The sequence below is a fragment of the Marinobacter daqiaonensis genome (genome assembly GCF_900115285.1).
Taxonomy (GTDB): Bacteria; Pseudomonadota; Gammaproteobacteria; order Pseudomonadales; family Oleiphilaceae; genus Marinobacter; species Marinobacter daqiaonensis.
Genome location: NZ_FOYW01000001.1, coordinates 812928 through 1043613 on the forward strand (window position 1 = coordinate 812928; position 230686 = coordinate 1043613).

Consider the following 230686-nt stretch of genomic DNA (forward strand, 5'->3'; position numbering starts at 1 on the left):
GCACCGGGGGACGGGGCATCGCACAGATAGCCGGTGACTTTGAGGCGGCTTCCCTCCAGCCCCGGAGAAAGCTGGTCCCACAGTCGCCACTGGGCGTGAAGCGCCGCCCAGGCCAGCCCCACGAGAAAGCACGCCAGAATCGGCCAGTCCTCCGCAACGTAGCGGTGCCGGCATCGCAGCCGCACGGACAGGCCAAGTGCTATCCCCGCCAGGGCAAGCCACAATGCCTGAGGTGGCGCCAAAAGGCTGGAGTAAAGTATGATGACGCCGCAAGAAAAGGCGGCAATCCATGCGCCCATTGATCAGACCGTCCGTAGTTAGTACTCCATCCCGGTAATTCAGAATAGTGACCAGATGGAGGACCGGCCAGGGGCTTTCCTGTTGCCCCCCGGATGTTGTTCCAATTTCGAATTTCCGGACCGCGGCCTGCCTCAGGGCCAGACCGCTCCCAGCAGACAGGCTCCTCTTCGATATGCCGAAGAAGTTCATGAAACGCTATATCCCGTCACCGGAGAAAGTGCGCTCCCTGGAGTCGCTGCGCTTTCTCGGGGATATTCTTCATGAACCGAACCTATGGCACATCAATCGCCACAGCGTTGCCCGGGCGTTCCTGATCGGCATTTTCCTGGCCCTGATCCCCATGCCTTTCCAGATGCTGGCCGCGGCCTTCGGCGCCGTTCTGTTGAACGCCAACCTTCCTCTGTCCGTCGCCCTGGTCTGGATCAGCAACCCGCTCACCATGCCGCCGATCTTCTACTTCAATTACAAAGTGGGGGCGATACTGCTCGACCGCCCGGTGATCACCTTCGAGTTTCAGCTGTCCTGGCAATGGTTCAGCGAGCGCCTGGTGGAAATCGGCATTCCGCTCTACATCGGCTCGGTGGCGGTGGCCATTGTACTTGGCTGCACCAGTTACCTCATCATCCAGTACCTGTGGCGACGCAAGGTACGGTCAGACTGGCAGAAACGCCGGTTCCGGGACTGAATCACACCGGGTGCAGCCGGCCCTGCTCCAGTCTCAGCACCCGCCCCAGACTGCGGGCCATGGACATGTCGTGGGTAACCACCACGAAGGCAATCCCCAACTGGTCGCGAAGACCTTCGATCAATCGCTGAACACTCTCGCCGGTCTGCTCATCGAGATTGCCGGTGGGCTCATCCATCAACACGCACTCAGGCTCGTTGACCAGGGCCCGGGCGATGGCAACCCGCTGGCGCTCCCCCCCCGACAGCTCTCCCGGCTTGTGCTCCAGCCGCTCGCCCAGGCCCACCTTGGCCAGCATGGCATCGGCTTTGCGGCCGGCATCACTGACCGCCATTCCATCGAGGGTACAGGCGAGCATCACGTTTTCCCGGGCGGAAAACTCCGGCAGCAGGTGGTGGAACTGGTAGACAAATCCCAGGTGCCGGTTGCGGAAACGGGCCCGTTTCGCCTCCCCCATGCGGTGGATATCCTCACCGCAGATGGCGATATGTCCGGAGGATGGCCGATCCAGCCCCCCCAGGAGGTTCAGCAGGGTGGTCTTGCCGGCACCACTGCTGCCAACGATAGCCACGGTCTCACCTGCTCCGACGGAAAGGGAGATGTCGGAAAAAATGGTGAGGGTGGTCGGTCCCTCGCGGTAGGTCCGGGTAATGGACCGGCATTCGATAACCGGCTGTTGACTGGCTTGCATGGACATTGCCTCACTCATATCTCAGGGCCTCCGCCGGATCGACCCTGGAAGCCCGCCACGCCGGATAAAGGGTGGCGAGCAGACTCATGACAAGGCCGGCGCCACTGATGATGGCCACGTCGGGCCACTGCAGGTCAGAGGGCAGGTAGCTGATGAAATAGACATCCGCGTTGAGGAACTGGTGGTTGAGCACACTCTCCAGGCCACTGATCAGATCGCTGATGTAGAGTGCCCCGAGGATACCCAGGGCGGTTCCCACCAGGGTGCCGAAGATGCCAATAATGGCCCCCTGCACCATGAAAATCCGCATGATCCGGCCCGGCGTCGCCCCCATGGTCCTGAGAATGGCGATATCTCCGGTCTTGTCGGTTACCACCATGACCAGGGTCGAGACGATGTTGAACGCCGCCACCGCCACGATGAACATCAGCAGCAGACCGATAATGGTCTTTTCCATCTGGATGGCGCTGAACAGACTGCCGTGGGTGCGGGTCCAGTCGGAAATGTAATAACGCCCACCCAGACTGAGGGCGGCCTGTTCGGCCACCACCGGCGCCGCGAAAAGATCGTCGACCAGCAGCCGCACCCCTTCGGCCTTGCCGCCGGTACGCATCAGCTTGGCGGCGTCTTCCATGTGGACCAGGGTGTAATTGCCATCCAGCTCGGCCCCGGTGCTGAAGACACCGACAACGGTGAACCGTTTCAGCCGTGGCATGACCCCTGCCGGGCTGACCGAGGCCTCCGGCAGGACCACCGTGAGCCGGTCTCCGGGCTGCAGCTTCAGGCTGACCGCCAGGGGGCGGCCGACAATAATGCCGAACTCTCCGGGAACCAGGTCATCGAGGCTGCCCTCAACCATCTGGCTGGAGACGATGGAAACGGTGTCTTCTTCTTCAGGGACGATGCCCTTGATCAGTACGCCACGGACATTACCGCCCCCCGTGACCATGCCCTGCCCTTCGATGAACGGCGCCGCCGCCAGTACCCGCGGGTGTTCGGTTACCCGCTCATCCACCGCCTGCCAGTCCTCAAGGTAGGGATCGCCCTTCACTACCGCATGGGGCACCATGCCGAGCACCTTTTCCTTGAGCTCACGATCAAATCCGTTCATCACCGACAGTACGATGATCAGCACAGCCACACCCAGCATCAGGCCGATCATGGAGGTGAGGGAGATAAAGGAAATAAAGTGATTACGTCGCTTGGCCGCGGTGTATCGCAGACCGATGTAGAAGGAAAGAGGTCGGAACATACAGGTCGCCTGTCACTGCCGGAAGTCAAAGGGTTGCTTCCGCTTTTCTGCCGCCGGGAAGCTGCTAAACTGTTAAAAATTCTGGCTATCACTTTCAACGCGTCCGCGGCCGCAGACTGGCCCGGTCTTTCGCCCGGCGCGCCCTGTTCCCCCTGGCTGTCTAGGGAGTTTCGATGTCGTCACACTCACAGGATCCGGACCGGCGCGATTTTTTCCGTGTCGAAGACCGGGTCGGCCTTGAATACCGCCGGTTACTGCCACCCACTGACGGCGACATCAAGCCGTTCGACGACGACCATCTGGACGGCCTCAAGTCCGAACTGAAACGCCTGGACATGGAAATCCGCAACCAGCTTTCGCTGCTGACCGAAAAAGACCGGTTACTGACCTCTCTGTTCAAATCACTGAACAGCAAGGTGGATACGCTGGCGCGCATTATGGCCTTTGAGCAAAATCCGTTGCAACCGCAACAGTGGCGAGACGTGACCCTGAGTGAAGGCGGTGTAAGCTTTCTGGCTCCCGCTGGTGAACTGCATCAGGGCGACCTGCTTGCCATTCGCCTCACCCTGCCACCGGAACTGTTCCAGCCCCGGGCAAGGGCGAAAGTTGTCGACGTCACTCCCCCTTCCCGTGGCCAGAGCGGTGATCAGGCTCTGGTGCATACCCGTTTCATCGAAATCCAGGAAGCGGATCGTCAGCAGATTGCGAAACACGTCATGCGATGGCAGATTCGACAGAGACAGGGTGGCGAACCATCGCAATAATGGACGCAATTGATGAATGGCGGGGGCTGCTTGCCGGGCCCCTCCGGCCGATGCCGGACGCCGCCGGGATTCGGGTCGAAAAACATTACAGAAGTTTCAGGAGAGCTGCTAATGAAAAAGCTGACGTCCGCGGCGATTGCCGCGAGTCTGGCGATATCTGCCTTCGGGCTGGCTACCGTTCCCGGTGCAACGGCCGAGGAGGTCAAGGTACCGGTAATGTCCCAGGGGGAACGGAAAAGCATGGACCTGCCCGACACCGGCCAGACCCGGGAAACGGTACGTCAGCGATATGGCGACCCGGTCAGCACCTCCGGCCCTGTTGGGGACCCACCCATCACCCAATGGCACTATCCGGGCTTTGTCGTGTACTTCGAGTACAACCGGGTTATCCACACCGTGGTCAAGCCTGCCCGCTGAATTGGCGGGAGCTTCAAAACACGCCTGACGTAAAGCCTGCAAACCGATAGAATGCGGCTCATCTCCGCGGGCGCCGGATAACGGCCTGGTCGTTTTCGCCCGCGCAACCCTGACCGTTAACCCAAGTGGATGGTTGCTACCTTGACTTCGACACGCGTGATGCCTGCCGAGTGGGCCCCCCAGAGTGCCGTCATGCTCACCTGGCCCCACCCCGGAACCGACTGGTTCAGTCGCCTGCAGGAGGTTGAGCCGGTTTTTCTCGATATCGCCAGGGCAGTGCTTCGTTTCGAGCATCTGCTGATCAGTTGCGAGCACGTTTTCCGGGCCGAGGAACTGCAGCGGGAACTCAACGCCTGGGCCGGGCAACAGCAATTGCCCGGCCGCGCCCATTGTGTTCCGGCACCAGCCAACGATACCTGGGCCCGTGACCATGGTCCCATTGCCGTTTCCACCGAAGACGGTATCCGCCTGCTGGATTTCCGCTTCAACGCCTGGGGGGGCAAGTTCCCATGGGAAAAGGACAACGCCCTGAACCGACACCTGGCGAATGCCGGCTGCTTCGGCGATATCCCCCTGGAGGCCGTGGATTTCATCCTGGAGGGCGGTTCTCTCGAGTCCGACGGCGAGGGCACCCTGCTGGTCACCAGCGAATGCCTGATGACACCTTCCCGCAACCCGGATCACGACCGCTCGGCCATTGAAACGATACTCGGGGAGACCCTGGGCGCGACCCGCGTACTCTGGCTCAACCATGGATATCTGGCCGGCGATGACACCGACAGCCACATTGATACCCTGGCCCGCTTCTGCAACCCTGACCATATCTGCTATGTGCGTTGCGACGATCCGGAAGACGAACATTTTCCGGCCCTGAGCGCCATGGAAGAGGAACTGGCGCAGTTCCGTCAGGCCGATGGCAGTCCCTATCGGCTGACCCCTCTGCCCTGGCCAGACGCTATTTATGGCGAGGAAGGGGAGCGGTTGCCGGCAACCTACGCCAACTTCCTGATCATCAACGGCGCGGTGCTGGTGCCGGTGTACGGCGTCCCCCAGGATGAGGCGGCCTTGGCGATCTTCCGGGACCTGTTCCCACTGAGAGAGATCATTTCCGTGCCCTGCCGGCCACTGATTGAGCAGCACGGCAGTCTGCACTGCGTCACCATGCAACTGCCCCCTGGAGCGGTGAACCTATGAGCGCCCGCAACATCACCAGTAACACCCTGAAAGTTGCTGCCATCCAGCAGACCTGCTCGGACAGCAAGGATGTCAGCCTGAGCACTTCCGAGCGCCTGGTCCGCCAGGCCGCCGCTCAGGGGGCCAACCTTGTGGTACTGCAGGAATTGCACAGCACCCTTTACTTCTGTCAGACCGAAGATGTTGAGGTTTTCGAGCTGGCCGAACCGGTGCCGGGACCCACAACGGAACGGCTGGGCGCCCTGGCGGCGGAGCTGGGCATTGTCCTTGTGGGGTCCGTATTCGAGCGGCGGATGAACGGTGTTTACCACAACACAGCGGTGGTGTTCGAAACCGACGGCACCATCGCCGGCATCTACCGCAAGATGCACATCCCTGACGATCCGGGCTTTTACGAGAAGTTCTTTTTCACTCCCGGCGATGCCACTTTCAACAATGGCCAGAGTGGCTTTACCCCGATCCAGACCTCTGTCGGCAAGCTCGGGGTTCTGGTGTGCTGGGATCAATGGTACCCGGAGGCGGCCCGCCTGATGGCGCTTGCCGGTGCCGAGATTCTTATCTATCCCACGGCCATTGGCTGGGACCATACCGATGAACCCGAGGAACAGGCACGCCAGCTCGAAGCCTGGGTAACGGTCCAGCGCGGCCACGCCGTGGCCAACAACCTGCCGGTGGTTGCACCCAACCGTGTCGGCAGCGAACCCGACCCCTCCGGTCATACCAGCGGTATCCAGTTCTGGGGCAACAGTTTTATCTGCGGTCCCCAGGGCGAATTCCTGGCCCGCGCCGACGAAAACAGTGAAACCGTGCTCATCGGCGAAATCGACCGGCGGTGTAGCGAGTCGGTCCGCCGGATCTGGCCGCACCTGCGGGACCGGCGCATTGATGCCTACGGCGATATCCTCAAGCGGGTACGGGACTGACGTCAGCGATGAAAAAACTGGTCGACGCGGCGGTCACGGAGCTCAACCACATCGTTCTCGGCAAGGAGCCCCAGATCCGGCTCGCCCTTTGCGGCCTGCTGGCCCAGGGGCATCTGCTGATCGAGGACATTCCCGGCATGGGCAAGACCACCCTGTCCCACGCTCTGGCGAAGGTCATGGGGCTCACTTACCAGCGCATCCAGTTCACCAATGACCTGTTGCCGGCGGATGTTCTGGGTTTCTCCATGTATGACCGTGAAGCCGGCACCCTGGTCTTCCACCAGGGTCCGATCTTCGCCCAGGTTGTGCTTGCCGATGAGGTGAACCGCGCCTCTCCACGTACCCAGAGTGCCCTGCTGGAGGCGATGGAAGAGCGCCAGGTCTCCATTGAGGGTGAAACCCGTCCCCTGCCCTGGCCATTCTTTGTCATCGCCACACAGAATCCGGCGGAACAGGGCGGCACCTATCCGCTGCCGGAATCCCAGCTCGACCGGTTCCTCATGCGACTACGGCTGGGCTACCCTGACCCCAAGGCGGAACGGGAACTGCTGGAGGGCGAGGACCGGCGCCAGATGACGGAACGCCTGCGCACCATGTTCACACCCGATGACCTGAGAACCCTGCAGGCCGGCGTTACCAGAGTGTCCACCAGCCCCGCGCTGCTGGACTACATCCAGAACCTGCTGGAGGAAAGCCGGCGCATGCCGGGCCTCCTCTATGGTCTGTCACCACGAGCCGGGCTGGGGCTGGTCAGGGCGTCCCGTGCATGGGCACTGATGAGCGGGAGGCACCATGTCCTGCCGGATGACGTACAGGCGGTGTTTGCTGCAATAGCGGGCCATCGCCTGGAACAGGGTGACTATGGCAAGGGGGAGCAGCGTGTGCGGCAGCTGCTGGATCAGGTGCCGGTCATCGGGCGCTAGTGTCGAGGCATAGCGGCATTCAATAGGGCGGATTACCGAAAACAAATTCGCACCGGGCCCCGGACTTGCTACCCTTGCCCACCTGATTCGAAACGCCGGTAAGCGGTGGCGGCAGCGGCAAATTTTCCGGCACGCCGGCGTGTCCTGCCAACGGCGAGCGAGAGCCCGATAGACAGGACCATGCCCGGATATTCATAATGCAGCGTGCAACCTCGCATTGGTAATCTTCACGCGCTGCCCAAGACACCAAGAGACAAGCGATGACAGACAGCAAACATTCCCGACTGATCATTCTCGGTTCCGGCCCGGCCGGCTATACCGCCGCTGTTTACGCGGCCCGCGCCAATCTCAAGCCCACCCTGATTACCGGTATTGAGGTGGGCGGTCAGCTCACCACCACCACCGACGTGGACAACTGGCCCGGCGACAACGAAGGCGTTCAGGGCCCGGAGCTGATGCAGCGGATGCTCATGCATGCCGAGCGGTTCGAGACCAACGTGGTCTATGACACCATCAACGAAGCCGACCTCCGTAACCGCCCCTTCCGCCTGAAGGGCGACGGCGGCGAATACACCTGCGATGCCCTGATCATAGCCACCGGCGCGTCCGCCATGTACCTGGGCCTGGAGTCGGAAGAGAAGTTCAAGGGCCAGGGCGTATCGGCCTGCGCCACCTGCGATGGTTTTTTCTATCGCAAGCAGAAAGTGGCGGTGATCGGCGGCGGCAACACCGCGGTGGAGGAGGCACTCTATCTCTCCAATATCGCTGACGAGGTTACCCTGGTACACCGCCGTGACAAGCTGAAAGCGGAGAAGATTCTCCAGGAAAAGCTGTTTGAAAAGGCCCAGAACGGCAATGTGAATATCATCTGGGACCACACCCTGGACGAGGTACTGGGCGATAACACCGGCGTCACCGGCATGCGTATCATCAGCACCAAGGACCAGGGTACTCAGGAAATTGACCTGGCGGGTGTATTCATTGCCATCGGCCACAGGCCCAATACCCAGCTCTTCGAAGGCCAGCTGGATATGGAAGGTGGCTACATCCGTATTCGTAGCGGGCTGGAAGGCATGGCTACCCAGACCAGTGTTCCCGGGGTCTTTGCCGCCGGCGATGTGGCTGACCATGTCTACCGCCAGGCCGTGACTTCCGCCGGTTTTGGCTGCATGGCTGCCCTGGACGCCGAGCGCTTCCTGGACCAGGCCTGAACGAACCACCTGCAACCGGGTGGCTGACACCGTCGGCCACCCCGGAGTAGTTCGTAGACGATGAGCGCCCTGCCCTGGTTAGATCCTGATTACCTCTGGTTCCCTCCTGCCGAGGAGGCTCTGGAGGAACCTGATGGCCTGCTGGCCCTGGGGGGCGATCTTGCGCCCGAGCGCCTGCTGCACGCCTACCGCAACGGCATTTTTCCCTGGTTCAGCGATGAACAGCCCATTCTCTGGTGGTCCCCGGATCCTCGCTGCGTCATCTTTCCGGGGCAGGTCCATGTATCCCGCAGTCTGCGCCGGACCCTGAACCAGAAGCTGTTTACCATCACCCTGGATCAGGCATTTCGCCGGGTGATCCATCTGTGCGGCTCAACCCGGGTCGAGGGCACCTGGATCACGAACGAGATGGAGCAGGCCTATGTGGAGCTTCACCGCCAGGGTCACGCCCATTCGGTAGAAGCCTGGAACAATCGGGGCGAACTGGTCGGAGGGCTTTACGGCCTGGCGCTGGGGCGCTGCTTTTTCGCGGAATCCATGTTTTCCCTGGAAACCAATGCCTCCAAGGTGATCCTGGTGCATCTCAGCAGCCAGCTGGCCCGATGGAATTACCGCGTGATCGACTGTCAGGTGGAGAGCCGGCACCTGCTCAGGATGGGCGCACGCACTATTCCCCGCAGTGATTTCCTGACTATACTCAGGGACAACGTCGACCAGTCTCCGAAACCGCACCTGTGGCAGCTGGACTGGCATTGGCAACCACCGGAGGGGAAGCGTTCATGAGCAGCCTCAGAACACTGGTTTTCTTTGCCACACCCGCCCATAAGTGCAGTTACCTGCCGGGCCGGGATGCAACCACCATGTTCGTTGACCCCAGGGCCCAGGTTGACAGGCGCCTGTACAGCCAGCTCACCGCCCTGGGCTTTCGCCGCAGTGGTTCCCATTACTACCGGCCCCACTGTGAGCACTGCAATGCCTGTGTACCGGTGAGACTGGATGCCCGCGCCTTTCGTCCGGACCGGTCCCAGCGACGGGTCTGGAAGCGGAATCAGGACCTGGATTTCCGGCTTGTGCCCGCCCACTTCTCGGAGCGTTACTATCAACTGTATGCCCGGTACATCAATGAGCGCCATGCCGATGGCGACATGTACCCCCCATCCCGGGATCAGTTCGAGTCATTCCTGGTGGAAGGCGCCACCGAAAGCCGGTTCCTGGAAATCAGTCTGGGCGACCAGCTTATTGGTCTTGCGGTGATGGACGTCCTGGATGACGGACTTTCCGCCATCTACACCATGTTCGACCCGGATCACGAGAACCGGGGCCTTGGCACCCTGGCAATCCTTTGGCAGGTGGAGGAGGCACGGCGTCGGCAGCTACCCTGGATCTATCTGGGGTACTGGATTTCCGAGAGTCGCAAGATGAACTATAAAACCCGCTTCCGCCCCATCCAGGCACTGACAGAGGGCACCTGGCAACCTTTTGAACCGGAAACCAACTGACCGTCAGTGTCTCCGGACGCGCGCTGGCACCGGCAAAATTCCCGCCATTTTTTGCCAATCGCGCCCAAATGAGGCAGAATTGCGCAACTCCAGAATCAGGGCAACGGCGATAGCCGCGATTGCCATGGAAAACCAATCCAAGCGAGGTTCTTACTGAATGGCAAAATCAGATGTCATTGAAATGGAGGGCACCATTGTTGATACCCTTCCGAACACCATGTTTCGTGTTGAGCTGAGCAACGGCCACGTTGTCACCGCTCACATCTCCGGCAAGATGCGCAAGAACTACATCCGCATCCTCACCGGCGACAAGGTCAAGGTTGAGCTGACTCCCTACGACCTGAGCAAGGGCCGCATCGTCTACCGCGCCCGTTAAGAACGCCGGTGTCCTGCCAGGTCTGACCAGGTTCGACATCTGTAAATAGCAAAAGCCCCGCCAAGGCGGGGCTTTTGCTTTTACTGCTGTTGCACGGTTCCGGTCAGATCGCTTCGGCCGGCTCGTTCTCGTATTCGAACACCAGCTCGTCATCCTTGAGGTGGATGTTCACTTCGCCACCATTCTCCGACAATGCACCGAACAGAATCTGTTCGGCCAGGGGGCGCTTGATCTTGTCCTGGATCAGCCGGGCCATCGGCCGGGCGCCCATGACGGGATCGTAGCCACGCTCCGCCAACCACACCTTCACATCATCATCCACATGCAGAACCACATGCTTCTCATCAAGCTGTGCCTGCAGCTCTGTGAGGAACTTGTCCACCACGTGGGTGATGGTTCCCGGCTCCAGGGCACCAAACTGGATGATGGAGTCGAGGCGGTTCCGGAATTCCGGCGTGAAGGTCTTGGTGATGACCTCCATACCATCAGTGCTGTGATCCTGCTCGCTGAAGCCGATGGACCGCCGGCTCATGTCCTCCGCGCCCGCGTTGGTGGTCATCACCAGGATGACATGGCGGAAGTCCGCCTTGCGGCCGTTGTTATCAGTCAGCCTGCCGTGGTCCATAACCTGCAGCAGCAGGTTGAACACTTCCGGGTGCGCCTTCTCGATCTCGTCCAGCAGCAGCACGCAATGGGGATGCTTGTTGACCGCTTCCGTCAGCAGACCACCCTGATCAAACCCAACGTAACCCGGAGGCGCACCAATCAGCCGCGACACCGTATGCCGCTCCATGTATTCCGACATGTCGAAACGGACCAGCTCGATGCCCAGAACCTTGGCAAGCTGTCGGGTCACCTCGGTCTTGCCCACGCCGGTGGGACCGGCGAACAGGAAGGCGCCTTCCGGCTTTTCCGGAGCCTTCAGGCCGGCGCGCGCCAGCTTGATGGCGGTGGAGAGGCTTTCGATAGCGGTGTCCTGACCGAACACGGTCATCTTCAGGTCCCGCTCCAGGTTGCGCAGCAGATCCTTGTCATTGCTGGAAACACTCTTCGGCGGAATCCTCGCGATGGTGGCCACCACGTCCTCGATCGCGGACACACCGATCACCTTGCGGCGCTTGGCTTCCGGGAGCAGGCGCTGGCGGGCACCGGCCTCATCGATAACATCGATGGCCTTGTCCGGCAGATGCCGGTCGGAGATATAGCGATCCGCCATCTCCGCTGCCACCCGAAGGGCCTTGTCGGTGTATTTCAGATCGTGGTGCTTCTCGAAGTGAGGCTTCAGCCCCTTGAGGATCTGATAGGTATCCTCGACACTGGGCTCGTTGACGTCGATCTTCTGGAAGCGACGTGCCAGGGCACTGTCCTTTTCGAAGATGCCACGGAACTCGGAGAAGGTGGTGGAGCCGATGCACCGGATCTCGCCGGTGCTGAGCATCGGCTTGAGCAGGTTGGAAGCGTCCATCACTCCGCCCGATGCCGAGCCCGCACCGATGATGGTGTGAATCTCGTCAATGAACAGAATGGCGCGCTTTTCCTTCTTGAGCTCGGCCAGCAGTCCTTTCAGACGCTTCTCGAAGTCCCCCCGGTATTTGGTACCGGCAAGCAGAGCGCCCAGGTCCAGCGAATAGACCACCGCGTCGGAGATGATTTCCGGCACGTGGCCGTCGACGATGCGGCGCGCCAGACCCTCGGCGATAGCGGTCTTGCCGACACCGGCCTCCCCCACCAGCAATGGATTGTTCTTGCGGCGGCGGACCAGAATCTGCACCACCCGCTCCACCTCGTGTTCCCGCCCGATCAGTGGATCGATACGGCCCTGACGGGCCTGCTCGTTGAGGTTGGTCGCGTAGGCCTCCAGCGGCTTGTTGGACGAGCCTTCTTCCGCTGCCTCTTCCTGGGCGGCCTGATCCGGCCCCTCCTGGTCCTCGGCGCCCTGGACCCGTGAAATGCCGTGGGAAACAAAGTTCACCACGTCGATCCGGGCGATGTTCTGCTTCTTCAGAAGGTAAACCGCCTGGCTTTCCTGCTCGCTGAAAATGGCCACCAGTACGTTGGCCCCGGTGACTTCTTTCTTGCCAGAGGACTGGACATGGAATACCGCGCGCTGGAGAACACGCTGGAATCCCAGGGTCGGCTGGGTTTCACGCTCGCTGTCGGAACCCGGAATCAGCGGCGTCGTGGAATCGACAAATTCAGTCAGCTCATCCTGAAGGCGCTGCAGGTCTGCCCCGCAGGCTTTGAGGACGCCCAAAGCTGAATCATTGTCCAGCAATGCCAGCAGCAGGTGCTCAACCGTCATGAATTCATGGCGCTTGTCACGGGCATTCCGGAAAGCTGCATTCAGCGTTATTTCTAGATCTTTGCTCAGCATGGGCCACCCCCACAAAAGGTCAGTCAGTCCGCACGTTCAATCTCGCACAGCAGCGGGTGTTCGCACTCCGAGGAATACTGATTCACCTGGGCCGCCTTCGTTTCCGCGATGTCCCGGGTATATTCCCCACATACGGCCTTTCCCTGCGTATGGACGAGCAGCATTACCTGCGTCGCCTTTTCCTCGTTCATTCCGAAGAACTTCATTAATACATCCACCACGAAGTCCATGGGGGTGTAATCGTCGTTCAGGAGGACAACCCGATATCGGGCAGGTCGCTTCAGCGCCGGTTTTGCCGGGGCTACGCTGACATCATCCTGACGACCGGGCTGGTCGTCGTGATCGTCCTGATCCCCCTGATTCAATACTAGTAGAGAATTTCTGAGTGTCCGCATGATTCTCTCACCGGATGTCGGTTTCTGTGACATAAGATGGATGTCCGGAGGCGGGTTTTCAAGGTCGGAGAAGAGCCTCGTTACGCTCTAGGAAGAATGCTTCCGGGCCCCCGGGTAAAGAACCGGCGAGTACGTCAGTTACGACCATGCTCCACCGGCAAAGTTCCCGCAGATGATACCGCGTCAGGGTGGGTATCAACCAGCATCGTGGCGTGATCACGGCGGACAGATCGTTGCCTCGCTGTCGGACCCCATAGATCACCGAATTTTGAAAACCGCCTCCATATAACTTAAGTGCCCGAAAACCCTCAAAACATGTCCACTGGGTCAGGCCAAGATCACTCATAACAATCACGTAATGTGCACAATCAGTATTTCCCGCAAGAATGCTATTGACTCACGGGGGTTATTGGTCAAAAGTGAATCATGCAATGTAAAATTGTGTAAAACACCGTGAATTAGAGGCCGGAGAGCTGCCGCTAATTGCGATTGATAATGACAGGACAAGGGAGTTCATCATGCCAAGGGGCAAAGTAAAATGGTTCAACAACGCCAAGGGTTACGGCTTCATTATCGAAGAGGGCTGCAGTGATGACCTGTTTGCACATTTCTCCTCGGTACAGATGGACGGGTACAAGACCCTGAAAGCCGGACAACCCGTAACGTTTGACAAGAAACCCAGCGACAAGGGCGTGCACGCGGTTAATATCGTGCCTGAAGCGCAACCGGCCAGTCAGCAGGAACGGCGGGCCGAGGCCAGCGACCGTGAGCGAGGCCCGTCCAGCAACGTGGTACGTATAGCCAACGGTTGAAGCTGCCCGCAGGCGCATCGGCCAAGCCATTCCCGATAATTCAGGCCCGCCGTGACGGTGTCCGTCTGATACCATATCGGGATGGCTACTCTTATCCTTCTGAACAAACCCTATCTGACCCTCTGCCAGTTCAGTGACAGGCAGGGCCGTGCGACCCTGGCTGATCATGTCAGAGTCCCGGACGTCTACCCGGCGGGACGCCTTGACCACGATTCCGAGGGCCTGGTGCTGCTGACGGACGACGGCACACTCCAGCACCGGATCGCCTCTCCAAATCAGAAAATGGAAAAAACCTACCTTGTTCAGGTGGAGGGGAGCCTTTCCGACGAGGCCCTGGAGCGCCTTTCCCGGGGAATCGAGCTGAAAGACGGGCCGACCCGACCGGCCCGGGCCCGACGCATCGAACCACCCGGGTTGTGGCCAAGGGTCCCGCCGGTCCGGGACCGGGCCACCATTCCCACTTCCTGGCTTGAGCTGACCCTTACCGAAGGACGCAATCGCCAGGTGCGGCGAATGACAGCCGCAGCCGGATTTCCTACCCTCAGACTGGTACGCTGGCGGATAGGCGAATGGACCCTGGACGGCCTTGCTCCGGGCGAATACCGCACCCTTACCGTGCATCTGCCCAAAGCGCCCCCTGGGGCCGGAAGGGCCGGTCTCCGCACACAGCGGCCCCCTGGCCGTCGCCCCAAACCCAATCCGTCGAAAAGAGGATCCCGAGTATGACCTGGACACCCCATGCGACCGTTGCGGTTATTGTCGAGGACGATCAGGGCCGGTTCCTGCTGGTGGAAGAGGTTGTCGAGGGCAGGAGGGTGTTCAACCAGCCCGCCGGACACATAGAGGAAGGCGAAAGCGTCATCCAGGCGGCCCGCCGGGAGGCTCTGGAAGAAACCGGGTGGCGGGTGGAGCCCCATGCGTTTCTCGGCATGTATCGGTACGTGGCGCCCGCCAACGGCGTCACCTACTTCCGGTTCTGCTTCGCAGCCCACCCCCGGCGCCACGTCACCGATGAGCTGGACGACGGCATCGTGGCTGCTCACTGGCTGCCCCTGGAGGAAATCCGCCAGTTGGGGGAGCGCCTGCGCAGCCCCATGGTGCTGGACTGCATACTGGATTACCGAAAAGGCCGGCGATTTCCGCTGGATGTCATTGTGGAGCCGGAGGCATAGGATTCCCAAAGAATGTTACAATCGCCCTTTTGACATTCGCAGGCGCAGGCAACAGTGACAATCGCACCCATGAATCCGCCAGATTCCAGGCAACCTGAGGCCACCCGGGTCATCGTCGGCATGTCCGGCGGCGTTGATTCCTCCGTGGCCGCCTGGCTGCTCAAGGACCAGGGCTACCAGGTGGAAGGCCTGTTCATGAAGAACTGGGACGAGGACGACGGCACCGAATACTGCACCGCCATGACCGACCTGGCGGACGCCAGGGCCGTGGCCGAGACCATCGGTATTCCCCTGCACACCGCGAGCTTTGCCGCGGAGTACTGGGACCGGGTGTTCGAGCACTTCCTGTCAGAATACAGCGCCGGCCGCACCCCGAACCCCGATATTCTCTGTAACAAGGAGGTCAAGTTCCGGGCGTTTCTCGATTATGCGGTCACCCTGGGAGCGGACTATATCGCCACCGGTCATTACACCCGCCAGCGTCCCGATCCCGAAAACCCTGGCAGGGCACAACTGCTCAAGGGCCTGGATAACAACAAGGACCAGAGTTATTTCCTCCACGCGGTTTCCGGCGAACGCATTGCCCGCACCCTGTTCCCGGTGGGAGAACTGGAGAAGCCCGAAGTGCGTCGTATCGCCGGGGAGCAAGGCTTTGTCACCCATGACAAGAAAGACTCCACCGGCATCTGTTTCATCGGGGAGCGTAAGTTCAGCGACTTCCTGAAGCAATACCTGCCGGCCCAGCCCGGCGAGATCCAGACTCCCGACGGTCAGGTCATCGGCCGCCACCAGGGCCTGATGTACCACACTATCGGCCAGCGCCAGGGCCTCGGGATCGGCGGCCTGAGCAACTTCGGTGACGAACCCTGGTACGTCGCCGAGAAAGACCTGGGCAGAAACGTTCTTGTCGCGGTTCAGGGCAAGCATCACCCCCTGCTCTTTTCCCGGGGCCTGCACTGTGCGCCGGTGGACTGGATCGCCGGACACCCCCCTGCCCGGAGCTTCCGCTGCAGGGCCAAGACCCGCTACCGCCAGCCGGACCAGGACTGTGAGGTCACCGTCACGGGTGCCGGCACCCGGGTGGTCTTCGATGATACCCAGCGAGCGGTGACGCCCGGCCAGTCGGTGGTGTTCTACGATGGCGAGGTCTGCCTGGGCGGCGCCGTGATAGAGCGCACCTGGCGGGACAATGAGAAGGAACCGGACATGCCCCGGGCCCGGGAGGCACAGGCATCTTGAGCAGGTCCCTTACCGATCAGACCCTGGCTCTCGCCGGGGTTTTCCAGGCCGCAACCCTGGTAAGCCAGGTGGCCCACCAGGGCCGCTGCGCGGAGTCGAGTCTCGAGACCTCCCTGCGGTCTCTGTTCGTGACCAATCCGGACAATACCCTGGAGGTTTATGGCGGCGAGCTGATGAATCTGCGGGAGGGGCTTGATGCCCTCGCCAAGATCCTCAGCAACGAGACCCGACAACAGGACACTGCGGTTCTGCGATATGCCCTTAACCTGTTGCAGCTGGAAGCAAGCCTCAATCGCAACCGTGACATGCTCGATGCCATTGGCCAGCGCATCAATCAGGCCCGCCACACCGCCAACCACTTCGGCTATGTGCACGGCAACCTGATCGGCAACCTGGCCTCCATCTACGCGGACACCATCAGCACCTTCCGTCTGCGCATCCAGGTCACCGGTGACCCGGCGATTCTGCAGCGGGAGGAGAACGCTGCCCGGGTCCGGGCCCTGCTGCTGGCCGGCATCCGCTCGGCAGTGCTCTGGCGCCAGAACGGCGGTCGCCGCTGGCAACTGATCTTCCGTCGTCGCAAGGTCGCCGCTCTCGCCCGGCAGCTTGCCGAACAGGCCAATCACTCGGTCTATAACCGGGAACCCTGAGCGCAGGGGCAGCCGGCTGCCAACCGCTGAATTGCGCGACCGGCTGGTGTATCATGGCAGCATTCATTTTTCGATTCCCTGGGCCCCGCGTCCTGTCCTATTCTTGTGAGGTTATATCTGATGGAACTGACCAGCCTGACCGCCATTTCTCCGGTGGACGGCCGCTATGGCAATAAAGTTGAGGTATTCCGGGAGATTTTCAGCGAATATGGCCTGATCCGTAACCGGGTGAAGGTGGAGGTGCGCTGGCTCCAGCAGCTGGCCGCTCACCCGGACATTCCCGAAGTACCGGCGCTTTCCGCCGCCGGCCGCGACGCCCTGGACCAGGTGGTGGAGCATTTCAGCCTGGGTGACGCCGAAGACATCAAGGCCATCGAGCGAACCACCAATCACGACGTCAAGGCTGTTGAATACTTCATCAAGGACAAGATTGCCCCCATTCCCGAACTCCAGGCAATTACCGAATTCGTCCACTTTGCCTGCACCTCCGAGGACATTAACAACCTGTCCCACGCCCTGATGCTCCGGGAGGGCATGGACGATGGCCTGCTGCCGGCCATGGATCGTGTTGTCGCCCGACTGGAGCAACTGGCCCACGAACATGCCGACCAGCCGATGCTCTCACGCACCCATGGCCAGACCGCCTCACCCACTACGGTGGGCAAGGAACTGGCCAACGTGGTACATCGGCTTCGCCGCCAGCTGGACCAGATCCGAAAGGTGGAGCTGTTGGGCAAGATCAATGGCGCCGTGGGCAACTACAACGCGCATCTGTCGGCCTATCCCGACGTGGACTGGGCTGCCAACGCCAGGGACTTCGTGGAGGGTCTGGGACTGTCCTGGAACCCCTACACCACGCAGATCGAGCCCCACGACTACATCGCCGAACTGTTTGACGCCATCGCCCGTTTCAACACCATCCTGATCGATCTTGACCGGGATATCTGGGGGTACATTTCCCTCGGTTATTTCAAGCAGAAGACCGTGGCCGGGGAAATCGGGTCGTCCACCATGCCCCATAAGGTCAACCCCATCGACTTCGAAAACTCCGAGGGCAACCTGGGCATCGCCAACGCCATCATGGCCCACCTCGGCAGCAAGCTGCCGCTGTCCCGCTGGCAACGGGATCTGACCGACTCGACGGTGCTGCGCAACCTGGGTACCGGTTTTGCCCACAGCCTGATTGCCTACGAGGCAACCCTCAAGGGCCTGGGCAAACTCGAGGTGAATCCGGCACGGCTGGCGGCCGACCTCGACAATGCGTGGGAAGTACTGGCGGAACCGATTCAGACCGTGATGCGCCGCTACAATATCGAGAAGCCCTATGAAAAGCTCAAGGAGCTGACCCGGGGCAAGGACATGAGCCCGGAGCTCATCCGGAACTTTGTCCAGTCACTGGACATCCCCCAGCAAGCCAGGGACGAACTGATGGCGCTGACGCCAGCCAGCTATACCGGCAACGCCTCCGTACAGGCCGGGGCGATCTGATCATGACGACCCCCACACTCCTGCCCGGTGGCATGCCCGCGAAAACCTTTCTCAGGGACTACTGGCAGAAGAAGCCGCTGGTGATCCGCCAGGCGTTCCCCGGGTTCCAGTGCCCGGTCAGCGCCGATGAGCTGGCCGGTCTGGCCTGTGAACAGGCGGTGGAGTCCCGCATGGTGATCGAGCAGGAGAACGGTCACCCCTGGCAACTCCATAATGGCCCCTTCAGCACAGACCATTTCACCTCACCACCGGAGGGCAACTGGACACTGCTGGTTCAGGGTCTGGATCACTGGGTGCCGGAGGTGGCCGACATCCTGGACCACTTCCGCTTCGTCCCCAACTGGCGGCTGGACGACATCATGGCCAGCTTTGCGCCACCGGGGGGCAGCGTGGGACCCCATTACGACCAGTACGACGTATTCCTTTTGCAGGGACAGGGCCAACGCCGCTGGCAATTCGGCGGCCAGTGCAGTGAACAGTCCCCCCGCGTGGAGGGCACACCCCTGCGCATCCTGCGGGACTGGCAACCCGAGGAGGAAGTTATCCTGGAGCCCGGCGACATGCTTTATCTGCCTCCGGGTATTGGCCATCACGGAATCGCCGAGGACGACTGCATCACCCTGTCCGTGGGTTTCCGCGCTCCCACAGTGGATGATCTGCTCACCGGGTTCACCGACTTCCTCTGCTCCGAGACAGACGTTTCCGCCCACCTGCCGGACCGGAATCCCGGGCTGCCGGAAAACCCCGGAGTCATCGGCGCCGGAGTGCTGGACAGGCTTGACGCCCTGATCCGGGAACGGGTGTCGGACCGACGTCAGCTGGCGCTCTGGTTCGGCCAGTTCAGCACCGCCCCCAAGAACAGCGATATCGTGATACCCGCCGAGCCACCGGTGGCTGCGGAGGAATTGCTGGATGCCATCGCCGCAGGTGCCCTGCTACGCTGGAACGAAGGCTCCCGTTTCGCCTTCACCGAACTGGAGGAGCAGACCGCCCTGTTCGTGGATGGCGAACGCTATCTGCTGAGCGGTGATGCCAGGCCCCTGGCGCCGGCATTGTGTGCCTCCAGCCGTCCCGACCAGGCGGCGCTGATGCAGCTCTGCCGGGACCCGGCACTGGCCGAGCTGATGACCGTACTCTACAACCAGGGAAGCGTGTATTTCGAATGACGCTCAGGTTCCGAAAGTACAGCTGGCAGCTGGCCCCAAAGGTTATCAAGGACATCCGCCAGGCTGTCTTCATCGACGAGCAGAGGGTACCGCCCGAGCTGGAGTGGGACGATACCGACGAGATCGCCGACCATTTCGTGGCGGTAACCTCCGATAACACGCCGGTGGCGACCGCGCGCCTGTTCAGAACCCTGGATGAGACAGGTCACATCGGGCGCATGGCAGTACTGCCGGAACACCGGGGACAGGGTATTGGCGAAGCCATGCTGCGGCACCTGATGGCTGAGGCCGAGGGCGAGGTCGAAGACCTGCACCTGTCCGCTCAGGAACACGCGGTGCCGTTCTACCAGCGCAGCGGTTTCCATGTCTGTAGCGGACCTTACGACGATGCCGGCATCCCCCATTTCGCGATGCGTTGCCTGGCCCCGGAACTGGTCAACAACAGCTTCTCCGCCGAAAGACCCCGCCGGCGCCCCATGATACTGGGCGCCGACGACCAAAGCTGGCTGATCGACCGTGACCACCAGGTATCCCCTCTCATGGACAGCCTTATCGGTCAGGCCCGCCAGCGGCTGTGGCTCTACGACCGGCTTCTGGACCACGAAATCTACGATCGCGAGCGCTTCCGGGATCTGTTGTCCGCCCTGGCCCGACATCATCGCAACAGCGAAGTCCGGCTGCTGATTCATGACGACGGGCCACTGGTGAAGCGCCGCCACCAGGTGGTGGAACTACTGCGCCGCCTGCCCAGCTCGATCACACTCAGACTGGTCAACGACGACTATCCGGCGGAAGGGCACCCGTTCCTGCTGGTGGACCGGGAAGGGGTGCTGGTCCGTCACCGTTTCGACCGCCCCGACGGGTTCGCGGGTTTCGCCGACAGCGGCCGGGTCAAGCTGCTGGCGGATACCTTCCAGCGCATGTGGGATACCGCCCGGCCGTCTCTGGAACTACGGGAACTACCGCTCTGAGCGATGGGGGCCGTCGGGCTCCGCCGACTCGAACTGACGCCCGAATTCGGCGAATTCCTCATCCACTTCCTCTGCCACTTCCGCCACCAGGCGTCGTAGCCACTGGTGGTCCGCGTTATGCTGCAGCAGCGGGCTCCAGGCCATCTTCAGCTCAAAAGGCGGAACATCGAAGGGTGGCGGCTTGATCACCAGGTTGGGGTTATCCTTCTGCAGCCATGCCGCCCGGCTGGGGAGGGTGGCGATCAGATCGTGCTGCTCTGCCAGCAGCATGGCGACCTGGTAATGGCGGGTGAACACGGATATCCGACGCTTGCGTCCCATCAGACCCAGGGCCTCATCCACCCAGCCCAGGCGCTGCACATCCTTGGGGTTCACCCCGACCCCGACCCCGAAGCCGGTCTTGCTGACCCAGATGTGACTGGCCTCCAGGTAGCTGTCCAGGGTAAAGGGGTCCTGGAGTATCGGGTTGCGGACATTCATCAGGCAGGCGAAATATTCCGTCCACAGGGTTTTCTGGTGAAACGACTGGGGAATCTTGTCGAAGCGGTTGATGGCCATGTCGAGCCGGCCCTGTTCGACGTCCTGGAAGCTGACATCGCTGGGGGTGAGCACATCCAGGGTCACATTGGGGGCCTCCTGGCGGATACGACGGAGTACCCGGGGCATCAGGCAGGATTCGGCATAGTCACTGGCCATGATGCGAAACACCCGCTGGCTGTCCTGGGAGGAGAACGGGGTTTTCTCCTGCACCGCCTGCTCGATGTCCGACAGAATGCCCCGCACCAGCGGCTGCAGCTCCGCCGCCCGCTCGGTGGCCGTCATACCCTCGCTGGTGCGGACAAGCAGTGGATCACCGAAAAGATCCCGGAGCCGCCTCAGGCCATTGCTCATGGCTGGCTGGGTAATGCCGAGATGATTGGCGGCCTTGGTGACATTCTTCTCCCGCAGGAGCACGTCCAGGTAGACAAGAAGGTTGAGATCAACGCGGGAAATGTCCATGGGGGATAAGAGGCCTCCGGGATACCTGGCACCAGTATGAAGTGGTCATTGTAACACCAGTAACAACTTGCTACGGAATGGGTTAGACTTTTCTGCTAGTCTTCCAGAGACTTGCGACTTTCACGGGGGATCGCCAAGACTCCCTCTTCCCGACTCAGAATGATAACCATCAGGGGAGCGCGTCCGGCATTCATGGATACCGTAACCATCGTTCTTTTACTTCTCGCTGTTGTTGTTTTTTCAATCATCATTGTGGTGATAAGCCAGTTGCGGGAGCGCGCCAGGATCGAACGGGCCAGAAGGGTCGCCGCCCTGGAAGATGCCTATAACCGGGCCCGGCGGATCTATGACGAACTTCCAGGCCAGTACCTGACCCGTGATACCAAGCTGCTGCTGCTTCGCCGCATGGAGGAGCTTTGCCAGCGTCTGGTGGAGGAACGAGCCGACCTGCCCCTGAGGGATTGGGCCAACAGCGTCCGCGAACAGAAACAGAAGGTGATGGACGGCACCGATGAGCACCCGAAGGTCATCATCGACTCGCCGGACAAATCCAACTACATCAAGGATCTTCTGCAGAGCCTCTTCAAACTCATCGAGTCCCTGCACAAGTCCGGCAAGATCAATTCGTCCACCGCCCGGGCGGAATTGCGCCACGTGCTGTTCACCATTCACAAGACCCATGCCGACCTGTTTGTCTTCCAGGCCCGGGATCATGTCCGCCAGAACCAGCTGCGCAAGGCCATACATGCCTATCATCTCGCCGCCACGGAAATGGCAAAGTCGAAGGGCAACGACATGGCCGCCAAGGCAGTTGCCAGCTTCAAGGCCCGGATCCGGGATCTGGAAGCCGAGCTGGCCAGCGGCCAGTCCACTCGTTCCGCGGAACAGCAGGGCCGGCTGGACAAGGAGTGGGACACCTTCCTCCACGATGACAACTGGAAGAAGAAAGCGGACTACGACTGATCAGCGGGCGAACGCCCGCGGGATCCGGATACAGGGACCAGCGACCCAGGGACCATATTGAAACAGCTTTTCCGTAACCGCCTGTCCTATCGCCTCACACGCAACACGGTGCTGCTCGCCATGGCCGTGGGGCTTGTCCTCAACCTGATCCAGGTTACGGTGGAATACCACGCCACCCGGGCCTTCATGGATCAGGACGTGAAGGCGTTGATGGAAATAAGTCACAGCCCCGCCTCCCAGATCGCCTACAATATCGACACCCGCCTGGCCAATGAGCTGCTTGAGGGCATGCTGCACCACCCGGCGGTTATTGATGCCCGCATTCTCGACCCGGAACAGCGCACTCTTGCCGCCGCCAGCCGCGGCAGCGGGGATACCCGTTACCGCTGGCTCAGCAATCTGCTGTTCGGGGAGACCCGGCGCTATTCCCTGCCCCTGGAAGTAAGCGACCTGCGGGAAATTGAACTGGGCCACCTAGTGGTGACCGTCTCAACCACCCACTATGGCAACATTTTTCTTTCCCGGGCCAGCTTTATCCTGATCAGCGGCATCCTCAAAAGCCTGGCGCTTTCGCTGCTGCTGCTGGTGGTGTTCTACCTGGTGCTCACCAAGCCGATGCTGCGGGTGATCAAAAGCCTCCAGGAAGTAAAGGATGCCCCTGAGAAGGCACGCCTGCCGGTCCCCGGCTCCCACGAGCGAGACGAGATCGGCAGCATGGTGGCCATCATCAACCACCACCTGGAAACCGTCGATGCCTCCCTGAGTCAGCTGCGGGCGGTGGAAAGCCAGATGAAGGATTACTCCGGCCAGCTGGAACGGGAGGTGGAGGACCGGACCCGGGAAATATCGGAAAAGAACCAGGCGCTGCAGCGGAGCAACCGCGCCCTGGTCCGGGCCAAGGAAGACGCGGTTCGCCGGGCCCAGACCCGCGCCCGGTTCCTTGCCAGCATGAGCCATGAGATCCGCACCCCGCTCAATGGGGTACTGGGCATGCTGGAACTGGCCCTGGAAGGCGATCTGCAGCCGGCCCAACGGCATCAGCTTGAAATCGCCCAGGGAGCGGGACAGGGCCTGCTGAACCTGCTCAACGATATCCTGGACATTTCCAAGGTGGAAGCCGGCAAACTGGACCTGGAGGTGATTTCCTTCGACCTGCGCAAGCTGGTCCAGGAGTGCGCCACCATCCATTACGAGCAGGCCAGGCGCAAGGGCCTGGAGTTCGAGACCAGGCTGGAATCGGATCTGGCTTCCCGTTATCTCGGTGACCCAACACGCATCCGGCAGGTGATCAACAACCTGCTGGCCAATGCCATCAAGTTTACCGAGAGCGGCCGGGTTTCCATTCACCTGGCCCAGACCCCGGAGGGTGTTCGCCTGGAGGTTCGCGATACCGGCATCGGTATGTCACGGGAGGCGCTCCACCGGATCTTTTCCCCCTTTTCACAGGCCGACTCCGATACCACGCGGCGCTATGGAGGCACCGGCCTTGGCCTGGCACTCTGCCAGCAGCTGGTGGAGCGCATGCATGGCCAGATACAGGTCGATTCCAGGGCCGGCCAAGGTACCTGGTTCACCGTGTCGCTACCGTTGCCGGAAGATCGCAGCGTGCCCGCCGGTGACCCGCTTGATATGAAGCAGGCCACCAACAGCCATCCCAACGGCCTACAGGGCTGTCGTATTCTGCTGGTGGAGGACAACCGGGTAAACCAGATTGTGGCATCGGGCCTGTTACAGAAAATGGGCCATGAGGTGGACCATGCCGACAATGGCGAGCGGGCCCTGTCTGCACTCTCCCTCAAGCCCTATGACCTGGTGCTGATGGATTGCCAGATGCCGGTAATGGATGGCTACGAGGCCACCCGGCGGATACGCGAGAAAGCCGAGTGGCGTGACCTGCCGGTGGTAGCGGTTACCGCCAACGTCATGTCCGGTGACCGGGACGCCTGCCTGGCGGCCGGCATGAACGACTACATCACCAAACCCTACAACCGCCGGGTGCTGGAGGATGTGATCCGGCGCTGGGTCAGCTGCGCTCCGCCCGGTTAACCATGCGAACAGGGGCTGGCTTCAGGTGGATTCTTCAAGACGGTTGAGTAACGCCCGCAGGTCATCCCTTAGCTGACCCGCTTCCGCGGCATCCATTCCCAGCTCGCACAGAAGGCGCTCGGGCACTTTCCTCGCCCGGTCGTGCAGTTCCGCGCCTGCCTCGGCCAGGGCCACCGTCACCACTCTCTCATCCTCGGGAGAGCGGCGCCGGGTGATCAGGCCACGCTGCTCCAGGCGGCGCAGCAATGGCGTCAGAGTCCCGGAATCCAGTCGCAGCCTTTCGCCGATTTCAGAAACCCGGGGCGTTTCGCCCCGGCCATCGGCTTCCCACATGACCAGCATCACCAGGTACTGGGGATATGTCAGATCCAACTCCGCCAGCAGTGGCCGGTACCGGCCCGTGACGGCACGGTTGAGCGCGTAAAGGGCGAAGCAGACCTGATTGTCCAGGGTGAGGAGATCGTCCTGCAGCCGGCCGTCTGCCCCGGGGGCATGATTCTTCACTTACAACAACTCCAGAATGTCCTTTCGAAGGGACTCGGGTCTGGCAGTGGGCGGGTAACGGCGTACCACCTGGCCGTCACGGCCCACCAGGAACTTGGTGAAGTTCCACTTCACCTTTTGTGACCCCATCATACCCGGCGCTTCCCGTTTTAGCAGCTCGAACAGTGGGTGGGTCCCCGGACCGTTCACCTGAAGCTTGGCGAACATGGGGAAAGTGACACCGTAATTCAGGCTACAGAACTCGCTGATCTGCTGATTCTCTCCGGGGTCCTGGCTCAGGAACTGGTTACAGGGGAAACCCAGTACCTCCAGGCCGCGGTCTCCCAACTCCTCCCGCAGCGCCTGGAGCCCCTCGAACTGGGGCGTGAAGCCACACTTGCTGGCAGTGTTCACGATCAGCAGCACCTTACCGGCGAAATCCGCCATGGGGTGCGCCTTGCCATGGATATCAGTCACCTCGATCTGGTAGATGGGCGCGGTTGGCATCGGGACTCTCCGTTGGTGAGGAACCATCATTGATGGGCTGGTGATTTTCAGCAATTATATTGTGCACAATATTTTATCACAATCCCGGTCTGAAGGATCAGTGCTAAGTTTGCGCCCTATTTGCCATTTTTCATCACAATTGCATCAGGTTCGGACTGTTTTTTTCTGCCACGGCTCCGCTAGAATGGAGGGCCTGTCCAACACGGACCGGAAATCGCCGGTCAGCCGAGCATTACTACGGGAAGACGCCTCCTATGCAGAATTACAGAAAGTCCGCCAAACTGGATAACGTATGCTACGAGATCCGTGGTCCGGTGCTGCGGGAGGCGCGTCGTCTGGAGGAAGAAGGTCACCGGGTACTAAAACTCAACATCGGCAATCCTGCAGCCTTCGAACTGGACGTACCGGAAGAAATCCAGCAGGACGTCATCTACAACCTCCACTCCGCCCAGGGCTACGTGGAGTCCAAGGGCCTGTTCTCGGCCCGCAAGGCAGTCATGCACTACTGCCAGCAGCGCGACATCGACAAGGTCGACATCGATGATATCTACCTGGGCAACGGCGTCAGTGAACTGATCGTGATGTCCATGCAGGCCTTGCTCAACACCGGGGACGAAGTACTGATACCGTCTCCCGATTACCCCCTGTGGACCGCCGCGGTCACCCTGTCCAGCGGCAAGGCGGTTCACTACCGCTGCGACGAGCAGCAGGAATGGTTCCCGGACCTGGACGACATCCGCCGCAAGATTACCAGGCGCACCAAGGCCATCGTGCTGATCAACCCCAATAACCCGACCGGTGCGGTGTATCCGAAGGAGCTGCTGGAAGAGGTGATCGAGCTGGCGCGCCAGCACAACCTGATCATCCTTTCCGACGAAATCTATGACAAGATTCTGTACGACGGTGTGGAACATGTCTCCACCGCCTCCCTGGCGGACGATGTGCTGTTCTTCACCTTTAACGGTCTGTCCAAGAACTACCGTGCCGCCGGTTACCGGTCTGGCTGGCTGATCATCAGTGGTGCCAAGCACAAGGCCAGGGACCTGATCGAGGGTATCGACATGCTGGCCTCCATGCGCCTGTGCGCCAACGTGCCGGCTCAGCTGGCAATCCAGACCGCGCTGGGGGGCTACCAGTCCATCGATGACCTGGTCGCACCAGGGGGGCGCCTGTACGAGCAGCGCGAAACCGCCTGGAGGCTTCTCAACGACATACCCGGTATCAGCTGTGTGAAACCCAAGGGGGCGCTCTACCTGTTCCCCAAACTGGACCCGGAGCGTTACCCGATCGAGAACGACGAAAAGTTCGTGCTCGATCTGCTGCTCCAGGAGCGGATCCTGCTGGTGCAGGGTTCCGGCTTCAACATTGATGACCGACAGCACCTGCGAGTGGTGTTCCTGCCCCGGGTAGACGCGCTTCAGGATGCCATCGGCCGACTGGAACGCTTCCTGTCGACCTGGGGCTGACCGGGAACAGACCTTATGGCTGACATACACATCGATGAGTTCTACCGGGACTCGGCCATTGCCCTGGTGCAGCTGTTCAGCGTATTCCCCCGCCGCATCAACCTGTTTGTGGAGGACATCGCCGGCCCCGATGAGCCCGACGAATTCGGCCTCCACAGCCCGCGCCACATGGCCTGTTTTGGCGCTCTGCTCTGGCTTGAGGAAGAGGGTCTGCTGCGTTATGTGGACACCATCCGGCAGGAAGCCCTGGACCAGGCCGTGCTGACCCATAAGGCGTTTGTCCGCCTTAACACGCCAGCCCCTCTCGACCTCACCAGCCGGCTTGACCTCCCCGAGCCGGGTGTCCCGGGCCCGGAAGACCCCCTGCCGCCGTCGGTGCGCCAGGATCGCTCGACCTGGGTTCACGTACTCCGGCAGTCCATCCGCAGCGGCCGGTCCTCCACTCTGACCACGGCCATGCAGGCGGCTTTTTTCGCTCCGATCGGGAACTGAACCGCCACGGTCCGGTCTTTTCGTCGACGCTGGCCGGTGGTGGCCGGGGGGGAGAAATGCCAGGTCATGGCAGGGGCTTGAATTTGCGACCTCCGATACCGATATTTCCGGCAGCAAACGCCAACTTCACCGAGGTTAACCCATGAGAATATTGCTGTTTCTTGCCACCAACCTGGCGGTCATCCTGGTGGCAAGCTTTACCCTGCGCCTGCTCGGTGTGGACAGTTACCTGGCCGGCACAGGCATCAACTACGGTTCGCTGTTGATATTCGCCGCCGTTTTCGGCTTCGCCGGTTCCTTTATCTCGCTGCTGATGTCCAAGTTCATCGCCAAGCGCACAACCGGGGCGCGGGTCATCGAGTCCCCCCGAACCCCCGCTGAGCGCTGGCTGGTGGACACCGTCAGGGAACTGTCGAAAGAGGCCGGCATCGATATGCCGGAAGTGGCGATCTTCCCGGCGACCCAGTCCAACGCCTTCGCCACGGGCTGGAACAAAAATGACGCTCTGGTCGCGGTCAGCGAAGGGCTTCTGCAACGCTTCAGCAAGGAGGAGATCCGGGCGGTGCTGGGGCACGAGATTGGCCATGTGGCCAACGGTGACATGGTAACGCTGGCATTGATCCAGGGTGTGGTGAATACCTTTGTGATCTTTGCGGCCCGGGTCATCGGCTCCATCGTCGACCGTGTGATATTCAAGAACGAAAGTGGCCACGGCATCGGCTTCTTCGTGGTGAGTATCGCCGCCGAGATCGTTCTGGGCATCCTCGCCAGCACCATCGTTTTCTGGTTCTCACGCCGGCGGGAATTCCGGGCGGATATCGCAGGCGCCCAACTGGCCGGACGCGGCGCCATGATCAATGCCCTGGCACGGCTGAAAAAAGAGTCTGAAATGCCGGACCAGATGCCGGACAGCCTGCAGGCCTTCGGTATCAACAGGGGTCGTCGTGACGGACTGGCCGCGCTTTTCATGACCCACCCGCCACTGGAGCGGAGGATTGAGGCCCTTCAGCAGGCCAACCTCAGCTGATCTGAAAACCCGCGGCCGCCAGCAGGCGGCCGCCATCCGAGCCCGGCGTGCTCTGAATCTTCAGGCTGCCGGGCTCCCGCCTTACCGGATAGTTGCGGCGCAAACCGTCGAAAGCCTGACCCAGTGCCAGGCCTCCCGCGCTGGCCTGATCTACCGCCCGACGCAACCGGGCATCATCGTCCCGGGGGTCGTAGCAGGCCATCAGCGCCCGGTGCACCGCCTCAACCGGCTCGATATCCGGGGCGAAAGCCATGGCCGTCACCGGCGGCTCCGGTAACAACTCCTCGGTTGTCAGAGGCAACTGACGCCCAAGCCATAGGTGCAGTGCCCTGGCAACCATTTCCGTGCCACGACACTTACCCTCCAGACTGTAGCCGGCGATATGGGGCGTTGCCAGCCAGCAATGGTCCAGCAGTTCCGTCAGCGGCTCCGGCTCGTGTTCCCAGACGTCCAGCGCCACGGTTGGCGACTGCGTTCCCCCCAGACGGGCCAGCAAGGCCCGGTTATCGATAACGGCACCACGTCCGCTGTTGATCAGCAGCTGGTTCGGGCCCAGGCTGGCCAGACGATCCGAATTCAGAAGGTGGTGGGTCGGGCACTCGCCGGTCGTGGTCAGCGGCGTGTGGAGGCTGACCACATCGCAGGCCAGCACCTGTTCAAGGGAGGCAAAGGGAAGCCCGGCGCCAGCGGACTGCCTGGGTGGATCGCTGACCCGCACCCTGGCACCCAGGGCCTGAAGCCGGCCCACCAGGGCTCCGCCAACATTGCCCGCGCCGACCACACCCACGGTCAGGCCTTCGAAGCCCTCCCGCTGGCACCGTCTGAGATAAAGGGAAATAACGCCAAGCACGTACTGCACAACGCTGCTGGCATTGCACCCCGGCGCCGAGGCGAAGGCAATGCCCTGGCGCTCAAGCCACGGGATATCCACATGATCCGTGCCAATGGTGGCGGTACCCACGAAACGGACCGGGGTACCGGCCAGGAGAGACTCATTGACCGAGGTGACCGAGCGTACCAGCAGTGCATCCGCATTCATCAGCTGGCTTCGGGTAAGGCGGCGGCCATTGGCCCGCTCAACCGTGCCAAGGCCCTCGACGAACGCGCCGAGAAGCGGAATGTTCTCATCGGCAACAATGTGCATGGCTGCTGTGCTCTCCAACCGCGGTCCCGGCCTCCGGGCCACCCGGGATCGCCGTGCCCGGTTGCCCGCTACCGTCTACTGACGCGGGCGGGAACGGCCGCCCTGCCCCTGGCGGCCACGGTTGCCGCCACGGGGACCACCACCGGAGCGGCGAGCACCCCGGCGACGCTGGATCGGCGGTTTCTCCAAAGGCTGCATCAGCTCCTCATCCGGAACCGTGGTCTCGAGCTTCTGGCTGATGTAGGTTTCGATGGACGGCAGCGCGAAGGAGTCGTCCTCGCTGGCGAAACTGATGGATACGCCGTGCTCACCGGCCCGCCCGGTGCGACCGATGCGGTGAACATAGTCCTCGGCGTTGTCAGGCAGATTGTAGTTGAACACGTGGGTTACCCCTTCCACGTGAATGCCACGGCCTGCGACATCGGTGGCCACCAGCACCTGAATCTCGCCATTCTTGAACTGGTCGAGGGTCTTCAGACGCTTGTTCTGGGCGATCTCGCCCGACATCAGCGCCACCTTGACGCCCTGATTCTTCAGGTCTTCCTCAAGGTCCCGACACTGGTCGCGGCGATTGGCGAAGACGATGGCCTTCTCCACTTCCGGACGCTTGAGATAGTTCACCAGTACCGGCAGCTTTTCTTCCTCCGAAACCAGGTAGACCGTCTGTTTGACCCGCTCGGCGGTCTTCTGCTGGGGCTCGATCTCGATAAATTCCGCGCCATGGGTCCACATTGACGCCAGATTGAGCACATCCTGATTGAAGGTGGCACTGAACAGCAGGGTCTGCCGGTCATCCTTCGGAGGGCAGCGGCGGATGATCCGCTTGACGTCCGGGATAAAGCCCATGTCCAGCATCCGGTCCGCCTCGTCCAGGATCAGCAGGTCGACCTGGTCAAGAAACACATCCTGAGAGCCCAGGAAGTCGATCAGCCGGCCCGGCGTGGCCACCAGGATGTCCACAATCTCGTTCTGGAGCACGTCCCGCTGCTTGTCATAGTTCATGCCGCCAACGACGGATACAACCCGGTGGCCGGTGGCGTCGCACAGTTGCTCGGCATCCTTGGCGATCTGCATGGCCAGCTCGCGGGTGGGGGCCAGCGCCAGTACCCGGGGTTCGGAGGCGAAACGTTCGCTGTCCGGGATCGGTGTTTCCAGCAGCGTCTGGATAGCGGTGATCAGGAAGGCAGCGGTTTTGCCGGTTCCGGTCTGGGCCTGGCCGATCAGGTCGTGGCAGGCCAGTGTGTAAGGCAGGGTTTCCGCCTGAATGGGCGTGCAATACTCAAACCCAATGCCGTTAATGGCATCCAGCAGTCGTTTGTCCAGGCGAAGGTCAGCAAAGCGGGTGCCACTGTGTTTTACACCCTCGACTGCCTGCGAGCTGGCCTCGGTATCGGGCTGGCTGTCAGAAGTGGCTGTGGATTCAGGTGATTGCGTCATAGGCTTCATTGTCTCTTATGGAATAATGTGCCTGGCCGCGGGCATTCGCCGCCAGGTGGATGTTCTGTTGGTGCCAGCACCGGAAGTCGGCATCGTCGGTGCCATAGAACTCCCGCAGCGCTTCGAGAAATTGTCCGGCCCGCTCCGGAAGGCCGTTTTCCAGATAGTAGCAGGCCTGTCGGAATACACGACCGTGAAAGCCATCTTCATCGATGGCGCCACCGCCCTCAAGGTTATCAACACTGATGTGGAACCGGCTACGGCAGGCCACCGCGAACAGCCATTCCAGTGCCTGGGGCTTTACCTCCACCTTCTCGAACTCCCGCTGCTGGTCGGACGTGCGACCGTCCGGGCAATACCAGTATCCGTAATCCGGCAGTGTGCGGCGATGTGCCCCGGCGATGCACCAGTGGCTGATCTCGTGGAGGGCACTGGCGAAATAGCCATGGGCGAAGACCACCCGGGCGTAATCGCCAGCGGAAGACGCCGGCAGGTACTCGGGCTCTTCGCCGCCGCGAACCAGTTCCGTTCTCCGGGTTTCACGGAACAATCTGTTAAACAGTGTGACGAGGTCTTCTGGACGGTGATTCATGGGTCCGCTATTGTGCGGCTTTAACGCCCTGATTTCCAGCGACATGTATGCTTCAGCAGAATAAGGGAACTTAACCGGAATTCCCCAGTCCCTTTTCCCGGTTTACAAAACTTTTCCCGTTCACCAGGCCGAACCGTAACCGATGCCAGACAAAGCGATCCCCTGTTCCGCAATCCTCCGGTTGCTGTTGCTTTTAACCAGCGTCCTTCTCGCCAGCCACGCCCTTGCGTTCACCAGCGGTGGCCTGGGCGGCAAGCAGGATTTTCTGCCGGTGGACGAGGCCCTTCCCTTCAGTTATACCACCACCGAGTCCGGGGTGTTGTTACGCTGGGATCTCGCCCCGGAGCACTACCTTTACCGTGGGAGGATCTCCGTCACCTCGGCAACAGAAGGCGTTGAGATCTCCGAGCCCGAGTTTTCGCTCCCTGGTGTTGATACCGAAGACCCCTATTTCGGCACGGTCACCGTATTCTACGATCCGGTGGAGGCGCGGGTGGAACTCGACCTGCCGCAGGGAACCCGCGAGGCCGACCTTCAGGTAACCTACCAGGGCTGCGCCGAGGCGGGGTTATGCTATCCGCCCCAGACCCGGGACGTGCTGTATTATGCCTCCGACGACAGCCGCGGAGACCCCGGGGTGGTCGCCGCCGGGGGAACGGCAGCCGGTGTCACCGGTTCACCGGATGGTGGTAACGCGGACCTGAGCTCGGCAACGGGACTCGCGGGCTTTCTTTCACAACAGTCCACGCTGATGATCGCGCTGGTGTTCTTCGCCCTGGGACTGGGCCTGACCTTCACGCCGTGCGTGCTGCCCATGGTGCCCATCATCTCCACCCTGGTCTCCAGTCACAACACCCGCAGCACGGCCCAGGCTCTGCTACTGGCCGTCAGTTACGTGCTCGGCATGGCGCTCACCTATGCCAGCGCCGGGGTCATTACCGGGCTGCTGGGGGCAAGCTTCAATCTTCAGGCCCACCTCCAGTCGCCCTGGGTGCTGGGCACGTTCGCCGCCCTGTTCACCCTGTTTGCCCTGGCCATGTTCAATGTTTTTGACCTTCAGTTACCCCAGAGCATCCAGAACCGCTTGAATCAGGCCAGCCAGCGCCTCAGCGGAGGCCGACTGGCCAGCGTCTTCGGCATCGGCGCCCTGTCGGCGCTGGTGGTCTCACCCTGCGTGACAGCCCCACTGGCCGGCAGCCTGCTTTACATCAGCACTACCCAGGACGCAGTGATAGGGGGCGTTGCCCTGTTCGCCCTCGGCCTTGGCATGGGCGTGCCACTGATCCTGGTGGCCGTGGGTGGCCGCAAGCTGTTGCCCAAGACCGGCTCCTGGATGAACGTGGTCAAGGCCTTTTACGGGGTCATGCTGCTGGCGGTGGCCGTGTGGCTGCTGGAGCGTCTGGTGCCGGCGTGGCTGGCACTTACCCTGTGGGGCCTGCTGGCGGCGATCACCGGTGTTCAACTGGGTGCATTCGATCAGGCCCGGGCTGGCTGGCAGCGCACCTGGAAAGGGCTCGGGCTGGTCATGTTTGCATGGGGCCTGGCTCTGCTGGCAGGGGCGCTGAGTGGAGCCAGCGACCCGGCAAGGCCACTGGCACCGTTCATGGCATCCGGCAGTGCGGGGACCACTGGTGCGACGCCCACCCATGCCGCTTTTCAGCGGGTTGAAAGCCCGGACCAGGTCCGCGCGCTGCTGACCCGGGCCAGCGAACGGGGACAGCCAGTGGTGCTGGACTTCTATGCGGACTGGTGCATCTCGTGCAAGGTAATGGAACGCAACGTCTTCAGTGATCCAGCGGTGATCGCGGCCATGGAGCCCTACGCCCTGCTGCAGATCGACATGACAGACAACACCCCCGAGCAACAGGCACTGCTGGATGAGCTCGGGCTGTTCGGTCCGCCCGCCGTTCTGTTTTACGGGCGGTCCGGCGAGGAAACACCCGACCTGCGGGTGTTGGGGGAAATGAACCGGTCGCAGTTCCTGACGCATCTGGACAAGGTCGGGCGGGCTCTCTAGTGCCCCCTGCGGATCCAGAAACGGTACTCGTCCGCTGCCTCTTCCTGATCCAGAAGCTCATGATCCAGAAACTGGCAGAACCGCGGTATGTCCCGGGTGGTGGAAGGATCCGTGGCTACCACCCTCAGGATTCCGCCAACCGGCACCTCGACTATCCTGGTATGCAGCATCATGACCGGCTCCGGACACATCAGGCCCCTGGTGTCCAGTTCCGCGTCCTGCTTTGGCGTGTCTGTCATGGTATCTCCCGGCCTGCAGGTCCGGTGCCCGGTTGGTTCAACTCAAGTCGAACAGACCGACGCCAGCCCGTGGATTTTTCTGTGTCAGCTGCTAAATTACTGTTTAGGTAGAGCAATTTTAAACCACGACGGGCCAGCAACGATAGAGTTACGAGGTAGCCATGATTCGCGTATTGATTGAACGCCACATTGCCGAATCCCTTGAATCCGCCTATGAGGAACGCTCTCGCTGGATTCTCCAGAATGCCGTGTCCGCACCCGGCTTCATTTCCGGGGAAACGCTTGCGAACACCAAGGACCCCAATCACCGAATCACTCTCGCCAACTGGCGAACAGAGGCGGACTGGGACCGCTGGTACCATTCCGAAGAACGCCAGCAGCTGCTCAATGATCTCCAGCCGATGATGGATCAGGACGAGAGAATCACCATCCTGCGGCAGTGCTGATCACCCGGCTCCGCCAGCTCAGTCCGTGCGCTCCAGGAAACAGGTGATTTCCTCCCGGTCGTGGTAAAGCTGGCGAGCGGTAAGGCGGATGCCAAAAGGCGCGTCCGCCAGACGCTCCTGAATCAGCTCCCGGCAGGCCAGCCATTCCTCGTATCGTTTCTTCATCGGCAACTTGAGATTAAATACGCTGTACCGGCACAACTGACCGCCGAACCAGTCACTGACCATGGCGGCCGTCCGGCGGGGCTTGTCCACAATGTCACAGACCATCCAGTCCACGGCGCGACGGGGCTTCCAGGCATAGCCGTCCGCCTGAACGTGAGTCACCAGACCCGACGCCATCAATGCCTGATCCATGGGGCCATTGTCCACCGCAGTCACCTGCATGCCCTGGCGAACCAGCTGCCAGGTCCAGCCACCCGGAGCCGCGCCGAGATCCACGGCGGTCTTGCCGCCGCCCAGATAATCCAGTTGACGCTCGGCGGGCAGCATTGCCTTCCACGCCTCTTCCAGTTTGAGGGCCGAGCGACTTGGAGCCGATGCCGGCAAACGCAGCCGGGGAATGCCCATGGGCCACCTCGAGCGGTTGCCGGCGAGGCTGACACCCAGCAGGACGGTTTCGAAATCGATCAGCAGAAGCTCCAGCCGGTCCGGCGCGTTCGCATCTCCGGTATCGGCGATCATGCCGGCCCCCCGCAGCCCTTTTGACAGCGGCGCCACCCACTTCCGGGCAAATCGACCCAGATCGGGATCGGTACTGTTTTCAGGTATCCTCACTTCGACCCGGTCGCAGCCGTGCACCGACACACCCCCGTCCCGGATAGCCCCGACAACGGCGCCTACCCTATCTTCGGGGGGGAGCGCAATCTCCGCCACCAGGAGCAGCCAGTCACGGACAAACACCAGATCCGCCAATGGCAGACGATCCAACAACTCCGCCCCGCTGAGCCCTCCCGACAGGTTGAAGATCAGCCAGCCCGTCGCTCCCCGGGGCTCAAAGTATCCCCACGCGCCCACTTCAGCGGCGGCGTCGGTGAGTTCACGACCCGCCTCGGTTTCAAAGCCGGGGCGACAGAATAATAACAGCCGGTCGGGCGTAGCGGGCATGGGCAGTGTCCTGGTCAGAGCTGTGACGAATCGTCGGGCGCCAAGGCTACCGCATTGCGGCGACAAAATCAGCCGCGCCCCGGGCCGCCTGCAGGATCAGTTCATCCTCGCCGATACCCTGGCGCTTGAGGGGGCGAAGGTCATGATTGCCGCCTTCAAGCCAGTGCACGGTCACCCTCCCGGGCAGGGGCGGCTGGCAGGCCAGCTCCTCTGGCCTGCCAAAGGGGTCGCGGGTTCCCTGGAACACCGCCATGGGAACCTGAAGGTCGCCAAGATGCCCGGTTCGCCATCGGTCGGGCCTGCCCGGGGGATGAAACGGGTAACCAAAGCACATCACACCGTCGATTCCCTTCGCCCTGTCCGGGTCCGCCGCCAGCAGGGACGCCATTCGACCGCCCATGGATTTGCCGCCCACAAGCAGGGCCGGAGCGGTACCGATTTCCCGACGAAGGTCGGCCACCATTCGTTCGAAACAGTCCAGTAACACGGCCCGACGATCCGGGGGCCGCTTACGGCCGTCTTCCCGGAATTTCTGCATATAAGGAAACTCGAACCGCGCGACACTGAGACCATTTGTCGCAAGGGCCTTTGCCAGGGTGTCCATGAAGGGGCCCCGGCAGCCGGCTCCGGCACCGTGGGCAAGCAGGACGACGGGCGCCGGGCCCGTGCTGTGGAGGGCGGGGGAAAAAATCCAGTCGGACACAGTTCCAGTGGACTCCTTAATGTCGTGAAGCTATCTTGTTTTTTACCTGTCCGGGCCCTCCGCAAACAAGGCAGCGCCGGGACAAAACCGTAGGATCCGGCGGAAGTACCGGAATTCTTGATGAATCTCTGAAAATCCAGTGGATTATGTGACGCAGAACTTCCTGAAACATTCGCCATCACACTGATTTAGACGGGATTACGGTATCAGACAGAGTTGACCTGAGTCATTGCAAACGGGTCATCGTTTCTCCATACTTGCGCCGATTTCTTTCCCCACCCTGAATCCATTGGTAAGGCTATGAGCACTGTAGACGCAAACCTGACGTACAACTACAAGGTGGTGAAGCAGTTCGCCATCATGACAGTGGTATGGGGTATTGTGGGTATGGGCCTGGGTGTGCTGATCGCAGCGCAGCTGGCTTGGCCACAATTGAACCTCGACCTGCCCTGGACCCACTTCGGTCGCCTGCGGCCCCTGCATACCAATGCCGTGATTTTCGGTTTTGGTGGTAGTGCACTGTTTGCAACGTCCTATTACGTTGTACAGCGTACCTGTCAGGCGCGCCTGTTCTCCGATAGCCTTGCTGCCTTTACCTTCTGGGGCTGGCAGGCCATCATTGTTGCAGCCGCCATTACCCTGCCCCTGGGCCTGACTACCTCCAAGGAATACGCCGAACTGGAATGGCCGATCGATATCGCCATTGCGGTGGTGTGGGTCAGCTACGGCCTGGTGTTCTTCGGCACCATCATGAAGCGCAGCGCGCCTCACATTTATGTAGCAAACTGGTTTTATGGTGCCTTCGTCATTACTGTTGCGATATTGCATATCGGCAACAGCATGGCCCTGCCTGCCTCTGCCTTCAAATCCTACTCCGCCTATGCGGGCGTGACGGATGCCATGATGCAGTGGTGGTACGGCCACAATGCCGTAGGTTTCTTCCTGACCGCGGGATTCCTGGGCATGATGTATTATTTCGTGCCGAAACAGGCTGACCGGCCGGTCTACTCCTACCGCCTCTCCATTGTTCACTTCTGGGCCCTGATTGCCACCTATGTCTGGGCCGGCGGTCACCACCTGCATTACTCTCCGCCCTGCCTGACTGGGCCCAGACCGCGGGCATGGTCATGTCCCTGATTCTACTGGCCCCCTCCTGGGGTGGCATGATCAACGGCATGATGACCCTCTCGGGTGCCTGGCACAAACTGCGTACGGACCCGATCCTCCGCTTCCTGGTGGTCTCCCTGTCCTTCTACGGCATGTCCACCTTTGAAGGCCCGATGATGTCCATCAAGACCGTGAACGCCCTGTCCCACAATACCGACTGGACCATCGGTCACGTTCACTCCGGTGCCCTGGGCTGGGTTGCCATGATCAGTATCGGTGCCGTCTATCACCTGGTTCCGAAGCTCTGGGGCATCCGGGAGATGTACAGCACCAGCATGATCAACCTGCACTTCTGGCTGGCGACAGTGGGTACTGTTCTGTACATCGTTGCCATGTGGGTCAACGGCATCATGCAGGGCCTGATGTGGCGGGCGGTCAATGACGACGGCACCCTGACCTACAGCTTCGTGGAAGCACTTGAAGCCTCATGGGCCGGCTACGTCGTGCGCTTTATCGGTGGCGCGATCTTCCTGGCCGGTATGCTGGTCATGGCCTGGAACGTCTGGATGACCATCCGCCAGAAAGATGCCGTCGCATTGGACAACAGCGCCGCGCAGGCCGCCTGACCCGGAGAGATGTAGATGAAACACGAAATTATCGAAAAGAACATCGGTATTATGATCGTGCTGATCGTGCTCACGATCAGTGGCGGTTTCCTGGCCGAGGTGGTGCCTCTGTTCTTCTCCAAGGAAGTCAACGAGCCTGTTGCAGGCCTTGAACCTCTTAGTCCGCTGGAACTGGAAGGCCGGGATATCTACATCCGGGAAGGCTGCCACGTATGCCACACCCAGATGATCCGTCCCTTCCGGGCTGAAACGGAGCGTTACGGACACTACTCCGTTGCCGGCGAGTTCGTCTACGACCACCCCTTCCTCTGGGGCTCCAAGCGGACCGGGCCAGACCTGGCACGGGTGGGTGGTCGTTATTCCGACTCCTGGCAGCGGATGCACCTGTACGATCCCCGCAGCGTGGTACCCGAGTCCAACATGCCCGGCTTCCCCTGGCTGTTCGAGGATCGTGTAGACCACACCAAGACCGCCGGCAAGCTTAAGACTCTGCAGACACTCGGTGTTCCCTACACCGACGAGCAGATTGCCGCCGCCGAGGAAGAGGTTCGGGGTCAATTTGAAATCGATGCACTGGTCGCCTACCTGCAGCAGCTGGGTACAGTGATCTCAAGCAAGCGGTGATTCAGATGGATATCAACGATTTCCGCGGCATCCAGACCATTCTGGTCATGCTGGTCTTCTTCGGAATAGTCTGGTGGGCCTACAGCGCCCACCGCAAGAAGAAGAACGACGAAGCCGCGCAGCTTCCATTCGATGACGACGAAATCGCCGAGCGTACTGTGCAACAGGAAAAACAGGATAAGACGGAGAAGAAACAATGAGTTCCTTCTGGAGCATCTGGATCAGTGTGATCGTGCTCGGTACCATTTTTGGTTGCTGGTGGCTGCTGTGGGCCACTCGCAAGGGCCAGACTAGCGATACCGAAACCGAAAAAACCGTAGGTCACTCCTTCGATGGCATTGAGGAGTACGACAATCCCCTGCCGAAGTGGTGGTACTATCTGTTCGTGGCAACCTGTGTGTTCGCCCTCGGCTATCTTGCGCTGTACCCGGGCCTGGGTAATTTCCAGGGCTTTCTCGGCTGGAGCCAGGAAAACCAGTGGGAGGAAGAGGTCCAGCAGGCGGAGGCCCGTTTCGGCGAGCTTTACGACAAGTACGCCGACACGCCGGTCACGGAACTGGCACAGGACGACCAGGCCATGCGTATGGGCCAGCGGCTGTTCCTGAACAACTGCGCGGTCTGTCATGGGTCCGCCGGCCGTGGCTCCATCGGCTTCCCCAACCTGACCGATGACGCCTGGCTGTATGGGGGCGAGCCGGAGGATATCCTGGAAACCCTGCACAACGGGCGGCAGGGCAACATGCCTGCCAAGGGCACCATGCCCAACATGACCGCCGAGCAGGTGGACCAGGTGGTGAACTACGTTCTCAGCTTCAGTGGCCGGGAAAAGGACAAGGAAGCTGCCGAAGCCGGTGCAGAGGTATATGCCCAGGGCTGCGTGGCCTGCCACGGAGCGGATGCTGAGGGCAATAAGGCTCTCGGTGCGCCGAACCTGAAGGATGATGCCTGGCTGTACGGCAGCACCTACGAATGGATCGAGGAAACCGTGCTGTATGGCCGCCAGAACGTAATGCCCGCCCAGAGCGACCGCCTGAGCGATGCCCAGATCCAGATTCTGGCAGCCTACGTTTACCAGCTGTCCAATTGATCCAAACCGGCACCGGTTGTCCCCGGTGCCCGGTCTTTTCAACCCTGGGTCTGCTCCAGTGCGGGCCCAGGCTTGAAAGGATCCCCCCGGCCGGGATCGATGCCGCGTTGCGGACTGATCGTACGGCCAAAGCCCTCGGGAGGTAATGATGAGCAGTCAGATTCCGGTCAAACAGATAGACCCGAACACTGACGGCCCCTCCGACAACAACAAGAAAAAGCCGGAAACCGTCGATCTCTACGCCAGCCGAAAGAAGATATACGTTCGGGAAATCACCGGGCTGTTCCAGCGGATTCGCTTCTTCAGCCTGATGGCCCTGATGGGCATGTATTTCGTTTTTGTCTGGATCACCGTTGATGGCCAGCCACTGATCCTTTTTGACCTGCCCGCCCGGGAATTCCATCTCTTTGGTGCCACCTTCTATCCCCAGGACTTTTTCCTGCTGGCGGCGATGCTGATCATCAGCGCCTTCGGACTGTTTTTCATCACTACCCTGTTCGGCAGGGTCTGGTGCGGGTACACCTGCCCCCAGACCGTCTGGACCTTTATCTTCATGTGGGTGGAGGAGCGGATCGAGGGGAGCCGCAACAAGCGCATGAAACTGGACAAGGCGCCGAACTCCCCTGAAAAGATGGCAAGGAAGTCGGCGAAGCATGGTGCCTGGCTGCTTATCGCCCTGGCGACAGGCATAACCTTCGTCGGGTATTTCTATCCCATCCGCGAGTTGCTGGCTGATCTGTTCACTCTCGATGCCAACGGCTGGGCCTATTTCTGGGTGGGTTTCTTCACCGTTGCCACCTACCTCAACGCCGGCTGGATGCGGGAACAGGTATGCCTGTACATGTGCCCTTACGCCCGCTTCCAGTCCGTGATGTTTGACCGGAACACCCGGGTGGTCTCCTACGATCCCAACCGGGGCGAGCCCCGGGGCAGCCGCAAGAAGTCCGCGGACCGGGAAGAGCTTGGCCTGGGCGACTGCATAGATTGCGGCCTGTGTGTCCAGGTATGCCCGACCGGTATCGATATCCGCGACGGTCTCCAGTATGAGTGTATCGGCTGCGCCCTGTGTATCGACGCCTGCGATACGGTCATGGACAAGATGGACTATCCCCGGGGCCTGATTCGCTACACCACGGAGAACGAACTCGAGGGCCGGCCGTCAAAATTGCTGCGCCCGCGGACGTTTGGCTACGGTGCAGTGCTTGTGCTGATGATTGGCGCGGTGGCGTTCACCATTGCGACCCGGGTTCCCCTGGGCCTGGATGTCATTCGGGACCGGGGCGCGCTGTTCAGTTTCAACAGTCGCGGCCTGGTGGAGAATACCTATACCGCGAAGATCCACAACATGACGGATTCGTCCCAGGAATTCCAGGTGGCCGTCAGCGGCATCGATAGCGCCAGGCTTATTGAAGGTGATGAGCCGGTCACCGTGGACAGCGGCGAAGTCAGGTCGGTGCCCACGGTGGTGGAGGTTGACCCCGCAGAACTGGAGGATATCAACACCACCATAAGCTTCCGTGTGGAAGCCCTCGAAAATCCGCAGCTATCGGCGGAAACTGAAAGCCGATTTGTTGGTCCAAGACCCCGCTAGCCCCGTGAACGGGGCAGGGTCCTCCCGAAGATTGCAGAAGAGTCCGAGTATGTCACACAGCGCAACCGTCCAATCCGACGAAGCCAGCCGCCCCTGGTACCGCCAGCCCTGGCTCTGGTTTCTGATCCTGTTCCCGTCCATGTCGGTGGGCTACTGTATTGTCGCCATCACACTTGCCATCACCAGCGAGAACTCCATGGTGGTGGACGACTATTCCAAGCAAGGCAGGGGAATCAACCAGTCCCTGACCCGTGACATCCGGGCGGCGGAGCTGGGCCTCACCGCCACCGTCAGCCAGGGCACCCATGAGCTGTTGCTGCAGCTGGATGCTCGCGAATCCGGAGCCAGGCACCATGACTACCTGACGCTGCAGCTGTTCCACCCCACCCTCTCGGACAAGGACAGGGTGCTCCAGCTCCAGCCACAGGGTGGTGGATATTACCGCGCCCAGGTACCCGGCAACATCGAAGGCCGCTGGTACCTCGACCTGCGTGACCCCGCCAACGAATGGCGCATCAAGGGCGAAGTGAGCCTGCCCTCCAACGCCGGCTTCACGCTTCGCCCTGACGAAACGGACCGTGGCTGACATCCAGGCCTGTTACCACTGCAGTGAGCCGGTAAGGCCCGCCGAAGCCATCGTGCCCGATCCGGCAAAACCGGATCGGGCGTTTTGCTGCCATGGCTGCAGGGCCGTTTTCGAAACCATCCACGCAGAAGGTCTCGACAGTTTCTACCAGCACCGCACAGAACCGGCGGTCACTCCCCGCACTCTCACTGCCGCCGATCTCGACCGTCTCCGCCAGCTTGACCATCCAGCCGCACAGGAGTCCTTTGTCTATCCTGTAAAGGGTGGCCAGGAGGCCCAGCTGCTGGTCGGTGGCATCACCTGTGCGGCCTGTATCTGGCTGCTGGAAAAACACATCGGTCGATACCCCGGTGTGATCAGTTTCACCATCAACCATTCCACCCAGCGGGCGCGGCTGGTCTGGTCTCCGGAAGAAAGCCGTCTGAGCGACATACTGACCGGTATTCACGAGCTGGGCTACACGGCGTCGCCCTATCATGCCGACGAGGCGGAGGAAGCGCTGAAAGCGGAAAGCCGCTCCGCCATCATCCGGCTGTGTGTAGCCGGCATCGGCACCATGCAGACCATGATGCTGGCGGTGCCGCTCTACTTTGGGGTCATCAACGACCTGTCGCCGGAATTCGTCCAGCTGTTTCGCTGGTTCAGCCTGCTGGTGGCCACACCGGTGGTGCTCTACAGCGCCCGGCCTTTTTTCACCAATGCCGTGCGGGACATTCGCAGCCGCCACCTGACCATGGATGTGCCGGTGGCCACGGCGATCGGCCTGGCCTATGGCGCCAGCACCTGGGTCACCTTTACCGGTGGCGACGAGGTGTACTTCGAGTCCGTCTGCATGTTCACGTTCTTCCTGTCCCTGGGCCGCTTTATCGAGACCAGGGCCCGCTATCGGGCCGGCCTGACCGGCAAGGCGCTGGGGAACTACCAGCCCCGGGTGGCGACACGGATCACAGCCGACGGTACCGAAGTGGTCGCCGCGCATCAGCTTGCAGCAGGGGACCGGATCCAGGTAAAGCCCGGGGAAACCCTGGCGGTGGACGGCATCATCCGATCCGGTTACTCCACTCTCAACGAGGCCGCTCTTACCGGTGAATACCTGCCGGAATCCCACCACCCGGGAGACAAGGTCTTTGCCGGCAGCGTCAACGGCGAAAACCCCCTTGAAATCGAGGTTCAGTCGGCAGGGTCCCGGACCCGGCTCTCAGGCATTCTGCGAATACTGGACCGGGTGCAGTCGGAGAAGCCCCGCGTCGCCCGCATGGCCGACAGGATAGCCGCGATATTCGTCAGCCGCGTCCTGATCATCGCCCCCCTGGTCTGGATCGGCTGGTGGCTTGCCGGCGCCGACAACGCCTTTGACATCACCCTCTCGGTGTTGGTGGTCACCTGCCCCTGCGCGCTCTCGCTGGCCACGCCCACCGCCATTACCAGCGCCACCGTAAGGCTGCGCCGGCTCGGTTTTCTGCCCACCCGCGGTCACACTCTCGAATCCCTGGGCACAGTGGATACGGTGGTATTCGACAAGACCGGCACCCTGACCGAAGGCCGTCTCAACCTGGTGGCGGTGCGGACCTACGGCGATCTGGATGAAGCCTCCGCCCTTCGGGTGGCTTCCGGGCTGGAACAGCACTCGGAGCATCCCATTGCAAAGGTTTTCAGCCAGCGCGACCGGGCTGGGGTGACCTCGGTGGAAAACCACCTGGGTCAGGGTCTCGCCGGTGAACTGGACGGCGAGACGGTGGTTATCGGTCACCGGGAGTTTATCGAGGCCAGAACGGGAGTCACCATTGAACCCTCCCATGACAACCGTGGTATCGATCTCTGGCTCGCCATGGGCAGTCGTGTTGTCGCCAGCTTTGTCATCGACGACCGCGTCCGTAAGGACGCCGGCGATGCAATAACCCAGCTCCAGGCCATGGGCATCCGCACGGTCATGCTCAGCGGGGACCGGTCCGGACACGTCAAGCGAGTGGCCGGTGAGCTTGGTATCGACGAGGCGGTCGGCAGCGCCTCCCCGGAAGAAAAACTGGAGCGCCTGCAGCAACTGGCAGCTGAGGGCCGCAGGATCATGATGGTGGGGGACGGACTCAATGATCTTCCCTCCATGGCGGGAGCAACGGTTTCTGTCGCCATGGGCAGCGGTACCGACCTCACCCAGCTGAGGGCCGACGCAGTGCTTCTCAGTGGCCACCTGACCCAACTGGTGAACGCCATTGCCACCAGTGAAAAGACCCGCCGGGTGATCCGTCAGAACATGATGTGGGCCCTGGGCTACAACCTTCTTGCCCTGCCAGCTGCCGCCGCCGGCCTGGTTCCGCCCTGGCTGGCGGCCATTGGCATGTCTGCCAGTTCGCTGGTGGTGGTACTCAACGCGTTGCGGCTTGGCTACCAGCGGCGTTCCGGCCATCGTTCCGAAGAGCCCACGCTTGCGCCCCTGGCTGCGCGCTAGGTGCTCTGTATTCGTCGAATCAAACCAGGGGGGTACATCCCGTGAACATCCTGCTCATACTCATACCCATCGCCCTGTTACTGGTTACCGCCGGTGTCCTGTTGTTCAACTGGGCGGTGAAAAACGGCCAGTACGATGACCTCGATGGCCCCGCCCACCGCATTCTCTACGACGACGACAAAGACATGATTCCCGACGACGCCAAACAGCCCCGGGATCGGGAGGGTGGCCAGCCAGAGGCAGGTAAGCGCAAGGGCGGGGCCGGCGACGACGGAGACCACGGACAGCACCCGTGAACGAACTGGCCCTGAGCTATCCTGCCGCCTTCCTGATCGGCCTGCTTGGCAGCACCCATTGCCTCGGCATGTGCGGAGGCATCAGCGCGTCACTGTCCATGGCCCTCCCCGTGGGCCCGGGCTTCCGTCTGCGTCAGCTGACGATGTTGCTGGCTTTCAACGGCGGCCGAATCGGCAGTTATGTACTGATCGCGACTCTTGTGGCATTGCTCAGCGTCAGCGCCACCAATCAATGGGCCATGCTGGGACCGGTGTTGAGAGCCGGAGCAGGGATGCTGCTGATATTGATGGGCCTGTCCATGGGCCAGTGGTGGTACGGAATCCGCCACGTCGAGCGGCTCGGCGCACCGGTCTGGCGGCGGCTGCAGCCGTTGACGGCCAGAGTGCTGCCGGTCCGCAACCCGCTCCAGGCCCTGATGCTAGGTTCCCTGTGGGGATGGCTTCCATGCGGGCTGGTCTACAGCACCCTGGGCTGGGCCGTCCTTCAACCCACCACCACCGCTGCAGCCGGCACCATGCTCTTCTTCGGCCTGGGAACCCTGCCTTCCATGTTTGCCACGGGCCTGGCCGCCACCTGGATCCAGAAATTGCGAACCAACCGCTGGTTCCGCCAGTTTGCCGGCGCGATGATGGTGGGATTCGGGGTATGGACCATTCCCTGGGGGGCCTGGGTTTCCTAGCCGCGGAATCCTCGGAACTCGCGGAAGAAAAGAAAAAGCAAAGAAGATTAGCCACGAAAACCACGGAAGGAAAGACTAAATACGGCAAAGACAAAGGAAACAAAAAGCGTCTCTGGCTTTTGGAGCTTTTCCTCCGCGAGTCTCCTCGTCGTCCGTGGAAAATCTTTTTTTATTCTTTTTTTCCGTGTTCTTCCGTGGCTAACCCCTTCTTTATGTCCGCGTCCTTTCGCGGATTCCGCGGCAAAACAATCAGAGATTCAGCACATCCAGGCGCCCGAAGTCGGGCTCCGGTCCGGCGCTCTGGACGTCGGCCTGACCGGTCTTGCGGGTGCCTTTCTCGAAGTCGTACAGGCTGGTGTCCGCCATGTGGGAGGGCTCGATGTTGCACATGGCCCGGAACATGGATTCGATGCGGCCCGGATGCTGTCTGTCCCACTGCTGGAGCATGTCCTTTACCACCTGGCGTTGCAGGTTCTCCTGTGAGCCGCAGAGGTTACAGGGAATGATCGGGTACTTCCGCATGGCGGCATAGCGGGCGATGTCTTTCTCCCGGGAATAGGCCAGTGGCCGGATAACGGTATTGCGGCCATCGTCGCTGAACAGTTTCGGTGGCATCGACTTCATCTTGCCGCCGTAGAACATGTTCAGGAACAGGGTTTCCAGCATGTCGTCACGATGATGTCCCAGGGCAATCTTGGTGATGCCGTGCTCCTCGGCGAAATTATAGAGGATCCCCCGGCGCAGGCGGGAACACAGCCCGCAGGTGGTCTTGCCCTCTGGCACCTTGTCCTTGACGATGCTGTAGGTGTCTTTCTCGATGACGTGGTATTCAATTCCCAGGCCCGAGAGATAGTCCGGCAATACATGCTCGGGGAAGCCTGGCTGCTTCTGGTCGAGATTGACGGCAATGAGCTCGAAGTGCACCGGCGCGCTCTTCTGAAGGTTCATCAGGATATCCAGCATGGTGTAGGAATCCTTGCCCCCGCTCAGGCAGACCATGACCCGGTCGCCGGCCTCGATCATCCGGAAATCCGCGATGGCCTGCCCGGTCTCCCGCCGCAGACGCTTCTGCAGTTTGTTCAGCCCGAGCTTCTGTTTGCGCTCTGCCTCGGTTACCGGAACATCAATGGCCTCGGCCGTCATCACATCAGACATACTCAACCTGTTACCGTTGGTTAAAGAGGACGCGATTATACCGGAGACATAGCGTCCGCGTCAGGACCGGTAAAACCGAAACCCATCGAGGAACCGGTTTGGGATTCCGCTGGCGGTGTCATACCATAGCACCATGACCGACCATTCTGATGATAACTGGCCGGAGCGTGAAGCCGCGCACCCGGACTCCGGGCAACAGGCAAGGCAGGCGCTCCAGCACCGTATTCAGCTGTTGACCGCCGCGGTAGAAGCCTGCCTCCGCCAGGCACGGAGCGGCCTCTCGGAGCTGGAGCTCATCCGCCAACTGCAGGCCCCGCCGTGGGAGCTGTTGGGCAAGGTGGATTATGCCAATCCCGCAGCCCTGTATCCGGTTCACTTCCTGCTTTTCCATGTCCTCTACCGGTTGCGGGACGAGCTGGCGGGCACCGGCGAAGTTCTCTCCATATCGCCGCTGTCCATTTCCCTCACGACGCCGGATACCATTGCGGGCACCGGTGTCCCGGACCAGGCCGACCCGTTGCGGGCCTTCTACCTCGACCTCGATCAGTACGAGATGCCAGCGGACGAGGTCCACCGGATGGTGGATGACTTCTGGGCGGGCCGCACCGCCCGGCGGCCTCGCCGCGGTGCCGCCGAACAGGCGGCGATCGCCCTCGGTTTCAACCAGTTACCGGCCGACTTCGCCGAGGTGAAAGTCCGCTTCCGGCGTGCGGTGATGAAGGCCCATCCCGACCGGGGCGGCAATACCGGCGACGTCCAGCGCCTGAACGACGCTTTCGCAACCCTGCGACACTATTTCCGTCACGGAGAGCTAACATGTTGACTCGATCCACGGTCGCGCTCGGCCTCGTCCTTACCTTCAGTTCCACGGTGAGCCATGCCGACCTGGTGGTGCTGCAGTATCATCACATCAGCGACCAGACCCCGGCCGCCACCAGTACCGAGGTGGGACTTTTCCGCCAGCAGCTGGCGACCATCCAGGGGCTGGACCTGGAGGTAGTCCCCCTGGATCAGGGAACCCGGGATGCGCTGGCCGGACACCTCGACGACCGCCAGCAGGTGGCTATCACCTTCGATGACGCCTATGAGTCCGTCTGGGAAACAGCAGCGCCCATGCTGGAGGCCCACGGCTACCCCTATACAATTTTCGTCAACACCGATGCGGTGGGCAAACCGGGATACATGACCTGGGAGCAGTTGCAGGCCGCCCAGGAGCGGGGCCATATCCTGATCGCCAACCACAGCCACGATCACGCCCACCTGGCGCGGCGTCCCGATGAGAGCCTGAAACACTGGCAGGAGCGCGCCGCGAGGAGTCTCGACAGGGCCCAGGAAATCCTCCAGGAGCGACTCGGAGCCGGCCAGGCCCTCTTCGCCTACCCCTATGGAGAGTACGACGAAGCCCTGGAGAGCATGGTCGCGGCGCGGGGCTGGTATGGCTACGGCCAGCAATCCGGGGCCGTAGGGGCTACGTCGCATCCTACCCGCCTGCCCCGTTTTCCCATGGCCACCGCCTATGGCCAGCCCGAAGCGCTGCCAGACAAACTCCGCAGCCGGGCATTGCCGGTGGACGCCGGGGATTTGCCCGATGGTATTGTCGGGAACAACCCCCCGGTCCTCGAAATGACCCTGCCAGAGCCTCTCAAACCCCGGGCCCTGAACTGTTTCGCCTCCGGCCAGGGCCGCATCGATATCGACCACCAGGGCCAGACCGTATCGATCCAGGCCGGGGAGGCGTTCGATAGCCGGCGCTTCCGCTACAACTGTACCTATCCCGTCGGTGACGGTCGCTTCTACTGGTTGTCGCAGCAATGGGTGGACCTGAGCCAGCCGGAGGATTGACCGGCTCCTGCCGCGGCCCCCTGACCGCGACGATGGAGAGACGTCAGCACGGGGAATCTCAGTAGGTGAAGGCTACGCCGAGCAGCAGATAGCTCAGCAGGGTAACGACCACAATTCCCGTTAGATTGAGGACGAAACCGGCCCTGATCATGTCGCTGATTGCCAGGTTTCCACTGCCAAACACAATGGCATTGGGCGGCGTCGCCACCGGCATCATGAAGGCGCAACTGGCGGCAATGGCCGCCGGCACGGTCAGCAACAGCGGCGCCACGCCCTGTGAAACGGCCAGCGCCCCAAGGAGCGGCAGGAATGCCGCCGCGGTGGCGGTATTGCTGGTCACTTCGGTGAGGAAGATAATCACCATCACCACCAGTCCAATCATCAGGATGACCGGAAGCGCGCCAAGACCGGACAGACTCCCGGCAATCGCATCCGCCAGCCCCGAACTGCTGATGACCCCTGCCAGCGCCAGACCACCACCGAACAGCAACAGCACCCCCCAGGGCAGGTCACGGGCGGTTTCCCAGTCCATCAGGGCGTGGCCATCCCGCTGTCCGGATCGCAGCAGGAACAGCACGACCGCGGCAAAAATGGCGATTACCGTGTCGCTCAGCCAGGGCATCAGGTCCTCTGTCACCAGGGGCCGGAAAATCCAGGCCATGGCAGTCAGACCGAACACCACCGCGACCCGCTTTTCAGCGGTCGTCATGCGACCGAGATCATCGAGTTCATCCCGGATCGAGTCGCCGGTTTCTGCGGAATCGCGAATGCCGAAGTCAGTCCGGGTCAGCCAGAACCAGATCAGCGCCAACATCACCACCGAGACCGGCACACCGATAACCATCCACTGGGCAAAGCCCACCGCAATATCCTGGTTTTCAGAAAGATAACCGGCCAGCAGCGCATTGGGCGGCGTACCGATGAGGGTGGCGATGCCACCGACACTAGCGGCATAGGCAATGGCCAGCATCAGGGCAACCCCGAAACGCCACTTGCTGGCCTCGTCCCGGGCATCGACCATACTCAGAACCGACAGCCCGATGGGCAGCATCATGATGGTGGTTGCGGTGTTGGAAACCCACATGCTGAGGAATGCGGTTGCCAGCATGAAGCCGGCAATCTGGCGCTTGGGGCTGGTGCCCACGATCAGCAGGATATGCAGGGCGATCCGGCGATGGAGATTCCAGCGCTGCATGGCCAGGCCGAGGGTAAAGCCTCCCAGAAACAGGAAAATGATGGGGTTTGCATAGGAGCTGGTGGCCTCCTTTACCGAACCCAGTCCCAGTGCTGGGACGAGCACGATGGGTACCAGTGCGGTGGCCGGTATGGGAATGGCCTCTGTCGACCACCAAGAAGCCATCAGCAACATCAATCCCAACGCTGCCCAGGCCGGCTCGGACAACCCCTCCGGTGCAGGCACCAGCACGGTAATGGCTAGCAGGACCACCCCCACGAACAGCCCGACTCTGCGGCTTAGGGGCATGGTCCCGGAATCGGTCCCGGAATCCGGATTAGAGGTCATACTGAATCACTCCGATGGTCAGATGATATCTGCGGGGGCAATACCGCCTGCCGTCCGCTGCGGCGGGCAGGCCCGGATCTTGACAGGGTCGCCTCTCCCCTTCTTTCGAGATCCAGGAGGGAGACCATTCGGTAAAATGCCGTAAAAACTGCAAGGTTAGCGAAAAGAATGGCTGACCGATTGATATCGGTCAAAATGGCCTGGTGTCGGGGACACCACAATTCGGGGAATCCCTGAAACCAGAGAATAATAGTCGGGAACCATCATGGCCAATCACCTGCCCGTTGAAAGCATCATGCGCTCGGGAGCGCCAGTTCAATGCCCGCCGGATACACCCCTTTGCCAGGCGGCACGGCTGATGGCGGACCATTCCTGCAGCTCCATCGTCATCATGGAAGGCGACCTGCCTGTCGGCATCTGGACAGAACACGACGCTCTGCTGGTCAACTTCTCCGACCCTGACTCCCTTCGCCAGCCTGTATCCCGGGTCATGAGCACGCCCGTTGCCACCCTCAGCAAGGGAACCAGCATTGCCGAAGCGGCCCTGCGCTTTCGCCAGGAGGGCCTTCGTCACTTTCTGGTGGTGGATAACCGGGGCGTCACGGCCGGCATTCTGACCCAGTCCGACATCGCCATGAACCAGGGCCTGGAGCCCTACCTGCGTCTGCGGGAGGTGCATTCCGCGTTACGCCAGAGCCCGCTCATGCTCAACGGAGAACTTCGGTTGTCGGAGGCCGCCCGGCGGATGCACCAGACCCACTATGATGCCGCCCTGGTCCTGTGTGGCGATGACGCCCCTGGCGTCCTGACGGAGAGGGACATACTGCGCTTTATCGTTGACTATCCCGGCGACACCCCCGTTTCCGGGCTGGCCAGCCGGCCGCTGCTGACGGTTGCCATGGACGCGCCCCTGATCCAGGCACGGGATCTCCTGCTGGATAACCGCATCCGCCATCTCGGCGTGGTCGACGGGGATGGCGAACTGTGTGGCCTGCTGGGCTTTTCGGACCTCATTGCCGGCGCTGAGCACATGTACCTGGAGGATCTCCGTGAAGCACTCGAGCAGCGTGACCGGGCCCTGGCCCAGTCACGCCAGCACCTGCAACTGGCGGAGCGGGTCATCGAGTCCTCACTGGAGGGAATTATCATTACCGACCCCGAGCTGAGGATTCAGTTCGTCAATCCCGCCTTTACCCAGCTCACTGGCTATCAGCCCGACGAAGTCATTGGCCGTTCGCCGAAACTGTTGTCTTCCGGGCGCCATGACAGCAGCTTCTATCACCAGATGTGGTCGGAACTGGACACCACCGGCAGCTGGCGCGGCGAGATCTGGAACCGTCGCAAAACCGGCGAGGTGTATCTGGAACTTCTCACCATCACCGCCATTCGTGATGATGAGGGCCAGATCACCCACTATGCCGGCCTGTTCACCGATATTACCCAGAACCGGATCAATGAAGACCGCATCCGCCAACTGGCCTATTACGACGCACTCACCGGTCTCCCCAACCGCAGACTGCTGGAAGACCGCCTGGAACACGCCATCCGGCACGCTCACCGGAAGCAGCAGATGCTTGCCATCATGTTCCTCGACCTTGACCACTTCAAGACCGTTAACGACACCCATGGCCATTCCGCCGGTGACCAGTTACTGGTGGAAGTCGCACGCCGTTTCCAGAGCTGCCTGCGGGAAGACGATACCCTGGCGAGGCTGGCCGGCGATGAGTTCATCGTGTTACTGCCGGAACTCGATAACTCCGAGCACGCCAAGCGAATCGCCAGCCGGTTGATCGAGGTGAACAGCAGGCCTTACCGCTTCCAGGACAATCTGGTACGCATCGGCACCAGTATCGGCATCAGCCTGTATCCACTGGATGGCGAAACGGCCGAAGTACTGATGCAGGCAGCGGACGGGAGCATGTATGAGGCCAAGGCGTCCGGCCGGAACCAGTTCCGCCTGACCGGCCTCCCCCCTGAGGATCCCGATGCCATGTCAGGTTGATAAATCTTCCCCGTTACGGCCGCAGCCTGTCATCCTGCGGCCCCGGTTACCGAGACTTACATCCGGTAACACCCCGCCACAAATTTCCACGCTGCGCCTATTGTCAGGGCTTTTGCCACAGACAACACTTAGCGCTGCCGTGGGGTTTTGCAACTTTTAACAAATACAATCATATGCGGCAGTGCCCGTAAACTGCCTCGCAGGAGACTGACTGATATGCAAATGCGTAATCTGGTGGTTCTGTTGTGCCTTTTGTCTGCGGCATTGCCGGTTGCGGCGGAGCCCCTGAAGCTCGGACTCAACTACCCCCAGTCCGGCCGTTATCAGGACCAGGGATTGCAACAGCGGCTTGGTGCCTTCCTGGCGGTTGAAGAGATCAACGCCGAAGGCGGTATCATGGGACGGCCGGTGGAGCTGGTCATCCGCAATACCCGCAGCGATCCGGAGCGCAGCGCACGCAACACCGCCGAACTGATTGATAAAGAGGGCGTGGAAATGGTGTTCGGCGGCGTTTCCTCAGCTGTGGCGATTGCTTCCGGAAGGGCCGCCAGGGAACGGGATCGCCTCTATTTCGGCACCCTGACCTACTCCAACGCCACCACCGGCAGTGCCGGCCATACCCACATGTTTCGCGAACCCTACAATGCCTGGATGACCGCCAAGGTCCTCGGACGCTATCTGGATGAGCACTACCCGGACCGCCGTTACTTCTACATCACGGCTGATTACACCTGGGGCTGGTCGGTGGAGGAGTCTCTGCGACAGTTTACCGGCACTGTCGACACCAGTGTCCACCCGGGTACCAGAACACCCTTCCCCAACGCCCTGATCAGCGACTTCCGTGTCGCTCTGGAGCAGGCGGTTAACAGCGATGCCGAGGTTCTTGCACTGGTGCTGTTTGGCGACGACATGGTCCGGGCCATCAACATCGCCCATGACATGGGGATCAAGGACAGGATGCAGATCGTGGTGCCTAACATCACCCTGGGCATGGCCCGCCAGGTGGGGCCGACAATCATGGAAGGCATTGTGGGAGCGGCGCCCTGGGTCTGGAACCTGCCCCAGGAGGCGGGTTACGAGCGAGGTCAACAATTCGTGCAGACCTTCTCCGAGCGATATAAAATGCGCCCATCTTCCGCCGCTGCATCCGCCTACAGCATCGTCTATCAGTACCGGGACGCGGTGCAGCGTGCGGGCACAACGCGTACCAGCGCAGTAATCAAGGCGCTGGAGGGCCACAAGTACACGCTGCTCAAGGACCAGCAGGAGTGGCGGGCCTTTGATCATCAGAACGTCCAGTCGGTCTATGCCGTCAAGGCCAGGCCCAGGGAGGAAGTACTGGCAGACCCCTATTCCAGCAATTATTTCGAGATCGTTCACAGCATTACAGGACCCGAGGCTGCCAGAACTCTTGAGGAATGGCAGCAGGATCGCCGTAAAGCCGGAATGGCACTGGTTCTGCAATAACCAGCCAGCCACCGGCATACCATCGAGAAGGAGAACTCTTCACAATGATGTATCGAATTCTGGCAGCCTTTGCGCTGTTGCTCACGTTCCAGATCACCCAGGCGGCTGAGCCCATCAGGATTGGCCTGAATTATCCTGAATCCGGCCGCTACCAGTACCTGGGACAGCAACAGCGAATGGGTGCCTTCATGGCTGTGGAGGAAATCAACGCCGCAGGCGGGGTGATGGGACGCCCCCTTGAGCTTGTCATTCGCAACACCCGCCTCAATCCCCAGAGGGGCGCCGCCAACGTGAACGACATGGTGGACAACCATGATGTCCAGATGATTTTCGGGGGGGTATCCTCCGCCGTCGCAATCGCCTCGGGTAAGGCCGCCAAGGCCAGGGACCGGATCTATTTCGGCACCCTGACCTATGCCAATGCCACCACTGGCAAGGCGGGCCACACCCACATGTTCCGGGAGTCCTACAACGCCTGGATGACCGCCAGTGCATTGGGCCAGTATCTGGAGCAGCAATTCGCTGACAAGCGATTCTTTTACATCACCGCCGATTATTCCTGGGGCTACTCCGTCGAAGAATCACTGCGGGCCAAATCCGGCACCGGTGACGTGGAAACCCACCCCGTTACCCGCACCCCATTCCCGAACGCCCGTACCCGGGATTTCGAGGACGCCCTGAAGATGGCGGAAGCCAGTGAGGCCGACGTGCTGGTTCTGGTACTGGGCGGCGGCGACATGGTGCGGGCGGTCAACATCATCCACGACATGGGCCTCAAGGATAAGATGCAGATCGTGTGGCCGAACACCAGCCTGGGGACGGCTTTGCAGGTCGGCCCCGCCCTGATGGAGGGCATCATCGGCGCCGCGCCCTGGGTCTGGAGCCTCCCTTACGAACGTGGTTACGAAAAGGGTATCGAGTTTGTGGAAACCTTTTCGAGCCGGTTCAATATGCGCCCGTCCTCGGCGGCGGCCTCCTCATACAGCATCGTGCATCAGTATAAGGACGCGGTGGAGCGGGCCGGCACCACCAATACCGCTGACGTGATACGCGCGCTGGAGGGGCATACCTATTCCCTGCTGAAGGACGAGCAGACCTGGCGGGCCTTTGACCATCAGAACGTTCAGTCAGTCTACGTGGTTCGCATGAGGCCACGGGCAGAGGTGCTGGAGGACGAGTACAACAGCAACTTCTACGAAATCCTCGACACCATACCCGGGGAGGAAGCGGCACGGACCCTGGAAGAGTGGCAGGCGGACCGTCGTGCCGCCGGCGCGCCCCTGACGCTCCAGTAGGAAATACGACCAGCGTATTACTGCAACCGCCGGACCGCCTCCAGCCATCCCTGGTAGAGGCGGTCCCGCTCCGGCTTCGACATCGTCGGCTGGAACTGGCGTTCGCACCGCCAGAGCTTTTCAATCTCGTCCAGACTCTGGTAGACGCCGGCCTGGAGCCCTGCAAGATAGGCCACCCCCAGTGCCGTGGTTTCGATGATTTCCGGTCGCGCCACGGTGGCGCCCAGAACGTCCGCCAGGAACTGGAGCACCCAGTTGTTCACCACCATCCCGCCATCCACCCGCATCGCCACGGGTCGCATGCCGTCGTCTTCCATCGCTTTCTGCAGGTCCTTGGTCTGGTAACACACGGACTGCAGGCCGGCGGTAACAATCTCCTTGATTCCGGTATCCCGCGTCAGCCCGAACAGTGCCCCCCGGGCCTTGGGGTCCCAGTGGGGAGCCCCCAGTCCGGTGAAGGCCGGCACCAGGTAGACGCCATGGTCCACCGGTGTCTGTTCCGCGAGGGGTTCACACTCGTCGGCTATTTCGATCAGCCTGAGCCCGTCCCGCAACCACTGGATGGCCGCTCCGGCGATAAAGATACTGCCTTCCACAGCGTAGGTGGTCCTGCCATTGAGACGGTAACCCACCGTGGTCAGCAAGCGGTGCTCCGATGCCAGAGCCCGCTCGCCGGTATTCATTATGAGGAAGCAGCCGGTACCGTAGGTGCTCTTGGCCGTGCCTTCCGCAAAGCAGGTCTGACCGAACAGTGCCGCCTGCTGGTCACCGGCAATTCCGCCGATGGCGGCCCCCGCCCCTGGCAGGCCTTCGGCAATGGTGCCGAAGTCGGACGCGCAGTCGCGAACTTCCGGGAGCAGGCTCTCCGGCACCTGGAACAGATCCAGCAACTCCGGGTCCCAGCGTTGGCTGTGGATATTGAACAGCATGGTACGGGAGGCGTTGGTGGCGTCGGTGAGGAAGGAACGCCCCCCGGTAAGGCGCCATAACAGGAAGGTATCAATGGTACCGAAGGCCAGTTCCCCGCGCTCCGCTCGCTCGCGGACCCCTTCGACGTTCTCCAGTATCCAGCGGAGCTTGGTGGCGGAGAAATAGGGATCGATCAGCAGGCCGGTTTTCGCAGTCACCCAGGGCTCATGACCGTCGTCCTTGAGCTGCTGGCAGAAACCGGCGGTACGCCGATCCTGCCACACAATGGCATTGTAGACCGGCTCGCCGGTAATCCGGTCCCACACAACAGTGGTTTCACGCTGATTGGTGATGCCGACCCCGATGATGTCGCTGGCCGTCACCCCATTATTATCAAGCAGCGCCTGGCAGACGTTCCTGACCGACAGCCAGATGGCTTCCGGGTCATGTTCCACCCAGCCACTGCTTGGATAGATCTGGGGGAACTCCTGTTGTTCCTGGGCGTGTATCTTGCCGTCACGGGTAAACAGGATGGCCCGGGAACTGGTGGTTCCCTGATCTATCGCCAGCAGATATTGACTCATGTTTCCTTGTCTCCATTTTTGTTGTCATTGGGCCGGAGGCTCGGAAAAGAACACCCCACCACCCTGCTCGGGGGCCGCTGCGGCCTGGCGAAACCAGCCAAAGAGTTCACGGCCCAGCCCGGCCTGATTGGCCGTCAGGTCTGCCCGGGCCGGCTCCCGGGAAGCCAGTTCGTTGTCGTCCACCTGCAGTGAGAGTTCTCCCCGGCTGGCATCGAGACGGATGATATCACCGTCCTTCACTTTTGCCAGCGGACCGCCCTTGGCTGCCTCAGGATACACGTGAATGGCCGCCGGTACCTTGCCACTTGCACCGGACATTCGGCCGTCGGTTACCAGGGCAACATGATAGCCCCGGTCCTGAAGACTGCCCAGGTAGGGCGTCAGCTTGTGCAACTCGGGCATGCCGTTGGCCGCGGGGCCCTGCCAGCGCACCACTGCCACCACATCCCTGTCCAGCTCGCCCCGGTCAAAGGCTTCCGCCACTTCCGCCTGATCGCTGAAGACCCGGGCCGGCGCCTCCACAATGCGATGCTCGGGGGCGACGGCAGAGGTCTTGATGATGCCCCTGCCCAGGTTTCCCTGAACCACCGTCAATCCGCCCTGGGAGTCGAAGGGCTCTCCCGCCGGACGCAATACACCAACATCCGTGGACGCGGTGGCAACCTGCTGCCAGGTAAGCTCGCCGGCATCCAGCAGCGGGACCCGTGTGTAAGCCCTGAGGCCCTGGCCCATGACCGTTTCCACGTCTTCATGCAGCAGGCCGGCGTTCAGCAGTTCAGCGATCAGGAAGGCAGTGCCCCCGGCCTGGTGAAAGTGATTGACGTCAGCCTGTCCATTGGGATACATGCGGGTGAGCAGGGGCGTCGCCGCCGACAGCTCCGTAAAATCGTCCCAGTCGATCACAATGCCTGCAGCCCGGGCGATCGCCACCCAGTGCAGGGTGTGATTGGTGGAGCCACCTGTTGCCAGCAGTGCGACCAGGGCGTTCACAATGCTTTTCTCTGACACCATATGAGCCAGACCTCGCTGGCCGCCATTGGGCCTGGACAGGCGGATGGCCTGTTCTGTGGCGGCCCGCGTCAGGGCATCCCGCAGCGGCGTGCCCGGGTTGATGAAAGCCGCTCCCGGCATGTGCAGACCCATGACCTCAACCAGCAGCTGATTGCTGTTGGCGGTGCCGTAGAAGGTGCAGGTGCCGGGACTGTGGTAGGACTGGCTCTCCGCCTCCAGCAGCTCCTCCTGCCCCACCTTGCCTTCGGCGTGGAGCTGGCGAATGCGCTGCTTCTCTTTGTTGGGCAGGCCGGACGGCATGGGGCCGGCCGGTACCAGAATCGTGGGCAGGTAGCCGAAACTCAGGGCTCCGATCAGCAGGCCCGGAACGATCTTGTCACAGATACCCAGCAACAGGGTGGCATCGAACATGTTATGGCTCAGGGCGATGGCCGTGCTCATGGCGATCACGTCCCGGGACACCAGGCTCAGTTCCATACCCCGCTGGCCCTGGGTGACGCCGTCGCACATGGCGGGCGTCCCGCCGGCCACCTGGGCCACGGAGCCCATGCCATGGGCCGCCTCGCGGATAATATCCGGATACTCCGCGTAAGGCTGGTGAGCGGACAACATGTCGTTGTAGGCCGTTACGATGGCAACATTGGCCTGACTCATCAGTTTCAGGGTCTGTTTGTCCCCCGGCTGACAGGCCGCGAACCCGTGGGCCAGATTGCCACAGGACAGCGAAGCCCGGTGCGGCGACTGCTGACCCAGAATCTCCATCCGCCGGAGGTAGTCCTGCCGGCTGTCCCGGCTGCGCCGGATAATCCGTTCCGTCACCTGCGTTACCGTGGGGTGCATCGCCGCTCTCCTTTCACCATTCTGTTACAATTTGACACTACCATGACCGGATGATGACCGACAGGCCATTCCTCCACGCCGCCGTTTCTCCACTGTGCGACGGCGACCCTCAGATAAAAGGATTGCTTTCCGCCATGTCAGAGCAGTTACGCCGCACCAAGATTGTTGCCACCCTGGGTCCCGCCACCGACTCTCCTCAGGACCTGGACCGGATCATCCGCGCCGGGGTGGACGTTACCCGGCTCAACTTTTCCCACGGCAGCTCCGGCGAACACTGCGAGCGCGCCCAGCGGGTCCGGGATGCCGCGTCCCGGGCCGGACGCTTCGTTGCCATTCTGGCGGACCTTCAGGGTCCCAAACTCCGTATTGCCCGCTTCCGCGACAACAAGGTTACCCTGCGGTCGGGACAGGACTTTGTTCTGGACGCCAACATGGACAAGGAGGCCGGAGACGAGCAGCGTGTAGGCATCGACTACGAACAGCTTATCAGCGACGTCAGCGCGGGAGACGTTCTGGTGCTGGACGATGGCCGCATCGAAATGGAAGTTACCGCCGTGGATGACCACAGCATCACTTCCCGGGTGCTGATTGGCGGGCCACTGTCCAACAACAAGGGCCTCAATAAGCGGGGCGGCGGCCTGTCAGCGAACGCCCTCACCGAGAAGGACCGGGAAGATATCCGGACAGCCGCCCAACTGGGTGCAGACTACGTTGCGGTGTCTTTCGTACGCACCGCCGAGGACATGCACACTGCCCGCCAGCTTCTCCGTGACGCCGGTTCACCCGCGGGTCTGGTTGCCAAGATCGAACGTGCCGAACTGGCCCACGATACCGACGCCCTGGACGCGGTGATCCTGGCCTCCGACGCGGTCATGGTGGCCCGGGGAGACCTGGCGGTGGAAATCGGTGACGCCGAACTGGTGGCGGTACAGAAGCACATCATCGGCCGCGCCCGTGTCCTCAACCGGGTGGTGATTACCGCGACCCAGATGATGGAGTCCATGATCGATAACCCGATGCCCACCCGCGCGGAAGTTTCCGACGTGGCCAACGCTGTAATGGATTACACCGATGCGGTGATGCTCTCCGCTGAAACCGCCGTCGGCGACTACCCGGTGCAGGCGGTCGAGGCCATGGACCGCATCTGCAAGGGGGCCGAACGCCACCCCTCCATGCACCAGTCCGGCCACCGCATGCACGAGATCATGTCACGGGTGGATGAAACCATCGCGCTCTCCGCCATGTATGCAGCCAACCACCTGAAGGGGGTGACCGCCCTCATCTGTCTGACCGAGACCGGCGCCACTCCCCTGCTGATGTCCCGGATCAAATCGGGCCTGCCTATCTTTGCCTTTTCCCGGCATTTCACCACACAGCACAAGGTTGCCCTTTACCGGGGCGTGCAGACCGTGCCCTTTGACTCCGCCGAAGTCGGCCCCGAACAGACCAACGCCACGGCCATTCAGGAGCTGCAGAAACGGGGCATCATCAGCGCCGGTGATCTGGTGGTGATCACCAAGGGGGATTACATCAACGCCCAGGGAGGCACCAACACCATGAAAATTGTCCGGGTCGGCGATGACATTCGCTAGTGTCCCGGCCGGTTAATTCGCTGACCTATTGCTTGCCGCTGGCGACTCTGGCCAAGGCGTCAGTCCGCAGGTGTGGTGGTTCCACATCAAGGGCTGACAACACAGGTCCAGAGTCGCCAGCGGCAAGCCCTCCGGGAGCCCCTGAAAGCCTTGAGAGCTGTGTTGCGGCGCCTCGATTTGGAACCACCAAACCTTCGACACCGCGCCTTGCTCTCAAGGCTTTCAGGGGCTCAGTAGGTCAGCGAATTAACCGGCCGAGACACTAGGGTCGTAAACACTACCGGCTGCAGGAAACCAGGCTTTCCCTTGCCAGGGCCGTAATTCCTGGCCAGTCCCCCTGGCTGACCAGTGTTGCGGGCGTCAGCCAGGTCCCCCCCACCGCCACCACATTGGGCAGGGCCAGGTATTCCCTGGCGGTGTCCTGCCGGATGCCGCCGGTGGGACAGAAGGACACCCGGGGAAATGGCGAGGCCATGGCCTGCAGGGCCGCGATACCCCCGGCCACGGCCGCCGGGAAGAATTTGAACCCAAGGTAGCCCTGCTCATAGCCGAGCATCAGCTCCGACACCGTGGCGATGCCCGGCAACAGAGGGGCGTGCGCCGTCAGCCCGTAATCCAGAAGCCGGGGTGTGATCCCGGGACTGACCACAAAGCGCGCACCGGCGTTCTCGGCCGCCCGATAACTCGCCGGATCGGTCACGGTTCCCGCCCCCAACAGGACATCATCCGGCAGGCGGCGGGCCAGCTGCTCGATAGCTTTCAGACCCTGGGGCGTACGCAGGGTTATTTCCAGCACCCTGATACCACCGGCCACCAGGGCTTCGGCCAGAGGCAGCGCCTGCTCCTCCCGCTCAATGGTGATAACCGGGATCAGAGGGCCGGCGTCGAGTACCGACGCGATCCGCTGCCGTTGGTCTTCCGAAAGACCTGCCATAAATGCTCTCCCAGCGTTCGACGTTCTGCCCGTTCAGGGACTCCAGTAAACCTGCAACGGCTGTCTGAAAAAATATCGTACCGGCATATCCCCGATTGCCTCCGGAGCTGATACTGCCCGGTCTAGAGCTTCCTTTTTGGCCGTTCCCGCCAGTTGCAGCACCGTCAGGCCGGCGCCGCTCAGCGCCGGCAGGTTGAGTGTCAGGCGGGTCCTTTGCTGTGACGGCGGGCGCATCACAACCACCCCCGGAGGCCGGGATACGTCCATTGCCCGCTCCAGCTCGGGGGCGTCCGGAAACAGGGACGCGATGTGGCCATCTTCCCCCATTCCCAGGATGACCACGTCCGCGGGCCACGCCAGCGCGGAGAGCCGGGCCGTTGCCTCGCTCGCCGCCTGCTCTGGTGCATCCGCCGTGGTGTCCGCCAACTCATGGAAGCAGGCGGCGGATGCCGGGCCCTGTAGCAGGGTTTCCCGGATCAGCCGGCTGTTGCGTTCCTCGCTCTCAGGCGGCGCCCAGCGCTCATCGGCAGGCACCACGTCGACGCTCTCCCAGGCCAGGCTTTCACCAGACAGACACCGGAAAAGTCCGACCGGGGTACGCCCCCCGGATATCACCAGCAAGGCACGCTCGCGGGTTTCCAGTACCGACCGCAACCTGTCCGCCACCTCGCCGGCCAGCGCCTGATCCCTGCCCTCGGCATCGCAAAACCGGACCAGGGCGACCCCCGGGAGGGGCTCCCTGCCCAACTCAGGCGTCTTCATACCAGCTCCTGCTGTCGCGGGTGATCATCGCAATGGAGGCCACCGGCCCCCAGGTTCCGGCGGCATAGCGCTTGGGGTGGGCATCGCATTCGTGGCAGTTGGCCAGCAGCTGGTCAACCCATTGCCAGGCATACTCCACTTCATCACGGCGGACAAAAAGGTACTGGTTGCCCTTGATCACCTCCAGCAGGAGCCGCTCGTAAGCGTCGGGGATGCGGTCATGATCGAAGGTTTCGGCAAAGGTGAGGTCAAGCGGTCCCTGGCGCAGCCGCATCCCCCGACTGAGGCCCTGATCCTTGGTCAGAATCTGCAGGGCCATACCTTCGTCCGGCTGCAGACGGATAATGAGTTTGTTATTGGCCAGATGTTTCTGGTCCGGGTCGAAGATATAGTGGGGCGCCGGCTTGAAATGAATGATCACTTCCGACCGTTTCTCGGGCAGCCGCTTCCCGGTACGTATATAGAAAGGCACGCCGGCCCACCGCCAGTTCTCGATCTCCACCTTGAGGGCCACGAAGGTTTCGGTATGGCTGTCCGGATTCGCGCCATCCTCCTCCAGATAACCCGGAACCGGCCTGCCTTCCGACGTTCCCGCAGTGTACTGGCCTCGCACCAGGTGGGTGTTCACCAGGTCCGGGGTCATTGGCCTCAGGGCCTTGAGCACCTTGACCTTCTCATCTCGGATACTGTCGGAGGACAGGTCCGAGGGGGGATCCATGGCCAGCAGGCAGAGCAGTTGCAGAAGGTGACTCTGGACCATGTCCCGCATCTGTCCGGCGCTGTCGAAATAGGACCAGCGGCCGTTGATGCCAACGCTTTCGGCAACCGTTATTTCCACGTGGGAGATGTGGTTCTGGTCCCACTGGGATGCGAAAAGATTGTTGGCGAACCGCAGGGCGATGAGGTTCTGTACTGTCTCCTTGCCGAGATAATGATCAATACGATAGATCTGGTCTTCGTGAAAGACATCGGCAAGCTGGTCGTTCAGTTCGCGGGCGGATGCCAGATCCTGGCCGATGGGTTTCTCGACAACGATCCGGGTTTTGCTGTCACAGCACCGGAGCCCCGCGAGATGGCCTGTGATCGTCGGATAAAGACCAGGCGGTGTCGCGTAATAGACGATCACAGTACCGGCAGCGGCAGCGGCTCCCTGCTCCCGCCAGTCGTCCAGAACGCGATACCCATCGGCACTGGCGAAATCCAGCTGACGATAGCTGATCCGGCGCAGGAACCCTTCCCTGCTTGCGGAGCTTCCCTCGTCACCGTGCTCCAGATGCTGTTCAAGCTGCTCGCCGATATGGGCAACAGCCTCAGCCTCGGTGTGGTCGCGACGGGCGAGCGCCAGTATGCGGGTTTCAGGAGCGAGAAGACCGGCCCGATGCAACTGGTACAGGGCGGGAAACAGCTTTTTTCCCGCCAGGTCGCCCATGGCCCCGAACAGCACCAGGTCGCACGCCGTACCAGGAACCGGGTTCATAGGACCTCCTTTCGCCAGGGAGCCAGGACGGCAAAGTCCGCGCCTGTTCTTTCGCGGGCACTCTCGTAGACAGCCGCACAACCAGAGTATGTTGTAATCATACAAAAATGATGGCAACTTCCCGGAAACTTTTCCATCTCCAGGCCGGTTATTTTGCGATTACTACCGATTCTTACGGGTAAGAGGCTTTATAATGCCCGAAATGAGGCCGTGTCCGAACGGCCCATGACACCCTATGAACACTCCGGGAGACGGGCCCCATGACCAGGAAACCCCACATGGACGACAACCTGCTGGAAACCATAAAAGCCAGGCTGACAACGCTGAACCGGTCAGAGCGCAAGGTGGCGGAGGCCATCCTGCGGGACCCTGCGGCCGCGACCCGTTACAGCATCGCCACGCTGGCCCGGGAGGCGGATGTAAGCGAACCCACCGTGAACCGTTTCTGCCGGGTGTTTTCCGCCACCGGGTTTCCGGACTTCAAGATACACCTGGCTCAGAGTATCGCCACGGGCACGCCCTATGTCAGCCAGAATGTGCAACCGGATGACACCGTTGCCCAGTTTGCGGACAAGATCATGCTGGCCACCATGGCGAACCTGGACCGTGCCCGCCAGGGCCTGGCCGAGCGGGAACTGGCGAGTGCCATCGACTACCTGATCCAGGCCCGCCAGATTCATTTCTTCGGCATGGGGGGCTCGGCGCCGGTGGCCCTGGATGCCCAGTACAAGTTTTTCCGCTTCAATATCCCGGTCATGTCCTACCAGGATGCCCTGATGCAGCGCATGGTTGCGGCGGGTTGCACCACCGGTGACGTGGTCGTGTCCATTTCCTACACGGGAAGGACCCGGGAGATCATCGATATTGCCCGGATTGCCCGGGAGAACGGTGCCACGGTGATCGGCATCACTGCTCCCGGCTCGCCACTGGCAAACACCTGTACTGCGGTTGTATCGGTGAGCCCGACCGAGGACACCGATGTCTACATGCCCATGTCCTCGCGCATCGTCCAGCTGGCCGTCATCGACATCCTGGCGACCGGCGTCACCCTGAAGCGCGGTGTGGACTTCCAGAACCACCTGAAAAACATAAAGCAAAGCCTGCGTCCGACACGGTTGCCGGAGACAGGCTCTGGGAAGGAATAGTCAACCCACCAGGGGGGCCACCGCGGCCATCCGGCGGATCGATATCCCGTTTAAGGGCGCTCGACCTCGGCACGCTCCCTGAGGGTCCGGACATAGGCCTGGTATTCCTGCTGACCGTTCAGCTGGGCCAGTAACATGCGCATGTTTCGCATATCCTCGCTACCTTCCTCCACTTCACCATCGGTCACGTCGGACAATGCGATAAGCACCAGATCGGTTCCCACAGCGGTGCTGCCAAACCGGAAATCCCCTTCACCGGGACGCGGCAGAGAGAACGCCTCCGCCTGGACTGGCCCGGGAACTGCTGACAGGTTGCGGGTCACATCGTCATACCGGGTCCAGTCATCCCCTTCCGGAGTCATCTCGCCGTCACGCAGGCGGCTCAGCATCGTGTCCGCCTTATCCCGCAACAGCTCAAGGGTCCGCTCACGCTCAAGACGCTCCCGGATCTGACCGGCCACCTCAGACAGCGGTTTCTCGCGCTCCGGATGATGTTCTGCGACCCGGGCCACCACAGTGGTATTCTCCTCGACGTCGATCAATTCGGTATTGAAGCCCTCCTGAAGAACGTCCCCGGAGAACAGCTGGCGCACCAGACCGGGGTGATCAAAAGGCGGTTCGTTGTTTTCACGAGTCACGTCCTCCCGCGTCCGGATAGTAAGGTCAAGCTGCTCAGCGGGGTACTCGAGGTTTTCCTCGGCATAGGCCAGGTCCGCCAGCTCGGTCCGCAGGCGAGCATACTCTTCGGCCGCCCGCTGGGTGGCCAGGCGCTGCCTCAGCTGTGGCTTCAACTCCTCAAAGCTGGGCGGTTCGGACTGCCGAACGTCCAGCAGCTTGATGAAGTGGGTGCCGTATTCGGTTTCCACCGGACCGGCCACCTCGCCCTCGTCCAGGGCAAACATGGCCTCGTCGTAGGCTTCAGCCAGGTCACCGCGGACCAGATAGCCCAGGTCACCGCCTGCCTCAGCCGTCAGGGGATCATCGGAATACTCACGGGCCAGCTCGGCAAAGTCTTCGCCGGCTTCCAGGCGTTCCTGTATCTCCTGAATCTGTTCTTCGGCCTGTTCACCATCCTCAATCAGGATATGGGCCGTGCGCCGCTCTTCCGGCGTCAGCTCGTTGACCGTCTGCTCATACTGGGCGCGGAGCTCCTCTTCGGACACTTCCACCCGATCACGGAGATTATCCAGGGAGAGCACCAGGTAACGCACATCCACGGATTCGGGCTCAAGGAACCGGCTCTGGTTCTCTTCGTACCAGGCCTCAATATCCGCATCGGTGATCTTGACCTGGTCGGCAACGGACTCACCGGTGAGTGTCAGGGTCCGGAAATCCCGCTGTTGCTGCTGGATAGCGAGAATCATCCTGGCCGCTTCCGCCGGAGCCACCCCGGCCTGAATCATCGCGCCCTGGATCTGGCCGCTGACATAATCCTTACGCAGCATTTCCCGGAATTCTGCGACGGTCATGCCCTGGTTGCGCACGAAGGAGACGAAGCGATCCTGACTGAACTCGCCATTGACCTGAAACAGCGGCAGGCTGACGATCAACTGGTCCACGCCCTGGTCGGATAGTGCCAGCCCCTGGGACGCGGCTTCCTGGGCCAGGATTTCCTCCCGAATCATGCTTTCCAGCACTTCCTGGCGGAGCTGATCCTCGTCCAGCATGGAGGGGTCGGGTCGTTCCATCTGGTTCAGACGGCGCTGGGTTTCGATCTGGACCATACGCAGGAACTCACGCTCCGTGATTTCCTCACCATTCACCGTGGCCACTTCGGGCTCACCGGAGAAACCGCCGACGATAGCGTCCATACCCCATATGGACAGTGAAACAATCAAAACCGCAATGATGATCTTGGCGATGGTGCCCTGGGCATTGTCACGAATATCTTGAAGCATGTTCCTCCCGGATCGCTCACGCCCTCTGGTCCCATCCTGCTGGTCCCGGGCTCGGCGTCAGGCCTCTTTCAGTGAATCTCTGGAAAGTCAGTCATCCCTCGTTGGAATAGCGGGAGTCGACCATTTGCGAACTGACTGAACGTAAAAAGGCGCATTCTGAATGGAATGCGCCTCGAATTCGAGCAGGGCGGCCCGGGTCTCTGACAAAGCCAGTACCGCCCACCGAAGGAGTCCGTTACTTGACGGCGTCCTTCAGAGCCTTGCCTGCCTTGAATCCCGGCACCTTGGAGGCCGGGATCTTGATCTCAGCACCAGTCTGCGGGTTACGGCCGGTACGGGCAGCACGCTCCTTGACGGAGAAAGTACCAAAGCCGATCAGAGTAACCTGATCGCCTTTCTGCAGAGCGTCGGTGATGGCTCCGGTCATGGCATCCAGGGCGCGACCAGCGGCGGCCTTGGAGATATCGGCGGACTCTGCAATTTCATCGATAAGTTCGGACTTGTTCACACTAAACCCCTTCGATTTCAGGTTGGAGATGGTCTCGGTCTGTTTATTTTTCTCGGACGTTCCCGACTATCGCACAAGCGGTCGGAGAATTCCATTCTTCACTTTTTTTATTCCTTGCGGCTGTTAACCGGTCCACGGAATAGGAATGACTGCGCGGGAGCCCTTGGTATTGGCTGCTTCACGGCGAAACAGTTATACCAACGGGCTCTCTGGCATGTCAACAAAGTACGCAGCTTTTAATGTGTGTTAATCCGTTCCGAGGTATCGGAGTCGTCATCCCGCTTGGCTGCACCCTGCCCCCGACTCGACGGAGTGTCTGCCAGTGGCTCCGGCGTGTACTCGAGCGCAATGTCCAGCACCTCGTCAATCCACTTCACCGGACGGATCTCCAGGGACTCCTTGATGTTTTCAGGTATCTCCTTGAGATCCCTGACGTTTTCATCAGGTATGATGACCGTTTTGATACCGCCTCGATGGGCCGCGAGCAGCTTTTCCTTGAGTCCGCCGATGGGCAGAACCCGGCCACGCAGAGTGATTTCGCCGGTCATGGCGACTTCGGCACGAACCGGAATACCAGTGAGTGACGACACCAGCGCCGTACACATGCCGATACCGGCACTGGGGCCGTCTTTCGGTGTGGCACCCTCGGGCACGTGAACGTGCAGATCCTGCTTCTCGTGGAAGTCGTCACGGATGCCCAGTCCCGGGGCCCGTCCGCGAACCACCGTCAATGCTGCCTGAATGGACTCCTGCATGACATCTCCGAGGGAGCCGGTTTTCACCACCCTGCCCTTGCCGGAGGTCACTGCCGTCTCGATGGTAAGCAGCTCGCCGCCCACCGAGGTCCAGGCAAGCCCGGTCACAGAGCCCACCTGGTTGCTTTCTTCCGCCAACCCATACTTGAACTTGCGTACGCCCGAGTAATCCTCAAGCAGCTCCGGGGTCACTTCAAGGGTGCTCTTCTCACCGGACTCCACGTGCTGCCGGACGACCTTGCGGCAGATCTTTGCTATCTCCCGTTCTAGGCCACGGACACCGGCTTCCCTGGTGTAGTAGCGGATCACGTCACGCAGGGTCTGCTCCGGCAGGGCCAGTTCATTCTTGCCCAGACCGTTGGCCTTGAGCTGTTTGGGCAGAAGGTATTTCCGCGCGATATTGACCTTCTCGTCCTCGGTATAGCCGGGGATGCGAATAATCTCCATCCGGTCAAGCAGGGCGGGCGGAATGTTCATGGAGTTGGAAGTACAGACGAACATGACGTCTGACAGATCGTAATCCACCTCAAGGTAATGATCGTTGAAGGTGTGGTTCTGCTCCGGGTCCAGCACCTCCAGCAGAGCGGATGCCGGATCACCGCGATGGTCCATCCCCAGCTTGTCGATCTCGTCGAACAGGAACAGGGGGTTCTTCACGCCCACCTTGGAAAGCTTCTGCAGGAGCTTGCCGGGCAGTGCGCCGATATAGGTCTTGCGGTGACCGCGGATCTCCGCCTCGTCACGAACGCCACCCAAAGCCATGCGGGTGTACTTGCGGTTGGTGGCACGGGCGATGGACTGGCCGAGCGACGTCTTACCCACGCCGGGAGGCCCGACCAGGCACAGGACCGGTCCCTTCACCTTCTTTACCCGGCTCTGGACCGCGAGATACTCGAGAATCCTCTTCTTCACCTCTTCCAGGCCGTAATGGTCCTGGTCGAGAATCTCACGGGCCTTCTCGACATCGTGGCGGACCCGGCTGCGCTTCTTCCAGGGCAGTGCCAGCATCCACTCGATGTAACCGCGCACCACTGTGGCCTCGGCAGACATCGGCGACATCATCTTCAGCTTGTTGAGCTCGTTCTCGGTCTTCTTGCGGGCTTCTTCCGGCAGACCGGCTTCCTCGAGCTTCTGCTCGAGGTCCTCGAAGTCGCCACCGCCCTCACCCATCGAGCCCATCTCCTTCTGGATGGCTTTCATCTGCTCGTTGAGGTAGTACTCGCGCTGGCTCTTTTCCATCTGTTTCTTGACCCGGCCGCGGATGCGCTTTTCAACCTCGATCAGGTCGATCTCGCTATCCAGGCGCCCCAGCAGGAGCTCAACCCGCTTGCGGATATCAAGGGCCTCCAGCAACTCCTGCTTTTCCGGCACCTTGAGCTCAAGATGAGCCGCCATTGTGTCCGCCAGGCGCTCCACCTCATCAATACCGGCCAGAGCACTGGACACCTCTGACGGTACCTTGCGGGACATCTTGACGTATTTTTCAAACTCTTCGGAAAGGGTACGGACCAGCACCTCTTCCTCCCGCTCCGGCAGGGGGTCGGGTTCCAGCAGATCCGCGGTGGCCGTCAGGTATTCGCCCTCGGCGACGGCATCGAGCCGGGCCCGGGCATTACCCTCCACCAGAACCTTGACGGTTCCATCCGGCAGCCGGAGCATCTGCAGAACCGTAGCCAGGGTGCCAACGTCAAACACGTCGGTCGGCGCGGGGTCATCGGTAGCTGCGTCGCGCTGGGACACCAGCAGGATCTCCTTGCTGCCCTCCATGGCCGCCTCAAGCGCCTGGATAGACTTTTCACGCCCCACGAACAGCGGCACGACCATATGGGGGAAAACAACCACGTCCCGAAGGGGAAGCATCGGGTATTCGGTACGGGTCTCGGAAGTCGGGGTCATAAGGAATCCTCTGACATTGTTTCTTTCAGCATACCACCGAATATTGGGGTATTTTGGGCAATTGCAATGTTTTTACAGACGGTTTCCGAACAGCACGAAAGCCCTGCTCAGGGTTACATCGGCTTACCCGTCGGGGTGGTATAAAAAAAGGGCGTCGCCGCCCTTTTTTATTGCAAGATCAACCGGGGAGACCAGGTTCGTCAGTCTTCCGGGACCGCCTTGGCGTGATCGCTGCTGGCATAGATCTTGAAAGGCTCTGAATCGCCGTCGATAACGCTCTCGTCGATGACCACCTTGGTGACATCCGGCTCGGATGGAATCTGGTACATGGTGTCCAGCAGGGTGGCCTCCATGATGGAGCGCAACCCCCGGGCGCCAGTCTTCCGCTCCATGGCCTTGCGCGCCACGGCCCGGAGAGCGTCCTCCCGGAAGTCCAGTTCCACGCCTTCCATGTCAAACAGCTTCTGATACTGCTTGGTGAGGGCGTTCTTGGGCTCGGTGAGAATCTGCACCAGCGCTTCCTCGTTGAGCTCCGTCAGTGTCGCCACCACCGGCAGGCGGCCGACAAATTCCGGAATCAGGCCGTACTTGACCAGATCTTCCGTTTCCACGTTCTTGATGATGTCGCCGCTGTTTTTCGCAGGATCGTGGCTCGCCACCGACGCCGAGAAACCGATGCTGCTCTTCTCGGTCCGCTCGCGGATGACCTTGTCCAGCCCCGCGAAGGCGCCGCCGCAGATGAACAGCATGTTGCCGGTGTTCACCTGCAGGAACTCCTGCTGGGGATGCTTGCGGCCACCCTGGGGCGGAACCGACGCGACGGTACCCTCGATCAGCTTCAGCAGCGCCTGCTGCACACCCTCGCCGGACACGTCCCGGGTGATGGAGGGGTTATCGGATTTGCGGGAGATCTTGTCGATCTCGTCAATATAGACAATGCCCCGCTGGGCCTTGTCCACATCGTAGTCGCATTTCTGAAGCAGCTTCTGGATGATGTTTTCAACATCCTCGCCCACGTAACCGGCCTCGGTCAGCGTGGTGGCGTCGGCAATGGTGAACGGAACATTGAGCATCCGCGCAAGTGTTTCCGCCAGCAGGGTCTTGCCGCTGCCAGTGGGGCCGATCAGCAGAATATTACTCTTGCCCAGCTCAACCTCGGCCTTGCCTTCGCCGTAGCGCAGACGCTTGTAGTGGTTGTAGACGGCAACCGACAGAACCACCTTGGCACGATCCTGACCGATGACGTATTCGTTAAGCGTGCTGCGGATTTCCTGGGGTGTCGGCAGGCGATCGCTGGCCTCTTCCTGGGCATTCTCCTGGATTTCCTCCCGGATGATATCGTTGCACAGGTCGACACACTCGTCGCAGATGAAAACCGAGGGCCCTGCAATGAGCTTACGGACTTCATGCTGGCTTTTTCCGCAAAACGAGCAGTACAGCAACTTGCCGTTATCGTCGCCCCTGCCGTTTCTTTCATCTGCCATTGAATTACCTCTGGTCTGGTGTTCGGTGCCAATGTGTGGCCTGGTATGCACCGTTACCGCTTAAGTACGCGGCCACACAACGATTCGATTACCTTCAGTATTATGTATTCGACGCACGCTTATCAAGTACGGTATCGATAAGCCCGTACTCCTTGGCCTGGGTCGGATCCATGAAATAGTCACGGTCTGTGTCCCGGGAGATGGTCGCAAGATCCTGACCGGTGTGCTCCGCCAGGATACGGTTCAGGGTATCCCGAATCTTGAGAATTTCCTTGGTGTGAATCTCAATATCCGTTGCCTGGCCCTGGTAGCCACCCAGCGGCTGGTGGATCATGACACGGGAGTGAGGCAGACAGGCCCGCTTGCCCTGGGCACCACCTGCCAGCAGGAAGGCACCCATGCTTGCCGCCTGGCCAACACAGAGTGTGGCGACATCCGGCTTGATGAACTGCATGGTGTCGTAGATGGACATGCCGGCCGTTACCGAGCCACCGGGGCTGTTGATATACAGATGGATATCCTTGTCCGGGTTCTCGGACTCCAGAAACAGCATTTGCGCCACGATCAGGTTGGCCATGTGGTCCTCCACAGGACCCACCATGAAAATAACCCGCTCTTTGAGCAGCCTTGAATAGATGTCAAACGAACGCTCCCCACGGGAGGTCTGTTCGATGACCATCGGAATCAACGCCGCGCTGGCGTCCATGGCGGAACCATCAAAAGGTTTCTGGGTCATGTCTGGCTGCACTCCTTATTGGGAATCGCACTGAGTTGGTTTTCACAAAGAAACAGCCGGACAAGCCGGCTGTTTCTCCGGGCAGTCAGCCCAAGGCAATGGTTGCTGTTAACCCTGTTGCTGCTGGGCCGCCTGGATGACCTCGTCATACTTGGCTTTCTTTTCCTTTACTTTGGCCTTATCAAGCACAAAGTCAACCACGGTGTCTTCCAGAACCACGGATTCAATCTGGGCCTTCTGATCCGGGTTGCTGTTGAAGTGCGTGATCACCTCTTCAGGCTGTTCATACGTTGACGCAATCTCGCGGATCTTTTCGTCAACTTTTTCCGGGTCCGCTTTCAGGTCGTTGGCCTTCACGATTTCCTGGAACAGCAGACCGGTCTTTACGCGACGCTTGGCCTGTTCCTCGAAGATCTCTTTGGGCAACTGCTGCGGATCCATCTGGCCACCGAAGCGCTGGACCGCGTCATTGCGCAGACGGTCGATCTCCTGGTCCACCAGTGCGGCCGGAATCTCAATCTCGGTGGTTTCCAGAAGGCCGTCGACCACGTCGTTCTTCACTTTGGCAGACATTGCCTGCTTGAGTTCCCGCTCCATGTTCTTTTTCACTTCCTCACGGAAGCCGGCCTCGTCCTCGGCATCAATACCGAAGCGCTGGAAGAATTCGGCATCGAGCTCGGGCAACTGGGGCTCCTCGACATCCTTCACGGAGATCTCGAACCTGGCTGCTTTTCCCTTCAGTTCCTCGTTGTGGTAGTCCTCGGGGAATGTCACTTCGATTTCCAGATCCTCACCGGCCTTCGCACCGATGATGCCTTCCTCGAAACCGGGGATCATCTGGCCTGAACCCAGCTCCAGGCGGTGGTCGGTAGCTTCGCCACCCTCAAAAGCCTCACCGTCCACATAACCCTTGAAATCAATGGTCACGGTGTCCTTCTTCTTGGACTTGCGCTTCACCGATTTCATGGTGGCCTGCTGACGACGAAGATTATCGATCATCTTGTCGATATCCTTGTCGGTCACCTCGGCCGTCATCTTTTCCACTTCAATCTGGCTCAGGTCGCCCACTTCAATTTCAGGCATGACCTCGAAAATGGCAACGAATTCCAGATCCTTGCCTTCTTCCATTGTCTTGGGCTCAAAACGGGGCCAGCCCGCCGGAGCCACGTCCTTCTCTTCCAGTGCCTTGACGTAGCTGTCGCGCATCACTTCGCCAACCACTTCCTGGCGAACACTGTCACCGAAACGACGCTTGACCACTCTCATCGGCACCTTGCCCGGACGAAAGCCATTCATGCGAACCGTACGCGCGGTTTCCTGAAGACGCTTTTCAACCGCCTGGTCGATTTCCTGGGCGGGCACACCAATCGTCATCCGACGCTCGATGTTGGACGTCGTTTCAACAGACACTTGCATGGAAGTTCCTCAAATTACCGAATCAGTATTGTGGATTTAGGTCGAGCTAAAACGCGTAGTCTACCACGGAACAAACAACGGAGAGAATCACCCGGAACGCAGGAAAACACAGGGGAATGGCAAGAAAACGATTTTGAGGCCTCCCTCACGCATCAGAGCCGGAGACTAACGAAAAGAAAACAACCCGGCCGGAAACCGTTTGTCGTCAAATGGTGCGCGAGGAGAGACTCGAACTCTCACGGGTTGCCCCACTGGAACCTAAATCCAGCGCGTCTACCAGTTCCGCCACTCGCGCAATGCAGTCTGATCGTACCCCGGCCCCTGCAGGCGCTGACGTTCCGCGATATGACGAAACAGGACCTCGGGCGAACTTAAGGGATTGATCGAAAAAGAGGAAAATGGGGTGGACGAAGGGGCTCGAACCCTCGACCGCAGGAGTCACAATCCTGAGCTCTACCAACTGAGCTACGTCCACCATATCATTTCTTGCGATGGTCGCCGGGGAGTCCCGGAATACCATAACTTTACTGAGCAGGGATGGGTCGAATCTGCCTGACCGGCTGTTGGCGCGCCCGGCAGGACTCGAACCTGCGACCCACGGCTTAGAAGGCCGTTGCTCTATCCAGCTGAGCTACGGGCGCTTGACCGTTCGCCCATCTGAACATCCAGAATGGGATTGGTCGGGGTAGAGAGATTCGAACTCCCGACATCCTGCTCCCAAAGCAGGCGCGCTACCAGACTGCGCTATACCCCGAAACCTGAACAACAGTTGCCTCTCAGCAAAGTTGGCGCGCATATTACCGGCGGATCCCCACCCCGTCAACCGGGATTTTCCCTTTATTCCCCGGTTGCGCCCCGGCGCCGCAACAGGAATTGGCGACAGATGCCTTACATGCGAGAATGCACGCCTTCAAAACTGTTACCAAAAGACAACGACATGACCGCAGAACTCATAAACGGAAAAGAGATAGCCGCGGGTATCCGCCAGCAGGTGGGAGCCGGCGTCGAAACCAGGCGCCTGAAGGGGCTGAGAGCCCCTGGCCTGGCGGTGGTGCTGGTGGGCAGTGACCCTGCCTCTCAGGTCTACGTCGGCAACAAGCGCAAGGCCTGCGAGGCCGCAGGCATACTTTCCCTTTCCTACGACCTGCCCGCCGACACCTCCCAGCAGACTCTCGAAGCCCTGATCGATGAGCTGAATGACAACCCGGACGTGGACGGCATCCTGGTGCAACTGCCACTACCCGCGCATCTGGATGATGACCCGATCCTGCTACGCATTCGCCCTGACAAGGACGTGGATGGCTTTCACCCCTACAACATAGGCCGCCTGGTGCAGCGGCAGCCGGCCCTGCGCCCCTGCACCCCTGCCGGCATTATCACCCTGCTGGACAGCATCGGAACCCCTTACAAGGGCCAGCACGCGGTCATTGTCGGCGCTTCCAATATCGTGGGTCGCCCCATGTCCATGGAGCTGCTGCTCAAAGGCGCCACCACCACCGTAACCCACCGCTTCACCAGGAACCTTGAGAAGTTCGTGGGCGAGGCGGACATCCTGATCGCCGCAGCCGGCAAGCCCGGGCTGATCAGGGGCGAGTGGGTCAAGCCGGGGGCGACCGTGATCGACGTGGGCATCAACCGCATGGAGGATGGCAAGTTACGGGGCGACGTGGAATTCGAAGCCGCTGCCGAGCGGGCGGCCTACATCACCCCGGTACCCGGCGGTGTAGGACCCATGACGATTGCCACCCTGTTGCAGAACACTCTGTATGCGGCGGATGTGCTGCATACCGATTGAAAAGACGGGTTTTAGCCACGGAATCCACGGAAGGACACGGAAATAAAAGACCAAAATAGCCACGGATGCTTGCCGGTCAGGTGCCCGTGAAACGCCCGAGCAATTCACAGCTATTTAATTTATTTTTGTTCTTCTTCCGCGTCATTCCGCGGATTCCATGGCTAACAATCACTTCACCGGCACTGACCAAAGGCGGCCCACAAAAAACCCCGCTCGGCGAAACCGGCGGGGTTTTTCGTTAGCCCGGGATCATTACTGCCCGAACTTCTCCTTGGCCTTCAGCCGGTAGGCGTGCAGGAGCGGCTCGGTGTAGCCGTTTGGCTGCTCGCGGCCCTTGAGCACCAGGTCAACAGCCGCCTGGAAGGCAACGCTGTCATCGAAGTTCGGCGCCATGTTCCGGTAGGAGGGATCACCTTCGTTCTGGCGGTCCACCACCGCGGCCATGCGCTTCATGGTGCTGACGATCTGCTCTTCGGTGCAGATGCCGTGATGAAGCCAGTTGCAAAGCAGCTGGGAAGAAATCCGCAGGGTGGCGCGGTCTTCCATCAGGCCCACGTCGTTGATGTCCGGCACCTTGGAGCAGCCCACACCGGCGTCAACCCAGCGAACCACGTAGCCCAGAATGCCCTGGGCATTGTTGTCCAGCTCTTCCTGAATCTCGCCTTCGGAAAGGGATTCGGGGTTGTCCATCACCGGCACGGTCAGAATGTCATCCAGGCTGGCCCGGAGCCGGCTCTCGAACTGCTTCTGGACATCCGCCACGTTGACCTGGTGATAGTGGATGGCGTGCAGTGTGGCCGCGGTCGGGGACGGAACCCAGGCAGTGTTGGCGCCAGCCTTGGGGTGGCCAATCTTGGTGTCCAGCATGCCGGCCATCAGGTCCGGCATGGCCCACATGCCCTTGCCGATCTGGGCAACGCCACGGAAGCCGGTTTCCAGACCGATGTCCACGTTCCACTGCTCGTAGGCCTGAATCCAGGTCGCCTGCTTCATGGCACCCTTGCGGATGAACGGGCCCATTTCCATGGAGGTATGGATCTCGTCACCGGTGCGGTCCAGGAAGCCGGTATTGATGAACACCGCCCGCTCCTTGGCTGCGTGGATGCAGGACTTCAGGTTGACCGTGGTGCGGCGCTCCTCGTCCATGATACCCACCTTAAGGGTGAAGCGGGTCAGGCCCAGCGCATCTTCGACTTTGGCGAAGAAGTCATTGGTGAACGCCACTTCCTCGGGACCGTGCATCTTCGGCTTGACGATGTAGACGGAACCCGTGGTGCTGTTCTGGTACTTGCTGTCGCCTTTCAGGTCGTGAATGGCGATTAGGGAGGTCATGAATCCATCCATCAGGCCTTCCGGGACCTCGCTGCCGTCTTTCAGCAGGATGGCCGGATTGGTCATCAGGTGACCCACGTTCCGCACGAACATCAGGCTGCGGCCCTTCAGCACCACGTCGCTTCCATCGGGCGCGGTATAGGTTCGGTCACCATGCATGCGACGGGTCATCATTTCACCGCCCTTCTGGAAGCTTTCCTCCAGGTCCCCCTTCATCAGGCCCAGCCAGTTGCGGTAGGCCAGTGCCTTGTCGTCGGCATCGACCGCTGCAACGGAGTCCTCGCAGTCCATGATGGTGGTCAGCGCGGACTCCATCAGCACGTCCTTGACGTGGGCACCGTCGTCCTTGCCGATGGGGTGACTGGCATCGATCTGGATTTCAAAGTGCATGCCGTTCTTCACCAGGAGGATACCCGTGGGCTCGCCGGAGGCGCCACTGTAGCCGGCGAAGGCGGACTCGTCCTTGAGGCCAGTGGTATTGCCATTCTGAAGTTTAACCACCAGCTTGCCGTCTTCCACCAGGTACCTGGCGGCATCGGCATGGCTGCCGGACGCCAGCGGTGCGGACTCGTCAAGCAGGTTGCGGGCAAACTCGATAACCTTGGCGCCGCGCACCGGATTGTAGCCGGGACCCTTCTGGGCACCACCCTCTTCAGCGATCACGTCGGTGCCGTACAGGGCGTCGTACAGGCTGCCCCAGCGGGCGTTGGCCGCATTCAGGGCGAATCGGCCATTCATCACCGGCACAACCAGCTGGGGGCCGGCCATGGTGGCGATCTCAGGATCCACATTGGAGGTGGAGATCTTGAAGTCGCCGGGCTCATCCACCAGGTAACCGATTTCTTTCAGGAAGGACTTGTACTCGTCCATCACGAACGCCTGGCCCTTATGGTTACGGTACCAGCCGTCCATCTTCTCCTGGATATCGTCACGCTTGGCAAGCAGTTCCCTGTTACGGGGCGCCAGCTCGTGGACAACCTTGTCAAACTCGGCCCAGAATCTGTCAGCGTCGACGCCGGTTCCCGGAATCGCTTCGTTGTTTACGAAATCGAACAGGTTCTTCGCGACCTGCAGGTCGCCGACTTGCACGCGTTCTGTCATCGTTATCTGCCTCAGTGTTGTCAGTATTCCGTAAGAGGCCGGTAGTTACGGCTACCGCGTATTGCCTCTTGCTCAATCTTCGGGGCGCAACAGTTTACGCCATATCCGGTCCTGCTGCCTACCCGCGACGCCAGCTTGTGCCTTCACGGCTATCGTCGAGGATGATGCCCTTTTCCAGCAGTTCGTCGCGGATACGATCCGCTTCGGCGAAGTTTTTATCCTTGCGCGCATTGGCACGGGCCTCGATCAGAGCTTCGACCTGCTCCTCGGTGAGGTCGGACAGGCCCGCCTTGAAGAAGGCCTCCGGATCCTGCTGCAAAAGCCCGAGCACGCCACCGAGCCGCACCAGTACAGCCGCCAGCTCCCTTGAACGGTGTTCGTCGCCATCCCGACGCGCCTGGTTCAGCTCGTTGGCAACACCATGGAGCACGCTCATGGCACCGGCGGTGTTGAAATCATCGTCCATGGTCTCGTGGAACTGGCGGTCGAACTCACCCTCGGGAACATTTTTCGCTGGCAGGACACCCCGCAGGGCGTGGTAAAGACGCTCCAGGGTGCGCCCGGCTTCCACCAGGTTATCCTCGGAGTAATCCACCTGGCTGCGATAATGGCTCGACACCAGGAAATAGCGCACCACCTCGGGTGGGTACTTGTCGAGAATCTCGCGAATGGTGAAGAAGTTGCCCAGGGACTTGGACATCTTCTCCCTGTTCACCCGGATCGCGCCGGCGTGCATCCAGACATTTACAAAGTGCTTGCCGGTCGCACACTCGGACTGGGCAATTTCATTCTCGTGGTGGGGAAACAACAGGTCCGGTCCACCGCCGTGGATGTCGAAGGTATCCCCAAGGCAGTGACTTGACATGGCGGAGCATTCGATATGCCAACCGGGGCGGCCGTCACCCCAGGGCGAGGGCCAGCTCACCTCACCGGGCTTGGCGGCCTTCCACAGGGCGAAGTCGGCAGGGCTTTTCTTGGCCTGCTCCACATCTACCCGGGCACCTGCCAGCAGGTCCTCCAGTCTCTTCTTGCTGAGCTTGCCATAGTCTTTGAAGCTGTCCACGGAGAAATAGACATCGCCGTTATCAGCGGCATAGGCATGGCCCTTGTTGATGAGTACCCGGATCATGGCCACGATCTCATCGACGAAGTCCGTCGCCCTCGGCTCCTCAGTGGGCGCCAGTACACCCAACCGGCGCTCGTCCTCGTGCATGGCGTCGATCATGCGCTGGGTCAGCGCGGTAAACCGCTCGCCGTTCTCATCGGCCCGGCGCAGGATCTTGTCGTCAATATCGGTGATATTGCGCACATAGTGGACGTCGTAGCCCCGGTGACGGAGATAGCGCGTAATTACATCGAACGCCACCAGCACCCGACCATGGCCCAGGTGACAGTAGTCATACACCGTCATACCACATACGTACATGCGCACCTTGCCCGGTTGAATGGGCTGAAAGTCTTCCTTTTGCTGGCTGAGAGTGTTGTAGATTCTAATCACGCGTTAAGCATCCAGATCATGCATTCAGTGAATTGGGGCTACACAACGATTACCCGATTGGGGTGGGAGCCGGGGAGGCCTCACCGGCTCGCGCCCCACTCCCCCAAACTGGAAATCAGCCCTTACCCTGTCCCCAGGAATCCCTGAGTGTCACAGTACGGTTGAAGACCAGACGTCCGGATTCGGACGCCGCTTCGTCAAAGAAGAAATAGCCTTCCCGTTCAAACTGGTAAGGCAGGTCGGCACGGGGATGGCCCAGGCTCTTCTCCGCCCTCACCTTTTCCAGCCGCACCAGAGACTCAGGGTTGAGATGGTCGGTGAAATCCCGCTCCCTGTCGCTGTCCGGATTCTCGTGCAGGAACAGACGGTCATACACATTGATATCCGCCTCGACACTGTCGGTGGCAGAAACCCAGTGGATGACGCCGTTGGGCTTGTAGCCTTCCGGGTTCACGCCCAGGGTCGCGGGATCGTACTCACACTTGAGCTCAACGATTTGGCCGCTGTCGTCACGGATGATCTGCCGGCAGGTCATCACATACCCGCCACGCAACCGAACGGCCTGATCCGGGGCAAGGCGTTTCCACTTGCGCGGGGGCTCCTCAACGAAATCCTCACGGTCGATGTACAGTTCACGGGTCCAGGGCACTTCCCGGGCCCCCATGGTCGGGTCCTGGGGATGAACCGGCAATTCCAGGGTCTCGGTTTTGTCTTCCGGATAATTGGTCAATGTCACCTTTAGCGGACGCATCACGCACATGGCCCGGGGCGCCCGGGTATTCAGGTCCTCGCGGATGGCGTGCTCGAGCATGCCCACATCCACGGTGCCGCCAGCCTTGTTGACTCCCACCATGTCGCAGAAAGTGCGAATGGATTCCGGGGTGTAGCCGCGACGGCGCATGCCGGAAATGGTGGGCATCCGCGGGTCATCCCAGCTGTCCACGAAACCTTCGTCCACCAGACGCTTGAGTTTGCGCTTGCTGGTAACCGTGTAGTTCAGGTTAAGGCGGGCAAACTCGATCTGGCGGGGATGGCAGGGGCCCGAGATATTTTCCAGAACCCAGTCATACAGCGGCCGGTGATCCTCGAATTCCAGAGTGCACAGGGAGTGGGTAATCCCCTCCATGGCATCGGAGATGGGGTGAGTAAAGTCGTACATCGGGTAGATGCACCACTTGTCGCCGGTCTGGTGGTGACTGGCGTAACGGATACGGTAAAGGATCGGGTCCCGCAGGTTGATGTTGGGGGACGCCATGTCGATCTTCGCCCTCAGCACCAGCTCGCCATTGGCAAACTTGCCATCGCGCATGTCACGGAAAAGTTGCAGATTCTCCGCCACCGGGCGGTCCCGGTAGGGGCTGTTTTTCCCCGGCTCCCTGAGGCTGCCCCGATATTCGCTCATCTCCTCCGCGGTCAGGGCGCAGACATAGGCCTTGCCCTTCTCGATCAGTTCCACGGCAAAGTCATAAATGGCATCAAAATAGTCCGACGCGTATCGCACATCCCCGGCCCATTCATAGCCCAGCCAGCTGACATCCCGCTTGATGGCGTCGATGTACTCCTGGTTTTCCTTCTCCGGGTTGGTGTCGTCGAAGCGCAGATTGCATTCACCGCCGAAGGTTTCCGCGATACCGAAATTGAGGCAGATCGACTTGGCATGACCAATGTGCAGATAGCCGTTGGGCTCCGGAGGAAAGCGGGTCACCACCTTGCCGGTATGCTCACCTTTGGCAATCGCATCCTCGATCAGGCTCTGGATAAAGTTATGGGCTTTTTTCGACTGGGCGCTCATAGGGTCTCGAAATGAAAGAAGTGGATCTGAAACCGCCTATTATACTCACAAAACCCTGTCCGACTCATGCCCCCGACGGAAAGTTGGTGAGGCGGCGGATGAGCGCCGGTTTACGGCTTCCTTTCCTCTTATAGCGATTTCTTGAGTTTGGCCAGCGAGACGCCGTGCCTGCGGATACCCTTCCAGGCATCGCCGTCCTTTTCCAGCCGCTTCCTGGCATCCTTCATTCTGTAACCATCCGGCCGCAGACCGGAATCATCCAGATCGGCCAGAACCAGGGGCATGGCCACCGGAGCACCGGGTTTCGCCCGCACGGAATAGGGCGTCACCGCTGTCTGGCCATAGGCATTGCGCATCACATCGAGGTATATCCGGTCACCACGATTACGCTTGCGATGTTCGGTTGTCAGGCTGTCGGGGTACCGGTCCGCGAGCTGCTTCGCCATGGCCTTGGCAAGATCCCGAACCTCATCGAAACCGGCCCCACGGCGCAAGGGCATGACAACGTGCAGGCCACGGGACCCGGTGGTCATCACGTAGGGAGAGGCGTCCAGGTCCTTCATCAGCTCTACCACCTTTCGCGCAGCATCCACCACCGGCCCGAAGGCGTCGGTGGACGGGTCCAGATCAAACACCAGCAGGTCGGGCTGGTCCGGGCGGTCACGGCGGGAGAGCCACCGGTGGAAGGCGATGGTCGCCTGGTCCGCCAGATAGACAAGAGAGGCAAGATTGTTGCAGACCGGGTGCTCCACGCTTTCCCCGCTGGAGCCGGACCGCTCGACCTTTACCGTACCCAGCCAGTCGGGGAAATACCCGGAAGCCCGCTGCTGAACAAAACCATCGCCCCCGATTCCGTCGGGGAAACGATGCAAAGCCAGGGGACGGTCTTCAAGATAACCCAGCATGGTATCTGCGACGGCTTCATAGTACTCAATGAGGTCCCCCTTGGTGATGCCGGCATCCGGAAACAGCTCCTTGTCCTCGTTGGACACATCCACGGTGTAGCGCCCGAACCGTCGTTTGGCCATGATGATTCCTCCTGAACTGATGGCGTCTGGTCACTCAGGCCGCTCGCGCCTGACCTTGGATGCCGACTTGTCCTCCCGCAGCCCCAGGAAACGGGGGTGGCGCAGACGACCGTCCCGGGTCCATTCCGTGAAGCCCACCTCACACACAAGGTCCGGCCTCACCCAGTGGGTCGCCGTGCCTTCCCCCGGGGTATCGTCGTCAAAGGGACTGCTCTGGCGGACACGCTTCGAGAGCCGGTCATGGAGATCTTTCAGCATGGCCTCGTCGAAGCCGGTGCCCACCCGCCCGGCATAGCGGAAATCACCATCCTCATAATAGCCAAGCAACAGGGCTCCGAAGCCGGTTCGTTCGCCTTCCGGATCAGTATAGCCACCGATCACCAGCTCCTGCTGATTGACGCACTTGAACTTCAGCCAGTCCCTGGAGCGTGACGCCCGGTAGGGGCTGTCCGCCCGTTTGGCGATCACGCCCTCCCAGCCCTTGCGGCACGCTTCACGGTAGTACTTTTCGCCATCCTCATTGCGGTGGGTGGTAAACCTGATGGGATCGGTGAATTCCAGTGCGTCTTTGAGCAGCTGCTTTCGGGTCCGCAGGGGCAATGCCCGCAGGTCATAACCGTCGTAATACAGCAGGTCGAAGAGGTACAGGTAGACACCAATTCCGCTGTCACGGGCCTCATCGGGATCCTGGATGCCGAGACGTCCCTGAAGGCGGGAAAAGCTGCTCAGCCCATCCCTGAAAGCCACCACTTCACCATCAATAACCATGTCGTTGCCGGCCTGTTCGGAAAGCGCTTCCACCAGTTCCGGATAGGATTTATTGAGCTCCTTGCGGTTGCGGGAATACAGCCGGGGGCTGGAGCCATGAACGTAAGCCAGCAGCCTTTCGCCATCCAGCTTGGGCTCGTAGATCCACTCCGGCGAGGAAAAGTGATCAGCGGTGAGAGTCGCCTTCATGGCATTCATCCAGTCCGGAAATGACGCCTTTTCGAGCCGTTCCCGGTCACTGCTCTGCAGTCGGTCGCGCCAGTCAGTCATCCTCCTCGCCCTCCTCCTCGGCTATTTCCGCCATGGACCGCCCGGACTTTACGGAATCGGGCTCCGTGGAAACCGGATTGCGTCGGGCGTCCGCGCCCTCATCATCCATTTTGATAAGCAGCCACTGGGGCTTGTCGCCACCCTGCGTCCGCTTCAGTGCATAGCCGCCACTGAGTTTCTCGCCTTCAAGCCAGACTTCCACAAGGCCATCCTCAAGGGACTTTTCCATACTCCTGGACTTGCTTCCCTTTTCGGCCCGAAGGTTTCGGTAGGTCCCGGCCTCCCATACCATTACCGTGCCCGCACCATATTCACCTGACGGGATACAGCCCTCAAAGTCGGCATAGTCGAGAGGGTGATCCTCCGTCTGGATGGCAAGGCGCTTCTCGGAAGGATCCGTGGAAGGACCCTTGGGCACTGCCCAGGAAATCAGGACGCCGTCCACTTCCAGGCGGAAATCGTAATGCAGGCTCGAAGCATCGTGCTTCTGGATCACGAAACGCCGGCCCCCGCCCGATGAACCCGAGCCGCCCCGTGGCTCTGAAGTGCGGCTGAAATTCCGTTTTTTCCGGTAGCTCGACAGTTTTTTGTCACTCATTCGGAACCCCTTTCAAATGAACGCATCCCGGCAGTCAAAAAGCCCCCCGGCCACAGCGGATACCGTGGGTGTGGCACAGGCGGATTCAAGGGCCGGGGTCGCTGCCCTCACTCCTCCCGCGGGCGAGAAATCCGGATCCGACTCATGCATGGCGGATGACTCTCCAGTACAATAAGCGTAGCAATGTTTTCAAGAACCAATAGCGACCAAACCGGTACAGGAACCACGAATGATTCTGCTGCAGACCAACCACGGTGACATCAAGCTGGAACTCGATTACGACAAGGCGCCGGAAACCGCCCGGAACTTTGAGCAATATGTTCGCGAAGGCTTTTACGACGGACTTGTTTTTCACCGCGTCATCAGTAACTTCATGATCCAGGGCGGCGGCTTCGAGCCCGGCATGAAGCCTCGCAAGACCCACGAGCCAATCACCAATGAGGCCGACAACGGTCTCAGCAACATGCGCGGAACTGTTGCCATGGCCCGTACCATGGACCCCCATTCGGCGACGGCGCAGTTCTTCATCAACGTCGAGAATAACGGCTTCCTGGACCACACCGCCAAGAATGCCGAGGGCTGGGGCTATTGCGTCTTTGGCCGGGTGGTGGAAGGCATGGACACCGTCGATCGCATCCGCTCCATACGTACCACGATGAAGGCGGGCCATCAGGACGTGCCGGCCGAGGACGTGGTGATCGAAAAGGCGGAGGTACTCGAGGACGGGGCAAAGGCGTGATCACCCGCTTCATCTCGGACCTTCACCTGGAGGAGTCACGCCCTGACATAACCGATGCCTTCCTGACCTTCCTTGAGGACAGGGCGATGGGCATCGACGCGTTGTATATCCTCGGGGATTTTTTCGAGGCCTGGATTGGCGACGATGAGCAGACGCCGTTGCAGAACCGGGTAGCCCAGGGGCTGCGGGCAGTCAGTGAGAGCGGAACCGAGCTGTACCTGATGCACGGCAACCGGGATTTCCTGATTGGTGAGGCGTTCTGCCAGCGGATCGGCGCAACCCTGTTGCCCGATCCCACGGTGGTGGACCTCTACGGGACGCCCACCCTTCTCATGCATGGCGACAGCCTGTGCACGGCGGACGTGGAGTACCAGAAATTCAGGGCCAGCATGCGTAACGAGCAATGGCAGAAGATGTTTCTCCAGCGCCCCCTGGCAGATCGCCAGATGGTGGCCCGCCAGCTGCGGGAAATCAGCATGGCCAAGAACCAGGGCAAGCAGGAATCCATCATGGATGTCACTCCGGAGGAAGTGGTCCGGGAAATGGAGAGCCACGGAGTCCAGCGCCTGATCCACGGTCACACCCACCGTCCCGCCATCCATGTGCTGGAGGCCAATGGCGAGCCTGCCTGGCGGATTGTGCTGGGGGACTGGGACACCCATGCCTGGTGGCTGGATGTGCCGGCCAACCAGGAGCCGGAACTCAGAAAGAAGCCGCTCTGAAAGGACCTGTGTGGCTGCACCCTGTTGTCGCAGCTCTTCGGCATCGGGCCAGAACGGCCGGCTCAGGGCGTTTCATGAGGCTGCTGGTAGGTTTCCAATCGCTTCAGCCATCCGGGTAACCAGCGCTCCCGCTCAATGGCGTTTTCCGCCAGCTCGCTGCGCCGGCGGAGAACCGTTGCGGCGGCATCCCGGAAGGCCTCCACGGCGACCCGCTCGGAAGCCGGCAACGCCATGGTTTCGATCACCTGCAACAGCCCCCATCCCTCGCCCTGGTAGCGTTCCGTTGGCGACAGGCCCTCCCCCTTGAAATTGACGTAGTCGATCAGGGCGTAGACTCCCCCTGGCGTTGACGCCAGCAACCCCAGTTTCTGACGGGTGAGCGCCGGCACCCTTGAAGCCTCGGCAATGTCTGCCAGGGCTCTCTGAGCCCGCCGGAACAGAAAAGCCACCTGAAGACCCTGATGGTCCATGAGGAACCGGCGCAGGCCAGGGATACGCTCATCACTCCGTTCCACGGCCAGGAATGTCGCGCGGTCCGGCCATGGCGCGTCCATGGGTTCAAGCCGGGTCAGCCAGCCTGGCAGGGTCGCCCCCTGTTCGCGGAGAAACGCCACCAGATCAGGAAAGCTCTCCTTAAACCGCCCGGTTTTCCCGGCGGGATACCAGATGAAATGGCCGATGCCCAGTGACGGAAAGGCCTCCCCCTCATTCCAGTGCACCAGGCAACGCTGCCGGCCACCGCATTCGTTACGGAAGACCTGCTGCCCGACCCACTCCAGTTCCTCCTCGGTCAGCGCAAGGGTAACCGCCTGTCCGGGCGCCGACAGCAGCAGTACCAGCAGGCCGAGGCCCCACAGAAAAAGCCGCCGGCAATGGGGTATCCGGTCATGCCCAGTCAACTTCATCGTATTTTCCGCAACAGGAAGCAGTGGGCCAGTCAGGGCTGGACGGTAGCGCCCCGGCCCTCGGCCCGGGCGTCGTTGCTGATGGCGGATTCAAAACCCCAGCGACGGATATCAAAACCATACTCCTGCTCGAATTTTTGCATATCCGGCTGTAGTTGTTCCAGAACATGAGCCCGCTCCGATGGTGAGAGCAGGCGCGGTCGCCGGGGAGACATCGAGGCAAGCAGCTTCTGTATCCGTTGGCGCAACGTCGGTGGCACATGGCGGGACAGGCGGCCCAGTGAGGAGCGTTTCAATGCCCGCTCCAGCAGGCTCTGCACCCGGGTCTGATTCCTCACCTCAAACGTCGGCGGACGATAGGTTTCATCGATACCGAGGAAATCACATACACGTCGAACCACCAGGGCCGGAGCCGATGTCAGCTCCTCGAAATCCACTATGAGGAAGTCCCTGGCCGGAAACAGGTGCCGGTATTGGGAAAGCTGAAGGTAGTAGTTGGACGTGTTGATCAGATGGTCGTCGACGATTCGCGCCCTGAATTCCACATCGCGCAGCATGTAATTGTAGTGGGAAACGATCCGGTCGAAGGGGTTACGTACCATATAGACAAACCGGGGCCGGATCCCATGGCCATGGATACGTTGGGGAACTCCGTTTTCCTCCGGAAACTTCGAGTAGCCGGTGGACGCCTCCATGGCGAATCGATGAATCCCAGGATCGAACTCCCATAACTGCGAATAATCTGACAGAGACAGGCCATGGCGCTGGTTGGATGAGAAATATTCCGGCTCCTTGGTAATGGCCGGACAGATCTGGGGGTGACCCTGGAGGTAGTCGTAAAGGGATGAGGTGCCACACTTCATGGCCCCGATGATCATCAGGTAGCCGTCTTGGGGAATTTTCTCTGGCATGAACTCACCTCCCTGTCTGAATCCGGTACGGCAAGTCCTGCCGCTTTCAGTAAACTGCTGAAACGCTATCCAACCCGGCGCCCCGGTGCAAGCGTGTACAGGAAGTACAGTTCCCGCCCCGAGCCCTGATTTGCCAATCGAGCAGCATAAAAAACCCCGGCAGCCAGGACCGGGGTTCGGGTGAGGTGCGGATCGTTTTACTGCTCCACAAATGCCCGCTCAATAACATAATGGCCAAGGTCACCATGACGGGCCTCGCGAAAACCCATGTTGTCCAGGATACGGCAGGTGTCCTTGAGCATGCTGGGGCTGCCACAGACCATGAAGCGGTCATTCTCCAGGTCGAATTCCGGCAGGCCCAGGTCGCGGGTCAGTTTGCCGGTTTTCATGGCGTCAGTCAGCCGGCCCTGGTTGCGGAATTCCTCGCGGGTAACGGTGGGGTAGTAAAGCAGCTTGCCATCAACCATTTCGCCGAAATACTCGTTCTCGGGCAGTTCCTCAATATCCTTCTGATAAGCCAGTTCAGAGGTGTAACGCACACCGTGGGTCAGGATAACCTTGTCGAAGGCCTCGTAGACCTCAGGGTCCTTGATGATACTCAGGAACGGCGCCAGACCGGTACCGGTGCTGATCAGCCAGAGATTTCTGCCAGGCAGCAGGTTGTCCAGGATCAGAGTGCCGGTGGGCTTGCGGCTCACCAGGATTTCGTCCCCCACCTGGATCTTCTGCAGGCGGGATGTGAGCGGACCGTCCGGAACCTTGATGGAGAAAAATTCCAGCTCGTCCTCATAATTCGCGCTGGCAATACTGTAGGCGCGCATCAGGGGCTTGCCATCGGTTTCCAGGCCAATCATGGTGAAATGGCCATTCTTGAACCGGAAGCCCGGGTCACGGCTGGTGGTGAAGCTGAACAGGGTGTCGTTCCAGTGCTTGACGCTGGTGACCGTCTCTGTGTTCATTTTGCTCATAATGAATATCCGCCTGTGACGTTCTGGATCTCTGATAAAAAATCATCGATTTCGATTGAGCCTATAGTACCTGAAAGGTAACCTATCGATGAAATGGGATATTTTCATAACCTTATTCGGCCAAATCGATTATGAAGTACAGCTTCCGTCAGCTTGAGGTCTTTCTTGCCGCCGCCAGGTTCCAGAACATTACCCGGGCCGCGGAGTCACTGGCCATGTCCCAGTCCGCCGCCAGCAGCGCCCTCAAGGAACTGGAGAACCAGTTCGACATCCAGCTTTTCGACCGCGTCGGCAAGCGCCTGCAGCTCAACGAGCTCGGCCGCCTGTACCGCCCCAAGGTGGAAAGCGTCCTGGCCCAGGCCGGTGAACTTGAGCAGGCGCTGAGCAAACACACGGAGGTGGGCGCCCTCAAGGTTGGCGCCACTCTCACCATCGGCAACTACCTGGCTGTCGGTGTCATGGCCGAATACATGAACACCCCTGCCCGTCCCAAGGTTTCCCTGGAAGTGGCGAACACCAGTGCCATTGCCCGGAGGGTGATGGACTACGAACTGGACATCGGCCTGATCGAGGGGGAGCTGCAGTCGCCGGATCTGGAGGTGATTCCCTGGCGCCACGACGAGCTGGTAATTTTCTGCTCACCGGAGCATCCGCTGGCAGGCAAGGACGGCCTGACGGACGAGGACCTGAAGTCCGCCACCTGGATTGCCAGGGAACCCGGCTCCGGTACCCGCCAGACTTTCGAGCGGGCCATGCACGGCCTGCTACCGGACCTGAACATTCTGCTGGAACTTGAACACACGGAGGCCATCAAGCGTGCTGTTCAAGCCAACCTGGGAATTGGCTGTCTGTCCCGGATGTGCCTGTCGGACGCTTTCAAACGAGGTGATCTGGTGCCGCTCAGGGCTGCGGCTCACCGGCGGTTCGACCGGCAGTTCTATTTCATTCTGCACAAGCAGAAATACCGTAGTGCGGGGATTGATAGATGGATGGAGCTTTGCAGAGAATTGTAGGTTTTTTGCCACGGAATCCACGGAAGAACACGGAAGAACACGGAAACAAAAGACCAAAATGGCCACGAATGGTCGCGAACCAAGTGTCTGGGCCCGCGATGGGGAATCCTTTCTTCCGGGAAAAGAACTTGCTGCGCTCAGACACCTTTTCCCTGCAGAAAAGACACCCCACCCCGGACCCGACCTGACGGTGAGCACTGGCTTTTGTCGCTTTTCTGTCCGTGCAGTCCTTGACCAGACAATCTTTTTCCCTGTATTTGTTGGTTTTCTTCCGTGTCTTTCCGTGGATTCCGTGGCTAAATCACTGGTCCTGAGTGAAACCGGAACTCCGTGTCAGGCGTTTCGATTAATTCTCTCTCGACTGCCAGAAATTCGGCCACACGCTCATCCACCGGCCCATCATTGGCCTGCTCCGCCAGCTTCAGGTAATCCTGATAGTGCCGGGCCTCGGATTTCAGCAGGCTGTTATAGAAATCCGCCAGTTTCTCATCCAGATAAGGAGCCAGGGCAGCGAAGCGCTCACAGGAGCGGGCCTCGATGATGGCGCCGACGATCAGCACATCCACCAGCCGGCCGGGATCCTCGCTGCGGACCTGCTGACGAAGGCCCGCGGCGTAACGGGCCGGCGACAGATGGCCATAGCTCACGCCCCGCTTTTTCATGATCGCCAGTACCTGTTCGAAATGCCGCAGTTCCTCCCTGGCCAGCCTCGACATCTTGTTGAGCAGCTCGGTGTTGTCCACGTATCGATACATCAGGCTGAGGGCTGTGGAGGCCGCCTTTTTCTCGCAGTGGGCATGATCAATCAGCATCAGGTCCTGGTTGGCCAGGGCGTTTTCGATCCACCGATGTGGTGTACGACAGGGCAGGAACTGGTGAATCTCGGCAAGGGCAGCGTTGGTGTCTGACATGTTGATCCTGAAGTCTTGGACGGTCGGCGGCGCGGAGTATACATCACCCTCTGCATAAACTCCGACCATCGGCCAACTTAACTTTAATGGCCGATTCCTATAGAATGCAGCGCCAATTCGTGGCCTTTTCCACACAACAACGCCCGCCAGCTCACAAGGCCCGCGCGGGCTTCCCCAACTGATGAGGGTTGATACCGTGTTAGAAGCGTACCGTGAACACGTTGCAGAGCGCGAAGCTCTGGGCATTCCCCCCAAGCCGCTGAACGCCGAGCAGACCGCCGAGCTGGTTGACCTGCTCAAGAACCCGCCCAAGGGCGAGGAAGAGTTCCTGGTTTACCTGCTGGAGAACCGCATTCCGCCGGGCGTTGACGAAGCCGCTTACGTAAAGGCCGGTTTCCTCTCCGCCATCGCCAAGGGCGAGGCTTCCAGCCCGCTGGTCGACAAGGAAAAGGCTGTCACCCTGCTGGGCATGATGCAGGGCGGCTACAACATCGCCACCCTGGTGGAACTGCTCGACGACAAGGAACTGGCCAAGCTTTCCGGTGAGCAGCTCAAGCGCACCCTGCTGATGTTCGATGCCTTCAACGATGTGAAGGAAAAGATGGACGCCGGCAACGCCGTCGCCAAAGACGTTGTTGAATCCTGGGCCAACGCCGAGTGGTTCACCAACAAGAAGAAGGTCCCCGAGAGCACCAGGATGGTGGTGTTCAAGGTCACCGGCGAAACCAACACCGACGACCTGTCCCCCGCCCCGGATGCCTGGTCCCGTCCTGACATTCCGCTCCATGCCCGCGCGGCTTACAAGATGGAGCGTGACGGCCTGAAGCCGGACGAGCCCGGTGTCACAGGTCCCATGACCCAGATCGAAGAGATCAAGAGCAAAGGCCTGCCGGTCGCATTCGTCGGCGACGTCGTGGGCACCGGCTCCTCCCGTAAGTCCGCCACCAACTCCGTACTGTGGTTCTTCGGTGACGACATCCCGGGCGTGCCCAACAAGCGTGCCGGCGGCGTCTGTATCGGTAACAAGGTTGCCCCCATCTTCTTCAACACCATGGAAGATGCCGGCGCCCTGGTATTCGAAGCTCCGGTCGACGATATGAACATGGGCGACGTGATCGAGATCCGCCCGTACGAAGGCAAGATCCTGAACGAGGCCGGCGAGACCATCTCCGAGTTCAAGTTCAAGTCCGACGTGATCCTGGACGAGGTTCAGGCCGGCGGCCGTATTCCGCTGATCATCGGTCGCGGCCTTACCACCAAGGCCCGTGCAGCCCTGGGTATGGGAGCCACCGATATCTTCCGTCTGCCCAGCGATCCGGAAGAAGGTACCAAGGGCTTCACGCTTGGCCAGAAAATGGTCGGCAAGGCCTGTGGTCTGGAAGAAGGCCAGGGCGTGCGCCCCGGCACCTACTGTGAGCCCCACATGACCACCGTGGGCTCCCAGGACACCACCGGCCCGATGACCCGTGACGAGCTGAAAGACCTGGCCTGCCTGGGCTTCCAGGCCGATCTGGTGATGCAGTCCTTCTGCCACACCGCCGCCTATCCGAAGCCGATTGATGTGGAGATGCAGCACACCCTGCCGGACTTCATCCGTAACCGTGGCGGCGTTTCCCTGAGGCCCGGCGACGGCATCATCCACTCCTGGCTGAACCGTATGCTGCTGCCGGACACCGTCGGCACCGGAGGTGATTCCCATACCCGCTTCCCCATGGGTATCTCGTTTCCGGCCGGTTCCGGCCTGGTGGCCTTTGCCGCGGCCACCGGCGTCATGCCGCTGGACATGCCCGAATCCGTCCTGGTTCGCTTCAAGGGCGAGATGCAGCCGGGCATCACCCTCCGTGACCTGGTACACGCCATTCCCCTTTACGGCATCAAGCAGGGCATGCTGACGGTCGAGAAGAAGGGCAAGATCAACGAATTCTCCGGCCGTATCCTCGAAATCGAGGGTCTGGAGCACCTGACCGTCGAACAGGCCTTTGAACTGTCAGATGCCTCCGCCGAGCGCTCCGCTGCTGGTTGTACCATCAACCTGTCCGAAGAGTCGGTGGCCGAGTACCTGCGCTCCAACATCACCATGCTGCGCTGGATGATCGCTGAAGGCTACGGTGACCCCCGTACCCTGGAGCGTCGCGCCAAGCAGATGGAAGAGTGGATCGCCGATCCGAAGCTGATGCGTGCCGACAAGGACGCCGAGTACGCCCACGTGGTGGAAATCGATCTGGCCGACATCAAGGAGCCCATCGTCTGCTGCCCGAATGACCCGGATGACGCCAGGTTCCTGGGCGAAGTGGCCGGCGACAAGGTGGACGAGGTATTTATCGGTTCCTGCATGACCAACATCGGTCACTTCCGCGCCGCCGGCAAGCTGCTGGAACAGAACAAGGAGCCCCTCAAGACCCGTCTGTGGATGTCCCCGCCCACCAAGATGGACCAGGCGCAACTGATGGAAGAGGGTTACTTCAATACCTACGGCACCGCCGGTGTACGCACCGAAATGCCCGGCTGCTCCCTGTGTATGGGTAACCAGGCCCGGGTGGCTGCCAAGTCCACGGTACTGTCCACCTCCACCCGTAACTTCCCCAACCGCCTGGGTGATGGTGCCAACGTGTACCTGACTTCCGCGGAACTGGCGGCGGTGGGTGCGGTACTGGGCAAACTGCCGACGCCCGCTGAGTACATGGAGTACGCGAAGGACCTGAACAGCATGTCGGCGGAGATCTACCGCTACATGAACTTCGACCAGATGGAGCAGTACTCCGAGAAGGCGAAGTCCGCTCAGGTAGCCTGAAGCTGATCCCGGCCTTGCCGGGATTCGTGGAGAAACGCCAGCCTTCGGGCTGGCGTTTTTTTTGGCCCCTTACCAGGGCAGGTCCGATCCGTCCCAATGAATGAAGCGACCGGTATCCTCAGGCGTGAGTCCGGAAATAACCGAAACCAAGCGGTCGGCTGTGGTCTCGGGTGAATAGAGGTTGTCGTCCGGGACGTTACTGGTAAACGGCTCCGACAGCGGGCTATCCGTGGTACCCGGATGCAGTGCCACCAGTGAAAGCTTTCGGTGAGAGCGGGAGAGTTCCACGGACGCGGTCTTCAGCAACATGTTCAGGGCAGCCTTGGAGGCTCGGTAGCCATACCAGCCCCCGAGACGATTATCGCCGATACCTCCGATCTTGGCGCTGAGGAAGGCGGCTTTTGCGGGTTCTCCCCGGGGAACCAACGGCAGCAGGTGCTTGAGGATCAGTGCCGGGGTGATCGCGTTGACCTGAAAGTACTGGTCCAGCTGGTCACGATCCAGCTCCGCCAGCCGCTTTTCCGGCGTCAGGTTGGCGCCGTGCAGCGTGCCCACGGCACACACCAGTAAATGGATCTCCTCCCATTCGGACCGGATCGACTCTGCCAGCTCCTCAAGGGCGGGCTCCGAATAATCGCAGCTCAGGTGGCCGTCCACCTGGTCCCCTGCCGACACACCCAGCTTGCGATCCGGACGGGTCACGGCCACAACACGGTATTTTTCCGCCAGTGCCGGAATCATGGCGGTGGCGATGGCACTGTTGGCGCCGGCAATAACGGCAACGGGCTTCATGGTGAACCTCCAGTTACGTATTCAATGCAAAAAAAGGGGTCCCGAAGGACCCCAAGACTGACACGGTTCTGGGACTATCCGGTACTACCGGGTTCCCATGGCACGGTCGAAACCGTCCTGAATGTCTTTGGCGGGCTCCGGAGTCGCCAGGGAGGCAATCACCACCGCGATAGTGGCAAGGATGAAGCCGGGGATGATCTCGTAGACATCAAGGATGCCGCCTGACAGGTTGCCCCAGATCACCACGGTGACACCGCCCACCACTATGCCGGCGATCGCTCCTGCCTTGTTCATACGTTTCCAGAACAGGGAAAGGATCAGTGCCGGGCCGAATGCCGCGCCGAAACCGGCCCAGGCGTAGGAAACCAGATCCAGTACCTTGCTGTCCGGATCCAGAGCCAGCAGGAAGGCGATGAAAGCGATACCCACAACCGCCAGTCGGCCCACCCATACAAGCTCGGTCTGTGAGGCTTCCTTGCGGAATAGCGCCTTGTAGAAATCCTCGGTGAGGGCCGAAGAGGACACCAGCAGCTGGGAGTCGGCGGTACTCATGATGGCCGCCAGAATTGCCGCCAGCAGAATACCGGCAATCACCGGATGGAACAGTGCGTCCACCAGCATGATAAAGGCGCGCTCACCATCCTCCAGTGGGCTCGGAAACTCGTAACCAATGGCGGCGAAGCCCACCAGGAGTGCGCCAAACAGGCCGAAGCCACTCCAGATTACTGCGATGCGACGGGCCGCCGGAATGTCGTTTTCACTGCGGATGGCCTTGAAACGGGCCAGGATGTGGGGCTGACCGAAATAACCCAGGCCCCAGCCAAGCAGGGAAATGATGGCCAGGAAGCCGATCGCTTCGCCATCGGCTCCGGTGAAGGCGCTCAGGAAATTGGTGTTCTTCGCCTCCATCGCCGCCTGGGTTGCCTCCCAGCCGCCGACGGCGTTGATTGCCATGATGGGAACCAGCAGCAGTGCCGCAAACATCAGCAGGCCCTGAACCACGTCCGTCCACGATACCGCCAGGAAGCCACCAAAGAAGGTATAGATAACGATGGCGACGGTACCGACGATAACGGCCGTGACATAAGGCAGGTCGAACACGCTGTTGAACAGCTTGCCACCGGCAACCAGGCCGGAGCTGGTATAGAAGAGGAAGAAAAGCAGGATGAAAATCGCACACACTACCCGCAGGATACGGGAAGTGTCATTAAACCGGTTCTCGAAGTAGGACGGTATCGTCAGTGAATCACCCGCCGCCAGGGAATAGGTCCGCAGCCGGCGTGCCACGAACAGCCAGTTAAGCCAGGTACCGGCCAGCAGGCCGACGGCGATCCAGATCGCCTCGTAACCCGCAGCGTAGGCGTAGCCGGGAAGACCCAGCAACAGCCAGCCACTCATGTCGGAGGCGCCGGCACTGAGTGCCGAAGGCAGTGGACCAAGGCTGCGGCCACCCAGAATGTAATCTGACAGATTGGACGTGCGCTTGTAGGCCACGTAGCCAATTGCCAGCATTAGCAGTATGTAAAGGACAAAGGTCACGGTGACCCCGACATTGCTTCCGACCATAAGTCGTTCTCCCTTGAATGCACAGTTGCGGGCTGTTTTTCTTGATATTCCACACTGCCCGGGGCCCGTTCCCGGTCATTGTTATCTGAATCGCGCTAGACTTTCTCCACACCCAGGGACAGCAAAGAGGCGTTGCCGCCAACCGCCGTTGTATTGATTGTGCGGGTCCGCTCGGTGGCAAACCGGAGGAGATAGTGAGGTCCGCCGGCCTTGGGACCGGTCCCGGAGAGGCCGCGGCCACCGAATGGCTGTACGCCGACCACCGCCCCGATCTGGTTCCGGTTGATGTAGGTGTTGCCCACTTTGACCCGGCGCTCGATGTAGGCGGCAGTGGCTTCACTGCGGCTATGGATGCCCAGGGTCAGCCCGTAACCGGCTGCGTTGATGCTGTCGATCACCTGGTCGAGCTTTTCCGCCTCGTAGCGGACCACGTGGAGTATGGGACCGAAATGCTCCGTCTTCAGGTCACCGATGCCACTGATGCCATAAGCCGAGGGGGCAATAAAGCAGCCCTTGTCACAGTCATCCGGCAAGGGGGTTTCGGCAACGAAACGGGCGTCGGACGCACCGAGTTCTTTAAGATGCCTGCTGAGGCCGGCCCTTGCCTCTTCGTCAATGACCGGCCCCACATCGGTGTTGTGATAGGCGGGATCACCAACGGTCAGCTCCTTCATGGCACCGGCGAGAAGGCTTTCCATGCGGTCCGCCACGTCCCTCTGAAGATACAGCACCCGCAGGGCGGAACAACGCTGCCCGGCACTGGCGAAGGCAGACTGCACCACATCACGCACCACCTGTTCCGGCAGCGCGCTGGAGTCCACGATCATGGCGTTCTGGCCACCGGTTTCAGCGATCAGCGGCACGATGGCGCCTTTGCGATCGGCCAGCTGGCGGTTCAGGAGGTGGGCCACGCCGGTGGAGCCCGTGAAGGCGACCCCGCCAATGCGCTCATCCGGCACCAGGGTTCCGCCAATGGTGGCGCCGTCGCCGGGGAGGAACTGGATGACATCCCTGGGGAAACCGGCTTCGAGCATCAGTTCGAATGCACGGCTGGCCACCAGGCTGGTCTGTTCCGCCGGCTTGGCGATCACGGTATTACCGGATACCAGCGCAGCCATCACCTGGCCCGTATAGATGGCAAGCGGGAAGTTCCACGGGCTGATGCACAAAAACACGCCCCGGCCTTCAAGATACAGTTCGTTGCTTTCGCCGGTAGGGCCGGGCAGCGCTATTGGCCTGCCAAAACGGGATCTGCCCTGAAGCGCGTAATAGCGGCAGAAATCCACGGCCTCCCGGACTTCATCGATGCCATCCTGCAGGGTCTTGCCCGCTTCACGGCAGCAGATCGCCATCAGCTCTTCCATGTGCTTTTCCATGAGGTCGGCGTAGCGCTCCAGACAGGCCGCTCGCTCGTCCACCGGGCGCTCGTTCCAGCTCGGGAAAGCCCGGCTGGCCACGTCCAGTGCTTCACGGGCATGAGCCTCGCTGGTCCAGACCACCTGACCCACCCGATCGCTCTGATTGTGGGGAGCGTAAACGGTTTTGCTGTCGCCGTCGCTGCGACGCTCGCCATTGATCACCGGACCAGCCTGCCACTGCTTGTCCGACCAGCTGGCCATGGCCTTGAGCAGCGGCTCGCGGTCGGCTTCCACATGAATATTCATGCCCCGCGAGTTGGGCCGCTCCGATCCGTAGATATCCCTGGGCAGGGGAATCCGGTCATTGGGCAGGCTCTGGTACTTCTCCAGCTCCTCGACCGGGTTCTTTACCAGCTCCTCGATGGGCGTACGGGCATCCACCAGCCGGTGCACGAAGGAGGAGTTGGCCCCGTTTTCCAGCAGGCGGCGCACCAGGTAGGGAAGCAGGTCCTTGTGGGCACCAACCGGTGCGTATATCCGTACCGGCACGTCTTCATTGTCCAGAATGGTGTTGTACAGGGCATCGCCCATACCATGGAGGCGCTGGAACTCGAACCTGCGACCCTTGCGCTTGGCCATCGCCAGCACGGACGCGACCGTGTGGGCATTGTGAGAGGCCAGCTGGGGATAGAGACCGCCCTCGGTATAATCGCTGAGCAGGAATCTCAGGCAGGCCAGATAGGAAGTGTCGGTAGCCTCCTTGCGGGTGAACACGGGATAGCCATCCGCTCCCAGTTGCTGGCTCAGTTTGATCTCGGTGTCCCAGTAGGCCCCCTTCACCAACCGGATGGGTATTTCGTCTTCCCGCTCCCTGGCCAGCTTGTTGAGCCAGCAAAGTACCGGCAGGGCGCGCTTGGAGTAGGCCTGAACCACCATGCCGAAACCACCCCAGCCACGGACAACGCCGTTGCTGAAAACCTTTTCGAACAGCTTGAGAGACAGCTCAAGACGATCCATTTCCTCCGCATCGATGGTGATGGAAACGTCCTGCTCCCGGGCGAAACGCAGCAGCTCCACAAGCGTGTCGTAGAGCTCGGTCATGACCCGGTCTTCCTGCGCCTCCTCATAGCGGGGATGAAGAGCGGAGAGCTTGATGGAGATGGAAGGCCTGGGTGCCTTGTCGGTGGGGTAACTGTCACGACCGACGCTGGCAATGGCGTCACGGTAGGACTTGAGGTAGCGGGTGGCGTCGTCGTGGGTCATCGCCGCCTCGCCCAGCATGTCGAAGGAATAGGTGTAGCCCTGGTCACGGTATTCCCGGGCGTTCTTCAGGGCCTCATCGATGTCGCGGCCAAGGACGAACTGCTTTCCCATGATGGCCATGGCCTGGTACATGGCACTGCGGATCACCGGTTCGCCGCTACGCTTGACCAGGCGACTCCAGATGCTGGAGGGCGAGCCGTCCAGTCGCTTGTCCATCTTAACCACCCGGCCCGTCAGCAGAAGACCCCAGGTGGAGGCATTCACCAGTGTGGATTCGCTGCGGCCGACATGTTTTTTCCAGTCCGCCGTTGAAATCTTGTCCTGGATGAGGGCGTCGGCGGTGTGCTTGTCCGGAATCCGCATCAACGCTTCCGCAAGACACATCAGCAGGATGCCCTCCTCCGTATCCAGGCTGTACTCCTGCAGCAACGCATCGATCATGTGTACGGCGTCGTCCTGCTCGCGAACCTTGCGGATCAGGTTTGTGGCTGTTTCCGTGACCGCCTTTTTTTCGGCCGCGTCACTGCGGGCAAGTTTCATCAGCTCGCGCAGATAGCTCGCCTCATCAACCGCGTAGTTTTCCGTGATAGCCTGCCAGAACCAGCCCCGGGGTTGCTCCTGGAATGCCGGCCCGAGCACGTTGGATGCAGAAAACATATCAGCCCTCTTCTGTTCAGCGATCAGACAAACCTCCCCTGTTTAAATACAGGTTGGAGTAATAGTCTTGTAATCTAGTCGCGAAACAACGCGCTGGCTTTCAAAAAACTACGGAATATTTTCTGATTCGTCCGATATTTCAGGTTCTGATCATTATCAAAACGGCATTACGGGGTCCGCAAGCGAAGCTCCGAGGGTGTCATTCCCCGATGCTTGCGCAATGCGGTGGTGAGCGCGGACTGACTGGAAAAGCCGGTCCGTGAGCTGATGCTGGCCACTGTCAGGGAGGTGGTGCGCAGTAACTGGCAGGCCTGATCAAGGCGGGTATTCATCAGGAACTGGTGGGGACTCGTGGCCATGGTCTCACGGAAAACCTCATGAAAACGGCTGGTACTGAGGCAGGCAATGCCGGCCAGATCCTCCACCGTAATGCGCTGGCTGAGGTGCTCCAGCACGAAGCGGCGCAGGGTTTCCGGGTCAAGAGTGGGCCGTTTGGCGCGGGGGTCGGGAAGTGCCTGGTTGAGCCGCTCGGACAGCGCGAGAAGAATGGCGGTGGCCAGGTGGTTGCGAATCCCCTCGTCACCGCTGGAGCGCCGGATTTCACCAGCGGATAACTGCACCAGCTGTTGCAGGTGGGTGTCCAGTTCCACCACTGCCGGCCGCTGGAACAGGCGGTTGATGACCACGAAATCCCGGTGGCGGGCTTCGTCCGCCCCGGCATGCCATGCATCCACATTGATAACCAGCACCTGGTTTTCCCGGGCGCCGGAGAATTCGTGGCGAACATCCGCCGGTACCAGGCAGGCCCGCCAGGTGTCCAGGCGCCCCTCGCGACCGTCCACGCTCACTTCCGCGCCGCCATAGACACTGATCACCGCCTGGTGATGTTCATGACGATGCTGGTGAGTGAATTCCGGAAGCGACTGCAAACGGGCTGACAACATGAGGGCACCAGTTTACAACTGTGTCTTACAGGGTTCACCGTCAGCCAGTCGTCGGATTAACCCGGTCACCTGCCCGCTCACCTCCTCGAGGGACCGCGAGGCATCCACAATATGATAGCGCATCGGATACTCCCTGGCTCTGGCCAGGTAACAGTCGCGGATGCGCTGAAAGAAAGCCGCTTTTTCCAGCTCGAAGCGATCCGGTTCGCTGCGATGTCTTGCCCTGGCCATGCCCACATCCACCGGCGCATCCAGCAGGATGACGTGATCCGGCCGGATATCTCCCTGCACCAGCTGCTCCAGAGCGGCAATGCGTTCCCGGGGGACGCCGCGACCTCCTCCCTGGTAGGCATAGGTGGCATCGGTAAAGCGGTCACACAGCACCCACGCACCGGCTTCCAGGGCGGGCAGGATCCGGCTGTGCAGATGCTGGGCCCGGGCCGCGAACATCAGTAGCAGCTCGGTCAGTTCGTTTACGGGCTCGTCCCTCGGTGCCAGCAGGAGTTCACGAATGGCTTCCGCCATGGGAGTGCCGCCGGGCTCCCGGGTCACCATCACGGCCTTGCCGGCGCCCTCCAGGGCGGCCCTGGCAGTGGCAAGCTGGGTCGACTTGCCCACTCCTTCCGTACCCTCGAAAGTAATGAACTGGCCCCGGCTCACTGGCTGTCACCAGTCGGGCTGGGGTCAGGCCTTGGAGAGGACCGGTAATCCTTGCGCCGGTTGAGCTGGTAATCCCGCACCGCCCGGTTGTGATCCTCAAGAGTGCGGGAAAACTGGTGGCTGCCATCGCCTTTCGCCACGAAGTACAGATAATCCCCCTCGGCCGGGTGCAACGCTGCGTGAATGGAGGCCCGACCGGGCAGCGCGATGGGGGTCGGCGGCAAACCGGAAATACGGTAGGTGTTATATGGGGTGTATGTACGCAGGTCGCGGCGGGTTATGCGGCCCTGGTAGGCATCGCCCATACCGTAGATCACAGTGGGATCCGTTTGCAGTCGCATCCCCTTTTCCAGCCGACGGACAAACACGCCGGCGATGTCCTGGCGCTCATCCGGCACACCGGTTTCGCGCTCGATAATGGACGCCATGATGAGGGCTTCGTAGGGATTATCATAGGGCAGTTCATCGGCCCTGTTCTCCCACTCCTCCGCGAGCACCTCATTCATGCGTTCGTAGGCGCGGCGGAGGATATCCAGGTCGGTATCGCCACGATTGTAGGCGTAGGTATCCGGGAAAAAGCGCCCCTCCGGATGGGCCCCCTCATCCCCGAGGGCGGCCATGATCTCCCCGGCGGACCAGTCCGCGGTTTTCTGCTCCAGGTGCGGCGCCTCCTGCAGGGCCACCCTGGCATCAACAAAACGGCGCCCTTCGATAAACTGCACGCTACGGATCTTGGTGCGTCCGCTGACCATCAGGGCGAGCATGTCCTTCGGTGACATACTTGGCAGGAATTCGTACTCACCGGCACGAATCGAGGTATTTTCAGGCTCCAGACGGGCAAACAGCTTCAGCCAGAGGGCATCATCCACCCATCCGTTCTGCTCGAACTCCCTGGCAACGGCCTGGAAGGAGGTTCCTCTGGGCACCAGATAAAGGGTGGGCTCATCCAGGCCGGCGTTCGCCTCGAGGGACTTCAGTCCCTGCCAGGTCCATAGACCCGCGCCGGCAAGGACCACGACCGTGAGAGCGACGAGGGCGAGCAGAAGTGACTTGATCAATGCAACTCCTAAAGGTTTTCGGCAAGGCTGACGATTGTCGCAAGGTGCTCGGAATGAGGCAACCGTTCCCCCTCCAGGGTTTTTACCAGCACGGCTCCGATCACACTGTTTACCAGCAGAAGCCCTTCGAAATCATTGCCCTGGTACTTGTCGGGCGTCAGATAATCTTCCATCACCGGTTCGCCGGCTTCCTCGAGCCTGCGCCCGAGGTGACGCAGCATGACGCTGTCCACCGCTACCTCGTGACGGGGCGGTGTCAGCCACTGCCCCCGCCACCGGAACAGAAGGCAGGTCTTGGTGCCCTCCCGCAGGTCTCCCCGATCACCCATCATCAGCGCCTCGTAACAGTGCTGCGGAATTCCGGTGCTGGCCAGAACCTGCTCAAGGCGATTGAGGGTTTTCAGACCGGCAAGATAGGGATTTATCGTCAATGGAATGCCCGAGACACAGACATCGACACCGCCCTCCGGCAGTGTCGGCGGCGCCTCGTGGAGAGAGACCAGCAGACGCGGTTGCGGATTCGGGGACGGCTGGTAGCCCCGGCCTCCGCTGCCGCGGCTCAACAGGAGCTTGAGTACCAGGGGATGAGACCCGGACCGTGAGGCGATGAGTGGCGCGGCCTGCTCCAGAGCCTGATCGAAATGCCGGGCGCGGAACGGAATCGACAGTCTGGCAGCGCCTGCCAGCATCCGGGATCGATGCCCCTCCACCAGTTCAGGCCGACCATTACGGACACGGAGGGTTTCAAACAGGCCGTCGCCATAGGCAAGCCCCCGGTCATCGCCCGGTATCAGCACCGGGTCATCGGGTGAATTTGTCAGGAGTATCGAAACCATTGGTCACCCTTCGCCATCCCCCGCCCGAATAAACGGGCGACATAAAAAAGCCGCCCTGCCTATGGAAGCAGGGCGGCCTTGGCCTGGCTTACAGAAGAATCAGGCGATCAGCTGTGTGCGTTGATGTAGTCAATCGCATCCTGAACGCTGGTCAGCTTCTCTGCTTCTTCGTCGGGAATTTCGGTCTCGAATTCTTCTTCGAGTGCCATGACCAGCTCAACGGTGTCCAGTGAGTCAGCGCCAAGGTCCTCTACAAAAGAAGAAGAGTTCTGAACTTCGGACTCTTTAACGCCCAGCTGTTCACAAACAATCTTCTTAACGCGCTCTTCAACTGTACTCATAATTTCCTCACTTTTTTTATCAACCAGGCAACGAATGATTGCCAGTTTATGGTAAACCCCACCTGCAGACAAGCAGGGACGATAGTAAATTCGATTGGGATAAAGGGGTTACCCCCCGTCAGCCCATGTACATGCCACCATTGACGTTGATGGTATCCCCGGTCACGTAAGCGGCGGCATCGGATGCCAGGAAAGCCACGACCCCGGCAACCTCTTCCGGCTCGCCCAGGCGACCTGCCGGGATGTTTACCAGCATAGCCTCGCGCTGGCTTTCATCCAGCTTGCGGGTCATATCCGTATCAATAAAGCCCGGAGCCACGCAATTGGCGGTAATGCCCCGGTTGGACATTTCTTTTGCCAGGCTGCGGGTAAAGCCCTCCACCCCGGCCTTGGCCGCGCAGTAGTTGACCTGACCGGCATTACCCATGCCCGCCACCACGGAACTGACATTGATGATGCGACCCCAACGGGCTTTTGCCATACCGCGCAGTACCGCCTTGCTCAGGCGATACACGCTGGCCAGGTTGGTCTCGATCACCGCAGACCAGTCGTCATCCTTCAGACGCATTAACAGGTTATCACGGGTAATGCCCGCATTATTAACGAGAATCAGCGGTGCGCCCACCTCGGCGGTCATTTTCTTGAGACCGGCATCAATACTTTCGGGGTCGGACACATCCATCACCATGCCAAAGCCCTGGATGCCGGCGGCCTTGAGATTGTCGGAAATGGTATCTGCGCCACCCTGGGACGTTGCCGTGCCCACCACGGTGGCACCCTGCTTGCCCAGAGCCTCGGCGATGGCCTTGCCAATGCCACGGGTGGCACCGGTCACCAGTGCGATCTTGCCGTCAAGAGACATGGAATGCTCCCTTCCATTTACAGTCAGAGGTCCAGCCCGGCGTTGGCCGGGCGGTCATTGAGATTCAGGCTTTCCGAAAGGCTTCCAGCGCTGCTTCAAGGCCTTCCGGGGTCTCGATATTGTAGACGTTCAGGCTGCGGTCGATGCGCTTGGCAAGCCCCGCCAGAACCTTGCCCGAACCACACTCGACCACTTCGGAAACACCCTCTTCCCCCAGCAACTCCATGGAATCGGTCCATCGAACCGGTGAATACAGCTGCTCAACCAGGTTCTTTTTCAGCTCGTCGGCGTCCTGAACCAGTTCCGCGGAGACGTTTTGCACCACAGGCGTCAGGGCATTGCCAAAACTGACGTCTTCAAGGGCCTTGGCCAGTTCCTCGGCAGCACCTTTCATCAGTGAACAGTGAGACGGAACACTGACCGGCAACGGCATCGCCTTGCGGGCGCCCTTCTCCTTGCAGATCTCGATGGCCCGTTCCACCGCCTCCCGGTTTCCGGCGATAACCACCTGCCCCGGAGCGTTGAAGTTTACCGCTGAAACCACCTGGTCCCCTGCCGCCTCTTCACAGGCGGCGATCACCTGCGCATCCTCAAGACCCAGTATCGCCGCCATACGGCCGGCACTGGCCGGAACCGCGGTTTGCATGAGTTCGCCCCGCAACCGCACCAGGCGGATGGCATCGGCAAAATCCAGACTCTCGGCAGCCACCAGTGCGCTGTACTCCCCCAGACTGTGTCCCGCCAGATAGTCCGGCTCGGAGCCACCGCCGATGAACCACTGGCGCCAGAGAGCGATGCTGGCGGTCAGGAGCGCGGGCTGGGTCACCATGGTCTGGTTGAGCTCTTCCGTCGGACCATTCTGGCACAGATCCCACAGATCATAGCCCAGCACATTGGAGGCCTCCGTAAAGGTCTGCTCGATCACCGTCCAGGACTCTGAAGCGGTGCTGAGCATACCAACTGACTGAGACCCTTGTCCCGGAAATATAAATGCTGTTTTCATGACGAAAATTTTACCGTGGTTGGTGGTTCAGTAAGATTAGCCAATAGTACAAGCAATAGTGCCGGAGAACCACGGGCCTTGCCGGAAGGTCGTAGGCTTCTGACTGGCCGACATCCGGTCCTCAGATAATCAGGTCATCAAGACGTTCGTTGATGCGCCTTGGAACCTCCAGCTCCACTTCCCGGACGGCCTGCCGTATCGCCGCCTTCATCGCCCGCTCATTGGCGTTGCCATGGCTTTTGATCACAACCCCCTGCAGACCCAGCAGGCTGGCCCCGTTATGGCGTGACGGGTCCATGTCCCGCAGCAGCCGGCCAATAATGGGACGTGCCAGAAAGCCTACCAGACGACCGTAAAGATTTCCCGTAAAGGCCCGCTCCAGCAGCTCGATCAACATGCCGGCTACCCCCTCCCCGGTCTTGAGGGCAACATTGCCCACGAAGCCGTCACAGACCACCACGTCCGCTACATCGCGGAACAGATCACTGCCCTCGACATACCCGATGTAGTTCAGGGTTTCACATTGTGCCAGCATGTGGGAGGCGAGACGAACCTGCTCATTCCCCTTGATCTCCTCCTCGCCCACGTTCAGCAGAGCCACCCGCGGCTCCAGGGTCGCATTGACGGCGGAGGCCATGAGCGACCCCATCAACGCAAACTGATAGAGGTTTTCCGCGCTGGCATCCACATTCGCTCCGAGATCCAGCACATGGCACTGGCCGCGCAGTGACGGAATCAGTTTGGTAATGGCAGGGCGTTCAATACCCGGGTACATCTTCAGAATGGATCGGCCAAACGCCATCAGCGCACCGGTATTGCCGGCGCTGACGCAGCCCTGGGCCTCGCCGTCCCGCACCAGACGCAGGGCTACTGCCATGGACGCATTCTGCTTGTGCCTGAGGGCATGGGAGGGACGTTCATTCATCCGCACGACATCAAGCGCAGGCCTGATACGGATTCGGGGATGCCCTGAATGCAACAAGGCCTTGAGCTGCACCTGGTTACCCACCAGAATCAACGTCAAGGCCTTGTTTTCTTCAACCGCCTCAAGGGCAGCAGCGACGGCGACTTCAGGTCCCCGGTCACCACTCATGGCATCAATTGCGAGGGTTACGGAGGTCACCGTGCTATCTCACCTGCGCCTGTACCTGACCCCCAAGCCATCGGATGACACGGGGGGCCGACACTTATTCGTCCTGAGCTTCGATGACCTGCTTGCCGCGGTAGAAGCCGTCCGGAGAGACGTGGTGACGACGATGAACTTCGCCCGTGGTCGGGTCGGTGGACAGGGTCGGTTTGCTCAGGGCATCGTGGGAACGACGCATGTCGCGCTTGGAGCGGGTTTTACGGTTTTGCTGGACAGCCATGACTGTACTCCTGACCTGTTAACTGTGTGTGCCATCCGGCACGTGTAATTTGTGGCTAGTGCCTGGTCTTCTTAAGCCCTTCAAGCACCTTGAAAGGATTCTCGCGTTTATCCTCCGGATCTGGCTCCGGACTCGCCGCTGGATCAGCCTCGAGAGCCTCAAGGTCCGCCGTTGCCGGGCAGTCTTCCCGCTCGTGTAACGGATAGGCTGGCAAGGCAAGCAGCAACTCGTCCTCGACCATGGTCCACAGATCCAGGGCCTCTCCCTCGACGACGAACGGTTCCAGCTCCGAGGGCAACTGGCGCGCCTTGTCGTCGCTGGTCACAAGACCCAGCTCGAAAGCGGAACTCACATGGGCAGTCATTCCGCTCATGCAGCGCTGGCATTCGAGTTCGACATCGGTTTCCAGCTCGCCGCGGACAATCCGCCGCCGCTGGCTGTCCGCACTGAACTCAAGACGCACCAGACAATCGCCGCCCTCCGGAATGGCGAACACCGCGTTTCGGAAACGATCGAGCCTCACCAGAGGAACAGTTCCCTCCAGTTCGGCACCGGTTTCCGCCATGCGGTGAAAGTCGACAGACCTGGGCAATTCGGCATTTGACATAGGCGCGCAATTTTAGGGACGCAAACCCGCCCTGTCAAAGACTTCCTGCGGCTAATGGCCTCCCATCAGGGTAATTCGTTATCTACCGCCGCTAATTAACTGAATGAGGACTCGGAGAACCCCTTTATGGACGAAGCCGGGGCCAAAGGGCTATGGTTCCGATCACACGATAAAGGAGTTTGTCATGCCCCAGTCCCCGGCCCTTGTTCTGGCATCTTCATCCCCCTGGCGCAGAGAGCTGCTGGAACGACTGGAGCTGCCTTTTGAATGGGCCAGCCCGGACATTGACGAGAGCCCCACCCCCGGAGAAACCGCACCGGAGCTGGTGGAGCGACTCTCCGCCGCGAAGGCACGGGCACTTGGCGATCGCTACCCGGCGCACCTGATCATCGGCTCGGACCAGGTAGCGGCTCTCGCGAACGGCACCATACTGGGCAAGCCCGGTAACCATGAGCGCGCCTGCGAGCAACTCGCTGAATGCAGCGGCCAATCCGTCGCCTTTTTCACCGGCCTGGCCCTGTATGATTCGGCAGGCGGCGCGGTCGAGGTAAGGCACGAAACGTTCACCGTTCGTTTCCGCACCCTCTCATGGGAAGAAATCGACGGCTACCTGAAAAGGGAACAGCCCTATCAGTGCGCCGGCAGCTTCCGGATGGAGGGCCTGGGCATCACCCTGTTCGAGGGCTTTGAGGGCCGGGACCCCAACACCCTGGTAGGGCTGCCATTGATGGCCCTGACCGACCTGCTGCGAGCCAGGGGCCTCAATCCGCTAACCTTCAGCGCAGGTTGAAACGCGACTCGATCAACTGATCGCCCAGGGCGCTGGCAATGGCCACGCCAAGCATGTCGGTGAACTCCCGCAGCGGTGACGGCCTCGGGGTATAGTCCACGAGGTTCTCGTGCCCGACCAGTTCACGGGCCACCCAGGAAGCACTGCCCAGACCATCCACCAGGCCCAGCTCCTGGGCCTGCTCACCGGTCCACACCAGACCACTGAACAACTTGTCATTGTCCACCAGGCGATCACCACGCCCCTTTTTCACCTGCTCGATGAACTGGTTGTGGGTGTTTTCCAGCACGCTCTTCCAGAACTCGACCTCCTCCTGTTCCTCCGGAGAGAACGGATCCAGGAACGCCTTGTTCTCGCCAGCCGTATAAAGACGACGGTCCACGCCGGCCTTGTCCATCAGCTCGGTAAAGCCGAAACCACCGGACACCACACCGATGGAACCTACCAGGCTGGCCTTGTTGGCGTAGATCTCATCGGCCGCGGCAGCAATGTAATAGGCGCCGGAAGCCCCGATATCGGAAATAACCGCATAGGCTTTCTTGTCCGGGTACTCATCCCTCAGCCGCAGGATTTCGTCGTAGACATAGCCTGCCTGCACCGGACTGCCCCCGGGACTGTTGATCCGCAGAATAACCGCCGCTGAATTTTCCGCCTCGAAGGCCCGGCGCAATGCGCCAACAATGTTGTCCGCGCTGGCATAGGTGTCCGAGGCGATGGCACCCTCAACCTGCACCACGGCGGTGTGCGCCTCGACGCCGGAAACCCCCAGACCACCGGTTAACGGCGCACGGAACATGAACAGCAGGGCAAAAAGATAAATGAAAGTCAGCAGTTTGAAAAAGATCCCCCAACGGCGGCTCCGACGCTGCTCGGCGGTCATCGACCCGACCAGTTTCTCCAGCATCTTCGATTCCGTGGACGATCCCGAAGCAGATGCCCCTGACTGCCGACCGGACTGCGAGGAGTCGTCCCGGTCATCGGAGTTCCATACTGACATGCATTACCTCGTTATCTGTTTGTTTAGCCGCGGAACCCGCGGAAGCACGCTGAAAAAAGTAGCCACGGAATCCACGGAAGAACACGGAATGAAAAGATAGAAAAACAGAAACACCGGGCGGGCACTATCAACGCATCATCTTGCCCCCCTACCTTTTCTTTTTCGCCCTTTTCCGTGTCCTTCCGTGGACTCCGTGGCCGGATTTAATTTTTCTTTCCGCGTACTTCCGCGGATTCCGCGGCAAAAATCACCTAGTGCAGCCCCAGGGCCTCCCGAAGCTCCGATACACTGGCCGCCACACGAACGGGATCGTACCTGCCCAGCTCTTCGCGCTTGTGGACGCCCCACTCCACCCCAATGGCCGGCATCTGGATGCGGCGGGCCATCTCAAGATCATACCGGGTGTCGCCGATCATCACTGCGTCGCGGGGCTCAATATCGAAATGTTCCAGTATTTCCACCAGCATTCTCGGGTCTGGCTTGGACCGGGTCTCATCGGCACAGCGGGTAATGTCGAAATGGGGCCCGAGCCCACTGGTGCCGAGGGCAGAATCCAGTCCCCGACGACTTTTTCCGGTGGCCACCGCGACACTGCGGCCCCCCAGCTTCAGATCGGCGACCACGTCGGCCATACCCTCAAAGACGTTCTGGGGGAGGGTTTTCTTTGCGAAGAAATAATTGGCGTAACCTTCCCGGATGGACATCATCTGATCCCGGCTGATTCCGGGATAAAGAGCTTCCAGGGCCTCGACCATGCCCAGCCCGATGATATCCCGGTAGGCTTCACGCTCACGGGCCGGAAAACCCAGCTCCGTAGCCGCCTGATGCAGGCTTTCGGCAATGTGCTCCACCGAATCCACCAGGGTTCCATCCCAGTCAAAAATCACCAATCTATAGGTCATAAAACACCTTGAATTAAGGATGTTCAGCGGGAAAGCGCGGCCAGCACCTGGTTAAACGCCGTGTCGTAGGGAGCCTCAAGACGCACCCACCGCTCCCCCTCGGGGTGGCGGAACTCCAGCGCCCGGGCGTGCAGCATCAGACGGCTGCCTCCCTGACTGCGAAACGCCCTCTGACTGGCCACATCCATATACTTGTCATCGCCGGCAATGGGGTGACCGGTAACAGCGCAGTGCACCCGGATCTGGTGGGTCCGCCCGGTAACCGGCGATGCCTCCACCAGGCTGTAACCCTGCCAGGTATCCAGCACGCGATAGCGGGTGAGTGATGGTTTCCCGTCAACATCCACCCTGACCCGTCGCTCGCCATTCGGCATCTCGTACCGCAACAGCGGAGCATTAACCTCTGATACGCTGACAGGCCAGTGTCCGCTCACCAGGGCGTGATAATGCTTGTAAACCCGTCGCTGACGGAGATCCTCCTGAAGAAACCGGAGGGCGGAACGCTTCTTGGCCACCATCACCAGACCGGAGGTATCACGGTCAAGCCGATGCACAAGCTCAAGAAACCGCGCCTCGGGCCTTGCCGCCCGCAGAACCTCGATCAGCCCGAAATCCAGGCCGCTGCCGCCGTGGACCGCAATACCGGCGGGCTTGTCCACCACCAGCATGTGATCATCCTCAAACACGACAGCGTGCTGCATGACCGCCTGAACCCGGTCACCGGGCACCGTAGGGGTGGACCTTTCCGGCTTGACCACGGGCGGAATCCGGACCAGATCTCCCGCCTGCACACGGGTATCGGGTCGCACCCTGCCCTTGTTGATCCTCACTTCGCCCTTGCGGACAATGCGGTAGATCTTGCTCTTGGGTACCCCGCGCAGGCGGGCCATGAGAAAATTGTCCAGCCGCTGCCCGGCCATGTCCGGCTCAACGGTCACCCACTGCACTGCGGCAGCACCTGGCGGAGCGTCGTTTCGGGCCGTGGCGGCATGGCTCGCTGGTCTACCCTTGCTTGCACTGGATTTACTGCGGGGGGGTGCGGCCATGACGGGTGCGGGATCCTGGGACTCGGGATTGATGGAGTGCGGTATTACTGCTATATTCCGGCATGCTTTGCCGTTTGTCTACGGCCCGGCCATCATGCCGACCGCCGGAGCGGTGGAAGTATACAGACACTGCCCGGGAGTTTGAATGCCGGATGCCTGATCATATCGGCATCACCTACGGCAACAGTCACGGCAGAAGCAGCGATGCAGCTATGAAAGAAACCGGGATGTCGGCCACGGCCCATGGGCCAGCAATGCCGCCATCCTCGACTCTTCCAGCCTATATGATCCGGCTGGAGTGAGGCACTTGCAACAACATGCCCGGAGTGTCCGCCGGTATTATGGCGAGATCACCTGCCTCCGATGACGCAAAAAAGGCGTCGGACGAAACAGACAGGTTCTGACCGGGCAAGACAGTAACGACGCAGGAAACCCCTGCGGGAAAAGCGAAGATTTACACCAGCACGCAGGGCCGGGCCGTCCAGCTAACCAATACGACGTGAGACCCAGGCACCAGTGTGAGCCAAAAGATGCGTAATATGCGTACACAGATTTTGCCCCCAACGCTGCACCCCCTGTCCGCAGGCGCGGAAAGCAATGGTGGCATCCCCGGCCCCGGAATGCCTTCAACCGCATTCGCCTGACCGGTCTGGCAGCAGGGGTCTGTAACCCCTGCCGCACGCAGTTCGTGCTTCGTGACCTCCCGCGGTTTCCTGTCTTAACCAATTGACAGGAATCGTCTTTTCCATGAAAAGAATGCTCATCAATGCAACTCACCCTGAAGAGTTGCGCGTTGCGCTGGTCGATGGCCAGCGGCTGTTCGACCTCGATATCGAATCCTCCACCCGGGAACAGAAAAAGGCCAATATCTACAAGGGCCGCATTACCCGCGTTGAACCCAGTCTCGAAGCCGCGTTCGTGGACTTTGGCGCGGAACGCCACGGCTTCCTTCCGTTAAAGGAAATTTCCAAGGAATACTTCAAGAAACAGCCCGGCCAGATCGAAGGCAAGATCAACATCAAGGACGCGCTCTCCGAAGGCCAGGAAGTGATCGTGCAGGTGGACAAGGAGGAGCGCGGCAACAAGGGCGCGGCTCTTACCACCTTCATCTCCCTTGCCGGGCGCTATCTCGTGTTGATGCCCAACAATGCCCGTGCCGGCGGTATTTCCCGGCGGATCGAGGGCGATGACCGGGCCCAGCTCAAGGAAGCCATGAACGACGTTCAGGTGCCCAAGTCCATGGGCATCATCGTTCGCACAGCCGGCATCGGACGCTCCTCCGAGGAACTTCAGTGGGACCTGGATTACCTGGTCCTGTTCTGGGAGGCCATCACCAAGGCCGCCGGCGAGCGTAAGGCCCCGTTCCTGATCCATCAGGAAAGCAACGTCATCATCCGGGCCGTTCGCGATTATCTCCGCCAGGACATTGGCGAGGTGCTGATCGACTCCGCCGCCGTTTATGAAGACGTGCTCGGTTTTGTCCGCGCGGTCATGCCCAGCTTTGAAAGCAAGATCAAGCTCTACGATGATGAAATTCCCCTGTTCAGCCGTTACCAGATCGAAGGCCAGATAGAGACCGCCTTCCAGCGGGAAGTAAAGCTCCCCTCCGGCGGCTCCATTGTCATCGACCCCACCGAGGCCCTGGTATCCATCGACATCAACTCCTCCCGGGCCACCAAGGGCCAGGACATCGAGGAGACCGCCCTGCAGACCAACCTGGAAGCCGCCGAGGAAATCGCCCGGCAGCTTCGCCTGCGGGACATGGGCGGCCTGATCGTCATCGACTTCATCGACATGACGCCTGCCCGTAACCAGCGGGAGGTGGAACAGAAAGTTCGCCAGGCCCTGGAAATTGACCGGGCCCGGGTCCAGGTGGGCAAGATCTCCCGCTTCGGGCTGCTGGAAATGTCCCGGCAGCGGCTGCGCCCGTCCCTCGGCGAGACCCGCAGTGAAGTATGCCCCCGCTGCAGCGGCCAGGGCACGATCCGGGGCATCGAGTCCCTCGCGCTGAGCATCATGCGCCTGATCTTCGAGGAAGCCTCCAAGGACAAGACAGGCGAGGTCCGGGCCGTGGTACCGGTGCCCGTCGCCACCTTCCTGCTCAATGAGAAACGCAAGCAGCTCGCCGATATCGAGGCCCGCCAGGAAGTCGAGATCGTGGTGGTACCGGCGCCGCACATGGAAACACCCCACTTCGAGATCATCCGTGTACGGGAAGATGAGGCTGGTGAAAAGGTCTCCAGTTACCAGGTAGCGGAGGAATATTCAGCTCGGGAGGAGGAAGAATCGGAAGCCCAGGTTTCCCGCGAGGTTCCTCCCCGCGAAGAGGCGGCCGTCAAGGCGATCCGGCCTGCGGCTCCTGCTCCGGCATCGACTCCGGCCCCCGCCCGGGAGGCCGCCAAGCCCGCCGAGGAGGTGGCCGAGGAAGGCGTGTTCCGCAAACTCTCACGCAAGATTGCCAGCCTGTTTGGAGCCGAAGGCACTGAAGAGGAACGCAGCCGGGAATCAGCCGGCGGCCGCCCCCAGCAGGCGCGCCAGGACCGTCAGGATCGCCGTAAGACCCGGGTAGCCCGGGAGGACCAGGCTGGCGGCGCCCGCCAGGAAGGCGAGCAGGAGCGTCGCGGCAATGGCCAGGGTCGTGACGAGGATGGCCGCAGTGGTGGCGGTCGTGCCCGTGGTGGCCGTGGCAGCCGGGGCCGCAATCGCGGTGGTCGCTCCGGGGATAACCGCCAGGACCAGGCCGGTGGCCGCGAAGGTCAGCAAAAGGAGGCCGGTCAAAAAGGAGGCGGCCCGAAAGACCAGAAGGACCAGAAAGACCAGAAGGAGTCCAGGGAGCCACGTCAGGATGATCGTCGCGGCGGCGGCCAGAAGAACGGCAAGGGCCCGGCTGACAGCCAGGAGAAGCCCAAGGGTAAGCCCTCTGAGACCAAGGCACCCGAGGACAAGCCGGCCGACAAGGACAAGGACAAGGACAAGGACAAGGACAAGAGCCAGGATAAGGGCGCCCCGAAGAGCGACAGGCCCCGCCGTAACCGGCGCCAGCGCAACCGCGACGGCTCACCGGCGGAGACCCCGGCTTCCACGCCAGCCAGTCGCAAGACGGAACGGACCGAGAAGCATCAGGGCGAGCCAGCGGACCGGGATACGGTGAAGTCCGGGGAAAAGCCTCAGCCTGATGAAGGCGGCCGCAAGGACACCGGTGACAGGGTTCGGGACCAGAAGTCCGGCGAAGCCGGTGCGCCCCGTGAGTCAGCCGGCACCAAGCCGACTGAGGAGAAAAAAGTCGCGGCTGAGTCCCGGGACGCACCTGTCCCCGGTAGCGACGAGCCAGTAAAGGCCGAGAGCCCCGGACCGGATGCCGGTGAAACGACTGAAGGCAAGCAGGCCCGGCGCGAACCCCGAGGCAGGGCACCGCAGGCGGCTCCCGACAAGCCGGAACAATCGGCTAAACCGGAGCAGACGGCGGAAAAAGCCAGCACCGACACGGCGGAGACGTCAAAAACCGGGGAAGTTCCCGGAAAGCCGGATCAGCCGGTCGCCGAGGTCCCCGTGAACGCCGAAGCAAGGTTGCCGGAAGAACCGGTTGATAAAGCAGCACCTGTCGAGAGCAAGCCAGAGAATATTCCGGCCAGGGCCGAGGAGTCGTCCGAGGCGCCCGTGCCCGCAACTGACTCTGGCAAAGCCGAGACTCCCGCGGAGGAGACGTCAGCACCCGTACCGGCAAAGAAGGAAGATGCCAGCGCCAGCGACGTGAAGGCTCCCGAATCCGGGACGCCCACGGAGTCGACGGCTGCCGATACGCCGTCGGTACCGAACGAGACCACGCCGGCCACGCCTCTTCCGGAAACCCCCACGGAAACGGCGCCCGAAGAAGTGCCGGATGTTCCCGTTACACCGGGACGTGCCTACAATGACCCACGGGAAGTCCGCAAGCGCCAGCGCGCCGCCGAGGCCGCACGCAAGGCGGAGCAAGGCACCAGCGACGACGGGGCCACAAAAGGGAAAAAAGAGAGCGACGGGGCGGACAGCTCTGAGCAGTAAGCGTTGAAACCTTCACGGATACCGCTCTAAGGTATCCGTGATAGTCCATTAGGGCCTCGCGCCAGGAGCAGTTGAATGCTGAAAAACGACGAAATCGAAGCGCTGGAAGACATCCTCTTCGCGGAGCCCTGGGGGGAGGAGTCTCTGGACTTCTTCGGGCTTCACGGTCTTGTCTGTGCCAGCGTCGTCGGTCCGCGGGAACTGACTTCCCTGGAGATGTTCCGGCTCGCCACCGGCCAGGACGAGCTCAGGGACGCCGATGTGCCGGCGGTTTTCGTTCGCCTTACCGGCCAACTGGCCCAGAGCCTGGCCCACTCACTCGACATGGGACAGCCCCTGGAACTGCCCGAACCGGAAGACGGCGATCCGATGAATGCATTGGAAAACTGGTGTGCCGGCTTCGTTGACTGCTTCCTTGAGCATGAGGATGAGTGGCTTGCCGCCGATGAGGCGGAAACCGCTGAATTGATGGTGCCCATGCTGACATTGTCAGGGCTGTTCGATGACGAGGACTTCCGCAAGGCCAGGGAAGACGACAAGCTGGCCCAGCAGATGGCCGATGCCATTCCGGACAATGTGACCGACCTTTACCTGTTGTTCCACGCGCCGGAATAGCGTCACTTGTGGAATATCAGTGAGCCGGCATTACCGGCTCACGAAATTTCTGCCACACCGGGGTCAGACCTTCCGGGAGTTCCGGAATCCGGCCCAGCTCACACCAGCCGGCTCCGGGGTAGTGAAAGTCACTGCCCCGGGATGCCAGCAGGCCTTGCCGTCGGCACAACTCCGTCAGAAAACCCAGGTCGCCACTGGACTGGCCGGAGGTAACCACCTCAATCCCCTCGCCGCCAGCCGCCATGAAATCCGACACCAGTTCCCGCAGCTTCGTAGCCGTCAGGCGGTATTTCCGGGGATGCGCAACCACGGCGATGCCGCCGCTGTCATTGACCCACCCGACCACTTCCTCGAGTTCCGGCCAGAAGGCCTTCACGTCACCGGGCTTTCCCGCGCCAAGGTATTTCTGAAAGGCCTGGGCAATGTCCCTGACCAGACCCTCGTCCGACAGAACCCTGGCGAAATGGGGGCGACCGGGTACGTCGCCGTTGGCTGACACTGTTGCCCGGGCCAGGATATCCTCCGGGCAGCCGTTCACGTGCTTGCGCAGTTTCTCCGCGATGACCGACGCCCTGCGCCAGCGGTTGGCCTCCTGCCCCGCCACCCGTTCGAGAAACACGGGATCGTTCAGGTCCATATCCAGTCCCACGATATGGATCGTGTTCTTGCGCCAGACGCAGGAGAGCTCAATACCGCTGATCAGGCTGATGCCGGCCAGCCGGGCGGCCTGCTGCGCCTCAGCGATACCCTCAAGGGTGTCATGATCGGTCAGGGCAAGGTGGGTTACGCCCTTGGCCGCCGCCCGCTCCACGAGTTCATCGGGGCGCAGGGCGCCGTCGGAAGCGGTGCTGTGGCAATGAAGGTCAATGCATTGGTGCCCTTGCTGCGGTATAGTCACGAATTACCCTGTTTTATGAATAGCACCAGCAGTTTATCACGACCCCGGGAGGTTCCTCATGTATTACGCCATTATGAGCGAAGACGTCACCAACAGCCTGCCCCTGCGCAAGGAGGCAAGACCGGACCACATCCAGCGCCTGGAGCAGCTCAAGAATGAAGGTCGGCTACTGGTCGCCGGTCCCCATCCCGCCCTCGATACACCGGAACCGGGTGACGCCGGCTTTACCGGCAGTCTCGTTATCGCCGAGTTCGACTCCCTGGAGGACGCCCGGCAGTGGGCCGATGCCGATCCTTATGTGGCGGCCGGTGTCTACCAACGGGTTACGGTCAAGCCCTTCAAGGCGGTTCTGCCCTGAGCAGAACCGCCGGTTTCCGACAAAATGAGCGCATTGTAATTACAGGCCACTTGATCAAATGCTCACATATGACAAAATTTCAGGCTGATCCTTCCCGTAAACCCGTTTCGCAACTCCCAGGAATCAACGCCGTGATGGCCAGTGCCGTAACCCTTAACGGATTCTACCGAATAACCCGCCACCTGCTTCTCCCGCTGCTCCTGCTGATGATGGCGGCAGGCGTTGCAGAGGCACGTACCGTTTATATCGACGATACCCTCTACGCACCGGTCCGCAGTGGACAGGGCACCCAGTTCCGCATACTCCATAACGGCCTGCGAAGCGGCACCCCGGTGGAGTTACTGGAGCGTTCCGAAGAATCCGGGTATAGCCGTATCCGTACACCCGCCGGGATAGAGGGCTGGATTCCTTCCCGGTATCTGACCAACCAGCCTATCGCCGCGGACCGGCTGGAAGCGGCAAAAAAGGAACTGGAAGAGACCCGCTCCCGTCTCGTGGAACTTCAGTCCCGGATGACAGAGGTCGCGGGTGAGCGCGACCAGCTGTCCAGCCGGGAGCAGCGCCTGGAGCAGAAGGTTGAGGAACTGAGCAGGGAACTGGAGCAGATCCGATCAGTGTCCGCCAATGCCCTGAACCTTGATCGCCGGAACCGTGAACTTCAAGAGAGCAATCAGAAGCTCAGGAACGAGGTTGAGGTTCTGACAGCGGAGGTGGAACGGCTGGAAGGAAAGAAGGAATCCGACTTCATGCTTCTGGGGGCAGGCCTGCTGATTCTCGGCATGTTCCTGGCCGTGATCCTTCCCTTGCTGAAACCCACGAAAAAGAACGATACCTGGGCCTGATACCTGTCAGGCCTTTTTCTCCGCAACCAGATCGGTCGTGTCACGAGGCGCCCGGCAAGCCACCAGATATGGGTAGGAGTTCACTTCCCTGATACCGAATTCATGGTCTTATACGCCCGTTATGACGTCAGGTTCTTTGACCCGATCACACATAACCGCTAAAAGGACTTAGAGAGGCTCGCTTATTACCCGAGTCTCGCAAACGACAATTGGAAGGGGTAGTCATGTCAATGACCATGAGGGATTACTCGGAAAAACGGGATTTTCACCGGATGCAGGTCAATTCTGAAATCCAGATTACCGACGGTGAAGGCCGGTCATTCAGCGGAGTGTGTCGTGACCTGAGCGGCACCGGAATGCAGCTCTACGTGGACCGCCACATTCCTGAGGGCACCGTCCTCCACACTCTGCTACCCTCGACCAGCGAGCAGTTCCCACCTTTCGAGACGGAAGTGCGGGTTCTGCGAGCGGAACCCGAAGGTGACGGCCACCTCCTTGGCGTTACCATCGAGAAGGTCAGGTACTGACGAAAAAGGCCCCGGAGAATATCCGGGGCCTTTTTGCTTCAGGGCTATCCAGCGGCGCCGTCTCAGCCCAGTTTTTCAGCTGATACGACGATGCCATTGTTATCGGCATAAACATAGTGCCCTGGCTGGAAGGTCACACCGCCAAAGGTGACCGGCACGTTCAGATCACCGATCCCCTTCTTCTCGGTCTTGCGGGGGTGGGTTGCCAGTGCCTGGACGCCCAGGTGGGTCTGGCGAATCACGTCCACATCCCGAATGCAGCCGTAGATGATCAGCCCCGCCCAGCCGTTTTCAGAGGCCTGTTCCGCCAGCATATCCCCCAGCAGCGCAGCGCGCCTGGAGCCACCGCCGTCCACCACCATCACACGGCCGTTTCCGGGCTGGGCCACCTGCTCCTTGACCACGGAGTTGTCCTCGAAGCACTTAACGGTGACGATCTCGCCACCGAAGGCGGTCAGGCCACCAAAATTCTGGAAGCCAGGCTCCACCACCTGCACCTCGGGATGATCGTCACAGATATCGGGAGTTACGATGTCCACGTTGTCAGTCTCCTTCTTTACCGGCGCAGCACCGGTTCAGTCAATGGATTCGTCGGCCAGGAAGAACCAGGTGTCGAGCACGGAGTCAGGGTTCAGGGATACGGTATCGATGCCCTCATCCATCAGCCACTTGGCCAGATCCGGGTGATCGGACGGACCCTGACCGCAGATGCCAATGTATTTGTCCGCCCTCTTGCAGGCCTGAATGGCATTGGACAGCAGGGCCTTTACCGCCTCATTGCGCTCGTCGAAGAGATGGGCAATGATGCCAGAGTCGCGATCCAGGCCCAGGGTGAGCTGAGTCAGGTCGTTGGAGCCGATGGAGAAGCCGTCAAAATGTTCCAGGAACTGGTCCGCCAGCAGAGCATTGGCCGGCAGTTCGCACATCATGATGAGCCGCAGTCCGTTATCGCCACGACGGAGGCCGTTCTCCGCCAGCAGATCCACTACCTGGCTGGCTTCGCCCACAGTCCGCACGAACGGCACCATGATCTCGACATTGGTGAAGCCCATTTCATCGCGTACCTTCTTCAGGGCACGGCATTCCAGCTCAAAGCAGTCGCGGAAGGTTTCGGAAATATACCGGGACGCGCCCCTGAAGCCGAGCATGGGGTTTTCCTCATCCGGCTCGTAAAGGGTGCCGCCAATCAGATTGGCGTACTCGTTGGACTTGAAGTCGGACAGGCGGACGATCACCTTCTTGGGATGGAAGGCGGCCGCCAGGGTGGAAATACCCTCCACCAGCTTGTCCACATAGAAGTCCACCGGGGAAGCGTAGCCGGAGAAGCGCTTTTCGACGGTCTGGCGAATGTCCCGGGGCAGACTGTCGTAGTTGAGCAGAGCCTTGGGATGAACGCCGATCATGCGATTGATGATGAACTCCAGCCGGGCCAGGCCCACCCCTTCATTGGGCAACGCCTGGAAGTCGAAGGCCCGGTCGGGATTGCCCACGTTCATCATGATCTTGAACGGAATGTCGGGCATGGACTCCACGGTGTTTTCCCGCAATTCGAAGTCCAGGCTGCCCTCGTATATCAGACCGGTGTCCCCCTCAGCACAGGAGACGGTTACCGCCTGGCCGTCCTTGAGGATTTCGGTGGCATCACCGCACCCAACGACGGCGGGAATACCCAGTTCACGGGCGATAATGGCGGCGTGGCAGGTTCGCCCGCCACGATCGGTGACGATGGCGGCCGCCCGCTTCATCACCGGCTCCCAGTCCGGGTCGGTCATATCGGTGACCAGAACATCGCCCGCCTGGACCTTGTCCATGTCCTTGATGCTGTCCACCACCCGCACAGCGCCACTACCGATCTTGTGACCAATGCTACGCCCTTCGACGATAACGGTGCCCTGTTCCTTGAGCAGGTAGCGCTCCATCACATTGGCGGAGGCCCGGCTCTTGACGGTTTCCGGCCGGGCCTGAACGATGTAGATGCGGCCATCGTCACCGTCCTTCGCCCATTCAATATCCATCGGCCGCTGGTAGTGCTGCTCGATGATCATGGCCTGCTTGGCCAGCTCGGTCACTTCGGCGTCGGAGATACAGAAACGGTTGCGGTCATCCTGATCCACCTTGACGGTGCTGACGAAATGCTCCGAGTCCTTCTCCGGTGAATAGACCATCTTGATGGCCTTGCTGCCCAGATTGCGGCGCAGCACCGCCGGGCGACCCTCTTCCAGGGTCGGCTTGTGAACGTAGAACTCATCGGGGTTGACCGCCCCCTGGACCACCGTTTCACCAAGGCCATAGGAGGCGGTCACGAAGACCACATCACGGAAGCCGGATTCCGTATCCAGGGTAAACATGACGCCGCTGGCAGCCGTCTCGCTGCGAACCATCTTCTGGATCCCGGCGGACAGGGCCACCAGCTTGTGATCAAAGCCGTGGTGGACGCGATAGGAAATGGCGCGATCATTGAAAAGTGAGGCAAACACTTCCTTGACCGACGTCTTTACCTGTTCGAAGCCCACCACATTGAGGAAGGTTTCCTGCTGGCCCGCAAAGGACGCGTCAGGGAGATCCTCTGCCGTGGCCGAGGAGCGAACCGCAACCGCCAGGTTCCGGTTGCCGTCCTGAAGATTGATGAAGGCCTGCTCCAGGTGCTTTTCCAGTTCCGCGGGGAACGGCTGCTCCAGAACCCACTGACGGATCTCGGCACCCACCCGGGCCAGCTCGTTGACATCGTTGATATCCAGGGCATCAAGCGCTTCGTCGATGCGGTCCCGCAGCCCGTCCTTGGCCAGGAACTCCCGGTAGGCATGGGCCGTGGTCGCAAAACCACCTGGTACGGACACGCCGGCATTGGCCAGATTGCTGATCATCTCACCGAGTGAGGCATTCTTGCCCCCCACCCGTTCAACATCTGACATCCCCAGGTTCTCAAACCAGATAATGTAGTTTTCCAAAGCGCGTCTCCCTTGGTTCAGTCGAGCAAACAGCAAAGAATAGAGGAGCGCTCAAACCCTGTAAATGGGAACCCGTACGAACGGAAAAGGCTGCACGGAATGGCCCAGGGAATGATAAGGTTGCCCCTGACTCTCGAATTTGGCGTGTATCATACTGTAACCTGTGAGAATTACCTAGGGAACCTCTGCTCATGAAACGCACTGTCTTCTTCATTTCCGATGGCACGGGCCTCACCGCAGAGGCCCTCGGCAACAGCCTGCTGGCTCAGTTCGAGAAAGTGGAATTCGAGCGCGTGACCGTGCCCTACATTGACGATGTGGAGAAAGCCGAAGAGCTGGTTCAGAGGATCAATACCGCAGCCCGGGACAATGGTGGGCGGCCACTGGTCTTCGACACCATCGTGAAAGCGGATATCCGCAAGGTCATCAGCAAGGCGGATGGCTTCATGGTGGACATTTTCGGTACCTTCCTGGATCCACTGGAGCAGGAGCTGCAGGCCTCATCCTCATACACCGTGGGTCGCTCCCACTCGATCAGCAACGAGAGCAACTACGAGAAGCGGATCCATGCGGTCAACTTCGCTCTCGACAACGACGACGGTGCCCGCACACGGCATTACGACGAGGCGGACCTGATCCTGGTGGGAGCCTCGCGCAGCGGCAAGACGCCGACCTGCCTCTACCTTGCGCTGCAGTATGGTGTGAAAGCTGCCAACTACCCCATTACCGACGACGACCTGGACGATCAGCAGCTGCCGGAAGTCCTGCGCCCTCACCGGGACAAGATCTTCGGACTGACCATCGAACCGGAGCGTCTGGCGGTGATTCGCAACGAGCGGCGGCCGAACTCCCGCTACGCCTCCATGAAGCAGTGCATGCACGAAGTGGAGGAAATCGAGACCATGTACCGGCGCGAGCGCATTCCCTTCATGAACACCACGGCCTATTCGGTGGAGGAAATCTCCACCCGGATCATGGTTACCACCGGCCTCAAGCGACTGCGCTGACGTTTCCTTGAGGCCGGCGGCAGCCGGCTTACAGCTCCCGTATCTCCAGCCCCAGCTGTTCGGCATCCGCGCGGTTCTCGTGGCTGGTGACAACCGCCGTGCTGGCCCGCTCCGGCCGCAGCCAGTTATCGGCAACCCGCTTCAGATCCTCCACCGTGACCCCCAGTACCCGCTCGCGGAAGCGGGCCTGCTGCTCCGGTGTCCTCCCGAACAGGCGGCTATGGAACGCGTGCCGTGCCTCGCCGGCCGGGGAGCGCGGCTTGTCAAGCTGGCTGATCACGCCAAGTACCGCTTCTTCCAGCTCCTGCTGGCCATGGTCGTTATCCTTCAGCCAGGCCAGGGACGCATCAAAGTCTTTCAGGGTCTCGGCAAGGCGCGGGTCCCGGTAGGAGAAGAAGCGGAAGCTGCCGTTGACGCTGTCCTGGCTGGCGCCACCGCCGTAGGCACCGCCCTTCTCCCGGATCGCACGGTGGAGGAAACCGTTTCTCAGGAAACCACCCAGCACGGTCAGCGCCGCGGCATCCGGATGGTCCGGCGCCACCGTCGGATAGGCCCGGGCACAGAAGTTCACCTGGGTGGATGTGAGCCAGGCCTCCCGGGTGTCATAGCTTACAGGCTCAACCCGCCACTGATCTCCGGCCGCGCCGGGGGCATCAGACCACAGGGACTGAACGCTCTGGGCCATGGCCTCGAGGTGCTCCTCCTCGGCCACCAGCAGGAACTGCCGTTTCTGATCACGGAACCGCCGGTGGAGGCTCGCCAGGTTCTCACACAGCCTGTCCAGGCTGGCGGGATCCTCAAGGGAGTCGTCCAGGGCCTTGGTGCCCCTGATGCCGGCAAGGCCGGCAAGCCGGAACGACAGCCATCCTCCCGGGCTGTGGCCCTGGGACGCGGCGCCCATGGCCAGGCCATGGCCACTGCCGGTCACGGACTGCTCCCGGCGGGACCGGACCTGGGCCACCAGCTCGCGGATACGGCTGGTTTCATCAAAACGCGCATGATCGAACACATCCCTCAACAGCTGGGACAGGGCAGCCCGGTTACGGGCGAGCGCCTTGCCGCTGAGGATCAGGTAGCCGTCCAGGCTCTGGACATCGTCCACGGCACCACGTGCGGAAATGCTGGCTCCGATTCCGCCACTGCAGGCGGAGATGCGATCCTGCATTTGCAGGTAGTCCAGTTCACCACATCCCACCTCGGTCAGAAGCGTGGTGTAGAGGGGTAGCAGCAGCAGCTCATCTTCCGTCATGGAGGGCAGGCTCAACACGGTCTGCTCGTATACCAGGCCGTTGGTACCCTGGTTGTAGAGTGTCGCCGGGAATGAATCCAGCGTCCGACCCTCCGGAACATGAATCTTCAGGGGAACGTCGCTCAGGTCCACCTTCGGCAGAATGGAGTCGTCGTCCTTCTGCAATTGCCGTGCTTCCAGTGCCTGGGCCCGCTTGACGATCTGCTGGGCTTCCCCATCGGAGAGCTCGGCCTTGCGGCGGGCGAGGGCTTCACGGATGGCCTCCTGGCGACGGTTTTCCAGCTGGTCATCCGGACGCAGGGTGAGAGTCACCCGGTGGGGGTTCTCGATGAGCAGCCTGCGAATCAGGCCAGGGACATAGTCGGGGTCCCGGATTTTCTCCCTCATGATTTCCAGTACCGGCTCCAGGTCCAGCAACTCCACCGGATCACCGCCGTGGACCATGGGCGAAATGGCGGTCATGATCAACTGCAGACCATAGGGGAAGCTGTCACCGGCAATCTCCCGCTGATGCAACTCCAGCTGGTGGAGAATCGCCTCCAGCCGGTCCTGGGGAATGCCCTCCTCCACCACCTGCTGAAGAACACCCTCGATCAGCGCTTCCAGGTCGCCGCGACGTTCCGGCTCCGTGCCCTCAACCCCGCAGACAAAGGTCATTTCCCGGTTGGAGTCCTCCAGCCCGCACATGGGGGACGGCGCGGATGCAATGTCAGTGGTTTCCAGTGCCCGCATGAGCGGCGAGGCGCTATTTTCAAGGAGGACGCTGGCCACCAGCTGACCCTCCAGGTTCTGCTGCAGGTCAAAGCTGTGACCGAGCAGCCACCCCATGACAATGTGAGTCTTCTTCTCCGTGGGCTCGCCGGCACTGACGGCGTAACCCTGTTCAACCCGTACCGGGGAGAACAGCCGCTTTTCATCCTTCACCGGCAGGTCCACTTCCAGGGCGTCGAAGCGGGACAGGGCCAGCTCATCGAAACGCTGATGATGTTCCCGGGCGGGAATATCGCCGTAGGTGCAGAAGATCGCGTTGCTGGGATGGTAGTGATGGCGATAGAACGACACCAGATCGTCATAACCCAGGTCAACGATGTGATCCGGCTCACCGCCGCTGTTGTAATGGTAAGTGGTGGTCGGGAACAGATGGCTGGAGAGGTTCTGCCAGAGCTGGGACGTGGCGGCGCTCATGGCCCCTTTCATCTCGTTGTAGACCACACCCCGATAGACCAGGGGGGTGGCGGGATCGTCGGGGGTCTCGAATTCCAGTCGATGACCTTCCTGGGCAAAATCCAGCGGATCCAGTTTCGAGAAGAAGACCGAATCCAGATACACACTCAACAGGTTGTCGAAATCCTTACGGTTTTTGCTGGCGAACGGGTAGGCCGTCCAGTCACTGCTGGTGAAGGCATTCATGAAGGTATTGAGCGAGCGGCGGATCATCATGAAGAACGGGTCCCGGACGGGATACCGCTCGCTGCCACACAGGGCGGTATGCTCCAGGATATGGGCGACGCCGGTTGAATCCATGGGAAAGGTGCGCAGGGCAACGAAAAACACGTTCTCGTCGTTGTCCGCCGCCATATGCAGATGACGGGCACCGGTCTTTCGATGGACGTACTCCTCCATAGTGAGGTTCAGGGCGGCAATGGGATGACTCCTCACCTTCTCGAATGCCGGATGTACGTTCAACGCATTTTTTTCAGTCATTCACTCGTCCTGTCTGGCAAAATAGTTTTATGGAGCCTATCACGGTATGCTCGGGAAACCGGCAGCCCGGCGGCTGACAATAGCGTTACCGCCGTGTCACCGGTTGTGACGGAAAGCGACTATCGGCCGTGTGTATTCCTCTATGATGGAGGCGGGCCGGCCAATTGAAAAGCCCTGTCCGGCGAAGTCGCAGATTGAGGAACCCCGAGACCATGTTGGAAACTTCCAGCCAGCAGACGAAGACAACCCCGGGTGCCGCGGACTCCGCGGCCCGAAGCGGCGAAACATTCACCGGACCGCCACACCATTCCGGACCGCGGCCATCGCCCGCAGGCGCTCCCCTCGATAATGGCGGGGATGCATCCGAAAGCACCGTGACCACCGGGCAACGGGTGCCGGATGCCACCGATTACCACAATGAACGTCGGCGCTACCTGGCCCGGGTGCGCCACAACCCAGGCCTGCGGCAGCGCTACCTGCGCAGTCTGCTGGCCTATCTGTTGCTCCGGGGCGCCTGGTCATTCGGATTTTTTCCTGTGGTCCTGGCTTTCTGGATCCCCTTTGTCCTGGCCGAATTCAATCCGGTGGTGACGGTCCAGTCCCTACTGCCCCATCTGCAGGCATTCGTGGCCTCCAATCCGGAAGTCCAGGCCCGGACGCTGAACACTCTTCTTGCGGGCTGGCTGTCCATCGGCCTGTTCTTCTTTCTTTTTGATGTGGTCATCAACCCGTTCCGGTCCCCCTTCCAGAAGGAGGCGGACATCCACATGCGGGCCTGGTCCCAGAGCCAGGGCCTGATACCGCCAGACGAGATGTGAGCCAGATTACATTCCGAAACATTGCACTACCCTTATGTAACATTCTGTATCCTCCCCGGGGTAACATGGACAAACGGTTAAGGTAACCTGCCCCGGAGACTTCTTTCCATGGACATCAAAAGCGCACTGCTGGTGGACGACTCGAAGGTTGCCCGCTTCACCCTCGGCAAACTGCTGAAAAGCAGCAACATGACGGTGAATACCGCAGGTTCCGCCGAGGAGGCACTGGACATCCTCAGCAACAGCCAGCGGCCGGATGTCATCTTTCTTGACCACCTGATGCCCGGCATGAACGGCGTAGAGGCTGCCAAGGCCATCCGCAACAATCCTGCCACGGCCCACATTCCCATCGTCATGTGCACGTCCGGCAAATCCGACGAATTCGAGCGGGAGGCCCGGGAGATGGGAGTGGACGAAATACTCCACAAGCCGCCCGCCCGGGATGGTATCGCACGAGTGCTTGCCAGGCTGCGCGCCATGCCGAAGGCCACACCGGTCACGGTGCGCGAAGAAAGTCAGGTGCCTCCGGCCAATGACCCGGATATCCCCCTGCTCAAGGCGGACCAGGTTGCCATGGCAGCCAGAGCGGAAGTGAAGTCACAGATCAGTGAGCAGCTTCACGAACGCCTTACCGCCCTGTTCGATGACCAGGTTGGCTACCTGCGGAACGGCATGGAGGAGCACAACGAGGCTCATACCAACCTCATCAACGAGAAACTGGCGGCCCTGGAAGCCATCCTGGATGATCAGCAGAAGGCCGTGGCCCGGACCGTGGTTGCCGAGGTAACGGCCCTGCTGGAAAAGGGTCTCCCGGGGTTTCAGCGCGAACTGCTCAATGCCTCGGAGAAACTGATCGAGGAACATACCACCCACCTCAGGCAGGAGCTCGACCGACAGCGGGACCAGGACCACGAGTTCTGGAAGAGCCTGCAGGCCGATACCCTGCAGCAGGCTGCCGAATCATCCCGCCAGCAGGCGGAGCAGGTCGCCCGGCATCTCGACGAACTGGCCGCCGGCCGACGCCGCAAGAATGCCCGCAACGCCTACCTGGCCGGCCTGGCAATCAGCCTGGCAGTAGTCGCCGCCAGTGCCGCCTGGATCACCGGCCTGTTCAGCGGCTAACGGTCTTCCCGACGCTCTCGTACTTGCGGTAAGCGCGGATTCACGCTGGCCCCGGCAAATTTGATAGAATGCGACCTGTTCTCAAGCCATGGTCGCAGTCTGCCTGCCGGATACTCACATGAATCACCTGTTTATCGACAATCTGACCGTTATCGATTTTGCCTATCTAGACCCCAGCCGAGGTCTGGTCGGCGAAAGCTGGATCGCCGACATTGTGCTTGGCGGCGAGCTGGATGAGCAGGGCATGGTGTTTGACTTCGGCAATGTCAAACGCACCATCAAGCGGGTTATCGATGAGCGCGTGGACCACCGGCTTGTGGTTCCGGCCGAGGCCAGCTGCCTGCAACGGGGTGACACTCCCGGATCCCTGACCTGGCGGCTTGCGGATGGCAGCCATATCCGCCATGAGGGGCCGGAGCAGTCGGTGGTGTTCCTCGACCACCACCAGGTGGTGCCCTCGGCCGTGGCCCGGCTGCTGGAGCAGGAACTGAAAGCGGTTCTGCCCACCAATGTCACCGCTGTCGAGGTCACCCTGCGGGAGGAACTTATCGAGGGGGCCTACTACCACTATGTGCATGGGCTCAAGAAACACCTGGGCAACTGTCAGCGCATTGCCCATGGCCACCGGTCACCGATTTGCATCGACCTCAACGGCCGCCGGAGCCCGGAGCTGGAAAAGCAGTGGGCGCGGCAGTGGCAGGACATTTACATCGGTACCCGGGAAGATCTGGGCCAGAGCTGGTCGGATGCCGATGGCACCGAGTATGTGAGCTTCCACTACGACGCCGAACAGGGCGAATTCCGCCTCACCCTGCCCCGCCAGCGGGTGTGGTTGCTGGATACCGATACCACCGTCGAATTGATTGCCGCCTACCTGGCTGACGAGATCAAGAAGGCGCACCCGGCTGATGAGGTTCGGGTCAAGGCGTTTGAGGGAGTTGGCAAGGGTGCCATTGCTGTTCGCTAAGCCCGGCGTGAACCTCTTTTTTCTCTGGACTGCAATCTCGGGGCAGGAGGCCAGTCGGTAGGTTTTTTGGAAACACGCCCCGGCTCATCCACCGAAACCCACCGGCTTGGCTGAGGAGGCTAAGTTTTCAGACACAAAAAAACCGCCCGAAGGCGGTTTTTTTGATGGCCTGCCGGTGGACTAAACCGTCAGGCCGTATTGGCGTCCCCTGGGGGGTTCGAACCCCCGTTGCCGCCGTGAAAGGGCGGAGTCCTAGGCCACTAGACGAAGGGGACTAGAAATTGGTGGAGCCAGGCGGGATCGAACCGCCGACCTCAACACTGCCAGTGTTGCGCTCTCCCAGCTGAGCTATGGCCCCTCAACGGCTGCGTATATTAAGGATCCGCCCCTGGGGCGTCAACACTTCAAACCACTTTTTTTCAGTTTTCCGAACATCCCTGTCCAAAGCGCTCAAATCTCCACCAGATCGGTTATTCAGCAACCAGAGCGGCGTATTCCTTCTCCACCCGCTTGCCTTCCTTCTTGGAAAAACCACCGAGAAGGTTCAGGGCGTGACGAAGGCGGGCGCGAGTCATGTCTGGCCCCAGCAGAGCCATGGAGTCCATCACCGACCAGGAATTGGGCGTACCGGCGATGGCAACGAAGACAGGAAACATGAAATCCCCCATCTTCTGGTCCATGGCCTTTGCCAATCCCTTGATGTCCGCGAAGATATTCTCCTTCGCCCAGTGGCGCTGGGCCTCCAGCTTCCACAGGGTGAACTGGAGTACCCGCCGCACCTGGCTCTCATCCAGTTTGTTGTGGGCAAAGTCCTCGGGTTTGAGGTCCAGCATGCCGGAGAACATGAAGGAGGCCATGGGGGCGACGTCGGAAAAGACTTCTGCACGACCCTTCACATGAGGTACCAGATCCTGCAGGGCATCCTCGTTGAACCACCAGTTGCGCAGACGCTCAACGAATGCTTCTTCGGAAAGGTCTTCCCGCAGCCAGAGGCCGTTAAGCCACCGCAGTTTTTCCACGTCGAACACCGGACCACCAAGAGACACCCGGTTGATGTCGAAGTGCTCGATCATCTCGGCCAGGGTGAACTTTTCCCGCTCGTCCGGCATGGACCAGCCCATCCGTCCAAGGTAGTTGGTCACCGCTTCCGGCAGAAAGCCCATGCGCTCATAGAAATTGATGCTGGTCGGGTTCTTGCGCTTGGACAACTTGCTCTTGTCAGGATTGCGCAGTAGCGGCAGGTGGCACAGCACCGGCATCTGCCAGTCGAAGTACTGGTAAAGCAACTGGTGCTTTGGCGCGGAGTTGATCCACTCCTCGCCCCTGAGCACATGGGTGATGCCCATCAGGTGATCGTCCACCACATTGGCCAGGTGATAGGTGGGCATGCCATCGGACTTGAGCAGGATCTGACAGTCCACCTGGGACCAGTCAATCTCGATCACCCCCCGGAGCATGTCGTCGATCCTGCAGATGCCCTCGTCCGGCACTTTCATGCGAATCACGTAGGGCTCGCCGCTGTCGAGGCGCCGCCGGACCTCGTCGGCGGGCAACTCCAGATCGCCCTTGATGCCCGGATTCAGGCCCTGGGCCTTGCGCTGCTCGCGGATGGCCTCAAGCTCATCCGGCGTCCGGAAGCAGTAGAAGGCGTGGCCCTTCTCTACCAGGTCCATGGCGTACTGGCGATAGGACTCCTTGCGCTCGGACTGACGGTAGGGGCCATGGGGGCCGCCCACGTCCGGACCCTCGTCCCACTCCAGGCCCAGCCATCGCAGTGCCCGGAAAATATCCTGCTCCGATTCCGGTGTACTGCGGGCCTGGTCCGTATCCTCGATCCGGAGAATGAACTCACCGCCGTGCTGGCGGGCGAAACAGAGGTTGAAGAGGGCGACAAATGCCGTGCCCACGTGGGGATCCCCGGTGGGCGAAGGCGCAATTCGGGTGCGTACAGTCATTGACGATTCCTGCCTGGCGCAGTGGATGAATGGAGAGCCGCCATTATACCGACCCGGGCCCGAAATCCCATGAGCCGGACACCTCCGTCCGGGCCGCACTTCCATGCAGATGCCAAATGCAATATTATAACGTTACTTTAACAGTCACGGAGACCCAGCCACATGTCGATGGTTAGCAGTTATCCCCGCTTTTTACTGGCCTGCTGTCTTTTCCTGGTATTGGCAATCAACGCGGCGCACGCAAAAAGCGAAGACAACAGGCCCATCGTCATCGCATCGCTCAAGCCCGTCGAACTTCTGGTTCGGGCGGTGGCCGGCGATCAGGTTGAGGTGCATTCGCTGGTTCCCGCCGGCTCAAGCCCCCACACCTATCAGCTCCGGCCCTCGGAACGTCGACTGCTGGAGGAATCCGATGCCATATTCTGGATCGGCCCGGAGATGGAGACGTTCCTGACCCGACTTCTGGACGGCGCGGATTTCCGGGCCCGTTCACTGGCCCTGGCGCCGGCAGCCGTCAAGACCGAAGGAGAAGGCGGCAGCCACACGGATCACGGTCACGACGATGATCGCGGTCACAACGATGATCATAGTCACGACGATGATCGGGGTTACGACGATGGTCATGGTCATGACGATCATCACGGGCACGAGCCTTCCCATGATTCCGGTCGCGATAATCACCACGACAAGGATCAGGACCATCATGGCCATGACCATGGCGATGGCCCGGACCCTCACCTGTGGCTGGATCCGGCCATGGCGCTGCAAATGGCACAGGCTATTGCCGGTCGTCTGAAAAAGCTGGAAGGCACCGACAGTGAGCAGATCGAGGCCAATCTGGCGGCATTCACCCGCAACCTCGAGTCAGCGGAAGCCGACATCGGCCGCAGGCTGGAGCCCGCCCGGCACCTCGACATCTTTACCTATCACAACGCCTTCGGGCAGTTCGCGGAGCACTATGGCCTGGAAATCGCCGGCGTGCTGACCATGAGCCCGGAGCGCAGCCCAGGGGCCCGTCACCTGTCAGAGGTTCAGGATCGGCTGCGTAAGGCCCAGCGACCGTGCCTGCTGACCGAACCCCAGTTCAACCGGCAGTGGTGGCGGTCGCTGATGGAAGGTATCCAGATGCCTCTGAGTACCTGGGATCCGCTGGCCGGTGACATCGAGACAACCAGCCAGGGCTACATCAAGTTCCAGTACTCCCTGGCGGAGGCGGTATTACGCTGCCTGCCAGAGGATGCCCAGTAACAACGGCAGGGTGATCATCCCCAGCAGGGTCTGGCCACTGATGATTGCTGCCATGAGGGGGGCGTCGCCCCCCAGCTGCCGCGCCAGGATGTAGGATGAAGTAGCCGTGGGCAACGCCGCCAGAAGGATGGCCACCTGCACCAGCAGGCCCTCCATTCCCAACAGCATGGCCAGCCCCAGGGTCAGTGCCGGGAACACAACCAGTTTTGCCACCGACGCAGCCAGGAAAGGGGTCGAGGCACTCCGCAGGGCCCTTAATTGGAGGCCCGCCCCCACGCACATCAGGCCAAGAGGCAGCGCCAGGTCGCTCAAAGGGGCGAGAATCCCCGCCACCACGGGGTGGAAACCGATTCGGAAGAAACTCCAGGTCACGCCGATCACCGAACCGATAATCAGCGGATTGGTGGCGATGGCCCTGAGTACCGGCATCAGCCTCAGCTGGCCCTGCCGGCAGGTCAGGGAAAACATCAGGATGCACAGCAGATTCAGCAGGGGCACCTTGACCGCCACTGCGACAGCGATCAGGGATATCCCTTCATCCCCCAGGAGCATGCCGGCGGCCGCCAGCCCCACATAGGAATTGAAACGGATTCCCCCCTGAAAGACCGATGAATAGACCGGCCCCGGCCAGCGCCAGACCAGCTGCATCACTACCAGGATTACTGTCATGGCCACCAGCATCGCCAGGATCAGCACCAGTATCTCCCCATAGGCCGATGCCGGCAGCCGGGCCTGGCCCAGCTTGTAGATCAGCATGGCGGGAAACAGGACGTAATAGGTAAATCGCTCCGCATGGAGCCAGAAGCCCTCGCCGGGAAAGTTCCAGCGCCGGAACAGGTATCCGAACACGATGAGAACGAAGACCGGAATCAAGGCCTGGACGATGACTGGCATTTGGGGCCCTCTGGAGCTGAAAAGCTGAGGATACTACCATCTCGCCGGGCTGGTCTCACTCCCCGCTGCCCCGACGAGCCATCTCGGCCCGCCGGTACGGGGGATAATGCCGCACCGGCTTCCTTACCCCACCATAGTGAAAACGCTCTGCACCCCGCGTATCCTGTTGTGCCCAAGCCCTGGCAGACAGGGCGCTCATCATTCGCTGGAGCGGGAGTATTCGGCCATGAACATGATCAGGGAATTCAGGGAATTCGCGGTAAAGGGCAATGTGGTCGACATGGCGGTGGGTATCATCATCGGCGTCGCCTTCGGCAAGATTGTCAGCTCGTTTGTCGGCGATGTCATCATGCCCCCAATCGGCCTGATGGTCGGCGGCATTGATTTCACCAGCCTCGCCGTTACCCTGAAGACCGCCACGGAAACCTCACCTGCCGTCCAGTTGCGTTATGGGGCATTTCTCCAGACCGTCGTGGACTTCCTCATTGTGGCCTTCGCTGTATTTGTTGGCGTAAAGGCCCTCAACCGCATGCGTAACCGGGATGCGGAAACCCCCGCCGCGCCGCCGGCGCCCAGTGCCCAGGAAAAGTTGCTCATGGAGATACGGGACCTGCTGAAAGAGAAGGGTTAAGGGGTTGGAACCTTCGTTAAAGACCTACGGTCAGAGGTCCGGCTTTCCTGATACAATTCTCACCAACCTTAATTCGGTGCTTGGTCTCCGAACGGTGGAAGGCATGCGCCCTCATGACCTTTAAAGATAAGGTTGGAGGAAATACCAGGATCTTGAAAATGCAGACAGGCAAGAAATGATCAGAAGTGAAGTAGCGAAAAAGCCGGAGGAATCAGCTAAAAGCCTGCCGAACTCAGGACCGGAACCCTCCCGCCGCTTCTGCGTCGCTCCAATGATGGACTGGACCACACCCCACTTCCGTTACCTGGCCCGCCTGCTCAGCCGCCGGGCGTTGCTGTACACGGAAATGGTGACCACCGGTGCCCTGATTCATGGTGATACTGACCGTTTCCTGCGCCATGACCCGATGGAGTATCCCCTGGCCCTGCAGCTGGGCGGCAGTGACCCCCGGGAGCTGGCCCATTGCGCTGCTCTGGCCGAGCAATACGGTTTCGACGAGGTGAACCTGAATGTGGGCTGCCCCAGTGACCGGGTGCAGAACAACATGATCGGCGCCTGCCTGATGGGACATCCGGAAAAGGTGGCCGAGGGTGTCGCCGCCATGATCGCGGCCACCTCCCTGCCAGTGACCGTCAAGCACCGCATTGGCATTGACGGCCGGGAGTCCTGGGAAGAGCTGTGCCACTTTATCGAAACCGTTGCCACCGCCGGCTGCCGAACGTTTATCGTCCATGCCCGGATCGCCGTTCTCGAGGGCCTCAGCCCGAAGGAGAACCGGGACATTCCGCCGCTCAAGTATGACTGGGTATACCAGCTCAAGGCCCGGTATCCGGAGCTGGAGATCATCATCAACGGCGGCATCAAGACCTTCGATGAGTGCCACGAGCACCTGCGTCATACCAACGGCGTGATGCTGGGCCGGGAGGCTTACCACAACCCATGGCTGCTGGCCGGGGTCGACGAAACTTTCTTTGGCGAACCCGCCCCGGTGACCAGCCGGCACGATGTGCTCAGAGCCATGCTGCCTTTTATCGAGCAGGAACTTGAGCGGGGTATATACCTTACCCATATCAGCCGTCACCTCATGGGTCTGTTCCACGGCCAGCCCGGCGGACGCCAGTTCCGTCGGCATATCAGCGAGAACGCCCACCGTCCCGGTTCCGGTATTGAGGTTATCCTGGATGCCCTGGCCAAGGTGAGGACGCCTTCGTCCGAGCTGGAAACGGCATCATGACCCACCTGTAAGTCACCCTCGTCTTGTTCCCTTCATTTCAGGGGGTTATCGTAATGGTAACCGACACCGCCGGCAGGATGGGCGTAACACCGATAACAGGGAAACAAGGAACAGGATCCATGACCAGCAAACTTGATCAATTGAAGACCATGACCACTGTCGTGGCTGACACGGGCGATCTGGATGCCATCAGTGAGTGGCGCCCGGAGGATGCCACAACCAACCCCTCGCTTCTGCTGAAGGCCGCAGCCTCCGACAGCTACCGTCCGATGATTGATGCGGCGGTCCGGTATGCGGAAAACCAGGGTGGCAGCAACCAGGAGCAACTGAGCTGGGCAACCGACACCCTCGCGGTACTGGCTGGCAAGCAGATTCTCGACCTGATTCCCGGGGTGGTTTCCACCGAAGTGGATGCCCGCCTGTCCTTCGACACCCAAGCCACCGTCGACAAGGCGCGGCGCCTGATCGACCTGTACCGGCAGCAGGGCGTGGACACCAGCCGCGTGCTGATCAAGATCGCCTCCACCTGGGAAGGCATCCGGGCGGCCGAGCAGCTGGAAAAGGAGGGCATACGGTGCAACCTGACCCTTCTGTTCTCGTTCATCCAGGCCGCGGCCTGCGCCGAAGCCGGGGCCTACCTGATTTCGCCGTTTGTGGGCCGGATTCTTGACTGGCACCTGTCTAACAGCGGCCGCGAATCGTACCTGCCCCAGGAGGATCCCGGCGTTCTCTCCGTCAGCCGCATTTACAATTTCTATAAGACCCATAACTACGACACGGTGGTGATGGGAGCCAGTTTCCGTAACATTGGAGAAATAGAGCAGCTCGCCGGCTGTGACCGCCTGACCATCAGCCCGGCCCTGTTGCAGGCGCTGAAAAACGACGACGGTGCCCTGCCCCGTCGGCTGTCGCCGGAACAGGCGTCAAGCCCGGAGCAGAAACTGTCGATCGACGAGGGTCTGTTCCGCTGGGAGTCCAATGAGGACGCCATGGCCACTGAAAAGCTGGCGGAGGGTATACGCCGCTTTGCGGCGGATCAGGTGGAACTCGAGAAACGCGTCGGCCAGCTGGCAAAAGCAGCCTGAGCAGGGCCCGCCCCCACCCCCACTACCCGGAGGATGTACGCAGATGATCAAGAGCCTCCGCCAGCTGTTGTTTCCGGATACCGGAACTGCCGGTGGCAGCGCCGACCCGGATTCCCACCAACTGGCCGTTGCGGCAACCGCCCTGATGGTCCAGCTTGCCCGGGTCGACAATAACGAAGACGACCGTGAGCTGGAAACCATCATCAATTGCGCGGTACGGGTTCATGAAGTTACCGAGGATGAAGCCCGGGCCATACTTGAGGATGGCCTGGCCCACGCCGACGACTCAACGTCTCTGTACGAGTTCACCGGCGTGCTGAACGAACAGCTGAGCCAGCCCTCGAAACAGAAGGTGCTCGAGAGCATATGGCGAGTGGCCCTGGCGGACGACCGTATCGACAAGTACGAGGAACACCTGATTCGTCGCATGGCGGACCTGCTGCACCTCAACCACCGGGAATATATGCAGGCCCGACACCAGGCCGAACAGGCTCGCTGAGCCGTCTTTCAGCAGACATTCATGCCAGGAGAAACCCATGCTTGCCATTCTTCATCCGGACACGCCGCTGGACAGCGACAGCTATCGGCAGACCCTGCAGTTTCTCGAAAACCTGCCGGGAGTTTCCCTCAAACTTCATGAAGTGGAAGGGGCAACCCAGCGGCTGACGGAAATCTACCTGATCGGTGATACCAAATCCCTCGATCAGGCGGATATCGAGGCCCTGCCGGCTGTAGAGCGAGTGATACGGATTTCCGATGACTACCGCATCCTGGGACGGCACCGGGACGATCAGCGGCAGTCGGGATTCACCTATAATGGCGTGGAGTTCAGTCAGAACAATCTCAACGTGTTTGCGGGTCTTTGCGCGGTGGATACACCCGAGCACGTCGAGATAATGATGCGCACCCTGCAGGAACACGGACAGCAGTGCACTCGCATGGGCGCCTACAAGCCCCGCACCAACCCCTATTCGTTCCAGGGCCATGGCAGGAACTGTCTGCCCTGGGTTTTCGAGACCGCGGGCAAGCACGACATCCGGGTGGTAGCCATGGAAATCACCCACGAGAGCCATATCGAGGAGATCCACGAGTGCCTTGAAAAGCTCGGGCGACCCACGGGGGTCATGCTTCAGGTAGGAACCCGAAACACCCAGAACTTCGAACTTCTGAAAGCCATCGGACGCCAGAAAACCTATCCGGTGCTGCTCAAACGGGGTTTTGGCATCACCCTGAACGAGTCCCTGAATGCTGCCGAGTACCTTGCCAGCGAAGGTAACGCCAACGTCGTATTCTGCCTGCGCGGCATGAAGTCGGACGCCGGCCACCCCCATCGCAACATGGTGGATTTTGCCCATGTGCCCACCGTCAAGCGGCTGACCCGAATGCCGGTGTGTGTCGATCCGTCCCACTCGGTGGGGAGCCGGGACAAGGCGCCGGATGGCATTCCCGATGTCATGCACGCCACTGCCCAGGGGGTGATTGCCGGAGCCAACATGGTGCTGGTGGACTTCCACCCCAAGCCGGAAAAAGCCCTTGTGGACGGCCCCCAGGCCCTGCTGATGGATGAGCTGCCGGCCTACCTTGAAGACATACGCCTGTGCCACCAACTCTGGAAGAACAGGCAGGCACTGTATAGCCGCAAGGGAGAGTCAACGCCGACATGATCATCTATGGTCATCGGGGAGCCCGAGGTGAGGCTCCGGAAAATACCCTGGCCGGATTTGAGATGGCGTACCGTCATGGCATCCGCCACTTTGAGCTGGATGTTCTGCTGTCCGCAGACGGCGTTCCTGTGGTGATTCACGATCTGACAGTGGAGCGGACCACCGGCAGGGAAGGTAAGGTTGCAAGCCTGACCGCGACTGACCTGGGCCGGCTCGACGCCCGTCACAACACCACGCCCTGGCCGCGTCCGGTCGGTGTACCCTCACTGGAGGATGTCCTCAGGGCCTGCCCCGAGGTCAGCCACTATCAGTTCGAGGTGAAATCCGATGCCCGTGGCCGGCTTAATATTCTGTGTAACCGGCTCACGGAGCTGATCCAGCGCCACCGGATGTTCGAGTCCGTCGCCGTGACCTCGTCCGATACCTGGTTTCTGCAGGAGATCAAACGCCGTAACAGGAAGATCCGTACCGGATTCGTGGCGGGACGTCGCTTTCCAAGGCCGGTCACCACTGCCAGGCGGCTTGACTGCAGCTACCTGATTCCGAGCTGGCGAATCTGCAGCGCGGAGATGGTCCAGCAGGCCCACCGCCACGACATGCATGTCTCAGTCTGGACGGTCAATCGCATCCACGACATGCTGGAGATGGAAAAGATCGGTGTGGACAGCATTATCACGGACTTCCCCACCAGCACCCGGATTTACTTCGATAACCGGACATCAACCCAGGAGAGGCTCACCTACCAGTCGGTCAAATCGGCAATGGGGTGACGCCCTCCATGGCGACAGCAACGGAGAATCAGAAGATCCGGTTCAGGCCATTAAGGGCCGCTACCCGGTAGGCTTCCGCCATGGTGGGGTAATTGAAGGTGGTATTGATGAAGTAATTGAGGGAATTCGCCTCACCCTTCTGGTTCATGATCGCCTGACCGATATGTACAATCTCGGCGGCCTGGTCCCCGAAACAGTGGATCCCCAGGATTTCGCGGGTCTCCCGGTGGAACAGGATTTTAAGCATGCCCACTTTCTCTCCGGTAATCTGGGCCCGGGCCAGATCCTTGAAGAAGGCCTGCCCCACCTCATAGGGTACCTTCTGTTCGGTAAGCTCCCTCTCCGTGGGCCCCACTGAACTGATTTCCGGGATGGTATAGATACCCGTGGGCACGTCGGAAACGTAGCGGAAATACTCATCGGCCACGATATCCGACGACACCGAACGGCCCTGATCATAGGCCGCACTGGCAAGGCTGGGCCAGCCGATGACGTCGCCCGCTGCATAGATGTGGGGCACCTCGGTACGGTAGTGCCTGTCCACCTGGAGCTGGCCACGGCTGTTGGGTTCCAGCCCGATGTTCTCGAGGCCCAGCTTGTCAGTGTTACCCGCACGCCCGTTGCACCAGAGAAAGGCATCGGCCCGGATCTTCTTGCCGGACTTCAGGGACAGCACCACGCCATGGTCGTCACCGTCGACGGATTCGTATTCCTCGTTGTGACGGACCAGAACCCCGTTGTTGCGCAGGTGGTAGCTCAGGGCATCGGAAATCTCATCATCCAGGAACGACAGCAGGCGGCTGCCGGGATTGATCAGATCAACCTTGACGCCAAGTCCGGCGAAGATCGAGGCATACTCGGAGCCGATCACGCCGGCACCATAGATGATCAGCGTGCGGGGCGTGTGAGAAAGGTTGAGAATCGTGTCGCTGTTGTATATCCGGCGATGACGGAAATTGATATCCGGCGGCATGTAGGGCCGGGACCCGGTAGCGACAATTGCCTGCTTGAAGTTGAGGATCTCGGACGTCTTGTTGCCTCGTATTTCAATCCGGTTGCTGTCTACAAAAAACGCGCGACCGTTGATCAGATCCACTCGGTTACGGGAATAGAACTGGGTGCGAAGCTTGACCTGCTTGCCGATTACGTCGCGGGCGTTCTGGAGAACCCGCGGAAAGGAGAACCAGCGGGGCTCACCGATATCCCGGAACATTTCATTGGTGTTGAAAGTGATGATCTGCTTGACGGAATGCCGGAGCGCTTTCGAGGGAATCGTGCCCCAGTGGGTACAGTTTCCGCCCACGGTGGGCTTGTCTTCAATGATTGCAACGCGCTTGCCATGCTTGGTGGCATTCATGGCCGCGCCTTCGCCGGCCGGACCCGCGCCAATCACCACGACGTCATAGTGTTGCTCTGCCATCAGGACTGTCACTCCTTATCGCGTGGTCAAATAAACCTTGAGTGACTGCCCTGGCGGGCAGCCACGAGAAATTGTCTGGTGTCCCGGGCCAGAGTTGATGGCGGGCCAATCAGTGCCTGGAGTCGTCCGCCATGGCGTTGTAGCCGAGATCGCCGGAACTGGCCTTTTCGGACGGCCGCTCGCTTTCCTCGCACTTGGTGGTGTCGCCACCGCAGATTTCACAGGGGCCGGTAATGCCGGCTGCCCCAAGTCCGCCACAGGTGCCGGTGATGGGCTTGCGGCCGAAAATCACGCCGACCGACATGGCCGCCACCAGGGCGCCTACAATCAGCAGAACCAGTAAGAAAGTACCCATATCAACCTCCGGCTATTCGATGAGGTAGGTTGCGAAAGCGGGCGTATGGTAGGTCCTGAAACCCTCTCCCTCCCGCACAATAAAGTAGGCTGCAAGATTTTCCTGCAGCGCCAGGCGGTTCGCCGCCTCGTAACCCAGTACATTGAGCGCGGTCGCCCAGGCATCAGCCATCATGGTTGAATCCATGATCACCGTGACGGAAGCCAGCCGGTGATCGACCGGACGACCGCTCTGAGGGTCTATGGTATGGGAAAACCGCTGCCCTTCCGATTCGTAATAGTTCCGATAGTCTCCGGACGTGGCCATGGCATGGTTGTCCATGGCAATCACCCGGTTCACCTGACGCTGACGCTCCACCGGCTGCTCTACAGCCAGACGCCAGGCACTGCCATCAGGCTTGCGCCCGTGCACACGGACCTCGCCGCCAATCTCCACCAGGTACCGATCCACCCCCTGGCCCTCCAGATACCGGGCAACCGCGTCCACACCGTAACCCTTGGCAATACCGGAGAGGTCCAGGTACTGGACCCGCGTCGTCCGGATCGCCTGCCGCTCGGGATCCAGCTCCAGGAAACGGTACCCGACCGTTGCCAGCCGCTGCGACAACAACTCATCCGGGGGAATCTTCTCCGGCCTCCCCTCGGGCCCGAAACCCCACAGGTTCACCACCGGTCCGATGGTAATGTCGAAGGCCCCACCAGATCGTTCCGAGACATCCTGGGCGGCCGACAGCACCTCAAACAACTCGGGAGATACCTCGACCCAGCCACTCTGGTCCTCAAGACGGTTGAACCGGCTGAGTTCCGAATCCTCGCGCCAGGTGGACATGGCGGCGTCCACGGACTCCAGGGTCTCCTCGATACCTTGAGCAAGATGATCAAGGGTATCCCTGTCTTCGGTCAATACGACGTTAATATGGTACTGGGTACCGAAGACGCCCCCGGATATCTCCCAGATGTTTTCGTCGGGCTCAAAAGAACAACCCGCCAGGGCGGCCATGGCCAGCGCCAAAACAGCACTGACCATGATCACCCTGGCGGGTCGCAACAGGCGGGATGACATCAGAGTACCTTAACCCCCGAAGTCATCCAGCATGATGTTTTCGTCTTCCACACCCAGATCCTTCAGCATCTTGATGACGGATGCGTTCATGATGGGTGGTCCACACATGTAGAACTCACAGTCTTCAGGAGCCGGATGATCCTTCAGGTACTGATCATAGAGAACGTTGTGGATAAACCCGGTAGGGCCTTCCCAGTTATCCTCCGGCAGCGCGTCGGAAAGGGCCACGTGCCACTCGAAATTGTCGTTCTCCCGGGCCAGCATGTCGAAATCCTCCACGTAGAACATCTCGCGGACGCTCCGGGCCCCGTACCAGAAGCTGATCTTGCGTTTCGAGTTCAGGCGCTTGAGCTGGTCGAAGATGTGGGAACGCATGGGCGCCATACCGGCGCCGCCGCCGATAAAGACCATTTCTGCCTCGGTCTTCTTGGCGAAGAACTCACCAAACGGCCCCATCACCGTCACCTTGTCGCCCGGCTTCAGGTTGAAGACGAAGGATGACATGATTCCGGGAGGATGATCGGTACCTGGAGGCGGCGTGGCGATCCGGATGTTGAACTTGAGAACGCCCTTCTCTTCCGGATAGTTGGCCATGGAATAGGCGCGAATGGTCTCTTCCTTGTTGATGGCCTTGTAACGCCAGATATCGTGCTTGTCCCAGTCTTCGTGGAACTCTTCCTCGATATCGAAGTCCTTGAAATCGATTTCGTAGGGAGGGCACTCCAGCTGGACATAGCCACCGGCACGGAAGTCCACTTCTTCGCCTTCCGGCAGCTTCAGTACGAGTTCCTTGATGAAGGTGGCCACGTTGTGGTTGGAAACCACCTCACACTCCCATTTCTTCACACCGAAGAACTCTTCAGGCACCTCGATCTTCATGTCCTGCTTCACTGGAACCTGGCAGGACAGACGCCAGCCCTCTTTTTCTTCCCGGGGCGTGAAGTGGGTCTTCTCCGTGGGCAGCATGGCGCCACCGCCGTCGAACACCTTGCACTTGCACTGGGCGCAGGTACCGCCGCCGCCACAGGCGGAGGACAGGAAGATACCGCTGTTGGCCAGGGTACCCAACAGCTTGCCACCGGCACTGGTTTTCACCGTATGCTCGGGGTCGTCATTGATCTCAATAGTCACATCACCGGTGCTTACCAGCTTGGTGCGGGCGGCAAGGATGATTGCCACCAGCGCCAGTACGATAACGGTGAACATGACCACGCCAAGAATGATTTCTGTATTCATGGTCTCGCCTTTTCGTTAAACCGAATCACCGGGTTGGTTACAGGGAAATGCCCGAGAAGGACATGAAGCCCAGGGACATCAGCCCCACGGTGATGAAGGTGATACCCAGGCCCCGCAGACCTTCCGGTACATCGCTGTACTTGAGCTTCTCGCGGATACCCGCCAGGGCAACAATGGCCAGGGCCCAGCCGACGCCGGCGCCGAAGCCGTATACCAGGCTCTCGCCGAAGGTATAGTCCCGCTCGACCATGAACAGCGACGCACCCAGGATGGCGCAGTTCACGGTGATCAGCGGCAGGAATACCCCCAGGGCGGCGTACAGAGCGGGTATGTACTTGTCCAGTACCATTTCCATGATCTGTACGATGGCCGCGATAACACCGATGTAAGTCAGCAGGCCCAGGAAGCTCAGGTCCACGTTGGGCAGGCCGGCCCACTCCAGGGCGCCTTCCCGAAGGATGGTGTTGTACAGCAGGTTGTTGACCGGCACAGTCACTGTCAGTACGACCACAACCGCAATACCCAGGCCCAGAGCCGCTTCGATCTTCTTGGAAATGGCCAGGAAGGTACACATGCCCAGGAAGAAGGCCAACGCCATGTTCTCGACGAAAATAGCCTTTAGAATCAGACTGATATAGTGTTCCATCAGAAGGCCTCCTTGGCTTTGTGGCGGGACATCTTGTACTCGGGCGCCTCAACCTGTTCCGGTTTCCAGGCCCGCAGAGCCCAGATCGCCAGACCGATGATGAAAAACGCGCTCGGCGGCAGCAGGAGCAGACCGTTGGGTACGTACCAGCCGCCTTCGTTCACGGTGGGCATCAGGGCGAAGCCGAACAGGGAGCCTGCACCGAGCAGCTCCCGGAAGAAGGCAACGAACAGCAGCATCACGGAGTAGCCCAGGCCATTGCCGATACCGTCCAGGAAGCTCAGCCAGGGGCCGTTGTTCATTGCAAAGCCCTCTGCACGACCCATGACGATGCAGTTGGTGATGATCAGGCCGACGAACACCGAGAGCTGCTTGGAGATCTCATAGGCATAGGCCTTGAGCAGCTGATCCACCACGATAACCAGCGACGCGATGATGGTCATCTGTACGATGATCCGGATACTGCCCGGAATCTGCATCCTGACCAGGGAAACCGCCAGGTTGGAGAAGGCGGTAACCGCGATAACCGCCAGGCACATGACGATGGTCACGCTCATGCTGGTGGTTACCGCCAGCGCCGAGCAGATCCCGAGAATCTGCAGGGCGATGGGGTTATTGCTGAAAATCGGTTCGAAGAGAACCTGTTTGGCTGAAGCGCCTGCCATGATCAGACCTCCCCTTCACGAAGTTTTTTCAGGAATGGCGCGAATCCGCGATCACCCATCCAGTAATTCACCAACTGCTCGACGCCGCGGCTGGTCAGCGTGGCACCGGACAGGGCATCCACCTTGTGCTCCCTGTCTCTGGTATTGGCGTCCACACCGCCTTTCACCAGCCGGATCTCGGGCTCGGTCTTGTCCTGACCATACAGCTCCTTGCCAACCCACTGCTGTTTCCAGCGGGGATTGTCCACTTCACCGCCCAGGCCCGGTGTTTCTGCGTGGGCGTAGAAGCCAAGGCCTTCAATGGTGTTCAGGTCCCCCTCCAGCGAGATGAAGCCATAGAGGGTGGACCAGAGGCCATAACCGTGAATCGGCAGGACAACCCGCTGGATCTCGCCGTTTTCGCTGATCGTGTAGATCTTGGCGACATCCGGGCGGCGCTTGATGCCGGCCTTGTCCTCGGAAGCGGGGATGTTGGTGGACATATCGGGGTCCGAGGCCGCCTTGTACATATCGTATTTCATGGGGTCCTGGACGCCCACGGCCGAAGGCTCGACAAACTCGCCGGTGTTGAGATCCACAAGGCGCACATCGAACCGGCTGAAGGTCTCCTCGATATCCTGAACACTGTCGCCTGGCTCAAGCATACCGGCCGCGGCCAGGATGTTGGTCTTGATGTCCAGGTTCTGGTTCTGTATCTGCGCCGGTCGCAGCATCACCGCGGCGGTGGAGACCACCACCGAGAAAACGATACTCAGCACCAGCGCCACCATAATGGTCCTGGTGACGGTTTCTTTTGCTTTAGCCACGGGCAAGCCTCCGTTTGATGTTGGCCTGAACCACGTAGTGATCCATCAGCGGTGCAAACAGGTTGGCGAACAGGATGGCCAGCATGATGCCCTCCGGGAACGCCGGGTTGACCACACGAATCAGCACGGTCATGACACCCACCAGGATACCGAAGCACCAGCGACCGGTGTCGGTCATGGCAGCCGATACGGGGTCTGTGGCCATGAACATCATGCCGAAGGCGAAGCCGCCCATGACCAGGTGCCAGTGGGGCCCCACTTCAAAGAACGGATTGGTATCGGAGCCGATCACATTAAGCAGGAGGCTCATGCCGATCATGCCGATGAGCACGCCACCGACAATCCGGTAGGACGCGATCTTCATTCCCAGAAGGACCAGGCCGCCAATCAGTATGGCGAGGGTCGAGGTTTCGCCCATAGAACCCTGGATCGAGCCGACAAAGGCATTCATCCAGCCGATGTTCTGCTCCAGGGCCTCAACGCCGCCGCTTGCCGCCCAGCTCAGGGCGGTTGCGCCACTGAAGCCATCGACAGCGGTCCAGACCATGTCACCGGAAATCTGCGCCGGGTAGGCAAAATACAGGAAGGCCCGACCGGTGAGTGCCGGGTTCAGGAAGTTCTTGCCGGTACCGCCGAATACTTCCTTGCCCACGACCACGCCGAAGGTGATACCCAGCGCCACCTGCCAAAGCGGGATGGAGGGCGGCAGGATCAACGCAAACAGTACGGATGTGACGAAGAAGCCTTCGTTGACTTCGTGCCGGCGGACGGTGGCGAACAGGACTTCCCAGAAACCACCCACCACGAAGGTGACGGCGTAGATGGGAACGAAGTAGGCCATGCCGTAGACGAAGTTATCCCAGATGCTGGACGGATCATTCCCCGCCAGGGCCGCGATAAAGGCGGTGCGCAGGCCACCATCGCCCATCAGGGCGTCGGGGTTCTGCGCCAGCACATTGTTGGCCTGGAAACCGATGTTCCACATGCCGAAGAACATGGCCGGGAACGTGACCAGCCATACGGTGATCATGATGCGCTTCAGGTCGATACCGTCGCGCACGTGGGAAGTGGTGGAAGTCACGCTCGCGGGCGAATAGAAGATGGTATCCACCGCCTCGTAGAGAGCGTACCAGCGCTCGTACTTGCCACCCTTTTCGAAATGATGCTCGATACCATCGAGAAACTGTCGGATTGCCATCGGTTAGCCCTCGAGCTCGATTCGGGTCAGGTTCTCACGGAGAATCGGACCGTACTCATATTTACCCGGGCACACGAAGGTGCACAGCGCCAGATCCTCTTCATCCAGCTCCAGCGCACCCAGCTTCTGTGCCACTTCGGTGTCACCCACGATCAGCGACCGCAACAACTGCGTTGGCAGAATATCCAGCGGCATGACCTTTTCGTAAACACCCACCGGTACCATCGCCCGCTCGCTGCCGTTGGTTGTGGTGGTCATATCAAACCGCTTGCCACCAACCAGCTTGGAGAGGTAGATGTTCATGATGGAGAATTTGTTCGCCCCTGGTGAGAGCCAGCCCATGAACTCGCGCTTGTCACCCTCTTCCAGCACCGATATCTGGTTGGCAAACCGGCCCAGGTAGGCGCAGGTGCCTTCACCGCGACGCCCTCCGAAGACGGAACCGGAAATCATCCGCACCTTACAGTCGGTGGCGATCTCACCTTTCAGAAGCTCAGTGAGGCTGGCACCAACCCGGGTCCGCACCAGACGGGGACTGGTGGCCTTCGGCCCACCAATAGCCACCACCCGATCCACCGGCAACTCTCCGGTTTCAAAGAGCTTGGCGATGGCGATCACGTCCTGGTACCCGATGGTCCATACCGTTTTGGAAAGGGACACAGGATCCAGATAATGGATGTGGGTTCCGACATTGCCGGCCGGGTGGACGCCATCAAACTGCTGAACTTCCACCACATCGGACTTGGGTACCGGCACATCGGAACCGGGCTTGCCGGTGACAAATACCTTGCCGGTGGTCAGCCGGGTCAGCAGGGTCAGGCCCTTTTCAAAGGCGGCAGCCTGTTCCCCGATCACGACCACCGGGTCCGCCGCAAGCGGATTGGTGTCCATGACGGAAACGAAAATGGAATGAGGAGCGGAATCAATGGCCGGAACCTTGGAGAAGGGACGGCTCCGGAAGGCGGTCCAAAGACCGGACTCCACCAGATTGTCCACAACCTGCTGTCGTTCAAGGGAGGCCAGGTCGTTCTCACTGTAACGGGCAAAACTCTCCGCCTCGTCGCCATCGATCTCGATCACAACGGACTGGAAGACCCTCCGCTCACCGCGATTGATCTCTTTTACAACACCGGCAGCCGGTGAAGTGTAACGAACGCCCTCGGTCTTCTTGTCCGTAAACAGCAGCGACCCGCGCTTGACGCGGTCCCCCTCTTTCACTTCCATCGTCGGCTTCATGCCGTTGTAATCAAAGCCTACCAGCGCGACGTGGCGTACCGGCTTTCCGTCTGAGATGGTCTGATCAGGAGCGCCGCTGATGGGAAGATCCAGGCCTTTTTTAATGTTGATCATTAGCCTCGTCCAATCAGGAACTGTTAAAGGATTGTTCACGCCTGACCCTGCGGCCCGGTTCCCCGACATTTCAAGCGGTATCAGTACAGCCCGAAAGATGGCTGACCGTGCCCGGCGTTGCACAGGGGCGGTCAGTGTTCAGGAAAGCGTTGAGATGCGGGTGCCAGACGTACCCAAAATCGCGCCAATTATAGAGATTAAGAGAACCTATTTCCACCGGTAAGCCAAATGGTTTTATTCGCGAGGGGAAACAGAAAAGCCCCGGGAGCGCTGGTGCTACCGGGGCTTGACGACAATCAACGAAAAGGCGGGATCAGTCCGCCAGGGCCTGGGCCCATTCGCGGGAGCGTTTCGGAAAGATCGGGTAGGTCACGCCAGCCATCTGATTGACGCAGCGAATGACCTGGGCGCTGTAACCGAATTCGTTGTCGTACCACACGTAGAGGATCAGCCGCTTGCCATTGGCGATGGTCGCCTGGGCATCCACGACACCCGCGTGACGGGAACCCACAAAGTCGGTGGACACCACCTCTGGCGAGTTGACAAAGTCGATCTGCTTCTGCAGCTCGGAGTGCAGCGCCATTTCCCGGAGATACTCGTTGGCACTCTCGACGGTCACATCCCTTTCAAGGTTCAGGTTGAGAATCGCCATGGACACGTTGGGCGTTGGCACCCGGATGGCGTTTCCGCTGAGCTTGCCTTTCAGCTCCGGCAGGGCCTTGGACACCGCCTTGGCAGCGCCGGTTTCCGTGATCACCATATTCAGCGGAGCGCTGCGGCCACGGCGGCTGCCCTTGTGGTAATTGTCGATCAGGTTCTGGTCGTTGGTGTAGGAGTGAACGGTCTCCACATGCCCGTCAACGATGGTGAACTCGTCATGAATTGCCTTGAGTACCGGCGTAATGGCGTTGGTGGTACAGGAGGCGGCGGACAGGATGCGGTCATCCTCTGTGATGGTGTCGTTGTTGATACCATACACGATGTTCTTGATGTTGCCTTTGCCCGGCGCGGTCAGAATGACACGGCTCGCGCCCTTGGACTTCAGGTGCAGCCCCAGCCCTTCCTCGTCGCGCCAGATACCGGTGTTATCAATGATGGTGGCATTCTTTATGCCATAGTCGGTGTAATCCACCTTGTCCGGCCCGCTGGAGTAGATCACCTTGATGAAGTTGCCGTTGGCAATCAGCGCGGAATTCTCCTCATCCACGGTGATACTGCCATTGAAGGGGCCGTGGACGGAGTCGCGGCGCAACAGGCTGGCCCGCTTTTCCAGATCATTTTCGGCGCCGCCCTGGCGAACCACGATGGCCCGCAGGCGGAGATTGGAGCCACCACCGGCCTTCTCGATGAGGATGCGCGCAAGCAGCCGCCCGATACGGCCAAAGCCGTAGAGGACCACGTCCTTGGTGTCGCCGTTGGCGTTACGCTCCGACTCGGCGCGGTACTGGCCGACCACCGGTCCGATTTCCTCTTTCAGGAAGTCCTCGAGGGAGCGGCCATCGCCTTCGTGCTTGAACTTGACGGCAAGCTTGCCGATGTCCACGTGAGCCTGGCCCAGCTCGAGCTTGTCCATGGCCTCCAACACTGGCAGGGTGTCGTGCACGGACAGCTCACTGTCCTCCACCTGGCGCACGAAACGGTGAGCCCGGATGATATCAATCACCGACTGATTGATGATGGCCCGACCGTAAACGGAAGTGACCACGTTATTCTTGCGGTACAGCCGACCGATGAGCGGTATCATGGCCTCCGCGGTGGACTCCCGCTCGGTCCAGTTGGACAGGTGCTGATTGATCTGTTCGTGACTCACGCTTGAACCTCTGCAGTTGGCACTGGAAAAATTGGGTGCGTATTATCCAACGTAACGGGCCCGATCGCAAACTGCATGCCTGCTCCCGACCCCTCCCCCTGACAGCGAGAGGGGGAGAAGGACGAAAATCGGATCAGCGGCCGGTTTCCATGACAGCGCCGTTCGTCGTCGATAGAATAACGCCCTTTCCGGACTGGTCGCCAGACCGCAATGTCCCGTATTCCTTACCGTCGGTTCATCCGCCGGCAAAGACCCAATCCAGCCAGACGCCAGGAGCACATCAGGCCGATGAAACCGGGCACGCAGCACACACCGCTCTCCGACTTCGTACCTGCCCCCCCAGAGAAGGCGGCGGACCATCGGGTATGGGACCAGCTCAACGGCAGCAGCGATGCCCTGGCGATCAGCGAGGCGGCGCGGCAGTTTGCCGGCCTGACTCTGGTGATCACCCGGACCACGGACGAGGCCATCCGCCTGGAACAGGCCGTTCGCTTCTATCTCGACATGCCCCTGGACGAGGAGGAAGCGGCAATCAGCGATGACGGCCTGGAACTGCTGTCGCTGCCGGACTGGGAGACACTGCCCTATGACCTGTTTTCACCACACCAGGATATCGTCTCGCAGCGCATCCGGACCCTGCACCGCCTGCCCAGGACACAGCGCGGCATCCTGATCGTGCCGGCCCGGACACTGATGCATCGGCTGCCGCCGGTGGATTACCTGCAGGGCAACACCCTGCTGCTGGAAACCGGACAGACCCTGGAGCCCGGCAAGTGGCGGCTGCAACTGGAGTCCGCCGGTTACCGGCACACCGAAAACGTCTACGAGCATGGGGAATACGCTGTCAGGGGCGCCATCATGGACATTTTCCCCATGGGCGCCAGCCAGCCCTACCGTATCGACCTGTTCGACAACGAGATCGAAACCCTGCGCACCTTCGACCCGGAAACCCAGCGCTCCCTTGAGCGCATCGAACAGATCGAACTGCTGCCTGCCTATGAGTTCCCGTGGAGCAAGGATGCCCGCTCCGGTTTCCGCAACCGCTGGTTCGAGCACTTTCCCAACGCGGACAGGAATTCGCCTGTGTATCAGGACGTCAGCCAGGGCATCACCCCCGCCGGGATCGAGTATTACCTGCCCCTGTTCTTCGATGAGGCGGCGACACTGTTCGACTACCTGCCCGGCGAAACCCTGGTCTTCACATCCGACGGCCTGGAAGAGTCGGTGGAACATTTCCAGCAGGACACCGCCAACCGTTATGAGGAACGCCGCCATGACAGGATGCGACCCATCCTGCCGCCACAGCACCTGTTCCTGCGCACCGACGAACTGTTCGGCCTGCTCCGTCAGCGCCCGCGGGTAACCACCGTGGCCGGCGAGACCCGGCGCTCGGGCCAGGGCATCACTCACCTGGGCACCGGCGAGCTGCCGGATGTCGCAATGGATGGCCGGGCGTCGGACCCGGCGGCAAGGCTGCGCCGGTTTATCAACGAATTCCAGGGCCGCATCCTGGTCTGCGCCGAATCCTCCGGGCGCCGGGAAGCCCTCAGGGACAATCTGTCGGAAAACCGGATCTCCCTCGACGCTGTGGATGGCTGGTCAGACTTTCTCACCTCCGGTCAGGCCCTTGCCATTACCGTCGCACCCCTGGAATCGGGCCTGGTTCTGCCCCGGGAAGGCCTGGCGCTGATCACTGAAACCGCCCTTTTCGGCGAGCGCGTCATCCAGCGGCGGCGCCGGGAAAAACCCACCGAAGTGGACGATTCCGGTTACCGGGATCTGTCGGAACTGCGCATCGGCGCGCCGGTTGTACATATCGATCATGGCGTGGGCCGCTACCTGGGCCTGGAAACCATTACCGTGGAGGAAGACCCGAGCGAGTTCCTGACCCTGGAATACGCCGGTGGATCCAAGCTTTACGTGCCTGTGTCCAACCTGCACCTGATCAGCCGTTACACCGGTAGCGACACGGAGCACGCTCCGCTGCACAAGCTGGGCACGGACCGGTGGAGCAATGCCAAGCAGAAGGCCATGGAGAAGATCCGCGACACCGCCGCGGAACTGCTCGACGTCTATGCCCGCCGTGAGGCCCGCAAGGGCTTCAAGTTCGAGGATCCGAAGGAGGCCTACCGCCACTTTGCCGCCGGCTTTCCCTTCGAGGAGACCCCCGACCAGCAGGCCGCCATCGAGCGGGTAATCGAGGACATGACCAGCGACCAGCCCATGGACAGGCTGGTCTGTGGCGATGTCGGTTTCGGCAAGACCGAGGTTGCCATGCGCGCCGCTTTTGTCGCTACCTGGTCCGGCAAGCAGGTAGCGGTGCTGGTGCCCACCACCCTGCTCGCCCAGCAGCACTACGAGTCCTTCCGGGACCGCTTTTCGGATACCGCGGTCACGGTGGAACTGTTGAGCCGCTTCCGCAGTGCGGGCCAGTCCGGCAAAGCCATCGAAAACATTGAAAGCGGCAAGGCGGACATCGTCATTGGCACCCACAAGCTGCTGCAGGGTGACATCCGGTTCAACAACCTGGGGCTGGTAATCATCGACGAGGAGCACCGTTTCGGTGTCCAGCAGAAGGAGCGGCTGAAATCCCTGCGGGCCGAAGTGGACATGCTTACCCTTACCGCCACGCCCATTCCCCGGACCCTGAACATGGCCATGGGGCATTTGCGGGATCTTTCCATCATCGCCACGCCGCCCGCCCGGCGCCTGTCCGTGAAGACCTTCGTCCGGCAGCGGGACAACGCCATGGTGAAGGAGGCCATCCTGCGGGAGATCCTCCGTGGCGGTCAGGTCTATGTACTCCACAACGACGTGGCCACCATCCAGAAGACGGCGGAGGATCTCCGCAACCTGATCCCGGAAGCCCGCGTGGGCGTGGCCCACGGCCAGATGCGGGAGCGGGAGCTGGAGCAGATCATGTCGGATTTCTATCACAAGCGTTTCAACGTGCTGGTGTGCACCACCATCATCGAAACCGGCATCGACATACCCAGCGCCAACACCATCATCATCGAGCGGGCGGACAAGTTCGGCCTGGCACAGCTCCATCAGCTGCGGGGACGAGTCGGTCGCTCGCACCATCAGGCCTACGCCTACATGCTGACACCGCCGCCCAAGGCCATGACTGCGGACGCCCGGAAGCGCCTGGAGGCCATTGCCGAAGCCCAGGATCTGGGCGCCGGCTTCATGCTGGCAACTCACGACCTGGAAATCCGGGGCGCCGGCGAACTGCTGGGGGAGGAACAGAGCGGCCAGATTGAAAGCATCGGTTTCACCCTTTACATGCAGTTGCTGGATGAAGCGGTTCAGGCCATTCGCGAAGGACGTACTCCCAACGCAGACCTGCCCCTGAGCCACGGCACCGAGATGAACCTGCGGATACCGGCACTGATACCCGACGATTACCTGCCGGATGTGCACAACCGCCTGATGCTGTATAAGCGTCTTGCCAGCGTGAAGAACGAAGACGAGCTCAAGGACCTTCAGGTGGAAATGATTGACCGGTTCGGCCTGCTCCCTGAACCCGCGAAAAACCTGATCCGGCAGAACAGCCTCAGGATCAGGGCAGAGGCCCAGGGTATCGTCAAAGTGGACGCGGGCCGGGAGTGGCTGCGCCTGGAATTCGGCAGCCAGACCCCGGTGGATCCCCTGAAACTGGTGCAGAAGGTCCAGCAGGCACCAGACCGGTATCGGCTCGAGGGAGCCAACACCTTCAGCGTACGGCTGAAAGACGATACAACCGGTGGTAAACTCGACACCATCTCGACCGTGCTGGCCGAACTGGCTGCCTGACCAGGCAGTCCGCCAGCACACCATGGACGAGGCCATCGGACAGCGTGGCCCTAACCGCATACACGGATCAGGAGAGAACACTTGTACAGACCAGCCTTCGCTCATACCAAACGGCTCGCGACCGCACTGATCCTGTGTCTCGCCCTTGCCTCAACAGCCGCGGCAGAGAACCGCTACCGCGCCGAGGTTGTGGTGCTTGAGCGACTGGCCGATCCCATCCTGGAAGAGCGCATGTCCGGCAAGCAACCCCTGAGCCCGGTCAGCGAGAAGCGCCTGCTGGTCGTGGATGCGAATGGCAACCGGCTCTCGGACCTGGACCTCACCGATGACCTGACGCTGAATACGGCAGCAAGTCGCCTGGAAAACAGCGGGAAGTACCGGGTGCTGATGAAAGCCGGCTGGACCCAGAAATTCCCCCAGGACTACGAGGGTGAACCCATGCGGATCGAAGTGGGTGATTACCTGGAGAGGGCCGGGCATCGGGCCGTGGAGGGCACGATCGAGGTGGACCGCCGCCGATTCCTGCTGGTGACCGCCATCCTGAACCACTGGCGCCCCGCCCGGGGGGACAGCTCAAGCGACGGGCAGATCCGCTCTTCAGAAGGGACACCCGGCGCGGAGGATGACAGCTTTGGCGTGAGCGCCAGGGATGACGGCAAGGAGCTGATCACCTGGATACAGGAGACCCGCCGCATGAGAAGCCAGGAAATTCACTTTCTCGACTCCCCCACCATCGGTGTACTGGTCTACTTCCACAAGCTGGACTGATCCGTGGCGACCGGGGCGCAGCCATTAGTGGTGGCCGCGCCCGGATTTTCATTGCTGGGGACGGACCGCAGGGATCACTTCTTCCAGGATGGCGCGCACGCCCGTCATTCCCTCGTCGATCGCCTGCTGAATCTCCTCCATGGTAATAATGTGGTCGGACTTTCCCGCCGCCCAGTTCACGGATAGGGCCAGACAGGCGTATGGCAGCCCCAGCTCAGCCGCCAGCGCCGCCTCGGGCATACCGGTCATGCCGATAAGATCGCAGCCATCACGCTCCAGGCGGGCGACCTCGGCGGCGGTCTCCAGCCGTGGGCCCTGGGTCGCCCCGTAGACACCATAATCCACAGCCATCACCTGGCGGCGAGCCGCTGCGGCAAGCAGGGCCTGGCGCAATGAGTCGTCGTAGGGATGGGTGAAATCAATGTGGGTAACCCCCTCCAGGGGGATGTTGTCCCTCTGTTCAAAGAAGGTGCTGCCACGGCCCCAGGTGTAATCGATCAACTGGTGGGGAATGGCGATTCGTGCCGGGCCCATCGCCGGCGTAATGCCGCCTACCGCATTGACGCCGATAATCCGGCCGGCGCCGGCCTCCCTCAGGGCCCAGAGATTCGCCCGATAATTCACTTGGTGGGGCGGGATACGGTGCGGGTGACCATGCCGGGCCAGAAACAGAACCGGCTGACCATTGAAGTCTCCGCGGACAACCGGCCCTGAAGGCGCGCCCCAGGGTGTATCCACCTGATCCTCGCCATGAACACTGAGACCTTCCAGTTCGGTCAGGCCGGTACCGCCAATAATGGCAACGTGGTTACCCCTGGCCCGGGATGCTGGCAAACCGCTCATTGTGACTCTCCTTCATCGCCCCTGGTGGTGTGCTGGCCAGGCCCCGATGGCTCACGCACGGGGCCCGAGTCCGCGGACTGGCTGGTCTGACCGTGACCGCTCATGCTGCTCCTGCTTTTCTCCCCGTCATCAGGGACGCGCTCATCATTATCGGACTGCCGCGATTCCACACGCACACTTTCCGCCACATGCAGCGTCCTGGTGGGGAAGGCAACTTCAGCACCGTAGGATTCAATGATGTCGCTGATTTTCAGCAGGACATCCTGTTTCACCTCATGAAATTTCACCCATTCCACGGTCTTGGTGAAGGTATAGACCATGATATCCAGGGAAGAACTGTTGAATGCCAGGAAGTTGACGATCAATGTCTGGTTGGCGTCAATCTCCTCATGATTTTTCAGCATCTCCCGAATTTCCGAGACGATGGAACTCATCTCCCCCACATCCACGTAACGGATACCAATGGTTTCGTGGATGCGGCGGTTTGTCATCCGGGAAGGGTTTTCCACGGAAATCTGGGTAAAGGCGGCATTTGGCACATAAAGCGGGCGCTTGTCGAAGGTGCGCACCGTGGTCAGACGCCAGCCGATTTTCTCCACCGTGCCTTCAATGTTGCGATCAGGAGACCGAACCCAGTCTCCCACTTTGAAGGGGCGGTCAAGGTGGATGATAAATCCACCAAAGAAGTTGGCCAGGAGGTCCTTGGCGGCAAAGCCCACCGCGATACCGCCAACACCACCAAACGCCAGTACCCCCGAAATGCTGTAGCCCAGAGACTGCAGCACCGTCAGCAGCGCGGTGATGGCCACCACGGCCCTCAGCAGCTTGCTGATGGCGTTGACCGTGGTGTAGTCCATGGGACGTTTCATTCTCATGGGGGAGGCAAGTACGCTCTCCCCCTGCTTGATGGCTCCGAATAATGTCCACACAATTATCCAGATAAAGCCCAGCTCGAGCAGGACATCGTTCACCGAAAAGATATCGGCTTGCGAATACTTGTGGGCCACCTCGGCCGCCCAGTACACCCCCTGCAGCCAGACGAAACCGATGGCTGGCCTGCGCAGTGCATGAAGGAAGGTGTCATCCCAGATGTTTTCGCTGCGCTCGAAGCGATGCTCCAGATACAGAATAACTCGGCTGACAATAAAGGCGACAGTGGCGGTGGCAAACACCAGGCCGAAGACCACCAGGGCGACACGCCAGCTCTGGGACAGCAGACTCCAGTTTTCCACCCAGCCGGTCAGTACCTCGGGGGTATCTTCCACGAACGTCTCCTTGATGCAGTGCTAAATCAGGTTTCAGGAACAATAACGACAGGGGTGCCGGGCCGCAGTCGCGCAAACAGGTCGATCACGTCCCGGTTGTGCATCCGGATGCAGCCATGGGAGCGAGGAACGCCCATGGGCTCCGTGTCCGGGGTGCCGTGAATATATATAAAACGACGGAAGGTATCGACCCCGGGGCCGCGGTTGACCCCCCACTCCCGGCCGCAGAGCCAGATGATCCGGCTCAGTATCCAGTCCCTGCCGGGGTGCCTCGCCGCCAGCTCAGGTGACCAGACCTCCCCGGTGGGGCGCCGCGCGATGAAGACAGTGCCCTGCGGCTGATCGTGACCCACCATGGCCCGGACATAGTGGCGGCCCCGAGGTGTCCTGCCGGAGTCCTGGGCTTCGCCCGGACCCTTGATAGCGGTGGATACCGGCCATTCGGCCCGCTCACCATCGACTCCCTGGAACAGCAGGATCTGGCGGTCAAGGTCAATTCTGAGCTGCGGAAGCGGTGCCTGACCGCCTGGTTCGCTGGAGGTTGCCATGGATCCGGTAGTCCTGTGGGTCGGAAGCACATCGACGGCCTGGCGGTTTCCGGGCGGGCCGCTGGCCAGTGAGCAAACAGGACACTACCGAACCGCGCCGCCGTAGGCAACAGGATCGAACGGCAACCGTCAGATCACGGAGGCTTCCGCGCGGGGGGTCCGCATCAGCTCAGGGGCCTGCATACCGGCGGCAAGGAAGGGAATCAGCCGGGCGGCGATTTCCTGAATGGGAGTCTCGACCCCGGTCTTGGTCTGCAGGATATCCCGCAGGGCATCACTGGAGGACATGGTGAAGGCTGTTGCCCCCAGCATGAACTGGATGCGCCAGTAGCGGTCAACCGGCGACAGCTCCGGTGTGGCGCGCTTGAGCAGGGACATGAAACGGCTGAAGACCTCCCGGTACTCGTCCTCCAGAAATTCCCTCAGATGGCCCTGGGACTGGGTGTAGGCGAGACCGAGCAGACGCATGAAGATCGAGATCCCCCACTCGTTGCGCTGAGGCATGCGCACGGCGCTGCCGGTCAGGGCCCCGAGGATCTCCTCCACCGTGAGCTGACGGTCACCGGGGCGGGCTTCGAGCTCATCGAACTCGGACTCCAGGGTTGCGGAAAACGGGGTCAGGAAGCGGGCAAAGACGGACTGGATCAGGGAATTCTTGGACCCGAAGTGATAGTTTACCGCAGCCAGGTTGACACCAGCCTTGCTGGTGATCATTCTCAATGAGGTTTCCGCAAAGCCCCTTTCCGCGAAGAGCTCCTCCGCGGCATCCAGAATCCGGTCGACTGTATCTGACTGTGCCACAAACCCCACCCCTGACAAACGTGTGTTTTAAACATACGTTTAAAGCAAAAACCTGTCAAGACCTGGCCTGGCGGCCACTTCCGACGCTCGGCTGTTGCTCCGGGCCGGATGTCCCGTTCTCATCAGGGGGCTGGTCATAGATAACGCCGGCACCGGAGGCCTCGCCGCCCCCTCCGCCGGTTTCCGTGACAGCTTCCGCAACCGAGGCCCAGCCACGGTCGATGGCTTTCTGGTGCTGCTCGAAATAGGCGGTCTGCAGGCGCCGGTACGCCTTCTCCGCCTCCAGCATGAAGATCAGGTATAACCGGATGTGTTCCCGCTTGCTCAACGCACTGGCCAGGCGCCGCTGCTCGGAAAGATGCCTGAGGGTGCTGAAACGCGGGGAAGCCAGAGCCGGGTTGAACTCCGCCAGCTCATTGCATTGCCAGATCAGGCCCACGTCCCCTTCCAGATGGGCGATGTGTCTGCGGGCATCCCGGATCAGCTGCTGGCGCCGCAGGATCAGTTCGAAGTAGGAGGGCTTCGAACTGTACAATCTGCGGATAAACGGAACACCCAGCAGCAGAATCACCACGAAGGCTCCAAAACCTCCGCCGGCAACCCATGCCGGTACCAGCCCGGTCAGGCCACTGAGGAAGACCAGGGCCGCAATGGTGGCGCTCAGCAACCAGACGTCCCGGCGACGCCGTGCTTCATTGAGGCTGAAACTGTCGGGCCAGTCGGACAGTGAGAGAAGATGGAAGTCCATCAGATTGACCCGGTCGCACTGCCTCAGCAGTCGCCGCCACCGACGCTGCCGGGACTCGGCGTACCGTCGCTCGGTTTCCTCGGACCCTTCGGAGGGCGCGGCCTGATCTTCGGCACCGCTTTCGGTGGCATCAGCCCAGGTTTCAGCGGACGCCGGTTCAGGATGTTCCGATGGGCCGGACAACGGTTCCAGCTCCCGGTCCGGGGTCTCGACCGGAGCGCGGGCGGACTCTGGCCGTGTCCGGTCGGCTGGCCGGCCCGGTCTCAGAACCGCACCGGGCTGGGAGCTTCCGGTGGGCGTTGTCTTTGCCGTCTTTTCTGCCATGATGCTTTTACCATCGGGTAACCCGATACCCCCGGTTATCGTGCTCGGTACCTGTAACAGTGTATCGCCCGGGAGACCAATTCCTTTAGTAACGAAACGTTTTGATCGGTTACCACGACGCCGCTACACTTGACTCCCGTTTCCAGATACGAGTTCGCCATCATGTTTACCGGAATTGTCCAGGGCATTGCCGCCATCGAATCCTTGGAGTCCCGCCCGGGGCTGACCACGTTCATTATCCGGTTTCCAGAACATACGGTCGGTGACATAACCATCGGTGCCTCCGTGGCCATCAACGGCACCTGCATGACCGTTACGGCACGGGACGGGGACCGCCTGTGGTTTGACGCCATGCAGGAAACCCTGCGACTGACGACCCTGGGCCAACTCCGTGAAGGCAGCCGTGTCAACTTTGAGCGGGCCGCGCGGATCGGCGACGAAATAGGCGGGCATCTGCTTTCCGGCCATGTTCACACCACAGCCCCTGTTATCAGCCGTGACGAGCCGGAGAACAATGTAACGCTGACGTTCGAGGTTCCCGTCGAGTGGCAGAAATACCTCTTCCCCAAGGGCTATATCGCCGTCAATGGCGCCAGCCTGACCATCGGTGAGGTAATGGACAACCGGTTCAACGTGCACCTGATTCCTGAAACCCTGCGAGCCACCACCTTCGCCGATCTCCGGGTGGGTGAGAAGGTGAACATCGAAGTGGACAGCCAGACCCAGACCATCGTGGACACCCTGGCCCGCATGGGGTACGACCGCCCTGCCCGATGACCGCCAGGGGCTATCAGCGGGGTTCGGACGCCTCGAAAACCACGAACCTGGGGCTCGCCGCCAGCTGCCTGACATTACCGAAGGCGGTTTTCAGGCTCCGGTGATAACCCAGGTGCCGATTGCCCACCATGAGCAGGCGGCCACCCGGAGCCAGGTGGCTGGCCGCTTCATCGAATAACCTCAGGGCAATGTGATCGCCAACAACGCCACCCTCATGGAAAGGCGGATTCAGCAGAATCCGGTCAAACCGGCCGGCGGATTCCGGCACTCCGTCCTCGTGCACTAACGCCACCCGGTCCGCCGCGATCCCCAGGGCGCGGACGTTGGCGCCGACGCTGAGAATCGCCTGGGAGGAAACATCCGTAAAAGTGACGGTGACCCCTGGATTCGCCATCAGCGCGGACAGCCCCAATACCCCGTTGCCGCAGGCCAGGTCCAGCACCTGCGCTCCGGCAGGCGCATCCGCCAGGGTGGCGGGGATGAACGGCAACAGCTCCCGCGTACCGATGTCCAGGCGCTCCCGCGCAAACACGGATGGCAATGCCTGTACCGACGCCTTCAGACTGTCCATCCGGTAGCCCCGCCAGAGTTGATCCCACCCGGCAAGGGTCAGGGAGCCTGGCCGGCAGACCACACACCTGGCCTTTTTCCGCGCCGGCAGGACGGCATCCGTGGTGACCAGCTTCTGGTATACCCTTGCGGCCTGAGCCGGCAGGTGCTTGATCATCCCACCGGTGAGCTGGATCCCGCCGGGCACCAGTACCTGGTTGCTCCAGCGCAGCAGGAACTCCAGATAGTCCAGCTGCCGGGGGACTTTCAGGATAATCGCGTCGAAGCGATCATCCGGCGCCCCGGGAGCCTCACCGGCGGCGGGCCACCCCAGCTCGTCTATCCAGCTGCCACAAGGCGGCACCGGCAACCCGTTGGCGCCGGCATTGAACGCCAGCGAATCCCGCAGGGCCGCGCTGTCGGCAATCACCCCTGGCTGGAAATCGGCCAGGCCCAGAGAGAGGGCACCGTGACTGTCATCCACGATCGCAATCCGTTGTCCCCTGGTCAGGCGGCGCCGGGCTTCCGCAACCAACTGCTCATCGGCGGCATCCCATGGCCTCAATGATCGCCCGCCCGGAATGGAGCGCTCCAGCCGGAGATTCCCACCGGGCAGCGGGAACAGGTGGGGGCCTCCCTGGCGTAAGCTCAAGATCGAACCCGGGCCTGGTAGACGGCAAATTTCCGGTCCTCGAAAAGTACCTGTGACGCCCCGACACAACGTTCAAGCAGCGGTTGATAGGGCAGGAAACGGTTTGCCACCAGGCGCAGCTCACCGCCGGGCTGGAGATGGGCCCGCGCCTGCCTGAGGAAGCCCTCGGTCATGGAGGTGTCCGTTCGCACGCCACTGTGGAATGGCGGATTGGTAACCAGGGTGCGGTATCGACCCAGGGACTCCGGCAGCCCATCACTGGCGATCACCTGCCCACCGGCGTTGTTGGCCTCATAGGTATGCCGGGTGCAGGCAACCGCCTGGGCCTGGACGTCCACCGCATCCACCGGCCCGAGCCCGGGGTAACGGGCCTGCAGCCACGTGCCGATGACACCGGCGCCGCAGGCCAGATCAAGCACCGGTCCCTGGGGGGGAACCTCAGCCAGGGTATCAAGCAGCCGACCGGTACCCTCATCCAGCCGTCCTTCGCTGAAAATACCCGGCAGACCCGCCACCGACACCGTGGTACCCGCCGCGGTCACCTCGTGCCAGGTCAGCCAGCTGGTGATATCGAATCCGCCGCCAACGGTGGCTGGTGCCGCCAGCCAGACCTGGCAATGGCGGGCGCTGTCCACCTTCCGGGCATCAGGGTCGAGGGCGCCAAGCTGACGGGAGGCACCTGCCACGCCCTCGCGCTTCTCTCCCACCAGCACGATACGACCGCCCCTGGCCAACATGGCGCTGGCCAGGGCCAGCTGCATGGTCAGGGCCTGCCGGGACTTGGGCACAAAAAGGGCCACGGTATCCATGGGCAGCAGCGCGGGCTCCGGCATGCGATAGCCGAACTGAACGTGGCAGAGGCCGGATGACTGCAGTCTTGAGGCAACGCCAGCGTGTTCACTGATCACCAGGGGGCGTTCATCACCGGCCTGCAGTTGCGCCAGGAGCCCGGATGACGGCAGGCCGATGAACGCGACCCGCCCGGTCAGCAGGTCAAGGTTACGGCTAAGGGCGGAGACGGCATTGAGGCCGTCGCTAACATACTCGCTCATGCCTCAGGGGGAAGGCCGGAGCGCACCGGTCGATTCATGAGTTCTTTCACACTTTGCTGCTTGATAGCCAACCTTTCCTCCTCACTGCTGATGCTCAGGCCCAGATCCCTCAGCAGTCCATCGGCAATGTCATAGATAAAACCATGCACGGTGAAGCTCTGTCCCCGCGTCCAGGCATTCCGGATGATGGAGTTCTGGCACACGTGGTCCACCTGCTCCACCACATTCAGTTCACACAGGCGGTCCACCCGATCCTGCTGGCAGGACTGCTGATCCAGCGCATCCTGATATTTGTCACGGACGTCCTGCACGTGGCGCAGCCAGTTGCCTATCAGGCCATTACCTCCGTCAGTCAGGGCCGCACGCACGCCCCCACAGTTGTAATGCCCCACCACCAGCACGTGCCTGACCTTCAGCACATCGATGGCGTACTGGATCACCGCCAGGCAGTTGAAATCGGTATGCACCACGACATTGGCGACATTACGGTGAACGAAAAGCTGCCCCGGCATCAGGTCGACAATCTGGTTGGCGGGGACCCTGCTGTCGGCGCAGCCGATCCACAGGTACTCCGGTGCCTGCTGACTGGACAGCCGGCGGAAAAACTCCGGGTCCTGCTGCTTGATCGCGGCTGCCCACCGCTGATTGCTTCTCAGCAAATGCTCCATTCCCGCCACTGGTCGACTCTCCTTCAGCCCGCTGGTTGTGGCGCTGATTGAACGGCATTTGCCGACAGATCGCAACACTCTTTATCGTCAACCTGCGTGGTCAGGCGCCGGGACAAGTCTACCGGGGGCGGGACCGCCCCCCGGAGAATCATGCTCTCAGGCTTCCTGCTCGATCGTGACCGGAGCATGCTTTGTACTCTGGGCCAGGTCGAGCAACTCCCGCAGCGCCACCGAGAACATGGCGTACTCCGGCTGACGTACGGCTTTGAGTTCCGCCAGCATCTCCTTCCACCTTCCGACAAGGACCTGATGCTGTTCCATCCAGGCGTCCACACAGGCCTTCACCTGACTGTGATCATCGGTCATGCGCAGGACGCCGACGGTGAGAGCGCGCTGCTGCCAGTCCAGATCCTCCCTGAAGCTTTCACGGGCCAGCGCCTGCCAGTGGGACTGTGGTTTCAGATCGGCGATGGCCCGGGCAAACCAGTCCAGGTCCAGTCGCTCACCCAGGGTGTAGTACAGACTGGCCACCGTATTGAGCGAAACACCAACGGTCTCGTGGGCCTCGATGATGCCGAGGGCCGCATAGAGGTAGGCACTGCCCGAAATCATGGCTGCCAGGTCGGATGGAGCACCCTTCTTCTCCAGCTCGGTATACTGGGCCCGCCACTCTTTTTCCGCACCAGCACCAAGGTAATCCACCAGGTTGCCGGAAATCCTTGAAATGCCGTCGGTAAACCGTCCCAGGTGGGTCTCGATGTTCAGCTCACTCCGACGGTTCCGCAACAGCCAGCGTACCGCCCGGCGTATAAGCCTCATAAGCTCGTTCATCAGGCGAATCTGGAGTTGCGCGGGTACCTGGAAATCGAGCGACTCGATCTTCTCCCACCAGACCTCAAGTTGGAACACGTCCCGTGCAATGATCCAGCCCAGGGCAATCTCGGCCGCACTGGCGCCGGTGGAATGGCTGAGCCGGTCGACAAAGGTGATGCCCATGTGGTTGATCATGTCGTTGGCAATCTGGGTCGCAATGATTTCCCTGCGCAACTGGTGGGCTTCCAGTTCCCGGGGAAACTTTTCCACCAGGGGGGTGGGAAACACCTTCAGCATTTCCGATACCAGAAGCGGGTCATCCGGCAGGTCGCTGGCCACCAGAATCTGTTTCAGGTCACCCTTGACATAAGAGATCAAAACCGACAATTCGGGGCGTGTCAGGCCCTGTCCCCTGGCCTTGCGCTCCTCCAGGACTTCATCGCCGGGAAGGTATTCCAGCTCCCGGTTAAGCTTGCCTTCGGCTTCCATGCTGTTGATGAGGCGGCGGTATTCTTCCAGTCGCGTAGCCGCCTCGGCGTTCGCCACGCTCAGGGCCTGGGTCTGGCGGTAGTTATTGGTAAGAACCAGCTGCGCGACCTCGTCGGTCATTTCCTCAAGCATGCGGTTACGCTGCTTCTCGGTCAGATCGCCAGACGCAACCACCCGATTGAGGAGGATCTTCATGTTCACTTCGTGGTCGGAGCAATCCACGCCACCGGAATTATCAATGAAGTCCGTATTCAGGCAGCCACTGTTAAGGGCGTATTCGATACGGCCAAGCTGGGTCATGCCCAGGTTGGCACCCTCGCCCACCACGCGGCAGCGCAGATCCTCACCATTGATGCGCACGCTGTCGTTGGCCTTGTCGCCCACATCGGAATGAGACTCTCTGGCGGACTTGACGTAGGTTCCGATACCGCCGAACCACAGCAGGTCGGCCTGGGCCCTGAGGATATGGGTGACCAGCATGTTGGGTGGCACCCGATCAGACTTGATGCCCAGCAGTTTCTTCATCTGGGGACTGACCGTGATCGACTTGGCGCTGCGACTGAACACCCCGCCCCCTTCGGAGATCAGCGACTCGTCATAGTCAGTCCAGCTTGAACGGGGCAGATCGAACAGGCGCTGGCGCTCCGCAAAACTTCTGCCGGGGTCCGGATCCGGGTCGATAAAGATATGCAGGTGGTTGAAGGCAGCCACCAGGCGGGCCTTGTCTGAGCGAAGCAGGCCGTTACCGAAGACGTCTCCTCCCATGTCGCCGATTCCGATTACGCTGAAGGTCTGCTCCGCCGGATTGATACCCAGTTCCCGGAAATGCCGTTCAACGGACACCCAGGCACCTCTCGCGGTGATGCCCATCTTCTTGTGGTCGTACCCCTGGCTGCCCCCCGAGGCAAAGGCGTCGCCCATCCAGAAACCGTATTCGGCAGCCAGGGCATTGGCGATATCGGAGAAAGTGGCCGTGCCCTTGTCTGCCGCCACCACCAGATAATGGTCGTCACCATCGTGACGGACGACATCCCGGGGCGGTCGGATCTCGTCGTCCACGAGATTGTCGGTGATATCCAGCAGGCCCCGGATAAAGGTCTTGTAGGCCTTGATGCCTCCCTTCTGGAAGGCATCCCGGTCGGAGGGATCCGGCAGTTTCTTGGCGACGAACCCACCCTTCGCACCTACCGGCACGATGACCGCGTTCTTTACCTGCTGTGCCTTGACCAGTCCCAGTATCTCGGTGCGGTAATCCTCGAAACGGTCCGACCAGCGCAGACCGCCGCGGGCCACCTTGCCACCCCGCAGGTGAACGCCCTCGACCCTGGGCGAATAGACAAAGATTTCGAACATGGGAAGCGGCAGCGGCATATCCGGAATGCCCGAAGGATCCAGTTTCACACTGATATAGGACTTGGGCTGGCCATCAGCATCACACTGGTAGTAATTGGTCCTTAGGGTGGACTGGATCAGTTCCAGGTAGAGCCTCAGCACACGGTCCTCGCTGAGGTTTTCCACTTCCTCCAGTCCGGCGTGGAACTCGAGATCCAGCTTCTGCTGGGAGGCCTCTGTCTTGTTCGCGCTCTGGTATCGCTGGGGATTGAAGCGGACATCGAAGATCTCCAGCAGCTGAGCGCTGAGCGCCACGTGGCTGACCAGGGTATTGGCGATGAACGACTGGCTGTTGGAAAAACGGATCTGGCGCATATAGCGGGCATAGGTGCGAAGAATGGCAATTTCCCGCCAGCCCAGGTAGGCGTGCAGCAGCAGCCGGTTAAAGGAATCATTCTCCGCTTCCCCGAACCAGACCCGGTGGAACAGTTCCTCGAAAATCGGTCTTATCCGATGAAGATCGACCACTTCCCCGGTCCGGGTCTGCAGGGAGAAATCGTGGATCCAGACACTGCACTCGTCCTCGTCGACGATCTCAAAAGGATGCTCCCCAATCACCCGGAAGCCCAGATTCTCGAAGATGGGCATGACATCCGACAGCGGCAGTTGTCCGCCCGGATTGAACAGCTTGAAATGAAGCGTGTGCTCCTCTTCCTCCAGGGCACGATAGAAGCTCATGGCCAGGGGCTGACCGTCCGCCACGGCGGTGATGTGCTCCAGATCGATCGCCGCCCGCCGGGGGGAGAACATGTCCTGGTAGCTGGCGGGAAATGCGGATTCGTAGCGGCGCAGCAGCTCGTTGCCCCGCTCCTCGCCCCAGGTTTCGTGGAGGGCAGACGCCAGCCCGTCCCGCCAGGACCGGGCCAGTTCGATCACTTCCTCCTGGATCTCCTTAACCGGCAACCGGCGGCTGCCCGCCTGGGGCACCCGTATGGTGAACTGGACCCGGGCCAGGACCGACTCGGAAAAATGTGTAACAAAACTTATATCCTCGGCCTGCAGCCGTTCGCACAAGACTCTTTCCACCTTGAGCCGCAGCTCGGTGTTGTAGATGTCCCGGGGAAAGAACGCCAGGCAGGTGACAAACTGGCCGTAGACATCCTCCCGCATGAACAGGCGTATCTGACGGCGCTCCTGGATGTAGAGAATATCCAGGGCAATGTGGTACAGCTCTTCAACCTCGATCTGGAACAGCTCGTCCCGGGGGTAGACGGTGAGGATCTGGTCCAGCTCCTTGCCGGCGTAGTCATCCCTCATGAAGCCCGAAAGCTCCAGGACTTCCCGCACCTTCTCCCGCAGCAGGGGAATGTCCTCCGGGCGCCCGCTGTAGGCCCGGGACGTATACAGCCCGAGGAAGCGGCATTCCCCCACCACCTCACCCTGATTGTTGAACTTCTTGACAGCAATGTAGTCCGGATAGGCGGGCCGATGAACCCGGGAACGCTGCGCCGACTTGGCAAAAATGAACAATCCATCGGTGCGCGTCATCTCGCGGCGGGTTCGGCGGGGCATTTTCCGCAGGGCGACTTTGTCGCTGCGCTCGTTATTGACACGAAGAATACCCAGCTCGGACTCCGGCACGCGGCAGACGTTTGTGCCCTTGGTATCGCTGACGAAGTCGTACTCATCGTAGCCGAGGAACGTGAAGTGATCATCCGCGAGCCAGTCGACAAAGGCCCGGGCTTCCTCCAGCTCATCGGATGAGACATCGGCCGGTGAGTCTTCAAGATTCCGGGCGATTTCCTCGGCCTTGTGTTTCATGGCCTCGTAGTCGGAAACCACGATCCTGACTTCATGGAGCACGTCCTGCAGAAGGTTCTCGAGAGAGGCCAGCTCCGACTGATCACTGTGACGGTCAATCTCCAGCACTATGAGGGTCTCATTGGGCGCCTCATCGGCCTCGGGACCGGAGTCCAGGAGTTTTTTCAGCTGACCCTTGTCGTCCCGCTCCACCGCCAGGATCGAGTGGTGTATGGTGTGGGTATCGATATGTCGCTGGTTGATTGCCATCCGCACAGAATCGATCAGGAACGGAATATTGGGATGGAGGATGAAGACGACGGTGTGAGTGGATTGCCAGCCGTCACTTTCCAGATCCGGATTGAATACCGAGACCGGACTGGTCTCCGGGGGACGTTTCTGGAGGAAATTCCAGGCCGCCAGCACCGCCCCGTAGGTATCCTGGAAATCCCGGCTCAGGATTTCATCCAGGGGCAGGTGGATAAGATGCTGGCGTGCGAAAGAACTGATCCGCTCGGCTTCCTTTTTCGACAGCTTGCGATGGAACTCCTCATCGAGCTGCTCCAGGAACTGATCCTTGCTGCTGACGGTCAGGGTATTCATCAATCACCTCTGGTTTTCGAGTGCCTGCAGACCCGGTCAGGCACAGATGTGAACGAATGGTAACTCCAGCATAGTCAAACCCTTGATAATTTGCGGTAAATTCAAAAAAATTTCCTACGTTTAATCGAGATCGGAGTCTCCACCCCATGTCGTCCCTGCAACAGATCTTCGGTGAGCTCAAGCAGCAGCTCTCGCAACGCATCATTGGCCAGCAAACCCTGGTCGAGCGATTGATGATTGCCCTGCTCGCGGACGGCCACCTGCTGGTGGAGGGAGCGCCCGGTCTCGCCAAGACGACAGCCATCAAGGCCCTGGCCGACAACCTCAGCGGCGACTTTCACCGCATCCAGTTCACCCCGGACCTGTTACCCTCCGATGTCACCGGCAGTGAGATCTATCGCCCGGAAACCGGCCAGTTCGAGTTCCAGCCGGGCCCGGTGTTCCATAACCTCGTACTGGCGGACGAAATCAACCGGGCACCCGCCAAGGTCCAGTCCGCCCTGCTGGAAGCCATGGGGGAGCGCCAGGTGAGCGTGGGGATGCGGACCTTCCCCCTGCCCTCGCCGTTCATGGTGATGGCAACCCAGAACCCCATTGAGCAGGAGGGCACCTACCCGCTGCCGGAAGCGCAGCTGGACCGGTTCCTGATGCACGTGGTAATCGGCTACCCGGAGCGCTCCGCCGAACGGCGGATTCTTCACCTGGCAAGACAACAGGCCCAACAGGGAGGGGCGGGGGCTGCCAGTCCGGTGACCGCGGAGCAGGTTATGGCTGCCCGCCAGGCCATTGCCGATGTCTTCATGGCGGATTCGGTGGAGGATTACCTGGTGGCCCTGGTGCTGGCCACCCGCCAGCCGGAAGCGCTTGACGATGAGCTGGCCCGCTGGCTCTCTTTCGGGGCGAGCCCCCGCGGCACCATTGCCCTTGATCGTTGCGCCCGGGCGCTGGCCTGGCTGGATGGCCGTGACTATGTCACCCCCGACGATGTCAGAGCCATCGCGCCGGACGTTCTCCGGCACCGGCTGATCCTTACCTTTGAGGCGGAAGCGGCTGGAATCACCACGGATGAGGTGGTCCATCGGCTCCTCGAACGGGTTCCGGTAACCGCTTAAGCTGTGACCATGGCCGAGGCCCTGCTATGACCCCCGACCGTATGACCAATCCCACCCACCGGGTCGCCGTAAACCTCAGTGATCTGCTGATGCTTCGGGCCCGGGCAAGGTCCCTGCAGCTGCCCTCGGCGAGGCGGGCGCTGAACCGTCGCCGCGGCGGTCACATGTCAGTCCTGAGGGGCAGGGGCATGTCGCTGGCTGAGGTTCGCCCCTATCAGGGGGGAGACGATATCCGGCGTATTGACTGGCGGGTGACGGCCAGAAGGCAGGAGCCCCATACCAGGGTTTACGAGGAGGAGCGGGAACGCCCTGTATTGATCCTCGGTGATCTGGGGCCTTCGCTGTTCTTTGCCAGCGAGGGCTCCTACAAACAGGTTCGCTGCGCGGAACTCGCGGCCCTGCTCGCCTGGGTCGCCCACGGTTCCGGCGATCAGGCCGGTGGAATCGTATTCGGCGGTCCGGACACCCGGATCATCCGACCGTCCCGGCGACGCCACACGGTCCTGCAGTTGCTGGACGCCTTCGCCACGCAGCAGCGTCACCGACCGGACCCCGAGCTGGCGAATTCCGCCGGGGCCCTGGATCAGGCCCTGACGGAAGTCCGTCGTATCGCCCATACCGGCAGCCGCGTGTTCATTATCAGTGACTTCAGGGGCGCCTCCAACGGATCCCGACCGCTGCTGTCGGCTCTCGCCCAGCACAACCAGGTGACCGCTGTCGTGATTTCCGACCCCCTGGACGACCACCTGCCCGGCCGTGGAGACTATGCCGTTGCCGGGCCCGCAGGCACGCTCTGGTTCGATGGCGACGACCGCAGCCTGCAGCGGGCCTGGCGGGAGAGTGCTGCGGCCCATCGCCAGGCTCTTGCCCGGCTGTTCCGGGAAACGGGGGTGGACCAACTGGAGCTGGCAACCGGCGAAGATCCCATTTCGCTGATGCATGGACTGACCTCCACGGGAGGACGCCTGCTGTGATCCCCCCGGAGGTTCTGGACCAGCTCAAGGATGTCCGGCCGCCACCCCCGGCACCCTGGTGGCCCCCCGCACCCGGCTGGTGGCTGCTGGCGGCCGCGCTGCTGCTCCTGGCCACCGCCCTGGCGTTCTGGTGGCTCAGGCGTCGTCGCAGGCACGCACCCGGACGGGAGGCGCTTGCGCGACTCAGGCGTTATCCGGTGCCGGTATCCGCGGACCCGGAATGGTATGCCGGGCTGAACCGCCTGCTCAAGGAAACCGCCCTGGCCCGGTACCCCCACCGGAATCCGGCCAGTCTCACGGGCGCCCAGTGGAGCCACTTTCTGGCAACCACCTCCGGTGCCCCGGGGCAGCCCTGGCAGCAGCTGGTGGAAGCCAGCTACCGCCCGCACCCTGCTCTGGAGCCGAGACAGGCCATCGACATGACCGCCGGCTGGATACGGAGGCAGGCATGGTAACTCTTGCCTGGCCCTGGCTGCTTGCCCTCTTGCCCCTGCCATGGCTGCTGAGATGGCTGCGACCGCCCGCACCGGGTCCGGCAACCCGGAGCCCGGCACCGATGCTCCCGTTCCAGGGACGACTTATGGGTATGCCTGGGGTAAGACAGCAGGGAGGGCGAAAGAAACCCTGGCAGACGTGGCTGCTGGTACTGGCCTGGCTGTTACTGGTGGTCGCGCTGGCCCGCCCCCAGCATGTCGGTGAAGCCACCACGCTGCCGGTGAGTGGAAGGGATCTGATGCTGGCGGTGGACATTTCGCCGAGCATGGAAGAGCGGGACATGGTACTCCAGGGCCGCGCCCTGAACCGGCTCGAGGCCCTTAAGGTGGTGCTGGACGAGTTCATCCGTGAACGTCAGGGTGACCGCCTGGGCCTGCTACTGTTCGGTTCCCAACCCTATATCCAGGCGCCCCTGACCTTCGATCACACCACCCTTCGGACATTGCTGCTGGAAGCGGGTCTGGGTATGGCCGGGCGAGCCACCGCCATCGGCGATGCCATCGGCCTGGCTGTTAAACGGCTGAGGGAGCGCCCCCAGCAGCACCGGGTTCTGGTGCTGCTTACCGACGGCGCCAATACCGCCGGCAGCCTGACCCCGCAAAAGGCCACCGAAATCGCCGCGGACGCCGGGGTACGCATCCATACCATTGGCATTGGCGCCGAAACCGGTCGTCAGCGTGGCCTGTTCGGCAGCCGCCAGGTCAACCCTTCCCGAGATCTGGACGAAGGCCTGCTGACCGAGATTGCGCTGACTACGGGTGGCCAGTACTTCCGGGCCCGGAACCTGGAGGAACTGCAGGGCGTCTACCAGGAGATCGATCGCCTTGAGCCACTGGAGCTGGAGAGCAAGCCCTGGCGGCCGACCACCGAACTTTACGCCTGGCCGGGGGCCCTGGCTGCGCTCCTCTGGGTGGGCGGGTTTCTGCTCTCCCATGGCCTGCCCCGCTGGCCCACCGCGCGATACCCGGGCAACGGGGGCCCCGAATGACCGACTTCCTGTTCCTGCGTCCGTTCTGGCTGTTACTTCTGCTGGTGGTGCCGGTGATCGTGCTGGTGCAGCGCCGCCGATCACCCGGCACCAGTGCCTGGCAGCGGATCATCCCGCCGGCGCTGCTGCGGCCCCTGCTTCCTGAAAGAAGCGGTAAAGGCCAGCACCACCGGCGTAACCGGCTGATTCCGCCATTGCTGCTGGCACTGGGGGCCCTGGCACTCGCCGGGCCCTCTTTCCGCACGGCGCCAGCCCCCCTTAACCAGCAGGATGATGCCCTGGTGGTGGTGCTGGACCAGTCGCTCTCGATGCTTGCCACCGATGTCGAGCCTGACCGCAGCACCCGTGCCATTCGCAAGATCCGTGATCTTCTCGCCACCCGGGAGGGCGCCTTTACCGGTCTTGTGGTCTACGCCGGCGATGGCCACGTGGTCACTCCGCTCACTGACGACCGGCGCACCATCGAGGGTCTGCTTACAGCACTCGATCCCCTGATCATGCCCGCCACCGGCAACCGGGCCGATATGGGGGTGGCCCGGGCCATCGACCTTCTGGAACGGGGCACCGGCGGTCGTGGACGGATCCTGCTGATCACCGATGGCATCGGCGAGCGATACCGCCGGGCCATTGCGGAGCAGCTGGCGGAGTCGCCCTGGCAACTGGACGGATTGCTGGTGGGCACCCCCGGCGGCAGCCCCATTCCCATCCCCCGTTCGGGATTTATCCGGGATGGGGATGAGGTGGTGATCAGCCGGGCCAGCATGAATGAACTGGCCGTCCTTGCCCGGCAGGCCGGCGGCGAAGCACTGGCAATGACCACCTCCGATGAGGATATTGCACGGCTTGGCCTGCGGGCGACCGATCAGGGCGACTGGCGGGAAGGTCGGGACGAGCGCACCACCGAGCGTCGCCAGGATGATGGCTACTGGTTGCTGTGGCTGGCCGTCCCCCTGGCATTGCTTGGCTGGCGCCGGGGTGTCCTGATCACCGTGACGTCCGGCCTGCTCTGGCTGCCACCGACCACGACACAGGCGCTGCAATGGGAGGATCTCTGGCAGACCCCGGAACAGCGCGCGCCGGACCTGATCCGTGATGATCCCGCCAGGGCTGCCCGCAAGCTCGATGACCCCCAGTGGCGGGGGCTGGCACTGTTCCGCAATGGCCAGTACGAAAACGCGGCTGAGGCCTTCGGTCAGGGGTCAACGGCGGATGCCCACTATAACCGGGGCAACGCCCTTGCCCATGCCGGCAAACCACAGGCCGCACTTGAAGCCTGGCAGCAGGCACTGGCAAAAGACCCGAATCATGCCCCCGCCCGACACAACCATGAGCTGGTCAGCCGTTTTCTGGATCAGCAGCAGGATGCAGACTCATCCGGCGACCCTTCGCAGTCGGGACAACAGGATCAGGGTCAGCAGTCCGGCGCATCCGGTGGCGACCAGCAGGGCGCTGACCAGAATCAGGACAGCGGATCCCCGGCTTCCGGGGAAAACGGCCCCCCGGCGCGGGATGAAACCGGTGGCAGCTCCGGTGAGCCGGATCCAGCGCAGCCCGGTCAGGCGGCATCGCCATTGCCGGAGGAAAGCGAGAGCGCGAGAGGATCCGGCCGAGAGACCACGCCGCGATCTCAAAGTGACCGTGATCAGACCAATGGCCCGGCCCCCGCGCCAACCGGGCCGGACGCCCTGTCCCAATCCCAGGAACAATGGCTCAGGCGAATCCCGGACGATCCCGGGGGCCTGCTCAAACGCAAGTTCCTGCAGCAATCCCGAAGTCGTAACCTGCCACCGGATGAGGGCGATACACCATGGTAAACCCGGCAATGGACAACCCAACCCCCGCCAGCAGGCTTTACCGCCGGGCCGGGCGCCTTTTGCTGCTGGGAATGCTCGCCCTCCTCCCCGCCCTGGCAGGTGCCCAGGATCCCCGTGAGACCCATATCGAGCTGGCAGCCAGCGACGATCAGGTCTACGTTCAGCAGCAGCTTCTGGTTACTGTCAGGCTGTTCTACAGCGACAATATTGTCCGTGGCGAATTGTCACGGCCCGAACACCCGGATGCGGTTATTGAGGAGGCCGGCGAGCAACGCCAGTACCGCGAACGCCGTAATGGCACCGATTATCGGGTGGTGGAGCGTCGATATGCGATCTTTCCCCAGTCTCCGGGTCCGTTCCAGTTGCCAACCATCGAGTTCGAGGGCCTCGCGCGTCACGACCGGGGCCATGTCTACCGGCTTTCCGACTCCGCTACCCTGTTCGAAATCCATGTGCGGGATATTCCCGCCGGATTCAGTGGCGGCACCTGGCTTCCCGCCCAGGCCCTTACCCTCTCGGACGAAGGCGTTGATCCGGGTCAGGCGGCCCGGCCCGGAGAGAACCTGACCCGCACCCTGAAACTGCGCGCGGAGGGTCTGCCGGCATCGGTGCTGCCACCTCTTGAACACCAGTATCCGGATGCCCTGCGCAGCTACCCTGAACCGGCGAATCGCCAGGCCAGCATTGGTCCCGATGGCATGACCGCGATCCTGGAGCAGACAGTGGCCCTGGTTCCGGTGCCCGGACAGGCCGGAGAAGTGCAGTTGCCGGCCATGCGTATTCCCTGGTGGGATGTCACCGAAGACCGCGAGAAAGTGGCGGTGCTTCCGGCCCGGACCCTGATGGTGGCAGGCGATCCGGCAACCCCACCGGGATCACGGGAGGGGAAGCCGGAGGTATTGCAGGCAAAAGAGCAGGCAATCGGCTCAAATCCATCGGATGAGCTGGTCGGAGGGGGCATGAAATGGGGCTGGTATGCGGCCCTGGCCGTCCTGGCCGCAGGCTGGAGCGCTACCGCCCTGGCCTGGTGGTTTCATGCCCGCAGGCATGCCGGGGCAAAAGCGGACCTGGCCGATAACCGCCCTGTGAACGGCGAAAGACCCCTGTTCAAACGCCTTGAGGAGGCCGCGAAGAGTCTGGACCCGGAATTTTTCACTCTGCTACCCCGCTGGACCGCGGCCGTGACGGGCCGGCGATGCACCACGACCGGCGATGCCCTTGCTGAGCTGGACTCCCCTGAGCTGAGCCAGGAAGTCGTTCGCTGGCAGGAGCATCTCTTTAGAGGGGGCAGCGCCGACAGGCCAGACCCCGAAAAACTGCTGAGGCATCTTCGCCACCGGCGCGGACAGCCACAGCGTACCGATACCGGTTCCGCCCCGGGCCATCGCCTGCCCCGCCTTTACCCGCCCGGCATAGAGCCTGGTGGTCGGTCCGGCTGAACGGCCTGCCCGACGCCCCTGACGGGGCACGAGGATCAGCGCAGTTGCTGGTCGATGGTCAGTACAACCGGATCGCTGTCGCCACTGATCACCGGCACCGGCTCCTGGCGGACACCCTGGTAATCGCCAGGCTGTGGCATGGCGGAGCCGGATGGGCTGATGCGGGCCGCCAGAATGACCTCGTCGGCGCCGGAAATCCGAAACTGTGGCGCCATGGCCAAGCGATCATCCAAACGCAATTCCAGAGGAAGCTCGCCGGCGCGGGCCCGGGCCACCGCAAGCGGAGCGGATTGCGTATCCGGGTCCCGGGCGTACACAAAGACCGTAGTGTCCGGAGGCACCTGCCCCCGGAAGGCTTCATCCAGTACCACCCGCACGTTCACTCCCTTGTCGGACAGGTCCTCCGGGGCTGAGGGGGAAGCCTGGAGGTTTTCAGGAGCATCCATTCCGAGAGCCTCATAGGCCCGGGCAACACCCTGACGAATCGACGCCAGCTGGGGATGATCCGGCGCCACCTCGATGATCCGTTCCCAATAGCGGATCGCGTCCTCGAAATTGCGCTGTTCAAAGGCGTGGATACCCAGCAGTCCCAGGGAATTCACCTCGTCGGGATTCAGCTCCCGGGCCTTCTTCATGGCGCCGGTAACCTGTTCGGTCATGGCGCCTTCGCTGTGAAAGAACCAGGCCTGCGCCGCCAGTCCCCAGGCAACGGCGCTGGCGTTATCCTCTTCAACCACTTCCGCCAGGCGCTCAAAGGCACGGGCGGCCTGGGGATAACGTTCCATGCGCATGTAACTGCGGCCCAGCATGGCCCAGCCGTCCGGATTATCAGGCTGCGCCTCAAGACGCTGGGCCAGCTGTGAGGTCAGCTGCTCCATCTGCGCCATCCGGTCTCCACCGGAGGCTTCGATATCCCGCATGGCCTGGTACTGTTCAACCCTGTCAAGAGCCCCCCACTGCTGGTACATGGCCACCGAACCCAGGGACAGGAGAAGCGCCGCAACGATCACCACCGCCCAGGTACTGCGGCGGCGGTGGTCCAGACGGAGCTCATCCGCCGTCACCTCAAGGGGTTTTTCGTCGCCGACATCATCCAGCATTGATCCGGCCAGTTCTTCCTTGAGCATGCGGAAGTTCTGTTCGTCCAGAATGCCCTGTTCGTATTCCGACTCCAGCTCCGCCATCCGGCTACGGTAGGCCAGCAGGTTCTGATTACGGATATCCGAGTTGATCCTTCGCTCAGGGCGGGCAAAGAACAGGGGGTAAAGAACGAACAGAAATGCCAGGGCAACAAGCGCCGCCGTGGTGATCCAGAAGGTGGTTGTCATAAGGCGTCTTTAAGGTCAGTTCGGGTGTAGGGTTGCGGATCAGGAGGATTCCCGGCGCAGCAGGTCATCGGCCTTGCGGCGTTCGTCGTCGCTCAATGCTGCCGGCCCAAAATCATCATCCCGTTGCGAGCGGCGGACTATAACGATTACCACGATGAGGCCGACCAGCACGACAATGGCCGGCAATAACCAGAGTAAAGCGGTGCGGCGATCAAAGGTCGGCTTGTAACGGACAAACTCGCCAAACCGGGCCACCAGGGCGTTGACCACTTCGTCTTCATCAGCGCCTTCCTGCATCATGCGGTACACTTCCTCCCGCATGTCGCTGGCAATGGGCGCGTCGGAATCGGCAATATTCTGATTCTGACACTTGGGGCAGCGGAGTTCGTTGAGGAGCTCATAGAACTCCCGCTGACGCTCCGCGGACTCCATCGGATACATATCGATCCCAGAGGAGGCCGTTGTCTCCTTCTGGCCCCGGTCCTGTTGCTGGGCCATAAGCCCCCCGGGCAGGAAGACCAGCAACGACAGCAGTACAGCCAGCGGATTCATCAGCCTTCCTCCCGGTACTGACGGATGCGGGGTTGCAGTTCCTCTTCCCAGACCTTTTCATCCACCACCCCGACATGGCGGAAACGGACGATGCCCTGCTGGTCGATGATGTAGGTTTCCGGAGCGCCGTACACCCCCAGGTCAAACCCCAGGCGGCCCCTGGGATCGAACAGCGTGAGCTGGTAGGGATCACCCAGATCCTGCAGCCACTCAAGCGCCTGGTCACGATTGTCCTTGTAGTTGAGTCCGATAATGGGGATGCCTTTTTCTTCCGCGAGCCAGATCAGGTCGTCGTGCTCATCGCGACAGGCCGGGCACCAGGTGGCCCAGACATTCAGCAGCGATACCTGGCCCTGGAATACTTCCGGTGTCAGGGCCCGGTCCGGATTCTTCAGATCGGACAGTTCGAAGACCGGCACCGGTTTACCGATCAGCGCCGAATCCAGCTCCTGGGGGTCCTTGCCGAGGCCGGAGGCGAGAAACACGCCCACAGCAATGGCGAGGATTACCGGTATGAACAGCAGGAACCGCCTCATGCGCCAGCCTCCGCGGGCCGGCCGGTGCTACTTGATGAGCTCTCAGGGGATTGCTTCACGCGGCTCGCCGAGGTCTCCCGGATACGGTAACGACGGTCGGCAATCGCGAGGAATCCGCCGATGGCCATCACCAGGGCGCCCAGCCAGAGCCAGCGAACCAGTGGCTTGTACTGGACCCGCACAGCCCAGCCATTCTCGCCCACGGGTTCGGCCAGCGCCACGAACAGGTCCCTGATTAGCCCCGGGTCGATCCCCGCCTCGGTCATGACGTTGCCCTGAACCAAGTAACGACGGCGCTCCGGATAGAGTGTGGTTACGTACCTGCCGTCAAGGGTGACCTCGAAACGGCCGACTTGCGCCGTGAAGTTGGCCCCCTGGCGCTCGCCCACCCCGGCAAACCGGAACTCGTAGCCGCCCACCTCGGTCTGGTCACCCGGTGACATCCTGAGATTGCGCTCGATCCCGTAGTTGCTTGCCACGCTGGCACCGGCGATCACCATCGCCAGGCCGAGATGACCCAGAACCATCCCGTAAAAACTCCGCGACTGACGTTTCAGTCCGTGCCAGCGGCCGTGGCGGGAATCCGACCTCAGCCACAGATCCTGGAAGGTCGCAACCGCGACCCAGGCAGCCGACAGTACACCGGCGAACGCCCAGGGTTTGAAACCGCCCATGGCGACCATGACCGCCGCAGCGACCACCAGACTGACGGCAGCGGGCCAGAGCAGTTTGCGGGCCAGGAAGCCACCGTCGGTCCGCTTCCAGCGGGAAAAGATGCCGGCGCCCAGCAGCAGGCCCACGGCAACCGCCAGGGGACTGAAGGTCAGGTTGAAAAAGGGCTCACCCACCGACACGTCTCCCAACTCGTAGTAACTCGCGATCAGCGGAAACACCGTGCCCACCAGGACCAGCAGCATGGCCGCCATCAGGAAAACATTGTTCAGCAGCAGGAATACCTCCCGCGACAGGGAGCCGAAGCGGACCCGGGTATGCACGACCGGTGCCCTGAAGGCATAGAGGGTGAGACTGGCCACTACCGTAATCGCCAGCAACCCCAGCAGGAAAGCACCCCGGGTCGGGTCGGCGGCGAAGGAGTGCACCGATGTCAGGACCCCGGAACGAACCAGAAATGCGCCCAGCAGACTCAGGGAGAAGGTCAGAATCGCCAGCAGCACGGTCCAGCTCTTGAACACGCCGCGCTTTTCCGTCACCGCCAGGGAGTGCATCAGGGCGGTGCCCGCGATCCAGGGCAACAGTGAGGCATTTTCCACCGGGTCCCAGAACCACCAGCCGCCCCAGCCAAGCTCGTAGTAGGCCCACCAGCTGCCCAGGGCGATACCCAGGGACAGAAACGCCCAGGCCACGGTCGTCCAGGGCCGTGACCAGCGGGCCCAGGCCGCGTCCAGGCGACCATTGATCAACGCGGCAATGGCGAAGGCAAAGGCCACGGAGAAACCCACGTAACCCATGTACAGCAAAGGCGGATGGACAATCAGGCCGAAGTCCTGCAGCAGGGGATTAAGGTCGGCCCCATCCGCCGGCACATTGGGGAGGATCCGGTCAAACGGGTTCGAGGTAAGCAGGATGAACAGCAGGAAGCCGATGGACACCATACCCATCACGGAGAGAACCTGGGAAACCATCACAGACGGCAGGCGGCGGCTGAAGATGGCCACCGCCAGGGTCCAGCCCGCAAGCATCAGAATCCACAGCAGCAGGGAACCCTCATGGCCGCCCCATACCGCGCTGAACTTGTAGTACCAGGGCATCAGACTGTTGCTGTTGTTGGCCACATAGGCCACCGAGAAATCATCGATAAGGAAGGCCCGGGTCAGAATCGCAAAGGCGATCGCTACAAACACGAACTGGCCGGTGGCCAGGGGCCGGGCGAAAGCCTGGAGGCTGTCTCGGCCGGTCAGTGACCCCACCAGCGGAACCACCGCCAGCAGTATCGCCAGCAGCAGCGACAGAATCAGCGTAACTTGTCCGAACTCCGGAAACATGAATCTCTCCCTCCGGGGTGAGTTAAGAGTGGCAATCAGCCATCAATAGTTGGGCAACTCTTTCGCACCCTGCTCTTCGGCGCGGGCCGACGCCTTTTCCAGTGCCTTGCTCACTTCCGGAGGCATGTACTGCTCATCGTGCTTGGCAAGAACCTGTTCCGCCATGAAGCGACCCTCGCCATTAAGATGCCCCGTCGCCACCACCCCCTGCCCTTCGGCGAACAGGTCCGGAAGTATGCCTTCGTACATGACCGTTACCGAGGAGGCATAGTCGGTGACGCGAAATTCCACCTTCAGGCTGTCCGGGTCGCGCCTGACCGAGCCTTCCTCCACCATGCCACCTGCCCGGATCCGGACATCCACCGGCGCCTCGCCCCCGGCGATCTGGCTGGGATCGTAGAACAGGTTGATGTTCTGGCGAAAAGCGTAGGTGGCCAGACCAACGGCTATGGCGAGTCCTGCCAGCAGGAAAAGAATGATGCTCAGCTTTCGTTTACGTGCCGGGTTCATGATCGGTTGCCTGCCTCACTGTCGGGAAGTATTGATCCGCTGGAAGCTGCCTGCGGTCGACCCCGCCTGCAGGGGACTCGCTTCCGTCTTCTGTTGCTGGAGCTGTTTCTGCTCACGCACCAGCTGGCGACGCTCCCGGAGGGACCACCAGACAAGCACGCCAAGCAGCAGGAAAAAAACGCCATAGCAGGTCCACACGTATGGGCCGTGGCCTTCCATGACGATCAGGGCATTAAGGGAATCAAACGCCATCGGCTCGGGCTCCTCCGGAAGATACGTCTGAACGGCCGCCCGGGTGCATCAGATCCTGCACCCACCGGCTGCGGCGCTCGCGGCGCAGGACTTCGGTCTGCATCCGGTACAGGGCGATCCAGCCAAACCACAGGTACAGGCCCACCACCACCAGCAGCAGCGGCACCCACATTTCAGGGGGCATGGTGGGTTTTTCTGTCAGCTTGAAGGTGGCCGGCTGATGGAGCGTGTTCCACCAGTTCACGGAATACTTGATGATGGGAATGTTCACCACACCCACCAGTACCAGTACCGCAACCGCGCGCGCTGCGGATTTTTCATCGGCAATCGCCGAACCCAGCGCCATTACCCCCAGGTAAAGGAACAGCAGGATCAGCATGGAGGTGAGCCGGGCGTCCCAGATCCACCAGGTACCCCAGGTTGGCTGTCCCCAGACGGCACCGGTGAACAGGGCCAGAAAGGTCAGGGCCGCTCCCACCGGGGCCACGGCCTTGACGAAGACATCCGCCAGTTTCATCTTCCAAACCAGGGTGACCACCCCGGCCACCGCCATCATCAGATAGACCGATTGGGCCAGGAATGCCGTGGGTACGTGGATGAAGATGATCCGGTAGCTGTTTCCCTGGAGATAGTCCTTGGGGGCGAAGCCCAGGCCCCAGACAATGCCCGACAGGGCCAGCAGCAGGCCGATACCCAACAGCCAGGGCATGAAGCGCCCCGCGATTCCGTAGAACCACTTCGGTGACCCCAGCTTGTGAAAAAATTGCCACATCGGGCGTTTCCCCTGATTCAAGACCGATCGCATCCTAGGACGCGGACAAACTGATTTTCAAGGCCGCTGCGGCGGCGAATGGCGCCAGCACCAACGCCAGCACCAGCATCGCTGCCATCAGGGCCAGGTGGCCGGACACGTCAGCCCCATCCCCTGCCGCCATCACCGTGCCGGTGCCGAAAATCAGCACCGGAATATACAGAGGGATGATCAGCAGGGACAAGAGCACGCCGCCGGCCCGCAATCCCACTGTCAGCGCCGCGCCCACCGAACCGATGAGGCTGAGCACGGGCGTTCCGATCAGCAGCGTTAGACAGAGAACCGCTACAGAGTTCCCGTCCAGATACAACATGAGACCCAGAACCGGGGTCAGCAATACCAGCGGCAGGCCGGTAACGAGCCAGTGTGCCAGCGTTTTGGCCAGCACCAGCAGAAACAGAGGCTGCGGCTGCAGGGCCATCTGCTCGAGGGTGCCATCCTCGAAATCGAAACGAAAAAGGTGGTCCAGCGACAGCAGTGTGGCCAGCAGGGCCCCCACCCAGAGAATCCCGGTACCCGCCTCCCGCAGGAACGACGCTTCCGGGCTTACCCCAAGCGGGAACAGCGCCACCACCATAGCGAAGAACAGCAGCGGATTGAGCAGGTCCTGTTTCTGGCGAATGCTCAGGCGCAGGTCACGGCGGAGCAGGGCCAACATGGCCCGGAGCACCCCGGGAGATTCCGCCACCGGATCGAGTATCGGCAGCCCGGCGGGCACAACGGATTCCTGCTTACCCATCTCAGGCATCCTCCTGCTGCAACTGGCTGCTGGGCTCGCCCTGCTCGATCACGGTGCCCAGACGAATCCGGTTCATGTTCCGCAGGGACGGTTCGTGGTGGGTGGTCATCACCACCGCGCCGCCACGGCGGACCTGGTCCAGCAACAGATTTTCCACGGCGGCCACCGCGTCCACATCCAGTGCCGTGAACGCCTCATCCAGCAGCCAGAGCGGCTCATCGGCAAACAGCAGCCGGGCCAGCGCCACCCGGCGTTTCTGGCCCGCTGACAGGTTCTGGCACGGCACATGGCACCAGGGACCGAGTCCCACCTGCGCCAGGGCCTGCTCGAGAATCCGGTTGGTGACCGCCTGACGGCCCGCTGCCAGGGCCTGCAGGTTTTCCAGGGGCGTCAGCAGTGCCTTGATGCCCGGCCGGTGACCGAGGTACAACAGGTTCCGGCGAACGCTTTCCCACTGCCGATGGCGGGGACGGCCGCGCCAGAGCACCTGCCCGCTCCAGTTGTCGTTCAGTCCGGCCAGGATTCGAAGCAGGGTGGTCTTGCCGGAACCGTTGGGACCCTCGACACGGGTGAGCGTCCCGGGCACTATGGAAAAACTCAGATCACGAAACAGGAAGCGCCCGTCCCGCTCGCACTCCAGGCATTCCGCCTTCAACAAGTGATCAGCCTGTAGTAACGGCTCAGTCATCAGCGCCCCGGTCACCAGCGGATGGCTTCTGCCACCCGGAAAAGATGGAGCCGGCAGTACCGGCGGGCCCCGGAAACGATGTCCGAGGCGGGCGCTATTATAACGAAACGGGCGGGGGATTACTCTTGCCTGACATCAAAACGGCGCGGCGTGTTGCACAAAACCCATGAAATTACCTCACGGTAACCAGCCCATCCAGCCAGCCTCCGGTAGTGAAAAGCCAAGGCCGGCCAGCACCCAGGCAGCGGCCCAGGGGGATGCCGTGCGCCAGCTGCAGGCGTTACCCCTGGAGAACCGGCAGGCGGTGGTCGCCCGCGTTGCTGAACTGATCACCGAAAAAGACGCCCGGCAGGCCCTGATCGAGGTTCGCGGTCACAACCTGAAGGTGGCCCTGCCCGCAAACGCCCCGGAGCTGAAGGCAGGCGATCTGATCCGCATCATGCGGGAAGGCCAGACCCTGAACCTGCTCGACAAGCTGCCCGTGCCGGCGGACGCACGCCTGACCCAGGCCCTGATTCGCCACCTGCCGTGGCAACAGCACCTGGACAATGGCCTGAGCCAGTTACTCAATGCACTTACCACAGGACTTCGGCCGGCCCCGGGAACCGGTCAGCCCGGCGCTGCGGACCCCCTTCCCGGCGGTGTCCGGGAAGCACTGCAGGCAATTGCCCGGATACTGCCAGCTCAGGGAAGCGCCACCGACCCCGGGATCAGTGGCGGCCAGGGCGCCGCCCAGACAGGCGGCGATGCAGGATTAAAGAATCTCGACGCCGCCCGCGTCAGGGAATGGCTCAGCAACAGTGGCGTCCTCACCGAAGCGAAACTGGCGCGGGGCGCGGAGCCCGCCATCAGCGACCTGAAACTGGCCCTGGGCCGGCTGGCCCTGAGTCTGCTGCAGCATCAGAACCTGGCGTCCGACCAGTTCACCCGATTCACGCCCCTGCCCAGCCCCGACCTGGTCAACAGTCCCCTGCAGTTTCCGGTGGCCAGTACTCCGCCCCCCGCCGCCGCGCGGGAGGCCCCATCGCCGGGACAGATGTTGCGACTGCTGGCGGGAATACTGAACCGCATCACCGTCAACCAGCTTCACAGCCAGCTGCTGACGACCCGGGCCACGGCGGAGGCTCCCGCGCCGGTCAATACCCTGGTGACAGACCTTCCCTGGCTGGCTCCCGGGGGAGAAGTGCGAACGGCCCAACTGAAAATCGACTATGAAAAGTCGGAGCGGGAGGACCGCCCTGGCGTCAGGCGGGCCGGTGTGGCTGAGTGGCGGTTCTCCCTTGCCATGGATCTTGACCAGGCTGGCCGGGTGTTCTTCGACGTTGCCCTGCGTCAGCAGGCGGTGTCGGCCAGGGTCTGGGCGGATCGGCAGGAAACGGTGCGTAAGGTGAACCGACAGCTGGGAACGCTCAGGGCCAGCCTATCCGAACTGGGCCTGGAAGTTGCTGAACTGGAATGCCGCCGGGGCCATCCACCGACTGCCACCACAAAACTGGAACATCGGCTGGTGGACACCCGGGCCTGAAAGACGGAAAAGACGAGAAACAGGAGGCCTCAAGATGGCTGACCAGGATCAGAAGCAGCGGGAAACCGCTGTCGCCCTGAAATATGATGGCTCGCGAGCGCCTGTGGTGGCCGCCAGCGGTCTGGACGAAGTGGCGGAGGAGATCATCCGAATCGCCCGGGAGCATGACGTTCCGCTCTATGAAAACGCGGAACTGGCGGGCGTGCTGGCGAGACTGGACCTGGCCGAGGAGATCCCCGAAACCCTGTATCGGGTGATCGCCGAGATCCTCGCGTTTGCGTTTCACATTCAGGGCAGGACGCCGGAGGACGCCGGGTCCTGAACCCGAGCCGGCGTCCTCATAAACGGTCGACTCAGGCGGCCTTCTGCTGGCGGAGCCTGAGCGCCGACACCAACTCCGCTTCCGGCCGGGAGATGCCACAGGTGTTCATCAGGTCATCCACATCCGCCCCGAGATCCACCAGCCGCGACGCTTCGTCGTAAGACACCCGCAGAGGGTCGTTCTGGCGCATCTCGTCGAACATCCTGCGCAGCTCATGAACCTGGCGCTCGCAGGCAATCAGTCGATTGCCCACCCCGAGACTGCCACTGCTGGTGGCATTGAGTTCCCTTACCAGATGCTCGCTGTTGTCCCGTAACTGCTGGCGCAGCCTGGCAATGCGGCGGCTGTTGATCAGGCCCTGGGCAGCCAGAAGCACGAAGGCAAACACGGTCATGGCCCAGGGTGCCAGGGCGGTCCAGTCGGTTGTCATCATCACACGATCCTCGGTTGGTGGTGATCACGACTGGCCGGGTACCGGACCTCGGAGCCTTCCCGGTGAGACCCGACGGTGGTCGGGCCCTGCCTGGCGTCGGCTCAGAGTGTGGCGAGTTCCGCCCACTCGTGATCAGACAGCATCTTGTCGAACTCAACAAGAATGATGAGTTCGCCATTCTTGTTGCACACACCCTGGATGAACTTGGCGCTTTCCTCGTTCCCCACGTTGGGTGCGGTCTCAATCTCACTGGCCTTCAGATAAACCACTTCCGCCACGGAATCCACCAGGATCCCCATCACCTGGCTGTCGGACTCCATCACCACGATGCGGGTGGCATCGGTGACCTCCGCATCCATCAGGCCGAAGCGGCGGCGGGTATCGATCACCGTCACCACGTTGCCCCGGAGGTTGATGATTCCCAACACATAATCCGGAGCGCCGGGTACCGGTGCAATTTCGGTGTAGCGCAGCACTTCCTGGATCTGCATTACATCGATGCCATAGGTTTCCTCGTCCAGACGGAAAGTGACGTACTGAAGTACCTTGTCGTCCTGGGCACGACTCTGTTGTCCGTTCGTGGATGCCATAGTGCGTTATCTCCTCGCAGGCCATCCACGAACGGGACAGCCTGATGTCAAAAAATCATCGTCAGTGCCCCATACTATATTCAGGGGGCACAAACCGTGCCAGAGTGGCACGGTTTCATTTGGTAACCGCGTTTACTGCCTGCCAGTCAGTTGTGCTATCGGCAAGATCGAATAAAACCTTAAGACAATATCAGTCAAGATCGAGGCGGTGCTCCCGCTCGGCACGCGCCAACAGACGGGCCATTGCTCCCACATCAATCAGCGCGCACATGTGCTGGACCACGGTACCGGCGAGCCAGGGGCGCTTGCTGCGGGCCGACCGCCAACGCACCTGGTCCGGGTTGAGGGTGAACGACTCCGCCACCTCGTCACAGGCCAGTGCCCAATCACTGTCATCCAGCCTGATCACGAACCGATAGCCATCCCGGGCGCCCGCCGGTACCCGGCCGGCCATGATCCACTCGGCGGAATCCACCACTTTCAGCTTCTGGCCCCGGTCCAGCAGCATCCCCATGTACCACGGGGGCCGCCCGGGAATGGGCTTGACCTTTTCATCCATACGATGGATCGCACCGAGTAATACCAGGGGCACTGCCAGCTGCAACCCCGCGACCCGGAATATCAGGCATTCAAAGGGTTTTTCCGACCAGTCGGGCCGCCCTTCCGGCTCCACCGGCAGCGGGGCCTGGTCGACTCCGGCTGCCTGCTCCGCCTTTGCCGACGGAGCCTCAATGACCGGTTCCGCCGACCGTCGGGTTTCCGTCACCATCGGCTTCGGGGGTCTGGCCCGCTCCGGTTCCACCGGCGCAGATATAACGGGAGCAGTCTCCGGCGCCGGCGCCGGTTCACGGACTTCCTGGACTACCACCTCCAGCCCTTCTTCCTTCTCCTCGGTCACACCCGAGGTGGCGGTATGGAGCAGATCATCCAGGTAACTGACCAATGCCGCGGACGGGTCCGCCAGGTTGGTCCTGCGGTCAGACACCATGACGGCCTCCACCATCGTTCAGGGGCGGCGACAAAAATCCGTCAGCCAGCCAGAACATCACTTGCCAGCCCATGAGGTGGTTCCTTCATTCAGGTCCTGGAGCAGTCGACGGTAAGCACGTACGCCCTGGGTGTCGCGATCCAGCCTGGACGGGACCACGCCCGCCTCACTGGCATCCCGGAAGCGGGTGTCCACGGGAATCATGAACCGCCAGAGTTCTTCGGGGTAGGTCCGGCGCAGCTCATTCAGACTCCTTACCGAGGCCTGTGTCCGCTTGTCATAGAGGGTGGGTACGATGGTGAAGGCCAGCCGGTTCTTCTGGGAACGCATGATCATCTGCAGGGTATGCAACATGCGCTCAAGACCCTTGAGAGCCAGGAACTCGGTCTGTACCGGCACGATCAGGTGCTGTGCCGCTGCCAGGGCGTTTACCATAAGCACGCCAAGGGAGGGCGTGTTGTCCAGCAGCACGTAGTCGAAATCGTCCCATAACTGGGCCAGGGCCCGGGAAACGATCAGGCCCATGCCTTCCACTCCGACCATTTTCCGCTCAAGGGTGGCCAGAGCCGTACTGGCAGGCAACAGCGAGACATTGTCGGTCCCGGTTTCCACAATGAGTTGTGCGGGCAGCCCGTCAGGCACCCTGCCCCCATGCTGGAACAGATCGAACACACTGTGGGCCAGGTTGTCGGGGTCGTACCCGAACCAGCTGGTGAGGGAGCCATGAGGATCAAGATCCACTACCAGCACCCGGCGGCCCTGCTCCGCCAGCAGGCCGGCCATGGTGACGACCGTAGTGGTCTTGCCGACGCCACCCTTCTGATTGGCTACTGCCCAGATGCGCACAAATGACTCTCCAGTTTCCGGCCGCCCCGCCTGGGGAAGCCTTTCGATTCAGACTGTGTTAACGGCATCCATTGCCTGAACTTGACGGCAAAACCTTGCCATCGGAGCAATTTCGATACTCTCGACCGGAATGATACACATATCATGCCAGCCTCCGGCCGGACGAGGCTCAGGGCGAGCGCACAGCACCCCGAATGGCGGCGTCACGGGAGATCAGCAGGACCACCCGGCGATTGCGCCGCCGCCCATCCTCGGTATCGTTACGGGCGACGGGCTGGTAGGAACCATAGCCAACAGCAGCCATTCGTGAGGGATCGATGCCTTCTCCCGCCAGCATACGCACCACAGCGGCGGCCCGGGCGGCGGAGAGCTCCCAGTTGGAGGGAAACCGGTTCGTTCGTATCGGCCGGTTGTCGGTGAAGCCCTCGACCCGGATGGCGTTATCCCTGTCCCCCAGGATATCCGCAATCCGGTCCATCACCGGGAAGGCATCGTAATGAGGCTCCGCCTCACCACTGCCAAAAAGCAGACTGTCCCGCAGGGTCAGCTCGATCCACTGGTCGCTGGTCTGAAGATTGACGACACCCTGGTTGATCAGGCTGTCGAATTCATCGGCAAACTGGCTGGCCATACTCCGCAGCGCTTCGCTGCGGGCCGCCTGTTCACGGACCGTGGTGGAGGGCGCGATCTCAGGCTGACGGGTCACCGGCGGAGGGATCACCGCGTCCTCGTTCCGCAATGACAAGGCGCTGGTCTGGTCACCCACATCGATGGGCTGGATGGCTCGCTGGGGGGCATTGAAAACGCCCGTCAGTGTCTCCGACAGTACCTTGTACTTGCCTTCATTGACGGACGACACGGAATACATGACCACGAAAAAAGCGAACAGAAGGGTGATGAAATCCGCGTAGGAAATCAGCCAGCGCTCCCGGTTCTGCGCCACCTCGGCCCGACTGCGTCGACGTCTCATGGATCCGCCCTCCCGGTCATTGCGAAGCGTGCATCATGACTGCACGAAACCCCGCAGACGCATCTCGATGGAACGGGGGTTCTCCCCTTCCGCGATCGCCACGATGCCATCGATCATCATGTCTTCGTAGCGACTGCGGCGACGGACGATCTCCCGCATCTTGTTGGCAATGGGAAAGAACAGCAGGTTAGCCAGAGCAACCCCGTAGATGGTGGCCACGAATGCCGTGGCGATACCGCTGCCGAGAGCCGAGGGGTCAGTGAGATTGGTCATCACCTGAATCAGGCCCATAACCGCACCGATAATGCCGATGGTGGGGGAATACCCGCCCATGGCCTCGAAGACCTGGGCGGCTTCCAGGTCCCGCTGCTCCCGGGACTCGAGATCCACCTCCATAACACTGCGGATGGTCTCTGTTTCGGCGCCATCCACCAGTAACTGGAGGCCCTTGCGGGCAAAGGCCTCAGGCTCTTTTTCGGCGGCTCCTTCGAGCCCCAGCAGTCCCTGCTTACGAGCCTTGACGCTCCAGTCCATGATCTTGCCAACGCCGTCGTCCAGGCCGATGTAGGGCGGAACAAATACCCACCGGGCCTGTACGAAGGCCCGTTTCAGCAAAGCGCCGGAGGTTTGCAGCATCGTCGCCGCCAGGGTGCCGCCGATCACGATCAGCGCGGCCGGGCCATTGAACAGGGAGGCCAGGGTGCCCCCCTCGAGCAGGTTGCCCCCCAGTAGCGCCATGAACGCCAGAATAATGCCCAGGAGGCTGAGAATGTCCATCAACTGACTCCTTCGGTCAGCCGCGGTCCCACCTCGTCCAGGGGCAGCACTTCATCCGTCAGACCGGCTTTGGCCACCGCCATGGGCATGCCATAGATAACCGACGTCCGCTCATCCTGGGACCAGATCACGGAACCGGACTGTTTCATCATGCGGCAGCCTTCCTTGCCGTCAGCTCCCATGCCGGTGAGGATGACCCCCAGCGTCTTCCCGGGAAAACTGCGGGCGAGGGAGCCAAAGGTCACGTCCACGCTGGGCCGGTAGTTCAGGCGCTCATCACCCGGCAGAATGCGTATGCGGCCCTGCCCCCCGCGGTTCTCCACCATCATCTGCTTGCCCCCGGGCGCCAGCAGGGCCAGGCCCGGCCTCAGCACGTCGCCATCCTCCGCCTGTCGCACCTCAATACGGCAAAGCTTGTTAAGCCGCTCCGCAAAGGCGGGAGTGAAGCTTCCGGGCATGTGCTGTACCAGAACGATGGGCGCCGGGAAATTGGCAGGGAGTTCGGCGAGCACCTTCTGCAGGGCGATGGGCCCGCCGGTGGACGTGCCGATTCCGACCACCTGGTAACGTCGCGGGGGTGTTTTACGGTGGTTGGCACGGGCCGGTGCTTCCGGTTCGCGCCGTGCCGTTCCGGTAGCAACCGGCGAGCGGCGGGGTTCTACTGGTGTTTGCCGGTGTGGCTGGCGGGCGACCGGTGCTCTGGTGGCGGGACCGTCGCTGGTTGCGGCAGAGGGCTCTTCCGCGGCAGGCGGGGTCCGCTCATCCCGGGCACCCTGGCCCGCCCTGGGACGGCTGCGGGCGACATCCAGAATGCGTTCACGGAGAATCCGCTGGAGCTCCGAGTTGTCCCTGGCGATGTCCTCGAAATTCTTGGGTAGGAAGTCAACGGCGCCAGCTTCGAGGGCATCCAGGGTCACCCTGGCGCCCTCGTAGGTGAGGGACGAAAACATCAGCACCGGGGCCGGGCACCGACGCATGATTTCCCTGACCGCGGTAATGCCGTTCATCACCGGCATTTCGTAATCCATAGTGATCACGTCCGGGCGCAGCTTCTCCGCCAGTTCCACGCCCTCGCGGCCGTTACTGGCGACGCCGACCACCCGGATACTGCCGGATGCACCCAGGATTTCCGTCAGTCGCTTGCGGAAAAAACCGGAATCATCAACGACCAGGACCGAAACCGTCATGCACTCTCCCTAGTGTGCCTTCTCAACCGTAGTGCTGCAGCAGGCTGGGCACATCAATGATCAGGGCAATCCGGCCATCGCCGGTGATGGTGGCGCCAGCCATGCCGGGCGTGCCCTGAAGGGCACGACCCAGAGGCTTGATCACCACCTCTTCCTGGCCAACCAGCTGGTCAACCACAAAGCCCACCTGCTTGGTCCCCATTGCCACGATCACTACATGGGCGTTCTCGGGCTCCGCCGAGCCGCGATCCGATGGCACCAGCCAGCGCTTGATGTGGAACAGTGGGAAGACCTTGTCACGCACCACGATACACTCGCGCCCATCGACGATGTTCTTCTTGGTGAGATCCAGGTGGAAGATTTCCACCACGTTTACCAGCGGCAGGGCGAAGGACTGGTTCGCCAGCATGATCATCAGGGTGGGCATGATCGCCAGGGTCAGGGGCACCTTGATCCGGATGGCGGTACCTTTCCCCAGTTTTGAATGGACCTGGATCTGGCCATTCAGCTGGCTGATCTTGGTCTTCACCACATCCATCCCCACGCCACGCCCGGATACGTCGGAAATCTGGTCCTTGGTGGAAAAACCGGCGGCGAAAATCAGGTTGAAGCATTCCGTTTCCGTGAGGCGGTCCGCCACGTCCTGGTCATAGATGCCCTTCTCCACCGCTTTTCTGCGGAGCTTCTCCGGGTCCATGCCACCGCCGTCATCCTCGATGGACAGCAGGATATGATCCCCCTCCTGCTCGGCGGACAGGGTTACGGTGCCCTGGCGGGGCTTGCCGGCTTTCTCACGGACGTCCGGCGCCTCGATGCCATGGTCGACGGAGTTGCGCACCAGGTGAACCAGCGGGTCCGCCAGGGCCTCCACCAGGTTCTTGTCGAGGTCGGTCTCTTCCCCGTGCATCACCAGGTTGATCTCTTTCTTCAGATTCCTGGCCAGATCCCGGACGACCCGCGGAAAGCGGCCGAACACTTTCTTGATGGGCTGCATCCGGGTCGCCATGACGGCAGACTGGAGATCGGTGGTAACCACGTCGAGGTTGGAAACCGCCTTGTGCATGTGCTCGTCTTCGCTGTCCGCCCCCAGACGCTGAAGCCGGTTCCGCACCAGCACCAGCTCACCCACCATGTTCATGATGTCGTCAAGACGCTTGGTGTCCACCCGGACCGTCGTCTCTGCCGCAGGCGGATGACTGTCCCTCGGAGCCGCGGCGGGTTTGGTGGTCTCAGGGGCTTTGCCTGCACCGGGCTTGGGTGAGGGTGCCGCCTTTGCCTCTGGCCTGGCCTGGGCTTCTGGCCCGTCAGGAACTTTACTGGTCTTGTCGGTGTCCGCCGGGGTCCTGGCAACCGCGCCGTCGGCGATACCGGGGCTCTTGCCCTTGCCGTGGAGCTCGTCCAGCAGACGCTCGAACTCATCGTCGGTGATCAGGTCGCTGTCACCGGACTTGGCACTTTCCTCAGCATTGCCGGTGGCAACAGACTGGCCCGGTTCGGACGGCTGACCGGTTTCGTCCGGATCGGGGACGCTTTGGGTGGCGACTTCCCCGGAAAACCGGCCCTTGCCGTGGAGCTGATCCAGCAGGGCTTCGAATTCGTCATCGCTGATGTCGCTGCTGTCATCACCAGGGGTGTCCGCACTCGGGGTGGCCTCCGCCTGTTTCGGATCGGAACCACCCCCGGCCTTGTCGCCTTCCAGCGCATCCAGCAACTGTTCGAACTCCTCGTCGGTGATATCACCGGGATCTTCATCCGTGGCGGGGCCCGGGGACTGTTCGGGCTCGGGCCTGGCTGCGGCGGCACCCTGCCCTTCCGGCAGAGCGTACTCGTCCAGGGTCTGAATCAGTGACAGGGGAGCCGGCGTCGGCTCCTCACGATTGCGGACCTGATCGAACATGGTGTTGATGTAGTCCAGGGCCTGAAGGACCACGTCCATCAGCTCGGGCGTCACCCTGCGCTTGTGATTACGCAGGGTATCGAAGACGTTTTCCGCGGAGTGACAGCAATTCACCAGTGCTTCGAGCTGAAGGAAGCCAGCGCCCCCCTTGACGGTATGAAAGCCGCGGAAAATGGCATTCAGCAGATCGCTGTCGTCAGGATGCCGCTCCAGGTCTACCAGTTGTTCGGAGAGCTGCTCAAGGATTTCTCCCGCCTCCACCAGGAAATCCTGAAGGATCTCTTCGTCTGCATCGAATGCCATGCAACTACCTCACTTAAAAGCCGAGACTGGACAGCAGGTCGTCAACGTCGTCCTGGCCGGACACCACATCGGACCGCTCTGCGGCGCGCATTTGAGGCCCTTCGCCCTTGATGGCTGAGGACTCTTGTTCTTTGAGTTCGTGGACGGTCCCGGTGAGCTGGTCCACATGGCTGGCCATGACCACCAGGCTGAGCAGGTTCTCCTCCACCTCCTTCACCAGCGCGGTCACCTTCTGGATCACCTGCCCGGTAAGGTCCTGGAAGTCCTGGGCCAGCAGGATTTCCGAAAGGTCGCCGTACATTTTCTCGGCGTCTCCGGAGAGGCTTTCAAAAAACCGGTCGATACGTCCGTACAGCTCCCGGAATTCAGAGGGAGCCATTTCACGCCGGCGAAGCCGCTGCCAGTCGTCCCTCAGGACCTTTGCCTGCTCGCACATGGCATTGGCCCGGGGCATGGCATCCTCCACCAGGTCCATGGTGCGGTTGGCAGCCTTGCTGGTCATTTCAACCACATACTGGAGACGGTCCGACGCATCGGACATCTTCGACAGCGCTTCCTGCTGCTCCGCGTTCTGGGGCTGGATCTGGAAATTGCGAATCGCCTCATGAAGGCTTCTGGTCAACCGGCCCACTTCCCGGTACAGACTCTGATCCCGAACCTCGCTGAGGTCATTGATCAGGGTCATGGCGCGGGCATATTCGCCGGCGTTGACCTGTTCCACCAGCTCATCGGCATGCTGCTTGAGCTTGGAGGCGATTTCCGGGTCGAGGCTGGCTTCAGGCTGTTTGTCTTTGCTCATGGGAGCGTATCCGGACTGTCAGATCGGGTTACAAAGCGCAACCGGCGCTTTACTGAATTCGCTCGAAGATCTTCTCGATCTTTTCCTTGAGTACCGCGGCCGTGAAAGGTTTGACCACATAGCCGTTCACCCCGGCCTGGGCCGCGGCCACAATCTGGTCGCGCTTGGCTTCCGCGGTCACCATGAGGACGGGCAGGTCCTTCAGGTTCTCGTCGGCGCGTACTTCCTTGAGCAGGTCGAACCCGGACATGCCCGGCATGTTCCAGTCGGTGATCAGGAAGTCGAACTTACCTGTACGAAGCATCGGCAATGCCGTATTACCGTCATCCGCCTCTTCGGTGTTGGTAAACCCGAGATCTCGCAACAGGTTCTTGATGATCCGTCGCATCGTGGAAAAATCATCCACAATGAGGATTTTCATGTTCTTGTCCAATGGGACCTCCAGTTGGTAGTCGCCGGAATAGTAACCTTGGTAATCTGGCACCGCCTTGCGGGCCAGCTGCTGTCAGATCCTAGCGCAAAGCGGACATTCTAACAGTATCGAGGCGACAGTCCGTTTCAATGTGTTATCAACGGGGGGCCGGCACACACCAGGCCCTAGAGAGAACCGGCGTCATTGGCCTGCCAGCCCGAAAGTCGCCCCCGCAGCCGCAGGGCTGCCTGGCTGTGGATCTGGCTGACCCGGCTTTCACTGACGCCAAGCACAGCACCGATTTCTTTCAGGTTGAGCTCCTCCTGGTAATACAGGCTGAGCACCAGCTTTTCCCGCTCCGGCAGCCCTTCTATCGCCGCGGCGAGATTGTTGCGGAATGCCTCCCCGGACACATCATCGAGGGGATTATCCGACGCTTCCTGCTCGTGTATCGGCAGCTCTCCGGATTCATTGAGCTCATCGAGGGAAAAAAGTCGGCCGGAACTGGCGTCACTCAGGCAGGCATGATACTCGGACAACCCCATACCCAGCTCCTGTGCCACTTCGAGGTCCTGGGCTTCGCGGCCTTCCCGGTCTTCAACGGACTTGATGGCCGCGGCTACCCGGCGGGCGTTGCGGTGAACCGAACGGGGCACCCAGTCGCCCCTGCGGATTTCATCCACAATGGCGCCACGGATACGGATACCGGCATAGGTTTCGAAGGAGGCGCCCCGGTCCGACTGGTATTTGGCGGCCGCCTCAAGCAGCCCCACCATCCCGGCCTGGATGAGGTCGTCCAGCTGGACCGAATCGGGCAGACGGGCCATAAGGTGGAGGGCGATTTTCTTGACCAGCGGGGCATGTTGCTCCACCAGTTGATGGGCATCTTGCCGGCCGGTCTGATGATAGATTCCGAGACGTCTGGCCAATGTCATGTATCCGTTTAAACCATCCTGCAACGGTAATGATCAGGTGCCTGTACCCACCAGGCGCTCCACGAAGAATTCCAGGTGCCCCCTAGGCGATGAGGGCAACGGCCAACTGTCGACCTTTTCGGCCAGGGCCTTGATGGCCAGGGATGCCTTGGCCCTGGGGTAGACATCCAGCACCGCGCGCTGACGCTGAACAGCCTTGCGCACGGCTTCATCGTAGGGAACCATGCCGACGTATTGTAGTGCAACGTCCAGGAAGCGCTCGGTGACCCGGGTCAGTTTTCCGAACAGATGCTTGCCTTCCTGCTCGTTGCGAACCTGGTTGGCCAGTATACGGAAGCGGTTGGTACCGTAATCACGGTTCATCAGTTTGATCAGGGCGTAAGCATCGGTGATGGAGGTGGGCTCATCACACACCACCAGCAGCAGCTCCTGGGAAGCCCGCAGGAAGCTCACCACGCTCTCGGAAATTCCGGCTGCGGTGTCCACGATCAGCACATCCACCTGATCGCCCAGTTCACTGAAGGCGTTGATCAGGCCGGCGTGCTCCATGGCACTGAGCTGGGTCATGCGCTGGGTCCCGGAGGACGCGGGCACGATCCTGATTCCGCCGGGACCGCTGACCAGCACGTCCCGCAGATCGCACTCCCCGGCAAGCACATCGGACAGGTTGCGGTTGGCGGTGATTCCCAGCAGGACATCGATATTGGCCAGCCCCAGATCCGCGTCCAGCAATACCACCCTACGCCCCATCTGCGAAAGGGCAATGCCGAGGTTAACGGAGACGTTGCTCTTGCCCACGCCACCCTTGCCCCCGGTGACTGCGATTACCTGAACCGGATGTGGTCTGCTCATATATGGTCTGTGTTCCCGCTGAGGTTCTTCTATAACTATGTTTGTGCTGCAGGTTCGTAGCCCAGACCAACAGCCGCTCCGGCCCTGGGATCAGGCGCCTTCCGCCATGCTCTGCTGCCTGCGGGCGTCCCGCAGACGCTCCACGCCCAGCCTGACCAGCGACGTGTTGTTGGCCTGGTGCAGATCCTGGGGAATCTTCTGACCGTCGGTCACCCAGGCCACCGGCAATGAGGTCTCCACCGCGAACCCCAGCACTTCGCCCAGGGTCAGGGCCTCGTCCAGCTTGGTCATGACACAACCTGCAAGGTTAGCCATCTTATAGCAATGCCACATGGATTTCATGATCCTGGGCTGACTTGTCGCCGGCACCACCAGGTGGGAACGGATCCGGTGACGGCTGCGGGCCAGCTCCTGCAACTGCTCCTGGCAGCCGGGGTCGGCGCCGGACAGCCCTGCGGTGTCAATCAGAACGAGGTGCCGGTCTTCCAGCTCATCGAGAACGTCGTCCAGGCTGTGGCTGTCATCCACCACCCGCACCGGAACATTGAGAATCCGGCCGAACACGAACAGCTGCTCGTGGGCGGCCACCCGGTAACGGTCAGTGGTCACCAACGCCAGCGAGTCGGCGCCGTGCTCAAGCACGTACTGGGCGGCAATCTTGCCGATGGTGGTGGTCTTGCCGGAACCCGTCGGTCCTACCAGGGCATAGGCACCGCCCCGTGAAGCCCAGTCACCGCCACCGGTCCGCAGGCCGGCCGCCAGGGTCTTGAGGGACCGTTTCCAGTTGTCCTCCAGCTTGCCACGGCCACTCTGGCGCGCGAGACTCACCGCCAGCTCATGGGTCAGGCCGAACTCTTCCAGGCGCTCAGTCAGCCGCTTGCGAACCGCATCGACGGGATCGCCAACAGCGACCGATGTCGCTGCCGCCACCGGCGCCGGCGCGTGCTGACTCACCATGGCCCTGAGGGAGTCGATTTCCCGTCGCATCTGCGCCAGGTCGTCGGAGGGGGACTGACCAGCCGCCGACCCGGCGCGGATCTCACCGCGGCTCGGCGGCACCTCCGGCAGCTGGGAATCATCGGTCCGATAGGACCGCTGGCCGTAGGAGGGTGAGGACTCGGTGTCACGGCGGCTTCTCAGCTCGCGGATGCGGGTCCGGGAGCGGTCGAGCTCCTCCTCCAGCCGGCGATGCTGTTCCGCCTGCAGTTCACCCAGGCGTCCACCGCTGGTGGCTTCCGCCGCAGCCTCACCCAGTCGCTGGCGCGCCATGTTTTCGTCATAGTCCAGGGCGGTGACAATCTCCACACCGCCGTCGATCCGCCGGCTGGACAGGATTACCGCATCGTCTCCCATGTGTTCGCGCACCTGCTTCAGGGCCGCCGACATGGTTTCCGCAAAGAACCTTTTGACTTTCATCTGCCTCTTCCTCCCAAGTGGGCCATCAGCCCGCGGTCATTACTGGCCGACCGATGCCACAATGGTGATTTGCTTGTTATCCGGCACTTCCTGGTACGACAGCACGTGCAGTCGCTCCACTCCGTAACTGGCGAATTTCGCCAGTACCGGCCGCAGCGGCGCGGACACCAGCAGGATCGCCGGTTTACCCAGCATCTCCTGGCGCTGGGCGCTTTCCTGGAGTGACCGCTGCAGTTTTTCCACCATCCCTGGCTCAAGCACCAGGCCGATGTCGTCACCACCGCCGGATTGTTGACTCTGTTGCTGACTCTTCAGCAATAACTGTTCCAACTCAGGATCCAGGGTGATCACAGGGATTTCCTTATCGTTGCCACAGATGCTCTGCATGATCATCCGGCGCAGTGCCTGGCGGGTCGCCGTGGTCAGGACTTTCGGGTCCTGGCTCTTGGGGTGGACATTGACGATGGCCTCGGCGATGGAGCGCATGTCGCGAACCGGCACTTCCTCCCGCAACAGGTTCTGCAGCACCCGCAGCAGAATCGATATCGATACCGTCGTGGGCACCAGTTCTTCCGCCAGCTTGGGCGAGATCTTCTCAAGCTGGTCCAGCCACTTCTGCACCTCCTCGTGGCCCAGCAGTTCGTGGGCATGGCTCTGCAGGATCTGGTTGAGGTGAGTGGCCACCACGGTACTGGCGTCCACCACGGTGTAGCCAAGGGTCTGGGCGTTGTCTTTCTGGTCCGGCTCGATCCAGGTGGCATCCAGGCCAAAGGCCGGGTCCTTGCCGGCAATCCCGTCCACCTTGCCGAACACCTGGCCGGGGTCGATGGCAAGCTCCCGCTCCGGATGGATCTCCGCCTCCGCGAGGGTCACCCCCATCAGCGTAATGCGATAGACGTTGGGCATCAGGTCAAGGTTGTCGCGAATGTGCACCGAGGGCATCAAGAAACCCAGGTCCTGGGAGAGCTTCTTGCGAACGCCCTTGATGCGGCTGAGCAACTGGCCGCCCTGGGACTTGTCCACCAGGGGAATCAGTCGATAGCCCACCTCCAGACCGACAATGTCGACGGTGGTGACGTCGTCCCAGCCCAGCTCCCGGGTTTCCGCCGGAGCAGGCAGGGCATGGTCGCCGGGCTCGCCACCGGAACGCGCGGAAGACGCCGGCCGGGAACCGGAACCGCCTTCCCGCGCGGAAGCGGGCCAGCCGCCCTCCTCTTCCACGGTCTGGCGATCCTGCTTCCAGATCCACCAGGCGGCTCCGGCAGCCGCCAGGCCCAGCCCCAGAAAGGCGACATGGGGCATGCCGGGAATCAGGCCCAGCAGAATCAGGATGCCGGCGGCGATAGCCAGCGCCTTGGGGGCGTCGAACATCTGCTTGAGGATCTGACCGCCCATGTCCTGGCTGGAGGTCACCCGGGTCACCATGATGGCGGCGGCGGTGGACAGCAGCAGCGATGGAATCTGGGCAACGAGGCCGTCACCGATGGTCAGCAGAGCGTAGTTCTGGGTCGCTGTGCCAAAATCCAGGCCGTGCTGGAGCATGCCGATACCGATGCCGCCGATCAGGTTAATGAACAGGATCAGCAGGCCGGCAACGGCATCGCCCTTGACGAATTTACTGGCACCGTCCATGGAACCGTAGAAGTCCGCTTCCTGGGCAATCTCGGAGCGGCGGCTCTTGGCCTCCTCCTGGTTGATCAGGCCGGCGTTAAGATCGGCATCAATGGCCATCTGCTTGCCAGGCATGGCATCCAGAGTAAAGCGGGCGCTCACCTCGGACACCCGGCCGGCGCCCTTGGTGACCACCAGGAAGTTGATGATCATGAGAATGGCGAACACCACCAGGCCAACAGCGTAGTTACCGCCGATCAGCACGGCACCGAAGGACTCGATCACCTTACCCGCCGCGTCACCGCCCTCGTGGCCATTGAGCAGAACGATACGGGTGGAGGCCACGTTCAGGGCCAGGCGCAACAAGGTGGCCACCAGCAACACCGTCGGGAAGGCCGCAAACTCCATGGGGCGCATGGCGTAGACACACACCAGCAGAATGGTGATGGAGAGGGCGATGTTGAAGGTGAACAGCACGTCCAGCAGAAACGCCGGCACCGGCAGGATCATCATGCCCAGCAGTGCCATCAGCAGGATGGGAATACCCAGGTTTCCCCGCGTCAGGGATTTGACGTTATTAAAGACGAGAGCCCGGTCCATGTTACTGGTTGTCTCCACTTCGCTGGTTCTGGTTGTGAGCGCCGGGGTCGTTTTTTTGACGCTCAAACCGGCTTACCGGGAGTAACGGCAAGATCCATACCATTTCCTGCAAAATCTCCGGTCAAGCCCCTGACTGACGTTCTCTGATACGGTATCCTTGCGCAAACTCCGACCAGACCAACAGGTGGACCATGCCCATTCACGAAGTCAAACACCCCCTCATTCAACACAAGCTCGGGATCATGCGCCGGGCCGACATCAGCACCAAGAACTTCCGTGAACTGGCCCAGGAAGTCGCAGCCCTCCTGACCTACGAGGCCACCAAGGACTTCGCGCTGCACAAGGAAACCATCGAAGGCTGGGCAGGACCGGTGGAAGTGGAGCAGATCGGCGGCAAGAAGGTCACCATCGTTCCAATCCTGCGGGCGGGCCTGGGGATGCTGGACGGCGTACTGACCCTGATCCCCGTGGCACGGGTGAGCGTGGTTGGCCAGATCCGCAACGAGGAAACCCTGGAAGCGTCGACCTACCTGGAGAAGCTGGTGGGCGAACTCGACCAGCGCATGGCGCTGATCGTGGATCCGATGCTGGCGACTGGTGGCTCCCTCATTTCCACCATCGATCTGCTGAAGAAGGCGGGCAGCACCGAGATTCGCGCCCTGGTTCTGGTGGCGGCGCCGGAGGGCATCGAGAAAGTTCTGGAAAAACACCCGGACGTTTCCATCTACACCGCCTCGGTGGATGAGCGGCTGAACGAGAAAGGCTACATCCTGCCCGGCCTCGGCGATGCCGGTGACAAGATCTTTGGCACCAAGCAGAAGGATGTCTGAGATGCAGGAGTCTGAAAACCCCACATCACTGCGGGACGACTACGCCGGCGAGCCGGTATGGCGCCAGGCCATCGCCGGATCCCAGATGCTCCTGGTGGCCTTCGGCGCACTGGTGCTGATGCCCCTGATCACCGGCATGAACCCGAATGTGGCGCTGTTCACCGCCGGCCTGGGCACGCTGATTTTCCATATCGTCACCGGCGGCAAGGTTCCGGTCTTTCTCGCCTCTTCCTTTGCCTTTATCGCACCCATCCTGGCCGCGAAACAGGAATTCGGCATGGCGGAGACCCTGGGTGGCCTGATGGCCGCGGGCATCCTCTATATCCTTCTCAGCGCCGCTGTGAAGATCCGCGGCACCGGTTTCATCAACCGTCTGCTGCCCCCGGTGGTGATCGGTCCGGTAATCATGATCATCGGTCTCGGGCTGGCACCGGTGGCGGTGCACATGGCCTCCGGTCGTACCGGTGACGGCTCCGCGGAACTGGTGCCCTACACCACGGCCATCGGTATCGCCATGGCATCGCTGCTGGTCACAATTGTGGTGTCGGTCTGGGCCAAAGGCGTCTTCCGGCTCATCCCCATCATGTTCGGTATTATCGTCGGCTACATTCTTTCAGCCTTTGCCGGCATCGTGGACCTGACCCCGATCCGTGAAGCCCCCTGGTTCGCGGTACCCGAGTTCATGGCGCCGTCGTTTGGCTGGGGCGCGATTCTGTTCATGATCCCGGTGGCCATCGCCCCGGCCATCGAGCACATCGGTGACGTGCTGGCCATCAGCAACGTCACGGGCAAGAACTTCATCAAGAAGCCCGGCCTGCACCGGACTCTTCTCGGCGACGGCCTGGCCACCAGCTCCGCCGCCATGCTCGGCGGTCCGCCCAACACCACCTACTCCGAGGTGACCGGTGCGGTGATGCTGACCAGGAACTTCAATCCCCGGGTCATGCTGTGGGCTGCCGGCACTGCTATCGTGCTGGCCTTTGTCGGCAAGTTCGGCGCCGCTTTGCAGACCATTCCGGCACCGGTCATGGGTGGTATCCTCTGCCTGTTGTTCGGCTCCATCGCGGTGGTGGGCCTGAACAGCCTGATCCGCAACCAGGTGGACCTGTCCCAGGCCCGCAACCTGGTGATCGTGGGCGTGACCCTGGTGTTCGGTATTGGCGGCATGAAGTTTCTGGGCCTGGAGGGTATTGCCCTGGCCGGGATCACGGCCATTGTTCTGAACCTGGTCCTGCCGGGTTCGGATAGTGCCTGGGGTGAGCGGATTCACCAGCACGAGAAGACGTAGGACCGCCTGCCTCGTGCTAGCCCTTGCTCGTTAGCCTGTTGGTTTTCGGGCAGGGGCGGCGGGCAGGGGGAGGCTTCTTCCGCCGCAATTCACGGCCCATCCCTGGGCCGGCCTTGCTAACGCGCCATCCCTGGCGCTGCTTCAGAAGCCTCCCCCTGCCCGCCGCCCTCCGGACTTCTCGGATAACGCCGGAAAATCCTCCCTGCTCTTCTTTTTGCCCTTCCTATTTCTTTACTGATTGACGGGCAAGAACAATCTTCAGGTGCAGACTGGTTGGGGGGCTTTCGTAACAGCGACATGGATGTCGCGGTAGCAAGGCCGGCCAGGGAAGGCCGTGAATTGCGGTGAAGAAAGCCCCCCAACCGGTTTGTGCATGCTCCAGAGGTAGCAGTCCCACTCCAGAGCTTTTCCCAGACAGAAAAAACGGGGTCAGACCCTATTTTCCTTCGGAAAAATGGGTCAGACCCCGGCACTACAGTCCAGATCAAATATCCCTACGCATATCCCGGGGAATCGGGAAACTGGGCATGGAGGGCTTGGCAGCATGCCCCTTGCGGAACTGCCGCAGCTGGAAGATATAGGCCAGCACCTGGGCCACGGCCATGTACAGGCCATCGGGAATCTCCTCCCCGATCCTGGTGTTGTGGTAGACCGCACGGGTCAGGGGAGGCGTCCGCAACACCTCCACCTTGTGCTCCCGGGCAATCTCCATGATCTTGAAGGCCACCTCGTCGGAGCCCTTCGCCACAACCACCGGCGCCGCCATCCTCCCCTGATCGTACTTCAGAGCCACCGCATAATGGGTCGGGTTGGTAATCACCACATCCGCCGTGGGCACATCCTGCATCATCCGCCGTTGCGCCATCTCCCGCTGCAGCTGACGGATCTTGCCCTTGACCTCCGGTTTGCCCTCCGTGTCCTTGTACTCGTCCTTCACCTCCTGCTTGGTCATCCGCAGCTTTTTCTGGTGATCGTAGATCTGGAAGGGTACGTCGACCACGGCAATCAGAATGGTGGCGCAGGAAAGAAAGAAGAAACTCCAGCCCAGGGTCCAGAGCACGTGCTCCATCGCCGGTACGACAGGCTCCTCGGAAATACTCAGCAAATCCTCAGTACGCAGGTTCAGGATGAGTATGGCCACCGCGAGAACCACGCCCACCTTGGCGATGGCCTTGCCCAGCTCCACCAGAGAGCGGACGGAAAACATCCGCTTCAGCCCCTTCAAAGGGTCCATGCGATTGAGCTTGGGCATGATGGCCTTGCCACTGAACAGTATGCCACCGATACCGATCGGGCCTGCAATGGCGGCAACCAGAAGCAACAGGAGAAGCGGGGACACCGCGACGGTGGCATCCCAGGAGGAAGCGATAAGCTGGGTGCTCATGAACCGGGTATCGAAGATCTCCGCCCGGTCCAGCACGAAGGCGCCCCGCATGATGTCCTCCAGGGACATGGCCAGGGTGCTGCCGAACATCAGCAGGCCACCGGCACCCGCCAGCAGCACCGCCATGGTGGCCAGCTCCTTGGAACGGGCGGTCTGGCCATCCTCCTTCGCTTTTTCAATTCGTCGGGGGGTGGCCTCCTCCGTTTTTTCCTGACTGTTGTCGTTCTCTTCAGCCATACTTCCTTACCCTGAAGCTGACACTCAGGGCTGGCCCTGAAGCTGTCGCATGAACTGGAATGTCTCGCGGGCGTACTGCTCGAAATGCGGCAGAAAATTGGCGTGCAGCACCCATATGGAGAACAATCCAAAAATCAGGCCAATCGGGAAACCCAGGGCGAAAATATTCATCTGGGGCGCAGCCCGGGTCATCACGCCAAAGGCAATGTTAACGATCAGCACTGCCGTTACCGCGGGCAACGCCAGCAGCATGGCGGACGCAAACATCCAGCTGATGCGGTGCGCCAGCTGCCAGACCCCCTCCTGGCCGAGCCCTTCCAGGCCAACGGGAATCGTGCGGAAGCTCTCCAGGAACACCTCGATCGCCACCAGGTGGCCGTTCATCGCGAGGTAAAGGAGGGTGATCGTAATGGTGTAGATCTGTGACAGTACCGTCACGTTCACGCCATGGGCCGGATCGTTCATGGACGCAAAGCCGAGACCCATCTGCATGGCGATCATCTGGCCGGCAATGGTGAACAGCTGGAACAGCGCGGTCAGGGCGAAGCCAAGGCCCACTCCGATGAGAATCTGCTGCAGGGTGATGATGACCGCATCAGCGCTGAAGACCTCCACCTGGGGCACGGGTGGAAGCATGGGCACGATCAGGATGGTGGTCAGCAGGGCAAGCCCTAGCCGTATCCGCGCCGGTACCAGCTGGGTGCCGATAAAGGGAATGACCATGAAAAAACTGGCGATGCGGAACAACGGCCAAAGGTGCTGGCCCACCCACTGGCTGATGGCGGCGTCGGTAAGATCAGCGGGTATCACGCCCCTGTCATCCGATCAGGTAGGGAACGCTGCCAATCAGGCGCTCGGCGTGATCAATCAGCTGGGTCAGCATCCAGGGGCCGAGAAAGATGATCACCAGCAGGGTGACGATCAGGCGCGGCAGGAAGCTCAGGGTCTGCTCGTTGATCTGGGTGGCAGCCTGGAAGGTACTGACCACCAGGCCGATCACCAGGCCGGGCCCTATTATCATGCTGGACAGCAACACGATCATCCAGAGCGCTTCCCGCATGATGTCGATGACGGTTTCTGGTGTCATGGAACCTCCTATATGCCGTAACTGGCGGCCAGTGTGCCCATGATCAGAGCCCAGCCATCCACCAGCACGAACAGCATGATCTTGAAAGGCAGCGAGATGATGATGGGTGACAGCATCATCATACCCATGGCCATCAGCACGCTTGCCACCACCATATCGATGATGAGGAACGGGATGAACAGGATGAACCCGATCTGGAACGCGGTTTTCAGTTCACTGGTAACGAAGGCCGGCATGAGAACCCAGAAGGAAACGTCTTCCGGGGAGTCGTACTGCTCGTCCGCGATGCGCATGAACAGGCCAAGATCACTTTCCCGGGTCTGGGCCAGCATGAATTCCCGGAAGGGCATACTGGCCGCCTCCACCGCCTCCAGGGAGGTCATCTCTTCCGCCATGTAGGGTTGCAGCCCTACCCGGTTGGCCTCCTCGAATACCGGTTTCATGATGAAAATACTCAGGAACAGGGCCAGCCCCAGCAGGATCTGGTTCGAGGGCGTGGACTGCAGCCCCAGGGCCTGGCGGAGGATCGCGAACACCACGATGATGCGGGTGAAGGAGGTCATCATCATGAGCATGGCCGGCAGGAAGGTAAGCGCCGTCATGAACGCCAGGATCTGCAGGGTTACGGAATATTCGTTCCCTTCTTCTCCCGGGGTCACGGTCACCGCCGGAATACCTGGAATACCGCCACCGCCCTGTTGGGCCAGCACTTCGGGGGCCAGCAAAAGGCCCGCCAGCAAAAACCACCAGCGCATCAGTCCTGATCTCCCCGCTTTCCGGCTCCGCCGGATGGCCAGGATCGCCCCATCATTGTGCGGAGTTTTTTCGCGAAGTCACTGTTAACCTCGCGGTCACCGGAAACCACCGGTTCATCAAAGACGTGCAGCGTGCGGATTGAGGTGGGCGTGACGCCCACCAGGATCTGGGTGCCGGCGACGTCGATCAGGGCGATGCGCTCCCGTGTACCAAGGGCCATAACGGATACCACTTTCATGGCCCCGGTGTTCATTCCCGTGAGCCCGTTCATCCGTCGGACCAGCCAGGCACAGGCAAAGATCAGTCCCAGCACCACCAGCAGCCCGATGCCCAGGGTCGCCAAAGACCCAAGGGTATCCCCGTTTCCCGAGCTTCGTTCCGTTATCGGCACGGGCGAGGTCTCCTGAGCACGGGCCAGCAGTGGCAGCAGCCATAAGGCCGGCAAGGTCAAATACCTGACGCATGGAGAGCTCATGTTATTTCTGCAGACGCTTGATGCGTTCACCGGGGCTGATGACGTCCGTCAGACGGATGCCGAATTTCTCGTTCACCATCACCACCTCACCATGGGCGATAAGGGTGCCATTGACCAGAACGTCCAGAGGCTCCCCCGCCAGCCGGTCCAGCTCGATCACCGACCCCTGGTTCAGCTGCAGCAGGTTGCGAATGGGAATCTGGGTGTTGCCCACCTCCATCGAGATGGTGACCGGAATGTCCAGAATCACATCCAGGTCCGGCTCGGTGCCTGTACGCTGGCGCGGCTCCGGCACATCACCGAAGTCCTCCATGGGCGCGGCGCGCACCTGGCGCCCGGCGTCCTTCCCCGCGTCCTCACCTTCGGCTTCGGCCATTGCAGCCGCCCATTCGTCGGTGCGGTCGCCCTCCCCGTCCTTGTCGCCGGACTCTTCCATGGCAGCCTCCCACTCAGCCGCCAGCTTTTCGTCTTCGCTCAGCTCGCGATCGTCTTTCTTGTCGTCAGCCATGTCGTCCTACCTTCAGTTGTTTCTTCACCACCGGAATCTTGGAGCGCTCGCTGATTCTCAGGGCCAGCTTGCCGTCCCGGGTACCCATGGTTGCCTTGTAGATGGGGATGCCGTTGGCGGTCATCTCCAGGGTTTCGGGCATCTCCACCGGGATAACGTCCCCGGCCTTGAACTTGGCCACGTCCCGGAGTGAAATGCGACGGCGGCAAACGGTCGCGTTGACCGGAACCCGCACGTCCTTGATGTCTTCCTGCAGGGCATTCACCCAACGCTCGTCCACATCGTCTATGTCGCTCTGGACACCCGCGTCCAGCACCTCGCGAATCGGCTCGATCATAGAGTACGGCAGGGCCATGTGCAGCTCGCCGCCACCACCGTCCAGCTCCACGTGGAAGGTACTGATAACCACCACCTCGCTGGGACTGACGATGTTGGCCATGGCCGGGTTGACTTCGGAGCTCAGGTAGTCGAAATCCACCTTCAGAACAGCGTGCCAGGCTTCCTTCATGTCCACGAACACCTGGTCCAGAACCATCTGGACAATGCGGGTTTCCGTCGGCGTGAACTCTCGCCCCTCGATCTTGGCGTGGCGACCTTCGCCGCCAAAGAAATTGTCCACCAGCTTGAATACCAGCTTGGCGTCCAGGATGAACAGGCCGGTACCCCTCAACGGTCGAACCTTCACCAGATTGAGACTGGTGGGGACGTAAAGGGTATGTATGTACTCGCCGAATTTCATGATCTGGATGCCGCCGGTGGAAACGTCGGCGTTACGGCGCAGCAGGTTGAACAGGCTGATGCGGGTATAACGGGCGAAACGCTCGTTGATCATTTCCAGGGTGGGCATCCGGCCACGGACGATGCGGTCCTGGCTGGCGAGGTCGTAGTTTTTTACCCCGCCTTCATCCGCCTCGTCATAGGTATCGATGTCGCCGTCATCCACACCGTGGAGCAGCGCATCGATTTCATCCTGTGAGAGAAGATCCTGCATAGTGTTTCAGCCCCTGACTGCCTGCAGAGTTGGCTGGCTGGCGCGGCATGCCGTCGCAATCACCCTGCCTCTGTTCATATCCACCCGTGATTCCTACTGAACCACGAAATTCCTCAGCAACACCCGCGTGACACCAGGCTCCCCTTCCTGCTCCAGCACCTGGTTGACCGCCGCCAACAACCGGTCGGGCAACTGCTCACGCCCCTCCGTGGTCTGCAGGGCCATGAATTCAGACTGACCAAGCTCGGCGATCAGGGCGTTGCGTAACAGTGGCCGATGCTTCCGGGCCGCCGCCAGGGGCTCCTCCTGGGCTGATTCCAGCGCCAGGTAAAGCTGCACAAAGCGCTGACGACCAGGATGCTTTACCGTTGTTACCAGCGGCTTTTCCATCACCCAGTACCGGGCGGGAACAAACATCTCCGTTTCCGCCTCACCGGCAGACGTGCCGGTCCCGGCTCCACTACCGTCCTTCAGGAACCAGAGGGTACCTGCCACCGACAACCCTATTGCCAACAGCAGCACGACTGTCAGCATCAGGATGAACTTGAGCCTGCCCTTCTTCGGCGGGGTCGCCACCTCGTTGTTTTCAGCCATTCAAGAGTCCGTCAATTTATTGCCGAAATCTTCGCACGGTCACCTTGTAGTTGGGAATATGCAAAGCCTGCGCCAACACGGAAATTCCGCTGGAAGACGCTGCCGGAAAACCAGCAAAACAAAAACGCCAGCCCAATGGGCTGGCGTCATTACGCGTCTCGGTATGAAGTGTAACGCCTGACTCCCGGCCTTGCTAATACCTTTGCAGGCACACCTCCGGCTTCTCCTCAGCCATCAGGCGTAAAGATCCACTTCGCCTTTCCAGGAAAGGTCCAGCTCCCCACTGGCAAGCTCACCGGGGTCGACCTCACCCTGGGCACCGGCCACGCCGGACCGGGGGCTCTCGGGGTCGGTTTCACCGTCGGCTCCCTCGCCATTACCATCACGGCCACCGGAGTCGGACACATCAAACCCCTCCAGGCCGATACCCTGTTCAGCCAGCATATCCCGAAGCCGGTGACCGTGAAGTTCGAGCTGTTCCCGGACCGCAGGGGTGGCGGCATGAACCGTCACCGTGGCCTGATCGTTCTGGACCTGTACCCGCACCTCCAGGGGACCGAGATCCGGCGGCGTGATGTGAATCTCAGCCACTGACATCTGGCTGGCCGTCAGCCAGGCCAGTTTGCCCATCACCTTGTCGCCCCATTCGTTGGCGCCGACCGGAACATCGATGCTGGTACTGTAGCTGCGCATCAGGGCCTGGGCCTCCGGTCCTTTCAGGGCACCCGGATTATTCAGCTGCTGCCCCGCCAGATCCAGGGCCCCGGAAAAACGACTGGTCAGCTGGGCTGTCAGCACTTCTGCCGGTTTTCCGCCTCCATCCGCCGCACTCTGCCCCAGAGCCTGAAGCTGACTGCTCTGCAGTCCCGCCAGCAGCTCCCGCTTGCCGGAAGGACCGTCCCTGCCGCCTTCCAGCAGGGCGGCAAAAAGCTCATTGCCAGCGGTCAGTCCGTTGCCCGACTGCACCACCGGCGCAACGCCTCCGGCGGAGGCGGTCAGCACTCCGGTTGATAATGGCTGGTCATTCGCCGGCATGGCAGCGCCGAGCCAGGCGAACGGCAGTACGACATCTTCACCCTCGAGGGCACCGGCCGGCCTGACTGGCTGTGGCGCAGTGTTTCCCGCGACCGGCGCCGGGGACTGCTCCGCCGTCGTTCTCTGGGCGCCTTCCGGCTCCTGCTCCGGGGTCTCGTCGCGGCGGGACCGGACATGCTCCCTCGCTTCCCCCGGGCGCTGCGGCTCCGCTGCCGGCTTTGATCCCGCTTCAGCAGCTCCCTCCTGGCGGCGTTCGACCAGGGCCGATTTCTGATCTGCCCGCTCCTGCTGACGCTCCGCCAGAGCCGTTTTCTGCTCCGCCCGCTCCTGCTGGCGGCGCTGATCCAGCCGCTTTTCCTGCTGTCTCACGATTTCCTGATAACGGCTGGGGCCCGCTTCGGATCCAGCCGGCGCACCACCGCCCGACCGGTCCGGTGTCACCCGTTCAATACCGGATTCCGGGTTGAGTAACTGAGTCAATACCATTCCCGACATGGCAACCTCTTGCCGCTGAATCTGTGATTACCCGCCACAGGACGGGTCTGACAGAGTTACTGCAAAAGGGGTGCCAGTTGATTTCGGGCACGGGGGAGCCGGCTTGATCAACGGCTGGCGGTCAGGCCAGCAGCGAGTCTTCCATCAGATGACGAACGGTGGCGAATTCGCTTTCCAGTTCAGGCAGCAGTTTCCGGACATCGTCCAGGCGGCCTTCCCGGCCGGCTTTTTCCGCCTCCAGGCAGAGGTCACCAAGACGGGCGGCGCCAATGTTGATGCTGCTGCCCTTGAAGCTGTGGGCTGTCTTGGCAAAGGCATCCTGATCGTTGTCGGACAGGGCCTGATGAAGGGCCTGAATACGTTCGCGGGAGTCACTGATGTAAGTCTGGATAAGAATTCCGAACTCATCCTCCATCACGTCCCGCAGCTCAGCGAGGGCTTCTTCATCAAGGTGTGGCTTATTATTCATAACCAACCTCTCGGGAGAGCCGTAAAGCCGGCCGCGACTCTCGGTGCATTTTTTGGATAGTTATCCGGGCGACTGTCGAAACAACCCGGAACGAACAGAGCGAACTTCGGTCAAGGGACTCTAAACCGGTGCCGTCCCGCTCCCGGAATCGGCCAACTGCCAATCATATACTACTTCGGCCTGGTTTCCCTGTTTGCTGTAACTCAGGGCACTGGATAACTCCCGGATGAGCTCTATGCCCCGCCCTGCGTAGCGGACTGTTCCGGTATCATCAGCCTGCTTCAGGATCTTCCCGGTATCAAAACCGGGGCCGGTATCGATGCAGCGAATGATCAGCCGACCGCCGGTACTCCCCAACCGGTGACTCAGTTCGAACCGGATGGCGTGCCCCTCCACTGCCGCCAGCCTTTTTTCCCGCTCCGCGTAATAACGCGAGAACCCTTCGGGGCTGATCTTCCAGGCGGAGGGAAGGCCGAGAATACCGTGCTCCAGGGCATTGGTGTACAGTTCCGACAGTATCGTATAGATCTCGCCGCTGTGCTGCCTCAGCCCCGATACCGCCATGCACACATGCAGCAGCAGAGGCAGCGGGTTAAAGGTACCGAGCGTCCCGTTTTCCACCTCGTAGCTGCAGGCCCAGTGACCGGGCCCGGTCAGCGCGGACTGGCTGACCACCACCGCCCGGCCAACCACAGGGTCCTGTTCGGTCATGCACAGGCTCAGGATGGTAAGATCGTCCGTACCCTTGGCATCGCCAATAAATGCCCCTACTTCTTCCAGGACGACGTCCGACAGCGAACGGTTCCCTGTTTCCTGGGCAAGAATGGCCGCCAGCCGCTCCTCGCCATAAGGGCAGCCTTCTGAATTGGTGGCTTCAAGCACTCCATCCGTCACCAGCAGAAGCTGGTCTCCGGGACGGGCGCCGTATTCGACCATGGGAGCGGCGAACCGTTCCGGCTTCAGCACGCCCAGGGGCAAATGCCGGGAGGCCAGCGCCTCCTTCTCCCCGTCGGACCGGACCAGGAACCCATCCGGCAGGCCACCGTTCCAGACCCTCAGCATGCCCCGGCGGAAATCAACCTCCACAAAGAAGGCGCAGCAGAACATGCCGGTTGGCAGGATCCGCACCAGTTTCTGATTCAGCTCCCTCAGGACGTCGCCACCGCTGAACCCCTTGCTGGTCATGCCGTAGAAGATCTCGGCGACCGGCAACGCGCCAATGGCCGCCGGCAGACCATGGCCGGTGAAATCTCCCACCAGCAGGTGCATACCGCCAGCAGGCCGTGGACAGGCAAACAGGATATCGCCGTTGAAAACGGACATGGGGGAGGCGTGGAAGCGAATGTTGGGAGCGTCAAGGCAACCGGTATGGGCGATATTGTCAAACACCCGGCGGGCGGTCTCCTGTTCCCTCACCAGCTGCTGGTTCCGCTCCCGAATGTGATCCCGTTGGCCGGTCAGGGTTTCGTGCATCCGTCGCATCCGGTCGAACGCACCCAGCTTGGCTTCGATAATGACCGAATTGTAAGGCTTGGGGAGAAAATCGTCGCCGCCGCTTTCCAGGCATTGCGCCAGGGCGCCGGCATCCGAGAGCGAGGTGAGAAAGATCACCGGTACCAGTATTTCCCCAGCCATCGCCTTGATCCGGCGGGCCGCTTCCATGCCATCCATGCGTGGCATCATGACATCCAGCAGCACCATGTCCGGACGCCAGCTGGCAAACAACTCCACCGCTTCCTGGCCATTGCTGGTGGCCCGTACCTCATGGCCCTGGCGCCTTAGCATGGCCTGCAGGATCAGCCGGTCGGTGCGGCTGTCGTCCGCAATCAGCAGTCTCAGGGCACGGGCATGGCCAACATTACTCACGGGTGCATCCTCTCACCGGCGGAGTCGACGGACTGAACACAAAAGCAGGAAGCCCTCAGGGTCAACGTATCGAGAAAAGCTGCTCAAAATTGGAAATGGTGAGGATGCGCCGGACATCGCTGTTGCAGTTCTCGATGACAATATCAGCGTCATCACCACCGGCATGATCCCTCAGCAACAGCAACATGCCCAGGGCCGAGCTGTCGAGATAAGTGGTATCGCTCATATCCACCACCCAACGCCGCACGCCGCTACCATTCTTTTCATAGGCGTCACGAAAAGCCTGGTGGGTGCTGAAATCGAATCGACCCTGGATGGCGATGATCAGGGTTTCACCGTCATCGCTTCGTCGGGTGTGAACGGGCATGGCATCCTCCATTTGCTGGGCCTAGCCGGGGCATGAGCCCCGGGTTGTATCGGGAGGACCGCCTGGCCGCGTCCGTTTCGCGGCAGCTGGCTGCTACACGGCCCCTACCGATGCCCCCTTAGGATAGCCAAAGGTTCCGGTTTTGTATGCCCGCAGGGTCGAGGAATCACCGGCGCCGGCTGAATTGCCGGGCGGCGGCTTCGTCTGCCTGTTTCTGCTCGGCCAGGTCACGGTCACGCTGCTCCTGCTGGCGGCAGGTCTCGATATACTTTTCCATACCACGGCGGCGTTCCCATGCCTCCTGCCACTGCCGGCGGGCGACCTCAACCTTCTGACCGGCCTGATCCACCCGGGTCTGCTGATCGCGCAACAGGCCATCGAGCCGGGTAATGAAATGCTGCCAGCCCTGGAGCCTGGCCACCGAGACAAGCCCCTGCTGCTGGCCCCGCATCTGCTGATGGTACTCACGCTGGTACCGCTGCAGCTCCTCCAGCCGGTCCTGTTCAACCTGCCACTGATTGCGAACCTCGTTCATGCGATCGAGCGCTTTCTGCTCCTTTTGTTCCTCCAGGGTCAGTACCACCTGGAGCCGTTGCGAGCGAGCCGTCATTCACCCCCTCCGGAGGCCTTTTCGGCCTTGTTGGCGGCCGTCCTGTCGGGGAAAAGTGCCAGCAACTGGTCCACGGACTCGCGGAATGGTGCACTTTCATTCAGGTCCTGCTGGAGGAAGTCCCGCATCCGGTCGATATACCGAATGGCGAAATCGGTTTCCGGGTCCGAACCCTTGACATAGGCACCCACGCTGATCAGATCCCGTGCCTGCTGGTAGCGGGAATACACCTGCTTGAATCGCTGGGCCCGGGCAAAGTGGTCGGCTCCGGTCACGTGAGGCATGACCCGGCTGACCGAGGCCTCCACATCGATGGCAGGATAGTGCCCTTCCTCCGCCAGCCGGCGTGACAGCACAATGTGACCGTCGAGGATGGCGCGGGCAGAATCCGCTACCGGATCCTGCTGGTCGTCGCCTTCGGTGAGAACCGTGTAGAAAGCGGTGATGGATCCACCCCCGGGGCGGCCATTGCCCGTGCGCTCCACCAGCTGGGGGAGTTTCGCGAATACGGAGGGAGGATACCCCTTGGTCGCCGGCGGCTCCCCCACCGCCAGGGCGATTTCACGCTGGGCCTGGGCATAGCGGGTCAGGGAATCCATCAGCAGCAGCACGCGCTTGCCCTGATCCCGGTAATACTCCGCGATACGGGTGGTCAGCATGGCGGCCCGCAGCCGCATGAGGGGGGAATCGTCCGCTGGTGACGCCACCACCACGGACCGGGACAGACCTTCGTCCCCAAGAATATCGTCAATGAATTCCTTGACCTCACGGCCCCGCTCGCCAATAAGACCCACCACAGTGACATCGGCATCGGTAAAGCGGGTCATCATGCCAAGTAGCATGCTCTTGCCCACGCCACTGCCGGCGAACAGGCCCAGGCGCTGGCCCTGGCCCACGGTAAGAAGGGCATTGATCGCCCGTATGCCCACATCCATGGACGTTCGCACCGGGGCCCGGTTCAGCGGGTTGATGATCTCGCCGGTGAGGGGCACCCTTGCCGCCGGCAGCAGCGGGCCTTGGTCGTCGAGGGGTTCGCCATTGCCATTGACCACGCGCCCCAGCAATTCCGGACCCACCGGCACCTTGCTGGCGGCGGACAGGGGAACCACCCGGGCTCCGGGGCGAAGACCTTCAATGGCAGTCAGGGGCATCAGGTAAACCCGGTCGTCCTCAAAACCAACCACCTCGGCCTCGACGGTGGCATCGCCGTGGCCCTGGATCACACACCTGTCACCCACCACCATGGGACAGCCGACGCACTCAAGGGTGAGACCCACCATTCGGGTCAGCCGGCCCGAGAGCTCAGCCTCGGGTCGCACCGGAACACTGTCGGCGAACTGACGGAGTCGTTCAGCCAGGCTTGTGGTCATTGTCGGACTCCCCGGTGGACGGTTGCTCTGGCTCATCATCGGCAGGCTCCCGGTCGGCGGACTCCGGGGGTTCGTCCATCACATCCCGGTGAAAGTCGGAAAGATCTCCCATCACCGACTCCAGCTCCTCGCTCTCACCCGCCGAGGCCTGACCCAGCTGCTGCTCCAGCATGGCCTGCACCGCCTTCTGAAAACGTTTTTCGACGGTATAGTCCACCAAGGAATGGCGGGTTTCCACCTTGCAGCCCCCGGCGAGAATCCCCTCGTCTTTGGTGATGCTGATCTCGGCATCGAGCCGAGAGGCCGCCTCGCGCACCCACTCGGCATCGGCCGGGTTGATTCGCACCCGGACATTTTCACGGGTCGATGGCAGGCTGGCGACCGCATCGGCCACCACCTGGCGGATCTGGGAGGAGTCCAGAGTCAGTTCCCGGTAGATAACCGAACGGGCCAGCACCGTCGCAAGATTGACCAAGGCGGACTCCAGTTCGTCCTGATGCCGTTCGATGGGCGCGACCAGCTCGGCCAGCACCGATTCCAGCCGCGCCAGCTTTTCGTCGATGGCACTCCGGGTTTCGGCCTGTGCAGCCTGCCGGCCTTCCTGCTCTCCCTTGTCACGGCCTTCCTGGTAGCCGGCCTCCTGGCCCTCCTGTTTGCCCAGCCGGAGCCCTTCATCATAGCCGGCCTGGTGGCCCTCCTGATGGCCTTCCTCCCAGGCGGACTGGCGAATGGCCTCGATATCGGCGGCGGTGAGGGGCTTGACCTCGACTTCTTCCTCCCTCGGCACCTCGTTACCCCTCTCATCCAGCAGGGGCAGCTCCCAGCGCTCCCAGGCGCTGAGTTCTTCGGGTGGAATACGGGACCGGCTGCGAGGATCGTCTTTCATTACATCATTTCTTCGCCGGAGCCGCCGAGGGTGATCTCACCCGCCTCCGCCATGCGGCGGGCAATGGTGATGATGTCTTTCTGGGCCGCTTCCACCTCGCTGACACGGACCGGACCCTTGGCTTCCAGGTCATCCTGCAGCAACTCGGCGGCCCGCTTGGACATGTTACGGAAGATCTTCTCCTTGACCGCCTCGTCGGACCCTTTCAGGGCCACCACCAGAACCTCGGAGGAGACTTCCCGCAACAGGGCCTGAATGCCCCGGTCGTCGATGTCCACCAGGTTATCGAACACAAACATCAGGTCCTCGATGGTGGAAGCCAGATCCGGGTCCATGTCCTTGATGGAGTCCATCAGGCCACCTTCGATGGAACGGTCCATGAAGTTCATGATGTCCGCCGCGCGTTTGACCCCACCGATACGACTGGTCTGGGCCGCAGAGCCGCCGGAGAACTGCTTCTCGAGGATGTCGTTCAGCTCCTGCAGCGCCTGGGGCTGGATGCTTTCCAGCGAAGCCACCCGCATCATCACGTCAAGACGCACTTTTTCATCGAGGGTGCCGAGAATTTCCGCGGCCTGGTCCGGGTCAAGGTAGGAAATGACGATGGCCTGGATCTGGGGGTGCTCGTAACGGATGATATCGCCCACGGCCCGGGGCTCCATCCACTTCAGCGTGTCCAGTCCGGTGGTGTTGCCGCCGATCAGGATGCGGTCGATCAGGCTGGCCGCCTTGTCGTCTCCCAGGGCCTGGGTCAGCATGGCCCGGATGTATTCGTCATTGCCCACGCCCAGGCCGGTCTGCCCGCCAACAGCATCGACAAACTCGTTCATCACGAAGGAAACCTCCTCCTTGGTGACGCCTTTCATCTGGGCCATGGCCACACCAACCCGCTGAACCTCTTTTGGGCCCATGTGCTTGAGAATCTCGGCAGCGTCGGACTCGCCAAGGGACATCAACAGGATAGCGGCCTGCTCCACTCTCGGAATCTTGCGACGGAGTTGCTTCTGATCGCTTTCCTGACGCTGTTCATCACTCATCCACGTTCACCCACTGGCGCATTACCTGAGCGACCCGGGCCGGGTCTTCGGCAATCAGCCCCTTCAATGCGTTAAGGTGCCTATCATAGCCGTCCGAGGCCCCGGGCAAAAGCAGCTCATCCTGTCCGTTCATGGCGTCTTCCAGAGAGCGGCTCCCCAGATCACCAAGATCATCGTAACTGCCCCCTTCACCCAGCTCATCCCGGTCAGAGTCACGACGAGGTCCGCCGGAGATGGTCTTGAGCACAGGCCGCAGCAGACCCAGCACCAGGGCCAGTATCACCACACCCGCAAGCACCTGCTTAATCAGGTTCCAGAACCAGGGCTGCTCCCAGAAGCCCGGGGATTCGTACTGCACCTCCTGCTCCGGGGCAAACGCCGTATTCATCACCGTCACACTGTCGCCGCGGGCAGCGGAATAGCCGACGGCATCCCGCACCAGCAGGCTCAGTCGCTGCAATTCCTGCTCTGGCCAGGGCTCGTAGGACACTTCGCCCGTGTCCGGGTTCACAACCCGCTTGTCATCCACCGCCACCGCCACAGTCAGACGTTTGAGACCACCCTGGGCCTGACGGATGTAACTGACGGTACGATCCACTTCGTAGTTGCGAGTGGATTCCTGGCGGATGTCCACCGGTTGAGCCTGCTGGCCCACTTCGTCCCCCTCGGCGGCCCCTGCCTGTTCCGGAGCCACGGCGTTACCAGGGGGCTGATTCGACAGCGCTCCCGGGATACCACCCTGGAAACCCGCCGCTCGCTGTTCCGACATCTCCCGTTCGCTGCGGATAGCCTGCTGTGCGGGGTTGAACAGCTCCTCCGCCTGCTCGACGGACGAGAAATCCAGATCGGCGGTCACCTCGGCACGGAACCGGCTGTTACCCACGATCGGACTGATCATGGACGCCACCCGCCGGGTCAGCCGGTCCTCCACCTGGGTGGTGTATTCCTGCTGTTCCTCCATCTGGCGCCGGTCGGAGTTTTCCTCGCGGCCGGTCAACAGGTTGCCGTTCTGGTCCACGACCGTGACATTGTCCTTCTTCATTTCCGGCACGCTGCCGGCCACCATATTGACGATGGCGTTGATCTGCTCCTGCTCCACCCGGCGACCGGCAAATACGTTCAGAAACACCGAGGCACTGGGCGCGCGGGCGTCCCGTACGAACACGGAGCGTTCCGGTATCGCCAGGTGAACCCGGGCCGATTTCACACTGCGCATACTGCTGATGGTCCGGGCCAGCTCTCCCTCAAGGCCGCGCCGGAAGCTGACGGTTTCCATGAACTGGGACGTACCCAGCCCCCGCTCCTGGTCCAGCAGCTCGTAGCCCATGGTCTCCTTATCGGTGACGCCTTCGGCGGCCAGCTTCAGGCGGGCATTGTAGACATCGTCCGATGCCACCAGCAGAGCGCCGGTACGCGTGTCCATTTTGTACTGGATGCCACTCTGGTCGAGAATGCGGGAGACGTCCTGGGGATTGTAACTGGACAGGTCGCCGAGCACCGGCTGGTAGTTGGGCTCCTGGGCCCACAACACCACCGCCACGCCCAGGGCCACGCTGGCGGCAAGCCCCACCATCAGGCCTATCTGGCGCAGGAGGTTAAGGCGATTGAAGCCGAAAATCAGATCACTGCGACTGCCGGACTCCTCCTCGGAACCGGACGTGGACAGGTCTTTGGCTTCTGCAGGTACACTGGCCATGGATTTGCTCCGCTGCTCTTTCGTTCAACCCGCCGTCAGATCGGCATGTTCATGATGTCTTCGTAAGCACGAACCACGCGGTTACGCACCTGGTTCAGGGCCTCGAAGGAAACGGAAGCCTTCTGGGAGGCAACCATCACCCGGGTAATGTCCACATCGGGATCGCCTCTCTCATAGGCGGTCCGCATATCTCCGGCCGTGGACTGGAGGTCATTCACCTTGTCCACTGCCTGGCTGAGCATGTCACCAAATCCCGGAGTCTTCTGGACCTGATCCGGCTTCGCCGGCCCGTCCACCTGACCACGAACGGAGAGATCATTCTCCATGCGCTGGTTCTGCATCATCTGACTGCGCAGGGAACGCATCTCCGTCAGCACATTATTGATGTCGGCACGCTGAACCATAACCTGTCTCCCGATTTCCGGGGCTTGTCCCGGACCTTGTTCCAAATCACTCTGGACGGGCCTATGCAAACAGAAAGCCAATTCCATTTATGCCAATAATTACGGTAGGTTAAGAAGCCGGAAAGAAACGCTGAGCGAACTGGCGCCGGCTTTTTGACGGGAATTAAAGAAGCTTTTTCAGCCGCGGAATCCGCGGAAGAACGCGGAAGGAAACGACGATTGATTGCCACGGAAACCACGGAAGGACACGGAAAAAAGAAGACAAAGATCGGCTTTAAGCACCCGCCAGCTCTTCGAAGGGTCTGAGTCTGTTTTGTTTATTCTGTTTTAATTTCCGTGTCCTTCCGTGGTTTCCGTGGCTAATCCTGTCTTTATCTTGTTTCCGCGTAGTTCCGCGGATTCCGCGGCAAAAAAAGAGGCGCCACAAAGGGGCGCCCACGAAGGAGTCGGGGTATTGGATATCTTAGCTGGCCACTGCCAGTTCGGCGTCCAGGTCGATGCCGAAATCGCGCATCTGGGCAAGCTTGTAGCGGAGGGTGCGGGGGCTGATGCCCAGTTGCTCGGCGGCGCGGTTGCGGCGGCCGCGTTCGCGGCGCAGTGTGTCGATGATGATGCGGAATTCCCGGCGGCGCAGGTCGTCTCCCAGGGAGCCTGAGTCTTCATCGGTCGGGATTGCCGGCGCTGCCTCGACCTCGGGTTCGCCCTGTGCAACCGGCGCCTCCCACCGGGGAGACGAGGGTGCCTGCGGCACGATGTGTGCTGATGATTCCACCTGTGGGGAGCGGGGCGCTGAACCCAGGCCGGTGATGCCCAGCTCCAGGCACAGGTCCTCGGACTCGATTTCAGCACCCTGATGCAGAACCAGGGCCCTTTGAATGGCGTTGTCCAGCTCCCTGACGTTGCCCGGCCAGCGATGGTTCAGCAGCGCCTGGCGTGCTCCGCGACCGAGGGAAATCCCCGCCAGCTTCATCTTGCGACTGTGCTGGCGCAGCAGGTGCTCGGCCAGGGGCAGGATGTCCTGGGGACGGTCACGCAAGGGGGTCCAATGCATCGGCAGTACCGTCAGGCGGTAGTAGAGATCCTCCCGGAACTTGCCTTCACGCACGTAATCCGCCAGGTCACGGTTGGTGGTGGCCAGCACCCGGACATCCAGGGAAATGGTCCGGCGACCGCCAATGCGCTCCACTTCCCGCTCCTGCAACACCCGCAACAGCTTTGACTGCAGCCCCAGGTCCATCTCGGAAATCTCATCCAGCAGGATAGTGCCGCCATTGGCCTGCTCGAACTTGCCGGGAACCGAGGCGTGAGCACCGGTGAATGCGCCTTTTTCGTGGCCGAAGAGGATGGCTTCCAGCATGTTCTCGGGGATGGCTGCGCAGTTGATGGCCACAAAAGGCTCATCGGCACGGCTGGAGTGCTGGTGGATAAAGCGTGCCAGCACTTCCTTGCCCGTCCCACTCTCGCCGGAAATCATCACCGTGGAGTCACTGGCGGCGACCTTGCGGGCGAGCTGGAACAGCCTTTTACTGATGGGATCTTCCGCCACCGGCTCGTCACTCTTACGCTGGCGACTGGTGCTGCCGGCGCCGAGAACCTTCTCCACCGCGTCCACGAGGACCTGAGGTTCGAAGGGTTTGACCAGGTAATCGGTGGCGCCGATCTGCATCGCGTTCACCGCATCGCTGATCTGGCCATAGGCGGTAATCAGCGTCATCGGCAGTCCGGGATGGAGCCGCAACACCTCCGCCAGCAGTTCGTGGCCGGACATCCCCGGCATGTTGACGTCGCTGACCACCATGTCCACCGGAGCCCGCGCCAGCTCTTCCAGGGCCTTTTCCCCGCTGGCGGCTTCCCGTACACGGAACTTCGCCAGCTCGAGGGTGGTGACCAGCGCTTCACGCAGGTCATGGTCATCTTCAACGATCAGAATCTGGGGTCGGGCCATAACGTCCTCCGCCTGTCCTTCCTGTCAGCGACAGGTCTGTTCCTGGTTATGAATTCGGGTCTGCCGTACTGCCGGCAGCTCAATCGTGGCACTGGCTCCGCCTTTTTCGCCGGCGGTCAGACGGAACTCACCGTTGTGAGCCTTGACCACCGCCTGAACCACGGCCAGGCCCAGACCGGTGCCGTGGGACTTGGTGGTGTAGAACGCCTCCATCAGCTCCGTCACTTTCCCCTGGGGGAAGCCCGGACCGTTGTCGGTCACCGAAACCGCCAGTGAATCCGCCATACCTTTGAGAGTGACCTGAATACGATCGGCACCTGCCTCGATACTGTTGTTCACCAGGTTCATACAGGCGCCGACAAGGGCTTCGCGGTTGCACATCAGCGGTATCCGGGCCCCGGTGGCGGCCACCTTGACCCGTGCGCGATCAGTGGGATTCAGGCCGTCAACCGCTGCCTGCAGGGCTTCCTGCAGACGATCCGACGACAGCGCCTCGGCCAGACGGGTCTCCCCCCGGGCGAAGGTGAGCATGTCGCGCACCTGCCCCTCCAGGTGAGTCAGTCGGGACATCAGCCGGCTGGCGCAACGCTGGCGCAGCTCTTCATCCAGATCGGGCTGGGACAGATGACCACCATAGAGGATGGCAGCGGACAGGGGTGTGCGGATCTGATGAGCCAGGGAGGCCACCATCCGGCCCATGGCGGACAGTCGCTGGGCGTGAGCCAGTTGGGACTGCAGCTGCCGGGTCTCTGTCAGGTCGGTGAGCAGAATCAACTGCCCCGGTTCGTTTTCCATGGTCCGGATCTCGATGCTGACCCGGCGACCGTCCTTCAGGGAAACCTCATGACCATCGTCCCGGCGCGGGGCGAAACAGCGCTGGATCACGCTGACCCACCGTTCGCCCTCAAGGGGCTCACCCAGCAGGGCGACTGCCGCGGGATTGCACTGGGCGACGGCGCCCTGGCTGTCCAGCACGATGACACCGGCTGGCAGCGCCGACAGCAGGGTTGAGAGACGATCCGCCAGGCGTTCCTTTTCTTCAAGTTCATGCTGGCGTTGACGGGATTCGGCGGTGAGCTCGCCGGAAAGCTGGTTTACCCGGGACTCCAGGGTACGATAGGAATCAGTGATCTGGCGGGACATCTGATTGAACAGATCCAGAGCCGTGTCCACGGCAGCGCCGTCGTCCTGGGACGGAAACAGCGCCGTTACCTTTTGGTTGGCTTCGGCAGCGGCATTGGTGGCCGCGCTTGCACCCCGCGAGCGGGACAACGGAAGTGCCGTCTGGAACTGTGTCATGCTTCCCCCTGACCAGAATGTAATGAGTCGAGGGGGTATTAGCAGAACCTGTGCCAGATCCTGTTTTTCTTTTTAAATCAGTAACAAACTGAAAGGAAATGACAGACCTGTGGATTCAGCACCGACCTGGTGACGGAAATCCGTCAGGCATCGTCTTCCTCCCGCAGCCCGTACTTGCGCACCTTCTCCACCAGGGTGGTCCGGCGAATGCACAGCTTTTCGGCCGCACGGGCCACCACGCCACTGGATTCGTCCAGCGCCTGCTGGATCAGCTGTTTCTCAAGGCTGGAGAGATAGTCCTTCAGGTCCAGTCCGTTGACCGGCAATAACGCCGGCGCATCCAGACCCACGAGTCCCGGAATGTTGGAGGGCATGGGATCCTCCTCCAGCGGCCGGTTCTCGTCGTAATCATCCACGTAGCGGAATTTCTTGGGCAGTTCCTGCACGCCGATCACGCCGTAGGGATGCATGATCGCAAGCCGTTCCACCAGGTTCGCCAGCTCCCGGACGTTGCCGGGCCAGTCGTGGCGGCACAGGCTCAGAATGGCGGCCGAATTCAGGCGCAGGGAGCCCCGCTTCTCCTTTTCCATGCGGGCAATCAGTTCGTTGATCAGCAGGGGAATGTCTTCCGCCCGCTCCCGCAGGGCCGGCATCTCGATGGGGAACACATTGAGGCGATAGTACAGATCTTCCCGGAAGTCCCCTTTCTCGATCATATCCTCCAGATTCTTGTGGGTTGCGGCGACGATGCGGACGTCGGCACTTTGGGTGCGGTTGCTACCCACCCGCTCGAAGGTCCTCTCCTGCAGGACACGCAGGATCTTGACCTGCATGTTCAGGGGCATGTCCCCGATCTCATCCAGGAACAGGGTGCCGCCCTCCGCCAGTTCAAAGCGGCCGACGCGAGCGGTGATGGCTCCGGTAAAGGCGCCCTTTTCATGGCCGAACAACTCGCTTTCCAGCAACTCCGCCGGAATCGCTCCGCAGTTCACCGGCACAAAGGGTTTTTCCCGACGGGGAGAGTGGTAATGGAGATTGCGGGCAACCACCTCCTTGCCGGTACCGGACTCGCCGGTGATAAGAACACTGACGTCCTTATCCGCCACCTGGCCCATCAGGTCCCTTACCGACTGCACGCTGCGGCTTGTGCCCACGAGGCTCCGGAACAGGGTGATGCCCCGCCTCTGGCCCCGGCCCCGGGCACGGGCGTACTGGTCACGGAAGATCTGGGCCCGGTAGAGGGAGTCCACGAACTTGGTGTAATTCAGCGGCCACTCAAGACGGGCGATCACCCGGGCCCGGCAGTCGTCCTCCAGACCGCCGATGTCCGGGTCGCCCACCAGCAGAATCGGGAGACCGGCTTCAGCGGCACACACCAGGGCGATGTCCGATTTCGCCTGGTCCGGGTCCTCGGCATTGATGACGGCAACCGCAACAGAGGACAGAATCTCCCCGTCACCACTGGCGAGAAGCTCCCGGGAGGCGAAGTCGTCCAGGACATGCTCTTCACCAATGAACTCAAGAATCGTCGTCAGGTCTCGGGCCCGAGCCTCTTCCCTGCTCAGCACCAGCGCAGCATTACTCGTCGACATTCGGATGGAATCTCTTGGTCAGAAAGGGCATCGGGGCCCTGGCCGGATGTGATTATTTGAGCGGTATTTAAGACTTTTAAGGGGCCGGAGTCAATTTTATGACGCATTTGATTGATCCGGATTCACAACGGCCTGTTGATGGCCTCCCCACTATGGTTCCGGGGAAGAGCGCCTGTTGGCCACTCCGTCACTTACGTCGGCTGGAAACCCCTTCGTAGGCACTGGCCGCCTTCCGGTTCTGGCCAACCTGGGCCAGAGCCTCGCGAGCCTCCTCCCGGGCATTCCTGGCTTGCCGGTCAGCGTCAGTCACAAAGCTCTGCATTGTCTGCAGTCGTTGCTGAACCGCTGTTGGGGACAGCTCGCCCTTTTCCAGGGCATCCATCACCGGGCTGATCAGACCGCTGACAGTACGATTAAGCTCCGCGATCAGGCTCCAGTCTTTTGCCTCCAGCGCCTGCTGTAGCTGAAGGATCCGCTGGTCCAGCCGTTCCAGATCCTGATTTGCGTCATTCATGTCGAACCTCGGCCAGCAGTAATGGGTTGACAGCAGTATACAGTCCAAACCTCCTGCCCGAAACCGCCTCTCTCTTTCCCTTCCCTGTCCGCTCGGGCGGGAGGCTTTGCCGGTTCACAGCTCCGATGTCAGGGTGTGCAACCCCGCAGGAGAAATCAAGCAACAGAGCTGGTATACTGGCGGGCTATATCCGAAGGCAATGAGGTCAACGACCACCATGTCTGCACAGTGGCAATCCCTTGTTTCACAGAAACTGTTTCTTGCCGGCCGCCTGGCCACGCTGGCGGGGGAGCAGGAGAGTCCCGGTGATGCCGAGGCCAGCCTGCAGGGTGCGATTGAACTGGCCCTCCGGGGCCGCCAACTGATACTGGCGCTGATTGCCCGTTATTACCAGGACAAAAAAGCGATGCCGGAATCCATAGCGGCACTGGCGGAAATCACCGGTGGCTGCGCCGAGATAGAGTGGCTCGAAGCCCTGGCATCGACTCCCGGCAGTTGGTGGAACCACCTGGACCAGCTGGAGGCTACCCAGAGCGAGCCGCCACAACAGCGAAAAACCGTGTCGAACGACAATATTATCGCCGTTTCCGCTGCCCCCGGGCCGGACCGGTCGGCCAGGACTCTGCAGCAGTCGCTGGCGGCCATGAAAACGTTTCTCGCCGAACTGGGCGAACGCCATGCGGAATGGTAAGCCGTAAAACCCTTCTTGATGAAAGGATCCTATGACACCCTCTTTTTTTGAAATTGTACAACTGAGCAACGGCGACTACGCCCTGAAACGGGTCGATGACGACGCCGCCCCGCTGGTAAAAATCTCCTTTTCCCGTGAGGCGCGGGAAATGATGGAGAATCGTGACATGACGGTGGCCCGGGCCATGATAGATGCCGGCATCGAGGCCGTCAGCCACCTGAACGAAGGTCTCGACTGGGAAGAGGCCGACTCCGAGGATTTCGAGTCCCACGCCCACCACACACTTCACTGACGTTTGCCCGGGTCATCACCCGGGACAGACGTCAGTGCTAATCAGCGTGTTCGCAGAATCACTCCATGACTGTCTCCGCGAGCGGACGCCTGCTCAAGAGCACCGAAATCACGGCTCGATAGCCGCGACGTCCACATCACCACGGCGTGGCAGGTGCCGGCACTCAGTGCCCGTTCCGCCAGTTCCAGAGCTGAGTAATCGCGGGTAGACCGCAGCATCAGTATTTCACCCGCCACGATACCGTGCAGGGTCTGCCACTTGCTCACCAGTTCCTGGGGCGGATCGATCCAGGCGAGCCAGCGACGCTCACGATTCAATTGTGTCAACATGGGCAACAGAAGCTGAAAATTCTCCACCTGCCCCGGGGGCATGATGACCTCGGTAACATTGCCCCGGGGAGCGACCGCCGGTTGTGACTCAGCCTTTCGATGGTGGGTCGCAGCCGGCGAATACCCACTGTTCATACTCAACCCCAGCTGTTCCATCCTGTCCTCCCGAAACCCGTTGTGTGACAGCCTGAATCGCTGTCCTGGCAAATACGTTCAAAAACCCCGAAGGCGATCAGTGCACCCTGTGCAGGTCGGATTGGCGGATAACGCCAACACCAAGCCCCTCGATCACCAGCTCCTGGTCTGTCAGGTCCACCACGATCGGCGCGAACTCCTCGTTCTCGGCAATCAGATGGACCTCCGATCCCTCACGGCGGTAGCGCTTGACCGTCACGTCCTCTCCGACCCGGGCAACCACCACCTGGCCATTGTGAACGTCCTGGGTGCGGTGCACCGCCAACAGGTCACCATCGAGGATCCCGATGTCCTTCATGCTCATCCCCCGGACCCGCAGCAGATAGTCGGCCGACGGGGTGAAGAACTCCGGCTTCAGCGTGCAGTAGTCCTCGATGTGCTCCTGGGCCAGGATGGGACTGCCCGCCGCCACCTGTCCGATCACCGGCAGGCCGAGATCCTCCTCCACTTCCGGCAGTCGAATGCCGCGGCTGGTGCCGGGCACCATCTCGATGGCGCCTTTCCGGGCCAGTGCACGCAGGTGCTCTTCCGCGGCGTTGGCGGACCGGAAGCCCAACTCCGAGGCTATCTCCGCCCGCGTGGGGGGATAGCCTGTTTCATCCACGTAGCGGCGAATAATGTCCAGTACCTGGGTCTGTCGTGCGGTCAGCTTCATGGCGTTTTCCTTATACTCCGGCAATTTCCCTGCCCTTGTCCGGCAGCGGCGGCTCCTGTCATCCGGTCCGCCAATGCTGGTGTTATATACAGTTAATAGTACCTTATACAGTATTTTATCCAGTGTAAAGTGGACAGATCGATTTCCTTCCGGTGCAGGAACTTTCCGACCTTTGACGGTAAGCTGTTACATTGGAAAAGCCAGTCAACACCCACCACAAGGAGACCTTCGCCCATGCCCACCCGCTGCCACATGCCTGACGTCATGACCAATCGGGACGGCGAGACCCGGCGGATAGGCGTCGAGATCGAGGTCTCTGGCCTGAGCTTCGACAAGCTGGTGGCCCTGGCCGCCCGCCTGCTGGAGGGCGAGGCCAGTTCCAGATCACGGTACGTCAGTGCCATCGACACCCGGCTGGGGGAATTCACCATCGAACTGGATTCCGATCCGATCAAGCGGATGGACCTCCAGGACGAATCGGTCCCCGAGTCGCTGCGGGAACTGGGCGGTCACGCCATGGATGTGATTGACTACGCCGCCGAACGACTGGTGCCGCTGGAAATCGTCTCCCCTCCCCTGCCCTTCGATACCCTGGAGACCATCGAGCGCCTGACCGACGAGCTCCGTGAGGCCGGTGCGGTGGGCAGCAGGGAAGCGATCCTGTACGCCTTTGGCCTGCAACTGAATCCGGAACTGCCGGACCTGGAAGCGGACACCCTCCGCCATTACCTGCAGACCTTCGCCGCGCTCTATGACTGGCTCAAGAGTCGCCACCAGCTGGACTTCAGCCGCAAGGTCACCACCTACATAGAACCCTGGTCCGGCCGCTATGTGGACCGGCTGGTTGCCGCCGATTACGCGCCGGATATGGCCGGGCTCATGCATGACTACCTGAATGAGAACCCCACCCGTAACCGGGCCCTCGACCTGTTGCCGCTTTTCGCTCACCTGGACAAGGACCTGCTCGACCGGTACGTAAAGGACCCGCGCATCAAATCACGGCCCACCCTTCACTACCGCCTGCCGGACTGCGACATCGACAATCCGCACTGGCATTTCTCCAGCGTCTGGAATGACTGGGTGGTGCTGGAACAGGTCGTGGCCAATACCGAACACCGGAAAGAGCTTCTGGATCTGTTCCGGGCCAGCCGGACCCTGTCATTCCGCAACCTTACAAGTACGTGGAAGACTCGCTGTCACCGCTGGCTGGAGAACCGGGGCTATGTCTGAGATTGATCGCGAACCGGAGGAACTGCCCGGTCTGACCATCGGTATCAGCGGCCCCAGCCGCAAGCGCACGGCGGACCGGCTGATTTCACTGGCGCTTCGCCTTCACGGGGCCCATACCCACTTCATCCGCCCGGGCAGCCGCATTGACGTTTCCCTGCTGGATGGCCTGGTGCTGTCCGGTGGCACCCACATTCACCCGGAACTTTACGGACAGGAGCCGGAGATCCAGGCCCGGTACGACCAGCTGCGGGACCAGACCGACCAGATGCTGCTCAAGGAGGCCGAGCGACTTCACCTGCCGGTACTCGGGATATGCCGTGGGGCACAACTGATCAACGTCTTCCGCGGCGGGTCCCTGTGCCAGAACGTGACGCCGCTGAGGGTCAATACCCGGCACCGGCCTCTGTTACTGCCCATGCAGACCGTCCAGGTGGTGGGGCCATCCCGTCTGGGCAGGATTACCCGGGCCCGGACCATCGGCGCCAATCGCATCCACAGCCAGACCATCAAGTGGCTCGGCAAGGACCTGAAGGTCACGGCAGTTGATAACGATCTTTTTGTCCAGGCCATCGAAAACACCCGCGGACAATGGCTCATGGGTCTGCAGTGGCATCCGGAGTATCTGCTTTACCAGGGTGTGCACCGCCGTATTTTTGCGGATTTCGTTCATACCGCACGCCGGCTGAAACTTGCCCGACTGTCCAGGGAAGATGTACCAGAGCCCGACGACAACAGTTAATGCCCCGGAACAGTGATGTTTCCGGCAACCACCAGCGCAGGAGCCATACACAATGAGGAAGCATTTCAGGAGCGTCATGTTCAGACACAAGGCCATGGGTTTGGTTGTCGCCGCCCTGGCCCTGCTGCCCACGGTTTCCGTCGCGGCGGAGGTGACCCTGACCGGCGAGAGTCGCGTCCAGTACGTACCTGACAGCGCCCGGCTGGAATTCACCATAACCGCGGAAAATGCGAGTGCCACCAGGGCGGCGGAAGAGGTCCACTCGACCATGGAACAGTGGCGAGAAGGCATTGCCGGGTACCGCGATCAGCTGGTCAATTACCGTGACGCCGACGCCCACCTTTATCGGCGCCAGATGTCGCCGGGACCGCGCCAGAACGACAGCAACAGCCAGGAAGAGACCGTGGCGGTGGCCAGCCAGACCATCACATTCGAGATCGACGATCTGGAGCTCCTCAACCCGCTACTGGAGCAGGCCCAGAGCCTGGGCATGAACTACCACCTGGGCAGCCATCAGTTCTTCCATTCAAAACAGGCGCAGCTGGAACAGCAGGCCCTCGCCGGGGCGATTCGCAGCGCCCGGTCCCGCTGTGAATTCGCGGCCCGGCAGTTGGACATGCAGTGCGGCAAAGTGAAAACCCTCGACCTGCAGGGCGGCTATCGTCCGGAACCCATGATGATGGCGGAGAGCGCACGCAGCGACAGTAATACCGTGAGCGACATCGGTCGCCGGGAAATCACCGCCAGCGTATCCGCCACCTTTTCCATGAAATAGTCGGCGCCTTTCCGACTGGTCAGAAATCCCGGGTGTAGAAAATGTCCAGGGAAGAGGCCAGGCCGCTGGCAGCCTCCAAGTAGAAGTAGCGGCCCAGATCGTAACGCAGTGCCACGGTGGTGATGGGCTCGAACAGGCCCACTCCATAGCGGATACTGAGGTCTTCCGTCAGCTGACCGCTGGCGACCACGGCGGCTTCTTCACCGGACCCTTCCGCTTCCAGGGTCAGGTCCTCAATGCCAAAGGCCTCGCCGACGCCACGGGTAAGGCCACTGGCCTGCCTCAGGCCCAGGGAAAGGGCGACCCGGCTCATGGACCCCTGGTCACCCTGGCTCTGCAGGGGACGCCCCAGAATCAGGTAGGAAAGGGCCTCGTTCTGGGACATCGATGGTTCGGAAAAGACTTCAGTGCGAGGCTCCCGGGCCGGGCCGGAGAGACGGATACCGGCCAGCACATCGTCGACCCGGCGGATCGCCTCGATATCGACATAGGGCTCACTGATGGGGCCCACGAAGACCAGCCTGGCCCGCCGCAGCTCCAGTTCCTGGCCGAACTTGGCGTAACGGCCATTCACCAGCTTGAGGTTGCCGCGGGTATCCATGCCGTCGCCGATGCGCAGCTCACCCACCAGCTCGCCGGTCACCCCAAACCCCTCGAAGGTCACCTTGTCGCTTCCTACGGAAACCCGGATGTCCATGTCCAGCTGACGAACCGGTGACGGCTCTTCCTCAACCCCCACGATCACCTCATCATCCGAGACCTCGACGGCCTGCTCCGGCAACTCCCTGACTTCGATGGAGCCCCGCGGCACGTCCACCTGGCCGGCGATACTAAGATTGCCATCGACAAAGCGAAGCTCCAGGTCGGGGGACACTTCCAGCCGGGCGTAGGGCTCGTAGGTGACCGGCAGGGCCTGCCCTTCCAGCACCATGGTCAACACCGGCTCCTCCTCCCAGTCGAGGACTCCACCGATTTCCCCCTGTCCCGTGCCATTGCTGCGCCAGCGGCCATCGAGGGTGGCCCGTTTACCATCGAAGGCGAGGGTCACCGCCAGGTCTTCCACCGGCGTGGGAACCATCGGGTCTATTACCTGGCCGTTTTCCAGCCGCAGTTCGCCATAGACCCGGGGGTCCATCAGTGGCCCCTCAATGCGACCGGAACCTTCCACCATGCCGCTGACCTCTTCCATGTTCAGCAGCGCCCCCACAAGGGCCAGGTCAAAGCCGGTCAGGGAGAAGTTGCCTTCGGCCGGCATGCCCTCCGCCAGCGGGTCCAGGCTGAGCTCCATGTCGAGATTACCAATCTCCTTACCGGCCAGGTTCAGGGTCATGACCGCCTGACTGGGCTCCAGGTCCAGGGTCAGATCCAGGGCGTCATAACCCAGGGTCTCCCAGTCTTCCGCCGTGACCACATCCACCTCGCCGGGACCCGCATCGACAGTGACCCGTCCCTTTGGCCCCTGGTCCGTGAGCTCCACATTCATACGGGCATTGAGCTCCGCGTCCCAGCGTATGGTCTCCGGCAGCAGAGGCGCCAGGGAGGAGGCCGGCAGCCGGCTGATGTCGTAGTCAAGGGAAGGGTCCGGCAGCAGCGTCTGCTCGCCGGCGCAGACCGAGCTCTGCTGCCAGCGCCAGCAGTGCGCCCCCAGCGTCAGGGTGTCGCCGCCGGTGTATTCGATGCTTGCCGGGTCAGCCAGCACCCACTCCTGTCCCTGACCGGGCAGCTCGACCCGTCCACTGGCCAGCTCTCCGAGCCAGTTACCTTCTTCGGCCTGCCAGCCCCCCGCCACTTCGGTATCGATGATCGCCTCCGGATGGCGGACGGACAGGCTCAGCCGGTGCCGGTCAAGGGTTCCCTCAAGATCGGCACTGAGACGCTCGATCACCTGGCCGCCAGCCTCCAGGGACTCCGCTTCCACCGTGGCATCCACTGCCTGGCCGGGGGAGATTGTCGCCTCCAGATTCAGGCGCTCGATGGCCAACTGGTCCCGCCAGGCGAGTTCATCCATGGCCAGGGTCAGTGCCCCCTGCGGATCCGTGAAAGGCCCCGAGAGTTCCACATCCGCCTGCAGCGATCCGCTCAGGCCCGGCAGGATAACGCCTGGTTCCGGCGCCTGTACCTGGGCCCTGACAGACATCTCGCCCTTACCCCCCAGAGGATTGCTCAATTCCCCGGAGGCACGTACTTCGTTGCTGCCGATCCGGGCCACCACTTCCGGAATCTGCCACTGCCCGGCTTCCGCGGACAGCTGCCCCTCGCTGTCAAGCGGTGCCGAGCGCCATTCACCCTCCAGATCCCAGCGGGCCGTAAAATCCGGCTGACCGGATGCGTCAATCCGGCCCTCGGAAAACACCGAACCGTTGATCTGCGCGGTGGCCTCGGGCACCCAGTAGCCCGGATCAAAATCCGTCAGCCCCAGGTCGGCCCGCCAGCGAATTTCCCCGGCAAAACCCAGTTCGGCCTCGCCACTGAGCTGCCCGGCGCCCGTGGTCATGTTGAGCCCGGTCAGACGGACCTGTTCCAGGTCGCCTTCCGCCCGGGTCTCCAGGGTGGCCTCTCCCATGGGACCTTCGGCATCCACCTCAAGCCGGGCCTGGTAACGGCCGTCACTGTAGCTTCCAGTGGCTTCCAGGGAACGGATCGTGGCCGGGGGGGCCTCTACATCCGGTAACAGCGAGTACCAGGGAAACGCCCCCATGGAAATCTCCGCTTCCGCCGCCAACCCATCGTCCCAGGAAACCTGGCCGGTCATCTCCAGCTCGGCAGAGCCGTCACCTGTAGCGGAAGGCCCGGCGAGCCGCAACGCGAGGTCTCGGGCGCCGCTGGTGCTGACCAGGCCGGACAGATCCAGGTCGATGGCCCCCTGCTCCCCCGGCAGGCTGGCCCGGGTCTGTATCCGGTAACCGTCATTCAGATTGCCTCGACCGGTCACGCGCCAGTCGTTGAGAGCCAGGGTCGGTGGCAGTGTGTCCAGCGCCAGGAAGCGGTCGGCGGTCAGCTCCAGCTGAACCGGCACGCCCGGACTGAGGGGTGCCAGTTCGGCTTCCAGCTCACCGTCAAGGTAGCCCTGTGAATCCAGGTAGGCCCGCAGGTCCCGGACGCTGCCGCCAAGGCGGCCGCTCACTTCCCATTCGTCACCGTAGGGCGGGGGCAGCTCGAGGCTGAGGTCAAGAGCCAGTGGCCAGTCACCCCGGGTTTCAATACGGCCACTGGCTTCCAGCTGGAGATCATCCCGAACAACCGCGAGCTTCTGAATGTGGAAATCCGCGCCGCTGCCCTCCGCTTCAAGGTTCAGTTCCCGAAAAACCAGGCTGTCGTTGAGGGTGAGTGGCCCGATGTCGACGGAACCGACATCCAGGCTGACGGGAAGCCGTATATCGGGCAGCGTAATGGGAGCCGGTTCAGACGGTTCATCGGCGGGGCCGGGCTGAACATCAAGATTCACGGAGCCCGTCTGCAGCCGGTCGATGCAAAGTGTCTTTCGGAACAGGCAGGTGGGGGACCAGTCCAGGTAGGGGTCTGCGACAACCAGGCTGACGCCATAACCTTGCCACGACAGGCGTTCAGCCTGCCACTCACCGAGCACGGACCCATCGGCCCCCGTGGTTTCCAGGCCCGGAATCTGGTCCAGCACCCAGGCCGTGCCGGTGTCTGACCGCAAGGCGAGAAGCAGTGCACCGACCAGCAGTATCGACAGCACTGCAACCGCCAGTAGTCCGATGGCCAGCCAGCGGCCGATGCGACCAAGCACCCGGACGGAACGACTCACAGCTCAGGCCCCATGGAAAAGTGCAGGCGCCAGCCGCCACCGAACTCCTCGTCGAGGCCCCTGGCCACATCGAAACGAATCGGACCCACGGGACTGATCCAGCGGATACCGAGCCCCACACCCGTGGCCAGGGGGTCGGACAGGTCCCTCACCGCGTTGCCCTCGTCCACGAACGCCGCTACCCGCCAGTTCCGTGCAAACTGGTACTGGTACTCCAGGCTGCCCACGATCTCGTACCGGCCCCCGATCTCGGCTCCGGTATCGTCTGTAGGGGACAGAGTCTCATAGCCGTAACCACGGACGCTCTGGTCGCCACCGGCAAAGAACCGCAGTGACGGCGGCACATCGGAAAACCGGTTAGTGGCCAGTCCACCCACCTCGAAACGGGACAGGAACCGATGATTGTCAGCGACGGTAATCAGCCCCTTGGCCAGGCCGGTCACATGGAGAATGTCAACGGTGGAAAGGAATTCCCGCTGGGCCCCGCTCACATCGATCTGCAGCCGGTAGCCCCTGGAGGGATCGATGGGAGAATCGGACTGGAGCTTCGAGAAACCGATACCGGGCATCAGCATGCGGGTTGTGTCGGACTCCGACCTGCCGATATCGAACCGCTCCGCTTCCCAGCGCAGGGAGGCGATCCGCATCCAGCCGTTGTCAAGGCGATGTCGCCACTGGGTACCCACGGTAAACCGATCGGATTTGACGTCCTCGATTTCCTCATGCTGGTAGCCGGTGGTGAAGCGCAGGGAATCGGTCATGGGTGGGTCAAGGGGCAGCTCGTACCACCCGCTGAGGCTCTGGCGCGGCATTGCCAGCTCGGTTTCCGCCCCGCGCTTGTGGCCCTGTGGATTGATCCAGTGCTCTGTCCAGGTACCCCGAAAGCGGGGCCCCACGTCCGTGGAAAAACCCACACCGGCCGCCACCGAGCGGGGCGCCCTCTCGCTCACTTCGGCGCTCACCGGTATCACCCTGTCCTCGGCCTCGCTCGGCGGCGCGGTTACCAGGGACTGATTGAAATAACCGCTGTTGGACAGATCGGCACTCAGCTCAGCCACCTTGTCCGCATGGTAGGGTGTGCCAGGCTCGAACTGGACAAAACGCTGAAGCAGCGACTGCTCGAAGACGTGGTCTTCGTTGAAGGTGACCTCTCCCAGCCGGTATCTCTCACCGCTGCGGAAATGCAACTGAATAGCGGCCTCCCTTGTTTCCGGATTGACTTCCAGCCGGTGTTCCTCGAATTGGCCGTCAAAATAGCCCAGCCGTGATGCGCGGTTGCTGATGACCTGACGCAGCGAGCTGTACTCGCCGTGATCAAGAATATCTCCGACCGCGGGATCCTTTGGCAGTTCCGACGGGAAATCAGGATCGTCCGAGGCCGGGCCGGAAATGGTTACATCCCGGGACACCACTCTCACGGGCTGTCCCGGATCCACCTCCAGCAGGAGCGTTGGCGGGTCGCTCTCACGAAGGGTCCGGGTAATGGTGGGGCTGTAGTACCCCAGCGCCCGGAGCGCCCGCCTGACCAATTCCTCCGCCGTATCGCCATAGCGCCTCAGGGCCGCCGGACTGCGGCCCTCAACATCACCCACGAAGGCGCGGGCGTTGTCGAGCAGATCGGGATAATCCCCCTTCATCCGGATTTCCACCTGGTTGGCAGCCGCCTGCTGCGCCATTGAAAGGCTGAATATTGCGGCAAGACTGAATGTAAGTCTTAGCCTCCGCGAAGCAGCTTGATGTCCTGGCTTGTGGGGAACTCGCAAGTCATACTCCGATTGCTGACGGCCCAGATAATCACCCGATGCAGCCCTCTGCGCCGGCGACATTCCGGTTACTGGTTCGTCGTTAACGTTCAAATACGATAGTCTATTAATGACCTGAAACGAATGGCCAGGGGAGTCGAAGGCAACGGATGTTCACCATAAACCGGGAAAACCTCAAGCGAAGCCATCAGCTGACCTGGTTTGTCATCGACTTCGTGATGCTCGGTTTACTCATAATCAACCTGGTCCTGATTATCTTCGATTCCATCTACAGCTTTGCGGGGATCCAGGACTATTTCCAGCGGTCCATGCCAGGTTTCTACGAAGTCTACCAGCCGGTCCACCGGAATTTCATTCTCTATGACCTGGTTTTCGTCTCCATCTTTCTGACCGAGTTCATGGTGCGCTGGGCCTATGCCGTGAAAGCCGGGGTTTATGCCCGCTGGTACTTCTACCCGTTTATTCACTGGTACGACCTCCTGGGCTGCATACCCACCAGTGGCATGCGTTTCCTGCGGGTATTGCGCGTTATCTCCATCATTTACCGACTGCACCGCTACGGCATCATCGACATTACGCAGACCCGGCTCTTTCAGTTCGTCGCATTTTATTACGACGCTTTCATGGAAGAACTTACCGACCAGATCGTGCTGAAAGTGCTTAACGGACTGCAATACGAAATCAAACGCGGGTCGCCGGTTGTCCACCAGGTCCAGCACGGCATCATCTATCCCCGGCGGGACCTGCTGACCGGCTGGTTATCTGACCGGGTGGCGGACCTGGCCTCGGAGGGCTACGTTCCCAATCGCGATGCCTTGCGGGACTATCTGGAAAACCGGATCAACGAGGCGATCCGCCAGAACCCGGAGATTTCCCGTCTCAAGCTTCTGCCCATCTTCGGTAACCAGGTGCGCGGAACCCTGGAGGAGGCGGTCGGCGATATTACCTCAAACGTCATCGACCAGGTGATGAACGACCTTGCGAGCAGCCGCAACCACGACTTCATCGCCGATGTGGTCGAGGTTCTCATGCCGGCCCCGCAGGCAGCCGCCGCGGGTTCGCCGGGAGTGACAGGGAGACCGGGGGTGGAAAGCACCGGGCCTGCCCAAGTGCCCCACCGCCAGGACAATGAGATACTCCTCAAGCTGATGCTCGAAATCATTGATGTGGTAAAAGAGCAGGTGCGGCATAAACGCTGGCGGGAGCGACTCTGACAGTGTTCCGCTGGCCAGTGACAACCGTCTCGGTGTAACCGTTTCCCCAGAGGTACCGATGAACCAACCCCTGCATTTCTGTACCGCCAGTGAGTTGCTGGACAGGCTAGCTTCCGGCGAACTCACCAGTGAGTCCCTGACCGCTGCGCTGATCGAGCGCATCAATGCCGTTAATCCGCCTCTCAATGCAGTGGTCACCCTGGCCGCGGATGAAGCGCTGCGGCAGGCCCGGCAAGCCGATGTGGCGCGCCGGGCCGGCGAGGCCCCCGGCCCTCTCCACGGTCTGCCCATGACAGTCAAGGATACCTGGGAGGTGCCGGGCATGCCCTGCACCGCTGGCGCGCCGGTGCTGGCTGGCCACTATCCCCAACAGCCCGCCGACCTGATACGCCGCCTGCAGGATGCCGGCGCCATTATCATTGGCAAGACCAATGTCCCGCTCTACGCTTCCGACATCCAGACCTACAACAGGGTATACGGCACCACCCGCAATCCCTGGGATCCGGAACGCACCCCCGGCGGCTCCTCCGGTGGAAGCGCAGCGGCCCTCGCGGCGGGCATGACACCGCTGGAGGTGGGCAGCGACCTTGCCGGCTCAATCCGCACCCCGGCCCATTTCTGTGGCGTTTTCGGCCACAAGCCCAGCCGCAGTCTTGTTTCGTTCCGCGGCCACATCCCCGGCCCTCCCGGCACCATCGCTCAACCGGACCTGGCGGAAGGCGGCCCCATGGCCCGGTCCGCCCGGGACCTGGAACTCCTGCTCAAGGTCATAGCCGGGCCCCGGCCCGCCCTGGCTCGCAGCTGGCAACTGGCCATGGAAGCCCCGCGAATCACCCGGCTTGAAGAATCCAGAGTGGGCTTATGGCTGGAGGACGAGCACTGCCCCGTCGACCACGAGCTCACCAATGCCTACCGGAAACTCGGCGATACCCTGGCGGGGATGGGGGCCATGGTGAACCGGGCAAGGCACCCACTGCTTGCCATGGAGCATATCCTGCCGGTTTATTTC

209 protein-coding genes, 6 tRNA genes and 1 pseudogene (2 of these 216 only partly in view) are annotated in these 230686 nt (G+C 61.2%); 83 read left to right on the forward strand and 133 right to left on the reverse strand.

Annotated features, from left to right (window positions below; all coding sequences use genetic code 11):
- A protein-coding gene (locus BM346_RS03745) for a DNA internalization-related competence protein ComEC/Rec2 (RefSeq protein WP_092008952.1) crosses the window boundary here: on the reverse strand, positions 1-299 show its start. 2071 nt of this gene lie to the left of the window's left edge; only the first 299 of its 2370 coding nucleotides appear in the window; its start codon is at positions 297-299; the stop codon falls past the left edge of the window.
- Between the two features lie 173 nt (positions 300-472).
- Between BM346_RS03745 and BM346_RS03750 the strand changes: the two genes are divergently transcribed.
- A complete protein-coding gene (locus BM346_RS03750) occupies positions 473-985 on the forward strand; it encodes a DUF2062 domain-containing protein (protein ID WP_092008954.1) in 513 nt (170 codons plus the stop codon).
- A gap of 1 nt (position 986) precedes the next feature.
- Here the strand turns inward: BM346_RS03750 and BM346_RS03755 are convergent, their stop codons facing one another.
- Together BM346_RS03755 and BM346_RS03760 are read right to left on the reverse strand one after the other, a co-directional pair.
- On the reverse strand, positions 987-1694 hold the full coding sequence (locus tag BM346_RS03755) for an ABC transporter ATP-binding protein (RefSeq protein WP_092008956.1): 708 nt from the start codon (positions 1692-1694) through the stop codon (positions 987-989).
- Complete coding sequence (locus tag BM346_RS03760; protein WP_092008964.1) at positions 1687-2928, reverse strand: lipoprotein-releasing ABC transporter permease subunit; 1242 nt, start codon at positions 2926-2928, stop codon at positions 1687-1689. Before BM346_RS03760 ends, BM346_RS03755 begins: the two co-directional genes overlap by 8 nt.
- 173 nt (positions 2929-3101) lie before the next feature.
- On the opposite strand from BM346_RS03760, the gene BM346_RS03765 reads away from it, so the two are divergent.
- The 9 genes from BM346_RS03765 to infA all read left to right on the forward strand — a co-directional run bounded on the left by BM346_RS03765 (position 3102) and on the right by infA (position 10235).
- Positions 3102-3692, forward strand: coding sequence for a PilZ domain-containing protein (locus BM346_RS03765; RefSeq protein WP_092008966.1), 591 nt, complete (start codon positions 3102-3104; stop codon positions 3690-3692).
- Positions 3693-3803: 111 nt separating this feature from the next.
- On the forward strand, positions 3804-4109 hold the full coding sequence (locus BM346_RS03770; protein ID WP_092008968.1) for a hypothetical protein: 306 nt from the start codon (positions 3804-3806) through the stop codon (positions 4107-4109).
- Between the two features lie 159 nt (positions 4110-4268).
- Positions 4269-5303 carry an agmatine deiminase family protein gene (locus tag BM346_RS03775; protein WP_092008970.1) on the forward strand — a complete coding sequence of 345 codons (1035 nt, stop codon included), beginning with the start codon at positions 4269-4271 and terminating at the stop codon, positions 5301-5303.
- Entirely contained in the window at positions 5300-6226 is a 927-nt protein-coding gene (locus BM346_RS03780) for a carbon-nitrogen hydrolase (protein WP_092008971.1), read from the forward strand. Before BM346_RS03775 ends, BM346_RS03780 begins: the two co-directional genes overlap by 4 nt.
- An 8-nt stretch (positions 6227-6234) precedes the next feature.
- Positions 6235-7149, forward strand: a complete 915-nt coding sequence (locus BM346_RS03785) for an AAA family ATPase (RefSeq protein ID WP_092008972.1) — start codon at positions 6235-6237, stop codon at positions 7147-7149.
- Between the two features lie 260 nt (positions 7150-7409).
- Complete coding sequence (trxB, locus tag BM346_RS03790; RefSeq protein WP_092008973.1) at positions 7410-8360, forward strand: thioredoxin-disulfide reductase; 951 nt, start codon at positions 7410-7412, stop codon at positions 8358-8360.
- 60 nt (positions 8361-8420) lie between these two features.
- Positions 8421-9143, forward strand: a complete 723-nt coding sequence (gene aat / locus BM346_RS03795) for a leucyl/phenylalanyl-tRNA--protein transferase (RefSeq protein WP_092008974.1) — start codon at positions 8421-8423, stop codon at positions 9141-9143.
- The gene (locus BM346_RS03800; protein ID WP_092008975.1) at positions 9140-9859 is read left to right on the forward strand and encodes an arginyltransferase; all 720 of its coding nucleotides are present in this window, start codon (positions 9140-9142) and stop codon (positions 9857-9859) included. Before aat ends, BM346_RS03800 begins: the two co-directional genes overlap by 4 nt.
- 157 nt (positions 9860-10016) lie before the next feature.
- Positions 10017-10235 carry a translation initiation factor IF-1 gene (gene infA / locus BM346_RS03805; RefSeq protein ID WP_092008976.1) on the forward strand — a complete coding sequence of 73 codons (219 nt, stop codon included), beginning with the start codon at positions 10017-10019 and terminating at the stop codon, positions 10233-10235.
- A 103-nt stretch (positions 10236-10338) separates the two neighbouring features.
- Here the strand turns inward: infA and clpA are convergent, their stop codons facing one another.
- Complete coding sequence (gene clpA / locus BM346_RS03810; protein ID WP_092008998.1) at positions 10339-12609, reverse strand: ATP-dependent Clp protease ATP-binding subunit ClpA; 2271 nt, start codon at positions 12607-12609, stop codon at positions 10339-10341.
- A gap of 23 nt (positions 12610-12632) precedes the next feature.
- Positions 12633-13004 (reverse strand): ATP-dependent Clp protease adapter ClpS, encoded by a 372-nt coding sequence (gene clpS / locus BM346_RS03815; RefSeq protein WP_092013270.1) that lies wholly within the window; start codon positions 13002-13004, stop codon positions 12633-12635.
- A 518-nt stretch (positions 13005-13522) separates the two neighbouring features.
- Here clpS and BM346_RS03820 point away from each other — a divergent pair.
- The 8 genes from BM346_RS03820 (at position 13523) to BM346_RS03855 (ending at position 20502) form a co-directional block, all read left to right on the forward strand.
- Positions 13523-13816: a cold shock domain-containing protein gene (locus tag BM346_RS03820; RefSeq protein WP_092009009.1), complete on the forward strand. Its 294-nt coding sequence runs from the start codon at positions 13523-13525 to the stop codon at positions 13814-13816.
- Between the two features lie 81 nt (positions 13817-13897).
- The gene (locus BM346_RS03825) at positions 13898-14542 is read left to right on the forward strand and encodes a pseudouridine synthase (protein WP_092009011.1); all 645 of its coding nucleotides are present in this window, start codon (positions 13898-13900) and stop codon (positions 14540-14542) included.
- Positions 14539-14988: an NUDIX hydrolase gene (locus BM346_RS03830; protein WP_092009018.1), complete on the forward strand. Its 450-nt coding sequence runs from the start codon at positions 14539-14541 to the stop codon at positions 14986-14988. Before BM346_RS03825 ends, BM346_RS03830 begins: the two co-directional genes overlap by 4 nt.
- 69 nt (positions 14989-15057) lie before the next feature.
- A complete protein-coding gene (mnmA, locus tag BM346_RS03835) occupies positions 15058-16227 on the forward strand; it encodes a tRNA 2-thiouridine(34) synthase MnmA (RefSeq protein WP_139229899.1) in 1170 nt (389 codons plus the stop codon).
- Positions 16224-16877 (forward strand): high frequency lysogenization protein HflD, encoded by a 654-nt coding sequence (gene hflD / locus BM346_RS03840; protein ID WP_092009019.1) that lies wholly within the window; start codon positions 16224-16226, stop codon positions 16875-16877. The genes mnmA and hflD overlap by 4 nt, the downstream gene beginning before the upstream one ends.
- 120 nt (positions 16878-16997) lie before the next feature.
- A complete protein-coding gene (gene purB / locus BM346_RS03845) occupies positions 16998-18365 on the forward strand; it encodes an adenylosuccinate lyase (RefSeq protein ID WP_092009020.1) in 1368 nt (455 codons plus the stop codon).
- Positions 18366-18367: 2 nt separating this feature from the next.
- The gene (locus tag BM346_RS03850; RefSeq protein WP_092009022.1) at positions 18368-19531 is read left to right on the forward strand and encodes a cupin domain-containing protein; all 1164 of its coding nucleotides are present in this window, start codon (positions 18368-18370) and stop codon (positions 19529-19531) included.
- Positions 19528-20502: a GNAT family N-acetyltransferase gene (locus tag BM346_RS03855; protein WP_092009029.1), complete on the forward strand. Its 975-nt coding sequence runs from the start codon at positions 19528-19530 to the stop codon at positions 20500-20502. Before BM346_RS03850 ends, BM346_RS03855 begins: the two co-directional genes overlap by 4 nt.
- Here BM346_RS03855 and BM346_RS03860 read toward each other — a convergent pair.
- Positions 20491-21501, reverse strand: coding sequence for a LysR family transcriptional regulator (locus tag BM346_RS03860; protein WP_092009039.1), 1011 nt, complete (start codon positions 21499-21501; stop codon positions 20491-20493). The two genes, BM346_RS03855 and BM346_RS03860, sit on opposite strands and share 12 nt — an antisense overlap.
- Before the next feature lie 192 nt (positions 21502-21693).
- Here BM346_RS03860 and BM346_RS03865 point away from each other — a divergent pair, with 192 nt between their 5' ends.
- Entirely contained in the window at positions 21694-22464 is a 771-nt protein-coding gene (locus BM346_RS03865) for a hypothetical protein (RefSeq protein WP_092009041.1), read from the forward strand.
- A 57-nt stretch (positions 22465-22521) separates the two neighbouring features.
- Entirely contained in the window at positions 22522-24510 is a 1989-nt protein-coding gene (locus BM346_RS03870) for an ATP-binding protein (protein ID WP_227662906.1), read from the forward strand.
- Positions 24511-24531: 21 nt separating this feature from the next.
- Here the strand turns inward: BM346_RS03870 and BM346_RS03875 are convergent, their stop codons facing one another.
- Positions 24532-25014, reverse strand: a complete 483-nt coding sequence (locus BM346_RS03875; protein ID WP_227662905.1) for a MarR family winged helix-turn-helix transcriptional regulator — start codon at positions 25012-25014, stop codon at positions 24532-24534.
- Positions 25015-25500 (reverse strand): glutathione peroxidase, encoded by a 486-nt coding sequence (locus tag BM346_RS03880; protein ID WP_092009043.1) that lies wholly within the window; start codon positions 25498-25500, stop codon positions 25015-25017.
- Positions 25501-25754: 254 nt separating this feature from the next.
- Here BM346_RS03880 and BM346_RS03885 point away from each other — a divergent pair, with 254 nt between their 5' ends.
- The 3 genes from BM346_RS03885 (at position 25755) to htpX (ending at position 28485) form a co-directional block, all read left to right on the forward strand.
- Entirely contained in the window at positions 25755-26966 is a 1212-nt protein-coding gene (locus tag BM346_RS03885; RefSeq protein ID WP_092009045.1) for a pyridoxal phosphate-dependent aminotransferase, read from the forward strand.
- 15 nt (positions 26967-26981) lie between these two features.
- Positions 26982-27458, forward strand: a complete 477-nt coding sequence (locus BM346_RS03890; RefSeq protein WP_092009047.1) for a hypothetical protein — start codon at positions 26982-26984, stop codon at positions 27456-27458.
- 142 nt (positions 27459-27600) lie between these two features.
- Positions 27601-28485: a protease HtpX gene (gene htpX / locus BM346_RS03895; protein ID WP_092009049.1), complete on the forward strand. Its 885-nt coding sequence runs from the start codon at positions 27601-27603 to the stop codon at positions 28483-28485.
- Here the strand turns inward: htpX and BM346_RS03900 are convergent.
- The 3 genes from BM346_RS03900 to BM346_RS03910 all read right to left on the reverse strand — a co-directional run bounded on the left by BM346_RS03900 (position 28478) and on the right by BM346_RS03910 (position 31658).
- On the reverse strand, positions 28478-29629 hold the full coding sequence (locus BM346_RS03900) for a 4-phosphoerythronate dehydrogenase (protein WP_092009051.1): 1152 nt from the start codon (positions 29627-29629) through the stop codon (positions 28478-28480). The genes htpX and BM346_RS03900 overlap by 8 nt on opposite strands.
- A gap of 75 nt (positions 29630-29704) precedes the next feature.
- Complete coding sequence (locus BM346_RS03905) at positions 29705-31066, reverse strand: DEAD/DEAH box helicase (RefSeq protein ID WP_092009053.1); 1362 nt, start codon at positions 31064-31066, stop codon at positions 29705-29707.
- Positions 31050-31658 carry an elongation factor P hydroxylase gene (locus tag BM346_RS03910; RefSeq protein ID WP_092009055.1) on the reverse strand — a complete coding sequence of 203 codons (609 nt, stop codon included), beginning with the start codon at positions 31656-31658 and terminating at the stop codon, positions 31050-31052. Before BM346_RS03910 ends, BM346_RS03905 begins: the two co-directional genes overlap by 17 nt.
- A 142-nt stretch (positions 31659-31800) precedes the next feature.
- Between BM346_RS03910 and dsbD the strand changes: the two genes are divergently transcribed.
- Complete coding sequence (gene dsbD, locus BM346_RS03915; RefSeq protein ID WP_092009057.1) at positions 31801-33675, forward strand: protein-disulfide reductase DsbD; 1875 nt, start codon at positions 31801-31803, stop codon at positions 33673-33675.
- Here dsbD and tusA read toward each other — a convergent pair.
- Positions 33672-33914 (reverse strand): sulfurtransferase TusA, encoded by a 243-nt coding sequence (gene tusA / locus BM346_RS03920; protein ID WP_092009059.1) that lies wholly within the window; start codon positions 33912-33914, stop codon positions 33672-33674. The two genes, dsbD and tusA, sit on opposite strands and share 4 nt — an antisense overlap.
- A gap of 161 nt (positions 33915-34075) precedes the next feature.
- Here tusA and BM346_RS03925 point away from each other — a divergent pair, with 161 nt between their 5' ends.
- Positions 34076-34360 (forward strand): antibiotic biosynthesis monooxygenase family protein, encoded by a 285-nt coding sequence (locus BM346_RS03925; protein ID WP_092009061.1) that lies wholly within the window; start codon positions 34076-34078, stop codon positions 34358-34360.
- A gap of 18 nt (positions 34361-34378) precedes the next feature.
- Here BM346_RS03925 and rlmM read toward each other — a convergent pair whose 3' ends face one another.
- Together rlmM and BM346_RS03935 are read right to left on the reverse strand one after the other, a co-directional pair.
- A complete protein-coding gene (rlmM, locus tag BM346_RS03930; RefSeq protein ID WP_092009063.1) occupies positions 34379-35467 on the reverse strand; it encodes a 23S rRNA (cytidine(2498)-2'-O)-methyltransferase RlmM in 1089 nt (362 codons plus the stop codon).
- A gap of 46 nt (positions 35468-35513) precedes the next feature.
- On the reverse strand, positions 35514-36170 hold the full coding sequence (locus BM346_RS03935; protein ID WP_092009065.1) for an alpha/beta family hydrolase: 657 nt from the start codon (positions 36168-36170) through the stop codon (positions 35514-35516).
- 300 nt (positions 36171-36470) lie between these two features.
- Between BM346_RS03935 and ccoN the strand changes: the two are divergent.
- The 9 genes and pseudogenes from ccoN to BM346_RS03980 all read left to right on the forward strand — a co-directional run bounded on the left by ccoN (position 36471) and on the right by BM346_RS03980 (position 45213).
- Positions 36471-37903: pseudogene (gene ccoN, locus BM346_RS03940) on the forward strand (cytochrome-c oxidase, cbb3-type subunit I).
- A gap of 15 nt (positions 37904-37918) precedes the next feature.
- A complete protein-coding gene (gene ccoO / locus BM346_RS03945; RefSeq protein WP_092009067.1) occupies positions 37919-38527 on the forward strand; it encodes a cytochrome-c oxidase, cbb3-type subunit II in 609 nt (202 codons plus the stop codon).
- 5 nt (positions 38528-38532) lie between these two features.
- Complete coding sequence (locus BM346_RS03950; protein WP_092009069.1) at positions 38533-38727, forward strand: cbb3-type cytochrome oxidase subunit 3; 195 nt, start codon at positions 38533-38535, stop codon at positions 38725-38727.
- Positions 38724-39614 (forward strand): cytochrome-c oxidase, cbb3-type subunit III, encoded by an 891-nt coding sequence (gene ccoP, locus BM346_RS03955; protein WP_092009071.1) that lies wholly within the window; start codon positions 38724-38726, stop codon positions 39612-39614. The genes BM346_RS03950 and ccoP overlap by 4 nt, the downstream gene beginning before the upstream one ends.
- A gap of 148 nt (positions 39615-39762) precedes the next feature.
- A complete protein-coding gene (gene ccoG / locus BM346_RS03960; protein WP_092009073.1) occupies positions 39763-41205 on the forward strand; it encodes a cytochrome c oxidase accessory protein CcoG in 1443 nt (480 codons plus the stop codon).
- 49 nt (positions 41206-41254) lie between these two features.
- Positions 41255-41791: a FixH family protein gene (locus BM346_RS03965; RefSeq protein ID WP_092009075.1), complete on the forward strand. Its 537-nt coding sequence runs from the start codon at positions 41255-41257 to the stop codon at positions 41789-41791.
- Positions 41784-44237 carry a heavy metal translocating P-type ATPase gene (locus BM346_RS03970; RefSeq protein ID WP_227662904.1) on the forward strand — a complete coding sequence of 818 codons (2454 nt, stop codon included), beginning with the start codon at positions 41784-41786 and terminating at the stop codon, positions 44235-44237. Before BM346_RS03965 ends, BM346_RS03970 begins: the two co-directional genes overlap by 8 nt.
- A 41-nt stretch (positions 44238-44278) precedes the next feature.
- Entirely contained in the window at positions 44279-44533 is a 255-nt protein-coding gene (gene ccoS / locus BM346_RS03975) for a cbb3-type cytochrome oxidase assembly protein CcoS (protein ID WP_092009076.1), read from the forward strand.
- On the forward strand, positions 44530-45213 hold the full coding sequence (locus BM346_RS03980) for a sulfite exporter TauE/SafE family protein (protein WP_092009078.1): 684 nt from the start codon (positions 44530-44532) through the stop codon (positions 45211-45213). Before ccoS ends, BM346_RS03980 begins: the two co-directional genes overlap by 4 nt.
- Before the next feature lie 249 nt (positions 45214-45462).
- Here BM346_RS03980 and ttcA read toward each other — a convergent pair whose 3' ends face one another.
- Entirely contained in the window at positions 45463-46368 is a 906-nt protein-coding gene (gene ttcA / locus BM346_RS03985; RefSeq protein WP_092009080.1) for a tRNA 2-thiocytidine(32) synthetase TtcA, read from the reverse strand.
- 133 nt (positions 46369-46501) lie between these two features.
- Between ttcA and BM346_RS03990 the strand changes: the two genes are divergently transcribed.
- Complete coding sequence (locus tag BM346_RS03990) at positions 46502-47191, forward strand: DNA-J related domain-containing protein (RefSeq protein WP_092009082.1); 690 nt, start codon at positions 46502-46504, stop codon at positions 47189-47191.
- Positions 47185-48210 (forward strand): polysaccharide deacetylase family protein, encoded by a 1026-nt coding sequence (locus tag BM346_RS03995; RefSeq protein ID WP_092009084.1) that lies wholly within the window; start codon positions 47185-47187, stop codon positions 48208-48210. Before BM346_RS03990 ends, BM346_RS03995 begins: the two co-directional genes overlap by 7 nt.
- A gap of 58 nt (positions 48211-48268) precedes the next feature.
- Here the strand turns inward: BM346_RS03995 and BM346_RS04000 are convergent, their stop codons facing one another.
- Entirely contained in the window at positions 48269-49732 is a 1464-nt protein-coding gene (locus BM346_RS04000) for an SLC13 family permease (protein ID WP_092009086.1), read from the reverse strand.
- A gap of 265 nt (positions 49733-49997) precedes the next feature.
- On the opposite strand from BM346_RS04000, the gene BM346_RS04005 reads away from it, so the two are divergent.
- The 3 genes from BM346_RS04005 to BM346_RS04015 all read left to right on the forward strand — a co-directional run bounded on the left by BM346_RS04005 (position 49998) and on the right by BM346_RS04015 (position 54496).
- Positions 49998-51734 carry a diguanylate cyclase domain-containing protein gene (locus tag BM346_RS04005; RefSeq protein ID WP_092009088.1) on the forward strand — a complete coding sequence of 579 codons (1737 nt, stop codon included), beginning with the start codon at positions 49998-50000 and terminating at the stop codon, positions 51732-51734.
- Positions 51735-51950: 216 nt separating this feature from the next.
- On the forward strand, positions 51951-53201 hold the full coding sequence (locus BM346_RS04010; protein WP_092009090.1) for an ABC transporter substrate-binding protein: 1251 nt from the start codon (positions 51951-51953) through the stop codon (positions 53199-53201).
- A gap of 44 nt (positions 53202-53245) precedes the next feature.
- Entirely contained in the window at positions 53246-54496 is a 1251-nt protein-coding gene (locus BM346_RS04015; RefSeq protein ID WP_092009092.1) for an ABC transporter substrate-binding protein, read from the forward strand.
- 17 nt (positions 54497-54513) lie between these two features.
- Here the strand turns inward: BM346_RS04015 and glpK are convergent, their stop codons facing one another.
- Both glpK and edd read right to left on the reverse strand, forming a co-directional pair.
- Positions 54514-55989 carry a glycerol kinase GlpK gene (gene glpK, locus BM346_RS04020; RefSeq protein WP_092009095.1) on the reverse strand — a complete coding sequence of 492 codons (1476 nt, stop codon included), beginning with the start codon at positions 55987-55989 and terminating at the stop codon, positions 54514-54516.
- A 24-nt stretch (positions 55990-56013) separates the two neighbouring features.
- Positions 56014-57840: a phosphogluconate dehydratase gene (gene edd / locus BM346_RS04025; protein WP_092009097.1), complete on the reverse strand. Its 1827-nt coding sequence runs from the start codon at positions 57838-57840 to the stop codon at positions 56014-56016.
- 134 nt (positions 57841-57974) lie between these two features.
- Here edd and pyk point away from each other — a divergent pair, with 134 nt between their 5' ends.
- Complete coding sequence (pyk, locus tag BM346_RS04030; protein ID WP_092009099.1) at positions 57975-59432, forward strand: pyruvate kinase; 1458 nt, start codon at positions 57975-57977, stop codon at positions 59430-59432.
- Positions 59433-59709: 277 nt separating this feature from the next.
- Here pyk and BM346_RS04035 read toward each other — a convergent pair whose 3' ends face one another.
- The 3 genes from BM346_RS04035 to zwf are packed head-to-tail and all read right to left on the reverse strand — an operon-like array spanning position 59710 to position 62605.
- Positions 59710-60366 carry a bifunctional 4-hydroxy-2-oxoglutarate aldolase/2-dehydro-3-deoxy-phosphogluconate aldolase gene (locus BM346_RS04035; protein ID WP_092009101.1) on the reverse strand — a complete coding sequence of 219 codons (657 nt, stop codon included), beginning with the start codon at positions 60364-60366 and terminating at the stop codon, positions 59710-59712.
- A 33-nt stretch (positions 60367-60399) separates the two neighbouring features.
- Positions 60400-61128, reverse strand: a complete 729-nt coding sequence (gene pgl, locus BM346_RS04040) for a 6-phosphogluconolactonase (protein WP_092009103.1) — start codon at positions 61126-61128, stop codon at positions 60400-60402.
- On the reverse strand, positions 61115-62605 hold the full coding sequence (zwf, locus tag BM346_RS04045) for a glucose-6-phosphate dehydrogenase (RefSeq protein WP_092009105.1): 1491 nt from the start codon (positions 62603-62605) through the stop codon (positions 61115-61117). Before zwf ends, pgl begins: the two co-directional genes overlap by 14 nt.
- Positions 62606-62865: 260 nt before the next feature.
- Here zwf and hexR point away from each other — a divergent pair, with 260 nt between their 5' ends.
- Positions 62866-63750, forward strand: coding sequence for a transcriptional regulator HexR (hexR, locus tag BM346_RS04050; protein WP_092009107.1), 885 nt, complete (start codon positions 62866-62868; stop codon positions 63748-63750).
- 50 nt (positions 63751-63800) lie between these two features.
- Here the strand turns inward: hexR and BM346_RS04055 are convergent, their stop codons facing one another.
- The 10 genes from BM346_RS04055 to BM346_RS04100 form a co-directional block, all read right to left on the reverse strand.
- Entirely contained in the window at positions 63801-65648 is a 1848-nt protein-coding gene (locus BM346_RS04055) for a SurA N-terminal domain-containing protein (RefSeq protein WP_092009109.1), read from the reverse strand.
- Positions 65649-65883: 235 nt separating this feature from the next.
- Entirely contained in the window at positions 65884-66186 is a 303-nt protein-coding gene (locus BM346_RS04060) for an HU family DNA-binding protein (protein ID WP_167812651.1), read from the reverse strand.
- 206 nt (positions 66187-66392) lie between these two features.
- Positions 66393-68807, reverse strand: coding sequence for an endopeptidase La (gene lon, locus BM346_RS04065; RefSeq protein WP_092009113.1), 2415 nt, complete (start codon positions 68805-68807; stop codon positions 66393-66395).
- 200 nt (positions 68808-69007) lie between these two features.
- Positions 69008-70291 carry an ATP-dependent Clp protease ATP-binding subunit ClpX gene (clpX, locus tag BM346_RS04070; protein ID WP_092009115.1) on the reverse strand — a complete coding sequence of 428 codons (1284 nt, stop codon included), beginning with the start codon at positions 70289-70291 and terminating at the stop codon, positions 69008-69010.
- Between the two features lie 100 nt (positions 70292-70391).
- The gene (clpP, locus tag BM346_RS04075) at positions 70392-71027 is read right to left on the reverse strand and encodes an ATP-dependent Clp endopeptidase proteolytic subunit ClpP (RefSeq protein ID WP_092009117.1); all 636 of its coding nucleotides are present in this window, start codon (positions 71025-71027) and stop codon (positions 70392-70394) included.
- A 108-nt stretch (positions 71028-71135) separates the two neighbouring features.
- Positions 71136-72443 carry a trigger factor gene (gene tig, locus BM346_RS04080; protein ID WP_092009119.1) on the reverse strand — a complete coding sequence of 436 codons (1308 nt, stop codon included), beginning with the start codon at positions 72441-72443 and terminating at the stop codon, positions 71136-71138.
- A gap of 210 nt (positions 72444-72653) precedes the next feature.
- A tRNA-Leu gene (locus BM346_RS04085) sits at positions 72654-72738 on the reverse strand.
- 104 nt (positions 72739-72842) lie between these two features.
- Positions 72843-72918, reverse strand: a tRNA-His gene (locus BM346_RS04090).
- Positions 72919-73007: 89 nt separating this feature from the next.
- Positions 73008-73084 (reverse strand) — tRNA-Arg (locus tag BM346_RS04095).
- Between the two features lie 36 nt (positions 73085-73120).
- Positions 73121-73197: transfer RNA gene (locus BM346_RS04100), tRNA-Pro, on the reverse strand.
- A gap of 183 nt (positions 73198-73380) precedes the next feature.
- Here BM346_RS04100 and folD point away from each other — a divergent pair.
- The gene (gene folD / locus BM346_RS04105) at positions 73381-74238 is read left to right on the forward strand and encodes a bifunctional methylenetetrahydrofolate dehydrogenase/methenyltetrahydrofolate cyclohydrolase FolD (RefSeq protein WP_092009120.1); all 858 of its coding nucleotides are present in this window, start codon (positions 73381-73383) and stop codon (positions 74236-74238) included.
- Between the two features lie 252 nt (positions 74239-74490).
- On the opposite strand, the gene BM346_RS04110 is transcribed toward folD, so the two are convergent.
- From BM346_RS04110 to BM346_RS04135, 6 genes are all read right to left on the reverse strand, one after another.
- Positions 74491-76671 carry a malate synthase G gene (locus tag BM346_RS04110; RefSeq protein ID WP_092009122.1) on the reverse strand — a complete coding sequence of 727 codons (2181 nt, stop codon included), beginning with the start codon at positions 76669-76671 and terminating at the stop codon, positions 74491-74493.
- 118 nt (positions 76672-76789) lie between these two features.
- Positions 76790-78169: a cysteine--tRNA ligase gene (cysS, locus tag BM346_RS04115; RefSeq protein ID WP_092009124.1), complete on the reverse strand. Its 1380-nt coding sequence runs from the start codon at positions 78167-78169 to the stop codon at positions 76790-76792.
- Positions 78170-78284: 115 nt separating this feature from the next.
- Complete coding sequence (locus BM346_RS04120; protein ID WP_092009126.1) at positions 78285-79961, reverse strand: glutamine--tRNA ligase/YqeY domain fusion protein; 1677 nt, start codon at positions 79959-79961, stop codon at positions 78285-78287.
- A gap of 128 nt (positions 79962-80089) precedes the next feature.
- Positions 80090-80989: a non-homologous end-joining DNA ligase gene (ligD, locus tag BM346_RS04125; RefSeq protein WP_092009128.1), complete on the reverse strand. Its 900-nt coding sequence runs from the start codon at positions 80987-80989 to the stop codon at positions 80090-80092.
- 30 nt (positions 80990-81019) lie between these two features.
- A complete protein-coding gene (gene ligD / locus BM346_RS04130) occupies positions 81020-82027 on the reverse strand; it encodes a non-homologous end-joining DNA ligase (RefSeq protein WP_092009130.1) in 1008 nt (335 codons plus the stop codon).
- A complete protein-coding gene (locus BM346_RS04135; protein ID WP_092009132.1) occupies positions 82020-82625 on the reverse strand; it encodes a DNA polymerase ligase N-terminal domain-containing protein in 606 nt (201 codons plus the stop codon). Before BM346_RS04135 ends, ligD (BM346_RS04130) begins: the two co-directional genes overlap by 8 nt.
- Before the next feature lie 229 nt (positions 82626-82854).
- Between BM346_RS04135 and BM346_RS04140 the strand changes: the two genes are divergently transcribed.
- Entirely contained in the window at positions 82855-83364 is a 510-nt protein-coding gene (locus BM346_RS04140; protein WP_092009134.1) for a peptidylprolyl isomerase, read from the forward strand.
- Positions 83361-84086, forward strand: coding sequence for a UDP-2,3-diacylglucosamine diphosphatase (gene lpxH / locus BM346_RS04145; RefSeq protein ID WP_092009136.1), 726 nt, complete (start codon positions 83361-83363; stop codon positions 84084-84086). The genes BM346_RS04140 and lpxH overlap by 4 nt, the downstream gene beginning before the upstream one ends.
- Positions 84087-84148: 62 nt before the next feature.
- On the opposite strand, the gene BM346_RS04150 is transcribed toward lpxH, so the two are convergent.
- From BM346_RS04150 to BM346_RS04160, 3 genes are all read right to left on the reverse strand, one after another.
- Positions 84149-84991 carry a hypothetical protein gene (locus BM346_RS04150; RefSeq protein WP_092009138.1) on the reverse strand — a complete coding sequence of 281 codons (843 nt, stop codon included), beginning with the start codon at positions 84989-84991 and terminating at the stop codon, positions 84149-84151.
- A 32-nt stretch (positions 84992-85023) separates the two neighbouring features.
- Positions 85024-85902 (reverse strand): sulfotransferase, encoded by an 879-nt coding sequence (locus BM346_RS04155; protein WP_092009139.1) that lies wholly within the window; start codon positions 85900-85902, stop codon positions 85024-85026.
- 197 nt (positions 85903-86099) lie between these two features.
- On the reverse strand, positions 86100-86870 hold the full coding sequence (locus BM346_RS04160) for a ferredoxin--NADP reductase (protein WP_092009141.1): 771 nt from the start codon (positions 86868-86870) through the stop codon (positions 86100-86102).
- A 131-nt stretch (positions 86871-87001) separates the two neighbouring features.
- Between BM346_RS04160 and BM346_RS04165 the strand changes: the two genes are divergently transcribed.
- Positions 87002-87883, forward strand: a complete 882-nt coding sequence (locus BM346_RS04165; RefSeq protein ID WP_092009143.1) for a LysR substrate-binding domain-containing protein — start codon at positions 87002-87004, stop codon at positions 87881-87883.
- A 296-nt stretch (positions 87884-88179) separates the two neighbouring features.
- Here the strand turns inward: BM346_RS04165 and miaE are convergent, their stop codons facing one another.
- Positions 88180-88794, reverse strand: a complete 615-nt coding sequence (gene miaE / locus BM346_RS04170) for a tRNA-(ms[2]io[6]A)-hydroxylase (protein ID WP_092009145.1) — start codon at positions 88792-88794, stop codon at positions 88180-88182.
- A gap of 196 nt (positions 88795-88990) precedes the next feature.
- Here miaE and acnB point away from each other — a divergent pair, with 196 nt between their 5' ends.
- Positions 88991-91585 carry a bifunctional aconitate hydratase 2/2-methylisocitrate dehydratase gene (gene acnB / locus BM346_RS04175; RefSeq protein WP_092013286.1) on the forward strand — a complete coding sequence of 865 codons (2595 nt, stop codon included), beginning with the start codon at positions 88991-88993 and terminating at the stop codon, positions 91583-91585.
- Positions 91586-91654: 69 nt separating this feature from the next.
- On the opposite strand, the gene BM346_RS04180 is transcribed toward acnB, so the two are convergent.
- From BM346_RS04180 to BM346_RS04240, 13 genes are all read right to left on the reverse strand, one after another.
- The gene (locus BM346_RS04180; RefSeq protein ID WP_092009147.1) at positions 91655-92377 is read right to left on the reverse strand and encodes an SDR family NAD(P)-dependent oxidoreductase; all 723 of its coding nucleotides are present in this window, start codon (positions 92375-92377) and stop codon (positions 91655-91657) included.
- Positions 92378-92461: 84 nt separating this feature from the next.
- On the reverse strand, positions 92462-93943 hold the full coding sequence (gene putP, locus BM346_RS04185; RefSeq protein WP_092009149.1) for a sodium/proline symporter PutP: 1482 nt from the start codon (positions 93941-93943) through the stop codon (positions 92462-92464).
- Positions 93944-94038: 95 nt separating this feature from the next.
- A complete protein-coding gene (gene putA / locus BM346_RS04190) occupies positions 94039-97221 on the reverse strand; it encodes a bifunctional proline dehydrogenase/L-glutamate gamma-semialdehyde dehydrogenase PutA (protein ID WP_092009151.1) in 3183 nt (1060 codons plus the stop codon).
- 167 nt (positions 97222-97388) lie between these two features.
- On the reverse strand, positions 97389-98165 hold the full coding sequence (locus BM346_RS04195; RefSeq protein ID WP_092009152.1) for a helix-turn-helix transcriptional regulator: 777 nt from the start codon (positions 98163-98165) through the stop codon (positions 97389-97391).
- A gap of 12 nt (positions 98166-98177) precedes the next feature.
- Positions 98178-98825: a dTMP kinase gene (tmk, locus tag BM346_RS04200; protein ID WP_092009155.1), complete on the reverse strand. Its 648-nt coding sequence runs from the start codon at positions 98823-98825 to the stop codon at positions 98178-98180.
- Entirely contained in the window at positions 98822-99883 is a 1062-nt protein-coding gene (mltG, locus tag BM346_RS04205; RefSeq protein WP_092009157.1) for an endolytic transglycosylase MltG, read from the reverse strand. Before mltG ends, tmk begins: the two co-directional genes overlap by 4 nt.
- A gap of 8 nt (positions 99884-99891) precedes the next feature.
- Positions 99892-100719: an aminotransferase class IV gene (locus BM346_RS04210; protein ID WP_092009159.1), complete on the reverse strand. Its 828-nt coding sequence runs from the start codon at positions 100717-100719 to the stop codon at positions 99892-99894.
- 107 nt (positions 100720-100826) lie between these two features.
- Positions 100827-101060: an acyl carrier protein gene (acpP, locus tag BM346_RS04215; RefSeq protein WP_091848505.1), complete on the reverse strand. Its 234-nt coding sequence runs from the start codon at positions 101058-101060 to the stop codon at positions 100827-100829.
- Between the two features lie 118 nt (positions 101061-101178).
- Positions 101179-101922 (reverse strand): 3-oxoacyl-ACP reductase FabG, encoded by a 744-nt coding sequence (gene fabG / locus BM346_RS04220; protein WP_092009161.1) that lies wholly within the window; start codon positions 101920-101922, stop codon positions 101179-101181.
- Between the two features lie 64 nt (positions 101923-101986).
- The gene (gene fabD / locus BM346_RS04225) at positions 101987-102925 is read right to left on the reverse strand and encodes an ACP S-malonyltransferase (RefSeq protein ID WP_092009162.1); all 939 of its coding nucleotides are present in this window, start codon (positions 102923-102925) and stop codon (positions 101987-101989) included.
- A 121-nt stretch (positions 102926-103046) separates the two neighbouring features.
- Positions 103047-104048, reverse strand: coding sequence for a phosphate acyltransferase PlsX (gene plsX, locus BM346_RS04230; RefSeq protein WP_092009164.1), 1002 nt, complete (start codon positions 104046-104048; stop codon positions 103047-103049).
- Positions 104049-104112: 64 nt separating this feature from the next.
- Positions 104113-104292: a 50S ribosomal protein L32 gene (gene rpmF / locus BM346_RS04235; protein ID WP_092009166.1), complete on the reverse strand. Its 180-nt coding sequence runs from the start codon at positions 104290-104292 to the stop codon at positions 104113-104115.
- A gap of 55 nt (positions 104293-104347) precedes the next feature.
- Positions 104348-104899: a YceD family protein gene (locus BM346_RS04240; RefSeq protein ID WP_092009168.1), complete on the reverse strand. Its 552-nt coding sequence runs from the start codon at positions 104897-104899 to the stop codon at positions 104348-104350.
- A 184-nt stretch (positions 104900-105083) separates the two neighbouring features.
- Here BM346_RS04240 and BM346_RS04245 point away from each other — a divergent pair, with 184 nt between their 5' ends.
- Positions 105084-105689: a Maf family protein gene (locus tag BM346_RS04245; RefSeq protein WP_092009170.1), complete on the forward strand. Its 606-nt coding sequence runs from the start codon at positions 105084-105086 to the stop codon at positions 105687-105689.
- Here the strand turns inward: BM346_RS04245 and BM346_RS04250 are convergent.
- From BM346_RS04250 to rluC, 3 genes are all read right to left on the reverse strand, one after another.
- Complete coding sequence (locus BM346_RS04250) at positions 105676-106593, reverse strand: S49 family peptidase (RefSeq protein WP_227662903.1); 918 nt, start codon at positions 106591-106593, stop codon at positions 105676-105678. The two genes, BM346_RS04245 and BM346_RS04250, sit on opposite strands and share 14 nt — an antisense overlap.
- Before the next feature lie 344 nt (positions 106594-106937).
- Positions 106938-107588, reverse strand: coding sequence for an HAD family hydrolase (locus BM346_RS04255; RefSeq protein WP_092009174.1), 651 nt, complete (start codon positions 107586-107588; stop codon positions 106938-106940).
- A 23-nt stretch (positions 107589-107611) separates the two neighbouring features.
- Positions 107612-108508, reverse strand: a complete 897-nt coding sequence (rluC, locus tag BM346_RS04260) for a 23S rRNA pseudouridine(955/2504/2580) synthase RluC (protein WP_406812898.1) — start codon at positions 108506-108508, stop codon at positions 107612-107614.
- Positions 108509-109381: 873 nt separating this feature from the next.
- Between rluC and rne the strand changes: the two genes are divergently transcribed.
- Positions 109382-112675 carry a ribonuclease E gene (gene rne, locus BM346_RS04265; RefSeq protein ID WP_092009178.1) on the forward strand — a complete coding sequence of 1098 codons (3294 nt, stop codon included), beginning with the start codon at positions 109382-109384 and terminating at the stop codon, positions 112673-112675.
- Between the two features lie 75 nt (positions 112676-112750).
- A complete protein-coding gene (locus BM346_RS04270) occupies positions 112751-113290 on the forward strand; it encodes a YecA/YgfB family protein (RefSeq protein WP_092009180.1) in 540 nt (179 codons plus the stop codon).
- 16 nt (positions 113291-113306) lie between these two features.
- Here the strand turns inward: BM346_RS04270 and BM346_RS04275 are convergent, their stop codons facing one another.
- Positions 113307-114188, reverse strand: a complete 882-nt coding sequence (locus BM346_RS04275) for a PHP domain-containing protein (RefSeq protein WP_092009182.1) — start codon at positions 114186-114188, stop codon at positions 113307-113309.
- 58 nt (positions 114189-114246) lie between these two features.
- On the opposite strand from BM346_RS04275, the gene BM346_RS04280 reads away from it, so the two are divergent.
- The 3 genes from BM346_RS04280 to BM346_RS04290 all read left to right on the forward strand — a co-directional run bounded on the left by BM346_RS04280 (position 114247) and on the right by BM346_RS04290 (position 115915).
- A complete protein-coding gene (locus BM346_RS04280) occupies positions 114247-114546 on the forward strand; it encodes a YciI family protein (protein WP_092009184.1) in 300 nt (99 codons plus the stop codon).
- A 134-nt stretch (positions 114547-114680) separates the two neighbouring features.
- The gene (locus BM346_RS04285; protein WP_092009186.1) at positions 114681-115388 is read left to right on the forward strand and encodes a TIGR04211 family SH3 domain-containing protein; all 708 of its coding nucleotides are present in this window, start codon (positions 114681-114683) and stop codon (positions 115386-115388) included.
- A gap of 224 nt (positions 115389-115612) precedes the next feature.
- Positions 115613-115915: a PilZ domain-containing protein gene (locus BM346_RS04290; protein ID WP_227662902.1), complete on the forward strand. Its 303-nt coding sequence runs from the start codon at positions 115613-115615 to the stop codon at positions 115913-115915.
- A 62-nt stretch (positions 115916-115977) separates the two neighbouring features.
- On the opposite strand, the gene rraA is transcribed toward BM346_RS04290, so the two are convergent.
- Positions 115978-116454, reverse strand: coding sequence for a ribonuclease E activity regulator RraA (gene rraA / locus BM346_RS04295; RefSeq protein ID WP_092009188.1), 477 nt, complete (start codon positions 116452-116454; stop codon positions 115978-115980).
- Between the two features lie 36 nt (positions 116455-116490).
- Positions 116491-118863 carry a phosphoenolpyruvate synthase gene (ppsA, locus tag BM346_RS04300; protein ID WP_092009190.1) on the reverse strand — a complete coding sequence of 791 codons (2373 nt, stop codon included), beginning with the start codon at positions 118861-118863 and terminating at the stop codon, positions 116491-116493.
- A 191-nt stretch (positions 118864-119054) separates the two neighbouring features.
- Here ppsA and ppsR point away from each other — a divergent pair, with 191 nt between their 5' ends.
- Complete coding sequence (gene ppsR / locus BM346_RS04305; protein WP_092009192.1) at positions 119055-119870, forward strand: posphoenolpyruvate synthetase regulatory kinase/phosphorylase PpsR; 816 nt, start codon at positions 119055-119057, stop codon at positions 119868-119870.
- A gap of 28 nt (positions 119871-119898) precedes the next feature.
- On the opposite strand, the gene BM346_RS04310 is transcribed toward ppsR, so the two are convergent.
- Positions 119899-122823, reverse strand: coding sequence for an insulinase family protein (locus BM346_RS04310; protein WP_092009194.1), 2925 nt, complete (start codon positions 122821-122823; stop codon positions 119899-119901).
- Between the two features lie 212 nt (positions 122824-123035).
- Between BM346_RS04310 and BM346_RS04315 the strand changes: the two genes are divergently transcribed.
- The 3 genes from BM346_RS04315 to BM346_RS04325 all read left to right on the forward strand — a co-directional run bounded on the left by BM346_RS04315 (position 123036) and on the right by BM346_RS04325 (position 125730).
- Positions 123036-123641: a hypothetical protein gene (locus BM346_RS04315; RefSeq protein ID WP_227662901.1), complete on the forward strand. Its 606-nt coding sequence runs from the start codon at positions 123036-123038 to the stop codon at positions 123639-123641.
- 108 nt (positions 123642-123749) lie between these two features.
- A complete protein-coding gene (locus tag BM346_RS04320; RefSeq protein WP_092009195.1) occupies positions 123750-124763 on the forward strand; it encodes a response regulator in 1014 nt (337 codons plus the stop codon).
- A gap of 118 nt (positions 124764-124881) precedes the next feature.
- On the forward strand, positions 124882-125730 hold the full coding sequence (locus BM346_RS04325; RefSeq protein WP_092009197.1) for a 6-pyruvoyl trahydropterin synthase family protein: 849 nt from the start codon (positions 124882-124884) through the stop codon (positions 125728-125730).
- 199 nt (positions 125731-125929) lie between these two features.
- On the opposite strand, the gene BM346_RS04330 is transcribed toward BM346_RS04325, so the two are convergent.
- The 3 genes from BM346_RS04330 to gltX all read right to left on the reverse strand — a co-directional run bounded on the left by BM346_RS04330 (position 125930) and on the right by gltX (position 127685).
- Positions 125930-126005, reverse strand: a tRNA-Glu gene (locus tag BM346_RS04330).
- Between the two features lie 7 nt (positions 126006-126012).
- A tRNA-Ala gene (locus tag BM346_RS04335) sits at positions 126013-126088 on the reverse strand.
- 112 nt (positions 126089-126200) lie between these two features.
- Positions 126201-127685, reverse strand: a complete 1485-nt coding sequence (gene gltX / locus BM346_RS04340; RefSeq protein ID WP_092009199.1) for a glutamate--tRNA ligase — start codon at positions 127683-127685, stop codon at positions 126201-126203.
- Positions 127686-127847: 162 nt separating this feature from the next.
- Between gltX and BM346_RS04345 the strand changes: the two genes are divergently transcribed.
- Complete coding sequence (locus tag BM346_RS04345) at positions 127848-128933, forward strand: zinc ABC transporter substrate-binding protein (RefSeq protein ID WP_092009201.1); 1086 nt, start codon at positions 127848-127850, stop codon at positions 128931-128933.
- Here BM346_RS04345 and BM346_RS04350 read toward each other — a convergent pair.
- The gene (locus BM346_RS04350) at positions 128904-129827 is read right to left on the reverse strand and encodes an AEC family transporter (RefSeq protein WP_092009203.1); all 924 of its coding nucleotides are present in this window, start codon (positions 129825-129827) and stop codon (positions 128904-128906) included. The two genes, BM346_RS04345 and BM346_RS04350, sit on opposite strands and share 30 nt — an antisense overlap.
- A 226-nt stretch (positions 129828-130053) precedes the next feature.
- On the opposite strand from BM346_RS04350, the gene mscL reads away from it, so the two are divergent.
- From mscL to BM346_RS04380, 6 genes are all read left to right on the forward strand, one after another.
- Positions 130054-130458, forward strand: a complete 405-nt coding sequence (mscL, locus tag BM346_RS04355; protein ID WP_092009205.1) for a large-conductance mechanosensitive channel protein MscL — start codon at positions 130054-130056, stop codon at positions 130456-130458.
- A 175-nt stretch (positions 130459-130633) separates the two neighbouring features.
- Positions 130634-131692 (forward strand): tRNA dihydrouridine(20/20a) synthase DusA, encoded by a 1059-nt coding sequence (gene dusA / locus BM346_RS04360; RefSeq protein WP_092009207.1) that lies wholly within the window; start codon positions 130634-130636, stop codon positions 131690-131692.
- Positions 131693-131811: 119 nt separating this feature from the next.
- Positions 131812-132777: a transaldolase gene (tal, locus tag BM346_RS04365; protein WP_092009209.1), complete on the forward strand. Its 966-nt coding sequence runs from the start codon at positions 131812-131814 to the stop codon at positions 132775-132777.
- A 43-nt stretch (positions 132778-132820) separates the two neighbouring features.
- Positions 132821-133276 carry a tellurite resistance TerB family protein gene (locus BM346_RS04370; RefSeq protein WP_092009211.1) on the forward strand — a complete coding sequence of 152 codons (456 nt, stop codon included), beginning with the start codon at positions 132821-132823 and terminating at the stop codon, positions 133274-133276.
- 37 nt (positions 133277-133313) lie between these two features.
- The gene (locus tag BM346_RS04375; RefSeq protein WP_092009213.1) at positions 133314-134441 is read left to right on the forward strand and encodes a 3-deoxy-7-phosphoheptulonate synthase; all 1128 of its coding nucleotides are present in this window, start codon (positions 133314-133316) and stop codon (positions 134439-134441) included.
- A complete protein-coding gene (locus tag BM346_RS04380; RefSeq protein ID WP_092009215.1) occupies positions 134438-135211 on the forward strand; it encodes a glycerophosphodiester phosphodiesterase in 774 nt (257 codons plus the stop codon). The genes BM346_RS04375 and BM346_RS04380 overlap by 4 nt, the downstream gene beginning before the upstream one ends.
- A 28-nt stretch (positions 135212-135239) precedes the next feature.
- Here the strand turns inward: BM346_RS04380 and sthA are convergent, their stop codons facing one another.
- From sthA to BM346_RS04435, 10 genes are all read right to left on the reverse strand, one after another.
- Positions 135240-136631 (reverse strand): Si-specific NAD(P)(+) transhydrogenase, encoded by a 1392-nt coding sequence (gene sthA / locus BM346_RS04385; RefSeq protein ID WP_092009217.1) that lies wholly within the window; start codon positions 136629-136631, stop codon positions 135240-135242.
- 109 nt (positions 136632-136740) lie between these two features.
- The gene (nqrM, locus tag BM346_RS04390; protein ID WP_092009219.1) at positions 136741-136986 is read right to left on the reverse strand and encodes a (Na+)-NQR maturation NqrM; all 246 of its coding nucleotides are present in this window, start codon (positions 136984-136986) and stop codon (positions 136741-136743) included.
- A 12-nt stretch (positions 136987-136998) separates the two neighbouring features.
- Positions 136999-138048, reverse strand: coding sequence for an FAD:protein FMN transferase (locus tag BM346_RS04395; RefSeq protein ID WP_092009221.1), 1050 nt, complete (start codon positions 138046-138048; stop codon positions 136999-137001).
- A 9-nt stretch (positions 138049-138057) separates the two neighbouring features.
- Positions 138058-139284, reverse strand: a complete 1227-nt coding sequence (gene nqrF, locus BM346_RS04400; RefSeq protein ID WP_092009223.1) for an NADH:ubiquinone reductase (Na(+)-transporting) subunit F — start codon at positions 139282-139284, stop codon at positions 138058-138060.
- A 37-nt stretch (positions 139285-139321) separates the two neighbouring features.
- Positions 139322-139930 carry an NADH:ubiquinone reductase (Na(+)-transporting) subunit E gene (nqrE, locus tag BM346_RS04405; protein ID WP_092009225.1) on the reverse strand — a complete coding sequence of 203 codons (609 nt, stop codon included), beginning with the start codon at positions 139928-139930 and terminating at the stop codon, positions 139322-139324.
- The gene (locus tag BM346_RS04410; protein WP_092009226.1) at positions 139930-140595 is read right to left on the reverse strand and encodes an NADH:ubiquinone reductase (Na(+)-transporting) subunit D; all 666 of its coding nucleotides are present in this window, start codon (positions 140593-140595) and stop codon (positions 139930-139932) included. Before BM346_RS04410 ends, nqrE begins: the two co-directional genes overlap by 1 nt.
- 2 nt (positions 140596-140597) lie before the next feature.
- On the reverse strand, positions 140598-141401 hold the full coding sequence (locus tag BM346_RS04415) for a Na(+)-translocating NADH-quinone reductase subunit C (protein WP_092009228.1): 804 nt from the start codon (positions 141399-141401) through the stop codon (positions 140598-140600).
- Entirely contained in the window at positions 141394-142599 is a 1206-nt protein-coding gene (locus BM346_RS04420; RefSeq protein ID WP_092009230.1) for an NADH:ubiquinone reductase (Na(+)-transporting) subunit B, read from the reverse strand. Before BM346_RS04420 ends, BM346_RS04415 begins: the two co-directional genes overlap by 8 nt.
- Positions 142600-142602: 3 nt before the next feature.
- Positions 142603-143949 (reverse strand): Na(+)-translocating NADH-quinone reductase subunit A, encoded by a 1347-nt coding sequence (locus BM346_RS04425; RefSeq protein WP_092009232.1) that lies wholly within the window; start codon positions 143947-143949, stop codon positions 142603-142605.
- 313 nt (positions 143950-144262) lie between these two features.
- Positions 144263-145759 (reverse strand): glyceraldehyde-3-phosphate dehydrogenase, encoded by a 1497-nt coding sequence (locus tag BM346_RS04435; protein ID WP_092009235.1) that lies wholly within the window; start codon positions 145757-145759, stop codon positions 144263-144265.
- Between the two features lie 288 nt (positions 145760-146047).
- Here BM346_RS04435 and mfd point away from each other — a divergent pair, with 288 nt between their 5' ends.
- Entirely contained in the window at positions 146048-149554 is a 3507-nt protein-coding gene (gene mfd, locus BM346_RS04440; RefSeq protein WP_092009238.1) for a transcription-repair coupling factor, read from the forward strand.
- An 81-nt stretch (positions 149555-149635) separates the two neighbouring features.
- On the forward strand, positions 149636-150322 hold the full coding sequence (locus BM346_RS04445; protein ID WP_167812642.1) for a CsiV family protein: 687 nt from the start codon (positions 149636-149638) through the stop codon (positions 150320-150322).
- Between the two features lie 48 nt (positions 150323-150370).
- On the opposite strand, the gene BM346_RS04450 is transcribed toward BM346_RS04445, so the two are convergent.
- From BM346_RS04450 to BM346_RS04470, 5 genes are all read right to left on the reverse strand, one after another.
- Complete coding sequence (locus BM346_RS04450; protein WP_092009242.1) at positions 150371-151165, reverse strand: S-methyl-5'-thioinosine phosphorylase; 795 nt, start codon at positions 151163-151165, stop codon at positions 150371-150373.
- A complete protein-coding gene (locus BM346_RS04455; protein ID WP_092009243.1) occupies positions 151162-152430 on the reverse strand; it encodes a mechanosensitive ion channel family protein in 1269 nt (422 codons plus the stop codon). Before BM346_RS04455 ends, BM346_RS04450 begins: the two co-directional genes overlap by 4 nt.
- A 26-nt stretch (positions 152431-152456) precedes the next feature.
- Positions 152457-152978: a L,D-transpeptidase gene (locus tag BM346_RS04460; protein WP_092009245.1), complete on the reverse strand. Its 522-nt coding sequence runs from the start codon at positions 152976-152978 to the stop codon at positions 152457-152459.
- Between the two features lie 129 nt (positions 152979-153107).
- A complete protein-coding gene (locus BM346_RS04465) occupies positions 153108-153779 on the reverse strand; it encodes a TetR/AcrR family transcriptional regulator (protein ID WP_092009247.1) in 672 nt (223 codons plus the stop codon).
- A 55-nt stretch (positions 153780-153834) separates the two neighbouring features.
- Positions 153835-154851 carry a hypothetical protein gene (locus tag BM346_RS04470; protein WP_174805154.1) on the reverse strand — a complete coding sequence of 339 codons (1017 nt, stop codon included), beginning with the start codon at positions 154849-154851 and terminating at the stop codon, positions 153835-153837.
- Positions 154852-155013: 162 nt separating this feature from the next.
- Between BM346_RS04470 and BM346_RS04475 the strand changes: the two genes are divergently transcribed.
- On the forward strand, positions 155014-155628 hold the full coding sequence (locus BM346_RS04475) for a riboflavin synthase subunit alpha (RefSeq protein WP_092009249.1): 615 nt from the start codon (positions 155014-155016) through the stop codon (positions 155626-155628).
- Between the two features lie 13 nt (positions 155629-155641).
- Here the strand turns inward: BM346_RS04475 and BM346_RS04480 are convergent, their stop codons facing one another.
- The 4 genes from BM346_RS04480 to BM346_RS04495 form a co-directional block, all read right to left on the reverse strand.
- Entirely contained in the window at positions 155642-156829 is a 1188-nt protein-coding gene (locus tag BM346_RS04480) for a class I SAM-dependent methyltransferase (RefSeq protein WP_227662900.1), read from the reverse strand.
- Entirely contained in the window at positions 156826-157881 is a 1056-nt protein-coding gene (locus BM346_RS04485; protein ID WP_092009251.1) for a class I SAM-dependent methyltransferase, read from the reverse strand. The genes BM346_RS04480 and BM346_RS04485 overlap by 4 nt, the downstream gene beginning before the upstream one ends.
- The gene (gene can, locus BM346_RS04490; RefSeq protein WP_092009253.1) at positions 157878-158558 is read right to left on the reverse strand and encodes a carbonate dehydratase; all 681 of its coding nucleotides are present in this window, start codon (positions 158556-158558) and stop codon (positions 157878-157880) included. Before can ends, BM346_RS04485 begins: the two co-directional genes overlap by 4 nt.
- 147 nt (positions 158559-158705) lie before the next feature.
- On the reverse strand, positions 158706-163586 hold the full coding sequence (locus tag BM346_RS04495; RefSeq protein ID WP_092009255.1) for an NAD-glutamate dehydrogenase: 4881 nt from the start codon (positions 163584-163586) through the stop codon (positions 158706-158708).
- Between the two features lie 146 nt (positions 163587-163732).
- Between BM346_RS04495 and BM346_RS04500 the strand changes: the two genes are divergently transcribed.
- Genes BM346_RS04500 through BM346_RS04525 form a run of 6 tightly spaced genes read left to right on the forward strand, consistent with a single transcriptional unit; the run spans position 163733 to position 170408 of the window.
- The gene (locus tag BM346_RS04500) at positions 163733-164698 is read left to right on the forward strand and encodes an AAA family ATPase (protein WP_092009256.1); all 966 of its coding nucleotides are present in this window, start codon (positions 163733-163735) and stop codon (positions 164696-164698) included.
- Positions 164699-164724: 26 nt separating this feature from the next.
- Positions 164725-165672 (forward strand): DUF58 domain-containing protein, encoded by a 948-nt coding sequence (locus BM346_RS04505; RefSeq protein ID WP_227662899.1) that lies wholly within the window; start codon positions 164725-164727, stop codon positions 165670-165672.
- A complete protein-coding gene (locus BM346_RS04510; RefSeq protein ID WP_139229900.1) occupies positions 165669-166127 on the forward strand; it encodes a DUF4381 domain-containing protein in 459 nt (152 codons plus the stop codon). The genes BM346_RS04505 and BM346_RS04510 overlap by 4 nt, the downstream gene beginning before the upstream one ends.
- Positions 166121-167155: a vWA domain-containing protein gene (locus BM346_RS04515; RefSeq protein ID WP_092009258.1), complete on the forward strand. Its 1035-nt coding sequence runs from the start codon at positions 166121-166123 to the stop codon at positions 167153-167155. Before BM346_RS04510 ends, BM346_RS04515 begins: the two co-directional genes overlap by 7 nt.
- Positions 167152-168969, forward strand: a complete 1818-nt coding sequence (locus tag BM346_RS04520) for a VWA domain-containing protein (protein WP_092009260.1) — start codon at positions 167152-167154, stop codon at positions 168967-168969. The genes BM346_RS04515 and BM346_RS04520 overlap by 4 nt, the downstream gene beginning before the upstream one ends.
- Positions 168970-168977: 8 nt before the next feature.
- The gene (locus tag BM346_RS04525) at positions 168978-170408 is read left to right on the forward strand and encodes a BatD family protein (protein ID WP_167812641.1); all 1431 of its coding nucleotides are present in this window, start codon (positions 168978-168980) and stop codon (positions 170406-170408) included.
- Positions 170409-170443: 35 nt separating this feature from the next.
- Here the strand turns inward: BM346_RS04525 and ccmI are convergent, their stop codons facing one another.
- The 9 genes from ccmI to ccmA all read right to left on the reverse strand — a co-directional run bounded on the left by ccmI (position 170444) and on the right by ccmA (position 177827).
- Positions 170444-171736, reverse strand: a complete 1293-nt coding sequence (gene ccmI, locus BM346_RS04530; protein WP_092009264.1) for a c-type cytochrome biogenesis protein CcmI — start codon at positions 171734-171736, stop codon at positions 170444-170446.
- 39 nt (positions 171737-171775) lie between these two features.
- The gene (locus tag BM346_RS04535) at positions 171776-172288 is read right to left on the reverse strand and encodes a cytochrome c-type biogenesis protein (RefSeq protein ID WP_092009266.1); all 513 of its coding nucleotides are present in this window, start codon (positions 172286-172288) and stop codon (positions 171776-171778) included.
- Positions 172288-172824, reverse strand: a complete 537-nt coding sequence (locus BM346_RS04540) for a DsbE family thiol:disulfide interchange protein (RefSeq protein ID WP_092009268.1) — start codon at positions 172822-172824, stop codon at positions 172288-172290. The genes BM346_RS04535 and BM346_RS04540 overlap by 1 nt, the downstream gene beginning before the upstream one ends.
- Positions 172821-174827 (reverse strand): heme lyase CcmF/NrfE family subunit, encoded by a 2007-nt coding sequence (locus BM346_RS04545; RefSeq protein WP_092009270.1) that lies wholly within the window; start codon positions 174825-174827, stop codon positions 172821-172823. The genes BM346_RS04540 and BM346_RS04545 overlap by 4 nt, the downstream gene beginning before the upstream one ends.
- Positions 174828-174869: 42 nt before the next feature.
- Positions 174870-175337, reverse strand: coding sequence for a cytochrome c maturation protein CcmE (ccmE, locus tag BM346_RS04550; protein ID WP_092009272.1), 468 nt, complete (start codon positions 175335-175337; stop codon positions 174870-174872).
- A gap of 15 nt (positions 175338-175352) precedes the next feature.
- On the reverse strand, positions 175353-175589 hold the full coding sequence (ccmD, locus tag BM346_RS04555) for a heme exporter protein CcmD (RefSeq protein ID WP_092009274.1): 237 nt from the start codon (positions 175587-175589) through the stop codon (positions 175353-175355).
- On the reverse strand, positions 175579-176361 hold the full coding sequence (gene ccmC, locus BM346_RS04560; protein ID WP_092009276.1) for a heme ABC transporter permease CcmC: 783 nt from the start codon (positions 176359-176361) through the stop codon (positions 175579-175581). Before ccmC ends, ccmD begins: the two co-directional genes overlap by 11 nt.
- Positions 176362-176395: 34 nt before the next feature.
- On the reverse strand, positions 176396-177058 hold the full coding sequence (ccmB, locus tag BM346_RS04565; RefSeq protein WP_227662937.1) for a heme exporter protein CcmB: 663 nt from the start codon (positions 177056-177058) through the stop codon (positions 176396-176398).
- An 82-nt stretch (positions 177059-177140) separates the two neighbouring features.
- Positions 177141-177827: a cytochrome c biogenesis heme-transporting ATPase CcmA gene (gene ccmA / locus BM346_RS04570; protein WP_092009280.1), complete on the reverse strand. Its 687-nt coding sequence runs from the start codon at positions 177825-177827 to the stop codon at positions 177141-177143.
- 166 nt (positions 177828-177993) lie between these two features.
- Between ccmA and fliK the strand changes: the two genes are divergently transcribed.
- Both fliK and BM346_RS04580 read left to right on the forward strand, forming a co-directional pair.
- Complete coding sequence (gene fliK / locus BM346_RS04575; RefSeq protein WP_092009282.1) at positions 177994-179352, forward strand: flagellar hook-length control protein FliK; 1359 nt, start codon at positions 177994-177996, stop codon at positions 179350-179352.
- A gap of 34 nt (positions 179353-179386) precedes the next feature.
- Complete coding sequence (locus BM346_RS04580; RefSeq protein ID WP_092009284.1) at positions 179387-179674, forward strand: EscU/YscU/HrcU family type III secretion system export apparatus switch protein; 288 nt, start codon at positions 179387-179389, stop codon at positions 179672-179674.
- Between the two features lie 31 nt (positions 179675-179705).
- Here BM346_RS04580 and BM346_RS04585 read toward each other — a convergent pair whose 3' ends face one another.
- From BM346_RS04585 to flhA, 14 genes are all read right to left on the reverse strand, one after another.
- Positions 179706-180104 carry a DUF2802 domain-containing protein gene (locus BM346_RS04585; protein WP_092013303.1) on the reverse strand — a complete coding sequence of 133 codons (399 nt, stop codon included), beginning with the start codon at positions 180102-180104 and terminating at the stop codon, positions 179706-179708.
- Positions 180105-180208: 104 nt separating this feature from the next.
- Positions 180209-180697, reverse strand: a complete 489-nt coding sequence (locus tag BM346_RS04590; protein WP_092009286.1) for a chemotaxis protein CheW — start codon at positions 180695-180697, stop codon at positions 180209-180211.
- A 190-nt stretch (positions 180698-180887) separates the two neighbouring features.
- A complete protein-coding gene (locus BM346_RS04595; protein ID WP_092013305.1) occupies positions 180888-181685 on the reverse strand; it encodes a chemotaxis protein CheW in 798 nt (265 codons plus the stop codon).
- A gap of 57 nt (positions 181686-181742) precedes the next feature.
- Complete coding sequence (locus tag BM346_RS04600; RefSeq protein ID WP_092009288.1) at positions 181743-182531, reverse strand: ParA family protein; 789 nt, start codon at positions 182529-182531, stop codon at positions 181743-181745.
- A gap of 169 nt (positions 182532-182700) precedes the next feature.
- Positions 182701-183501: a flagellar motor protein MotD gene (gene motD / locus BM346_RS04605; protein ID WP_092009290.1), complete on the reverse strand. Its 801-nt coding sequence runs from the start codon at positions 183499-183501 to the stop codon at positions 182701-182703.
- A 33-nt stretch (positions 183502-183534) separates the two neighbouring features.
- Positions 183535-184278, reverse strand: a complete 744-nt coding sequence (locus BM346_RS04610) for a flagellar motor protein (protein ID WP_092009292.1) — start codon at positions 184276-184278, stop codon at positions 183535-183537.
- Positions 184278-185465: a protein-glutamate methylesterase/protein-glutamine glutaminase gene (locus BM346_RS04615; protein ID WP_092009294.1), complete on the reverse strand. Its 1188-nt coding sequence runs from the start codon at positions 185463-185465 to the stop codon at positions 184278-184280. Before BM346_RS04615 ends, BM346_RS04610 begins: the two co-directional genes overlap by 1 nt.
- A gap of 22 nt (positions 185466-185487) precedes the next feature.
- Complete coding sequence (locus tag BM346_RS04620; RefSeq protein WP_092009296.1) at positions 185488-187665, reverse strand: chemotaxis protein CheA; 2178 nt, start codon at positions 187663-187665, stop codon at positions 185488-185490.
- Positions 187666-187678: 13 nt separating this feature from the next.
- Positions 187679-188464: a protein phosphatase CheZ gene (locus BM346_RS04625; protein ID WP_092009298.1), complete on the reverse strand. Its 786-nt coding sequence runs from the start codon at positions 188462-188464 to the stop codon at positions 187679-187681.
- Positions 188465-188513: 49 nt separating this feature from the next.
- Positions 188514-188897, reverse strand: coding sequence for a chemotaxis response regulator CheY (cheY, locus tag BM346_RS04630; protein WP_092009300.1), 384 nt, complete (start codon positions 188895-188897; stop codon positions 188514-188516).
- A gap of 164 nt (positions 188898-189061) precedes the next feature.
- On the reverse strand, positions 189062-189811 hold the full coding sequence (locus BM346_RS04635) for an RNA polymerase sigma factor FliA (protein WP_092009302.1): 750 nt from the start codon (positions 189809-189811) through the stop codon (positions 189062-189064).
- Positions 189812-189844: 33 nt separating this feature from the next.
- Positions 189845-190663 carry a MinD/ParA family protein gene (locus BM346_RS04640; protein WP_092009303.1) on the reverse strand — a complete coding sequence of 273 codons (819 nt, stop codon included), beginning with the start codon at positions 190661-190663 and terminating at the stop codon, positions 189845-189847.
- 90 nt (positions 190664-190753) lie between these two features.
- Positions 190754-192079: a flagellar biosynthesis protein FlhF gene (gene flhF, locus BM346_RS04645; RefSeq protein WP_092009305.1), complete on the reverse strand. Its 1326-nt coding sequence runs from the start codon at positions 192077-192079 to the stop codon at positions 190754-190756.
- A 39-nt stretch (positions 192080-192118) separates the two neighbouring features.
- Positions 192119-194290: a flagellar biosynthesis protein FlhA gene (gene flhA, locus BM346_RS04650; protein ID WP_092009307.1), complete on the reverse strand. Its 2172-nt coding sequence runs from the start codon at positions 194288-194290 to the stop codon at positions 192119-192121.
- 191 nt (positions 194291-194481) lie between these two features.
- Between flhA and upp the strand changes: the two genes are divergently transcribed.
- On the forward strand, positions 194482-195120 hold the full coding sequence (gene upp / locus BM346_RS04655) for a uracil phosphoribosyltransferase (protein WP_092009309.1): 639 nt from the start codon (positions 194482-194484) through the stop codon (positions 195118-195120).
- Between the two features lies 1 nt (position 195121).
- On the forward strand, positions 195122-196408 hold the full coding sequence (locus BM346_RS04660) for a uracil-xanthine permease family protein (protein WP_092009311.1): 1287 nt from the start codon (positions 195122-195124) through the stop codon (positions 196406-196408).
- Positions 196409-196892: 484 nt separating this feature from the next.
- On the opposite strand, the gene flhB is transcribed toward BM346_RS04660, so the two are convergent.
- From flhB to BM346_RS04770, 22 genes are all read right to left on the reverse strand, one after another.
- Positions 196893-198029, reverse strand: a complete 1137-nt coding sequence (flhB, locus tag BM346_RS04665) for a flagellar biosynthesis protein FlhB (RefSeq protein WP_092009313.1) — start codon at positions 198027-198029, stop codon at positions 196893-196895.
- 24 nt (positions 198030-198053) lie between these two features.
- Positions 198054-198839 (reverse strand): flagellar biosynthetic protein FliR, encoded by a 786-nt coding sequence (gene fliR / locus BM346_RS04670; protein ID WP_092009315.1) that lies wholly within the window; start codon positions 198837-198839, stop codon positions 198054-198056.
- Between the two features lie 7 nt (positions 198840-198846).
- Positions 198847-199116 (reverse strand): flagellar biosynthesis protein FliQ, encoded by a 270-nt coding sequence (gene fliQ, locus BM346_RS04675; protein WP_092009317.1) that lies wholly within the window; start codon positions 199114-199116, stop codon positions 198847-198849.
- A gap of 8 nt (positions 199117-199124) precedes the next feature.
- Entirely contained in the window at positions 199125-199874 is a 750-nt protein-coding gene (fliP, locus tag BM346_RS04680) for a flagellar type III secretion system pore protein FliP (RefSeq protein WP_227662936.1), read from the reverse strand.
- The gene (gene fliO / locus BM346_RS04685; RefSeq protein WP_227662897.1) at positions 199871-200263 is read right to left on the reverse strand and encodes a flagellar biosynthetic protein FliO; all 393 of its coding nucleotides are present in this window, start codon (positions 200261-200263) and stop codon (positions 199871-199873) included. The genes fliP and fliO overlap by 4 nt, the downstream gene beginning before the upstream one ends.
- Before the next feature lie 85 nt (positions 200264-200348).
- Positions 200349-200855 (reverse strand): flagellar motor switch protein FliN, encoded by a 507-nt coding sequence (fliN, locus tag BM346_RS04690; protein ID WP_092009323.1) that lies wholly within the window; start codon positions 200853-200855, stop codon positions 200349-200351.
- Positions 200848-201846 carry a flagellar motor switch protein FliM gene (fliM, locus tag BM346_RS04695; protein WP_092009325.1) on the reverse strand — a complete coding sequence of 333 codons (999 nt, stop codon included), beginning with the start codon at positions 201844-201846 and terminating at the stop codon, positions 200848-200850. Before fliM ends, fliN begins: the two co-directional genes overlap by 8 nt.
- Positions 201847-201939: 93 nt before the next feature.
- Positions 201940-202440 carry a flagellar basal body-associated FliL family protein gene (locus tag BM346_RS04700; RefSeq protein ID WP_092009327.1) on the reverse strand — a complete coding sequence of 167 codons (501 nt, stop codon included), beginning with the start codon at positions 202438-202440 and terminating at the stop codon, positions 201940-201942.
- 234 nt (positions 202441-202674) lie between these two features.
- Positions 202675-203970: a flagellar hook-length control protein FliK gene (locus BM346_RS18210; protein WP_227662896.1), complete on the reverse strand. Its 1296-nt coding sequence runs from the start codon at positions 203968-203970 to the stop codon at positions 202675-202677.
- A 121-nt stretch (positions 203971-204091) separates the two neighbouring features.
- Positions 204092-204439, reverse strand: a complete 348-nt coding sequence (locus BM346_RS04710) for an Hpt domain-containing protein (RefSeq protein ID WP_092009329.1) — start codon at positions 204437-204439, stop codon at positions 204092-204094.
- A gap of 120 nt (positions 204440-204559) precedes the next feature.
- Positions 204560-206305 carry an ATP-binding SpoIIE family protein phosphatase gene (locus tag BM346_RS04715; protein ID WP_227662895.1) on the reverse strand — a complete coding sequence of 582 codons (1746 nt, stop codon included), beginning with the start codon at positions 206303-206305 and terminating at the stop codon, positions 204560-204562.
- Positions 206306-206366: 61 nt separating this feature from the next.
- Entirely contained in the window at positions 206367-206672 is a 306-nt protein-coding gene (locus tag BM346_RS04720) for an STAS domain-containing protein (protein WP_092013314.1), read from the reverse strand.
- A 166-nt stretch (positions 206673-206838) separates the two neighbouring features.
- The gene (gene fliJ, locus BM346_RS04725; RefSeq protein WP_092009331.1) at positions 206839-207282 is read right to left on the reverse strand and encodes a flagellar export protein FliJ; all 444 of its coding nucleotides are present in this window, start codon (positions 207280-207282) and stop codon (positions 206839-206841) included.
- Positions 207279-208652: a flagellar protein export ATPase FliI gene (gene fliI, locus BM346_RS04730; RefSeq protein WP_092009333.1), complete on the reverse strand. Its 1374-nt coding sequence runs from the start codon at positions 208650-208652 to the stop codon at positions 207279-207281. Before fliI ends, fliJ begins: the two co-directional genes overlap by 4 nt.
- Positions 208633-209538, reverse strand: coding sequence for a flagellar assembly protein FliH (locus BM346_RS04735; protein WP_092009335.1), 906 nt, complete (start codon positions 209536-209538; stop codon positions 208633-208635). Before BM346_RS04735 ends, fliI begins: the two co-directional genes overlap by 20 nt.
- Positions 209538-210575, reverse strand: coding sequence for a flagellar motor switch protein FliG (gene fliG, locus BM346_RS04740; RefSeq protein WP_092009337.1), 1038 nt, complete (start codon positions 210573-210575; stop codon positions 209538-209540). Before fliG ends, BM346_RS04735 begins: the two co-directional genes overlap by 1 nt.
- The gene (fliF, locus tag BM346_RS04745) at positions 210568-212271 is read right to left on the reverse strand and encodes a flagellar basal-body MS-ring/collar protein FliF (RefSeq protein ID WP_092009338.1); all 1704 of its coding nucleotides are present in this window, start codon (positions 212269-212271) and stop codon (positions 210568-210570) included. The genes fliG and fliF overlap by 8 nt, the downstream gene beginning before the upstream one ends.
- A 35-nt stretch (positions 212272-212306) precedes the next feature.
- Complete coding sequence (fliE, locus tag BM346_RS04750; protein WP_092009340.1) at positions 212307-212675, reverse strand: flagellar hook-basal body complex protein FliE; 369 nt, start codon at positions 212673-212675, stop codon at positions 212307-212309.
- Between the two features lie 463 nt (positions 212676-213138).
- Positions 213139-214620, reverse strand: a complete 1482-nt coding sequence (locus BM346_RS04755) for a sigma-54-dependent transcriptional regulator (protein ID WP_092009342.1) — start codon at positions 214618-214620, stop codon at positions 213139-213141.
- A gap of 24 nt (positions 214621-214644) precedes the next feature.
- Positions 214645-215919, reverse strand: coding sequence for a sensor histidine kinase (locus BM346_RS04760; RefSeq protein ID WP_092009343.1), 1275 nt, complete (start codon positions 215917-215919; stop codon positions 214645-214647).
- 143 nt (positions 215920-216062) lie between these two features.
- The gene (locus BM346_RS04765) at positions 216063-217511 is read right to left on the reverse strand and encodes a sigma-54 dependent transcriptional regulator (protein WP_092009345.1); all 1449 of its coding nucleotides are present in this window, start codon (positions 217509-217511) and stop codon (positions 216063-216065) included.
- Between the two features lie 187 nt (positions 217512-217698).
- Complete coding sequence (locus tag BM346_RS04770; protein ID WP_139229901.1) at positions 217699-218025, reverse strand: SOS cell division inhibitor; 327 nt, start codon at positions 218023-218025, stop codon at positions 217699-217701.
- Between the two features lie 217 nt (positions 218026-218242).
- Here BM346_RS04770 and BM346_RS04775 point away from each other — a divergent pair, with 217 nt between their 5' ends.
- On the forward strand, positions 218243-218716 hold the full coding sequence (locus BM346_RS04775) for a DUF6586 family protein (RefSeq protein WP_092009349.1): 474 nt from the start codon (positions 218243-218245) through the stop codon (positions 218714-218716).
- A gap of 31 nt (positions 218717-218747) precedes the next feature.
- On the forward strand, positions 218748-219008 hold the full coding sequence (locus tag BM346_RS04780; RefSeq protein WP_092009351.1) for a hypothetical protein: 261 nt from the start codon (positions 218748-218750) through the stop codon (positions 219006-219008).
- A 41-nt stretch (positions 219009-219049) separates the two neighbouring features.
- Here BM346_RS04780 and BM346_RS04785 read toward each other — a convergent pair whose 3' ends face one another.
- Positions 219050-219493 carry a cell division inhibitor SulA gene (locus tag BM346_RS04785; RefSeq protein ID WP_092009353.1) on the reverse strand — a complete coding sequence of 148 codons (444 nt, stop codon included), beginning with the start codon at positions 219491-219493 and terminating at the stop codon, positions 219050-219052.
- A 76-nt stretch (positions 219494-219569) separates the two neighbouring features.
- Entirely contained in the window at positions 219570-220187 is a 618-nt protein-coding gene (gene lexA / locus BM346_RS04790; RefSeq protein WP_092009355.1) for a transcriptional repressor LexA, read from the reverse strand.
- Between the two features lie 234 nt (positions 220188-220421).
- On the opposite strand from lexA, the gene BM346_RS04795 reads away from it, so the two are divergent.
- The 3 genes from BM346_RS04795 (at position 220422) to BM346_RS04805 (ending at position 222931) form a co-directional block, all read left to right on the forward strand.
- Entirely contained in the window at positions 220422-221417 is a 996-nt protein-coding gene (locus BM346_RS04795) for an amidoligase family protein (RefSeq protein ID WP_092009356.1), read from the forward strand.
- Entirely contained in the window at positions 221410-222156 is a 747-nt protein-coding gene (locus BM346_RS04800) for a gamma-glutamyl-gamma-aminobutyrate hydrolase family protein (RefSeq protein ID WP_092009358.1), read from the forward strand. Before BM346_RS04795 ends, BM346_RS04800 begins: the two co-directional genes overlap by 8 nt.
- A 76-nt stretch (positions 222157-222232) precedes the next feature.
- Positions 222233-222931 carry an SIMPL domain-containing protein gene (locus BM346_RS04805; protein ID WP_092009360.1) on the forward strand — a complete coding sequence of 233 codons (699 nt, stop codon included), beginning with the start codon at positions 222233-222235 and terminating at the stop codon, positions 222929-222931.
- A 19-nt stretch (positions 222932-222950) separates the two neighbouring features.
- On the opposite strand, the gene BM346_RS04810 is transcribed toward BM346_RS04805, so the two are convergent.
- Both BM346_RS04810 and BM346_RS04815 read right to left on the reverse strand, forming a co-directional pair.
- Entirely contained in the window at positions 222951-226700 is a 3750-nt protein-coding gene (locus BM346_RS04810) for a translocation/assembly module TamB domain-containing protein (RefSeq protein ID WP_092009362.1), read from the reverse strand.
- Positions 226697-228337 (reverse strand): autotransporter assembly complex protein TamA, encoded by a 1641-nt coding sequence (locus BM346_RS04815; RefSeq protein ID WP_092013317.1) that lies wholly within the window; start codon positions 228335-228337, stop codon positions 226697-226699. Before BM346_RS04815 ends, BM346_RS04810 begins: the two co-directional genes overlap by 4 nt.
- Before the next feature lie 275 nt (positions 228338-228612).
- Between BM346_RS04815 and BM346_RS04820 the strand changes: the two genes are divergently transcribed.
- Both BM346_RS04820 and BM346_RS04825 read left to right on the forward strand, forming a co-directional pair.
- Positions 228613-229677 (forward strand): hypothetical protein, encoded by a 1065-nt coding sequence (locus BM346_RS04820; RefSeq protein ID WP_092009363.1) that lies wholly within the window; start codon positions 228613-228615, stop codon positions 229675-229677.
- A 58-nt stretch (positions 229678-229735) separates the two neighbouring features.
- On the forward strand, positions 229736-230686 hold the 5' portion of the coding sequence (locus BM346_RS04825) for an amidase (protein ID WP_092009365.1). Its footprint extends 525 nt past the window's final position; 951 of the gene's 1476 nt are visible here — the first part of the coding sequence; it begins with the start codon at positions 229736-229738; its stop codon lies off the right edge, out of view.

What these genes read in the sequence shown, in the direction of transcription:
- BM346_RS03750 (WP_092008954.1), top strand. Translation starts at nt 473, where the DNA reads ATGCCGAAGAAGTTCATGAAACGCTATATCCCGTCACCGGAGAAAGTG.
- BM346_RS03755 (WP_092008956.1), bottom strand. Translation starts at nt 1,694, where the DNA reads ATGAGTGAGGCAATGTCCATGCAAGCCAGTCAACAGCCGGTTATCGAA.
- BM346_RS03760 (WP_092008964.1), bottom strand. Translation starts at nt 2,928, where the DNA reads ATGTTCCGACCTCTTTCCTTCTACATCGGTCTGCGATACACCGCGGCC.
- BM346_RS03765 (WP_092008966.1), top strand. Translation starts at nt 3,102, where the DNA reads ATGTCGTCACACTCACAGGATCCGGACCGGCGCGATTTTTTCCGTGTC.
- BM346_RS03770 (WP_092008968.1), top strand. Translation starts at nt 3,804, where the DNA reads ATGAAAAAGCTGACGTCCGCGGCGATTGCCGCGAGTCTGGCGATATCT.
- BM346_RS03775 (WP_092008970.1), top strand. Translation starts at nt 4,269, where the DNA reads ATGCCTGCCGAGTGGGCCCCCCAGAGTGCCGTCATGCTCACCTGGCCC.
- BM346_RS03780 (WP_092008971.1), top strand. Translation starts at nt 5,300, where the DNA reads ATGAGCGCCCGCAACATCACCAGTAACACCCTGAAAGTTGCTGCCATC.
- BM346_RS03785 (WP_092008972.1), top strand. Translation starts at nt 6,235, where the DNA reads ATGAAAAAACTGGTCGACGCGGCGGTCACGGAGCTCAACCACATCGTT.
- trxB (WP_092008973.1), top strand. Translation starts at nt 7,410, where the DNA reads ATGACAGACAGCAAACATTCCCGACTGATCATTCTCGGTTCCGGCCCG.
- aat (WP_092008974.1), top strand. Translation starts at nt 8,421, where the DNA reads ATGAGCGCCCTGCCCTGGTTAGATCCTGATTACCTCTGGTTCCCTCCT.
- BM346_RS03800 (WP_092008975.1), top strand. Translation starts at nt 9,140, where the DNA reads ATGAGCAGCCTCAGAACACTGGTTTTCTTTGCCACACCCGCCCATAAG.
- infA (WP_092008976.1), top strand. Translation starts at nt 10,017, where the DNA reads ATGGCAAAATCAGATGTCATTGAAATGGAGGGCACCATTGTTGATACC.
- clpA (WP_092008998.1), bottom strand. Translation starts at nt 12,609, where the DNA reads ATGCTGAGCAAAGATCTAGAAATAACGCTGAATGCAGCTTTCCGGAAT.
- clpS (WP_092013270.1), bottom strand. Translation starts at nt 13,004, where the DNA reads ATGCGGACACTCAGAAATTCTCTACTAGTATTGAATCAGGGGGATCAG.
- BM346_RS03820 (WP_092009009.1), top strand. Translation starts at nt 13,523, where the DNA reads ATGCCAAGGGGCAAAGTAAAATGGTTCAACAACGCCAAGGGTTACGGC.
- BM346_RS03825 (WP_092009011.1), top strand. Translation starts at nt 13,898, where the DNA reads ATGGCTACTCTTATCCTTCTGAACAAACCCTATCTGACCCTCTGCCAG.
- BM346_RS03830 (WP_092009018.1), top strand. Translation starts at nt 14,539, where the DNA reads ATGACCTGGACACCCCATGCGACCGTTGCGGTTATTGTCGAGGACGAT.
- mnmA (WP_139229899.1), top strand. Translation starts at nt 15,058, where the DNA reads ATGAATCCGCCAGATTCCAGGCAACCTGAGGCCACCCGGGTCATCGTC.
- purB (WP_092009020.1), top strand. Translation starts at nt 16,998, where the DNA reads ATGGAACTGACCAGCCTGACCGCCATTTCTCCGGTGGACGGCCGCTAT.
- BM346_RS03850 (WP_092009022.1), top strand. Translation starts at nt 18,368, where the DNA reads ATGACGACCCCCACACTCCTGCCCGGTGGCATGCCCGCGAAAACCTTT.
- BM346_RS03855 (WP_092009029.1), top strand. Translation starts at nt 19,528, where the DNA reads ATGACGCTCAGGTTCCGAAAGTACAGCTGGCAGCTGGCCCCAAAGGTT.
- BM346_RS03860 (WP_092009039.1), bottom strand. Translation starts at nt 21,501, where the DNA reads ATGGACATTTCCCGCGTTGATCTCAACCTTCTTGTCTACCTGGACGTG.
- BM346_RS03865 (WP_092009041.1), top strand. Translation starts at nt 21,694, where the DNA reads ATGGATACCGTAACCATCGTTCTTTTACTTCTCGCTGTTGTTGTTTTT.
- BM346_RS03880 (WP_092009043.1), bottom strand. Translation starts at nt 25,500, where the DNA reads ATGCCAACCGCGCCCATCTACCAGATCGAGGTGACTGATATCCATGGC.
- BM346_RS03885 (WP_092009045.1), top strand. Translation starts at nt 25,755, where the DNA reads ATGCAGAATTACAGAAAGTCCGCCAAACTGGATAACGTATGCTACGAG.
- BM346_RS03890 (WP_092009047.1), top strand. Translation starts at nt 26,982, where the DNA reads ATGGCTGACATACACATCGATGAGTTCTACCGGGACTCGGCCATTGCC.
- htpX (WP_092009049.1), top strand. Translation starts at nt 27,601, where the DNA reads ATGAGAATATTGCTGTTTCTTGCCACCAACCTGGCGGTCATCCTGGTG.
- BM346_RS03900 (WP_092009051.1), bottom strand. Translation starts at nt 29,629, where the DNA reads ATGCACATTGTTGCCGATGAGAACATTCCGCTTCTCGGCGCGTTCGTC.
- BM346_RS03905 (WP_092009053.1), bottom strand. Translation starts at nt 31,066, where the DNA reads ATGACGCAATCACCTGAATCCACAGCCACTTCTGACAGCCAGCCCGAT.
- BM346_RS03910 (WP_092009055.1), bottom strand. Translation starts at nt 31,658, where the DNA reads ATGAATCACCGTCCAGAAGACCTCGTCACACTGTTTAACAGATTGTTC.
- dsbD (WP_092009057.1), top strand. Translation starts at nt 31,801, where the DNA reads ATGCCAGACAAAGCGATCCCCTGTTCCGCAATCCTCCGGTTGCTGTTG.
- tusA (WP_092009059.1), bottom strand. Translation starts at nt 33,914, where the DNA reads ATGACAGACACGCCAAAGCAGGACGCGGAACTGGACACCAGGGGCCTG.
- BM346_RS03925 (WP_092009061.1), top strand. Translation starts at nt 34,076, where the DNA reads ATGATTCGCGTATTGATTGAACGCCACATTGCCGAATCCCTTGAATCC.
- rlmM (WP_092009063.1), bottom strand. Translation starts at nt 35,467, where the DNA reads ATGCCCGCTACGCCCGACCGGCTGTTATTATTCTGTCGCCCCGGCTTT.
- ccoO (WP_092009067.1), top strand. Translation starts at nt 37,919, where the DNA reads ATGAAACACGAAATTATCGAAAAGAACATCGGTATTATGATCGTGCTG.
- BM346_RS03950 (WP_092009069.1), top strand. Translation starts at nt 38,533, where the DNA reads ATGGATATCAACGATTTCCGCGGCATCCAGACCATTCTGGTCATGCTG.
- ccoP (WP_092009071.1), top strand. Translation starts at nt 38,724, where the DNA reads ATGAGTTCCTTCTGGAGCATCTGGATCAGTGTGATCGTGCTCGGTACC.
- ccoG (WP_092009073.1), top strand. Translation starts at nt 39,763, where the DNA reads ATGAGCAGTCAGATTCCGGTCAAACAGATAGACCCGAACACTGACGGC.
- BM346_RS03965 (WP_092009075.1), top strand. Translation starts at nt 41,255, where the DNA reads ATGTCACACAGCGCAACCGTCCAATCCGACGAAGCCAGCCGCCCCTGG.
- ttcA (WP_092009080.1), bottom strand. Translation starts at nt 46,368, where the DNA reads ATGTCTGATGTGATGACGGCCGAGGCCATTGATGTTCCGGTAACCGAG.
- BM346_RS03990 (WP_092009082.1), top strand. Translation starts at nt 46,502, where the DNA reads ATGACCGACCATTCTGATGATAACTGGCCGGAGCGTGAAGCCGCGCAC.
- BM346_RS03995 (WP_092009084.1), top strand. Translation starts at nt 47,185, where the DNA reads ATGTTGACTCGATCCACGGTCGCGCTCGGCCTCGTCCTTACCTTCAGT.
- BM346_RS04000 (WP_092009086.1), bottom strand. Translation starts at nt 49,732, where the DNA reads ATGACCTCTAATCCGGATTCCGGGACCGATTCCGGGACCATGCCCCTA.
- BM346_RS04005 (WP_092009088.1), top strand. Translation starts at nt 49,998, where the DNA reads ATGGCCAATCACCTGCCCGTTGAAAGCATCATGCGCTCGGGAGCGCCA.
- BM346_RS04010 (WP_092009090.1), top strand. Translation starts at nt 51,951, where the DNA reads ATGCAAATGCGTAATCTGGTGGTTCTGTTGTGCCTTTTGTCTGCGGCA.
- BM346_RS04015 (WP_092009092.1), top strand. Translation starts at nt 53,246, where the DNA reads ATGATGTATCGAATTCTGGCAGCCTTTGCGCTGTTGCTCACGTTCCAG.
- glpK (WP_092009095.1), bottom strand. Translation starts at nt 55,989, where the DNA reads ATGAGTCAATATCTGCTGGCGATAGATCAGGGAACCACCAGTTCCCGG.
- edd (WP_092009097.1), bottom strand. Translation starts at nt 57,840, where the DNA reads ATGCACCCCACGGTAACGCAGGTGACGGAACGGATTATCCGGCGCAGC.
- pyk (WP_092009099.1), top strand. Translation starts at nt 57,975, where the DNA reads ATGTCAGAGCAGTTACGCCGCACCAAGATTGTTGCCACCCTGGGTCCC.
- BM346_RS04035 (WP_092009101.1), bottom strand. Translation starts at nt 60,366, where the DNA reads ATGGCAGGTCTTTCGGAAGACCAACGGCAGCGGATCGCGTCGGTACTC.
- pgl (WP_092009103.1), bottom strand. Translation starts at nt 61,128, where the DNA reads ATGAAGACGCCTGAGTTGGGCAGGGAGCCCCTCCCGGGGGTCGCCCTG.
- zwf (WP_092009105.1), bottom strand. Translation starts at nt 62,605, where the DNA reads ATGAACCCGGTTCCTGGTACGGCGTGCGACCTGGTGCTGTTCGGGGCC.
- hexR (WP_092009107.1), top strand. Translation starts at nt 62,866, where the DNA reads ATGACCAGGAAACCCCACATGGACGACAACCTGCTGGAAACCATAAAA.
- BM346_RS04055 (WP_092009109.1), bottom strand. Translation starts at nt 65,648, where the DNA reads ATGCTTCAAGATATTCGTGACAATGCCCAGGGCACCATCGCCAAGATC.
- lon (WP_092009113.1), bottom strand. Translation starts at nt 68,807, where the DNA reads ATGACCCCGACTTCCGAGACCCGTACCGAATACCCGATGCTTCCCCTT.
- clpX (WP_092009115.1), bottom strand. Translation starts at nt 70,291, where the DNA reads ATGGCAGATGAAAGAAACGGCAGGGGCGACGATAACGGCAAGTTGCTG.
- clpP (WP_092009117.1), bottom strand. Translation starts at nt 71,027, where the DNA reads ATGACCCAGAAACCTTTTGATGGTTCCGCCATGGACGCCAGCGCGGCG.
- tig (WP_092009119.1), bottom strand. Translation starts at nt 72,443, where the DNA reads ATGCAAGTGTCTGTTGAAACGACGTCCAACATCGAGCGTCGGATGACG.
- folD (WP_092009120.1), top strand. Translation starts at nt 73,381, where the DNA reads ATGACCGCAGAACTCATAAACGGAAAAGAGATAGCCGCGGGTATCCGC.
- BM346_RS04110 (WP_092009122.1), bottom strand. Translation starts at nt 76,671, where the DNA reads ATGACAGAACGCGTGCAAGTCGGCGACCTGCAGGTCGCGAAGAACCTG.
- BM346_RS04120 (WP_092009126.1), bottom strand. Translation starts at nt 79,961, where the DNA reads ATGAGCGCCCAGTCGAAAAAAGCCCATAACTTTATCCAGAGCCTGATC.
- ligD (WP_092009128.1), bottom strand. Translation starts at nt 80,989, where the DNA reads ATGGCCAAACGACGGTTCGGGCGCTACACCGTGGATGTGTCCAACGAG.
- ligD (WP_092009130.1), bottom strand. Translation starts at nt 82,027, where the DNA reads ATGACTGACTGGCGCGACCGACTGCAGAGCAGTGACCGGGAACGGCTC.
- BM346_RS04135 (WP_092009132.1), bottom strand. Translation starts at nt 82,625, where the DNA reads ATGAGTGACAAAAAACTGTCGAGCTACCGGAAAAAACGGAATTTCAGC.
- BM346_RS04140 (WP_092009134.1), top strand. Translation starts at nt 82,855, where the DNA reads ATGATTCTGCTGCAGACCAACCACGGTGACATCAAGCTGGAACTCGAT.
- BM346_RS04150 (WP_092009138.1), bottom strand. Translation starts at nt 84,991, where the DNA reads ATGAAGTTGACTGGGCATGACCGGATACCCCATTGCCGGCGGCTTTTT.
- BM346_RS04155 (WP_092009139.1), bottom strand. Translation starts at nt 85,902, where the DNA reads ATGCCAGAGAAAATTCCCCAAGACGGCTACCTGATGATCATCGGGGCC.
- BM346_RS04160 (WP_092009141.1), bottom strand. Translation starts at nt 86,870, where the DNA reads ATGAGCAAAATGAACACAGAGACGGTCACCAGCGTCAAGCACTGGAAC.
- BM346_RS04165 (WP_092009143.1), top strand. Translation starts at nt 87,002, where the DNA reads ATGAAGTACAGCTTCCGTCAGCTTGAGGTCTTTCTTGCCGCCGCCAGG.
- miaE (WP_092009145.1), bottom strand. Translation starts at nt 88,794, where the DNA reads ATGTCAGACACCAACGCTGCCCTTGCCGAGATTCACCAGTTCCTGCCC.
- BM346_RS04180 (WP_092009147.1), bottom strand. Translation starts at nt 92,377, where the DNA reads ATGAAGCCCGTTGCCGTTATTGCCGGCGCCAACAGTGCCATCGCCACC.
- putP (WP_092009149.1), bottom strand. Translation starts at nt 93,943, where the DNA reads ATGGTCGGAAGCAATGTCGGGGTCACCGTGACCTTTGTCCTTTACATA.
- putA (WP_092009151.1), bottom strand. Translation starts at nt 97,221, where the DNA reads ATGTTTTCTGCATCCAACGTGCTCGGGCCGGCATTCCAGGAGCAACCC.
- BM346_RS04195 (WP_092009152.1), bottom strand. Translation starts at nt 98,165, where the DNA reads ATGTTGTCAGCCCGTTTGCAGTCGCTTCCGGAATTCACTCACCAGCAT.
- BM346_RS04210 (WP_092009159.1), bottom strand. Translation starts at nt 100,719, where the DNA reads ATGGTTTCGATACTCCTGACAAATTCACCCGATGACCCGGTGCTGATA.
- acpP (WP_091848505.1), bottom strand. Translation starts at nt 101,060, where the DNA reads ATGAGTACAGTTGAAGAGCGCGTTAAGAAGATTGTTTGTGAACAGCTG.
- fabG (WP_092009161.1), bottom strand. Translation starts at nt 101,922, where the DNA reads ATGTCTCTTGACGGCAAGATCGCACTGGTGACCGGTGCCACCCGTGGC.
- fabD (WP_092009162.1), bottom strand. Translation starts at nt 102,925, where the DNA reads ATGAAAACAGCATTTATATTTCCGGGACAAGGGTCTCAGTCAGTTGGT.
- rpmF (WP_092009166.1), bottom strand. Translation starts at nt 104,292, where the DNA reads ATGGCTGTCCAGCAAAACCGTAAAACCCGCTCCAAGCGCGACATGCGT.
- BM346_RS04240 (WP_092009168.1), bottom strand. Translation starts at nt 104,899, where the DNA reads ATGTCAAATGCCGAATTGCCCAGGTCTGTCGACTTTCACCGCATGGCG.
- BM346_RS04245 (WP_092009170.1), top strand. Translation starts at nt 105,084, where the DNA reads ATGCCCCAGTCCCCGGCCCTTGTTCTGGCATCTTCATCCCCCTGGCGC.
- BM346_RS04250 (WP_227662903.1), bottom strand. Translation starts at nt 106,593, where the DNA reads ATGCTGGAGAAACTGGTCGGGTCGATGACCGCCGAGCAGCGTCGGAGC.
- BM346_RS04255 (WP_092009174.1), bottom strand. Translation starts at nt 107,588, where the DNA reads ATGACCTATAGATTGGTGATTTTTGACTGGGATGGAACCCTGGTGGAT.
- rluC (WP_406812898.1), bottom strand. Translation starts at nt 108,508, where the DNA reads ATGGCCGGGCAGCGGCTGGACAATTTTCTCATGGCCCGCCTGCGCGGG.
- rne (WP_092009178.1), top strand. Translation starts at nt 109,382, where the DNA reads ATGAAAAGAATGCTCATCAATGCAACTCACCCTGAAGAGTTGCGCGTT.
- BM346_RS04270 (WP_092009180.1), top strand. Translation starts at nt 112,751, where the DNA reads ATGCTGAAAAACGACGAAATCGAAGCGCTGGAAGACATCCTCTTCGCG.
- BM346_RS04280 (WP_092009184.1), top strand. Translation starts at nt 114,247, where the DNA reads ATGTATTACGCCATTATGAGCGAAGACGTCACCAACAGCCTGCCCCTG.
- BM346_RS04285 (WP_092009186.1), top strand. Translation starts at nt 114,681, where the DNA reads ATGGCCAGTGCCGTAACCCTTAACGGATTCTACCGAATAACCCGCCAC.
- BM346_RS04290 (WP_227662902.1), top strand. Translation starts at nt 115,613, where the DNA reads ATGTCAATGACCATGAGGGATTACTCGGAAAAACGGGATTTTCACCGG.
- ppsR (WP_092009192.1), top strand. Translation starts at nt 119,055, where the DNA reads ATGAAACGCACTGTCTTCTTCATTTCCGATGGCACGGGCCTCACCGCA.
- BM346_RS04310 (WP_092009194.1), bottom strand. Translation starts at nt 122,823, where the DNA reads ATGACTGAAAAAAATGCGTTGAACGTACATCCGGCATTCGAGAAGGTG.
- BM346_RS04315 (WP_227662901.1), top strand. Translation starts at nt 123,036, where the DNA reads ATGTTGGAAACTTCCAGCCAGCAGACGAAGACAACCCCGGGTGCCGCG.
- BM346_RS04320 (WP_092009195.1), top strand. Translation starts at nt 123,750, where the DNA reads ATGGACATCAAAAGCGCACTGCTGGTGGACGACTCGAAGGTTGCCCGC.
- BM346_RS04325 (WP_092009197.1), top strand. Translation starts at nt 124,882, where the DNA reads ATGAATCACCTGTTTATCGACAATCTGACCGTTATCGATTTTGCCTAT.
- gltX (WP_092009199.1), bottom strand. Translation starts at nt 127,685, where the DNA reads ATGACTGTACGCACCCGAATTGCGCCTTCGCCCACCGGGGATCCCCAC.
- BM346_RS04345 (WP_092009201.1), top strand. Translation starts at nt 127,848, where the DNA reads ATGTCGATGGTTAGCAGTTATCCCCGCTTTTTACTGGCCTGCTGTCTT.
- BM346_RS04350 (WP_092009203.1), bottom strand. Translation starts at nt 129,827, where the DNA reads ATGCCAGTCATCGTCCAGGCCTTGATTCCGGTCTTCGTTCTCATCGTG.
- mscL (WP_092009205.1), top strand. Translation starts at nt 130,054, where the DNA reads ATGAACATGATCAGGGAATTCAGGGAATTCGCGGTAAAGGGCAATGTG.
- dusA (WP_092009207.1), top strand. Translation starts at nt 130,634, where the DNA reads ATGATCAGAAGTGAAGTAGCGAAAAAGCCGGAGGAATCAGCTAAAAGC.
- tal (WP_092009209.1), top strand. Translation starts at nt 131,812, where the DNA reads ATGACCAGCAAACTTGATCAATTGAAGACCATGACCACTGTCGTGGCT.
- BM346_RS04370 (WP_092009211.1), top strand. Translation starts at nt 132,821, where the DNA reads ATGATCAAGAGCCTCCGCCAGCTGTTGTTTCCGGATACCGGAACTGCC.
- BM346_RS04375 (WP_092009213.1), top strand. Translation starts at nt 133,314, where the DNA reads ATGCTTGCCATTCTTCATCCGGACACGCCGCTGGACAGCGACAGCTAT.
- BM346_RS04380 (WP_092009215.1), top strand. Translation starts at nt 134,438, where the DNA reads ATGATCATCTATGGTCATCGGGGAGCCCGAGGTGAGGCTCCGGAAAAT.
- sthA (WP_092009217.1), bottom strand. Translation starts at nt 136,631, where the DNA reads ATGGCAGAGCAACACTATGACGTCGTGGTGATTGGCGCGGGTCCGGCC.
- nqrM (WP_092009219.1), bottom strand. Translation starts at nt 136,986, where the DNA reads ATGGGTACTTTCTTACTGGTTCTGCTGATTGTAGGCGCCCTGGTGGCG.
- BM346_RS04395 (WP_092009221.1), bottom strand. Translation starts at nt 138,048, where the DNA reads ATGTCATCCCGCCTGTTGCGACCCGCCAGGGTGATCATGGTCAGTGCT.
- nqrF (WP_092009223.1), bottom strand. Translation starts at nt 139,284, where the DNA reads ATGAATACAGAAATCATTCTTGGCGTGGTCATGTTCACCGTTATCGTA.
- nqrE (WP_092009225.1), bottom strand. Translation starts at nt 139,930, where the DNA reads ATGGAACACTATATCAGTCTGATTCTAAAGGCTATTTTCGTCGAGAAC.
- BM346_RS04410 (WP_092009226.1), bottom strand. Translation starts at nt 140,595, where the DNA reads ATGGCAGGCGCTTCAGCCAAACAGGTTCTCTTCGAACCGATTTTCAGC.
- BM346_RS04420 (WP_092009230.1), bottom strand. Translation starts at nt 142,599, where the DNA reads ATGGCAATCCGACAGTTTCTCGATGGTATCGAGCATCATTTCGAAAAG.
- BM346_RS04425 (WP_092009232.1), bottom strand. Translation starts at nt 143,949, where the DNA reads ATGATCAACATTAAAAAAGGCCTGGATCTTCCCATCAGCGGCGCTCCT.
- mfd (WP_092009238.1), top strand. Translation starts at nt 146,048, where the DNA reads ATGAAACCGGGCACGCAGCACACACCGCTCTCCGACTTCGTACCTGCC.
- BM346_RS04450 (WP_092009242.1), bottom strand. Translation starts at nt 151,165, where the DNA reads ATGAGCGGTTTGCCAGCATCCCGGGCCAGGGGTAACCACGTTGCCATT.
- BM346_RS04460 (WP_092009245.1), bottom strand. Translation starts at nt 152,978, where the DNA reads ATGGCAACCTCCAGCGAACCAGGCGGTCAGGCACCGCTTCCGCAGCTC.
- BM346_RS04470 (WP_174805154.1), bottom strand. Translation starts at nt 154,851, where the DNA reads ATGGCAGAAAAGACGGCAAAGACAACGCCCACCGGAAGCTCCCAGCCC.
- BM346_RS04475 (WP_092009249.1), top strand. Translation starts at nt 155,014, where the DNA reads ATGTTTACCGGAATTGTCCAGGGCATTGCCGCCATCGAATCCTTGGAG.
- BM346_RS04485 (WP_092009251.1), bottom strand. Translation starts at nt 157,881, where the DNA reads ATGAGCGAGTATGTTAGCGACGGCCTCAATGCCGTCTCCGCCCTTAGC.
- BM346_RS04495 (WP_092009255.1), bottom strand. Translation starts at nt 163,586, where the DNA reads ATGAATACCCTGACCGTCAGCAGCAAGGATCAGTTCCTGGAGCAGCTC.
- BM346_RS04500 (WP_092009256.1), top strand. Translation starts at nt 163,733, where the DNA reads ATGTCGTCCCTGCAACAGATCTTCGGTGAGCTCAAGCAGCAGCTCTCG.
- BM346_RS04505 (WP_227662899.1), top strand. Translation starts at nt 164,725, where the DNA reads ATGACCCCCGACCGTATGACCAATCCCACCCACCGGGTCGCCGTAAAC.
- BM346_RS04515 (WP_092009258.1), top strand. Translation starts at nt 166,121, where the DNA reads ATGGTAACTCTTGCCTGGCCCTGGCTGCTTGCCCTCTTGCCCCTGCCA.
- BM346_RS04520 (WP_092009260.1), top strand. Translation starts at nt 167,152, where the DNA reads ATGACCGACTTCCTGTTCCTGCGTCCGTTCTGGCTGTTACTTCTGCTG.
- BM346_RS04525 (WP_167812641.1), top strand. Translation starts at nt 168,978, where the DNA reads ATGGACAACCCAACCCCCGCCAGCAGGCTTTACCGCCGGGCCGGGCGC.
- ccmI (WP_092009264.1), bottom strand. Translation starts at nt 171,736, where the DNA reads ATGACAACCACCTTCTGGATCACCACGGCGGCGCTTGTTGCCCTGGCA.
- BM346_RS04535 (WP_092009266.1), bottom strand. Translation starts at nt 172,288, where the DNA reads ATGAATCCGCTGGCTGTACTGCTGTCGTTGCTGGTCTTCCTGCCCGGG.
- BM346_RS04540 (WP_092009268.1), bottom strand. Translation starts at nt 172,824, where the DNA reads ATGAGGCGGTTCCTGCTGTTCATACCGGTAATCCTCGCCATTGCTGTG.
- BM346_RS04545 (WP_092009270.1), bottom strand. Translation starts at nt 174,827, where the DNA reads ATGTTTCCGGAGTTCGGACAAGTTACGCTGATTCTGTCGCTGCTGCTG.
- ccmE (WP_092009272.1), bottom strand. Translation starts at nt 175,337, where the DNA reads ATGAACCCGGCACGTAAACGAAAGCTGAGCATCATTCTTTTCCTGCTG.
- ccmD (WP_092009274.1), bottom strand. Translation starts at nt 175,589, where the DNA reads ATGGCGTTTGATTCCCTTAATGCCCTGATCGTCATGGAAGGCCACGGC.
- ccmC (WP_092009276.1), bottom strand. Translation starts at nt 176,361, where the DNA reads ATGTGGCAATTTTTTCACAAGCTGGGGTCACCGAAGTGGTTCTACGGA.
- ccmB (WP_227662937.1), bottom strand. Translation starts at nt 177,058, where the DNA reads ATGTTGGCCCTGCTCCGCCGTGACCTGCGCCTGAGCATTCGCCAGAAA.
- ccmA (WP_092009280.1), bottom strand. Translation starts at nt 177,827, where the DNA reads ATGACTGAGCCGTTACTACAGGCTGATCACTTGTTGAAGGCGGAATGC.
- fliK (WP_092009282.1), top strand. Translation starts at nt 177,994, where the DNA reads ATGAAATTACCTCACGGTAACCAGCCCATCCAGCCAGCCTCCGGTAGT.
- BM346_RS04580 (WP_092009284.1), top strand. Translation starts at nt 179,387, where the DNA reads ATGGCTGACCAGGATCAGAAGCAGCGGGAAACCGCTGTCGCCCTGAAA.
- BM346_RS04585 (WP_092013303.1), bottom strand. Translation starts at nt 180,104, where the DNA reads ATGACAACCGACTGGACCGCCCTGGCACCCTGGGCCATGACCGTGTTT.
- BM346_RS04590 (WP_092009286.1), bottom strand. Translation starts at nt 180,697, where the DNA reads ATGGCATCCACGAACGGACAACAGAGTCGTGCCCAGGACGACAAGGTA.
- BM346_RS04595 (WP_092013305.1), bottom strand. Translation starts at nt 181,685, where the DNA reads ATGGTGTCTGACCGCAGGACCAACCTGGCGGACCCGTCCGCGGCATTG.
- motD (WP_092009290.1), bottom strand. Translation starts at nt 183,501, where the DNA reads ATGAGACGTCGACGCAGTCGGGCCGAGGTGGCGCAGAACCGGGAGCGC.
- BM346_RS04610 (WP_092009292.1), bottom strand. Translation starts at nt 184,278, where the DNA reads ATGGACATTCTCAGCCTCCTGGGCATTATTCTGGCGTTCATGGCGCTA.
- BM346_RS04615 (WP_092009294.1), bottom strand. Translation starts at nt 185,465, where the DNA reads ATGACGGTTTCGGTCCTGGTCGTTGATGATTCCGGTTTTTTCCGCAAG.
- BM346_RS04620 (WP_092009296.1), bottom strand. Translation starts at nt 187,665, where the DNA reads ATGGCATTCGATGCAGACGAAGAGATCCTTCAGGATTTCCTGGTGGAG.
- BM346_RS04625 (WP_092009298.1), bottom strand. Translation starts at nt 188,464, where the DNA reads ATGAGCAAAGACAAACAGCCTGAAGCCAGCCTCGACCCGGAAATCGCC.
- BM346_RS04635 (WP_092009302.1), bottom strand. Translation starts at nt 189,811, where the DNA reads ATGACATTGGCCAGACGTCTCGGAATCTATCATCAGACCGGCCGGCAA.
- BM346_RS04640 (WP_092009303.1), bottom strand. Translation starts at nt 190,663, where the DNA reads ATGAGCAGACCACATCCGGTTCAGGTAATCGCAGTCACCGGGGGCAAG.
- flhF (WP_092009305.1), bottom strand. Translation starts at nt 192,079, where the DNA reads ATGAAAGTCAAAAGGTTCTTTGCGGAAACCATGTCGGCGGCCCTGAAG.
- flhA (WP_092009307.1), bottom strand. Translation starts at nt 194,290, where the DNA reads ATGGACCGGGCTCTCGTCTTTAATAACGTCAAATCCCTGACGCGGGGA.
- upp (WP_092009309.1), top strand. Translation starts at nt 194,482, where the DNA reads ATGCCCATTCACGAAGTCAAACACCCCCTCATTCAACACAAGCTCGGG.
- BM346_RS04660 (WP_092009311.1), top strand. Translation starts at nt 195,122, where the DNA reads ATGCAGGAGTCTGAAAACCCCACATCACTGCGGGACGACTACGCCGGC.
- flhB (WP_092009313.1), bottom strand. Translation starts at nt 198,029, where the DNA reads ATGGCTGAAGAGAACGACAACAGTCAGGAAAAAACGGAGGAGGCCACC.
- fliQ (WP_092009317.1), bottom strand. Translation starts at nt 199,116, where the DNA reads ATGACACCAGAAACCGTCATCGACATCATGCGGGAAGCGCTCTGGATG.
- fliN (WP_092009323.1), bottom strand. Translation starts at nt 200,855, where the DNA reads ATGGCTGACGACAAGAAAGACGATCGCGAGCTGAGCGAAGACGAAAAG.
- fliM (WP_092009325.1), bottom strand. Translation starts at nt 201,846, where the DNA reads ATGCAGGATCTTCTCTCACAGGATGAAATCGATGCGCTGCTCCACGGT.
- BM346_RS04700 (WP_092009327.1), bottom strand. Translation starts at nt 202,440, where the DNA reads ATGGCTGAAAACAACGAGGTGGCGACCCCGCCGAAGAAGGGCAGGCTC.
- BM346_RS18210 (WP_227662896.1), bottom strand. Translation starts at nt 203,970, where the DNA reads ATGTCGGGAATGGTATTGACTCAGTTACTCAACCCGGAATCCGGTATT.
- BM346_RS04710 (WP_092009329.1), bottom strand. Translation starts at nt 204,439, where the DNA reads ATGAATAATAAGCCACACCTTGATGAAGAAGCCCTCGCTGAGCTGCGG.
- BM346_RS04720 (WP_092013314.1), bottom strand. Translation starts at nt 206,672, where the DNA reads ATGCCCGTTCACACCCGACGAAGCGATGACGGTGAAACCCTGATCATC.
- fliJ (WP_092009331.1), bottom strand. Translation starts at nt 207,282, where the DNA reads ATGACGGCTCGCTCGCAACGGCTCCAGGTGGTACTGACCCTGGAGGAA.
- fliI (WP_092009333.1), bottom strand. Translation starts at nt 208,652, where the DNA reads ATGACCACAAGCCTGGCTGAACGACTCCGTCAGTTCGCCGACAGTGTT.
- BM346_RS04735 (WP_092009335.1), bottom strand. Translation starts at nt 209,538, where the DNA reads ATGAAAGACGATCCTCGCAGCCGGTCCCGTATTCCACCCGAAGAACTC.
- fliG (WP_092009337.1), bottom strand. Translation starts at nt 210,575, where the DNA reads ATGAGTGATGAACAGCGTCAGGAAAGCGATCAGAAGCAACTCCGTCGC.
- fliF (WP_092009338.1), bottom strand. Translation starts at nt 212,271, where the DNA reads ATGGCCAGTGTACCTGCAGAAGCCAAAGACCTGTCCACGTCCGGTTCC.
- fliE (WP_092009340.1), bottom strand. Translation starts at nt 212,675, where the DNA reads ATGGTTCAGCGTGCCGACATCAATAATGTGCTGACGGAGATGCGTTCC.
- BM346_RS04755 (WP_092009342.1), bottom strand. Translation starts at nt 214,620, where the DNA reads ATGGCCCGACCCCAGATTCTGATCGTTGAAGATGACCATGACCTGCGT.
- BM346_RS04760 (WP_092009343.1), bottom strand. Translation starts at nt 215,919, where the DNA reads ATGACACAGTTCCAGACGGCACTTCCGTTGTCCCGCTCGCGGGGTGCA.
- BM346_RS04765 (WP_092009345.1), bottom strand. Translation starts at nt 217,511, where the DNA reads ATGTCGACGAGTAATGCTGCGCTGGTGCTGAGCAGGGAAGAGGCTCGG.
- BM346_RS04770 (WP_139229901.1), bottom strand. Translation starts at nt 218,025, where the DNA reads ATGAATGACGCAAATCAGGATCTGGAACGGCTGGACCAGCGGATCCTT.
- BM346_RS04775 (WP_092009349.1), top strand. Translation starts at nt 218,243, where the DNA reads ATGTCTGCACAGTGGCAATCCCTTGTTTCACAGAAACTGTTTCTTGCC.
- BM346_RS04780 (WP_092009351.1), top strand. Translation starts at nt 218,748, where the DNA reads ATGACACCCTCTTTTTTTGAAATTGTACAACTGAGCAACGGCGACTAC.
- BM346_RS04785 (WP_092009353.1), bottom strand. Translation starts at nt 219,493, where the DNA reads ATGGAACAGCTGGGGTTGAGTATGAACAGTGGGTATTCGCCGGCTGCG.
- lexA (WP_092009355.1), bottom strand. Translation starts at nt 220,187, where the DNA reads ATGAAGCTGACCGCACGACAGACCCAGGTACTGGACATTATTCGCCGC.
- BM346_RS04795 (WP_092009356.1), top strand. Translation starts at nt 220,422, where the DNA reads ATGCCCACCCGCTGCCACATGCCTGACGTCATGACCAATCGGGACGGC.
- BM346_RS04800 (WP_092009358.1), top strand. Translation starts at nt 221,410, where the DNA reads ATGTCTGAGATTGATCGCGAACCGGAGGAACTGCCCGGTCTGACCATC.
- BM346_RS04805 (WP_092009360.1), top strand. Translation starts at nt 222,233, where the DNA reads ATGTTCAGACACAAGGCCATGGGTTTGGTTGTCGCCGCCCTGGCCCTG.
- BM346_RS04815 (WP_092013317.1), bottom strand. Translation starts at nt 228,337, where the DNA reads ATGAAGGGGGATTATCCCGATCTGCTCGACAACGCCCGCGCCTTCGTG.
- BM346_RS04820 (WP_092009363.1), top strand. Translation starts at nt 228,613, where the DNA reads ATGTTCACCATAAACCGGGAAAACCTCAAGCGAAGCCATCAGCTGACC.